Here is a 229,207-nt window from a genome sequence, read left to right as displayed (position 1 = left end):
GACACCTCGGGGCTGTCCGCGAGCAACGCCTCCACCTGCGGCTGCACGTCGGACACGCGGGTGCCCGGGTCCAGCTGGATGAAGCCCTGGATGGGCTGCGGGATGGCGAAGTCCTTCGCCGCGGTCGCCGGCAGCGTCACCGGGTTGGTCAGCTGCGACGACTCGTAGATGCCGCTGATCGTGTAGGTGCGTGCCTCGCCCCGGGTCAGCTGCACGTTGACAGTGGAGCCCACCGACCAGCCACGGGACGTGGCAGTGTCCGAGCTGGCCAGCATCTGGGTCGGCCCGAGCCGGTCGATGTCACCGGCGGTCGGCTTCGCGCCGAAGATCTGCCGCAGCGACGCGATGTCGCTGCTCGCCGCCACCCAGGTGCTCTCGCCGTCGATCCGCCCCATGTCGCCGTACTCGCCGTCGACCAACCGCACACCGGGCAGGGCCTTTGCCTGGTCCAGCACACCCGGGTCGAAGGTCGGCGGACGCGGGCCGCCCTGCTGCCCGGCGATCACCAGCTCGGCCTTGATGGTGTCCTGGGCGAGCGCGCTGATGCTGCCCTTGGCCGAGTCGAGGATCACCGTGACGCCGGTGACCAGCGCGATGCCGACCATCAGCGCGGCGGCCGTGATCGCCGTGCGACGCGGGTTGCGCCCGGAGTTGAGCCGGCCCAGCTTGCCCGGCACCGACCAGGAGAAGATCGCGCCGAGCAGGCTCACCACCGGCCGGCTGATCAACGGGGTCAGCAGCGCCACCCCGATGAAGGCGAACAGCACGCCACCGAGGATGGTCGACAGCGTCTGACCGCCGGCGTTGCCGCTGAGCCCGAGGAACAGCAGCACCGCGCCGACGCCGGTGACCAGCGACCCGGCCACCGTGATCTTGGTCAACGGCCGGTCCGGGGTGGCCACGTCCTGCATGGCCGCGATCGGCGGGATCCGGGACGCCCGCAGCGCCGGCAGCAACGCCGCCACCACGGTGATCACCAGACCGACGGCGAACGAACCGATCACCGCGGCCGCCGGCACGCCGATCCCGGCCAAGGTGAGCCCACCGGCGAGCTTGCCGAACAGGAACGCCAGCAGCGCGCCCACCCCGATACCGGCGGCGAGGCCGAGCACCGACGCGATCAACCCCACCGCGATGGCCTCCAGCACCACCGAACCGATGATCTGCCGGCCGCTGGCCCCGATGGCGCGCATGAGCGCCAACTCCCGGGTCCGCTGCGCCACGATGATCGAGAAGGTGTTGAGGATCAGGAAGGTGCCCACCAGCAGTGCCACCGCGGCGAAGCCGAGCAGGATCTTGTTGAAGAAGGACAGGCCCTCCTTCAGGCTGGCCGAGGCGTCCGCGGCCACCTGCTCGCCGGTCTTCACCTCGAAGTCAGCGCCCAGGGTGCGGGCAACGTCGTCGCGCAGCTTCTCGTCCGAGACCCCGTCGGCGGCCTGCACGGTGATGCTGTTGAACACATCCGGCTCGCCCAGCATCAGCCGCTGCGCCACCGGAGTGGTGAAGAAGACCTCGTTGACCCCGCCGATCGAGTCCCGGTCACCGCTGTAACCGAAGACGCCGACCAGTGTGAAGTCCCGCTTCTTCGACTCGAACGCGGTGAGCACGCCAACCTTCTGGCCGACCTGCACCTTCGCGGCCGTGGCCAGCGCCTTGTTGATGACGATCTCGTCCTCGGCCTGCGGCGCGCGCCCCTCGCGCAGCTTCAGCAACTCGCTCTCGCCGGTCCAGTTCTCGCCCAACTGCGGCGGACCGAACGAGGTGACGACCTTGCCGTTGCTGCCGATCACCCGGGCGCCGTCGGCGTTGACCACACCGGTCGCCGAGGCCGCCCCCGGCACCTGCTTCACCCGGTCCACCAGCGCGGCCGGCAGCGGGGCGACCGTCTGCTCGCCCTCCATCTCGTTGACCTGCACCTTCGGCTTCGCCGCGACGTTCACGTCGATCTCGGAGAAACCGTCGGCGAAGACCGAGTCGAAGGAGCGACCCAGCGTGTCGGTGAGCACGAACGCGCCGGAGACGAACATCACCCCGAGCACCACCGCCAGGCCGGACAGGATCAGCCGGACCTTACGGGCCAGCAGACTCTTCAGCGTCGCGCGGAACATCAGTTGCCCACCTCGGCCGCGGTGTCCAGCTTCTTCATGGTGTCCAGCACCGTCTCGGCGGTCGGCTCGATCAACTCCGAGACGATCTCGCCGTCGGCGAGGAAGACCACCCGGTCGGCGTACGCGGCGGCCGTCGGGTCGTGGGTGACCATCACGATGGTCTGGCCGTGCTCCCGGACCGAGTTACGCAGGAAGTTGAGCACCTCCGCGCCGGAACGTGAGTCCAGGTTGCCGGTCGGCTCGTCCGCGAAGATCACCTCGGGGCGGGAGACCAGCGCCCGGGCGCACGCCACCCGCTGCTGCTGCCCACCGGAGAGCTGCGCCGGCCGGTGGTCCAGCCGATCCTTCAGACCCACCGTCTCGATCACCGTGTCGTACCAGGCCGGGTCCGGCTTGCGCCCGGCGATCGACAGCGGCAGCAGGATGTTCTCCTTGGCCGTCAGCGTCGGCAGCAGGTTGAACTGCTGGAAGATGAAACCCACCTTGTCGCGGCGCAGCTTCGTCAGCCCCGCGTCGCCCAGCCCCGTGACCGTCGTCTCACCGATCGACACCGTCCCCCGGGTCACCGAGTCCAGGCCGGCCAGGCAGTGCATCAGCGTCGACTTACCGGAACCCGACGGGCCCATGATCGCGGTGAAGCGGCCACGTTCGAACTCCGCGCTGACCCCCCGCAGCGCGATGACCTGAGCCTCGCCGCTGCCGTACACCTTCCACACGTCGTTCGCCCGGGCCGCGGCCTGCGCCTGCTGGCCTACCGTCGCGGTCACGTCATCTACCTCTTCCGTCTGTCCGAAAACGCACGCCGCCCCCCGATGGTCCGGCGCGACTGTTCAATCATCGGTGCTGACTACGCCCGCCCCGTCCGACCCTGGGGGGACCCGGCGCGGATTTCCCGCTGCGGGTGCACCCCCATGCCGCATCAGGGTTGCCCCTGAGTCGACGGCCGGTCGACCGTTTTTTCCCATGGCAGCGGGCGGCAGCATCGACACTTGCACCTGACGCCACAGGAGGGTCAACCGAACCAAGCCATCTCCGGTCACGGTAGGTGACGACGGCAACGGCAGCCGTCCCCCCACGGAGGGATCTTCGAGTACGCCGGGTGAGGTACCCGGGCCGGCGGAACTACGCCCGGGGGCGGACCAGCCCCGACTCGTACGCCAGCACCACCGCCTGCACCCGGTCGCGCAGCCGCAGCTTGGTCAGCACATGCCCGACGTGCGTCTTGATGGTGGTTTCGCTCACCGACAGGACCGTCGCGATCTCGGCGTTGGACAGCCCTCGGGCGACCTGCACGAGCACCTCGCGCTCCCGTTCGGTGAGCGCGTTGAGCGCCGCCGACGGCGTCGCCTCCGGGTCGGGCAGCAGTTCGGCGAAGCGGTCCAGCAGTCGCCGCAGAATCCGAGGTGACACCACCGCGTCCCCGCCGGCGACAGTGCGGATCGCCGCGATCAGATCCTCGGCCGGCACGTCCTTGGCCAGGAACCCGCTGGCGCCGGCCCGCAACGCGCCCACCACGTACTCGTCCAGGTCGAAGGTGGTGAGCACCAGCACCCGTACCGGTAGCCGGGCGTCGACGATGGCCCGGGTCGCCGCCACCCCGTCCATCCGGGGCATCCGGATGTCCATCAGCACGACGTCGGGCAGCAGCCGGCGGGACAGCTCCACCGCCTCCACGCCGTCACCGGCTTCCGCCACCACGTCCAGGTCGCTCTCGGCGCCCAGCACCATCCGGAACCCGGTCCGCAGCAGCGGCTGGTCGTCGGCGAGCAGGATCCGCACCGGCCGCGCCGAGGGCGCCTGATCGTTCATGTCGTCTCCCGTCCCGCCGACGTCGTGGCGCGCACCGGTCATCCTCGCGTACCGGAGCCGGTGCGTCGCGGATCACCGTAGAGGCCCGCCGGTCGCCGTGTCCCGACCGCTGCGGCACCGCTGCGGTCGGGTCCTCGGCGGCGGCGGCGTGCGGGAGGCGGTCCCCGGCGGGCTGCATCGCCGTGCCGGGCGTACGCGTCGCTCAGGAGGCCGTCACTCGTCGGCGCCCGGCGCCACCGCAGTGGCCCGGGAGTCGCGCAGCGGGTCGGCGTTCGCCGCGGCGACCGGGAACGGCGGCGGGGTGCCGCCGAAGCTGGGACAGAGCGCCTGGTGGCTGCACCAGTCGCAGAGCCGGCTCGGCCGCGGCCGGAAATCCTGCCGGGCGGTGGCCTGCTCGATGGCCCGCCACAGCGCCACCACTGTGCGCTCGAAGCGGACCAGCTCGTCGGCGTCCGGGGTGTAATCCAACACCTCGGCGTCGCGCAGGTAGAGCAGCCGCAGCACCCGGGGCACCACCCCCCGGGTGCGCCACAGCACCAGGGCGTAGAACTTCAGCTGGAACAGCGCCCGCGCCTCGAACGCCTCCCGTGGAGCGCCCCCGGTCTTGTAGTCGACCACCCGCAGCGCGCCGTCCGGAGCGACGTCGAGCCGGTCGAGGTAACCCCGGATCAGCAACTCCTCGTCGACGACCGCGGAGATCAGGCTCTCGCGTTCGGCCGGCTCCAGCCGGGTCGGATCCTCCACCGCGAAGTAACCCTGCAACAACCCGGCGGCGGAGCGGAGGAACTCCACCGGGCCGGCCGGCTCCGCGCCGTCGAAGATCCCCGCCAGCTCAGGCTGCTCGGTGACCAGGCGGTCCCACTGGGGGGCCACCAGGTCGCCGGCCGCCTCCGGTGTGCGGCCGGTGGCCGGCAGGTCGAACAGGCGCTCCAGCACCGCGTGCACCAATGTGCCCCGGGCCTGCTCGATGGTGGTGCGCTCGGGCAGCCGGTCGATGCTGCGGAACCGGTAGAGCAGCGGGCAGGTCTTGAAATCCGCCGCCCGCGACGGGGACAGCGAGGCCCGCACCGTCGGCGGCGCCTGCGCCGCGGGGGAGGGCTGGGAGGTGGTGACCGATTCCGCCGTCATGTCGGCAAAGGTTAGGGCACCGGTGTGACACCGACCGCCGCCCGCCCCACACAGCGACGGTCCGTAGCATCGTGGCGATGGAGCAGACAACCAGGCCGCCGCGCCGACCGGACCGACGCCTCGGCCTGAACGTCGGCAAGGTGTTCGGGGTGCCGCTGTACCTCAACGGCTCCATGGTCCTGCTCGCGGTGCTCATCGCGGTGCTGTACGGCGAATTCGCCCGCCGACAACTGGACCTGCCGCAGCTCAGCGGCTACCTGATCGGCTTCGGGTTCGTCGTGTCGCTGCTCGGCTCGGTGCTGCTGCACGAGCTGGGCCACGCCCTCACCGCCCGGCGGTACGGCATCGGTGTGCGCGGGATCACCCTGGAGCTGCTCGGCGGTTACACCGAGATGGACCGGGACGCCCCGTCGCCCCGCGTCGACCTGCTGGTCTCGCTGGCCGGCCCGGCGGTCTCCGCTGTGCTCGGCGTCCTGGCGGTCGCCGCCACGCTCGCCCTGCCCGAGGGGACCGTGGCGCACCAGCTCGCCTTCCAGCTCGCGGTCAGCAACGTCATCGTTGCCCTGTTCAACAGCCTGCCCGGGCTGCCGCTCGACGGCGGCCGGGCGCTGCGCGCCGCCGTGTGGGGGCTGACCCGTGACCGGCACCTCGGCACCGAGGTCGCCGGGTGGGCCGGGCGGGCCGTCGCCGTCGGCACCGCGGCCCTGGTCCTGCTGCTCACCGTCGAGCGGCGGCTGGCGCCACTGGCGCTGCCGCTGATGCTGCTGGTCGCCGTCACCCTCTGGCGGGGCGCCGGGCAGTCGATCCGGGCCGCCCGGGTCAGCCGCCGGTTCCCGCTGATCGACCTCACCCGGCTGGCCCGTCCGGTCTGGCCGGTGGCGACCGGTACGCCGCTGGCCGAGGCTCAGCGCCGACGCGCCGAGAGCGGGCAGCCCGCCGCCGCGCTGGTGGTCACCGACTCCACCGGTCGACCGGTGGCGCTGGTCGACCCGGCCGCCGCCGACGCGGTGCCCGTCGAGCGCCGACCGTGGCTGGCGGTGGACGCCGTCGCCCGGTCGTTGGGCACCCTTCCCACGTTGTCGGTCGGGTGGGACGGCGAGCGGGTGATGGAGGCCGTACAGACCTACCCGGGCGCACAGTACGTGGTGACGTCAGGCGAAGATGTCGTCGGCATTCTGCACATCGCGGACCTGGCACAGCTCCTCGAACCCAACCGGAAGATGACACCGTGACCGCAACTCCCTCCACCGTCGCCGCCGACCCCGCCAACCCGGCGCTGACACCCGTGCACCGCGGGCCGTTCCGGCCCGGCGACCGGGTCCAGCTGACCGACCCCAAGGGGCGGATGCACACAGTGACGCTGGAGCCCGGCAAGGAGTTCCACACCCACCGCGGCATCCTGGCGCACGACACGCTGATCGGGCTCCCCGACGGCAGCGTGGTGACCACCTCCGGCGGCGGCACCGCGTTCCTGGCCCTGCGGCCGCTCCTGTCGGACTACGTGCTGTCCATGCCGCGCGGCGCCCAGGTGATCTACCCGAAGGACTCGGCGCAGATCGTGGCGATGGGCGACATCTTCCCCGGCGCGAAGGTCCTCGAGGCCGGCGCCGGCTCCGGCGCGCTGAGCTGCTCCCTTTTGCGCGCCGTCGGCACCGAGGGCGAGCTGCACTCGTTCGAACTGCGCGACGACTTCGCCCAGATCGCCAAGCGCAACGTCGAGGCGTTCTTCAACGGGCCGCACCCCTCGTGGAACCTGCACGTCGGCGACGTCGCGCAGTGCCAGGAAACCGGCTTCGACCGGATCATCCTGGACATGCTGACCCCGTGGGAGACCCTCGACATGGTCGAACGGGCGCTGGTGCCGGGTGGGGTGTTCATCGGCTACGTCGCCACCACACCGCAGCTCTCCGAGCTGGTGGAGGCGCTGCGCGAGCGCGGCGGCTGGACCGAGCCGCGGGCCTGGGAGTCCCTGGTGCGCGACTGGCACGCCGAGGGCCTCGCCGTGCGTCCGGACCACCGGATGATCGCGCACACCGCCTTCCTGGTGTCCGCCCGCAAGCTGGCCCCGGGGGTCACCGCGCCGCCGCGCCGACGCAAGCCCAGCAAGGGCACCGAGGCGTACGCGCAGCGCCGCCAGGACCTGCGCGAGGCGGAGGCGGCCCGACAGGCCGCCGCCGCGCAGGCGGCAGGCGCGCAACCCAACGGTGCGGGGGAGATGGACAGGCCGTGACCATCGAGCTGGGTGTCGGCAGCGCCGAGCACGGGGAGACGCTGGCATGAGCCGACCGGGCTACGGCGGTGGAGACCTCCCCGCGGTCTTTCCCGACTGGTCGCCCTATCAGGACCTGGAGTCGGCGGCGCGGGCCTACCTGCGCGACCCGGACGTCGCCCTGGAGGCGCTCGGCGGCGTGCTGCGCGGCGCGTCGGTGCTCGGCTTCACCCTGGAACGCTTCGTCAACGAGGTCAACGGGGTGTGGCAGGAGGTAGTGGTCTGCGACGGCAGCCGGCTCATCCTCTGGCACGGCGAGGACGTGCCGCCGGAGGAGGGCCCGCCGGGCTCGATGACCTCGTCGCTGCGGGTGGTACCGGTCTCCACCGTCACCGAGGTCGGCTGCCGGCGGCGACTCAACCGTGCCGAGAGCGGCGAGATCCGGGTCGACAGCATCGACGTCTACCTGCTGCTCACCTCGTTGGACGAGGCGCCGCCGAGCGAGGAGATGGCCGGCACACCCCGGCACGACGCGTTGCGCTTCGGCAAGACCCTCGACGACGGCGGGGCCGGGCAGATCGCCCGGTTGGAGGAGTTCGCGCGGTTGGTCGCCTCGGTGGTCGGCCGTCCGATGCTCTGAGGCGTACCCCGTTTGGTGCCGGCCGGGCCTTCGCGGCCCGGCCGGTGGGTCAGTCTTCCTCGGCGTCCGGGCCGGCGACCTCGACGCCGTCGCCACGCACCACGTGGATGCAGTCGCCCGGGCACTCCTTCGCGGAGTCGATCACCTCGAGCCGCAGGTGCGCGGGGACGTCGACCCGGCTGCCCGGTGCCATCTTCAGCTCACCGTCGACGCCCTTGACGTAGGCCAGGCCGTCGATGTCGAACTCGAACACCTCTGGCGCGTACTGCACGCAGAGCCCGTCGCCCGTGCAGAGGTCCTGGTCGACCCAGACCTGCAATTCGTCGGTCGCGACCTCGGCCACCTGTGCACCCCCCATGTTCTCCCGTGCCACGCTCCGACGGTACCCGAACGCCGGTAACGGCCCGTCAGGCCACCCTTGGCGATCAAGGTTCGGTGACGAGGGTGTTGCGTGGGACCGAATCGGCCTCATAGCGGCTAGTGTTAGGGCAGAACGTTCAAGCCCCCCGGGGAGGTGGGACGTGGCAGCACGTAGCGACGACGCGGACTCGCGCGCCGCACGGTGGGAGAAGGAAGCCCACGATCTCTCCACGCAGGTCGCGTTCCTGCAAGAGGAACTCGCCCTGGTGCGGCGTAAGTTGACCGAAAGCCCCCGACACGTCCGGCAGCTCGAAGAGCGGCTGGCGGCCACCCAGGCACAGTTGGCGCGGCTGACCGAGAACAACGACCGGCTGGTGAGCACCCTCAAGGAAGCTCGCACGCAGATCGTGACGCTCAAAGAGGAGATCGACCGGCTCGCGCAACCGCCGAGCGGTTACGGAGTCTTCCTGGCCAAGCACGAGGACGGCACGGTGGACGTCTTCACCGGTGGCCGCAAACTGCGGGTCGCGGTCTCACCCTCGCTCGATGTGGGTGACCTGCGGCGTGGCCAGGAGGTCCTGCTCAACGACGCGCTCAACATCGTCGACGCGTTCGGTTACGAGCGGGTTGGCGAAGTGGTGATGCTCAAGGAGATCCTGGAGGGACCGAACGGCGGGCCGGGCGACCGGGCGCTGGTGGTCTCCCACTCCGACGAGGAGCGCATCGTGCACCTCGCCGAGACGCTCATCGGCTCGGCGATCCGGGCCGGCGACTCGCTCATGATCGAGCCCCGTTCGGCGTACGCGTACGAGCGGATCCCGAAGAGCGAAGTCGAGGAGCTGGTCCTGGAGGAGGTGCCCGACGTCGACTACGGCGACATCGGTGGCCTCCAGTCGCAGATCGAGCAGATCCGCGACGCGGTGGAGTTGCCGTTCCTGCACGCGGACCTGTTCCGTGAGCACCAGCTCCGCCCGCCCAAGGGCATCCTGCTCTACGGCCCACCGGGCTGTGGCAAGACGCTCATCGCCAAGGCGGTGGCCAACTCGCTGGCCAAGAAGATCGCCGAGCGGCAGGGCAAGGAGAAGCACACCAGCTTCTTCCTCAACATCAAGGGCCCGGAGCTGCTCAACAAGTACGTCGGTGAGACCGAGCGGCACATCCGGCTGATCTTCCAGCGCGCCCGGGAGAAGGCCGGCGAGGGCACGCCGGTGATCGTGTTCTTCGACGAGATGGACTCGATCTTCCGGACCCGCGGCTCCGGTGTCTCCTCCGACGTGGAGAACACGATCGTCCCGCAGCTGCTCAGCGAGATCGACGGCGTGGAGGGGCTGGAGAACGTCATCGTCATCGGCGCCTCCAACCGGGAAGACATGATCGACCCGGCGATCCTGCGCCCCGGTCGCCTCGACGTGAAGATCAAGATCGAGCGACCGGACGCCGAGGCGGCCAAGGACATCTTCTCCAAGTACATCCTCTCCGGGCTGCCCCTGCACCCGGACGACCTGGCCGAACACGGCACCGATCCCCAGGCCACCGTCGCGGCGATGATCGACGCCGTGGTGCTGCGGATGTACTCGGAAACCGAGGAGAACCGATTCCTCGAGGTCACCTATGCCAACGGTGACAAGGAAGTCCTCTACTTCAAGGACTTCAACTCCGGCGCGATGATCCAGAACATCGTCGACCGGAGCAAGAAGATGGCCATCAAGGAGTTCCTCACCTCGGGTCGCAAGGGGCTGCGCCTGCAGCACCTGCTCGACGCCTGCGTCGACGAGTTCCGCGAGAACGAAGACCTCCCCAACACCACCAACCCCGACGACTGGGCGCGCATCTCCGGCAAGAAGGGTGAGCGGATCGTCTACATCCGCACGCTCGTCTCCGGCGGCAAGGGCGCCGAGGCCGGCCGGTCCATCGAGACCGCCAGCAACACCGGCCAGTACCTCTGACCCCAACAGCGAGGGTGCCCACCATCCGGTGGGCACCCTCGCTGCGGGTATGCCAGGGCGTCGGTCAGGCGGCGAAGATCCACCGCTTCGACACCACGTAGTTCGCCGCAGACAGCGACGCCGTCACCAGTAGCTTCGCCAGCAGGTACGGCGTGCCCGCCCAGGTCAACGCGGATACCAGCACCACGTTGGCGGTCAGGTTGGCGAGGACCAGCGCGAAGTAGCGCCCCACCTGCGGCACCATCTGGGCGGACGAGCCGAACGACCACGCCCGGTTCAGCCCGAAATTGACCCAGAACGAGGTCAGGAACGACATGCCGGCGGCAACCGGCAGGACAATCCGGAGAACTCCGTGGTACACGAAGAGTGATCCCGTGTCCACGGCAACGCTCAGACCCCCGACGACCAGGAACCGCACAGCGCTGTGTCGGGACAGGTGGCGGACGGAATCGGCAACAGGTGACAGCAAAGAGTTCTCCAAGGGGGGACCCGGAGCGGTGAGGACGACGAGGGAGTCTATCGTCTGTCCATCCACCCAGCGGGGCCTGCCCGCGCGAGCCGCGAGGTTGACGTGCCTGATCCCGGAAGAGTGACGCCGCCGGCCACCGGCGGAAGCCCGGCGGCCACCATGAACACAGGCCGACGACACTGGGCCCTCGCCTTCGCCGCGTTCTTCCTGATCATCTTCGCCTGGTCGATGGCCACCCCCTACGACGGCACCCCGGACGAGCGGGAGCACATCGTCCGAGCGGCCGGCGTCGCCGCCGGGCAGATCGCGCCCCCGCCCGCCGACGCGAAGAAGGGCACGGGCGCCTTCCAGACCGTTCCCGGCGGTCTCGTCCGCGAGCAGTGCTGGCAGTTCAAGAAGGAAGTCTCGGCGGCCTGCGCCCAGCCCCCCGGCAGCGACGACACACCGACCCGCGCCGGCACCGGGGCCGGTCGTTACTTCCCCGCCTACTACGCCCTCGTCGGCGCACCCACAGTGCTCTGGCCCGGCTGGTCCGGCGTCCTGCTCGCCCGCATGATCAGCGCCCTGTGCTGTGCTGCGCTGCTCGCCTGCGCGTACGTCGTGATCCGCAACCGATCCCGCCGCGGCCTCATGATGGGCGCCCTGCTCGTCGTCACCACCCCGATGGCCGTGCACATGGCCAGCGCGGTCAACCCGAACGGCCTGGAGATCGCCGCGGGCATCGCCTTCTTCAGCGCGGTCATCCCCCTGCTGCTCGGCCCACCCGGTCCACGGCGCGGTCTCATCGTCCTCGTCGGGATCAGCGCGCTGCTCCTCGCGGTGCTGCGCCAGACCGGCCCGCTCTGGCTGGCGACAGCCTTCATCGCGTTCGCCTTCCCGCTGCGCCGCAGCAACCTCCTCGGCCTTCTGCGGGACCGGGCCGCGCAGCTCTGGGCCGGTGGCATCGTGCTGTCCATCCTCGCCGTGCTCGCCTGGTCCGTCCGCCAACAGACCTCCGACCTCGGCAACTACTCCGCCGACCGGCTCACCTACGGGCAGGCGGCCCTGCGCGAGGCCGACCGGTGGCGGGGCTACCTCGACCAGATCGTCGGGGTCACCTCCTGGCTGGACACCCGGATGCCAGCCCCGCCGTACGTGATCTGGCAGCTCGTCGCCGGGGCGCTGCTGCTCATCGGGGTCGTCTGGGGCAGCAGGCTCGACCGGTGGCGCCTGCTCGTGCTGCTCGGCGGCGGCGTGGCCGTCCCCTCCCTCATGCAGATCGCCCTGGTCAACGAGAGCGGCTTCGTCACCCAGGGCCGGTACATGCTGCCCATGTTGGTCGGCGTCCTGCTCTACGCCGCGTGGGTCGCCGAACAACGCGGCTTCGAGGTCGCCCGGGCCCGCTCGTTCACCCGACTCGCCGTGCTGCTCCTTCTGCCGATCCAGCTGTTCTGCCTGGCGTACACGATGGTCCGCTGGCAGAACGGCCTGCCCGCCAACATCGGGCTGAGCAGCCTCAATCCCCTCGCCGGCGACTGGCACCCGGTGGTCGGCTCGGTGATCCCGCTGCTGAGCGCCAGCCTCGGCCTGGTGCTGTTCGGGTGGCTCGTCTGGACCACCCGCTCCGCCGCGACCGACGACCCGACGCCGCCCGCTGAGCATTCCGACACCGAATCCACCGAACTGTTCCGGCCCGCCGGCACTCACCTGCAGAGTGCAGGTGCTCAGGGCGGACTACGCTCGACCTGACGGGGGACCGGGTCGGGCGAGCGAAGCGGGTAGGTCGATGAGCGTAAGACGGATCATGGGCACCGAGGTCGAATACGGCATCTCCGTGCCCGGGCAGGCCGGAGCCAACCCGATGGTCACCTCATCGCAGGTGGTCAACGCCTACGGGGCGCGCCCGGAACTCAACCGGGGCGGCCGGGCCCGGTGGGACTACGAGGAGGAGTCGCCGCTGCGCGACGCCCGCGGCTTCACCTACTCCGGCGCCGCGTACGACCCCGCCGAGGCCCTCGCGGACGAAGACCTCGGCCTGGCCAACGTGATACTCACCAACGGCGCACGGCTCTACGTGGACCATGCCCACCCCGAATACTCCACCCCCGAGGTCACCACCCCCAGGGACATCGTGCGCTGGGACAAGGCCGGCGAGCGGGTGATGGCCGAGGCGTCCCGCCGGGCCGCGACCATCCCGGGCACCCAACCGATCCACCTCTACAAGAACAACACCGACAACAAGGGCGCCAGCTACGGCGCCCACGAGAACTACCTGATGCGCCGGCAGACGCCGTTCGCCGACATCGTGGCGTACCTGACGCCGTTCTTCGTCACCCGGCAGATCGTCTGTGGCGCCGGCCGGGTCGGCATCGGCCAGGACGGCGGCCAGAGCGGCTTCCAGATCTCCCAGCGTGCTGACTTCTTCGAGGTCGAGGTTGGCCTGGAGACCACCCTCAAGCGGCCGATCATCAACACCCGCGACGAGCCGCACGCCGACGCCGACAAGTACCGCCGGCTGCACGTCATCATCGGCGATGCCAACCTCTCCGAGATCTCCACCTACCTCAAGGTGGGCACCACCGCGCTGATCCTCACCATGATCGAGGAGAAGGCCCTCGGCGCCGACCTCGGCATCGCCGACCCGGTCAGTGAGCTGCGTGCCGTCAGCCACGACCCCGCCCTGACGCACCGCATGCGACTGCGTGATGGCCGCAAACTCACGGCCCTCGACCTGCAGTGGGCGTACCTGGAGCGGGTCCGGTCCTTTGTCGACGACCGGTACGGCACCGACGCCGACGAGCAGACCATCGACGTGCTCGACCGCTGGGAGAGCGTCCTGGACCGGCTCGGCCGGGATCCGATGCTCTGCGCCGACGAGCTGGACTGGGTGGCCAAGCTGCGGCTGCTGGAGGGCTACCGGGAGCGGGAGAAGCTCGGTTGGGGCTCGCACAAGCTCCAGCTCGTCGACCTTCAATATTCCGACGTCCGGCCGGAGAAGGGCCTCTACCACCGCATGGTCAGCCGGGGGGCGATGAAGACGCTGCTCACCGACGACGAGACGCGCAGCGCGATGACCGAGCCACCGGAGGACACGCGGGCCTACTTCCGCGGCCGCTGCCTCGCTCAGTACGCCTCCGAGGTGGTCGCCGCGAGCTGGGACTCGGTGATCTTCGACGTGGGCCGGGAGTCGTTGGTCCGAGTGCCGATGATGGAACCCGAGCGGGGCACCCGCGCGCACGTCGGGGCGTTGTTCGATCGCTGCGCCAGCGCCAAGGACCTGTTGGAGACGTTGACCGGGGGCTGAGGCCCGGTGCCTCCACCGGGAATCACTCTGGCATGCCAGGCCGTCCCCGAGCCTTCACCGTCGTCCTGGCGTTCCTGTCCCGGCATCTGGTGGAGAAGCAGGTGTTGCGGTTCAAGGAGTGGACGCCCCGCCTGCGGCGCGGGGCACCAGTGGCGGAGGCGTCGGAAAAGGGGGCAGCCCGAGCCCGAGCCGGTGCCGGTCCCGGGCCTGGCCGACGCGTCGGCTCCCCGGAGCTGACCGCTTTACCGCAATCGGGCGCCCCCGAGCCGAACACGACGGACGTGAGGGCTTTCTGTCGCCTGCGCGGGGTAGATTTCATCCCAGACGATCGTGGAGGAGACAGCCATGGCCACTCATGACAGCGGCGGTCAGTCGCAGTCCGGCAAGTCCCGTCAGGGCGAGGAAATCGAGGACGTCACCACCGAGGCCAACCCCGAGGTGGCCGAGCGGCACGCCGAGATCACCGAGGACGTCGACGACCTCCTCGACGAGATCGACTCCGTCCTGGAAGAAAACGCAGAGGAATTTGTGAGAGGCTATGTTCAAAAAGGGGGGGAATAGGGGCATATGTCCGATTCGGTGTACCCCTCGGACAAGGTGTGCCCGCAATGCAAGAGAGCGCTGGCCAGTACGGAATTCCACCGTGATCGGCGGCGGGCAGACGGCCTCGCTTTCTACTGCAAAGCATGCGCCGCCATTCGGTCGGAGGCGAGCCGACGCAAGCGGGGTGTCGCTCCGCAGAAGAAGTCGCCAACGCTCGTAGGTGAGGGTCTCAAGTGGTGTCCGGACTGCGAGCAGATCAAGTCGCTCGACGATTTTCCTACCACGACGACCAAAGCCAGCGGCCGGCACAGCTACTGCAAACCCTGCCATAATGCCCGTGGCAAGGAGACAGCGCAGCGACTCTACGGTGGAACTCGCGAGTACCACCTGCGGCGGCGGTACGGCGTGGGTGAGAAGGAGTTTCAGGAGCTCCTGGCCGAGCAGGGCGGGGTCTGCGCGATCTGTGGCGAGGCCGACCCGCAACATCTGGACCACGATCATCGCACCGGATGGGTGCGCGGGATACTCTGCTTCAACTGCAACGGTGGTCTTGGCCAGTTCCGTGACAGTCCCATGAGGCTGGCCAGGGCGATCACGTACCTGAGAGGAACCACGTGGCAGCGGGCTTTGATCCATCCGGGCGTCTTCCAGATGTGTTCACCAACGCGGGGACGTCCTCCTTCACGACGTTTCTGAGTCGGGTGGCCCCCGAGATGTTGCCCGGTCGGCGACCGCTGCCGCCGGGCATGGCCGCCGACCTGGCGCCGCACGCGACCACCATCGTGGCCATCGCGGCCGCCGAGGGTGTGGTGATGGCGGGCGACCGACGGGCCACCATGGGCAACCTGATCGCGCAGCGCGACATCGAGAAGGTGCACCCCGCCGACGCGTACTCGTTGGTCGGCATCGCGGGCACCGCCGGCATCGGCATCGAGCTGATGCGACTGTTCCAGGTGGAGCTGGAGCACTACGAGAAGATCGAGGGCGCGATGCTCTCGTTGGACGGTAAGGCCAACCGGTTGGCCTCGATGATCCGGGGCAATCTGGGGGCGGCCATGCAGGGGTTGGCCGTGGTGCCGCTCTTCGCCGGGTTCGACCTGGCCGCCGCCGATCCGGCGCGAGCCGGCCGGATCTTCAGCTTCGACGTGACCGGTGGCCCGTACGAGGAGACCGGCTACGACGCGATCGGGTCCGGGTCGCTGTTCGCGAAGTCCGCGTTGAAGAAGCGGTTCCGAGCTGGGTTGTCCGTGGACGACGCGACGCGGCTGGCGGTCGAGGCGCTCTACGACGCCGCCGACGACGACACCGCGACCGGTGGGCCGGATCTGACCCGCCGGATCTACCCCGTGGTGATGACCGCGACCGCCGAGGGCACCCGCCGGTTGACCGACACCGAGACGGCGGCGATCGCCGAGGGTGTGGTTGCCGGCCGGATGGAGAACCCGGGCGGTTGAGACCCGCACCTCACCAGTCAGCAGTCGTCAGCACAGCGCCGTAAGGAGAACCGCCGACGTGGCCATGCAGTTCTACGCCTCTCCCGAACAGATCATGCGCGACCGCTCCGAGTTGGCCCGCAAGGGCATCGCTCGGGGCCGCAGCGCGGTGGTCCTCAGCTACTCCGGCGGGGTCCTCTTCGTCGCGGAGAACCTTTCCAGCGCCCTGCACAAGGTCAGCGAGATTTACGACCGGATCGGGTTCGCCGCGGTCGGCCGGTACAACGAGTTCGAGAACCTGCGCCGCGCCGGTGTCCGGATGGCCGACCTGAATGGGCTCAGCTACGACCGGCGTGACGTCACTGGTCGCGCCCTGGCCAACGCGTTCGCGCAGACCCTGGGTGCGATCTTCACCGAGCAGTCGAAGCCGTTCGAGGTGGAGATCTGCGTGGCGGAGGTCGGTGCCACCCCGGAGGCGGACGAGTTGTACCGGCTGACCTATGACGGTTCGGTGAACGACGAGCCGGGGCGGATGGCCATGGGTGGTCAGGCCGAGGCGATCACCGGCGTGTTGAAGTCGCAGCACCGGGCGGACATGTCCCTGGGCGAGGCGGTCAGGGTGGCGGTGCAGGCGCTGAGCACCGTCGGTGGTGAGGGCGGTGCCGCCCGGACGATCGCCGCGAACCAGCTCGAGGTGGCGGTCCTGGACCGTCAGCGGATCGGACGGACGTTCCGGCGGATCACCGGTGCCGCGCTGACGGCTCTGTTGGACGGGGACGCGGCGGCCGAGGGGCAGTCGGCGGAGTCGGCGGGCGGTCCCGCCGAGCCGGTCGTGCCGACCACGGAGGGGCACAAGCCGACGAGTTCGGCCGGCTCCGCGGACCTGGAGGACCGGCCCGCGGAGGGCGGCGAGCGCTAGGGTCTTGCCCGCTGGTGCCGGGCCCGTGTCCGGGGCCGGCACCAGCGGTCATCCTCGGCGCAGCAGGGGCCGGGCCAGGGCCCAGTAACCCCCGGCGACGGCGTTGAACGCGCCCAGGCCGGGTGTGGTCGGCACACCGGAGGGCGTGACTCGACCGGTCATCAGCTCCGCGATGACCCCGTCCGGCACCCGGCGTTCGGCCTGTAGCTGCCGTCGACGGCCGCGAACCCAGTCGCGGTTGCGCCACAACCAGCCCCAACCCCGCAGCTTCTGCCGGGACCAGCCGCCGACGACCGAGGCGGTGAGCATGGCGGCCTCGGTGAGTAGCAGCGCTGGGGCGAGCACCACGAGTGTCCGCGCCTCGTAGGCGGTGAGCAGGGTGACCAGTCGGTTCCGCTCGACCAGGTAGAGCTTCAGGGCGTTGCGGGAGAACTCGTAGTGGTGACGCACGACGGCGTCCGGCACGTACTCCAGTCGTAGTCCGCGCTGCCACAGTCGCAGGCTGAGTTCGGTGTCCTCGTGGTAGGCGAAGTATTCGGCGGCGAAGCCGTCGAGCTCACGCCAGAGCTGCCGGCTGATCACGAAGCAGCAGCCGCTGAGGGAGGCTACGGCCCGCCGCTCGGCGTGGTTCCTGGCCGGCTCGCCGTTGCCGCCGGCCCAGGAGAGGCCGGTGAAGTGCAGCGGGTTACCGCTGGTGTTGATCAGCTCGGGGGTGTCGGCCAACCGGATGGACGCCATGGCCGCGCCTACGCCCGCTTCGGCGGCTACGGCGGTGGTCTTGGCCAGGGCGTCGGGTGCGACGACGGCATCGGAGTTGACGAACGCGAGCCAGTCACCGGTGGCCTCGGCCGCGCCGACCCGGCAGCCGCCGGAATAGCCGGTGTTCTCCTCCGGTCGGATCACCCGCACCCCGGGGAGGCCCTTGACGATGTCGATGCCGTCCCCGGTGCAGCCGTTGTCGACGACGATGAGGTCGATCTCGACGTCGGTGCTGGCCAACACCGCCCGTGCGGCGTCGACGAGGTAGGGCTCCGGGCCGTAGGCGAGCATGACGGCGCTCACCCGGGGTCGGGTCATCGGATGCCTCCGGATGCGGCAGGGGCGACGGCCTCGGCGAGCGGCCGGGTGGGGGTGGTGGGTCGGCGGACGCCGCCGCGCAGCAGCAGGGCCATGGTGGCGGCCACGATGACGGAGCCGATGGTGTACGCCAGCTCGACTCGCAGGGTGACCGGAGCCGGGATCAGCGTCACGGCGATCAGGGCGGCGACGCCGGCGGTCCAGGCAAGCGCCTGGGCGCGGTGCCGGTCGAGGGCGAGCAGGGCTTGGCCGAGCACCATCGCCCACAGGTAGGCGAGCGTGGCGGCGGCCAACCAGGCGAAGTCGCCGTGGCCGAGAACGCCGGGTGCGTCGAAGAGGGTGCCGACCAGCCATGGGCCGAGCAGTACGGCGCCGAGGGCGCCGGTGAGACCGAGCGCGGTGACGATGCCGAGCGCCCGGCGCAGCAGGCTGTGGAAGCCGGCCTGGTCGCCGGTGGTGGCGGTGGTGGCCAGGCCGGGCAGCAGTGACGCCTGCAGGGAGCCGAAGACGAACAGGGGGATGCGGACCAGCACGAGGGCGGAGAGCAGTGCGCCGGCGGCTGCCGCGTCGGAGGGGGAGAGCAGCTGCACGTTGATCACGCCGATGTTCACCACGACCTGGGAGAGCAGGCTGGAGGCGGTGAGCAGGCCGAGGCCGCGGAGCAGGGTGGCCCAGGCCACCGGCGGGCCTCCGCCGATGGCGCGCAGCACCGGCGGCAGTGTGAGCAGGACGCTGACCAGTGGGGCGGCGACGAGCACGAGCCCGTACCAGACGGGCGACGTCACTCCGGCCAGCCCGAGCAGGGCGACCATGATGATCCGCAGGCCGCCGTCGATCCCGAGTTGAGCGCCGTACCAGGGGAACAGTTGCAGACCGGAGAGGACGCCGCGGGTGGCGTAGGCGACGGCCATCGCGGCAAGTGCGCCGATCAGCACGGTGACCAGGTTGCCGTCACCGGCGAAGAGCTTGTCGGCGAGCGGCTGACGGCCGATGGTGACGGCCAACACCAGCACCGCGAGCATCACGGCGGCGACGGTGACGCCGCGGGCCAGTACCGGCCCTGGGGGCAGCCCCTGGCTGTGTCGGGCGGCGACGACCCGGGCGACCTCCTGCTCGATCGGCATGAACACGCCGATGCCGAGGGTGAACACGATCGACCAGAGCACCGACAGGGACGAGTAGTCGGCCTGGCTGAGGCTGTGGCCGGCGACGGCGAGGTGAACGTAGGAGGCGAGCCCGAGAAGGGCCAGCCCGGCACCGACAGCGACGGTGCCGGGCGGGACCAGGCTCAGTAGCCGTCGGATCACCGGCGGATGAGCGCCAGCGTGAGAACGGCGAACGCGCGGCCGAGGTAGACCATCGCCTTGGCGGGGGAGTGGCTGGGTGTGCCCGCCATCCGCTTGCGCATGGCGACCGGCACCTGGCGGATGCGGTAGCCGCGGCGGGCGGTGTGCACCAGGGTCTCCACCGTGTCGCCGAGGTACTCGGCCGGGTACCAGCCGGCGAACATCTCGATGACCCGCCGGTTGGCGGCCCGGAAGCCGGAGGTGGTGTCGGTGAGCTTGGTGCGGGCGACCCGGGACAGCACGGCGGAGAGCATCACCATCGCCCAGCGGCGGGGGCCGCGGACGTTGTAGTCGCCCTCACCGGCGAAGCGGGCGCCGATGACCAGGTCGTTGTCGTCGAGCAGGTCGACGAGCTTCGGCACGTACCGGGGGTCGTGCTGGCCGTCGGCGTCGATCTGGATGGCGACCTCGTAGTCGTGGTCTCGGGCGTAGCGGTAGCCGAGGCGCATGGCGCCACCGACGCCGAGGTTGTACGGCAGTTTGGCGACCAGGGCGCCGGCGGCGGCGGCGACCGCGGCGGTGCGATCGGTGGAGCCGTCGTCGACGACGAGCACGTCGACGCCGGGCAGCTCGCCACGGACCTCGCCGACGACGTCGGCGATCGAGCCCGACTCGTTGAGAGCGGGGATGATGATCAATGTGCGCTTGCCGTTAACCATCGGTCGACACCAGTTCGTCTCGGGCTGCCCGGTCCGCGTCGATCTGAGCGCGGAGCAGGGCGAAGTCTTCGGCCAGGGTGCGGGTCTCTTCTTCCAGGGCGCTGACCTCCCAGCTGAGGTGTACGCACACCAGCAGCAGGAAGACGATGCCGAGGAAGAGCACCAGGCTGACACCGGAGGCGACGCCGAGGAGTTCGGCGACGTTGTCGAGCAGCCGGGGGAAAAGGGACAGCGGAATCACGATGATCAGTACGGCGAGCCAGAGCATGCCGTACTTCTCGCGCAGCTGACGGCGGCGCAACAGCTCGACGATGGTGCCGAGGAGCAGTAGGCCGGTCAGGCCGGTGACGAGGGTGAGCTTCATGCGACCTTCCACGGGGCGGGTGGAGCGGGGGAGTGGAACGCGTCAACCAGGGCGCTGTGCCAGTCTGGAAGCGGGGGTAGACCCACGGCTGCCCAGCGGCTGTGCCCTAGCACACTGTACGCAGGCCGTGGGGCGGGACGCGGATACCGGTCGCTGGTGGTGGGTCGGATCCGGTCCGGGTCCAGTCCGGCCAGCGTGAACGTGGCGCGCGCCAACCCGTACCAGGTCGTCTGACCGGCGCAGGTGCCGTGGTAGACGCCGGGCGTCGCGTGCCCGGCCAGCGCCGCGTCGGCGAGCGCGACGAGCCGCTCGGCGAGCGCGTACGACCAGGTGGGTTGGCCGTGTTGGTCGTCGACCACGTCGAGGTGGTCGCGTTGGGCGGCGAGTCGGAGCATGGTGGCCACGAAGTTCGGGCCGTGCGCGCCGTAGAGCCAGGCGGTGCGCACGACGTACCCGGTGTCGGGCAGCAGCCGCGCGACGGCCTGTTCGCCGACCAGCTTGCCGCGACCGTAGGCGTTGACCGGCGCGGTGGGGGCGTCCTCCGGGTACGGGGTGTCCGCGTTGCCGGCGAGGACGTAGTCGGTGGAGACCTGGATGAGCCGGGTTCCGTCGGTGGCGCACGCCGCGGCCAGGTTGGCCACGGCGTGGCCGTTGACGGCGGTCGCCGCGGCCTCGTCGGCCTCGGCGGCGTCGACGTTTGTCCACGCGGCCGCGTTGATCACCAGGTCGTGCCCGGCGACGGCGGCGTGGACCGCCGCGCGGTCGGTGACGTCCAGGTCGGCGCGGGTGGCGGCGGTCACCTTGAGGTCGGGCCGTGCACCCAGCACGGTGACCAGGTCCCGGCCGAGCATCCCGCCCGCGCCGGTGACGAGGAGTCGGGTCATGCGGTCGGCGCGGACTTGAGAGGTTCCCACCAGTTGCGGTTGTCCCGGTACCAGCGGACGGTGTCGGCGAGGCCCTGGTCGAGCGTGATGCTGGGGTGGTAGCCGAGCTCCTCGCTGATCTTGGTGATGTCGAGGGAGTACCGGCGGTCGTGGCCCTTGCGGTCGGTGACCGGGACGACCCGGTCCCACCCGGCGCCGCAGGCGTCCAGGAGCAGGCCGGTGAGTTCCTTGTTGGTCAACTCGGTGCCGCCGCCGATGTTGTAGACCTCACCGGCGCGTCCCTTCTGCTGGACGAGGGCGATGCCCCGGCAGTGGTCGTGCACGTGCAGCCAGTCACGGATGTTGCCGCCGTCGCCGTAGAGAGGGACGGTGCCACCGTCGAGCAGGTTGCTGACGAACAGCGGGATGACCTTCTCAGGGAACTGATAGGGGCCGTAGTTGTTGGAGCAGCGGGTGACGACCACGTCCATGCCGTGGGTGCGGTGGTACGACAGCGCGAGCAGGTCGGAGCCGGCCTTGGATGCCGAGTACGGCGAGTTGGGGGCAAGCGGCCAGGTCTCGGTCCAGGAGCCCTCGTCGATCGAGCCGTAGACCTCGTCGGTGGAGACGTGCACGAACCGCCTGGTGCCGTGGCGCAGCGCCGCGTCGAGCAGCGTCTGGGTGCCCAGCACGTTGGTAGTGACGAACGGCGCGGCGCCCGCGATCGAGCGGTCGACGTGTGACTCGGCGGCGAAGTGCACGATCACGTCGTGCTCGGCCACCACCTCGTCGACCACGACCGGGTCGCAGATGTCGCCCTGCACGAACCGCAGTCGCGGGTCGTCGCGGACGGGCTCGAGGTTGGCCAGGTTGCCCGAGTAGGTCAGTTTGTCCAGCACGGTCACGACGGCCGGCTCGAGCGGCGGCACGCCGTCCGCACTGCCGAGGGGCTTGCCCAGCAGTAGGCGAACGTACTCCGACCCGATGAATCCGGCTCCGCCGGTGACGAGGATCCTCACGGGTCCGGAAGTATACGCGACGGGCGGCGCGGCCCCTGGTATGCGACCCCCGCACAACGTTCACGGGTGCGGCTAGGCTTCCCCGATGCGCGGAATCCTACTTGCTGGCGGCACCGGGTCCCGGCTCTGGCCGATCACCCGGGCGGTCTCGAAGCAGCTGATGCCGGTCTTCGACAAGCCGATGATCTATTACCCGCTCTCCACCCTGGTGATGTCCGGGGTCCGGGAGATCCTGGTGATCACGACTCCGGACGACCAGGACCAGTTCCGTCGGCTGCTCGGCGACGGCAGCCAGTTCGGGCTGCGGCTGGAGTACGTCAGCCAGGAGCGCCCGGAGGGCATCGCGCAGGCGTTCATCCTCGGCGCGGACTTCATCGGCACCGAGTCGGTGGCGTTGGTCCTCGGCGACAACATCTTCCACGGCGTGGGTCTGGGTCGGCAGCTCGCCGACCACGGTGACCCGGTCGGTGGGCGCGTCTTCGCCTACCAGGTGGCCAACCCGCAGGAGTACGGCGTTGTCGACTTCGACGCCGATGGTCGGGTGCTCTCGATCGAGGAGAAGCCAGCCCGGCCGAAGTCCCGCTACGCGGTGCCCGGCCTCTACTTCTACGACAACCGGGTGGTGGACATCGCCCGCAAGCTCACCCCGAGCGCCCGCGGCGAGCTGGAGATCACGGCGGTCAACGAGGTGTACCGGGAGACCGGGGAGCTGGCGGTGACGGTGCTGGATCGGGGCACCGCCTGGCTGGACACCGGCACGTTCACCTCGATGATGCAGGCCGCCGAGTTCGTCCGGGTGGTCGAGGAGCGGCAGGGCCTCAAGATCGGTTGCGTCGAGGAGGTCGCCTGGCGGGCTGGCCTGATCGACGACGCGCAGCTGCGCGCGCTCGCCGAGCCGCTGACCAAGAGCGGTTACGGCAACTACCTGCTCGGTCTGCTCACCGATCAGGCCGGCAACGACGGGGGTTCCTGGTGAAGATCCGGGAGCTGAGCATCGAGGGCGCCTGGGAGATCAGCCCCCAGCAGCACGGTGACCCGCGCGGCATGTTCATGGAGTGGTACCGCTTCGACAAGCTCGCCGAGGTGGTGGGGCATCCGCTGCGGCTGGCCCAGGCCAACCTGTCGGTTTCCGCGCGTGGCGTGGTGCGCGGCGTCCACTTCGCCGACGTCCCGCCCGGGCAGGCCAAGTACGTCACGTGTGTGCGGGGCGCGGTCCTCGACGTGATCGTGGACCTGCGGGTGGGCTCGCCGACCTTCGGTCACTGGGAGGGCGTCCGGCTGGACGACACCGACCGCCGGGCGGTCTACCTCAGCGAGGGGCTGGGGCACGGCTTCTGCGCGTTGACCGACGACGCGACGTTGAGCTATCTCTGCTCGGCCACCTACAACCCGACCGGCGAGCACGCGGTGCACCCACTGGACGAAGAGTTGGGCATCGAGTGGCCCGCCGACGTTCCATTGCTGTCCGCGCGCGACGACGCGGCGCCGACTCTGGCGCAGGCCCGCGAGCGGGGCCTGCTTCCGGAGTACGACAGTTGCCGGCGGTTCGTGGCGAGCCTCGGTCCGGACGGAATGTCGCACTCAACCGGTATGTGACCGCGCTCGGAGCACGACCTGTGGTCTGACAGTGACGAACCGGGCCTCCGGGCGGCTAATGTCACACCATGGAGCGGCGAATCTTCGGCCTCGAGACCGAGTACGGCGTCACCTGCACCTATCGCGGGCAGCGGCGGCTGTCCCCGGACGAGGTCGCGCGGTATCTGTTCCGTCGCGTGGTGTCCTGGGGTCGGTCGAGCAATGTCTTCCTGCGCAATGGGGCCCGGCTCTACCTGGACGTCGGGTCGCATCCGGAGTACGCGACACCGGAGTGCGACTCGGTGACCGATCTCGTCGCCCACGACCGGGCCGGCGAGCGGATCCTGGAGGGCCTGCTCGTCGACGCGGAGAAGCGACTGCACGACGAGGGCATCGCGGGTGAGATCTACCTGTTCAAGAACAACACCGATTCGGCCGGCAACTCGTACGGCTGCCACGAGAACTACCTGGTCTCCCGGCACGGCGAGTTCGGCCGGCTCGCCGACGTGCTCATCCCGTTCCTGGTCACCCGGCAGTTGATCTGCGGGGCCGGCAAGGTCCTGCAAACCCCACGCGGCGCGGTCTACTGCCTCTCGCAGCGGGCCGAGCACATCTGGGAGGGCGTCTCCTCGGCGACCACCCGCAGCCGCCCGATCATCAACACCCGCGACGAGCCGCACGCTGACGCCGAGCGCTACCGGCGGCTGCACGTGATCGTCGGCGACTCCAACATGAACGAGGTCACCACGCTGCTCAAGGTCGGCACCGCCGACATCGTGCTGCGGATGATCGAGGCCGGGGTGGTGATGCGCGACCTGTCCCTGGAGAACCCGATCCGGGCCATCCGGGAGGTGTCGCACGACATCACCGGCCGGCGCAAGGTGCGGTTGGCCAACGGCAAGGAGGTCAGCGCCCTGGACATCCAGCAGGAATACCTGGCCAAGGCCACCGAGTTCGTCGAGCGACGCGGCGGCGACCAGGCCGCCAAGCGGGTGGTCGAGCTGTGGGGCCGGGTGCTCAACGCGGTGGAGAGCGGCGACCTGGAGCCGGTCTCCCGGGAGATCGACTGGGTCAGCAAGCTGCGGCTGATCGAGCGTTACCAGCGCAAGCACGACCTGCCGCTGTCGCACCCCCGGGTGGCGCAGATGGATCTGGCCTACCACGACGTGCGCCGCGGCCGGGGCCTCTACGGGCTCCTGGAGCGCCGTGGCGACGTCGACCGGGTGGCCACCGACCCTGAGATCTTCGAGGCCAAGGAGACCCCGCCGCAGACCACCCGGGCCCGGCTGCGGGGCGAATTCATTCGGCACGCCCAGGAGAAGCGTCGGGACTTCACAGTCGACTGGGTGCACCTGAAGCTCAACGACCAGGCGCAGCGCACCGTGCTCTGCAAGGACCCGTTCCGGGCGTACGACGAGCGGGTGGAGCGGCTGATCGCCAGCATGTGACCGGTTGCCGGCCCCGTCGGTGCGCTGCGCCGACGGGGCCGGTCAGCCCGACGCGCCGAGCGGTTAAACTGAGCGCGCCATGACGACTTCTGGACCTTCCGACCGCCCTGAGCGCGGCACCGAGCGGCAGAACTGGATCGAACGCCGGCGGGAGAAGATCCGCGCCGAGATCGACCGTAACCGGCGCGGTGACTACACGGTGCCGACGTGGGTGCTGGCCCTGGCCCTGGCGCTCATCGTGGGCGGCTGGCTAGCCCTGATCTTCCTGGCCTGACCCACCCCCCCCCACCCCCGGGTGCCCTCCCACCCGTCCCACCCCGTCCCAGCTCGCGTTGATCATGAAGTTATTGCCATGACACGCCGGGGCGACGGGCAATAACTTCATGATCAACCGGGTCGGGGGCGGGGGTCGGGGTGGGGGGTGGGGTTGGGTCAGGGGAGGAGGGTCACCGCGTGGCGGCCGGCGGCGGCCGCCGCCAGGAAGTACGCGTGGTCGGCGTCGAGGCCACGGCCCATGGTGGACAGGGGCACGGCGCTGGCCCGCAGCGCGGCGTCCAGACCGTCGGTGAGCACCCGGACGATCCGGTGCCGGGCCGCCAGGGGCGCCAGCGCCGCGTGCACCTCGGCCGCGAGGGACGGCGTCAGATCCTCGGGCACCACCAGCTCCGCCGGGGCGAGCGCCACCCGGCCGTACGCGGTGAGGCTGTGGTGTGACACGCCCCGGTGCCGGGGACGGGGGTCGGCGTCGGAGATGCGCAACGAGCCGACCGGCCTTCCGCCCAACGTGGCGATCGCGTTGACGGCCTCGCCGACGGCGATGCCGGAGAAACCCCACCGGGTGCCGGTGCCCAGGTTGCCCGGTCCCTGAGCCACGATCGCCACGTCCGCGTGGAGCACGTACCGGGCGGCGAGCAGACCGCCGTGCAGGGTGGTGGCCTCCAGGTCGCCACCGAACGCCTGCCCGACGGTGATCGTGCCGGCCAGTTCGGCCCGCAGCCCGGCGAGGGTGCGGGAGAACCAGGCGGGCAGCGCCCCGCCGTCGGTGAGCAGGTAGGCCACCCGCGCCTGCGGGGCGTCGGCCCGGATACCGGCCAGGATCGCCGGGAGCGCCGAGTGCAGGTCGGCGGTGACCACCGGCAGGCCGCCCAGGTCGTCCGCGTCGGCCAGCACGTCGCGGTGCGGAGAGGCCTCCTCGTCGACACCGAGGAGGATCGGCTGCAACGGCGTGTAGCGGGCCTTGACCAGGTGCCCGGCGTCGCGGGTGTCGGCGACGTCCGGCGGGTCCGAGGGCAGCCGGTCCGGCAGGGCCACCACCAGGGCGTACCCGCCGGTGCCCAACCCCATCAGCAGCGCGCCGGCGTTGAGCAGCACCCGGTCGCCGGGCTCGGGCGTGCCGACCAGCTCCGGGTAGGCCAGCGCCCGCATCCGCGTGCCGTCGGGCAGGTCGACGTCCAGCTCCACCGCCCCGGTCCACTGCCGTCGCAGCGTCGCCACCGTCCCCGTACGCCATCGCACCATGACGGGCACGCTAGCCGCGCGGGCCCGGCGGCCCGCGCCCGGGTGTGGGTCAGGTCGGCTCGGGGCCGCCGGCGTCCGGTGTCGGCCCGGCCTGGGTGTGCCGGGCGGTGCCGGTGGCGCCGGGCATCGAACGGGTCGGGTCGAGGAAGACGAACCGAATTTCCGGGTACCGGTCGGTGAGCCGCCGCTCGGCCTCGTCGGCGGTGGCCTCGATCTGCGCGCCGGTGGCCTCGTCGCGGAAGTCGACCTTCGCGGCGACCAGGATGTCCTGCGGGCCGAGCTGCATGGTCAACAGGGTGTCGATGCGCTCCACCTCGGGCAGCCCGGCCAGGTCCTGCTCGATCTCGTGGCGCAGCCGCTCCGGGACGGCTCGGCCGACCAGCAGCGACAGGTTGTTGGCGGCGAGGACCCCGGCGACAGTCAGCAGCAGGAGCCCGATCAGGATCGACGCGACGCCGTCCCACACCTCGTCGCCGGTGGCGTGCGACAGGCCGACGCCGAGCCCGGCCAGCACCAGACCGATCAGGGCCGCGCTGTCCTCCAGGAAGACCGCCTTGACTGTGGTGTCGGCGGTCAGCCGCAGGAACCGTCGAGGCGTGGTCCGCCAGCGTCGCGACTCGCGGCGGACCTGCCGCACGGCCCGGGCCAGTGAGATCGACTCGATGACGAACGACACCGCGAGCACGATGTACGAGATGAGGTAGTCGCCGCTGTGCTCGTGCACCAGGATCGTGGTGACGCCGTGGGTGACGGCGAAACCGGCGCCGGCGACGAATGTGAACATGGCCGCGAAGAACGCCCAGACGTAGCTTTCCTTGCCGTACCCGAAGGGGCGTCGCTGGTCGGCCGGGCGGGCGCCGCGGCGCAGCGCCTGGAAGAGCAGCACCTCGGTGGTGGTGTCGGCGACCGAGTGCGCCGCCTCGGAGAGCATCGCGGCTGATCCGGAGATCAGCCCGGCGATCAGCTTGGCCACCGCGATGGCGAGGTTGGCGACGCCGGCGACGACGACGGTGCCGACGCTTTCGCTCTCGGGCCTGGCCTCCGCTTGCGACATGAGAATCACCCTATGACCGCGGACGGCGGCGCGCCGGGGGAGGCCCGATCCGAACAAGTGTGCGGCACGCCCGCGTGGGTGCACGGTGTGGGCGGGTCGGCTGCTAGCGTCTACCGCGTGTCGCGGACCCGCACCGAACGCCTGGTCAACCTGGTGATCTGCCTCCTGTCCACGCGACGGTTCCTGACCGCCGCGCAGATCGCCGCGACCGTGCCCGGTTACGAGCACGATCCGGACGACGCGCGCGACCACGAGGCGTTCCAGCGCAAGTTCGAGCGGGACAAGGCCGAGCTGCGGGAGCTGGGCGTGCCACTGGAGACCGGCACGGCGAGCGCCTTCGACGCCGAGCCCGGCTACCGGATCGCCCACCGCGAATACGCGCTGCCCGACATCCTCCTCGAACCGGACGAGGCAGCAGCGGTCGGCATCGCCGCCCGGCTGTGGCAGCACGCCGGGCTGGCCGCCGCCGCGTCGTCGGGGCTGGCCAAGCTGCGTGCCGCCGGGGTGGACGTGGACCCGCAGGCGACCCTCGGCCTGGAGCCGATGGTCACTGTCGACCCGGCGTTCGCGCCGCTGACCGCCGCCGCCCGGGACCGCCGCGAGGTGGGGTTCGACTACCGGGTGCCCGACCGCGACGCGCCCAGCCGGCGACGGCTGCAACCGTGGGGCGTGGTCTGCTGGCGCGGCCGGTGGTACGTGGTCGGCCACGACCAGGACCGGGAGGCGACCCGCTGCTTCCGGCTGTCCCGTGTCGTCGGCGCGGTCCGGGTGACCGGCGCCCCCGGCGCGTACGAGCCGCCGGCCAACGTCGACCTGATCAGCCACGTGGCCCGCTGGTCGGGTCCGGTGGAGCGCACCGGTCGGGCCACCGTGCTGGTGGCGTCCGGGCGGGCCGCCGGGCTGCGCCGGTGGGCGGTGGAGGTGACCGCCGGGCCGGACGGCGACCTGCTGGTCCTGCCGTACGCCGACCCGGACGGGCTGGCCGGTCATCTCGTCGGCTACGGCCCGGACGTGCGGGTCCTCGACCCACCGGAGGTCCGCGAGGCGGTCATCCAACGACTCAAGGAGATCGCCGTGCGCCACGACGAGTTGGCCGTCAGCGGGGGTGCCGGGTGACCCGCCCGGCCGCCCGTAACGGCTCCCGCGCCTCCGCCGACCGGCTGGCCCGACTGCTCAACCTGGTGCCCTACCTGCTGGCCCGGCCCGGCATCGAGATCGCCGAGGCGGCCGGTGACCTGGGCGTCACCGAGCGCCAGCTCCGGGAGGACCTGGAGCTGCTCTGGGTGTGCGGGCTGCCCGGGTACGGCCCCGGTGACCTGATCGACATGGCGTTCGACGGCGACCGGGTGACCATCACCTACGACGCGGGCATCGACCGGCCGTTGCGGCTGACCCCCGACGAGGCACTGGCCCTCGTGGTGGCGCTGCGGATGCTGGCCGAGACGCCCGGGGTGGCCAACCGGGAGGCAGTCGAACGGGCCCTCGCCAAGATCGAGGCCGCCGGCGACCTGGTGGGCGCGCCGGTGGCGGTGCGGTTGCCCGGGGACACCCCGCGGGTCGAGGCGCTGCGCGCCGCCGTGGAGGGCGGCAAGGCCCTGCGGATCACCTACTACACGGCAGCCCGGGACGAGACCACCGAGCGCGTCATCGACCCGCTGCGGATGCTGATGGTCGGCGGCCGGGCGTACGTGGAGGCGTGGTGTCGGCGCGCGGAGGCCGTCCGGCTGTTCCGCGCCGACCGGATCGACGCGATCACCGAGCTGGACGAGCCGGCCATGGTGCCGCCGCAGGCCGTCCCGCACGACCTCACCGAGGGAGTGTTCCGCCCCTCGGCCGACCTTCCGTTGATCACCCTGCGCATCGGTCGGGGCGAGCGGTGGATCACCGAGTACTACCCGTGCGAGCGGGTGGAGGCCGGCGACGGCGACCAGTGGCTCGTCTCCCTGCGGGTCACCGACCTGGGGTGGGCCCGTCGGTTCGTGCTGGGCCTCGGCCCGGAGGTGGCGGTGGTCGCCCCGGTCGAGTTGGCCGAGCAGGTGCGGGCGACGGCGGCCGCCGCGCTGGACGCGTACGCCGTGCCCGCGCCCACGGCAGTGCCCCGGCCGCCCGAGATCGTCCCGGCGCGTGCGCCGTCGGGTGACCCGGCGGTGGCCGGCCGCACCCAGTAGGCTGACCGCCGTGCTGATCTGGATCGTGCTCGCGGTGGTGCTGCTACCCCTCGTGGCGCTCGCGTTGGCTGTGCGCCCGGTGTTGGCCCGGCTGCCCCGACTGCGCCGCGCCGCCGTGGCGTTGCAGCGGCGGGCCGCCGAGGCTGAGGCGCTGCGGGAGACCGCCGAGGCGCTGCAACAGCGCGCCGAGGACGTCCAACGTCGGCTCGACACCACCTCCCAGCGACTCGCGGTGATCAGGGCCAAGCGCGGCTGATCGGGTACGCGCCCGGCGGTGGTTGACGGATCATCGCGGGTTGGTCAAGACTTCACCCTCCCGCCCAGACCACCACCACCCAGTGGGTGGCGGGCAGCCGATCCGCACGTACGATGGGCTGCGTACCACCCCCCGGACACAGAGCGACTGGAGCTTCTCATGGGTGCCCTCAAGCCGTGGCACATCGCTGTTCTCGTGGTTGTGCTGATCCTGCTCTTCGGTGCGAAGCGGCTCCCCGACGCGGCCCGTTCGCTGGGTCGGTCGCTGCGGATCATCAAGGCCGAGACCAAGAGCCTGCAGGACGACGACCGCGACCTCGCCGAGAAGGCCGACGCGCAGGCCGGCTACCAGCCGTTGCCGCCGCACGCCGGGCAGCAGGCGCCGTACGCTGGCCAGCCGCAGCAGGCCCCGTACCAGCAGACGCCGCCGCAGCAGCCGGTCGTCGACCCGGTGCACCGCGTCCGCGACAACTGACCGAAGGGCCCCACCACCGTGGCCTTCGCACTGCGTAAACGTGGCCCAAAGGCGTTCGAGCGGGCCGCCGACGGCTCGATGACGCTCATCGAGCACGTTCGGGAACTGCGCAACCGGCTGTTCCGCGCGTCGCTGGCGATCATGATCGGCTTCGGCTTCGGTATCTGGCTGGCCGAGCCGGTCCGGATCTTGCTATCGAAGCCGTACTGCGACCTGCCGGGGTCGATCGACCCGGAGACCAACAAGTGCCTCTTCGTTCAGCTCGGGCCGGCCGACCTCTTCCTGCTGAACCTGAAGATCGGCTTGTGGGTGGGCCTGATCATCGCGGCGCCGATCTGGCTCTACCAACTCTGGGCTTTCATCGCGCCTGGTCTGCATCGGCACGAGCGGCGTTACGCCTACGCCTTCACGGCCTTGGCGGCGCCGCTCTTCGCGGCCGGCGCGGTGCTGGCGTTCTTCGTCACCGCCAAGGGCCTCGAGTTCCTGATGAACGTGTCCGGCGATGACATCGCGACCACCCTGGAAGTCACCCGGTACATCTCGTTCGTCACCAACCTGATCCTGTTGTTCGGTGTGGCCTTCGAGTTCCCGCTCGTCGTGCTGATGCTCAACTTCGTGGGCATCGCCAGCGCGAAACGGTTGCTCAGTTGGTGGCGGGTGGCGATCTTCGTGTTCTTCGCCTTCTCCGCCGTGGTCACCCCGACACCGGACCCGTTCGGGATGACCGCGTTGGCGCTCTGTCTCTCCGCGCTCTACTTCGCCGCGGTCGGCGTCGCGTTCCTCAACGATCGGCGACGTGGGCGGGGCAAGGAGGTCTACGCCGGTATCGACGACGACGAGGTGTCGCCACTGGAGTTCGACGCGGACCCGGTCGTGGCCGGGCAGCGGGTCGACTCGACGGCGCCAATCGGCGTACCCGAACCGGTCGCGCCACCGGCGCCGATCGAACGCCGCTACGACGACATGACCTGACGGCCCCGCGCCGCCCGGTTCCACCGACGCCGTCCCCGTTTGCCGGGGGCGGCGTCGTCGCGTCACCTCGCGCGTTGGCGGCGGAACTGATGGTGACGGCGCCTGCCCCTGGTGAACGGCGGGTGTCCGACCGGTACGGTGCTGCCCGTGACCGCAGACGATCACCTGCCCGGCCCGGTCGCCGTGCTCGCCAACCCGACCGCCGGTCGTGGACGGCACCGCGCGTTGCTGCCCCGGTTGCTGGACGGCTTGTCCGCCGCCGGACGGCCGATCCGGTTGCTGCCGGCGTCCAGCCCCGCCGAGGCGGAGGCGGCGTGCCGGGCCGCCGTCGCCGAGGGCGCTGGCGCGCTGGTGGCGGTCGGCGGGGACGGCACAGTGCACCGGGCGTTGCAGGCTGTCGCCGGCACCGCCGTGCCGTTCGGCCCGATCCCGGCCGGCACCGGCAACGACTTCGCCCTGGACACCGGCTTCCCGGCCGACCCCCTCGCCGCGGCGACGGTGATCGCCGAGGCGGTGCGCGACGGCCGCAGTCAACCGGTCGACCTGGCCCGGATGGTCGGGGTCGACGGCGTCGAGCGCTGGTACGGAGCGGTCCTCGCGGCCGGGTTCGACGCGATCGTCAACGAGCGGGCCAACCGGATGCGCTGGCCGCGCGGCCCGCGCCGGTACGACCTGGCGATCCTGGTCGAGCTGGCCCGGCTGCGCCCACGCCGCTACACGCTGCGCCTGGACGGGGTGCCACACGACCTGGACGCGGTGCTGGTGGCGGTGGGCAACTGCCCCACGTACGGCGGTGGGATGCGGATCTGCCCGGACGCGGACCCGACCGACGGACTGCTCGACGTGGTGGTGGCGGGTCGGGTCAACCGGCGGACCCTGATCCGGGTGAAGCCGCGCATCTACCAGGGCACCCACGTCAGCCACCCGCTGGTGCGCAGTTTCCGGGCCCGCACTGTGGAGTTGGCCGCCGAGGGCATCACCTCGTACGCCGACGGGGAACGCTCCCTGCGGCTGCCGGTGACGATCAGCGCGGTTCCGGGCGCCCTGCGGCTGCTGCGTTGACCCGTACCGCGCCGATGCTGGCGGCGATGACCAGCACGATGGCGGCACATTCCAGCACCGTCAGCGCCTGCCGCAGCACCAGCCACCCGGCGAGCGTGGCGACGGCCGGGCCGAGGCTCATCAGCACCGCGAAGGTGGCGGTGGGCATCCGCCGTAGCGCCAGCAGCTCCAGGGTGTAGGGCAGCCCGGAGGCGAGCACCGCGAGGGCGGCGCCGAGCGCCAGCACCGGCGGGTCGAGCAGCACCGCGCCGCCGTCGACGATGCCCAGCGGCAGGGTGACCAGCGCGGCGACGGCCAGTGCCAGGGCCAGCCCGTCCGCGCCGGGAAAGCGGCCGCCGACCCGGGCGCTCAGCACGATGTACGCGGCCCACATGGCGCCCGCGCCGAACGCGAAGGCCACCCCGACCGGGTCCAGCCGGTCGAAGCCGCCCTGGCCGAGCAGCGCCACCCCGGCCAGGGCGAGACCCGCCCAGCCCCAGCTGGCCAGTCGGCGGGCGGAGAATACCGACAGGGCGAGGGGGCCGAGCACCTCCAGGGTCACCGCCGGGCCCAGCGGGATGCGTTCGATGGCCTGGTAGAACAGCGAGTTCATGCCGGCCAACGCCAGCCCGAACGCGCCGGCCGCGAGCCAGGCCGACCGGTCGTGTCCGCGCAGTCGGGGCCGGCACACCACGAGCAGCAGCACCGCCGAGATGGTCAGCCGCAGGGTCACCGCGCCGGCCACCCCCGTACGCGGGAAGAGCAGCGCGGCCACTGCGGAGCCGAACTGCACCGACAGGGCACCGCCGAGCACCAGCCCCACGGCGGCGACGCCACCGCGCCGGGCCGGTCGTGTCTCGCCCGACCGGGGCGTGGGCAGCAGGATCTCGGTCACGGGCACGACGGTAGGCGCTCAGCTCCGGCTACCTGGCGGCGGTGCCCACCGCTGTGACCAACGGTGGGCACAGCACGGATCGGGCGGTGTCGTTCAGGCTGGCAGGGCGAGGTCGAGCACCGCGCCCAGCCCGTTCTCCCGGCCCGGCTCGGCTGCCGGGAGCACCAGCACCGAGCAGCCGGCGGCCACCGCGCCCGCGTCCGCCGGGGTGTCACCGACCATCAGGGTCTGCTCCGGGTCGACGCCCAGCATGCCGCAGGCCCGCCAGAAGATCGCCGGGTCGGGTTTGCAGCGCCCTACCTCGTACGAGAGCACGAACGCGCCAACCAGGTCGGTCAGCCCCCAGGCGTCGAAGTGTGGCCGCAGGTCGAAGCCGATGTTGCTGACCACCGCCACCGGCACACCGGCGTCGCGCAGCGCGGTCAGCGTGGGGGTGGTGTCGGCGTACGGCAGCCAGCCCTCGGTGGTCAGCAACCGCTCGTAGAGCGCGTCGGCGAAGCCGTCGATGCCGGCGTCGACGGTCTCGGCCAATCCGGTGTACGCGCCCCGGTGGGCGTGTTGGTAGAGGTCCCGGTCGGCCCACAGTTCGGCGAGTCGGGGCGGCACCCGTGCCGGCAGTGGCCCGCCGGCGCGCCCGGCGGTCAGCAGCCGGTCGGCCAGCGAGGTGGCGCGCACCCGGTCCAGGGTCACACCGCACGCCGCCGCGGCCTCCAGCACCCACCGCTGGGGGTCCTCCACCTGGGCCAGGGTGCCGTGGAAGTCGAAGAGCACCGCCTTGACGGGGCGTCGGGACGCCCGGCGGGCGGCGGGCGCCTCAGCGGTGCCCGGCGGACTGGTCTGGGGCGGTTCGGCATGGTCCGGCACGCCGTGCACCCTACCGACCGCCCCCGACCGCGCCTCCGGACGGCCTTGTGGGGTGACATGACGCGGCACGCACTAATCTTGGTGCCATGTCGAGCCCCGCCGAGCGGTACGCAGCGGCGCGCCGCAAGGCCGCACAAGCCGCACAGTTTCCGGCGCTGGACGAGTTCGCCCTCGAGTTGGGGTTCGACCTCGACGACTTCCAGCGGGAGGCGTGTCAGTCGCTGGAGCGGGGCAGCGGTGTGCTGGTCTGCGCTCCCACCGGCGCCGGTAAGACGGTGGTGGGGGAGTTCGCCGTCCACCTGGCGTTGCGGGGGCGGCCCGACGACCCGGTGCCCGCCGCCGACGCGACGACCCCACCGGCGCGGCGCAAGTGCTTCTACACCACGCCGATCAAGGCGTTGTCCAACCAGAAGTACCACGACCTGGTCGCCCGGTACGGCGCCGAGCAGGTCGGCCTGCTGACCGGTGACAACGCGATCAACGGCGACGCGCCGGTGGTGGTGATGACCACCGAGGTGCTGCGCAACATGCTCTACGCGGGCTCCAGCACCCTCCAGGGCCTCGCGTACGTGGTGATGGACGAGGTGCACTACCTGGCCGACCGGTTCCGCGGTGGGGTCTGGGAAGAGGTGATCATCCACCTGCCCGCCTCGGTCACCCTGGTCTCGTTGTCGGCGACCGTCTCCAACGCCGAGGAGTTCGCCGACTGGCTGGTCACCGTGCGCGGCGAGACCGCGGTGGTGGTCAGCGAACACCGGCCGGTGCCGTTGTGGCAGCACATGCTGGTCGGCAAGCGGATGTTCGACCTGTTCCACGACGCCGACGCCGCCCGCAAGCACGACGTGCACCCTGAGTTGCTCCGCTACACCCGGGAGACCGCGCGGCGGCTGGAGTTGGGTGAGGGGCGCAGCGCCGGGCCCGGTGCCGGCCGGCGCGGCCCGCGCTGGCGTGGCCCGTTGCGCCCGGACATCGTCGACCGACTGGACCGCGAGGGTCTGCTACCGGCGATCCTGTTCATCTTCAGCCGGGCCGGTTGCGCCGCCGCGGTGCAGCAGTGTCTCGCCGCCGGACTGCGGCTCACCTCGGCGGAGGAGCGGGCCGAAATCCGCCGGGTCGTCGAGTCGCGGGTCACCGCCATTCCCGGCGAGGACCTGTCGGTCCTGGGCTACTGGGAGTGGCTGGACGGCCTGGAACGCGGCCTGGCCGCCCACCACGCCGGCATGCTGCCGGTGTTCAAGGAGATCGTCGAGGAGCTGTTCGTCCGCGGCCTGGTCAAGGCGGTCTTCGCCACCGAGACGCTGGCGTTGGGCATCAACATGCCGGCCCGCTGCGTGGTGCTGGAACGGCTGGTCAAGTACAACGGCGAGGCTCACGTCGACCTGACCCCGGGGGAGTACACCCAGCTCACCGGGCGCGCCGGCCGCCGAGGCATCGACGTGGAGGGGCACGCCGTCGTGGTGTGGTCCCCGGAGACCGACCCACGGCAGGTGGCCGGGCTCGCGTCCACCCGCACCTATCCGCTGCGCTCCAGCTTCCGGCCGTCGTACAACATGGCGGTGAACCTGGTCGGCACCGTCGGCGCGGAGCCGGCTCGGGCCCTGCTGGAGTCCTCGTTCGCCCAGTTCCAGGCGGACCGGTCGGTGGTCGGCCTGGCCCGGCAGGTGCAGCGCAACACCGAGACCATCGAGGCGTACGGCGCGGAGGCCGCCTGTCATCACGGCGACTTCGACGAGTACTTCGCGCTGCGGGTGGCGATCGCCGACCGGGAGAAGGCGATCGCCCGGCAGGGGCAGACCCAGCGCAAGGCCGCCGCGGTGGCCTCGTTGGAGCGGCTGCGGGTCGGCGACGTGATCCGGGTGCCGTCGGGCCGGCGGGCCGGGCTGGCCGTGGTGCTGGACCCGGCGACCGGTGGGTTCGGTGAGCCCCGGCCGCTGGTGCTCACCCAGGACCGTTGGGCCGGGCGGGTCAGCCCCGGCGACTTCACCACTCCGGCCGAGGTGTTGGCCCGGATCCGGGTGCCCAAGCACTTCAACCACCGGTCCCCGGGCGCCCGGCGGGATCTTGCCGCCGAGGTCAGCGGCACCGGTTTGGATCGGCACGGTGGTCGACGCGGGGGCCGTTCCCGGCAGGTGACCGGCGAGGACCACCAGATCACCCAGCTCCGCACCGAGCTGCGTCACCACCCCTGCCACGCCTGCCCGGAGCGGGAGGAGCACGCCCGCTGGGCGGAGCGGCGTCGGCGGCTGGAGCGCGACACCGAGGAGCTGCGCGAGCGCGTCAGTGGTCGTACGGGGTCCCTCGCGCGAACGTTCGACCGGATCGTGGCGCTGCTGACCGAGCGTGGCTACCTCGCCCGCGACGGGGCGGTCACCGACGCCGGTCGGATGCTGGGCCGGATCTGGACCGAGGCGGATCTGCTGGTCGCCGAGTGCCTGCGCCGTGGGGTCTGGAACGGATTGTCCCCGGCCGAGCTGGCCGCCGCGGTGTCAGTGGTGGTGTTCGAGGCGCGCCGCGATGTCGACGAACGGGCGTCGCTGCCGCGCGGACCGGTGGCCGACGCGGTGGACGAGACGCTGAAGCTGTGGGGGGAGATCGAGGCCGACGAGGCGGCGCGGGGGCTGACGGCGACCCGGGAGCCGGATCTCGGTTTCGCCTGGCCCGTCTACCGGTGGGCTCGGGGTGAGGCGCTGGCGAAGGTGCTCGGCAGCGGTCACGAGATCGATGGTGAGATGCCCGCCGGTGACTTCGTCCGGTGGGCCCGACAGGTCGTCGACCTGCTCGGTCAGATTGCCGACTCTGGCGGTGCCACAACGGAGCTGCGGTCGACGGCTCGACAGGCTATAGCGGCCGTCAATCGAGGTGTCCTCGCGTACCACACGTCAGCGTGACAGTCACGCTCAGTCATTTTCGGCTGTCGAATCGACGCAGCGGACGGTTACCGCAACCGCACGCCTCGGATGGCCCGGGGGGCACTGTTGCGCCTGATCACGGCACCCCTGATCATTGCCGAAGCGTCTTGTTGACGCGTGGGTAACGAATGGGGAGAAAGCCGCCGTGGCGGAGATCAATCACTTTGAGTACGGGTGGATCACGCCCGCGCTGAGCTACGCGTTGTCCGTGCTCGGTTCGATCCTCGGTCTGGTGTGCGCCGGGCGCATCCGCACGGCCCGCACGAACGGTCAGCGGGCGTGGTGGGGTCTGCTGTCCGCCTGGGCGCTGGGCGGCACCGCCATCTGGGCGATGCACTTCATGGCCATGCTCGGCTTCGCCGTCGAGAACACCCGGATCCGCTACGACGTGCCGCTGACCGCGGCCAGCACGGCCATCGCCGTGGTGGCGGTCGGCATCGGCCTGGCCATCGTGGGCACCGGCCGGCTGAATCCGGTACGCCTGATCGCCGGCGGCATCTTCACCGGCGCCGGCGTGGCCTCCATGCACTACACCGGCATGGCCGCCATGCGCCTCAACGGCAGCCTCGGCTACGACACGGTCCGGGTCGTGCTCTCGGTGGTCATCGCCGTGGTGGCGTCCACCGTCGCGCTGTGGCTCGCCATGACCGTCCGGCGGGGGTTGGCGATCTTCGCCTCCGCGCTGGTCATGGGAATCGCCGTCAACGGGATGCACTTCACCGGCATGAGCGCCCTGTCGGTGCACCGCCACGAACGGACGGGCGAGGTGACCGGCGCTGGGGTGAGCACCCTGCTGGTGCCGATCGTGCTGGCGGTGATCTTCGGGGTCGTCGGTCTGCTCTACGCGCTGCTCGCCGCCCCGACCGACGACGACCGGGCTGCCACCGCGTACCTGGACGGGCGGCGGCTCTCGGAGCCGGCGGCCCCGGCGCCCGCCGCTGCTCCCGACCCGGTCGGGTTGCGCGCCCGCTCCACCCTCGGCCAGCCCGGTACTCCGTTCCCGTCCCGCCGGGACACACCGCCGCGCTGACGTCGTGCGGCCGGCCCGCGCCGTGTTGCTGACGGCCTTATAGATCCGGCCGCCTCCGCGCCCGCTCAGGAGGCGGATCAGGCCGGCGGCCGGCCGGATCGGCTGCCGTCGATCGTGAGGGTGACCAGCAGTCCGGGGTGGTCGGTCGTCCCGTGCATGGGCACCAGACTGCGGCAGCAGAGCGTGATGTCGGTGGTCGCCGTGACGTGTTGCAGTCGGCCGTCGTCGACCCGCTGGTGGCCCGGCGGGGTGCAGGACCGCACGTCGGGGTCCTGGCCGGCGCGCAGGTTGAGGTCGCCACCCAGCACGGTGGGCTCGTACCCGTCGTCGCGGCCGATCGTCGGCAGGATGGTGTCGAGCAGGTGCTCGCACTGGGTGAGCGCGACGCGGTAGCCGGTGGCCGACAGGTGCGTGGTGCAGGCGAGCAGGACTCTGTCGACGTCGACGCAGAGCCAGGCTCGTTCCTCGGGGTCCCCGAGGTCCTGCGTCGGGTGGGTTCCGGCGTACACGGTGCGCGGGGTGGTTGGCGTCCGCACGTGTGTCAGCAGCCCGATGCCGAACCGTTGGCCGTTACGGCAGCGGGTGTCGTCGCCGCTCGGGCGGTCACCGGCGGCCTGGAACGCGGCCACGACGGTCCGCCCTGGGTGAACGGTTTGGAACACGCTCTGCAGGTCGGACACGTCGCCGGCGCAGATTTCGTTGAGGGTGACCAGGTCGGGCGCCTCGATGCTGATCACCTCGGCGGCCCTGGCCATCGCTCGACCGCTGTAGCAGCCGGCGCGGCCACTGTTGCAGAGGTTCAGCTGGAGCATCCGTAGGACCGTGGGCTGTGCGGCGTCGGTGGGCGCGGCCGGGGAGGCGGTCGGCCGGTTGGCCGGGAGCGCGGCGGCGGCGAGTAGACAGACCACAGCCAGGGCTCGGCGCAGGAACCGGTACGGACGGGCGGCCACACGAACTCCGGGGTGCATGAGGTGACAGTCATCGCCGGGGCGCCAGTGATCCTACTGGCGGCCGAATCGGCGATTCAGATCAGAGCGGTGGGTCGAGGGGGTACGCGCCCGGCGCGTACCCCCTCGGTTCGCTCAGTGGGCGCGGACCGCGACGGCCGTGTACGGCGTGGTGGGGGTCGGCGGTGTGGTGAACCGGGCGTTGGGCAGGTAGAGCCGGCCGAGCGCCTTGGCCACAGTGGTGGGTACGTCGAAGTTCGGATCGGTGATGGTGCTGGTGAGCGCTCCGGCGGTGCCGGCGTGGTTCAGCCGGACCACCGCGATCTGGTTGAGGCGGTTCTGCACGACGTAGAGGGTGCGGCCGAGCAGGAGAAGTCCGTCGCCGTTGGTGAAGGTGTGGCCCGGCACGTCCACGACTGTGCTCGCGCCGGTCGCCGGGTCGACCCGGCACAGCGTGCCGGTGCTGGACTGGACGACGATCAGCGCCCGGCCGTCCGGTGTGGTGGTAATGCCGTTGAGGTTCACCCCCGTGCCGACCTGCTCGTACGCGCCGGTCAGTGTGATCGTGCCGAAGGCGTCGGCGGGCGGCAGCGCCCCACGGCGACCGAGCGGCAGCCGGTAGAGCACCGGCCGGTTCGAGTCGGTGAAGTATGCCGCGTCGCGGGTCAGCACGACGTCGTTGACGAACGTCGGGGCGGTGGCGAACTGGTAGCGGGCCAGCACCTCGCCGGTGCGGGTGTCGAGCACGCGAGCGTCGCCAGCCGTGCCACCGGAGACGAAGAGCCGGCCACGTGGGTCGACCTTGAGGCCGAGCGACGGCGTGCCGGTGGCCGCGCCGATCGTCGTGCCCCGGCCGGTGACCAGGTCGACGCGCTGGATGGCACCGGTGGCGCGGGAGCCGAAGTAGGCGTACCGGCCGGCGGTGGCGATGCCCTCGGGCTGGAACCCGTCGGGGAGGGCGAGGACGGTTGGCGGCCGGTCTACGGGGTGCGCCTGCGCCGGCGCGACGGCGACGGTGGCCAGCATGACGGCGGTCAACGCGCCGCCTAGCGTGGTGCGGAGGGGACGGTTCACTGTGCTCCTTCCGGGCGGAAGCGGCACGAGCCGACACGTCCGCCACGTTCACTGGGGCCAGGACCCTCCCCACTGTACGACCGCTGGCGGGCGCCCGCCCGGCGTCACCGGCGCGGCCTTCGGGTGACCGCGCCGGTGAGCCCGTTTGGCGGGACGGAGGTCAGGCGTTGCGGACCAGCCTCCACCGGTTGTCCGCGCTGCCGTTGTCCGAATCCTGCACGGCCTGTGCGCCCCAGGCGGTCGACGCGTTCAGGATGCCGAGCAGCTTGTTGCTGTTGACGTTGCGGATCTTGTAGGTCCCGTCGCCGTTGTCCACGAGGATCCACCGGTGGTCCGCGGTGCCGTTGTCCGCCCATTGCAGGACGCGAGCGTTGTCGGCGGTGGACATGTTCTCCACACCCAGCACCTTGCCGCTGTGGACGTTGCGGAACCGGACCGCGTTGCCGTCGGTCACGACCACCCAGTTGTGGTCGGCGGTGCCGCTGTCGCTCCACTGCACGGCCAGACCACCGTCGGCGGTGGACATGTTCTGGACACCGAGAACCAGGCCCGTGCCGACGTTCTGCAGGCGGTAGCTGCCGCCGCCGCCGCTACCGCTACCCGTGGTGTTCCAGTAGACCGTGTAGTTGTAGCCGTGGGCGTCGTAGAAGGGAGCGAGGTTCACGGTGGACCCGTTGGCGCTGGCGGTGAACGCGAGCGAGCTGGTGCTGGTCCGGGTGATCGAGGAGACGGTGAGGGTGGGCAGGGTGCTCAGGGCCGTGTTGCCGTAGTTGCCGGCCAGCACCGTGGGGCCGTAGGTGACCGCGCCGACGTTGGCGTTGTCGTTGGCGGCCTTGACGGCGATCTGCATCGGCAGCCGCACGGTGATGGTGTCGCCCGCGGCCCAGGTGCGCGTGACAGTGGCGTAGCTGCCCGGGGTGGTGGTGACGTTCTCCACGGTGCCGTTGACGGCGATCGTCGCGCCGCTGGTCCAGGACGGGATCCGCACCCGGATGCTCCAGGAGCCGCTCATCGAGCCGCTCAGGGTCAGCGTGGTGGTGTCACTGACCGGGAAGCTGGTGGTCTGGGTGACGGTGATGCCGCGCTGCGTCCAGTTCAGCACCGACGGCGTGAACAGGTTCACGCTCAGCGTGGTGCCGTTGTAGAAGTAGATGGAGTCCATCAACCTCGTGTTGATCTCCAGGCCGGTGCCCTGGCAGCACCAGAACGAGTTGTAGTCGGTGCTCCACGTGCCGCCACCCCAGGCCGGGCCCACACCCCGACGGCCACCCGGCCGCAGCGGGGTGAAGTAGGTGATGTGGCCGCGGCTGTCGGCCGAGTTCTGCCCGCCGATCAGGTGGTTCATCAGCGCGCGCTCGTAGTAGTCGAAGTAGTCGGCCCGGTTCGGGTCGAGCAGCCACAGCTCCCGGGTCAGTTTGAGCATGTTGTACGTGTTGCACTGCTCACAGGTGTCGTTGGTGAGGTAGCCGGCGATCGCGTTGGGCGGCCGGAAGTGCTCCGCCTGGCTGTTGCCGCCGATGGCGTAGGTGTGCGCGCCGACGGTGATGTTCCACGCGTTGCTGGCGATGTTCCGGTAACGGGTGGTCCCGGTGGCCTTGAACTCCCGGGCCGCGCCGATCCACTTGGGCACCTGCGTGTTGGCGTGCTTGCCGTTGAGCTGGTCCTGGTTGTTGGCCAGCGGGTCGAACACGCCGGCGTGGTCGAACCGCTGCGCGGTGGCGAGCCACCGGCTGTCGCCGGTCTGCTGGTAGATGTCGGCGAGCACGTCGTTCATGCCCCCGAACTCGGTGCCCAGCATCGACTGCATCTGACTGGAGCTCAGTCGGCTCGTCCGGGTGTCGACCCAGCCGGCGAGGGACAGCAGCACCGTACGGGCCTGGGTGTTGCCGATGTAGCGCCAGACGTCGAGCAGACCGGCGAGGGTCTTGTGGATGCAGTAGTAGGGCACGTTGCCGTTGGACAGCGTCCGTGCCTCGAGGGCGGTGAAGTCGGACTCCGGGAAGCCGGAGAGGTAACCCGCGCCGAACCCGGCGGCCCCGTTGTTCGCCTGGCACTTGGCCAGCTCGGCCACCATGTAGTTGGCCTTGTCCCGGCAGGTGGTGTCGCCGAGCACCGCGTACGCGTACGCCCACGCGCTCAGGAAGTGGCCCTGCATGTGGGTCCGGAACGGGAAGTTCGGCGCGTCCCAGCCCCCGTTGGTGGCGGCGCCGTTCGTGGACAGCCGGTGGTTGGCGCGGAAGTTGTAGAGCATCCGGTCGACGTCGACGAACCGCAGGTAGTTGAGCGTCCGCGACTGGTTGTCCATCCAGCGGCCGGAGGTCAGCCGCACCTGACCGAGGTCGAACGCGTACGCCGAGACGCCGATGTCGGCCCGGGCCGGGGGCACGATGGCGGCGGAGGCGCTTCCGGGGGTGACGGCGGCGCCGGTCGCGGAGAGCACCACTGTGGCGCCGGTGGCCTGAAGCAGGTTGCGGCGGCTGAGGGGCGGGGGTGGCATGGGGAACCTCCAGGTGGCCGGGTACGTCGGGGCCGCCATCGATGGCGGCGGGGGCGGTCGGCCGCAACGGGGCCGACAACGGATGCGGTGTGGTGGGGAACGCGGTCGCCGTGGACGCTGGGTGCCCACCCAAGCGCTTATCGCGGCACATCGATGTGATCGCTAACATAGTTCGTCGTTAACACACCCGCAACCCCCGGGGCGCCTCGTTGACTCATCCCGCGACAAGCTGACCCGGGGCGCGGGGCCACCGGTGGCAGCTATGGTCCGAAACGGACACCTGCCCGGCTCGCGACCACCAAAATGTGACTGTGTGTGACGGATGGCGGTGGGTGCGGAGCGAGCGCCCTCCCGTTGACGCCCGCCCGGTCGCTCAGTACGGTGCATCGTAAATCTTGGATGTCAACGTCGATACATGAATGCTGCGATGTGGTTACGACGGACATCCCGCGCCGCACAAAAATCCAGGTCAGATGGGGGAGGAGGCGCCCGGGAAACGCTGTTAGCGCTAACACTGCTGCCGGTCGTACTGCTCGGCGTGCGGACGGCACGGCACGTTCGAGCGGCAGTCAGGGCAGCGGTGGCTCGCCGAGTCAGACATCGCGCACGGCGCACTCTCTGTGGGAGTAATCGTGAAGGTGAAAGATCGAACCACAACCCGGGCCACCCACCGGGCCAGGCGCGCCATCGCCTGGCTGGCGAGCATGGCTTGCGTCCTCGCACTGATCCCGGGCACGGCCAAGGCCGACAACCCCATCGTCCAGAACATCTACACCGCCGACCCGGCGCCGATGGTGCACAACGGCCGGGTCTACGTCTACACCGGACATGACGAGGACGGGTCCACCAATTTCACAATGCGTGAGTGGCGGGTCTACTCGTCCGCCGACATGGTGAACTGGACCGATCACGGATCGCCGATGAATCTGGCGACGTTCGCGTGGGCGGACGCCAACGCGTGGGCCGGGCAGGTCGTTGCGCGTAACGGAAAGTTCTACTGGTACGTGCCGGTGCGCCAGCGCTCCAACGGGCAGATGGTCATCGGCGTCGGGGTGGCCGACAGCCCGACCGGGCCGTTTCGCGACGCACTCGGTCGACCCCTGGTCGGCAACAACGAAATCGACCCGCACGCGTTCATCGATGATGACGGGCAGGCGTATCTGTACTGGGGTAACCCGGGTCTGTGGTACGTGAAATTGAACCCGGACATGATTTCGTTCTCCGGCAGCGCGACACGCATCCCACTGACGACGGCGGGGTTCGGTACTCGTAACGGTAATGCGAGTCGGCCGACCCTGTACGAGGAGGGCCCGTGGGTGTTCAAGCGCAACGGGTTGTACTACAACGTGTTCGCGGCGGAATGCTGCTCGGAGTTCATCGCCTACTCCACCGCGACCGGGCCGACGGGGCCGTGGACCTATCGGGGAACGATCATGCCCCGACAGGGTGCCAGCTTCACCAATCACGCGGGTGTGATCGATTTCCAGGGTGGTTCGTATTTCTTCTATCACAACGGAGCATTGCCGGGTGGTAGTGGTTACACCCGCTCGGTCGCTGTGGAGAAGTTCAGCTATACCAGCAATGGCCTGTTCCCGACGATCACGATGACGAACACCGGTGCCCCACAGGTGGGCACGCTGAACCCGTACGTGCGACAGGAGGCGGAGACGATCGCGTGGGGCTCGGGGATCGAGACCGAGGCGTCGAGCGAGGGCGGGATGAACGTCGGTTGGATCGAGAACGGCGACTACATCAAGGTCAAGGGCGTCGCGTTCGGCGCGGGCGCGACCTCGTTCAGCGCCCGGGTCGCGTCGGCCACCAGCGGCGGCCGGATCGAGGTTCGTCTCGACAGCGCCACCGGCCCGACCGTTGGCACCTGCGCAGTGGGTGGCACCGGCGGCTGGCAGACCTGGACCACCAGCACCTGCGCGGTCAGCGGAGCGACCGGCACCCATGATCTCTACCTGCGCTTCGCCGGCGGCAGCGGCAACCTGTTCAACATCAACTGGTGGCAGTTCGGCGGCACCGGCGGCGGCAGCGCCACCAACCTGCTCACCAACGGCGACGTGGAGAACGGCACGACGGGCTGGGGTGTGCACGGCAGCGGCACCCTCGCCAGGAACACCACACTCGCGCACGGCGGCAGCGGATCGCTGTCGATCACCGGCCGGACCGGTGCCTGGAACGGCCCCAGTCAGGACGTGACCGCCAAGCTCACCAACGGCAAGAGCTACACCACGAACGCCTGGGTACGAGCACAGAGCGGCACCCCGTCGGCGAAGGCGACGCTGTCGCTGACCGCGAATGGCACGACGAACTACCTCCAGCTGACGCCGGCGGTCGGGGTGAACGTCAACGGCTGGACCCTGCTCACCGGCACCGCGACCGTGTCGTGGAGCGGCACGCTGACCAGCGCCGCCTTCTACGTGGAGACGGCTGAGGGCACCGACAGCCTCCTGGTCGACGACGCCTCGTTCCAGTGAGGGTGCTGCCGGAGCCGTGATCGTACGGCTCCGGCAGCGACAGCGTCCCATCGGAGCGACCCGTGTTCGGTACGTCTGGTTACGACTTGACGAACGGCATGTTATCGCTCACAGTCGATGGTTGAGGGCGGCCGCTCCTGTGGTTCACCGGGCGAACCCGCTGTGGCCCCTCGGATTTCGACGTCCGCCCAGGGCATGCCGGACGTCGAGTCAGGACTTCCCGCACTGCTGCCGTGACGGCGACAGGTGCTGCCGTCTCCGATCTCGCAGCAGATTCGGCGCCGCGCCCCCATCGCTGCACCACCACAGACAAGGAATCCGCATGAAACACAGAAGAGTTCTGCGGGCGGCGGTGACCGTCGCGGTCACCGGCGCCCTCGCCGCGGGTATGACGATGGCGCTGACCACCTCGGCCAGCGCCGGCACCACCCTGCGAGCGTCCGCGGCCGAGAAGGGCCGTTACTTCGGCGCCGCCGTCGCGACGGGCAAGCTGTCCACCAGCGCCTACGTGACCGTCTTGAACCGTGAGTTCAACAGTGTCGTGGCCGAGAACGAGATGAAGTGGGACGCCACCGAGCCGCAGCAGGGCCAGTTCCGGTACACCGGTGGTGATCGTCTGGTCAGTCACGCGCAAGCCAATGGCATGAGCGTGCGAGGCCATGCGTTGTTGTGGCACCAGCAGGAGCCGGGCTGGGCGCAGAGCATGTCGGGCAGCGCGTTGCGCAGCGCGATGATCAACCACGTCACCCAGGTCGCCACGCATTTCCGGGGGAAGATCCACTCGTGGGATGTGGTGAACGAGGCGTTCGCCGACGGTGGTAGTGGTGGGCGTCGGGATTCGAATCTGCAGCGCACCGGTAATGACTGGATCGAGGCGGCGTTCCGGGCGGCGCGGGCGGCGGATCCGGGTGCGAAGTTGTGTTACAACGACTACAACACCGACGGGATCAACGCGAAGTCGACGGGGATCTACAACATGGTGCGGGACTTCAAGTCCCGTGGCGTGCCGATCGACTGCGTGGGCTTCCAGTCGCACCTGGGCACCTCGCTGGCCGGTGACTACCAGGCCAACCTCCAGCGGTTCGCCGATCTCGGTGTGGATGTGCAGATCACCGAGCTGGACGTGATGACCGGCGGCAACCAGGCCAACATCTACGGCGCCGTCACCCGCGCCTGCATGAACGTCTCGCGCTGCACCGGTATCACGGTGTGGGGAGTGCGGGACTGCGACTCGTGGCGTGGCTCGGACAACGCCCTGCTGTTCGACTGCAACGGCAACAAGAAGGCCGCGTACACGAACGTCCTGAACGCCCTCAACGCCGGCCCGGCCATCCCGACGGACCCGCCGACCGATCCGCCGACCGACCCTCCGACGGACCCGCCGACCGATCCGCCGACGGACCCACCGGCGGTTGGTTGTTCGGCGTCGGTGTCACTGAACTCGTGGACCGGTGGATTCGTGGCCTCCGTGAAGGTGACCGCCGGCTCCGCCGGCACGAGCGGGTGGAACGTGGGCTTCACGCTCCCGAGTGGTGCCAGCGTCACCAACACCTGGAGCGCGACGGCCAGTGGCTCCACCGGCACTGTGCGGTTCGCCAACGTGAACTACAACGGCCGGCTCGGCGCGGGCCAGGTCACCGAGTTCGGCTTCCAGGGCACCGGCAGCGCCTCCGGCGTCACGCCGACCTGCACCGCCTCGTGATCACCCGATGACCGACTGAACGACCGACGTCGGCCGGTGCGGAGGACCCCTCGTGGCCCTCCGCACCGGCCGACGTCATGTCGCGCCGTGCCTGTCGATCAGGAGTACGGGAGCCGCAGCACCGACTGGTTGCCGATGCCCACTGTGGTCGGGTTGTTGCCGATCGCCGACCAGACCTCCACCCGGACCCTGCCGTTGCTCAGCGCGCCCAGCGTGCCGGTGGCCGAGGACAATCCGGCGCTCTGGGTGTAGTGCTCGTAGCCGGTGACCGGGTCGGTGGCGAAGTAGCGCCCCGTCTCCACCCGGTCCCAACTGCCGTTGCCGGTGAGGTCGTAGGAGATCCGCACCTGCACGCCGTTGCCGACCGCCGTCCCGGCGTCCACGAACAGGTCGAACGCCGTCTGCCCGCCCGCGTAGGCGAGGTTGAGGCCGGTCGCCGTGAAGACCTGGGCGTTGGTGGGCGTACCGTCGTGGTTGCCGTTCGCCGCAGCGACAGTCGTCGTGGCCGCGCTACCGGCGGCGCCCAACCCACCCCCGGGCAGCAGGTACCGCGTGGGTGTGCCCGGGGTCGTCGGCGGGTCGGTCGTCGGCGGGGGGTCCGTCGGCGTCGTCGGGGGGACTCCGCCGGCCGCGTTGCCACCACTCCAGGTGTACGCCCCGGTGGTGGCCGTCTTGCCGGCGCCCACGGCGAGCGTGGTGCCGTTGGAGAACGTCACAGTGATCGGCGTCGCCGTCGGGTTCGACGCCACGTAGGTGCGGGCCCCGTTGCGGGAGAAGACCGCGGACAGCGGATGGTTGCCGGTCACCGTCGTGTCGACGTTGCCGAGGGCGGCGAGGTTACGGATCCAGTGGAACGTGTGCGCCCGACTCTCGCCCTCCTCCGGGGTGTAGCCCGGGTTCGCGCGAAGGTTCGCCAGCGCCGCGTCGGGGTCGCCGAGGGCCTGGAACTGCCAGAGGATGTCCTGCCACACCGTCGGTTGTCCGCCGTTGTTGCGGACGAGTTCGGCGTAGTTGGTCCGCACGTACGCCGGGTTGTTGCCCAGGTAGAGGTGACCGCCGGTGACCGGCAGCAGGTTGATGCCCTGGATCATCTCCGGCTCGCCACTGAACCAGGTGGCGTACGCGCCGCCGTCGCCCCAGACCATGCCGACCGTGGAGTGCCCGAAGGCGGCGGGGAAGTTCTGGTCGCTGACGTCGAACCAGTACTCCTGGATGGCGGCGGCCTGGGTGGTGTAGAGGAAGACGCCCGCGTCACGGATGGCGGTGTTACCCGTCGTCTGCCCCCACTGGATGAGAGCGCTTGCGAAGTTCATCCCCTCCGACGAGGACTCCTGGTTGTTGCCGGAGCCGAACGAGCCGTGCCCGGACGCCCAGTCGTGGCCGGCGTAGATGTCGAAGTCGCGCAGGTACGGGAACTGGGTGTCGCCGCGGCGGTAGTTGTTGGCGTCGCGGATCAGCAGGTCGACCATGCCGCCGTAGCGGCTGGTGGCCGCCCAGGCCGGGTCGAACTTCGCCAGCGTCGCCGCGGCGGCGATGTAGTAGCCGTAGTGGAAGTGGTGGTCGTTGAGCTCCTGGTCCGACCCGTACGACGCCGGGTAGCCGATCAGGGTGCCCCAGTTGTTGTCGTAGTAGAAGACCCGACTGGTCTTGCCGCTGGACGCGGTGAACCAGTCGGTGAGCGTGCTACGGATCGCGTTCAGCGCGCTGTCGCGCGTCGTGGTGTCGTTGACCTGGTCGGCGATCTCGGCGATCCGCGCGGCCCGGCCGAGCCCCTTGCCGGTCCAGTAGGTGTCGTTGCCGCGTTGGTCCATCGGGTTGGCGCGGGTGGCGGCCAGCTGCCCGGTGAGCGTCGACAGGTCACCACCGGTGCCGTCGCCGACTGCCGGCAGTTCCGGCAGGATGCCCTGGAACTTCATGGCGGTGCGGAACTGGTTGACGCCGGTGAGCACCTTCATCCGGCCACGCGCCGACGGGTAGGTCGGCGTGATCGCGGTGGACCCGCTCAGCGACTTCCACTGGTGCGGGTAGAGGCTGACCACCGTCTGCGTGGCGGTGCCCTCCCGGGCGGTAGTGGTGAACGCGTACGTGGTGGTCAGGCCGCTGGTCGCCGGGTTGTACGCGTACGAGAGCTGGGTGCCGGTCACGTGGGCGTGCGCGTACTGACCGTAGGTCGCTGCCAGCGCGGCGCGCTCGGTCGCGCTGGACGTCGGCGGCAGCAGGGCGACCGAGAAGTAGCCGCGACCGGCCAGGGTGGAGGAGATCCGGCCGGAGGCCACTGTCCAACTGGCGCCGCTGGGCGCGAACCCGACGTAGTCGTGGCCGTTGACCCGGAAGCCGATGGTGGCGCCGCTGTTGGACCAGACGTCGGGGGTGCCGGCGGTGCTGATCTGCGCGTTCCCGCCGGTGGTCTGGAAGTACGCGAAGGGCAGACCGTGGCCGATGGTCGCGCGCATGGTGCGCGTGCCGTCGCTCCAGTGCGGGCTGACCGTCCAGTCCGTCCAGCCGTCGACCTTCACCAGTGGTGCGGCGAGCCCGGCCACACCGACCCGGATGTCCTGCACGTACGGGTAGTGGAACTCGCCGACACCGGTGGCGGTGCCGCTGATGGCGGGCGTGGAGTTGGCGGAGAAGCCCAGCCCGTCGCCGAAGGTGTCGTACGAGATCGGGTGGGCGTGCAGCGGCTCACTGAACGAGCAGTCGGTGCGCTTCCACAGCAGTGAGGACCACCAGTCGTTGGTGGGGATCGGCCCGGCGGGCGCGTTGGCGGTGGCGAACTGCCGGGGGTTGCTGGACATCGCCCCGCAGCCGCTGGGGAGCGCGCCGACCGGGGTGGTGGTGTAGCTGCCGGCGCCGACGGGCGCGGCCTCGGCCGCGCGGGTGACCGGGATCGTGAGTCCGCCGACGACCAGGGCCAGCGCGGTGGCGGCGGCCAGGGCCCATCGGCGGTGGGGGACGGGAGGTTTCATCGTGCCTCCATCGCGCGCGCCGGGTGCGGCCCTTGCCGGGTCCAGCGCTATGCGTCTGAATTGGGGGGAAGGTCAGGTGAGAGAGCGCTCTCTCGGCCACGGTAATGGAGTACCGAGATCCCCGTCAATGTGTCCAACCCGTTGCGTGCTGATGTCGCTATTTGCCGGCGCCCGCACGGTCGCCCAGCGGTTCGCCCGCACTGTCGTTCAACGCTTCGCCTTCACTGTCGTTCAACAGCGCGTTCGGCACGCGCATCCGCCACGCGTCGGTCACCAGCTCGGTCAGCCGGTCCAGGTCGACCGCCGCCAGACGCAGCAGCACGAGGGGCAGGCCCTGGTAGCCAGGCGTGGTGAAGAAGATCTCGGGCTCCCCGAGCAGGAGAGCCTGCTTCTCGGCCTCGTCGCCGACGAACAGCACCGCGATGTCGAGCCGGATCACCCGAGGCTTGCCCGGCGTCCGCTCCGGATAGGACCAGACGAAGCCCTTGTCGGCCACCCGGAAGTCGAAGCCGTCACTGGGAATCTCCACCGCCTGCGGCAGGGCCAACGCCACCCGGCGTACGTCGTCCGCGTCAGCCACCGAACCGCCTCGCACCCCGCACCATCCGCATGGGCTGAGATTACGCGGTGGACAGCTCGATGGCCGTAGCGCCGACGATCGCCCGTTCGCCGCTCTCCTGGACGTAGCCGACCACGCTGGCGCTCCGCGGATCAAGACCACGTGGTGTCGCCAGCTCCACCTGTCCCCGCTCGGCGTCCAGGCCCACCGACCTGAAGGCGCGTACGACGTTGTCCTGCCGCAGCGTCCGCCCGGCGTTCTCCCCCCGGGCGATCTCGCTGGTCAACTCCCGTTCCACGACCGCCACGTGCAACACCGCGCGCTCCGGCGGCTGTTCGGTCCGGTAGTCCACCATCACCCGGTCATTGCCCAGGTTGGCAATGGAGAGCGCCAGTGGTGTGGCGGCGGTCGAGGCCATGGCGGACATGATCGCGGCGGCCGCCCGGCGGCGATCGGAACCGACGAACTCCACGGTGCCGTTGACGACCATCTGCGGGGTGTACAGACCTCGGGTACCCAACGCGCGGGCGTACGCCTCTTGCCGCGCGGTGTACGCCGCGTCCGCGAACTGGTCGGGCCAGCCCAGGTCGTCCCAGTAGTCGACGTGGAACCCGAGGGCGAAGACGTTCTGGCCCCGGTCCCGGGCGTCGCGCTCGATCTCGCTCAGCAACTCCTCAGCGGGAGGGCAACTGTTGCAGCCCTGGGACGTGAACATCTCGACGACGGCGAAGCCGCCGTCCGTCGATGGATTCGTCATGGTGGCGTGTCCCCTCCCACGGTGTGCCCGGCGGCGTCGCGTACTCCCGGTGCCCGGCGTTGCGTTTCCCGTTTCGGCCGAGACAATGCACGTGGGGTCGCGTCCCCTGCCGGCCTCGCAGCGAGCGCCGTCGGGCTGGGTGGTTGGATGGTCGGGTGCAGTTCACCGTGACAGACGCGCCGGCGCGGGAGCGTTTCGAGGCGCGCGACGAGGCGGGCGCGGTCGTCGGGTTCGTCACCTACCAGCTGACCGGCCCGATCATCGCCTACACCCACACCGAGGTCGATCCGGCGTACGAGGGCAAGGGCGTCGGGTCGACGCTGGCGCGGGCCGTGCTGGACGACGCGCGGAGCAGGAGCCGAACCGTCGTGCCGATCTGCCCGTTCATCGCCGACTGGGTGGTCAAGCACCCGGAGTACGAGAGCATCGTGGTCCGGTCCACCCGCAAGATCAAATAACTCCGCCCCGTCGGGCTGGTGTCAGGCGTCCGGTAGGAGCCTGGCGGCGAGGGTGCGGGCCGTGGCGGTCAGGGTGTCGATGTCCAGCCCCGTCCGCCCCATGAACACCAGGCCCTGCTGTGCGGCGAGCAGTGCGCGCGCCGTCTCGACCGGGTCGACGTCGTGCGGCAGGTCGCCCTCGTCCTGGGCCCGTCGGACGCTCTCGGCGACCAGGGCGGTCGTCGCCTCGTAGGTGCGCCGCGCCTCGGCGAGGACGTCGGGGTCGCTGGTGGCGAGTTCGTACGTGCTGTTGGCCATGAGGCAGCCGCGCCGGGCGGCAGCACCACCCGGGTCGTTCACCGGCGCCATGACGAACGCGCGCAGCGCGTCCAGGGCGCGGGGAGCGGAGGCGAGCATCTCGCGCAGGTAGCCGCCGCTGGTGTCGGTGTATTCCCGCAGCGCCCGCAGGAACAGCCGGTGTTTGTCGCCGAAGGCCCCGTAGAGGCTGCCCTTGCCCAGCCCGCTGACGCGGACCAGGTCCTCCAGTGAGGTCGCCGCGTAGCCGGCGTCCCAGAACTGGTCCCGGACGGCGCGGATCACCTGCTCCTCGTCGAACTGTCGTGGCCTGGCCATGTGACCAGCGTAGCGATTGTTGACCGGGCGGTCCACCAAGCGTATGGTGGACCGATCGGTCAACAATCAGGCGACCCCGCCGAGACCGCCGCGGGCATCGCGTTCCTGGCCAGCCCCGCAGCCTCGTACATCACCGGCGCCGTGCTTGACTCCAACGGCGGACACACCGCCTGAGCCCGCCCTCCGCAGCCTCGTCGGGAGACCACAACGATGACAGCCTCCACCTTCCGTGCCCTGCACCACGACCGCGCCGCCGGTGACCCGCTCGTTCTGCCGGGCCCCTGGGACGCGGCCAGCGCCCGGGTGCTGGCCGACGCCGGCTACCCGGCACTCGCGACCCCGAGCGCGGGTGTCGCCGCCTCGCTCGGCTACGAGGACGGCGCGACCCCGCCCGACGAGATGTTCGCGGCGGTCGCGCGCATCGTCCGCGCCGTGTCCGTTCCGGTGTCCGCCGACGTCGAGGGCGGTTACGGCCTCGCCCCCCGCGAGCTGGTCGGACGGCTGTTGGAGGCCGGCGCCGTCGGCTGCAATCTGGAGGACTCGGAGGGGGACGCCAACCTCAAGGACCCCCGGAGGCACGCCGACTGGCTGGCCGAAGTGCGCGCGGAGGCGGGTGACGCCCTGTTCATCAACGCCCGCGTCGACACCTTCCTGGTCGGAACGGGTGACCCGACCGAGGCGGTGGAACGCGCCCGCCTCTACGTGGCTGCCGGCGCCGACTGCGTCTACCCGATCCTGGCGCCACCGCAGGTGCTGCCGCAGTTGCGGGAGGGCATCTCCGGGCCGATCAACATGGCCGCCGGACCGGACCGGGAGTCCGTGGCAGAGCTGGGCCGGCAGGGCGCCACACGCATCACCTTCGGTCCAGGGATGCAGCGGTACGCGATGGCGTCGATCGGCGACCTCGCGGCCAAGCTGCGCGCCTGAGGCGGGCGTCACTCCCCGCGGTGCCGGCGCTCCGGCTCGGCAGCGTCGGATGCCGCCCGTAAGATCGCGCAACATCGTGGATGTAGTGGCCTTCGCCGCACCTGACACCACTACATCCAGGATCGAGCGCGATCTCGGGGGAGGCGCGCCGGTCTCCGTGCACGAACCGCCGTGCACGAACCGCCGTGTGCCGGTCGCTGTGCGCCGACGGCGCGGGTAAGCGGCTGCCGGCGGGCTGATCGACTCGAGTTCTGGACGTCGGGGCAACCCGCTCGGGCCGACCGCGGTTTCCTGAACGCCGAGTCGATCACTCGGCGCGGTGGGCGTCGGAGGATCTTCGGCAGCCACGGCCGAGCCCCCGGCGTGCCGTCGCGGTGGACGGCTGCCGGGGGCTCGAGTGCAGGCGGTCAGGCCTGATTGCCACTCGGCAGCACCGCTGCCATCTCGTCGCCGGCGCCGGCGAGCACGCGTGCCTGCTGCGGCCAACTGGCCAGCCCAGGTGCGGCGCGCAGGCCGGCGGCCCGGATCAGGTCGCGCAGTGCCGGCTCGTCCAACTCGCCGAGCTGGCCGTACGTGCGTACGCCGGCGTCCTGCAACGCAGCCGCCATCTTCGGCCCGATCCCCTGGATCCGGCGGAAGTCGTCGGCCGGGCCGGTCGGGTCGGCGTCGACGCCGCTATTCGTCGTGTCCGCGGCCGAACGAACCGGAGGGGTCGCGGCGGCGGTCGGGCGGACCGGAGGCGCGGCCACCGCCGCCCGCTCGTCGACGGCAGCGGCAACCGCGGGCTCGGCGTTCACGGAGCCGGCCTGCACTGGCTCAGCGGTCACGGAGCCGGCCTGCACCGGCTCGGCGGTCACGGAGCCGGCCTGCACCGGCTCGGCGTCGGACGGTCCTGCGCTCGCCAACGTCTCTGCCGGCGTGGCATCGGCCGCAGTGGCCGTGGTCTCCACGTCGTCGGCCGGACCGACGGAGGCCGGCACATCGTCGGCCGGCGCATCGTCGATCAGCGTCGAGTCGATCGGCGTGCTGTTGACGGGCGCGGTCTCGACCGGCGCGTCGTCGGCGGGGGTGGTGTCGGCCGGGGTGGCCGCTACCGGCGCAGCGTCGATCGCCGCATCGTCGGCCGGCGTCGTGTCCAGCGGCGCCGCGTCGGCCGGCGGGAGATCATCGGCGGGCTGGCGGGGGGCGACCACGGCCGCCGGGGCGGGTTGGTCGTCGACAGTGACCGGCTCGGGGGTCGAGTCCACGCCCGGCTCCTGCCGCAGCTCAGCGGCGTCGGACTGCTCGGTGGCCGGCACCGGCGGCGGGGTCTCGGTCAGCGCCATGTCCGCCTGGTCGACGGCGCTCGGGGCGTCCGCCGGCACGGGCACCGGGGTGGGACCGTCCGGTTCGGTCAGCGCGGCGGGCGCGCTGACCGTGTCGACCGGCACCGGCTCGTCGGCGACCGCGGTGGGTGCCGGGTCGACGGCGGCCGCGGGCCGGGCCTCGTCGGTGGTGGCAGCCGGCGTGGGCGTGGTGATCACGGCCAGGCCGGCGACGGGGTCACCATCCACAATCGAATTGCCCTGTACGCCCCGTCGGCCGCGCAGCAGCCACCCGGCGGCCAAGCCCAGCAACAGTGCCAGTACCACTATCAGCGAGTGTCCGAAAGACCACGCCACGGCGAACCTCCCTCTCAGGTCGTTGGAAAAGTCACGAGAAAAACTCGCCGCAGCTTCGCACACGCGTATTGCCGACGACAGGCAGGATCGGCCGTCAGCGTTGCGGGTGGGACAGCCACCTCAGCCGGTGCCTGCCGGGTGACACAGCGTCGCCCGATCACCCGAAAAACCCGACCCGACGAGACCGGGTCGGGCATGGAGCGGGCAAGGCATGGATTGGTCGGGCAGAGCTCTCCGGAACGATGAGACCCGGGCCCGGCGCTGGACGCCGAGCCCGGGTCGGGCGATGCGGGGTTCAGTCCCGGTCGCCCTCGTAGGTGTGGAAGTCGTCGACGAATCGGCGACGGAGCCGTGGCACCCGGCTGGTCACTCCGAAGTAGCCGCGCGCGCCGAGCAGCGCGAGCCGACCCACCACCGGCCGGTACATCCGGTCGTCGCCGCTGGTGCCGCTGCGGTTCAGCGATTCGGCGACCCGGGCGAAGCCGTACGGCGCCATCACGGCCTCGTAGTCGGCGACCGCCTGGAGCAGCGTCTTTTCGCCGGCGGTGGCGCGGCTGAGCTGCGCGCAGAGCAGGCGGGCGTCGCGCAGCGCGGTGTTCGCGCCCACGCCCCGACCCGGGGTCATGGTGTGGATGGCGTCGCCGAGCATGGTGACGGTGCTGCTCTTCCAGGGCGGCACCGGCTCGGACGTGGACACTTTGATCGGTAGGGCGCTGGCCGGGTCCGCGTGGGCGAGCAGTTCCCGTAGGTGCGGGTGCCAGTTCGCGGTGAGGTCGAGGGCGACCTGCACCAGGTCCTCACCGCGGCGGTCCAGGATGTCGGTCGGGAACCGGTTGGCCGCACTCCAGATGATCAGGTTGATGTTGTCGGTGGTGGTGTCGTGGGCCAGGCCGGGCCAGTCCCGGAGCACTGCGGCGTCGGGCTCGCTGACGCCGGGCTTGATCGCGCGTTCGGCGTCCCACTTGAACTCCATGACGTGCAGCACGCCCATCATGCCGCCGACGCCGAAGATCAGCGAGATGCCCTGCTGGACCCGCTCCGGAATGAGACCGCTGGTGTGCGGGGTCAGCGGGATCCGAGTGGCGATGTTGATCGTCCCGGCGTCCCGGGTGACGGCGTGCGGCAGGTACTGGCGGCGTACGGCGGAATGGGTGCCGTCGGCCGCCACCAGCAGGTCGCCGGTGGCGCTGGTGCCGTCGGCGAAGTGGGCGGTGACAGTGCCGTCGTCGCGCTGCTCGTACCGGGTGAAGGTCTTGTCGAAGTGCACCACGTCCTCCAGGCCGGTCAGCAGCACCTGGCGCAGCACCATCCGGGCCACCGAGTGTTCGGTGCGTACCGGGTCGGCGCTCGGCCGCAGCGCGAACGACGCGGTCTGACGGAGCCCCTGGGTGACGACGTTGAAGTAGTGCGGCGGCCGGGCGCAGGTGGCCAGGAAGGTGGCGAACAGCTCCGGAGGCAGACACTCCCGCAGCGCCCTGCTACCGGTGGGGCCGATGCCGACCCGGTAGCCGAGCAGCCCCTCGGCGCGGTCGCGGTGCCGCTCGTAGACGGCGACGCTGATCCCGGCCCGGCGCAGGCCGTGCGCCAGGCACAGCCCGCCCGTGCCCGCGCCGATGATCAGGACGTGCGGCGGCGCGGCGGACATGTCAGCCGGCCGGGTGCGCGGCGGGCGCCTCGGTGACGGCCGGGCGTGGAGCGGGTGCGTCGGTGCCGGCCGGGCGCGCCGTGGGCGCCTCGACGGCGTCCCACCGGTAGAAGCAGCCGGCGATCGCGTCCCGGGGGGAACGCCAGGTCGGCAGGTACGGGGACGTGTGCGCGGAGAGCCGCTCGTTGACCTGTCGGAAGAGCGGGTGGTTGCGGGCTGCCGCGAGCGCGTCCGGGTCGACGTCGTCCGAGGTCTCCAGCAGGTGTACGCACAGGTCGTGCAGGCAGTACAGGGATCGGTGCGTGACGCCGGTCAGGCCGGGCAGGTCGGTGGCGTCGGACTCGGCGAAGATCTGCGCGACCCGCCCCTCCGCTCCCGGGATGATCCGGCTGACGATCAGTAGACGACTCATGGGACCCCTTCCGCCGGTGGCCTGTCCGACCCCTCGGGGACCGGTGCCACGTGCTCTGTGCGCCCACCGTGCCGCAGGGCCTGTCACATCACCGTCACGTACGCCGACCGGGCGGTGACGGGCGTCGCCGTCACGTACGCCGAACGGCGGGCGACGGGCGGTCGGTGAGGGCCTCGCGGCTGGCCTGGCGGATCGGGGCGAGGGTGTCGTCGAGCAGGGCGCTCATGGCGGGGCTCGGCTCCAACCGCAGTTCCCGGCGCAACAGGTCGCGGTAGACGTAGAAGGCGTGCACGGCTTCGAAGGCGTTGCCCTCGGCCAGGTGGATGCGGACGACCAGCCGGTGTGGTGTCTCGCGTAACGGCTCGGCGGCCATCGCCTCCAACGCGGCTTCGAGGGCCTCGCCGTGCCGTCCCGCGGCCAGGTGGTGCCCCGCCACCTGTTCCAGCATGTGCAGGCGGAGTTGGCGCAGGCGTTCCCGGTCCAGCAGCACCCAGTCGTCGTACCAGCCGGGCAGGAGGTCGTGCCGCCCGGCGGCGAGCGCCCCGGCGGCGGTGCGTGGGTCGTCGCCGTCCCGGACCCGGGCCGCGGTGCCGACCAGGTCGTCCACGTCGAGCCGAACCGCCGGGCCGAGGCGTACGGTGTCGCTGGCCACTGTCATCGGGCAGCAAGGGTCCTGTCGCAGCCGCCACAGGGCGGTACGCAGGGAGGACAGCGCCCGTTCCTCGGACGCGTCGGGCCAGAGCAGCCCGGCGAGCTGGCTGCGGGTGGCGCCGGGGCGGAGCCCGATCAGCGCGATCACCCGTTGCAGGCCGCGTGGCACCACCACCGGCACCGCCTCGCGGAGGAGTCGAAAACCTCCGAGCAGGTGCAGTGAGACGCCCTCCTCGGGCGGGTCTCCGGCGGTCGGCACGGACGGATCAGCGGCCACGGCGGCACCCCCTGCGGAACGCTCGTCCCGACTGTCTGCTGTGTCCCGGATCGGTTGCCCTCGACGCCACTGTCGACCCCGCCGATCACGGCGTGGCCGGGCGCGGCCCCGCCCGCCGAGGCCGCCGGACTGACCACGCTGAAGATTATCAATGATGGTCACGTTGCGTCAATGTCAGCGTGGACCTTCTCTTGCCGACAGTCAACCCGAGATCGGTTCTGAACTGCATAAACATTAGCGCATCAAGCGCAGCAGGCACATAGCTGATACACAGGTTGCGTCAACGCAGCGTCACCGCCATTCGTCGCTGGCCGACCCGGCACGGTGACGCCGCCGTGACGAGGATCGGCGCATCGTGTCGGCAGTCGTCCAGCGCGTCCGGGGGCCACCCGTCGCCGGCCGGACGCTGTGGGGGGAGGCCCAACATGGACCGATCGCTGATCGTCGCGAAGGTCGATCCGACCGCCGAGGAGCGGGTCGCCGAGATCTTCGCCGAGTCGGACGCTACGGAGCTGCCGCGCCTGGTCGGTGTCCGACACCGCTCGCTGTACCGACTGCACGACCTCTACGTGCACCTTCTCGAGACCGCGCAGCCGGCGGAGGGCGCTGTGGAGGCCGCTCGTGACCACCCCGAGTTCATCCGGGTCAGCGACCGCCTACGCCCGTACGTGTCGCCGTACCTGTCGACCTGGCGCTCGCCGCGCGACGCCATGGCGCGGTGCTTCTACCGGTTCGACGCCCCGGACGCCGGGCGGCGGTCGTGACGGCCACCGCGCCGCGCGAAGAGCAGCTCTGGTCCCGCTGCGCTGGCTGCGCCAGCCTGCTGTACCGCAAACGGCTGCGCCGCAACCTCGACGTCTGCCCGGAGTGCGGCGAACATGCCCGACTCGGCGCGCCGGAACGCCTGCGCCAACTGGTCGACCCGGGTTCCCTGCGCCTGCTGCCCGACCGGCTGCCGGAGGCGGACCCGCTCGACTTCGTCGACGTGCTGCCGTACCCGCACCGGCTCACCGGCGCACGGGCCAGCACCGGTCTTGCCGAGGGGGTCGTCTGCGCCACGGCCACCATCGGTGGGCACCCGGTGGCCCTGGCGGTGATGGACTTCCGTTTCCTCGGTGGCAGCCTGGGCTGCGCGGTGGGCGAGCTGATCACCCGGGCGGCCGAACGGGCGCTGGACGACCGCACGCCGCTCGTCCTGATCACCGCCTCCGGCGGGGCGCGGATGCAGGAGGGCGCGCTGTCGTTGATGCAGATGGCGACCGTCAGTCAGGCCATCGCCGCGTTGCGCGAGGCGGGGTTGCTCACCGTGAGCGTCCTCACCGACCCGACCTACGGCGGGGTGGCCGCCTCGTTCGCCACCAACACCGATCTGGTGCTCGCCGAGAGTGGCGCGCGGATGGGCTTCGCCGGCCCCCGGGTGATCCGCCAGATCACCGGGCGGGCCCTGCCGGAGGGCTTCCAGACCGCCGACTTCCTGCTCCGACACGGGCAGGTCGACATGGTGGTGCAACGGCGGTCGCTGCGCGGACGGCTGACGGCGCTGCTCGCCGCGACCCGCGCCGGCCGTCCGGCGCGTCCGCCCGTACCCCGGCAGGAGCCGGCCTCGCACCGCGAGCGCCTCGCCGACGACGGCGCGGTCCTGGCGCGGCCGACGGACGCGGCGGCCGAGGGAGACGCCGGTATCCCGGCGATACGCGACGCGTGGGACACCGTCCGGATGGCGCGGCATCCGGGGCGGCCCACCACACTGGACTACCTGGACTCGGTCTTCGACGGGTTCGTGGAGCTGCACGGCGATCGGCTCGGCGCGGACTGCCCGGCCATCGTGGGTGGGGTGGCCCGGCTGGCCGGCCGGCACGTCATGGTCATCGGTCACCAGAAGGGCCACACCACCGCCGAGTTGGTCGCCCGCAACTTCGGCATGGCCAGCCCGGCCGGGCACCGTAAGGCGCTGCGGCTCATGCGCCTCGCGGCCCGCCTCGGCCTGCCAGTGGTCACCCTGGTGGACACCCCCGGCGCCGACCCGGGGGTGAGCGCCGAGGAGCAGGGCCAGGCGGCGGCCATCGCCGAGAACATCCTCACCCTCACCGTGCTGCCCACCCCAGTGCTCGCGGTCATCACCGGCGAGGGCGGCAGCGGCGGCGCGTTGGCGCTGGCGGTGGCCGACCGGGTGCTGATGCTGGAGAACGCCGTCTACTCGGTGATCAGCCCCGAGGGGTGTGCGGCGATCCTCTGGCCGGACCGGTCCGCGGCGCCGCAGGCCGCCCGCGCGTTGCGACTGACCGCGCCCGACCTGCGCCGGCTCGGGGTGGTCGACGAGGTCGTGTCGGAGCCGTCGAGCGCCGCGCACGACGACCCGGCGGAGACCGCGCACCGGTTGCGCGCCGCGCTGCTGGCCAACCTCCTGCCGCTGCTCGACGTGCCGCCGGCCATGCTGGTCCGCCTGCGCCGGCAACGATTCCGACGGTTCGGCGCGAACCGCGTCGGCGTCCGGGCGGGCCTGCGATGACCGCCAGCGACCGGGCGCTGTCGACAGTCGACGCGTCCGACGACGTGGGGGTGGACGGCGAGGCGGCGCTGGCCGGACTGCGCCGGCAGGCGCAGCACCTGATCGCCGAGCTGGCCGGGCCGGTGCGCCGGATCCGGCTGCGCAGCGGGCCGGCGGTGCTGGAGGTCGAGTGGCACCCCGAGGACGTGACCCGACCGGACGTACCGCTGCCCCGCGCCGAGGCGGCACCGGCGGTCGGGCCGGCGCCCGGTACCTCACCTTCGGTGCTCCGGCCGCCGGCGCCTGGGCGTGCCGCGGTGCGGGCACCGATCGTCGGCACCTTCTACCGGGCGCCGGAGCCCGGCGCGCGGCCGTTCGTCGCGGTGGGCGACCTGGTCCGCCCGGGCCAGCCGGTGGCCATCGTCGAGGCGATGAAGCTGATGAACGAGGTGACCGCCGACCGGGCCGGCCGGGTGGCCGCGATCCTCGTCGAGGACGGTCAGCCGGTCGAGTACGACCAGCCGATCGTCGAACTGGACCCGGCATGACGGCGCGGGGTGGTTGACCATGTTCGAGACCGTGCTGATCGCCAACCGGGGCGAGATCGCGCTGCGGGTGCTGCGTGCCTGCAAGGAGCTCGGCGTGCGAACGGCGGTGGTCTACTCCGCCGCCGACGCCGACTCGGCGGCGGTCCGCCTCGCCGACCAGGCCGTCCGGATCGGACCGGCGTCGAGTCGGCGCAGCTACCTCAACGCCGCCGCCATCGTGGAGGCGGCCCGGCAGGTGGGGGCGCAGGCCGTGCACCCGGGCTACGGCTTCCTCTCCGAGGACGCCGACTTCGCCGAGATCTGCGCCGACAACGGGCTGACGTTCATCGGCCCGCCGCCGGCGGTGATGGCCGCGCTGGCTGACAAGTCCTCGGCCCGGGCACTGATGAGCCGCGCCGGCCTGCCGCTGTCGCCGGGCAGTGTCGCGCCGGTGCCGACCGCCGCCGCGGCGGCCGAGGTGGCCGACGCCGTCGGCTACCCGGTGATCGTGAAGGCCGCCGCCGGTGGCGGGGGCCGGGGGATGACAGTGGTACACAACCCGGGCGAGCTGCGCCGCGCGTACACCCGGACCCGGGCCGCCGCCCAGGCCGCCTTCGGCGACGACCGGGTGTACGTCGAGCGCTACCTCACCGAGGCGCGGCACGTCGAGGTGCAGGTGCTGTGCGACGCCCACGGCAACGGGGTGCACCTGGGCACCCGGGACTGCTCGGTGCAGCGCCGGCACCAGAAACTGGTCGAGGAGGCGCCCGCCCCGGCGCTGCCCGCCGCCGTTCTCGACACCATCGCCGAGACCGCCCTGCGGGGTGCGCTCCAGGTCGGCTTCGTCGGTGCCGGCACGCTGGAGTTCCTGGTCGACGCCGAGGAGAAGTTCCACTTCCTGGAGATCAACTGCCGGATCCAGGTGGAGCATCCGGTCACCGAGATGGTCACCGGGATCGACCTGGTGCACGAGCAACTCCACATCGCCGCCGGCGTGCCGCTGCGGTGGCGGCAGGAGGAGATCCGCCTGCACGGCGTCGCTGTGGAGTGTCGGGTCAACAGCGAGGACCCCGCGCGCGGCTTCGCCCCCACCCCCGGCCGGTTGGAGCGGTTCACCCCACCCGGCGGCCCGTTCACCCGGGTGGACACCCACGCCAGCGCCGGTTACCTGGTCGGCCCCTGGTACGACTCGCTGCTCGCCAAGGTGATCGTCTGGGCGCCCGACCGGGAGCTGGCCCTCAACCGGCTGGAACGTGCCCTCGACGAGTTCGATATCGCCGGTCCGGGCGTGCACACCACCATCCCGTTCGTCCGGCGGGTGCTCGACGACGCCGCATTCCGCAAAGGCCGCTACACCACCGGCCTGGTCGACCGTCTGCTCGCCGCGCCCGCGCCGGAGCCGACCGTCCCTCCCGCACCGCGCACCGCGCCCGCCGCAGATCCCGACGCAACCCACAGGAGGACCCGATGACCGTCACCCATGGTCGCCCGATGACCGCCGAGATCACCGACATCCTGGTGGCGCACTGCGGGCTGGACGCCGACGCCGCGGCCCGGGCGCCCGCCGCGTCTCTGGAGGAGCTGGGCATGGACTCGCTCGCCCTGCTGGAACTGTCGGCGGTCGTCGCCGACCGCTGGCAGGTGGTCATCCCCGAACAGGCCGGACAGTTGAGCATCCCGGCGGTGGCCGACCTGGTCGCCCGCCGCGCCGACCCGCCCGGGCACACCGAGAACAGCGTGGTCATCGACGCGCCGCTGGGGCTGGTGTGGGAGGTCACCAACGACGTGGCGAACTGGACCGAGCTGTTCACCGAGTACGCCGTGGTGGAGATCCTGCACCGCGAGGGGCACACGGTGCGGTTCCGCCTCACCATGTACCCCGACGAGAACGGGGTGTCCTGGAGCTGGGTCAGCGAGCGCACCGCCGACCCGGTGACCAGGCAGGTCCGGGCGCACCGGGTGGAGACCGGGCCGTTCGAGTACATGCGCATCCACTGGCGCTACACCGAGGAGGCCGGTGGCACCCGGATGGCCTGGACGCAGGACTTCGCGATGAAGCCGACCGCGCCGGTCGACAACGCCGCGATGACCGAGCGGATCAACACCAACAGCGTGATCCAACTCGCGGTGATCAAGGACCGGGTGGAGCGGATCGCCTGGCAGCGCGCCGACCAGGGCGGCCCGAGCGCCAGCGACGCACCGACGGGAGCCGACGATGAGTGACCTGAGCACCCGCCCGATCGCCGCACGGGACGTACCCGCCGACCGCCGTCGCGGCGGTGAGCTGCGGGTGCTGCTCGGCCCCCGCACCGTCGGCAGCACCTCGGGTTTCCTCGGGGTGGCCACGCTCGAGCCGGGGGAGCGGATCGCCGAGCACTACCACCCGTACAGCGAGGAGTTCCTGTACCTGGTGCGGGGCGCGATCACAGTGGACCTGGACGACCAGCCGACGCTGCTGGCCGCCGGTGAGGGGCTGTTCGTACCGGTGAATGTGCGGCACCGGCTGCGCAACACCGGCGTCGAACCGGCCGAGGTGGTCTTCCACCTGGGCCCGCTCGCCCCCCGGCCCGAACTGGGCCACGTCGACACCGAGTTGGTCGAGCAACGGGGCGGGTCATGACCGGGCGCCGCACGGTGGTGACCGGAATCGGGGTGGTCGCCCCGGGCGGCGCCAGCCGGGACCGCTTCTGGAAGACCATCACCGAGGGGCGGACCGCCACCCGGCGGATCAGTTTCTTCGACCCGTCGGCGTTCCGGTCGCAGATCGCGGCGGAGTGCGACTTCGACCCGGTCGCGGCGGGGCTGAGCGAGGCCGAGCGACGCCGGGCCGACCGGTACGTGCAGTTCGCGCTGGCCTGTTCCGCCGAGGCGGTGGCCGACGCCCAGTTGGTGCTCACGGACGCGGAGCGGGATCGCGCCGGGGTGGTGCTGGGCACGGCGGTGGGCGGCACGATGGCGTTGGAGCAGGAGTACGTCACGGTGAGCGAGCACGGTCGACGGTGGCTGGTGGACGGGGCGCGCGGTGGCCCGTACCTCTATCAGGCGCTGGTGCCCAGCAGCCTCGCGGCGGACGTGGCCTGTCGACACGGGCTGCACGGCCCGGCGCAGGTGGTGTCCACCGGCTGCACCTCCGGCATCGACGCCATCGGGTACGCCCACCAGATGATCGTGGACGGTGAGGCGGACGTGATGCTGGCCGGCGCGTCCGACTCGCCGATCTCGCCGGTCACCGTCGCCTCGTTCGACGCGATCAAGGCGACCAGCCCGGACAACGACGACCCGGCGCACGCCTCCCGCCCGTTCGACGCCGACCGGCACGGGTTCGTGCTGGCCGAGGGCGGGGCGGTGCTGGTGCTGGAGGAGGCCGGACACGCCCGGCGGCGGGGAGCGCACATCTACTGCGAGGTGGCCGGCTACGCCAGTCGCAGCAACGGCTTCCACATGACCGGGCTGCGGCCGGACGGGCTGGAGATGGGTCTCGCCGTCACCGACGCGCTACGGCAGGGCCGGATCCTGCCCGAGCAGGTCTCCTACATCAGCGCGCACGGCTCGGGCACCCGGCAGAACGACCGACACGAGACGGCCGCGTTCAAGCGGGCGCTGGGTCAGGCCGCGTACCGGATACCGATCAGCTCGATCAAGTCGATGGTCGGGCACTCGCTCGGCGCGATCGGGTCGATCGAGATGGCCGCGTGCGCCCTCGCCATCGAGTTCGGTGTGGTGCCGCCGACGGCGAACTGGAGCACCAGGGACCCGGAGTGCGACCTGGACTACGTACCCAATGAGGCACGGGAGGTCCCGGTGGACGTTGCCCTCTCGGTGGGCAGCGGGTTCGGCGGTTTCCAGTCGGCGATGGTCTTCCGTCGGATGCTCGGCGCGGTGGCGGCGTGAGCGCCGCTTCGCACGGTGCCGGCGCGACGGCCCGGGCGGTGGTGACCGGCATCGGGGTGGTCGCGCCGAGCGGCATCGGCGCGGACGCGCACTGGCGCACGGTCCTCGCCGGCACCCGCCGGACCGGGCCGATCACGTTGTTCGACCCGGCCGGCTATCCGACCCGCTTCGGCGGGGAGGTGCCCGGCTTCACCGCCGACTCCTACGCCGACAGTCGCCAGTTGGTGCAGACCGACCGGTGGACACACCTCGGCTTCGCCGCCACCCGGCTGGCGCTGGCCGACGCCGGCCTGCCCGACCGGGCCCCCGACCCGTACGGCTACGCGGTGACCCTGGCCAGCTCGTCCGGGGGGAACCTGTTCGGTCAGCGGGAACTGCAACGGCTGTGGGGCGGCACGTCGCGGACCGTCGGGGCGTACCAGTCCATCGCCTGGTTCTACGCGGCCAGCGTCGGGCAGCTCTCCATCCACCACCAGTTCAAGGGCCCGAGCGGGGTGCTGGTCGCGGAGTCGGCCGGCGGGCTGGACAGCCTGGCGCACGCCGCCCGCGCGGTGCGCCGGGGCACCCCGGTCGTGATCGCCGGGGCCACCGAGTGCCCGTTGAGCCCGTACGCGCTCGCCTGCCAGCTGCGCTCGGGGCTGCTCAGTGACGTCGCCGACCCGGAGCGGGCGTACCGGCCGTTCGACGCCACGGCCAGCGGCTACCTGCCGGCCGAGGGCGGAGCCGTGTTCGTGGTGGAGGAGTTGGGGCACGCCCTGGCCCGGGGCGCCCGGGTCTACGGCGAGGTGAGCGGGTGGGGCTCCACCCACGACGCCGCGCACACCACGGCGGAGAGCAGCGGCGACCCGGGCCAGTACGCGCGGGCGATGCGGCTGGCCCTGGACCGCGCGGGCGTCGCCGCCGCCGGAATCGACGTGGTGCTGCCCGATGCTCTCGGCGTGCCCCGTTACGACCGCAGCGAGGCCGAGGCGCTGCGGGCCGTGTTCGCCGACCGGCCGCCCCCGGTGACCACGCAGAAACCGCTGACCGGTCGGGCGTACCAGGGCGGCTCGGCGTTGGACGTGGCCACCGCGCTGCTCGCCTTCGCCCAGGACACGTTGCCCGCGTCGGCCGGACCGGACGAGGTGGCCGAGGGCTGTGAGCTGGACTTCCTGCGTGAGCACCGCCGACCGCGAAACCGACTCGCCCTGATCTGCGCGCGGGGCTTCGACGGGTTCAACAGCGCGCTGGTCCTGCGTGGGGCCGCGCCGATGAGGGGAGAGGCGTCATGAGCGACAAACGGGCCCGGGTGGTCTTTCTGGTACGGGTGCCGGTACCGCGCACCGAGCAGTTCCTCGCCGCGTACGAACAGGTGCGGCACCTGGTCGCCGGCGGTGTGCCGGGGCACCTGGTCGACCAGGTGTGCCGGTCGTCGACCGACCCGGAGCAGTGGTTGATCACCAGTGAGTGGGCGAGCCTGGCCGACTTCGAAGACTGGGAACGCAGCCCGGAGCACCGGGACCTCGTGCGCCCGATGCGGGAGTGCTTCACCGACGCCCGTTCGCTGCGCTTCCACATCCACGCCCAAACCCCAGCCCTAGCCTGACGGCTCCCCGCCCCGCCCCCGCCCCCCGCCCCCGCCCGCTCTCCGCGATCTTGCACTTAGTGTCGCGACATCATGGGCATTCCACGCATTGCAACGACCGAAACTGCAAGATCGGCGCGGTGGGGCGGGCCGTATTTCTCGGGAGCGCGTAGGGTCCTGGAGCCATGAAGGTGCTGATCTCGGTGGACCTGGAAGGCATCTCGGGGGTCGTGCACCCCAGCGAGACGAACCCGGATCGGTACGACTACGAGCGGGGCCGGGCGTTGATGACGGCCGAGGCGAACGCGGTGATCGCCGGGGTCCTCGATGCCGAACCCGAGGCGGTGGTGTGGGTCGCCGACGCGCACGGAACGTTTCGCAACATCCTGCCGGAGGACCTCGACCGGCGTGCTCACCTCGTGCGGGGCAAACCCCGCCCGCTGGGCATGCTCGCGGGGCTGGACGAGCACACGGATGCCGTTCTGCTCGTCGGCTATCACGCTCGGGCCGGTGCCGGGCCCGCCGTGCTGGCCCACACGATAAGCGACGCCGTCCTCGACGTGCGGGTGGCCGGCCGGTCGTTGGGCGAGATCGGCCTCAACGTCGCCATGGCGGGCCACCTGGACGTGCCCGTCGTCCTGCTCAGCGGGGACGACACCGCCTGCGCGGAATTCAGCGAGCTGGTGCCCTCGGCGGTCACCGTCGCCGTCAAGCAGACCCTGGGGCAGGCCGCCGCGGTGGCAGTGCATCCGCAGGAGGCGCGGGAGCGGCTGCGCCACGCCGCCGCCGACGCGATCGCCCGGCGCGCCTCGATTCCCCCGGCGACGATGGCCGGGCCGTTGGACGTCGAGATCGACCTGTACGGCCCGTACATGGTCGACCTCGCCGTCCTGGTGCCGGGTGTGGTCCGCGTCGGCGGCGGCCGGACGGTCGCCTTCCACGCCGTCGACGTGGCCGAGGCGTACCGGCTGGTTCAGCTGCTGGTCCACCTCGCCGGCATCAAACCCGCCTAGCGTCCGAGAGCCGTCGGGCTCGGCGGACAACCGCGACGCCATCGGCCGTCCGGCTGACACCGGCCCGCCGGTTGTGCGAGGGGTCATGCCTCGGTGACGCTCCGCCAAGTCGGCCGCCCGATCCTGCCCGCCGAACGGGCTGTCGGCAATCCGGCTGGCCGCTGCTTTTGATCCATCCATTCGCATCTAGCAATGGCCTTGTGGGCGTCGTATGGTTCCCCGCAGCACCCCGACAAGCGTACGTGATGGGCGGATTCGCCCTCTTTCATGCTGGGCGGTGAACGGCAGTGACGGCAGAAGATCCTACGGCGACCGACCCCGGCTGGGTGGACGAAGTCCTCTTCGTCGGCCACCCGACCGACGTTTGTCTCCGTCTGCCCGAGCCCGTCGACCGGGCCACCCTGCACCGGCTGGTCACCGCCGCGCAGGACCGGTTGACCACCGCCGGACTGCGCCCCGGTGGTGCCGCGGCGCTGCGGTTGCCACCGTCGCTGGCGTACGTGGTGAACCTGCTCGCCACCTGGCGCGCCGGGGGGCAGGCGATCCTGCTCGACCACCGGCTCACCGACCACGAGGTGGACCGGGCGCTGGCCCGGTTGACTCCGCAGGTGGTGGTCGCTCCGGTGCGAACCGGTGGCGGCGCGCTGAAGATCTTCGTCGACGTCACCGAGGGCGTCACCCGGTACGCCGACCGCCCCGCGGTCAGCGGCCACGCCGTGATCCAGCTCAGCTCCGGCTCCACCGGCCCGTCCAAGGTGATCGGCCGCACCGCCGCCGACCTGGTCGCCGAGGTGCACCGCTACACCCGGATCGACGGGGTGGCGCTGCCCGGCGAGCGGATCATCCTGCTGCCCTCGATGGTGCACGTGCTCGGCCTGGTCGGTGGCCTGCTCTACGGGCTGCACGCCGGGGTCGAGCTGGTGCCGCCGGAGCGGCTCAGCGGCGACGCCGTGCTGGCCGCGATCAGCGCCGGCACCACACCGGCCACGGTGCTCGGAGTGCCGTTCCACATCGGACTGCTCGCCTCCACTCGCCCGACCGGGCCACTGCCGCAGCTGCGGCGGATGACCACCGGGGGCGAGCTGGTCCCGGCCGCCGTCGCCCGGGCGTTCACCGACCGGTACGGGGTGCCGCTGGGCAACATGTACGGGATGACCGAGGTCGGGGTGATCGGCACCGACCTGCACGGGTCACACCGACCGTCGATCGCCCCCGCCCCCGGGATCGAGGTCCGCGAGTCCGGCGGTGAGCTGTTGGTGTCCTGCCCGGCGTCGCCGTACGTCGGCCTGAGCGACCCGACCCGCTGGTCCGACGGTTGGCTGCACACCCGCGACGCCGGCACCGTCGATGTGGACACCGGCCTGGTCACGGTGCGCGGTCGACTCGACTCGCAGGTCTCCGTCGGCGGGATGAAGGTCGACCTGACCGAGGTCGAGGCCACCGTCGCCGAGCTGACCGGGGTGGCCGCCGCCGTGGTGGTCTGGGACGACGGCATCACCGCGTACGTCCAACCCGACGGCCCGCTGTCGGAGGAGACGCTGGACAAGCTCCTCGACGAGCGGTTGGCCGGCTACAAACGGCCCCGGGCGTTGCACCTGCTCGATCAGTTGCCCCGTACCACCACCGGCAAGCTGGTTCGCTCGACCGACGCGCTGCGTTCGGCGGTCACCCCGTGACCGGGCCGCTGCACCACCTCGACGTCGACCTGCGTGCTCGCCCGTACGGCGACCGCCAGGACGAGGCCCCCGCCCAGCCGCGGGTGACCGACCCGCAGGGGCTCGGCGCCGGGCACCTGTCGCAACGGCAGCCCCGGCGGCGGCATCAACCGGCGCAGCCCGCCGTCGCGCAACCCCCGCCCGAGCGCCTTGCCGACCGCCTCCTTGGCGGTCCACAACCGCAGGAAGTCCACCGTCCGGCCGGCCTCGGGCCGATCGCCCAACCAGGCCAGCTCGGTGGGCGGGAACCAGCGGCGGGCCAGCGCGAGCGCCGGCAGCGGGCGGATCCGCTCCACGTCCACCCCGACCGCGTCGGCCCGACGGGCGGCGACCACCACCAGCCCGGCGGTGCGGCTGACGCTGACCGCCAGCTCGACCGACCCGGTCACCTCGTCGACCCGGACGATCGGCCGTCCCTCGCGGTCGTGCGTCAGCACCAGCCCGGTCTCCGGGTGACCGAGCAGCAGAGCACCCGCTCGCCGCACCAGCACAGCGGCCCGATCCGGCTGACCGCCGGTGTCCCGGCCGACCCACACGTAGACGGTGTCCCGACCGGACACCGTCAGCTGAGCCACGCAGAGAGGGTATCCATGAGAGCCGAGGTCCGTGCCTTCGTCGTCGAGCAGCTCGCCGACATGAACTACGACGTCGAGGGGCTCGACGACGACACCACGCTCGGCCCGTCCGGCGTCGACCTGGAGTCTCTCGCCCTGGCCGACCTGTCCGTCCGGGTCGAGGACCGGTACGGCCTGACGTTCGCCGACGACGAGTCGGAGCAGCTCGCCCTCATGACTGTCGGCGAGTTCACCACGATGGTCGCCAATCGCGTCACCGAGGCGACGAGCGACAAAGGCTGATGAGCGGTCAGCCCGATCTGGGGCGAGCTGACCTGATGACCATGCTCGCCGAACTCACCGCGAAACCGGCTGCCGAGGTGTCCGACCGGATCGGCTCGATGGAGCTTGCCTGGCTGGTGCACCTCGTCGAGCAGCGCTACGAACGCCGGCTCGACCTCACCGACGACGAGCTGGCCGGCATCCGCACCGTCGACGACGCCCTGGTGGTGTTCCGGGCGTCGCTGACCGCCTCCGCAGATGGTTGAGGCGCGCGTCGCCCAGCTCACCGGTGTGTACGCGGTCAGCGCCCTGGGGCGGGGCGCCGACGCGCAGCTCGCCGGTGTGCTGGCCGGGGTGCCGGCGTTCGGGCAGGTGGAACGATTCGACACCGCCGCCCGCCGGGTCACGGTGGCGGCCACAGTGCCCGAGGTCGGTGCGCTCGCGGACGAGCTGGTCGTCGCGATCGACACGGCCTGCCGTGCGGCCGGCCTGGACCGCGCGCAGCGCGCCGGGTGCGCCCTGCTGCTGGCCGTGCACGGCGGCCCGGCCGTGGGCCCGACGCCGGCAGTGCTCGCCGGTCAGCTCGCCGCCCGATGTGGACTCTCCGGTCACACCCGGGTCTACACCAGCGCCTGCGTGTCGGCGAGCACGGCGGTGGCCGACGCGACAGCCCGGATCACCAGGGGTGACGTCGAGCGGGTCGTGGTCGCGGCCGGCTACCTGGTGGAGCCGGACCAGTTCGCGCTCTTCGACGCCGGTCGTGCCCTCGCGGTCGACGGGGCGGTCCGCCCGTTCAGCGTCGGCCGCCGGGGGTTGCTGCTGGGCGACGGCGTGGCCGCTGTGGTGCTGGAGTCGAGCACCGTCCGACGACGCGGTGTCGATCCGGTGGCCACAGTGGTCGGTTGGGGGCGGGCCGGCGACGCGTTCCACCCCTGCCAGCCGGAACCCGGCGGCGCCGGGCTGGCCCGCGCGGTCGACGGCGCGCTGCGCCGGGCCGGGCTGCCACCGCAGGCCGTCGGCTACGTCAACGCCAACGCCACCGGTACCGCGCAGAGCGACGCCGCCGAGGCCGCCGCCCTGCGTCGGGCCCTCGGCGGGCACGCCACCCGGGTCCCGGTCAGCTCCACGAAGTCGGTGCACGGGCACGCGCTGGAGGCGTCCGGGTTGCTCGAACTGGTGGTCACCGCGCTCGCGCTGCGCCACGGCGAACTGCCGGTCAACGCCGGCTGGCTGGGCCCCGACGACTCCTGCCCCCTGAACGTCGTCAAGGACCGTCCGCAGAAGACGGAAGCCACCCATGCCCTGACCCTGAACGCCGCCTTCGGCGGCGCCAACACCGCTCTCCTGGTCGGCGCCGGATGACCGCCCCCCACTCCCCGCGATCGTGCACTTTCTGCCCCGACGAATCCGACCAACGACTCGAAACGACGACCGAAACCGCAAGATCGCCGGGGGAGCGGGCCGGGGAGCGGGCTCGGGCCTTCTGGCCTGAGGATGGGGACGGTGGCGCGGCGGGGGTGCCGGGGTTTGTGCACTCGGACTTCGCGCCGGTGGTGGTGGCCGTCGCCGAGCGGTGTCTGCGGCGGGGGTACGGGTCGGCGGGAGTGCCCGCCGGAGTGCGGACGGGGATCGTGCTGGTCAGCGCCAGCGGCGATCTCGCCAGCGCCCGACACGTACGGGCCACCGTCGAGGCCGGCGGGCGGATCGGCCCGCTGTTCTTCTTCCAGTCCGTGCCCAACAGCGTCGCCGGGCACCTCGCGGCCCGCTGGGACCTGCGTGGGCCGGTGGTCTGCCTCTGCCCGACCGGCGACCCGTACACCGACGGTGTCGCCGAGGCCGACCTGCTGCGCGATGACGGCGACGCCGACGAGGTGTTGCTGATCCTGATCGAACAGGCACCCGACGGGCCGACCGAGGCCGTCGCGGTGCTACTGGGGGGAGGAGCACGACAATGAGGACACGGGGACTGCGCGGCGCACTGGCCGCCGACACCGAGCTGGGTGCGGGCAACGTCCTGGCCCGGGTACTGGCGCACGGCGCCGACCCGGACGGGCCCGGCCTGACCTTCGACACCGCCGTCGACGGGCACCCCGCCGAGACGCCACTGACACTGGGGCGGCTCGACGAGCGGGTCGCCGCCCGCGCCGCCTGGCTGCACGAACACGGGGTACGCCCCCGCGACCCGGTCGCGGTCTGGGCCACCGCCGCCGCCGACATGGTGCTCAGTTACCTGGCGCTGGCCCGGCTCGGGGCGATCCCGGCGCTGATGAACGGCAAGCTCCGCCCGGAGATCGCCGCCGAGTACATCCGCCGCCTGCGGGGCGTCGGTGTGCTGGCCGACGGCGAGCACACCGCGCTGCTGGCCGGGCACGACCTGGGGGTACCAGTGCTCGGCACCCCCGCGCAGGCCGGCACGGGTGACCCGGACACGGCCCCGACGCACTACCGGCACCACCCGGACGACCCGATCGTGATCACCCACACCTCCGGGACGACCGGGGTGCCCAAGGCGGTGCTGCACTCGCACGCCAGCCTCTTCGCTGCCACCCGGCACCTGCTCACCATGCCGCAGGCGCAGGGCACCACCCGGATCCTCAACGCGCTGCCCGCACCGCACACCGCCACGGTGCTGATGGTCAACCAGGCGCTGGGCAACCGCGCGCAGATGTTCCTGCTCTCCGAGCAGGGCGGCGAGCGGGTGCTGGACGCCATCCAACGCTGGCGCCCCGACGGGGTGTTCGGCTTCTCGGTCACCTGGGCGGAGCTGGCCCGCTTCGACCTGTCCGGGTACGACCTGGACTCGGTGCGGCTGTGGTTCAACACCGGCGACGCCTCGCACGAGCCGCACATCCGCCGCCTCGTCGCTGTCGGTTGGCGCGACACCGTCACCCGCGACGGGGTGGCGAAGGTGCCCGGTTCGGTCTTCATCGACGGGCTGGGCTCCAGCGAGATGGGGCACTCGATGTTCCACATCACCCACCGCGCCGACACCGACCGGTACGGCCGCTGCATCGGCCGCCCGTACCGGTTCGCCACTGTCGCCGTGCTCGACGCCGACGGCGAGCCGGTGCCGGTCGGCGAGGTGGGTTTCCTGGGCATCGACTCGCCGTCGCTGTTCCGGGGCTACTGGAACGACTCGGTCACCACCTACCGCTTCCGCCAGCGCGGCTGGTACCTCACCGGTGACCTGGTCCGCGCCGACGCCGACGGCCGCTACTACCACCTGGACCGGGCGGTGGACTCGGTCGACGCCGGTGACGGGCGGCGCTTCTACACCGCGCTGTCCGAGGAGCGCATCCTCGCCGCCTGCCCGGACGTCACCGACTGCACCGTGGTGATCGTCGCCGAGGCCGACGCTGTCGTCACCGACGTGCTGCTGGAGTTGGCCGCCGGCGCCGACGAGGCCGAGGACCGCACCGAGCGGGTCCGCGCCGCCCTCGGCCCGGACGTCGGCGCCACACTGCGCCGGGTCGTGCCGGTGCGCTCGGCCGACATCCCGGTAACCGTGACCGGCAAGGTCCGCAAGGTGGTCCTGCGCGAGCGCTACCTCACCGAGGCCAGCTCGTGACCGCGTTGATCACGGGGATGGGTCTGTTCACACCGGTCGGGCGGGGTGTCGAGGAAACCTTCGACGCGCTGACCACCGGTCGGTCCGGGCTGACCCGCCCGCCCGAGGGGCACCCGGCGAGCACGTCGCTGGACGTGGCGGGCCTGCTGCCCGACATCGACCCACGCACAGTCGCGTCCGGGCCGGAGACCCGGGTGCTGGACCGGATCGTCGTCCTCGCCCTGCTCGCCGCCGCCGACGCTCTCGCCGACGCCGGCATCGAGGTGGGCCGCGACGTCGACCCCGAGCGGATCGGTGTGATCGTCGGTGGGGTCGGCGGGATGGCCACACTGGAGTCGCAGGTGCTGGCCCGGGCGGCCCGGGGTCGGGCGGCGGTCAGCCCGTACCTGCTCACCGGGATCCTGCCGAACATGCCGGCGGCGCGGATCGCCATCGCGCACGGTATTCGGGGCTACAGCTCGTCGGTCGGCACCGCCTGCGCCTCCGGTGCCCAGGCGGTCGCCGACGGGGTGCGGCTCATCGCGACCGGAGAGGTCGACGTGGTGATCTGTGGAGCCAGCGAGGCGCCGCTCTTCCCGACCTTCGCCGACACCTTCGGCAACGCGCGGGCGTTGGCGCGCGCCGGCACCGACCCGGGCCGGGCGAGTCGCCCGTTCGACACCTCCCGCAGCGGGTTCGTGCTGTCCGAGGGTGCCGCGCTGCTGGTGCTCGAACGCGCCGAGCACGCCGCGGCGCGCGGCGTCGCCGGGTACGCCGAGGTGGCCGGCCACGGCGCGACGACGGACGCCTACCACCCGACCGCCCCCCGCCCGGACGGCACCGGAGCGGCGGCGTGCATCCGCCGGGCGCTGCGCAGCGCCGGTGTGCCGGCGGCGGCGGTCGGCTACGTCAACGCGCACGGCACCGGCACGAAGCTCGGCGACATCGCGGAGACCACCGCCCTGGCCGACGTCTTCGGCGTCGGCGGTGTGCCGGTCAGCTCCACCAAGGCGCTCACCGGTCACCTGCTCGGCGCGTCCGGGGTGCTGGAGGCGGCGGCCACCGCGTTGGCGCTCGGTCGGGGGCTGCTGCCGCCGACGTACCACCTCGACGATCCGGATCCGGCCTGCCCGGCGGACCACATCCGTGGCGCGCCGCGCAAGGCCGACCTGGAGTACGCGGTCACCAACTCGTTCGGGTTCGGCGGCCAGAACGTGAGCCTGCTGCTGGCGCGCGTCGCCGAGCCGAGGGGGTGATCGAGGCGGCAACCCGGGCGGGGTGTGCCCGGACGGCAACACAGGGGGAATCGGGTGGGAAGGGTTTCAGGGGACATGGACATCCGTGGTATCGACCACATCGAACTCTATGTGGGGGACGCCCGACAGGCGGCCTTCTACTTCAGCACCGCCGTCGGCTTCGAGATCTGTGGCCAGGGTGGTCCGGAGACCGGGCTGGCGGGGCAGCGCTCGCTGCTGCTCTGCCACGGCGACATCCGGTTGCTGCTCACCTCCGGGCTGAGCGCCGAGCATCCGGCGTCGCGGTACGTGCAACGCCACGGTGACGGCATCGGGGTCGTCGCCGTCGAGGTCGACGACGTGTCGGCCGCGTACGCCGAGCTGGTGGGTCGGGGCGCGATCGGGGTGACGCCGCCGACCACCCGCACCGGCGCGGACGCCGAGGTGGTGATCGCCGAGGTGGACGGCTTCGCCGACGTGCGGCACCGGCTGGTGCAGCGCCGGGGCGAGGGGGGCGAGTTCCTGCCCGGCGCGATCATCGCGGCGCCGTCCACGGCGGACGGCCACCCGCCGGTGCTCGCCGAGATCGACCACCTGGCGGTCTGCGTGCCACCGGGCCAGCTCGACGAGACGGTCCGGCACTTCGAGGCGCTGTTCGACTTCGCGCAGATCTTCGAGGAGCACATCGAGGTCGACGGGCAGGGAATGAACTCCAAGGTGGTGCAGAGCCCGTCCGGGCGGGTCACAGTGGTGCTGCTCGAACCGGACCGCACCCGGCGGCCCGGGCAGATCGACGCGTTCCTCGACCAGCACGCCGGTGGGGGAGTGCAGCACCTGGGGCTGCGCACCGACGACATCGTCGGCGCGGTCGAGGCGCTGGGCCGGCGCGGGGTGCGCTTCGCCGGCACCCCCGCCAGCTACTACGACGCCCTGGAGGCGCGGGTCGGTCGGATCGACGCCCCACTGGACCGGCTGCGCGAGCTGGGTGTGCTCGTCGACTCCGACCACGACGGCCAGCTGTTGCAGATCTTCGCCGAGTCGATGCACGTGCGTCGCACGCTCTTTCTGGAGCTGATCGAGCGGCGCGGCGCGCGGGGCTTCGGCAGCGGCAACATCAAGGCGCTTTACGAGGCCAAGGAGCGGGAACTGGCCGCCGTGGCGGCCACGCCACAGGGGGTGGGGGCGTGAGCGCGAGGAGTGAGCCGGGTTTGCGAGCCCCGCAGTCGCGAACCAAGGAGGCACAGTGACCGCGACCGAGTACGAGCCGACGTTGACCGCCGAGGAGCAGGCGCTGCTGCCGTCCGACGACGACGTGCGGCACTACGCCGAGCACGGCTGGTACCTGTCGAAAAAGGTGTTCACCGACGATGAGGTGGACGCCCTCGCCGCCGCCACGCAGCGCTACTACGACGGGGAGCGGGACCGGCGGCTGCCGGTACGACCACCGAAGCTGGCCTACTGGGAGCCTTCCAAGGGCCCCGTGCAGCGGCACAACGACTACGTCCACCACGAGCACGACGGGCTCGGCGCGATCCTGCGCAAGCCGCTGCTCGGCGCCGTCGCCGCCCGGCTCGCCCAGGTCGACGAGATCCGGGTCTTCCAGTCCACGCTGATCTACAAGCCGCCGATCTCCGGCGAGCCGAGCAACATCGTGCCCTGGCACTTCGACAAGCACTACTGGGCGTCCTCGTCGTCGGAGAAGATGCTCACCGCGTTCATCCCCTTCCACGACTGCGGGGAGGAGATGGGCACCATCACGATGGTCGACGGTTCACACCGGTGGAAGGAGATCGGCGCGGACGACACCGTGGTGCGGCACTTCGCCGACCGGGACCACAGCCAGCTGGAGGAGATGCTGGCCGAGAACGCCGCGTACAACGGCGCGGAGATCCGCAAGATCCCGATGGTGATCCCCAAGGGACACATGAGCTTCCACCACTGCCGCACCTACCACGGCAGCGGCCCCAACGTCAGCGGTCGCCCCCGACAGGCGATCTCGCTGCACCTGCAGGACGGCGACAACGCCTGGCGGGAGTATGCGCTCTCCGACGGCACGTTCGCCGCGTACAACCACGACGTGCTGGTTCGCCGCACCCACGACGGGCGGCCGGACTACGCGGACCCCGACTACTGCCCGGTCATCTGGCGCCACCGCGCCCAGCAGGGAGGCTGACATGTCACGGTACGACTGGGGTAAGACGCACCCGGGCATCGAACGGTTGGAGCGGGCGGTGACCGACCGGCGCGACGCCGTGGTCAAGCACCCGCTCTACGCCAACCTCGACACCCACGAGGCGCTGGTCACCTTCATGCGGCACCACGTCTTCGCGGTCTGGGACTTCATGTCCCTGCTGAAGTCGCTGCAACGGCAACTGACCTGCGTCAGCGTGCCGTGGATCCCGACCGGCCCGACCGGCAGCCGCCGCCTCATCAACGACATCGTCATGGTCGAGGAGAGCGACGAGCTGGGCGGCGGCTACATCAGCCACTTCGAGCTGTACGTGCAGGGCATGGCCGAGGCGGGCGCGGACACCACCGCGGTGAACGCGCTCATCGACCTGCTGCGCGCCGGCCGACCGGTCACCGAGGCGCTCGCCGAGGCCGGGGTGCCGGCCGCGTCGGCGAGGTTCGCCGCGACCACCTGGCAGATCATCGAGTCCACTCCGGTGCACTGCCAGGCGGCGGCCTTCGCGTTCGGCCGGGAGGACCTGATCCCGGACATGTTCACCCAGGTCGTCTCGGTCAACGAGCACAGCAACCGGCTGCACACGTTCGTCGACTACCTGGAGCGGCACATCGAGGTCGACGGCGAACAGCACACCCCGATGGCCATGCAGATGCTCGCCGACCTGTGCGGCGACGACGACACCAAGTGGCAGGAGTGCGCCGACACTGTCAACACCGCCCTCGCTGCCCGGGCCCGACTCTGGGACGACATCCTGGCCGCCATCAAGGGCCCGGCGTGACCGACGCCGACCCGGTCCGGCTCTACCGCACGGTCCGGCTGATCCGCCGGTTCGAGGAACGGGCGGTGGAGCTGGTCCACGGCGGGCAGATCGTCGGCGGCATCCACCCGTACCTCGGTCAGGAGGGGATCGCCGCCGGCGTCTGCGCCGCCCTGGGTGCCGACGACGTGCTCGCCGGCACCCACCGCGGCCACGGGCACGTCCTGGCCCGTGGGGCCGACCCGGCCCGGATGCTCGCCGAGTTGTGCGGCCGGGTCACCGGCCTCAACGCCGGCCGGGGCGGTTCGATGCACGCCGCCGACCTGAGCATCGGCGTGCTCGGCGCCAACGCGATAGTCGGCGCCTCCGGGGCGATCATCACGGGCGCGGTCTGGGCGCAGCGCCGCCGGGGCCGCGACACCGTCGGGGTGAGCTTCTTCGGCGACGGCGCGGTCAACGAGGGGATGCTGCTGGAGGCGTTCAACCTGGCCGCGCTGTGGCGGGTGCCGGTGCTGTTCGTCTGCGAGAACAACGGCTACGCCACCACCATGCCGGTCGCCGGCGCGGTGGCCGGCAGCATCGCCGGCCGGGCCGCCGCGTTCGACATCCCGGCCGTGCGGGTCGACGGCCAGGACCCCGAGACGGTACGCGTCGCCGCGTGCGCCGCCGTCGACCGGATGCGCGCCGGCGGCGGCCCCGAGCTGATCGAGGCCCGGACCTACCGCTTCGACGTCCACCACACCTTCGAACACGCGGTACGCCTCGACTACCGGCCACCCGACGAGGTGACCCGTGGTCGGGCCCGGGACCCGGTGCGCATCCAGGGCGAACGCCTCACCGACACCGACCGCGCCACAGTGGACGCCGAGGTCGAGTCGACCCTCGACGCGGCGGTGCGGTTCGCCCTGGGCAGCCCGGAACCCGACCCGGCCGACGCGTTGACCTACCTGTACGCCAGCGGCCTGACCGCCCGCACCGGAGGTGGCTGAGGTGCCCCGACTGTCGTACCGCCGGGCGCTCACCCGGGCCCTCGCCGACGAGTTGGCCCGCGACGAGGCGGTGTTCCTGCTCGGCGAGGACGTCCAGGTCGGGGCGTCGCTGGTGACCACCGGGCTGGCCAAACGGTTCGGGACCGAACGGGTCCGTGACACCCCCCTGTCGGAGCAGGCGTTCACCAGCTTCGCCACCGGGGCGGCGCTGGCCGGGTTGCGGCCGGTGATCGAATTCCAGATTCCGTCGCTGCTGTTCCTGGTCTTCGAGCAGATCGTCAACCACGCGCACAAGTTCCCGCTGATGACCGGCGGCCAGTGCAGTGTCCCCGTCACCTACCTGGTGCCCGGCTCCGGCTCGCGTACCGGGTGGGCCGGGCAGCACTCCGACCACCCGTACAGCCTCTTCGCCCACGTCGGCGTTGTCACTGTCGTGCCGGCCACCCCGGCCGACGCGTACGGGCTGCTGGTCACCGCGATCCGCCACGACGACCCGGTGGTGGTATTCGCGCCGGCTGGCGCGATGGACGTGCGTGACGACGTCGACGACCTGGCGCCGGTGCCGCTGGGCCGGGGCCGGATCCACCGCTTCGGTGACGACGTGACAGTGGTCGCGATCGGGCACCTGGTGCACGACGCGCTCGCCGTCGCCGAGGAGTTGGCCGACCAGGTCTCGGTGGAGGTGTTCGATCCGCGCACTCTGTACCCGTTCGACATCGACGGTCTCATCGAGTCGGTTGCCCGCACCGGACGCCTCGTGGTGCTCGACGACGGCAACCGTGCCTGCGGAATGGCCGCCGAGATCATCGCGAGCGTGGTGGAGCGGGTCCGGCTGCTCGCCCCGCCGCGCCGGGTCACCCGCCCGGACGGGGCGGTGCTGCCGTTCGCCCCGGCACTGGACCGGGCCGTCCAACCCGGCCGGGACCAGCTCGCCACCGCCATCCACCTGACACTGAAGGACGGATCATGATCGACCCGAACTATCCGTGGCCGGCTGCCGACCGGGCCTGGGCCGACCTTCCGGAGCCGGCCCGTCGGGCCATGGTGGCCAGTGGGGCGGCGGCCTGGGAGCAGGTCTTCCACGGCCGGGCCACCTACAACAAGCAGTGGCGGTTGGCCCGACCCCCGGTGCTCACCGCCGACGCCTGGCAGGAACTCAACGGGGTCTGCGACCGGCTCGCCCAGCTCATCCTCGACGCCTGCCGTCGGAGGGCCGACAGCGCCGGTGACCTGCGCCGGCTGCTCGGCGTACCGGCGGGGGAGACCCGGCTGCTGGACGAGGCCGAGCCGCTGACCGAGGCGCTGCTGGCCGCGTACCGCCCGGACGTGATCTTCTCCGCCGGGGTGCCGAAGTTCGTCGAGTACAACATCGACAGCAGTCTCGGCGGCGGGTTCGACGCCGACACCGTCATCCAGCGGTACGAGGGCCTCTATCGGGAGCACGGCATCCTCGACGGCCTGCCGGTGCGGGCCGCGCCGTCGCTGCTGGACCAGCGGTTCGTGGCGATCCGTGAGGAGCTGCGACTGCCCGACGGCGCCCGGGTGGCGCTGCTGATGGACTTCGACGGCGACTATCCGGGCCTCGACGACCCGCAGACGTTCATCCGGATCCTCGACCCCCTCGCCGTACGGGCCCGCGACTTCGGCATCGATCTGGTCATCGCCCCGGTCGCCACCGCCGCAGTGGACGCCGACAACCGCCTGGTCGTCGACGGCGCGCCGGTCGACGCGCTGTTCCGGTTGTTCGTGCCCAACCGGGTCACCCCGACCGCCGGATTGGACGCGGTGACCGTGGCCCTCGCCGCCGGCACCCTACCGATGTTCGTGTCGGCGGCGGCCTGGCTGCTGGGCAACAAGACCACGTTCGCCTGGCTGTGGGAGGACGTGGACGGGCTGCCCGCCGACGACCAGACACTGATCCGCCGGCACGTGCCGTACACGGTGCCGTTGACCGCGGCGGTGCTCGACCGGGCCATCGCCGAGCAGGCCGCGCTGGTGGCGAAGCCGGCCGACGGTTCGGCCGGGCACGGTGTCCTGCTCGGCCCGGAGTTGAGCGCGGCGGACTGGGCCGACGGTGTGCGGGCCGCCGTCGACCAGGGCGGCGCCATCCTCCAGGAGTACCTGCCGACCGACCGGGTGTCGATGGACTTCGTCCAGATCGAGACGGGTGAGACGGTCACCGCCGACGTCCCGTACTCCCTGGCCCCATACCTGTTCGGTCGGCGCGCCTCTGGTGGCCTGGCGAGGGTCGGCTACCCCGGCTGCGACGGCATCCTCAACCTGGCCCACGGCGTCCTCCTCACCGGAATCCTCCTCACCGACTGACCGCGCCCCGGCCCGCCTGGCCATCGTTGACCATGAACTTATTGCCACGACACGCCGCCACGGAGGGCAACAACTTCATGATCAACGGCGTCGGTCGCGAAGGGGACGGTGGCCGGAGAGGGTGCGGAGGGTTTGGGCTGTCGCTATGGCGTCGCTGCGGGCGCTGCCGTGGCGGCCGTCGGTGCTGTAGAGGGTGGGGTCGGCCGTCAGAGGATGGTCGGTCAGGTGGACGTGGATCGTCCTCAGGCGTTCGGCGAGGGTGGCCGTGTGGGCGGACAGGCGGCGCATTCGCTCGCCCAGACCGCGCCGGAGGTGCTCGGGCACCGCCGGGCTGTGCGAGACGTCGAACATGCCCACCGTGATCACGTCGGCGCCAACGTCGCGCAGCGCGGTGATCATCGCGGTCAGCTCGGCGTCCACCGCCTCCGCGTCGTACGCCGGGTGAAAGGCGTTGTTGCCGCCGCAGACGACCAGCGCCAGGTCCGGTGCGAAGGCCAGCGCCGGGGCGAGCTGGGTGGCCCGCACCTGGTGCGCGCGCAGCCCGCGTCGACCCAGATTCCGGTACGCCAGCTCGGGGCTCACGGCCGTCAACTCGGCGGCGACCCGGTCGACCCACTGCACGTCCGGGTAGCCCGGTGTCGGCTCACACATGCCCTCCACGACGCTGTCACCGAGCGCCACGAACCGCCGCCACTGGTGCCCGTGCAGCAGTTCGGCGGCCTCCCCGGGGCGCAGACAGTACGGGTCAGTCGATTCGGTGGGCGTCGATGGCATGCCGGCACGCTAGCCGACCGCCGGGCTGCCCGGCCAGGCTCAGCCGGTCAGGCTGACCTCGGCCAGGTAGACACAGGTCCGCCCCTCGTGCGACGAGTAGTAACTCACCCACAGCAGGTCGTCGTGCCAGACCAGGCCGGGGTAGCTGGTGTCACCGCCGGACGGCAACGCGACCAGCTCGGTCAGCTCGCCCCGGCCCGGGTCGACGACGCAGATCGCGGTGCGGATCTCACCGTCGTGCAGGCGCACCCCGGCCAGCAGCAGCCCGTCGGGCAGTCGGAGCAGCGTCGGCCCGCCCACCTGGACACCCAGATCCGTCCAGGTCCAGTCCCGGTACGGCGGCACGGCCCGGCCGAGTTGTGCGGTCGCGCTGCCCGCGTCCCGCCGCAGTAGGCAGAGGGCGGTGCCGTCCGGCGTGAAGACCAGACCGGACTCGTTGGGGTACCCGTCCTCGAACAGCGTCGGCACCCAGGGACGCAGGTCAACGCCGTCCGTGCTGCGGTAGAGCCGGGCGAACCTCGGCTCCCGGGTGGCGTAGCCGACGCCGTACATCGCGTCGTCGTGCCAGGCCGCCCGCCACACCCAGACGCCCGGATCGCCCACCGGAGTCGGATCGCCCCAGGTGTGCCCGTCGGTGGAGAGCCAGGTCACCGTCTGGAACGTCGTGGTGACCGCGCCGGTGGCGGCCGCCGCCAGCAGTTGCAGCCGCCCGTCGGGTCGCGTCACGAAGCGCGGATCGCGCAGGTCGGCGCCGGCTTGCGCGATGACCGTCGCGGAGGTCCAGGCCCGGCCGTCGGTCGACGTCAGCACCCGGATCACGCCGTCGTCGCTGAGGTGGGTGCGGGCCTCCCGGAAGGCGCAGAACCAACGTCCGGCGTACCGGACGAGGTCGGTGAACGCGCTGTGCGGCGCGCTGTCGCCGATCCGGCGTACGGCGGTGACCTCGGCGGTGCGGCGGCGGGTGGGTGACGACGTCATGCGCGGCGGCCTCCAGGTGCGGTGACGACGACCGACGCTAGCCGTCCCCGGCCGACGCCCGCGCGGCCAGCAGCCGAACGTCCGACGAACAACGCGCGGACGCTGTCGGATAGGCGTCGTGGACGACGCGGCGTCGGCGCGCTGGTGTCGGCTGTTGGCACCCACCGCCCACCATGGGCGGTGGGCCGACCGTGGAATCCATCGGCGACGGAGGTGACCGCATGCTCGGTTCGTTCCTTCAGGCCCTCGCGTCGAAACTGGTCGAGGAGATCCTCAAGCTTCTCGTTCAGTGGCTGGCCCCAAAGGCGCTGCGGTCGGTGCCGCACCGCGCCTCGCCGAACTGCCCACGCTGCGGCGGGTACGGGGTCCGCCGTTGGGCGCCCGGCGGCATGTGGATGTTCCTGCCGTCCCTGCTGGCCTTCGCCTGGGGTTTCGGGTTCACACTGCTCGGCGTGCCGGTGGTCGTGCTCACCGTGGTCGCCGTGGTGGTCTCCGACGGCGTCGGCGGAGCGCCGGCCGCGCTGCTCGCGCCACTTGGCCTGTTGGTCCCCGCCGCGCTGATGGTCGCGGGCGCGTTCGGCCTGGCCCACTACCACAGCTACCCACCGAAGTGGTGCGCCCGCTGCCACGGCCGGTGGCCACGCCGGGAGCGGGACGAATACCTACGGGCGTCGGCCCCGGTGGTGACCTGCGGCTGCGGTCAGCGGCTCCGGGTGCCCCGCACGGCAGCCGGGACGCGACTGCGCTGCCCGCGCTGCCGTACCGAACACGCCACCCCGGCTGCCGCCGGCCGCTGACGGCCCGGGGCCCCTCCGGGTTCAGCGCGCCACGCTGTGCTCGGCGAGGAGTTCGCCGAGCACCCGCCCGGCCCACTCGGCCGTGGCCGGGTCCTCATCGTCCAGGGTGATCAGGGCCTTCCACAGGGCCCAGCCTCGTCCTCGGGCCCAGGTGGCGTCGTCGAGACCGAGCGCGGCGCGGAAGGCGGCGAGCGGTTTGCGCGGTGTCCGGAGGAGGGTGACATCAGGGGTAGCGCAGGTCGGGTCAAATGGAGGTCGTGGCGACCATCCGCGCTCGACTAGCCGCCGTCCGCGCCGCCTGGCGTGCCGGTGCCCCCACCGCAGCCCCCGTTCGCCCGACCCGCGGTGGACGGCCTCGGCCAGCTACCGTCGCACCGCGCGCCCTGCACCCCCGCCGACCGTCGACAACCCGGCTGGAGTTGGCCCCGAGCGCCCCCCTGGAACTCAAACCGGACCCGTGGCAACGGTTGCTCGGCCTGGGGAGCATCCTGTCGGTGATCGTCCTCGCCGTCGGGCTGTACGTCACCAACGCCGCCAACCGTGCGCAACAGGAGGCCGACCGTGAGCAGCGACGCCTCACCGCGCAGGGGCAGATCACCGATCGTTTCACCGCGTCGATCGAACAGTTGGGGCAGCCCGGCGCCGAGAAGGTGGACGTGCGCCTGGGTGCCATCTACGCCCTGCGACGGATCATGCGCGATTCCGCGGCCGACCGTCCTGCAGTGGTGCAGATCCTGTCGGCATTCGTCCGTGTCCACTCCACCGGCGGGGTGTCCGCTCCCACCCCGGCCCGCAGCGACAAGGCCGCGGGGGCGGCCGCCGTCGAGGCCACCCTGGCACTGCCCCCGGTGGACATCCAGGCCGCTCTGGCCGCGCTGGGCGACAGTGACTCGATCGGCGGCCGGCCGGATCTGACCCGCGTCGACCTGTCCCGCACCGACCTGCGCCGGATGGACCTGGCCGGAATGGACCTGACTCTGGCGAATCTGGAAGGGGCGAACCTGTCCGACGCCGATCTGACCGACGCGGACCTGGCCGGCGCCAACCTGACCGGCGTCGAACTGATCGGCACGGACGTGCGCGGCGCCAACCTCAGCGGGGTGGACCTGCAGCACGTGCAGATGGACCGGGCGCGACTGGAGCACGCCACCCTCACCGGGTCGAGCCTGGTCGAGGCGAGCCTGCGTTTTGCCGTGCTGACCGACGCGGACCTGTCCAGTACCGATCTGACCGACGCGGACCTGACGGGCGCGAACCTGACGGGCGCGGACCTGTTCGGCGTCGACCTGCTCGGCGTCGATTTGACCGAGGCGAACGTCGAGCGGGCGAGACTGCTCTCGGATTGGAACATCCAGTGCGCTGTCGTGAACGGGCAGACGCGCCTGCCGCCCGGAGTGACCCGGCCGGCAGCCGACGCCCACCGCGACGACCCCGAGTGCCGGGCCCGTCGGGCAGAGCGGGCAGCGGTGCGGTAGGACCTCGCGAGGCAGCTCGGGGTCGGTCAGGGTGTGGCGACGGGGGTGGGCCGGGCCGGTGTCTCCGGGCCGGAGGCCCTGCTCAGCAGCGGGTACGCGGTGACCACCAGGCACGCCGCCGCCATGATCAGCAGGGCCGGGGTGAGTCCCAGCGCGTCCACCGACCAGCCGCCGAGCAGCGCGCCGACCGGCAACCCGACGAACGCCAACGAACCGGCGATGCCGATCACCCGGGTCTGCAACTCCGGCGGCACCCGCTCGTAGAGCGCCACCCCGAGCAGCGGGTTGACCGCCGCGATGCCGATTCCGGACAGGAACGTCACCACGAGCACCACAGGCAGTTCGTCGCTGATCGCCAGCGCCACCAGCCGGGGCGTGCCGGCGACCAGCGCCCCGACCAGGAACGTCAGCCGCCGGGGAAGCCGGGGCCCGAGCGCTGTGAACACCAGGTTGCCCAGCAGCGCACCCGCCGAGAACGCGGCCAGCACCAGGCCGAGACCGCTCGGGCCGGGCAGTTCCCGGGCGACCCAGACCGGGATGTAGACGGCCACGCTGGCGTTGGCCACCATGTTCAGGGCCGAGATGACGGCGAGCATGCCGAGCAGCGGCCGGTCCCGGCCCAGGTAACTGAAGCCACCCCGCAGGGCGCGCAGGTAACTCTCCGGTTGGGCGGGTTGCGTCGGGACGGCCGGCGGGCGGACCAGGAGACCGATGAGCAGCGCGCAGACCCCGAAGCTGGCCGCGTCGATGAGGATCGCCTCGGTCACCCCGAAGACGGCGATCAGCAGACCGCCCACTGCGGCGCCGAACAGTGTCACCACGCGGCTGAGCCCGTCGTACGCGGAGGTCAGCCGGATCAGCGGCACTCCGGCGGCCTCCGCGACCGGGCGGAACATTACGTGCTTCACCCGGTCCCCGATGCCCCGCAGCGCGCCGGCCACCGCGACGAGCGCCACCAGCGGGACGAAGCCCAACCACGGGGTCAGCGCCACGACGACCATCACCACCGCGCTGCCCGCGTCGCAGAGGATCGAGGTACGGCGCAGACCGATCCGGTCCGCCCACGGCGTGCCCAACGCGCTGGACAGCAGGTACGGCAGGGTCTCGGCGAACGCGACAAGGCCCATCTTGGTGGGGCTGCCGGTGGTGACCAGCACCAGCCACGGAATGGTCACCACCGAGATGCGGGTGCCCAGGTTGGAGATCAGGTCGGCGCTGACCAGGACGACCAGTTGCCGGCGGGGGGTCACGCCCCGACCGCCGCCGCCCGACGGGCCGCGTACCGCGTGCGCAGCGCCCGCTTGTCCACCTTCATCGACCGGTTCACCGGAAGCCGGTCGAGGAACTCCACAGCGGCCGGCGCCCACATCTCGTTGAGTTCGGCGGTCACCAGGTCGATCAGTTCCGCCCCGGTGACCGTCGCGCCCGGCCCGAGCACCACGTACGCGTACGGCACCTCGCCGACCGTCTCGTCCGGCACGCCGATCACGGCGGCGGCCCGTACCTGGGGGTGCCCGACCAGCACGTCCTCGATGGGACGGCAAAAGATCGCCCAGTTCCGGCGATGCGTGACGATCATGTCGTGCGCCCGGTCGACGAGGTAGAGGTAGCCGTCGTCGTCGAGGTGGCCGATGTCGCGGGTCCGCACCCACCCGTCGACCAGCGTCTGCGCGGTCAGCTCGGGCTGACCGTGGTAGCCGGCGAAGCTCAGTCGGGTCCGCACCCACACCTCGCCGTCACGCCCCGGCGGCAGCACCGTGCCGTCGTCGTCGCGGATCTCGATCCGCACGTCGCCGTAGGGGCGGCCGCAGGAGCGCAACCGCTCCGGGTGCTCCGGGTCGTCGGTCAACCCCGGCAGCGCGGTGATCACCACGGCTTCGCTGAGGCCGTACACGATGCGCAGCACCGGGCCGAACCGCGCGATGGCCTGGCGCAGCCGGGCGGGCGCGGCGGGCCCCGCTCCCACGTTGAACATGAACAGTGCGGAGAAGTCCGCGCCGACCAGCGCCGGGTGGTCCAACACCTCGTAGAGCATCGGCGGGGTGACGAAGGTCGAGGTGATCCGCTCCCGCTGCACGGTGTCCACGAAGGCCACCGGGTCCCAGTCGTCACGCAGGAACAGCACCCCGCCGGTGAACAGGTTGAACAGTGTGGTGATCTGCCCGCTGGCCAGCCACATCGGCGAGTGCGACAGGTGCCGCAGCAGCGGGAACCCGGCGGCGCGGAACTCGGCGGCCAGGGCGAGGATCTGGGCGTAGAAGCTCTCCCGGTGGTGCACCAGCTTGGGGCTGCCGGTGGTGCCGCTGGTCTGCAGGAACGACTCGGGCGCCGACTCGGACGCCGGCAGCTCCGCCACGTCGGCGTCACTGTCGGCGGTGAGGTCGGGGCCGGCGCCGCCCGCGCCCAGACAGCAGACCGGTGTGCCGGGCAGCGCGGCGGCCAGCCCCGGGCCCAGACTGGCCCGGTCCCGGGCGTCGTAGACCAGGGCGTCCGGGCGGGCCAAGCGGATGAACTCGTCGACCTCCCGGCGCGCGGTCACCGGGGCGACCCACATCGTCCGGCAGCCGAGCAGGTGCAGGGCGAGTTGCAGCAGTGGACCCTCCACCGCGTTCGCGACGGTCACCAGCACCGCCGACCCGGGCCGTACGCCGTGCCGGGTCAACGTCGCGGCCATCGCCCGGACCCGCGTGGCGGCCTCGGTGTAGGTGAGTCGCCGATCGGCGCCGACCAACGCCTCCCGATCGCCGAATTCGGCGAAGAGGTCCAACACCCTGTGCACGTAGCTAGTGGTGTGCCCGGGTCCGTCAGTCATCCGGCAGCCCCCATCCGAGAAAGCGGCGGTCCCCGGGCAGCTCCCGGTGACGACGCGACGGTGGCGCGCTCGGGCGACCGCACCGCCGCCGCCTGGAAGCCTAGGCGGGAAACGGCTGGTCGGAACCGTGCCGACGGGCGGTCCGAGCGGCCCGCCGGACATTTGATCGCGTCGATCAGGTTGATTGACGCCCGTCAGCGGCGGCGGCTAGGTTTCTGGACCATCGTCCAGGCGGGCGCCGTCAGCGGACGGCCCTGGGCTGCCACACGATGGAGGTTCCATGGCAACGGCAACCCCGAAGAGATGGCCTGTCATCGCCGCCGCGGCCGCGCTGTTGGTCGCCGGCGCACCTGCCGTCGTCGCCAGCGCCGGCCCGTCCGGCACCGCCGCCAGCCGACCCGAGCGCGCCGAGTGGGCGGGCAGTTGGGCCACCGCTGTCACCCGGGGCAACTCGGTCGGGTTGACCAATACCGGCCTCAACAACCAGAGCGTCCGGATGATCGTGCACGTCTCAGTAGGCGGCCCGGCGCTGCGGGTCCGCCTGAGCAACCTCTACGGCGAGCAGGCGGTCTCTGTCGGTCGCGCCACAGTCGCCCGGCCGAACACCGCGACCCCCGACGACCTCTCCGACATCGACGCCGCCTCGGTACGTCCGCTGACCTTCACCGGTGCCACCACGGCGACCATGAACCGGGGCGCCGAGCTGCTCAGCGACCCGTTGGCCTTCCCGGTCGCGGACGACAGCGACCTCGTGGTCACAGTGCACTTCCCGACGCCGACCGGCCCGACCACGTTCCACGGGCAGTCCCAGCAGGCCAACTTCATCGGCGCCGGGGATCTGACCGGGGTGGCCGAGGGCACCGGGTTCACCACCCGTCCCACCTGCTGCTGGTTCTTCCTCTCCGGGGTCGACGTGCAGCGCAAGGGCAGCCCCGGCGCGCTGGTGGTGCTCAGCGACTCCATCGGTGACGGCAACGGCAGCACCGTCAACGCCAACCGGCGCTGGCCCGACCTGCTCTCCGACCGGCTGCTCGCCGACCGGCCCGACAAGCGCACCCCCGGCGTGCTCAACCTGAGCCTGGCCGGAAACCGGCTCAACCACGAGGGCACCGAGCCCGGCGACGGCAACTACCCGGGCTACTACCAGCTCGGCCCGAACGCGGCGGCCCGGCTCAACGAGGACGTGTTCGGCCAGACCGGGGTGCGTAGCGTCGTCACCCACCTGGGCATCAACGACATCTGGATGTCGAACGACTCACCCGAGGCGATCATCGGCACGCTGCGGCAGATCAACCAGCAGCTCCAGCAGCGCGGGCTGACCAGTCTGGTGGCCACGCTGACGCCGTACGAGGGGCACGGCGTTCCGGGCGTGTGGACGCCGCAGAAGGAGGCCACCCGCCAGGCGGTGAACGCGTACCTGCGCGGCAGTCGGGAGTTCGACGGGCTGCTCGACTTCGACCGGGTGCTGCGCGACCCGGCACGGCCCAGCCAACTGCTGCCCGCGTACGACTCGGGGGACCACATCCACCCGAACGACGCCGGCAACCAGGCACTGGCAAACGCCGTGCCGCTGCGGCTGCTCGACCTGTGACCCGGGCCGGGGGCGGCGGGTGATCCCCGCCGCCCCCGGTCACCCACATCGGCGGGGGAGGAGTTGGCAGTGGACGTGGACGAGATACTCACCGGCCTGTACAGCGAGGAGGGCAGACAGGACCCGTACCCGTGGTACGCGGACCTGCACCGGCTCGGCCCGATCAGCGCGGTGCCGGCGCGCGCCGAGCACCGGACGGTGGCCGCCGTCGCTGTCGGCTACGACCTCGTCGACGGGCTGCTGCGCGATCCGGAGTGGACGAAACAGCCGCCGCCGGGCTGGGAGGCGCAGGAGATCCTGCGGGCCTTCCAAACCTCGATGATGTTCGTCAACCCGCCGGATCACACTCGGATGCGGCACGTCTTCTCCCGTACCTTCACGCCGCGCCGGCTTGGCGCGTTGGAACCGGTGATCCTGCGGGTGGTCGACGAACTGCTGGACCGGATGGCGGACGCCGGGGAGGGCGTTGTCGACTTCGTGGCCGACTTCGCATACCCGATTCCGGCCCTGGTGATGGCCGAGTTCATCGGCATCCCGGCCGCGGAGTTGCAGTGGTACCGCGAGCGGGTGGAGTGGATCGACGAGTTCCTGGACGTGGCGGGGAAGACCCCGCAGCGGCTGGCCGCGGCCAACACCGCCGCGCGGGAGTTGCGGGCCTTCTACCGGGAGCTGCTCGGGCACCGCCGCCGGGTGCCCGGGGACGACCTGCTCAGCGCGTTGGTCGAGGCGCTCGACTCCGGGGAGGTGGAGCTGACCGAGGAGGAACTGGTCAGCAACCTGATCGTGCTGTTCAACGCCAGCTTCGTCACCACCGTCTACATGTTCAGCAACGGGCTGCCGTTGCTGCTGGCCCACCCGGAGACCGTCGCGGCGCTGCCCACCGACGCCACGTTGGCGCAGGGTTGCGTCGACGAGGTGCTGCGGTTGGCGAGCCCCGTGCACTTCCTGGCCCGCGCCGCGCCGGCCGACACGGTGCTGCACGGCGTGCCGGTCGCCACTGACGACAACGTGCTCATCATGATCGGGGCCGCCAACCGGGACCCGGCCCGCTTCCCGGCACCGGACACCTTCGACCCGACCCGTTCCGGCCCTCCGTCGCTGGCCTTCGGGGTGGGCCCGCACTTCTGCCTCGGCGCGGCGGTGTCGCGGTTGGAGGGCCGCCTCGCGCTGCCCCGGCTGTTCGCCCGGTTCCCCGCGCTGACGGTCACCGAGACGCCGACGTACAGCGGCAGCCTGTTTCTGCGCGGCATCGACACGTTGCTGGTCAACACCGGTGGATAGGAGCGACATGGCAGTGCACCCGGAGGTGGCGGCCTACCGGGCGGCCCGTGCCGCGGCCGGCACCCCGCCGCTGTACGCACAGACCCTGTCCGAGGCGCGCGCCGCGGACCTGGCCGCGATCCGCGCCGGCAGCGGCGCGGTCGAGCCGGTGGCCGAGGTACGCGACGAGCGGATCCCCGGGCCCGCCGGTGAGCTGCGGCTGCGGGTGTACCGGCCGACGGGTTCGGGTCCGCTGCCCACAGTGCTGTACTTCTTCGGCGGCGGCTGGACGCTCGGCAGCATCGACACCGCCGACGGCATCTGCCGGCGCCTGGCCAACGCGGTGCCCTGTCAGGTGATCACCGTCGGCTACCGCCTCGCCCCGGAGCACCCCTTCCCGGCGGCGGTGCACGACTGCCACGCCGCCACCTCGTGGATCGCCAGGCACGCCGAGGAGCTGGGCGTGGACCCGACCCGGCTGGCGGTGGGGGGCGACAGTGCCGGCGGGAACCTGGCCGCCGCGGTCACCCTGCTCAGCCGTGGCGACGGGCCGCCGCTCGCCGCGCAGCTGCTGGTCTATCCGAACACCGACCAGAGCGGCGAACCGGCCGGGGACGACGACCCGGCGCTGTTCAACAGCCGTTCGGTCGCCTGGTACCGGAGGCTCTACCTGGCCGACCCGGCGCACGCCAAGAATCCGCTGGCCTCGCCGCTGCTCTCCGACGACCTGTCCGGGTTGCCGCCGGCGCTGGTGATCACCGCCGAACTGGATCCCCTGTGCGGCGAGGGACAGCGGTACGCCGAGCGGTTGCGCGACGCCGGTGTGTCCACCCGGTTGGAGCACTACCCGGGCATGATCCACGGATTCTTCGCCATGCCGGGCACCTTCACCGACGGGCGGCGCGCGCAGGAAAGCGCCGCGGCCTTCCTCCGCGAGCGCTTCGGGCTCCCGGCCAGGCCGAGCGGGGTGCGTGAGCCGGCCGAGCCGGATGCCGCGACGGGCCCGGGCGATGGGTGAGCGGGTGTTGGCCGACCTGCCGGCCGTGGCGCTCGCCGACTACGCCGAGCGCGCCCGGGCCGTGCTGCCGCCGGACGTGTGGGACTACCTGGCCGGCGGCAGCGCGTCGGAGGTGACCCTCGCCGCGAACCGTCGCGCGCTGGACCGGGTCGCGGTGCTGCCCCGGGTGCTGCGCGGGGTGGACACCGTCGACCTCGGCACCCACCTGCTCGGCCGTCGGTACGCCATGCCGGTCGGGGTGGCGCCGATGGCGTACCAGCGGTTGGTGCACCCGGACGGAGAGCTGGGTCTGGCGGCGGCGGCCGGCGCGGCCGGAATCCCGTACCTGGCCAGCACGCTGGGCAGCACCCCCATCGAACAGGTCACCGGGGCCGGCGCGGACGTCTGGTTCCAGCTCTACTGGCTGCGCGACCGGGCGCTCGTCCGCGACCTGCTGGACCGGGTCGTCGCGGCCGGGTGCCGGGCGCTGGTGGTCACGGTGGACGTCCCGGTGCTCGGCCGACGTCCCCGGGACCTGCGCAACGCGTTCCGGCTGCCGGCCGAGGTGGTCGCCGCGAACCTTCCCGACGGTCGCGACGCGCTGGCGCACTCCGGTGCCCCCGGGGTGTCCGCGATCGCCGCGCACACCGCCGCGTCGTTCGCGCCAGCGCTGCGCTGGGCCGACCTGGCGTGGCTGCGCGAGCAGGTCGACCTGCCGCTGGTGGTCAAGGGGCTGCTGGACCCGCGCGACGCGACCGAGGCGGTACGGGTCGGCGCGGACGCGGTGGTCGTCTCCAACCACGGCGGGCGGCAACTGGACGGCTCACCGGCGAGCGTCACCATGCTGCCGGAGGTTGTCGACGCGGTCGGGGACGACTGCCAGGTGCTGCTGGACAGCGGCATCCGGTGCGGCACCGACGTGCTGCGGGCGCTGGCGTTGGGCGCGGCCGGGGTGCTGGTCGGCCGGCCGCTGCTCTGGGCCCTCGCCGCCGGTGGCGAACCGGCCGCCCGGGACGCGTTGGGGCTGCTCGTCGCCGAGTTGACCGATGCGCTCACCCTGGCCGGCTGCGCCGACGTGGTGGCGGCCGGCGAGCTGCGCACCCTCGGGGTGGGCTGAGGGGTGAGCGCCCCCGAACCGGTCGACCTGACCGTCGCCGACCTGCACCCCGCGCTGGGCGATCCGGCGCTGACCTCGATGAACTTCCTCAACGAGGTGTCCGAGCGCTACCCGGCGGCGGTGTCCCTCGCGGCCGGACGGCCATACGAGGAGTTCTTCGACCTCGCGGCGGTGCACCGGCACCTGGACACCTTCCACCGGCACCTCCTCGACGACCTGGGGCACCGACCCGAGCAGGCCCGGCGGCTGCTGCTGCAGTACGGCCGGACCAAGGGCATCGTGCACCACCTGATCGCCCGCAACCTCGCGGTCGACGAGGGGATCACCGTCGACCCGGAGGACGTGGTGGTGACCGTCGGCTGCCAGGAGGCCATGTTCCTGGTGCTGCGGGCGTTGCGGGCCGGGCCGACCGATGTGCTGCTCGCTGTCGCCCCGACCTACGTCGGGCTGACCGGGGCGGCACGGCTGGTGGACCTGCCGGTGTGGCCGGTCGCCGGTGGGTCAGCCGGGGTCGACCTCGCCGACCTGGCCACCCAGGTGCACCGCGTCCGGGCGGCGGGGCTGCGTCCACGCGCCTGCTACCTCATGCCGGACTTCGCCAACCCCTCCGGGGTCAGCATCGACACCGCCGACCGCCAACGGCTGCTGGACCTGGCCGGGCAGGAGGACCTGCTGCTGCTGGAGGACAACCCGTACGGCCTGTTCCACAGCGACGACGGACCACGCCCGCCCACCCTGAAGGCGTTGGACACCGGCCGGCGGGTCGTCTACCTCGGCTCGTTCGCCAAGACCGTGCTCCCCGGCGCACGGGTGGGTTACGTCGTCGCCGACCAGCGGGTTGCCGGCCCGGACGGGCGGGTCGGCCCGCTCGCCGACCAACTCGCCATGATCAAGAGCATGGTCACCGTCAACACGTCGCCGATCGCGCAGGCGGTGATCGGCGGCCGGCTGCTGGAGCACGGATGCAGCCTGGTGGCCGCGAACACCCGGGAGCGGTCCGCGTACACACGGAATCTGCGCCACCTGGTGGCCGGGCTCACCCGGCGCTTTCCCGATCAGCCGGACCGGCCGGACCGACCCGCGGTGCGGTGGACGGTGCCGGCCGGCGGGTTCTTCGTGGTGGTGACAGTGCCGTTCCCGGTCGACGACGCGCTGCTGGACCGCTCGGGGCGCGACTACGGGGTGCTGTGGACGCCGATGGCGCACTTCTACGACGACACCGCGCCGGTCCACGCGTTGCGGTTGTCGGTCAGCGCTGTCACACCGGAACAGATCGACCTCGGGCTGGATCGGCTCGCGGCGCTGATCACCGACGAGGTGGCGCGCCGGGCGGGTTGACACACCGCGTTCATCGGATGGCAATGCGCGACGACCCGCGTGCCGCCGTCCTGGTTGGACGGTCATAATAAACCGCATGGTTGCCTGGGAGTACGCCCTGCTCGTCCGTCGCTATCAGGGACAGGGCCGCAATTTTCACGTCTCGTTCGTCTGGTACGCCCCGGACGGGTCACGCAAGGACATCACCGCCTACGGCGACACCGCCATCGCGCACCTCAACCGCGCCGGCCGGGAGGGGTGGGAGCTGGTGTCCGCCGCCGAGGACGTCAACAACGTCCAGGGCAGCACCGAGGTCCACCGCTACCACCTGAAGCGCCCGATGGACTGAGGACCCCCCCGCCCCCCGCGTCGATCATGGGATCGTGGTGGTGGACGACAGTCGTGCACCAGCCCGGATCGGGCACCACAACTCCATGATCGACGCGGTCGAGGGGCTAGCTCAGGTCGATACCGGGGTAGAGGGGGTACGTGGCCAGCAGATCGGTGGCCTGCCGGGCCACCTTGTCGGCCAGGCCGGCGTCCAGGTTGTACTTCGCCTTCGACGGGGTGCCGTCGGCGTTGGCGCCGGCGGTGGTCTGGGTCAGCACGGTGTGGATCAGCTCGGCGGTCTGGTCCATCTCGGCGGTGCCCAGGCCCCGAGTGGTCAGCGCCGGGGTGCCGATCCGGATGCCCGACGTGTACCAGGCGCCGTTCGGGTCCTGCGGGACCGAGTTGCGGTTGGTGACGATGCCCGAGTCGAGCAGGGCCTGCTCGGCCTGCCGGCCGGTGAGCCCGTAGCCGGACACGTCGATCAGCACCAGGTGGTTGTCGGTGCCGCCGGTGACCAGCGTGGCGCCCCGGCTCAGCAGCCCCTCGGCGAGCGCCTGCGCGTTGTCGACGATCCGCTGGGCGTAGTCGGCGAAGTCGGGCCGGCGGGCCTCGGCGAGCGCGACCGCCTTGGCCGCCATCACGTGCGGCAGCGGGCCGCCGAGCACCATCGGGCAGCCCCGGTCCACCTGGTCGGCCAACTCCGGCTGGCAGAGCACCATGCCGCCGCGCGGGCCGCGCAACGACTTGTGCGTGGTGGTCGTGACGATGTGCGCGTGCGGCACCGGGTCGAAGTCGCCGGTGAACACCTTGCCGGCCACCAGGCCCGCGAAGTGCGCCATGTCGACCATGAAGGTGGCGCCGACCGAGTCGGCGATCTCGCGCAGGATCCGGAAGTTCACCTTCCGGGGGTACGCCGAGTAGCCGCCCACCAGGATCAGCGGCTTGAACTCGCGGGCGGCCTCGGCCAGCCGGTCGTAGTCGATCAGGCCGGTCGCCGGGTCGGTGCCGTAGCTGCGCTGGTCGAACATCTTGCCGGAGATGTTCGGCCGGAAGCCGTGGGTGAGGTGGCCGCCGGCGTCCAGCGACATGCCGAGCATCCGCTGGTTGCCCAGTTCGCGGCGCAGCGCGAACCAGTCGGCCTCGGTGAGGTCGTTGACCTGGCGGACCTGGGCCTTCTTCAGCGCGGGAGATTCCACCCGGTCGGCCAGCACCGCCCAGAAGGCGACCAGGTTGGCGTCGATGCCCGAGTGCGGCTGCACGTACGCGTGCGCGGCGCCGAACAGCTCCCGGGCGTGCTCGGCGGCGAGCGCCTCGACGGTGTCGACGTTCTGGCAGCCGGCGTAGAAGCGGCGGCCGACGGTGCCCTCGGCGTACTTGTCGCTGAACCAGTTGCCCATGGCCAGCAGGGTCGCCGGGGAGGCGTAATTTTCGCTGGCGATCAGCTTGAGCGACTCCCGCTGGTCGGTCAGCTCGGCGCCGATGGCGTCGGCGACCCGCGGCTCTACAGCCCGGATCACCTCAAGGGCACTCCGGAATGCGGTGGATTCGGCGTTGCGGGACATGCGACCTCCAACAGACGTGCGGGAAGGCCCAGGCGCTCGGCAAACGTCCACGTGACGAGGCCGCTCCCCGATGGTTCTCCATCCCCACGCGCCAGTAACGGCCCGGAAGGATCCTACCGGGCCGGAACCGGCCGTTCGGGCCGCCCTCCGGGAGGCGACCCCGCCAACGTGATTGGGCGGTGCGTCGCGGGGCACACGGTAGGAGACCACCGCACCGTCACGGGTGCGGTCAGGGTTCGTACAGAAGGAGTCGAGAACATGACCACACCCACCTCCGACCGGCCGCTCGCCCTGGTGACCGGGGCCTCCAGCGGAATCGGGTACGAGCTCGCGGCGCAGTTCGTCGAGCACGGCTTCGACCTGGTGATCGCCGCCGAGGACGACGGCATCGAGGCGGCCGCGCAGAAGCTGCGCCGCGACGGGGGCCCGCAGATCTGGTCGGTCCGCGTCGACCTGGCCCGCGAGCAGGGCGTGACGGAACTCGTGGCCGCCGTCACCGCGACCGGACGGCCGCTGGACGCGCTGGCGCTCAACGCCGGTCGGGGCGCCGGTGGCGCCTTCGTCGGCGGCACGGACCTCGCCGACGAGCTGGAGATCGTCGACCTCAACGTGCGGTCGACGGTGCACCTGGCGAAGCGGCTGTTGCCCGGGATGGTCGAGCGGGGCACGGGCCGGGTCCTCTTCACCTCGTCGATCGCCTCCACCATGCCGGGGCCGTTCCAGGCGGTCTACAACGCGTCGAAGTCGTTCGTGCAGTCCTTCGCCGAGGCGCTGCGCAACGAGCTGAAGGACACCGGCGTCACGGTGACCTCGCTGATGCCCGGGCCGACCGACACGGAGTTCTTCGACCGGGCCGACATGGAGGACACCCGGGTGGGCTCGGGCAAGAAGGACGACCCGGCGAAGGTCGCCGAGCAGGGCTTCGAGGCGATGATGAGGGGTGATCAGACGATCACCGCCGGCTCGCTGATGAACAAGGTGCAGACGGCCGCCGGCAAGATCATTCCGGACAAGCTCAAGTCCGAGCAGCACCGCAGGATGGCCGAGCCGGGATCGGGCACCTGACCCGTGACGCACGACGAAGGGCCCGGCACGGTGCCGGGCCCTTCGGTGTGAGCGGGTGCCTCAGGCCGTCACCGCATCGAGCGCCTTCTTGATCGCCTTCGGCGCGGTGGGGGTCCGCGGCGCGTCCGCGCGCAAGGCGATCATCTTCTCGCCGATCTCCTGGAGCTGCTTGCGGCCCAGCGCGTCGCGGACCTTGGGGAACCACTCCTGTTCTTCCTCCTCGACGTGGTGGGTGACGTTCTCGATCAGCACCGTCGTCTTGGCGTTGAACCGCTCGTCGTCGGCGTCCATGCTGGCCAGCTCGGCGCAGAGCACATCGGCGACGTGGTGTTCCTCGTACGACTCGAGGATGTCGTCCTCGAGGTCGGGCAGCAACCGGCGAACCTCCGGATACATCACCTCGTTCTCCAGGTAGGTGTGCACGGTCAGTGCCTCCAGGATCTGGTCCACCAGCTTCTGCCGCTGGCTCGCCGGCCCCTCCTCGGCGTCCTGGAAGGCCTTGAACAGGCGGCGCATTTCCTTGTGGTCCTCTTTGAGCAGGACGATGGCATCGGTCGACACCGGTATGACCTCCCTGAAGAGTCTCGGCTGGTGGAGTTCCGGTACCCCGGCGCCGATTGCGGAAACAGGTGAAACCGCCTCAGACCATCGCCAGGGTGCGGGGGATCTCGTCGAGCAACTCCCGAGCCAGAAAACCGATCCGGCCGTAGCGCGGAATCAGCCGCTGGCCGCTCACCGAGTGCGCGAACGAGCCCCAGCAGGCCGCCTGCGCCGGGTCGGCGCCCCGGGACAGCAGCCCCGCCAGCAACCCGGCGAGCACGTCCCCGCTGCCGGAGGTGCCCAGCCCGGCGTCGCCGCTCTCCTCCCGCCAGCCCCGACCGTCCGGGGCGGCCACGTGCCCGTACAGCGACACGACCGCCTCGTACCGCGCGGCCAACTCGGCCGCCTCGGCGTCCAGGTCGTCGCCCGGCTCCCGCCCGAGCAGGTGCCCGGCCTCGGTCACGTTGGGGGTGAGCACCACGGGCCGACCCGAGCCGACCAGCAGGTCCGGTGCGTGGCTGAGCGCACCCAGGGCGTACGCGTCGAGTACCAGCGACGTGTCCGGACGGGCCGCCTCCAGAACCAGGCCCAGCAGGCGGTTGGTCTCGTCGATCGCCTTCAGACCGGGGCCGACCGCCACCACGTCGGCCTGCGCGACCAGGTCGCCGAGCTGCCCGTCGCGATCCGCGGCCACCGCGCCGTCGGAGGTCTCCGGCAACCCGATCACCAGCGCCTCGGGCACCTGGATGCTCAGCGCGGCCGCGGTGGACTCGGCGGCGGCCAACTGGAGCACCCCGGCACCGGCGCGCAGCGCGGCCACCCCGGCGAGCAGCACCGCGCCCGGCGTGAAGCGGGAACCGCCGACCACCAGCACCGTGCCCCGGCTCTCCTTTCCCCCGACCGGCACCGGCAGCGCCCAGTCCCGCAACAACGCCGGGGTGATCACCTTCACCTCAGACCGGCTCGGCATGGATCTCGTCCTCCCTGGTCGGCTGGGCGCCCTGCTGACGCAGGTGCGCGACATCGTTGAAGGCGGTGAGGGCCAGGCGGTCCTCGCCGTCCGCCGACCACTCGGTGATCGAACAGTTGGCGATCACGTCCTGCCGGGTCAGCGCCATCAGCTCGTCCTCGGTCAACCCCTCCAGCAGATAGCGAAGCAGGAAGACCAGCGCGTCGTGGCCGAAGAGCAGCACCCGACAACCCTCGTGGTCGCGGCGCAGGTCGCCCAGCAGCGTCCGCAGCCGCAACGCCACGTCCGTCCAGGACTCCCCGCCCGGCGGCCGGTAGTAGAACTTGCCCAACCGCTCCCGGCGCTCGGCCTCGTCCGGGTACCGTCGGCGCACCCCGTGCCCGGTCAGCCCGTCCAGGACGCCCAGTTCCCGGTCGCGCAGCCGCTCGTCGCGGTGCACGGGAATGTCGGTGCCGGCCAGCGCCAGCCGCGAGGTCTGCACCGCGCGCAGGTACGGCGACACCACCGCCACGTCCGGTCGCCTCGCGTCCGGAAGCTCGGCCAGCCAACGGCCGGTCGCCCGAGCCTGCTCCTCGCCGGTCGGGGAGAGTGGCACGTCGGCGTCGCGGTGGGTGAGGTCGATCAGCTCCGCGCCCGACGCCTCGGCGTGCGTCGCCGCGACGTTCGCGGTGCTCTCGCCGTGCCGGACGATCCACAGGGTTGCCAGTTCCGCCATGCGGCCCCCCTACCCGGCACGAGCGTCCGGTAATCGGACCGCCGTCCGCCGCCTAGCGGCGGCTCTGCCAGGGACGCAGCCCTGCCTGGAGCGTCGACTCGTCGCGTCGGCGGAAGAGGTACGTGAAGGACTGGGCGGCGAGGGCCAGGAGTACCGCTCCCGTCCAGGCCCAGGGGACCATCGGAGCGGAGTGGCGTACCGCGAGGACGCCCAGCACCGGCGCGGCGGCGACGAAGACGGACAGCGCGGTTGTGCTGACGGTTTGTCGAAAGCGCGCCGAGATGGCGAAGGTCGACCTGTCGTAGACGAGCAGAGCGGCGCCGAAGAGGGCCGCGGCCGCCACTGCCACGCCCACCGAGGAGGTGATCTTCGCGAAGGTGACAGGTAGGGCGATGAGGAAGGGGAAGACACCGCCGAACTCCGACAGCACGTTGCCCCATTTGGTGTACCTGCCGAAGCTGTTGGTTCGCAGCCGGGCCAGCTCACCGGAGGTGTTGGCATAGATGATCAGCGACGCGGTGGTGGCCAGGGCCGAGCACATCAGCAGCACCCGGACCCCATCGGGATAGTTCGGGGAGGCGAACGACAGGCCGAGCACGAACGCGATCGAGGCGAGGATGCCGCTGGAGAAGGCGATCCCGGCGGCGCTCTCGTCGGACTGCAGGGCCGCGAAGTCCTCCTTCTCGAATCGGGACAGCTCCAGGGCCGGCCCGGCGGGCAGGTTCACCAGTCCGGTGATGACGTTCTGCTCGCTGGCCAGCAGGGTGGCGATCTGCGACGACGCGGCAACCGGGATCAGATAGCGCTCGTCGGCGTCGACGTACTCGACCCGTGACTTGTGCTGGCAGTAGTAGCGGTCGCGTCCCGGGCCGAAGTAGTCCGGCACGATGGTGCGCACAACGAACCCGCGAGACAGCAGGAGCCCGAGCATGGCCAGGTTCTCCGGGCTGGTCACCGTGGAGATGGTCGGGTGGGGCTGCACCCCGAACGCCCGCGCCCGGGCCACGAAGTCGTCGAGCAGTGCCGCACCCACACCGGTGCGCCGCCGATCCGGGTGCACCCCGAGCCCACTCAGGTAGAGGTGATGGGCGCTCGGCAACTCGTACTGGAGGAAGCCGACGATCTCCGTGCCGGCGCGGACCACCCGGACGTGCCCGGCCGCGACGCCGTTCTCGATCTCGCTCGGCGCCGCTGGCTCGTACGCCGGGTCGCCGGGCGGGAAACAGAGCGCGTCGAGGGCGAGCAGGGCGGGGATGTCCTCGGTCGACGCGTCGTCGATCCGGACGGTGGCTGCCCCGCCCGATCCGGTCTTCTGCTGGCGCACGACGCCATCCTGCCCGACCGGGTCAAGGAGTGCGATCGACGCCGGTCGGTGCCCGGGGGGCCGTCGGGTTCGGGACAGCGCAGCGACACCTCGATGGGGAACAATGTCCGCTGATCGCGGTTCGTGCGCTGCTGATCACCCGGCCGCCGCGTACTCTCGGGGCGTGGCCACGGCGGCGGAGGAGATCCAGGTGGGGGAGCGGCTCGTCCGCGTCTCCAGCCCCGACAAGCCGTACTTTCCCGAGCGCGGGCTGACCAAGCTGGACGTTGTCCGCTACTTCCTGGCGGTGGGCGACGGCATCCTGCGGGCGTTGCGGGATCGGCCGACCATGCTGGAACGCTGGCCGCGCGGTGTCTTCGAGGGCGCGACGATCGCTACCCGCCAGACCAACAGGGGCGACGCGTTCTACCAGAAGCGGCTGCCGGCCGGCGCGCCCGAGTGGGTACGGACCGCGCACATCACCTTCCCCAGTGGCCGTACCGCCGACGAGGTCGCGCCGAGCGAGTTGGCAGTGGTCATCTGGGCGGCCAACCTGGGCACACTACGGTTCCACCCGTGGCCGGTCACCGCCGCCGACGTGGAACGTCCCGACCAGCTGCGCATCGACCTGGACCCGATGCCCGGCGTGGGCTTCGACCAGGTGGTGCCGGTGGCGCACGAGGTGCGGGCGTTCCTCGCCGAGCTGGGCATGACCGGCTACCCGAAGACCACCGGCGGTCGCGGGCTGCACGTCTACCTGTCGATCGAGCCGCGGTGGAGCTTCGGTGAGTGCCGCCGGGCGGTGCTCGCGCTGGGTCGGGAGATGCAGCGCCGGCTGCCGGACCTGGTCACCACCACCTGGTGGCGCGAGCAGCGGGACCGGCCGGTCTTCGTCGACTACAACCAGATGGCCCGCGACCACACGGTGACCTCGGCGTACTCGATCCGGCCGACGCCGGCCGCGCTGGTGTCCGCGCCGCTGGACTGGTCGGAGCTGGACCAGGTCCGTCCGGAGGACTTCGACGTGCTCAGCATGCCGGCCCGGTTCGCCGAGCGCGGCGACCCGCACGCCGGCCTGGACGGTGACCGGCACTCGCTGGAACCGCTGCTGGAGCTGGCCGACCGCGACGGGCTGGAGGCCCCGCCGGAGCGCTGAGCCCGGCGCTCACGCCCAGGGGCTGCCGGCCCCGTCGAACTCCTCGAAGACCAGCCAGGTGCGGGTGGACAGCACCCCGGGAATGCTCTGCACCCGGCCCAGCACCACGTCGCGCAGCGCGGCGTTGTCCGGGGCGCGCACCAGCGCGAGCACGTCGTGGTCACCGCCGAGCAGCGCCGCGTGCTCGATGTAGCGCACCCGGGCCAGCTCGGCCGACACCTCCCGCCAGGTGTTCTGCTCGATGGTCAGGGCGATGTACGCCGAGGTGCCCAGCCCGGCCGCCTCGGGTGCCACCTGGGCCCGGAACCCGGTGATCACTCCGTCGCGGAGCAACCGCTCCACCCGCGCGTACGCGTTGGTGCGGGAGATGTGGATCCGTTCGGCGAGGGTGCGCACCGACGTCCGACCGTCGCGGACCAGCTCGTCGAGGATCCGCCGGTCGACCTCGTCCAGGGCTCGGGCCGATCGTCCCGATCCCGCGCCCCGGCTTGCTTCGTCGGCGGTCTCCTGGCTCACTGCTCGGCCCTCCGCATGCCAACCGTCCCGCCTTCCGTGTCGATCTTGAGTCAATCATCCACAAGCGGAAGCATAGGCTCACCACACGTCCCAGGAGGTTCCGCCGTGACGACCACTCCCCAGGCGGTCCGCAGGGCATCCCCGCGCGCCCGTCGAACGGTCACCCCGCCCGACCCGGCGCGCTCGTTGCTGCCAGACGCCGAGCCGGTCCGCCTGCTCGCCGAGAACGGCACGCCGCTGCCCGCCCGCGCCGACTACCCCGAACCACCCGCCGAGGTGCTGCGCGAGCTGTACCGCCGGATGGTGCTCGGCCGCCGCTTCGACACCCAGGCGACCGCCCTGACCAAGCAGGGCCGGCTCGCCGTCTACCCCTCCTCGCGGGGTCAGGAGGCGTGCCAGGTCGGCGCGGTCCTCGCGGTCCACGACACCGACTGGGTCTTCCCCACGTACCGCGAGTCGATGGCGCTGGTTGCCCGAGGCATCGACCCGGTCGAGGTGCTCACCCTGCTGCGCGGCGACTGGCACTGCGGCTACGACCCGACCGAGGTCCACACCGCGCCGCAGTGCACCCCCCTCGCCACCCAGTGCGTGCACGCCGCCGGGCTGGCGCACGGTGAGGCGTACCAGGGTCGCGACACCGTGGCGCTGGCCTTCATCGGCGACGGCGCCACCAGCGAGGGCGACTTCCACGAGGGGATCAACTTCGCCGCCGTGTTCAAGGCGCCGGTGGTCTTCTTCGTGCAGAACAACAAGTACGCCATCAGCGTCCCGCTGTCGCGGCAGACCGCCGCGCCGTCGCTGGCCTACAAGGGCGTCGGCTACGGCGTACCCAGCGAGCAGGTCGACGGCAACGACCCCGTCGCGGTGCTCGCCGTGCTCACCCGCGCGGTCGCCCACGCCCGGGCCGGCAAGGGACCGTTCCTGGTCGAGGCGCACACCTACCGGATGGAGCCGCACACCAACGCCGACGACGCCACCCGCTACCGCGACGGTGCCGAGGTCGACGCCTGGCGGGACCGGGACCCCGTCGCCCGCCTGGAGACCTACCTGCGCGCCCGCGGTGTGCTCGACGACGCGGCGGTCGCCGAGATCGCCGAGCAGGCCGAGGCGTACGCGGCGGACCTGCGGACCCGGATGAACGAACAGCCCACCGTCGACCCGCTGAGCCTCTTCGACCACGTCTACGCCGAGCCCACCCCGCAGCTGATCGAACAGCGTGAGCAGGTCCGCGCCGAACTGGCCGCCGCCCACGCCGAGGAGGGTGACGCCTGATGGCCACCACCATGGCGAAGGCGCTCAACACCGCGCTCGCCGACGCGCTCGCCGCCGACGACCGGGTCGTCGTCTTCGGTGAGGACGTCGGCGCGCTCGGCGGCGTCTTCCGGATCACCGACGGCCTCCAGGCCCGCTTCGGCGAGAACCGCTGCTTCGACACCCCCCTCGCCGAGGCCGGCATCGTCGGCTTCGCCGTCGGCATGGCCATGTCCGGCCTGCGCCCGGTGGTCGAGATGCAGTTCGACGCGTTCGCGTACCCGGCCTTCGAGCAGATCGCCTCGCACGTGGCGAAGCTGCGCAACCGCACCCGGGGCGCGCTGAGCGTGCCGATCGTCATCCGCGTGCCGTACGCGGGCGGGATCGGCGGAGTCGAGCACCACTGCGACTCGTCCGAGGCGTACTACGCGCACACCCCCGGGCTGAAGGTGGTCACCCCGGCGACCGTCGACGACGCGTACTCGCTGCTGCGCGAGGCGATCGAGGACCCCGACCCGGTGGTCTTCATGGAGCCCAAGAAGCTCTACTTCGCCAGCGCCGAGGCGTCTCTGCCGATCCGCAACGAGCCGTTCGGCCGGGCTGTCGTGCGCCGGCCCGGACGCGACGCCACCCTCGTGGCGTACGGGCCGGCAGTGCCGGTCGCCCTGGAGGCCGCCGAGGCCGCCCGAGAGGAGGGGTGGGACCTGGAGGTCGTCGACGTGCGCACCATCGTGCCGTTCGACGACGAGACCATCACCGCCTCGGTCCGCCGTACCGGCCGGTGCGTCGTGATCCAGGAGGCCCCCGGCTTCGCGGGCGTCGGCGCGGAGATCGCCGCCCGGGTGCAGGAGCGCTGCTTCCACGCGCTGCACGCCCCGGTGCTGCGGGTCGCCGGCCTGGACATCCCGTACCCGGCGCCGATGCTGGAGCACACCCACCTGCCCGGCGTGGACCGGGTGCTCGACGCGGTGGCCCGCCTCCAGTGGGACGACCAGCCGGACGCGCGTTGGGCGGCGGCATGACCATCGTCGAACGGACGCAGGTCTTCCTCCTGCCCGACCTGGGCGAAGGGCTGAGCGAGGCCGAGATCGTCGAGTGGCGGGTCGCCGTGGGTGACGTGGTCACCGTCGACCAGAGCGTGGTCGAGGTGGAGACCGCCAAGGCCGTCGTCGACGTGCCCTGCCCGTACGCCGGGCGGGTTGTCACCCTGCACGGCGCGGCCGGTGAGGTACGCCCGGTTGGCCAGCCGTTGATCACCATCGCGCCGCTGGACGGGGGCGACGAGCCCGCCGGGCACGCCACCTACCGCGAGGAGGAGCGCGCCGGCTCCGGCAACGTGCTGATCGGGTACGGCACCGGCCACGGCTCCGCCACCCGCCGTCGGCGTCGGCCCCGACTGGCGGTGGCCCCCGAACCGGCCGACCTCGGCCCGACCAGCGCGGCTGCCGGCGGCGCGGCTGCGGCGTCCGGCGACCCGGCACCGCCTGCTGCCGCCCTGGTCATCTCACCGATCGTGCGGCGGCTGGCCCGTGAGCACGGCGTCGACCTCGACACGGTGCGGGGCACCGGACCCGGGGGTGTGATCCGCCGCGCCGACGTGGAGGCCGCGATGACCGCGCCCGCCGCCCGGCTCGCCGCCGTGCCGGACCCGCAGGTCGGGTCGGCCCCGGTCGCGGACGGCGACGTCATCGTCCCGCTGACCGGTGTCCGCAAGGTGATCGCCGACAAGCTCTCCCGCAGCCGGCGGGAGATCCCGGAGGTGACCATCTGGGTCGACGTGGACGCCACCGGGCTACTGGAGACCCGCGCCGCGATCAACGCCGCGACACCCGACGCGCCGGTGAGCATCCTGGCCCTGCTGGCCCGGATCTGCCTCAGCGGACTGCGCCGGTTCCCGCAGCTCAACGCCCGGGTCGACACCGAGGCGCAACGCATCGTCCAGTCCGCCGGGGTGCACCTCGGCATCGCCGCGCAGACCGACCGGGGGCTCCTGGTGCCGGTGCTGCGCGACGCCCAGCGGCTCACCACCGCCGAGCTGGCCGCCGAACTGGCGGCGACCACCGCCGCCGCGCGGGCCGGCAGCCTGCCCCCGGCCCGGCTGACCGGTGGCACCTTCACGCTGAACAACTACGGGGTGTTCGGCGTCGACGGCTCCACGCCGATCATCAACCACCCCGAGGCGGCCCTGCTCGGGGTCGGGCGGATCGTGGACAAGCCGTGGGTGGTCGACGGGCAGCTCGCCGTCCGCAAGGTGACGCAGCTCAGCCTCACCTTCGACCACCGGGTCTGCGACGGCGGGGTGGCCGGCGGCTTCCTGCGGCACGTCGCCGACTGCGTGGAGCGACCGGCTCTGCTGATCGCCGCCGTCTGACGCGTACCCCCTCGGCCCCGGCGCCGCCCGTGCGGCGCCGGGGCCGGCGCACGTCCGGGGTTCCCCGCGGCGGTGTCGTCGGGCCGGCGATTCCCGGCGGTGTCGTCGGGCCGGCGATTCCCGGCGGTGTCGTCGGGCCGGCGATTCCCGGCGGCCTCACCGGGCCGGGTTTCCCGGCGGCGTCACCGGGAAGTCGGCCCCGCCGGAGCGCACCGAACGCGTCGAAGGGAGCCCGCCCATGGCCGTGGCGAACGAGCTGCTACTGAACTCGGTCCGGGTACGACGGCCCGCCTCGGCCGGCGCGCCGCTGTACTGCGACGCGCTGGAGTACGGGCTCACCGGTGACGGCGCGACGAACGACCAGCCGGCGCTGGCCGCGCTCGTGGACCGCCTCGGCGCCGGGTACGCCTCGGACGGACGGGCCCGGGTCATCTACTGCCCGCCGGGCATCTACTCGATCCGGGACGCGGGCACTGTGTGGCGCAGCGGTGTGTCGCTGATCGGTGCCGGCCCGGCGGCGACCCGGTTCATGCTCAGCAACGAGGGCAACCGGGCCGACCCCACCCCGTTGGCCTTCTGGACCACAGTGCAGCACGGCGCCGACCGGGACCGGCACATCGCCGACTGCACCTTCTCCGACTTCCAGATCGACGGCTCCGGCGTCGCCATGGCCGAGTACAACTACCTGGCCAAGGGCCTCGGCATCCAGTACATGGTGCGGGGCGTCTTCCGCAACCTCTACATCCACCACACCGCCGCCACCGGGCTGGGCTGCGACTTCCTCCAGGACTCCCTGATCGACGGCGTGGTGGTGGTCGGCTGTGGCCGACTGGACAACGGCGAGCAGATGGGCGGCGCCGGCATCGGGATCGGCATCGGCGGCTGGGGGACGGTGGAGCGGCTGACCATCGCCAACTGCACCGCCCTGGCCAACGGCACCAACGGCATCTTCCTGGAGCTGCAGAAGGACTACTGGCCGCCGCCGCGCGGCTACCGCATCATCGGCTGCCACAGCCAGGGCAACCGCTTCGGCATCTCCGACTGGGGCGCCGACGGCCTGATCGTCTCCGCCTGCACCATGACCGGAAACCTGGAGACCGGCTTCGACGTGTCCGCGCAGGGCACCTCGTCGGTCGCCGGCCGGGGCGGGCTGCTCACCGACTGCGTCATCGACGGCAACATGTGCGACGGGGTCAGCATCGGCAACAGCCCCGGCCCGTACACCGTCCGGGGCAACCGGATCAGCGGCAACGGCCGGCACGGCTATCACTCGCACGACCTCGGGCGCGGTTACCGGGGCTCGATCCGGGACGTGGTGATCGAGAGCAACGAGTTCTGGGGCAACGGCCTCGACGCGATCCGGATCGACCACCAGATGACCGACGCGGTGGTCCTGAACAACCGGATCCGCAACAACGGACGGCAGTACGGCGAGGGCACCGGCGGTACCGGCGACGCCGTCCGTTACAGCGAGCGGTGCCTGGTCGACAGGTCGGCCAACTGGCCGCACGACGGGCACCGGGGCAAGGTCCTGCGGGTCGGGAAGGCAGTGGCCATGGTCGCCTCCAACACCGGCGACGAACTCACCCTCGCCCCGGTCCGCCCGGACGCGTTCAGCGCGTGGAGCGGGGACGTGCCGCCTCCGGGATGCGGATACGAGTTGGCCGCCGCGCCGAAGCTGCGGGCTGGAATCACCATCGACGCGCCGTTCGACTCGGCCACCATCCGAGGTAACCGGGTCTGGGACAACCACGACAACCCGACCCAGACACACGGGCTGTGGATCACCGAGCGGGGCAGCTGCGTGGACTGCCGGGTCGAGGACAACGACCTGGCCGGCAACGCCGACGAGGGGATGCGACTGGACACCCCGCCGGTGGGCGGACGGTGGCGGGACAACCACGTGGACAGCGACTGGAGCTGACCGGCCGCCGTCTGTGATGCCCCGGCGATGGTGCCAGCGAGATCTGGAGCTGAACGACATGCGGCGGCGGCCGGAAGGATCCGGCCGCCGCCACTGTCATGGTTGAGCTGATCAGCCGGCCAGACCCGCCACCGGGGTCGGGTCGAGCACCACGGTCGCCGAAGCGGACTGGGCGGGTACGCCCGGGTCGGTCGGCGCGTCGGTGTACTCCGCGACGAACACCGCGGTCAGGTTGTCCGCGCCGCTGTGTCCACCGTCGAGGAAGGTGGGAATGGTCCCGGAGCAACCCGTCGAGGTGGAGAGCGGGTGCCCGTGCTCATCGTGCCCGAGCACGTAGGTGACCTTCACCCGGGAGCAGTCCACCGGCAGGTCGTCGGTGACCTTCACCTCGTACGCGACCGTCTGCCCGAACTGGAACGGCTGCCCGGCCTCCGGGGTGACGAACTCGACGATCGGCGCGGTCGGCCCGACCACCAGCGGCAGGGACGCCGAGGCGGACCGTCCGGTGCGGTCGGTGACCTTCAACGTCGGCGTGTACGAGCCGTTCTCCGGGAACGTCCAGCTCGCGTTCGGAGCCGTGCTGTCCACCGAGCCGTCCGCGTTGAAGTCCCACGCGTAGCTGAGCTTGTCGCCGTCCGGGTCGGTCGTGCCGGCGCTGGAGAACGCGACGGTCAGCGGGGCCTGCCCCACGGTCGGGGTGCCACTGATCTTCGGGATCGGCGTCCGGTTGCCCCGGACGAAGTCGATCCGGGACAGCTGGGCGTCCGGGTTCTCGGCGAAGTAACCGTCGCCGTACTCCAGGACGTAGAGCGCGCCGTCCGGGCCGAACTCCATGTCCATCGGGTTGTCCACCACCAGCGACGGCGCCACCGGACGGATGTCCGTCACGTCGCCGTCGGAGTCGAGGCGGAACTCCTTGATGTAGTCGCGGGACCACTCGTAGAACAGCGGCACCCCGTCGTAGTAGGCCGGCCAGCGGGTGCGCGACGTGCTGGTCCCGTCGTACTCGTACGCCGGGCCACCCATCGGAGAGATGCCGCCGGTGCCCAGCTGCGGGAACTCGGCCGAGGGGGCGGCCGCGTACCAGACCTCCGGCTGCTCGACCGGCGGCAGTACGCGCTTGCCGGTGTTGTTCGGCGAGTCGTTGACCGGGCGCTTGCAGTTGAACTTGGCGCCGGACTCGCCGGTGGCGAAGTCGTAGTCGCGGTAGGCGATCGTCGGCGTCACGCAGTACGGCCAGCCGTAGTTGGCCGGCTTGTCGACGAGCATCCACCGGCCGTGCCCGGCCGGCCCGCGCTCCGGATTCGGGTTGGAGGCGTCCGGGGAGTAGTCGCCCACGTACACGTTGTCGGTACGCCTGTCGACGGCGAACCGGAACGCGTTGCGCAGCCCCATCGCGTAGATCTCCGGGCGGGTCTGCGCCGTGCCCGGCTTGAACAGGTTGCCGGCCGGCACCGTGTAACCACCACCGGCCTTCACCTTGATCCGCAGCAGCTTGCCGCGCAGGTCGTTGGTGTTGGCCGAGGTGCGCTGGGCGTCGTACGCCGGGTGGCGGTCGGCCCGCTCGTCGATCGGGATGTAGCCGTCGGAGGCGAACGGGTTGGTGTCGTCACCGGTCGACAGGTACAGGTTGCCCTTGCTGTCGAAGTCGATCTGGCCGCCGACGTGGCAGCAGATGCCCCGGTCGGTGGGCACGTCGATGATCTGCTGCTCGCTGGCGAGGTTCAGCTTCATCCCGTCCAGCTTGAACCGGGACAGCCGCAGCGCGCCCTTGAACCGCTGCCAGTCCGCCTCGGTGCCGGTCTCCGGCGCGTCCCCCTCGTTGACACCCGGGGTCGCCGGGTCGTCCACCGGAGTGTCCATCGGCGGCGAGTAGTAGAGGTACACCCACTTGTTCTGGGCGAAGTTCGGGTCGATGGCGACGCCCTGCAACCCCTCCTCGTCGTGCTCGTACACCGGAATGTCGGCGGCGAGGGTGTTCAGCCCGGTGCGCGGGTCGTGGATGCGGACCTCACCGGTGCGGGAGGTGTGCAGCACGCGCAGGTCGGGCAGGACGGCGAGGCTCATCGGCTCGCCCGGGAAGTCGTTCAGTGTCACTTTCTGGAAGCTGCTGTCCGGCGGCGCGGCTGGCGCTGCGGACGCTGCCGACTGTGGTACGACCAGACCGGCCGTCACCAACAGCAGGGCGGACGCGAATGCGGTCCTATTCATCAGGTGAGTCCCCCGGGGTGGTTTCAGTACCGAAGTGAAGCGAGATAGTCGAAGCCGACGCGAGCGGTGTCCAGGGCGTCGGCGGGGGAGCGGGGCGCGGTGCCCGCGTCGTCACGCTCCACGATGTACTCCTCGATGCCGGCCTCCCGCTCGTGGGCGAAGATGCGGCCGAAATCGATGACGCCGTCGCCGAGGTCGGCGAAACCACCCTCGACGTCGAGGTCCTTGACGTGCACCTGGCGGATCCGACCGCGGTTGGCCCGGATCACGTCGATCGGGTCATGGGCGCCCCGCCAGGTCCAGTAGAGGTCGAGCTCGAAGTGGACCAGCCGGGAATCGGTCTGCGAGCTGAGGATGTCGAACCCGGTCGAGCCGCCGGTCAGCGGCACGAACTCGAGTTGGTGGTTGTGGTAGCCGAAGTCCAACCCCGCGCGTTCGGCGAGCCGACCGGCGCGGTTCAGGTCCCGGGCCAGGGCACGGTAGACGGCGGGGTCCCGGATCGGCTGACCGCTCGCGTCCCGACCGAAGTACGGGTGGACGATTTTCTTGCAGCCCACCACGTTGGCGTCGGCGAGAGCCTGCTCCCAGGTGGCCGCGTCGAACGGCTGCGGGATGCCGACGTGACCGGAGGTGGAACGCAGCCCGGCCTCGTCGAGCGCGGCCCGGAACTGTGCGGCGGTGCGTCCGACGAAACCGGCGTGCTCCACTCGCCGGTAGCCGATCCGACGCAGCGCGTCCAGGGTGCCGGGCAGATCGGCGGCGAGCTGATCACGCAGCGTGTAGAGCTGAATGCTGATCCGGTCCACCGGCACCCGGCGGCGGCCCTGGGCCTGCCCGGTGGATGCGGCGGGCGCGGCGACGGCAGTGCCGCCGAGTAGACCGGCGGCGCCGACAGCGGCCGCGGAGACGGTCGCGGCGCGCAGCACTCCACGCCGGCTGACCGGCTCGGACGCCGGTGTCGGCCCCGGTCGGTTGAGTTGTTGATCCATGGTGGTGGTCCCTTCCTGACGGCTGGTACGCCGTCGGCGGCGGTCGACCTGACTGCCGTCCGCCGGGCGCGCCGAACCGGCCGGAGGCGGGCTCCGGCTGGACGGTGAGGACGGCGCGGGTGCGGCCCGGACCCATCGGGAGCGGAACGCGGCGACCCGGCAGAGGTGGCGGCAAGTTGATCGACGAATGGGCAACCCTCTATCTAGATCGAGACCTTACCCTTGCCTCCGGACGAAGGCAAAGCTTTGTCGCGTTCGCCGGAAGTTTCGCTTCAACTGACAAAAGTCCGCCCACGAGGTGCGCCACCCGGCCTGACCTTCTACTTCCCGTGCCCACCGCGCCGCGCGCGTTCCGCCCGGCCCGCCCCGGGACGTGATCCACTCGGGTTCCTGGACGTCGCGGCGTCAGGGCGACCGGGATGCCACGACATCCGTGAAGGCGACTCGATCATGAAGCGGGGCCGACAGTGCCGCCGTCCCCCGCCAACCGGACAGTCGACGTTGCGTCGCTCAAGCGGAGCAAAGCGCATGACACAGGTCGGTTGAACCCCTGTTCCGGCCAAGCGGAGCATTGTCGGAAAATGCGTCGATAAATGCGCCGCCGATTATTTCTGAATGGCGCTAATGGCCCGCTGAAGCGGGCAAGAATGTGGCGGAGGGAAGTCGAAAACGGGGGGACTGAACATGACGTCTAGGCGGCGATTGACGCTGTTGGCGGTAACCATCGCGGCGGCACCACTCGTCCTGGGTGCGTGCACCGCCGACCGGGGTTCGGCGACCGGCTCGGCCAAGAAGCACGCCGCCCCACCGGAGCTCGCTGTGACGCCGGGGGACAAGGCCCGCGACGTCCCGGTCAGCGCCGAGGTGGGCACCGTGGTCACAGGCGGGCGGGTCACCGGCGTACGCCTCACCGACGACAAGGGCAAGCAGGTCAACGCCGAGCCTCGCGAGGACGGCTCCGGCTGGGTGCCGAGCGCCCCGCTGCTACCACGACGGACCTACACCGCCGAGGTGACAGCGACCGGTGACTCCGGTGCCACCACCACGCGCACCACCACGTTCACGACGATGGCCAAATCGACCAAACCGCAGATCACCAGCACTCTCTATTTCAACGGCAATCGGACGTACGGCACGGCGATGCCGGTAACGGTGGCGTTCGACCCAGGAATTCCGAAAGAGGCCAGAGCGGATGTCCAGCGGCGGTTGTTCGTAAAGACGAATCCGCCACAACCGGGTGCCTGGTCGTGGCTTGAGGATGGAAGTCAGGTCTATTACCGGGCCCCCGATTTCTGGAAGCCCGGGACCACGATCAGTGTCCGGGCCGGTCTGGAGGGTCTGCCGATCGGAAAGAAGCTGGTCGGCGACGCCGAGCGGACCGCGACGTCCAAGATCGGACGGCAGGTCTCACTGGAGATCGACAACGCCACCAAGCAGATGACGGTGCTGCGCGACGGCAAGCAGGTCCGCCGGATCCCGGTGAGCCTGGGTAAGTCGAGTACGCCGAGTTCCAGCGGCAAGATGGTGATCATGGAGAAGCACGAGCGGGTCACCTTCGACACCCGGGGTGAGCCGGACGGTGGCTACGTGGTCGACGTCGACGACGCCCAGCGCTACACCTGGGGCGGCGAGTTCATCCACTCCGCCCCCTGGTCGGAGGGGGACCAGGGCAACACCAACGTCTCGCACGGTTGCGCGAACGTCTCCGCCACCGCCGCCGACTGGTTGATGGGGGTGACGCAGGTTGGTGACCTGGTCACCGTCAAGGGCACCGAGGTGGAGCTACAGCCGGGCAACGGCTGGACCGCGTGGAACGTGAGCTGGGACGAGTTCGCCCGGGGCAGCGCCCTGCCGGTGCCGCCCGGGCTCAAGCCCGCTCCGGTCGCCCCGGCCCACCCGGGCGCGGTGGCCGGCGGCTCGCCCGCACCGGCGCCCTCGGTCAGCGGCCGCTGAGACACCACTGACGGCAGGACAGGGCCGGCCCGCCACCACGGCGGACCGGCCCCGTCGCCGCCCCGGCCATCACCCCACGGGCCGGACCGGCCCCGTCGCCATTTACCCCAGGGGTACGCGGGCCACCCCGCACCCGGTCAGGCTGCCCAGCCAGAGGTGGTCGCCGTGCTGGCGTACCCCGGTGATCATCGAGTAGTGCCCGTTCGGACCGTGCAGCGTCCGGCGGACCGTCCCCGCGTCGTCGACCAGCGCGACCAGCCCGTAGCGGCGTGGCTGCGGCTGCATCGCGTCGGGCAGCAGGGCGGCGATCTGGCGCAGCCGCGGATGGGGCAGCAGCCGTTCGGCGATCGGCACACGGGGGCTGGGCAGCGCGATCCAGTAGGTTCCGTCACCCACCGAGGCGAGATTGTCCGGGTACGCGGGCAGGTCGGCGAGGACCCGCACACCGCCGCCGAGCTCGACCCGCAGCAGACGGTGGGTGCTGGTCTCCACCAGCATCAGCGCCGACTCGTCCGGGGTCAGCGCTATCCCGTTGGGGAAGTACAGCCCGTCGGTCACCACCTCGGTGCGGCCGCTACCCGGATGGTGGGCCAGCACCCGCCCGTTGGGACGGTGCTCCAGCAGGTCTCGCTTCCAGTGCGAGACCGGAAACCGGTCGGAGCTGTCGGTGAAGTAGATGGTGCCGTCACGGCCCACCGTCGCGTTGTTGGCCAGGTGCACCGGGGGTGCCGTGCCGGTCAGTTCGCGTACCGCGCCGTCCGGGGTGACCCGCAGCAGCCCGCGGTACGCGTCGCAGACCACCAGGGCCTCACCGGACGGGTCCAGCTCGATGCCGAGCGGCCGGCCCCCGGTCTCGGCCAGCAAGTGGGGTGGGGTGCCGGCCCGCGCGTCGACCGGCCACCACCAGAGCCGACCGTCCTCGTCGCCACTGATCACCCGCCCGGCGCCGTCGATCAGCACGTCCTCGGGGCCGACGGCGCCCGCCGGCAGGGGGAGCAACTCAGCCTCGTCGAGCCGGCGGTCGGTGGGGGCCCATGCGCCGGCCAGCGCCGGAGGGCTGGTCGCCGGCTCGCGGACGGGGCGGATCAGCCGGGGCGGCCGGGGCCGGGGGATCAGCATCGACCTATTCTCCACCCGAATGCCTGCCGACCCCCGGAGTCCGAGCCCCCACGGCGCGCCGCGCGGGCTCGGACTCCACCCCCGGAGAGGTCGGCGCGCCGCCCGGGCCCCTGACTCCACCCCGAGAGGGAGGTGGGGTACCTCGGGGTATGCCCCTGGGCGTACCCGGAATCACTCCGTGGAGGGGCGAAAGTGTCGGTGGTGGGGGCTAGATTTCTGAGCATGGAAGAGCACAGCGACCGGCTGGACGTGCAGGTCAGCGTGGGTGACCAGATGGTCCTCGTGCGGGTGGCGGGCGAGATCGACATCGCCACGGTGGCCGCGTTCCGGTCCGCGCTGTGGTCCGCGCCGGCCCGCCCGGTGCTTCAACTGGAGCTGTCCGGGCTGCGGCTGCTCTCCGCCGCCGGCATTCGCACGCTGCTCGCGGCGCATCTGCGCGTGCGGGCCCGTGGTGGCGAGCTGGTCCTTGTCGATCCGAGCCCGGTGGTGGCACGGGTGCTGCGCGTCAGCGGGCTGCACCGTGTGATGCCGATTCTGGAGCTGACCACGCCGATCGAGGCGGCGCGTCGTCCGGTGGTCGCGACCACGGACCTGCAACTGGCCGCCTGACGCTGGTCGACGAGGTGGGCCCGCCGCCGTCGCACCCGGGGGGCGGGGCCGCCGGCCTGGCCGGCGACCCCGACAATCGGTCAGCTCACGCCGAGCAGGTCGACGACGAAGACCAGCGTCTCACCCGGCTTGATGACGCCGCCGGCGCCCCGGTCGCCGTACCCCAGGTGCGGCGGAATGGTCAGGCGGCGGCGACCGCCGACGCGCATGCCGGCGACGCCCTGGTCCCAGCCGGCGATGACCTGACCGCCGCCGAGCGGAAAGTCGAACGCCTCGCCCCGGTTCCAGGACGAGTCGAACTCGCCGCCGGTGGAGTGCGACACGCCGACGTAGTGCACGCTGACCAGTTGGCCCGGCTCGGCCTGCGGGCCGTCGCCCACGGTGATGTCCTCGATCACGAGGTCGGCCGGCGGTGCACCCTCGATCGGACCAACCTCGGGCTTGCCCGACTGGGCGCCTGCTGCCTGGGTCATGCGGGGATCTCCTGCCGTGTTGGGTGATGTGTCCGGTCACCGTCGATCCTGCCGGATCACCCCTCACCGATGTACGGCGGACCCGCAACCTGCCTCGCCGCCCTATTCTCCGGTCGTGCACCGACTTCGTTCGACCGTCTGATGCCGGGTCGGGCGTTCACCTAGGCTCGGAAAGGGCCGGCCGGCCTGGTTGACGGGCGGTGCGCGGTGGTCGATGCGGAGGGCGTCGGTGGCTGAGGCGACGGTCGCGGTCCCGCTGTGGGCCTGGGCGGCGGTCGGCGCGGTGATCGCGGTGCTGCTCGCCGTGGATGTGCTCCTGCACAGGGACAACCATGTCATCGAGCTCCGCGAGGCGCTGCTGTGGAGCGCCGTCTGGATCGGCGCAGGTCTGCTGTTCGGGTTGGTCGTCTGGTGGGGCCTCGGCGGTGACCCGGCCATCGCGTACTACTCCGGTTACCTGCTGGAGAAGGCGCTCTCGGTGGACAACGTCTTCGTCTTCGCGCTGCTCTTCGCCTACTTCCAGGTGCCGTCGGGCTATCAGCACAAGGTGCTGTTCTGGGGTGTCGTGGGGGCACTCGTCTTCCGGCTGCTGTTCATCTTCGCCGGTGCCGAGTTGCTGGACCGGCTCGCCTGGGCCGGGTTCGTGCTGGGTGCGTTCCTGATCTGGACCGGCTGGCGGCTGGCCGTACGCGGAAAGCCGGACGTCGACCCGGAACGCAACGTCGTGGTCCGGCTGTTCCGGCGGCTGGTGCCCACCGACGCCCGCTACCACGGCGACCGGTTCACCGCCCGGGTGGGCGGCCGACGGGTGGCGACGCTACTGCTTGTCGCGCTCGTCGCCATCGAGGCCACCGACGTGGTCTTCGCCATCGACTCGGTGGCGGCGATCCTTGCCATCACCACAAACACCTTCCTGGTCTGGACGGCCACGGCGTTCGCCGTCCTGGGGCTGCGCAGCCTCTACTTCTGCCTCGCCGGCCTGCTGCGCCACTTCGGCTACCTGCGGTACGGGTTGGCGCTGCTACTGGCCTTCGCCGGGCTGAAGCTGATTCTCGCCGAGACGCCGGTGGGCAAGCTGCCGGTCTGGTTGACCCTGGCCGTGGTGCTGCTGACCCTGGCCGTCTCCATCGGCGCCAGCACACTGGCCGCCCACCGCCGAACCGACGGCTGAGCCGCCGGGCCGTTGGCTGAGCCCTGCGCCGTTGGCCGAGCCGCCGGGCCACCTCCCCACCATCGGGGTCAGCCGACCAGCACCGGCCGGGACAGTTGGTCGGCGAGCAGCGCGGGCGCCTCGGCCAGGGACGGGCCGTACCAGGTGAGGTGCCGCCCGGAGAGCAGGGCGCACGGTACGCCGGGGAACGCCTCCGGCCCGTCGTCGGCGGTGAACCGGTACGGCTCGTCGGGCAGGACCACCAGGTCGGGCTCTCGTTCGCGGAGTTCGGTGAGGCTCGGGCGGGGATAGCGTTCGGGATGCTCGTCGTAGGCGTTGAGAACGCCGAGGCGGCGCAGCACGTCACCGGCGAACGTGTCGCCACCGAGCACCACCCACGGCCGACGCCAGACCGGCACCACAGCGCGGCGGGTCGGTGTCAGTCGCGGCGGTGTGGCCCACGCCCGCCGGGCGGCCCGCAGCCAGTCCGGTTCCGTCGGCGCACCCAGTTCGGTCAGCAGGTCGCCCAGCTCGGTCAACGCGCCGGGAACGGTCCGTGGGTAGGTGACCCGCACCGGTACGCCGGCCGCCCGTAGCGCCTCCGCGTCCGCCCGGCGGTTCTCCTCGACGTTCAGCAGCACCAGGTCCGGACGCAGCGCGCGCACCCGGTCCAGATCGGGGTACTTGCTGCCGCCGACCCGGGCCACGTCGAGACCGGTCGGGTGGCTGCACCAGTCGGTGGCCCCGACCAGCGCTCCCGGCACTGTCAGCGCCACCGCCTCGGTCAGGGACGGCACCAGCGACACCACTCGCACCCGTGTACCTCCGTTCGCCGCCGACACCGATCATGCCCCTCGGGTCGGCGTCGCGTCAGGTGCGGCCCGGCTCGATGCGGGCGGTCACGTCGAGGTGCGCGGGCTGGCAGTTGGTCGTCGCCGCGAATCGGCGGACCGCGGCGCGGACGTGCTCGCGTACGCCGGCGGTCGGCGCGTCGGCGGTGAGGTCCACCCGGATCCACACGTCGGGGTGCGGTGGCGCGCCGGTGAGCACCACCCGGGCCCGGCGCACCCCGGGGTTGCCGGTCAGGTCGCGTACCAGCGCGTCGACGAGGACGTCGGTGGCCAGCCGGGTTCGGCCCGGCCGACGTCCGGGGTGGCTCAGGGTGCCACGCAGCGTGCCGTCCGGGCCCCGCAGCTCCCGGGTCAGTAGGCGTTGCCCGGCCAGCGCGAACAGCGCTCCGGCGGCGGCCGCGGCCAGGGTGCTCCACGGCGCGGCGAACCGCCACCGGTCGACCAGCGCGACGCTGATCAGCACCGCCGCCGGGTCAGCACCGGGCAACGTGCCGAGGCTTGCCGTCAGCGCCGCCGCGCCGCCAGCGACCAGCAGCAGCGCGATGATGGTCCACAGCAGTCGGTGCCCGGCGTTGGTCACGCCGGCCGTCGCCGAGGCAGCAGCCGGACGTCGATCCGGGCCGGGCGGGGTGCGGTGAGGTGGCGCAACTCCTGGTGCACGGCGAACTCGACTTCCGCCCGGGCCGCCGGGTCGCCGGTCGCGCGAACCCGGGGGCGCCACTGGCCGCCGCGCCGTCGGACCCGGACCCGGGCGCGGCGGACGCCCGGCACCGCGCAGGCGGCGGCAGCGAGCCGCCGTTCCACACAGCGCCGGTGCAGGTACCAGCCGTCGCGCTCGTCGGCGGGCAGGCGGACCGGCGTCCAGCGGCGCAGTTGGGCCACGAGGATGAGCAGGCCCAGTAGGAGAGCCCCGCCGGCCACGACCCGGACGGTGGGGTCGTCCCACCGGGTGCCGCTCAGCGCGTCGAGCCAGCCGCTGGTGTCGAGCGGTGTCGGTCGGTGAATTGTGAGCAGGAGCGCCTGGACGGCCACCGCCGCACCACCGAGAAGCAGGGCGGTGGCCAGCAGCAACGAGGCGACCCGGTTGGCGGTGCGCATCTCAGCCGTCCTCCGGTGTGGCGGTGCCGACGCCGGAGGAGTCGACGCCGGGGACGAGCAGATCGTCCACGGTGACGGTCACCACCGCCACGCTGAGCCCGGTCTGGGCGGCCACCCGCTCGGTGACGACCGCCCGCACCGTTTCGGCGATCGTCGGCACGCTGTGTCCGTACCAGGTGATCAGGTGCAGGTCGAGTGCGACGGACCGGTCATCCAGGCGCACCGCCGCCGGGCGGACGACGGAAACGCCCGGCACGAGGCTGGCCGCCTGCACCGCGATCCGCGCGACGTCCGCGGTGTCGCCCGCTGGGCGTTCCGCACCGGTCGCCCCGGCGGCCAGTCCGGTGCCGGGGTTCGTCCTCGCGGACGGGCGGGTGGTCATCGGGGCCGCCGAGCGTCGGGGCGGCGGTCGCCGAGACCGGTCACCGCGAGGTCGCCGTCGAGCACCCGGACGACCAGCCAGCCGAGCAGGCCGGCGAGTACGGCGAGGGCGGCCACGCCGACGCCGGCGAGCGCCCAGACCGCCACGGCGAGGAACCCGGCGAGGAAGCCGAACTGCTGTCGCGACATGGTCACCTCCGGGCCGGTCAGGTACCGGCGGTCGCTGGATACACCCGGCGGCCATTCCTGGAACGTCGGCGCTACTGTGATCCGCGTCACAGGGCAAGTCGGTGGCCCATGATCGACCACCTAGACTCGGCCCGGCTCGACCGACCGGCGGATGGATCAGGCAGATGACGAGCATCGGGAGCGACGACCGCGGTTGGCTGCGGGCGATGCCCGCCGAGGCGGGGCGCGACGCGCTGCTCAGCCGCGCCGGCCATCGGGTCCTGGCGGCACGCCGGCTCAGCGATCTGCTCCAGGGCCGCCCGCCCGGCGTGACCGGCAGCCAGTGGACCTCGGCGAGCCGCACCAGCTTCGACTTCGTGGTCTACGCCGCCGACACCGGCCGTCCGGTCGTCGCCGTACAGATCGGCCCGGTGCCGTCTCCCGGCGCGGCGGAGCAGCGCGTGGAGCGACTCACGGACGCGGTGGGCGCGGCCGCCGGCCTGCCCGTTCTGCGGATCGGGTCGCCCACGTTGAACGCCGCCGATCATGGCCGCCGCCTGGTCGAGTACGTGATCGACGCGCGCGCCTACGCCGCGGGCGGGTCCACCGCCGCCGGGACCGAACCGGCACCGGTGGGCTTTCGGGACATCCTGGGCCGGCTGCCGGACGGGCGTACCGGGCCGGTCAACGACCTCGGCGCGCTGACCCGCGCGGCGGCGGTCGAGGCGTACGTGGCAGGGCAGGTGGCCGACCCGATCGTGCGAGGGCTGCACGTCCGCTGGGCTGACGGTCCGGCGCAGGGGTGGAGCTGGGTGCAGGTACGCCCCGACGCGTGCCTCATCGAGCAGGTATCGGTGACCGAGCACCGTTTCTCCTGCGGCGTCGACGCGGCCCGACTGGCCGAGGATCTCGCCGCCGTCGCCGTGGGGGAACGACTGCGAGAGAACGCCGTCGCCGACCTGCTGTCGCGCGCCGAGTGGACCGCGCAGATCGCCGCGCTGAGCCAGCGCCGCCACGAACTGGTCGGCGGGTTCGCCTTCGACCACCTCTGCGCCGACTGACCAGCGCCCGTTTCACCTGCTGATCCCTGCTCCGCGCCGGCTCCCGTGTCGGGTCGCGGCAATTTCCTGTGCGTCTGTTGAACCTTCCCGGCCGCCGCCCCGTACTCCTGCGCGAATGAACAGGATCTCCCCATCCGCGTCCACCGGGCGCGGGAGACGGTGCGGAAAGGGCATCGTCGGCCATCGACGCATTACCTGGTAGGTCACGGTGGGTCGCCACCGCGGCGTGCCACCTCACATCCGTCGGTCCGCCGAGGGCAGAAATCCACTACCGGATCGAGAAGGAGAGCAATTCGATGCGCAGGTCCACTCGGGCGCGCCGGCCTTCCGGCAACGCGCGGAGCAAGCGTCTGCTGGCAGTTGTCGGCACGCTCGCGGTCTTCGGCGGAGTTGTCGCCGTGACTCAGATTTCGTCGGCCCAGGACCGGCGGACAAATAAGCCACGTCCGGCTTCCGGGCAGTGCGTGGAGCCGAGCCCGGGCGCGACCGCGCCGACCGGTGGCGGCTCGACCAGCCGGACCTGGCAGAACGGTCGGTGGGTGCGTAACCACTGGGGTGACGGACAGCAGTCGGTCCCCGAGTGCGAGGACGGCAAGGACGGCACTGTGGGTACCGGCACGGCCATCGCCTGTCCGGACGTGGCGGCCAAGCTGCCGCAGGTGCCGAACCGGGCGCGAGCCGAGGTGGACCGCAACCTCGCCCAGTTGCAGACCCAGATCGCCGAGGCGGACCGCCGGCTCGCCGCCGAGGGCAACAAGGGTGAGGCGTTCATCCGCAACGCGATCCTCCAGCCGTTGGCCGGCAAGCGCCGCGCCGTGCTGGACCGGATCACGACCGCCATCGACCGGGCCGGACCTCGGCCGCAGGGCCTCGCGCAGCTCGCCGAGTGCCAGGTGCAGCCCACCGGCGGCACGGGCGGCAACAACGGCGGCGGCACCACGCCCACCACCACCCCCGGTGGCGGCAACAACGGTGGCGGCAACAACGGCGGTGGCAACAACGGTGGCGGGAACAACGGCGGTGGCACCGCACCCGGCGCCGGGCTCGGCGTGCTCGCCAACGACTGCGACGAGAGCCGGCTCCAGCCGCACGACGGTTTCCAGAACGGCAACCGCTGCGTGAGCACCGAATTCGGTGAGGTCGGCGCGGCGGCCAACAACCCGTCGCTGCTGATCACCCAGTTCCCCGAGCAGGTCGGCCAGAACCAGCCCTTCACCCTGCGGGTCAGCACCCGCAACCTGGTCCGGGACCGATTCCTGGCCGCCGGTCAGGGTGGTTACTACGTGGAGAGCTCGCTCCTCAACGACCAGGGCCTGGTCCGCGGTCACTTCCACACCGCGTGCCGGATGCTGGACAGCCTGACCGCTCCGCCGGAGCCGCAGGAGGTGCCGGCGTTCTTCGTCGCGACCGAGGACGGCCGCGGTGGGGCCCAGCCCGACGAGGTGACGATCCAGATTCCGGGCCTGCCGGAGTCCGGTACCGCCCAGTGCTCCGTCTGGGCCGGTGACGGCTCGCACCGCCTGCCGATGATGGAGCGGGCCAACCAGACCCCCGCCTTCGACTCGGTGCGCATCGACGTCAACTGAGCTGACCTACCAACGGTGGCCGGCCACCCGGGGCGACAACCCGGGGTGGTCGGCCACCGCCTCACTTTGGGTGCCCGGACAAACGACGGGGCCCCGCCGTTTCCGGCGGGGCCCCGTCGAGTCGCGTCAGCGGCTCTTGTACGCCTCGACGACCTCAACCGGGATCCGGCCGCGCTCGGAAATCTTGTAGCCGTTCTTGACGGCCCATTCCCGGATGGCCCGGTTCTGCTCCCGATCCATTCCCGCGCCGGCGGGTCGCCCCGGTCGCCGGACTGAACGGGCGCTCTCCACCGGGCCGCGCCCGATCCGCCGACCCGCATTGATGTACGGATCGAGCGCCTTGCGCAGGACGCCGGCATTCTCGTCGGAGACATCGATCGTGTAGGCCACGCCGTCGAGACTGAACTCAACCGTTCGGTCGGCCTTCCCACCGTCGAGGTCGTCGGTCAGGACCGTGATTACTTTTCTCGCCATTGCCGATTACTCCCTGTGTGCGGCGGGATGTGTCCAAAGTCTGACCTACCACCCCGGTAATCCGCAACAATATGCCTTCCATTCATTCGGCGCGTCGCGATTCTGTTACCGAGCAAAACCGTGAATCGGTTCGGTGTCGAGGCGTCATTCCCCGAGGATGCCGCTGTGGCCGGCGACGGCAGCCGCCTCGGCCCGGTTCGAGACCCGCAACTTGCGCAGCAACGCGGCGGTCATCCGTTTCACCGTCCGTTCGGAGACGTGCAGTTCTTCGGCGATGTCGACGGTGCTGCGGCCGGACGCGATTCCCCGCAGCAGCCGCCGTTCCTCGCTGTCCAGGTCGACGGGCGGGGAGCGCGTGGGTCGTAGCATGGCGCGCAGCAGTTCGGCCGGCAGCACTGCCCAGCCGTCGAGGATCGCCAGCAGCGGTGGCAGCAGCTCCTCCGGTTCGCTGGTCTTGGGCAGGAACCCCTCCGCGCCGGCCCGCAGCGCCTCCACCGCTGGCCCGGCGTCGGCGGAACCGGACATCGCGACCACCCGTACCCGTGGGGTGGTCCGCCGGATCGCGGCCACCGCCCGGATGCCGCCCGGCGGCGGCATGTGCAGGTCGACCAGGGCCAGGTCGGGGCGGCAGTTGCTGACCAGGGCCGCCGCCGCGGCGGCGTCGCCGGTCGAGGCGATGACCTCGGCGCGGCCGTTTGTGGTGATCGGGAGCAGCAACTCCAGGCCGCGGACGAAAAGAGGGTGATCGTCCACGACGACGAGTCGCAAGGTGGAGGCTCCCGGCATGTCTGCGCCGTTCCCCAGCGGGTACCGATCATGCGGGTTCGCACCGAACGAGGGGAGTCGGGTGGATGCGCGTACGGCACGGTCTGCGGGACCTGCTGCGAGGGTTGCGCCCGATTGAGCCGACACCGGGCAGGAAACAACCGACGGCTGCCGATTCGGAGTTGCTGCTGCGGGTGTTGTGCCACGAGTTCCGGACGCCGATCAGCACCCTGACCTCGCTGACTCGCGCGTTGGCCGACGAGCGTCAGGAGCTGACCGGGGACGACCGGCGGGCGCTCACTGAGCTGGCCCGTGACCAGGCTGCCCACCTGCAGAGCCTGCTGCTTGACGCGGCCGCCGGCACCGGCGTGCTGACGCCGACTCCGCAACCGGAGCCGGCCGTCGCGCTGGCGGGCATCCTGCGGGAGGCCGCCGCGCTGGTGCCGGTCGGCCGCCGGCGGGCGCGGGCCACCCGGTGGGCGGCCTCCTGCCCGGTACCGGCCGGACGAACCCGTCAAGTACTGGTCAACCTGGTGCAGAACGCGTTGCGGCACGGCCCGCCGGACGGACAGGTCGGGCTCTACGCGACAGTGCGCGGCCCCAGCCTGAGCATCCTGGTCACCGACGAGGGTCGGGTCGATGATGCGCTGCTGGTCGCGCTGCGGCGTCCGGCGCCGGCCGTCGGGATGTCCGGTCTGGGTCTGTGGATCGCGCGGCAGCTCGTCGCGACGGACGGGGGAGCGTTACGGGCGCACCGGCTACGGCCCCGTGGAGTGGCGTTGGAGGTGCTGCTGCCGGTGGCTCGCCCGGTGCGCTGACCCGAGCGGGACACCGGTTGGCCCGCTCGGGTCAGCGGGGCGGGAACGGCCTCGCTAGCTGTTTCCGGTACCGAGGAGGTTGGATGTTCAGCCACGTCAAGGATCTGCAGTTCGAAGCCAAGCCGGACGGCCCGGACGCGGCGTTCGCCCGTCGTTTGCAGGAGGTGTTGGGCGGCAAGTGGGGCGAGATGACTGTCGCCAACCAGTATCTCTTCCAGGGTTGGAACTGCCGACTGCCCGGCAAGTACAAGGACCTGCTGCTCGACGTCGGCACGGAGGAGATGGGCCACGTCGAGATGATCGTCACGATGATCACCCGGCTGTTGGACAACGCGCCGCTGTCGCTGACCGAGGGGATCGCGGAGGACCCCGGAGGCGCCGCGACCTACGCCGGTGAGAACCCGGCGCACTTCATTCACGGTGGTGGTGGGGCCCTGCCCACCGATTCCAACGGGGTGCCGTGGAGCGGCGCGTTCATCACCGCCAGCGGCAACCTGTTGGCCGATTTTCAGCTCAACGTCACCGCCGAGGCGCAGGGTCGGCTCCAGGTCGCCCGGTTGTTCCACATGACCGACGACCCGGGCGTCAAGCAGATGCTGCGCTTCCTGCTGGCCCGCGACACGATGCACCAGAACATGTGGCTGGCGGCGATCGAGCAGCTCAAGGAGGACGGGCTGGAGGAGATGCCGGTGCCGGAGGCGTTCCCGGACTCGGGTGAGTTCACCGAGGAGTACGGCTACACCTACCTGGGTTTCTCCTCGGGCACCGACGCCGCCCAGGGGCGCTGGGCGTCCGGGCCCTCACCGGACGGCAAGGGCGAGTTCCGGTACGACGACAACCCGCTGGCGAACGCGCCGGAACCGGTGCTGCCTCCGGGTGACCCTCGCCTGTACGGCACCAACCCCGGAGTGGCCGGCTCGGTGGTGAACGCGGTGAAGAGCAAGCTCACCTGAGGTGCTTGTCGGGTCGCCCGCCGGTCCCGGGCGACCCGACGGACCGGGAGAAGAGTGGTCTGGGTCACAGAGCGGAACAAGGGGAACGCTTTGTTACTTGAGTGAGACACGCTCAACTCAACGCGATGGCAGGTGTTCGATGGCAACTCTTCCGGTACTTCCCCTGACCGACGCCGTGCTGCTGCCCGGGATGGTCATCCCGGTGACCCTCGACCCCACCACCCAGGCCGCTATCGACGCGGCGCGTGCGACCGGCGACCGCAAGCTGCTGGCCGTGCCGCGCATCGACGGCGAATACGGCCCGGTGGGCGTGGTCGCCACCATCGAGAAGGTCGGCCGGCTGCCCGAGGGTGAGCCCGCCGCCGTCATCCGTGGCCTGTCCCGGGCCCGGATCGGCTCCGGCGTGCCCGGTCCCGGCGCCGCTCTCTGGGTCGAGGCGACCGAACTCGACGAACCCGCCCACGCCGGTCGGGCCCGGGAACTCGCCCGCGAGTACCGCGCCCTGGTGACCTCAGTGCTCCAACAGCGGGGCGCCTGGCAGGTCATCGACGCCGTGGAGCGGATGACCGACCTCTCCGAGCTGGCCGACTCGGCCGGTTACGCGCCCTGGCTGACGCTGGAGCAGAAGACCGAGCTGCTCGCCGCGCCGGACGTCACCGCCCGGCTGGAGCTGCTGGTCGGCTGGGTGAAGGACTACCTGGCCGAGCAGGAGGTCACCGAGCAGATCAACAGTGACGTCCGCGAGGGGCTGGAGAAGTCCCAGCGCGAGTTCCTTCTGCGCCAGCAACTCGCCGCGATCCGCAAGGAGCTGGGCGAGGACGAGCCGGACGGCTCCGCCGACTACCGGTCCCGCGTCGAGTCCGCCGAGCTGCCGGAGAAGGTACGCGAGGCTGCCATGCGCGAGGTCGGCAAGCTGGAGCGGGCCAGCGACGCCTCCCCGGAGGCGGGCTGGATCCGTACCTGGCTGGACACCGTGCTCGAGATGCCGTGGGGCACGCGTACCGAGGACAACACCGACCTGGCCGCGGCTCGGGCGGTGCTCGACGCCGACCACGCCGGCCTGTCCGACGTCAAGGACCGCATCCTGGAGTACCTGGCGGTGCGCAACCGGCGAGCCGAGCGCAACCTCGGTGTGGTCGGCGGTCGCGGCTCCGGCGCGGTGCTCGCCCTCGCCGGTCCTCCCGGGGTGGGTAAGACCAGCCTCGGCGAATCCGTGGCGCGGGCGCTCGGGCGCAACTTCGTCCGGGTCTCCCTCGGCGGCGTCCGCGACGAGGCGGAGATCCGCGGGCACCGGCGCACCTACGTGGGGGCGCTGCCCGGTCGGATCGTCCGCGCGTTGCGCGAGGCCGGTTCGATGAACCCGGTCGTGCTCCTCGACGAGGTGGACAAGCTGGCCGCCGGCTACGCCGGTGACCCGGCCGCCGCCCTGCTGGAGGTGCTCGACCCGGCCCAGAACCACACCTTCCGGGATCACTACCTGGAAGTCGACCTCGACCTGTCCGACGTGCTCTTCCTGGCCACCGCCAACGTGGTGGAGTCCATCCCCGGCCCCCTGCTGGACCGGATGGAGCTGGTCACCCTGGACGGGTACACCGAGGACGAGAAGGTCGCCATCGCCCGCGACCACCTGCTGCCCCGGCAGCGGGAGCGGGCCGGGCTGACCGTCGACGAGGTCAGCGTCGCCGACGAGGCTCTCGCGCTGATCGCGGGGGAGTACACCCGGGAGGCCGGCGTCCGGCAGCTCGAGCGGGCTCTGGCCAAGATCCTGCGCAAGGTGGCGGTGACGCTGGCGACGGACCCGACCCCGGCACGCGTGGGCACCGACAACCTCACCGGTTACCTGGGTCGGCCGAAGTTCACACCGGAATCGGCCGAGCGTACCGCCGTGCCCGGCGTGGCCACCGGTCTGGCCGTCACGGGCGCCGGTGGGGACGTGCTCTTCATCGAGGCGACGAGCATGGAGGGTGAGCCGGGGCTGACCCTGACCGGCCAGCTCGGTGACGTGATGAAGGAGTCGGCGCAGATCGCACTCTCCTACCTGCGCTCCAACGGGCGGCGGTTCGGCATCGACCCGAACGCTCTCGCGGGACGCCGGATCCACGTCCACTTCCCGGCGGGCGCGGTGCCCAAGGACGGTCCGAGCGCCGGCATCACCATGGTCACGGCCCTGGCGTCGCTGGTCACCGGTCGCCCGGTCCGCCCCGAGTTCGGGATGACCGGTGAGGTGACGCTCTCCGGTCGGGTGCTGCCGATCGGTGGGGTGAAGCAGAAGCTGCTCGCGGCGCACCGGGCCGGCCTCACCGAGGTGATCATCCCGGCGCGCAACGAGCCCGACCTGGACGACCTGCCGACCGAGGTGCGCGAGGCACTGACAGTGCACACCCTGGCCGACGTGGCCGACGTGCTCGCCCTGGCGTTGCGCCCGGCCGACGTGAAGACGCTGGACGGTCCGGCGCTCTTCGCGGTCTGACGCTCCGACCAATTGGGCCCCCTCCGTCTTCCGACGGCGGGGGCCCTTTCGGTACGCCGGGCAGGTCTACTGTCTCGTCTGCACCGTCAACCACCTCTCCGCCGCGAGGCGGCCCCCTGGAGGAACCCCCGTGAACGTGGTGCTCTGGATCATTCAGATCCTGCTCGCCGCCGTCTTCGCCGGCGTCGGGCTGGCCAAGCTGAGCCAGCCCAAGGACAAGCTGCGCGACGTGATGCGGTGGGTGGACCCGGTGCCGCCGTCACAGGTCAAGTCGCTCGGCGCGGTCGAGCTGCTGGCCGCCGCCGGGCTCGTACTGCCCGCTGCCACCGGCATCGCCACAGTGCTCACTCCACTCGCCGCCGTCGGGCTGGTCATCGTCATGATCGGCGGCATGTTGGTGCACCTGCGCGCCCGCAAACAGCAGGCCACCCAGGAGGGGCGTCGCACCGAGATCCAGGGCGCGGTCGCCTGCGCTGTGCTGCTCGTCCTCGCCGCCGTGGTGGCCTGGGGCCGTTTCGGCCCGTACGCCCTCTGATCCGTGCCGGCCGGCGCGCGACAATGCACAGTGGAGTCCGCCCGCCGCTCGAGGTGGCACTCAACGGGGGAGAGGCATGGAACCGATCGTGAGCGCACCTGATGCGGGACCGCCGGCAGTGCCACAACGGTCAGGTCCACCGGGCCGACGGTTGGGACGGCGCTTGCTCTTCGCTGGCGGCGCGGGCGCCGCGGTGGCCACGACGGTGGCCACCCTCGCCGCTGCTGAACACGGCGGATCACCGCCCGTCACGACCGTGCGGGAGGCCCCGCTCAGCCTCCGGGACCCCAGGGTCGGCTGTCGGCTCGACGGCAGTGACGAGTCGGACAAGGTCACCACCGCGCTGAACCTGCTACCGGCCGGTGGTGGGGAGATCTTCCAACCGGTGGGCGCACTCGGTCTCGGGTCGGAGGTCCGCTTCCCGACGAGCGTGACCTGGACCGGCGAGAACATCGGCGCGGCGATCATCCAGCCGGCTCCGGGCTACACCGGTCGTCTGGTCTCGAGCGGCAAGTACAACCAAATCTCCAACGTGCACTTCTACGGCATGCGGACCTCCAACGTGCTGTTGACAGTCCGCGGCCCCCGGTCGACCTTCCACCACCTGCACTTCGGCAACTCGGGCAGCCACGCCATCGAGTTCCTCGGCACTGACGCCGATACCAGCGCCCACGCCAACAAGATCACCGATATCAACATCGAGGACTGCCTCGGCGTCGGCATCCTCGTGAACAAGGTCGCGTACGACAACGAGTTCCTCAACGTCTGGGTCGGTGAGTGCCAGACCGGGATGCGGCTGCTGGACAGTGCCTGCTTCTTCGACAACCTGCACGTCTGGGGTTGTCGGGGCAACGGCGTAGAGCTGCGCGAATCCGCCCATCGAAACATCTTCCAGAACGTCTACCTGGAGTCGAACGGCACCAGTGGCACCGGCAGCGGCGCCGACCTGCGGCGGGTCTGGGGGACCCAGTTCATCGGCGGCCGGCTGTGGCGCAACGCCACCAACGGCATCGAGGTCTCCTCATCCGCACGTACCCGGATCATGGGGCTCGACATCCACGACAACGGCGCCAACGGGATCCTGGGCCGTGACGCAGGCCTGTGCCAGGTGATCGGCAACCAGTTCTACGACGACGCGACGCCCCGCCGCCAGGACCGACCGATCGTGACTGTCGGCACCAGCAACAACTGGATCGTCACCAACAACGTGATGCGGGCGTACGACCACCGGTCCGGTGGCGCGTCGCTGGCCGGCGCCAACAACGTGGTCGACGGAAACATCGACTAGCACCGGTGGGGCGGCGACTGCTCACGGTTCTCCCGCCGCCTCGCCGGACCTGTCGTCGGCGACCGTCGTGCTCCGGCGGTCGCCGACGTCGTGCTCAGCGCTCGTCACCGCCGCGGTCGCGGCGCACTGTGGCCTTGCGGCCCTTGATCGTGCTGGAGCGCAACCCGGAGATGACCTCGTCGGCCACCCCCTGCGGCACCTCCACGAGTGAGAACCGGTCGGCGATCTCGATCGAGCCGATGTCCCGGCCGCGGATGCCGGTCTCCCCGGTGATCGCGCCGACCAGATCCTGCGGGCGTACCCCGGCGCGTCGACCCAGGCCGACGAAGACCTGGACGGTGTTGCCGCCGCCGGAGCGTGGCCGGCCCCCGCCCCGCCGGTCGCCGCCCCGGCCGCCGGCCTCCGGTCGACCCTCGCGCGGCCCACGGACCGGAACCTGCGGGATCTCCTCCTCGTCGTCGGAGCCCGGCGACGTCACCTCATGGGCCAGCTTCACGGCAGCGAGGGCAACCTCCATCAGGTCGAACTCGTCGGTCAGCGTCTCCACGATCACCCGGAACGGGTCGAGGTCGTCCTCGAGGAGGCTCTCCCGCAGGGCCGCCTGGGTCAGTTCCAGCCGCCGGGTACGCATGTCGGCCACGGTGGGGATCTTGTCGATGGTGATCCGCTGGCCGGTCACCCGCTCGATGGTCTTGAGCATCCGGTGCTCACGCGGCTCGGCGAGGGTGATCGCCACGCCCTCGCGGCCAGCCCGACCCACCCGACCGATCCGGTGCACGTACGACTCCGGGGCGGACGGCACGTCGTAGTTGACCACGTGGGTCAGCTGCTCGACGTCCAGCCCACGGGCCGCCACATCGGTGGCCACCAGCAGGTCGGCGGTGCCCGCCCGCAGCCTGCCCATCACCCGGTCGCGCTGCTCCTGGCTCATGCCACCGTGCAGCGCCTCGGAGCGGTAGCCCCGACCGTTCATCGTCTCGGTCAACCGGTCGACCTCTTCCCGGCTGCGGCAGAACACGATCGCCGCGGTCGGCGACTCCACGTCCAACACCCGACCCAGCGCGGCCGGCTTGTGCGCCCGGGTCACGATGTACGCGCTCTGCCGCACCCGGGGCGCCTCACCCGCTACCTGCTGCTCCCGGCCGATCTCGATCCGCACCGGTTCGCGCAGGTGCTGGCGGGCCATCCCGTCGATGCGCGACGGCATGGTGGCCGAGAAGAGCACCGTCTGACGCTGCGCCGGAGCGTGCTCCAGGATTGCCTCGATGTCCTCGGCGAAGCCCATGTCGAGCATCTCGTCGGCCTCGTCGAGCACCACCGTGGCCAACCCACCGAGGCGCAGGGTGCCCCGGGCGATGTGATCGAGGGCCCGGCCCGGGGTGGCCACCACCACGTCGACACCGCTGTCCAATGCCCGCAACTGCCGCCCGATCGGCTGCCCACCGTAGATCGGCAGGACCCGCGCGCCCAGGTCCTTGCCGTAGCGGTGGAACGCCTCGGAGACCTGTACCGCAAGCTCCCGGGTCGGCACCAGCACCAGCGCCACCGGGTCGCCGCCCTGGCGGTGTGCCGCCATGAGGTTCAGCAGCGGCAGCGCGAACGCGGCCGTCTTGCCGGTGCCGGTGGCCGCCTGACCCAGCAGGTCCCGACCCTCCAGCAGCGGTGGGATAGCCTCCCGTTGGATGGGGGTCGGCTCCTCGTACCCGAGGGCGGCGAGGGCGCCCAGCAGCTCGGCGCGGAGCCCGAGCTCGGTGAAGGCGCTCACCTCGTCGGTGCCGTCGGGGGTGGCGTCGATCGGTGCGTCGTGCTGTGCAGGTGCGGAACTCATGTGCCAAGCCTTTCATCACGCCGTCCGGGCCGTTGCGGCGACCGCCACAAGAGCTGTCTTCGGGCTCGTGCTGCGGCTGTTCCACGATCCCGGCGGCGGCTTGGGTCAGGCGTCGGTGGTCAGGATGGCCAGCACCATCACCGCGGCGAGGGCCACGTCGAGCACCACGCAGAACTCGGCGTAGCCGCGCGGCACCACCCGGCGGTTGCGGTGGTGCACCACGTCCCAACCGGCGTGCGCCAACCACCCGAACGCCACCAGCCAGTCGGCGGTCCGCCCGCCGGCCAGCACCGCGACCAGCGTCAGGGTGACCCAGACGGCCAGACCGGCGAGTTGGGTGGCGAGCACGCCCCGCCCGCCCAGCGTGCGGCGAACCATGCCGATCAGCAGGTAGCCGCCGGGCAACACCAGCATCGTCCACGGGCTGAGCACACCGGGGTCGACCCACATGTCAACGGTCAGCAGCAGCGCCAACCCGGTCGGCCAGTGGCGAGCGAGCGCCACCACGATCCGGTGTCGGCGTACCGGCGCCGACGCCTCGTGTCGGTGTCGGACCGCCACCAGCACCATCGCGGGAATCATCAGCAGGTGACCGCCGAGCAGCAGCGCGTCGGCGTCGATAAGGCCGGCCCAGAACGGCACGAGCAGCAGCAGGAACGGGACGTACATCGCGGCGGCCATCTCGCCGACCGCGTGCCAGCGGTGCGCCCGGTAGCGCATCCCCACCGTCATCCCGACGGTCATGTTCGTGGCCATCACCAGTGCGGCGACCTCAGGCCGGGCCAGTGCGTCGCCGACGCCCAGAGCGGCGCCGGCCAGCTCCCACAACGGTGCGAGCAGCAGCATCCCGGCGACCATCGCCACTGCCATCTCACCCAGATGCCACAGCAGCCGCCGCCTGCTGCTGGCCGGTGCCGCGGCGGTCGGTGTCGCCGTGGCCGGCGTGGGGGCCGAGGGGGTCGGCTCGTCGATGGGCAGGGGCGCGGGCGACGGTACGGCGGTGAGGCTGTCCGCGTACATCCGGGTGTTTTCCATGCCTCGACCCTGCCGGTGCGCCCGGTGTGGCCGGCAGACCCGTTCGTCACGGGAAAACCGTGCGGGCCGCACGGCACGACCGTGACAGTTCGCACGGGTGGACAGTGCGCCGGGCGGTCCTAGGATCGGTGCGTGGCGAGCGAGGCGGTGACTCCCCGGGCGGACCGCCGGCTGCGCCGCGCCCGGCGGGCGACGCTGGTGTCACTGGCCACCGGCGTCTGGGCGAGCGTCCTGCTACCGGCGGTCGGCCTGACCCGCGAGCCCGACCCCGGCCGGGTGACTGTCGGCGCGGTCGGCATCCTCGCCTTCGTGATCGCCCAGACCGTCGTCCTGTACGCGGCCGTGACGCCGTGGCTCGACCCGCGCTGGCGGGCTCGGGCCGAGCTGAGCCTGGTCGGGGTGGCCGTGCTGACCGTTCCGCTGGTGGGCCCGGTGGCGGCCGGCAGCTGGCCGACGTGGGCCTGGCTCGGTGCGGCGCTGATCGGCATGACGCCGCTGCTGGTGCGGTGGCGGGCCGCGCTGGGGGTCGCGGTCGGCGTCCTGGCGGTGTCGGTGACGGTGGCCTTGTGGACCGGCGGTTCCGTTCCGCGCCACCTCGCCGTGACCGGTGGGATCGGCGCGGCGGTGGCCGCCGTCAACGGGCTCCAGGTCTGGTTCTGGGACCTGCTCGTGGAGGCCCGGCAGGGCCAGGCCGCCCAGGCCCGGCTGGCCGCCGCCGAGGAGCGGCTGCGCTTCGCCCGCGACGTTCACGACGTCCTGGGGCACCGCCTCACGGTGATCGCGTTGAAGGCCGAACTCGCCGCCCGGCTCGCCCCGGCGGACCCGGAACGGGCCGCGCGGGAGGCCGCCGAGGTGCAACGGTTGGCCGCCTCCGCGCTGAGCGAGGTACGGGAGACCGTGCACGGCTATCGGGCCGTCGATCTCGACGAACAGCTCACCGCGGTGGTGGGGGTGCTGCGCTCCTGCGGGGTGCGGTGCACGGTTCTGCCACTGCCGGTGGACCTGCCGCAGCCCGCCGCCATCGAGCTGGCGGCGGTGCTGCGCGAGGCGAGCACCAACGTGCTGCGGCACAGTCGGGCCGACTGGTGCCGGATCCGCATCGAACGGGAGGATGACGTGGCCAGGATGACGGTGGCCAACGACGGCGCCGACGACCGCGGCCCGGACGCGCACAGCCACGGCCTGCGCGGGCTGGCCGACCGGCTCGCCGCTGCCGGGGGCGAGTTGCGGGTACGCCGGGAGGACGCGATCTTCACCCTCGAAGCCACAGTGCCGGCGACGTCGTGATCCGCGTCCTGCTCGCCGATGACGAGGACCTGATCCGGGTCGCCGTCGCCGCGCTGCTCGCCCTGGAACCGGACATCGAGGTGGTGGCACACGCCGCTGACGGGTCCACGGCCGTCACCGCGGCGTTGGCGCACCGCCCGGACGTGGCAGTGGTGGACCTGGAGATGCCCGGCCTGGACGGCATCGCGGTAGCCGCCGAGCTGACCCGGGTCCGACCCGACTGCGCGGTGGTCGTGCTGACCGGGCACGGCCGCCCCGGGCACCTGCGCCAGGCGTTGACCGCCGGCGCCCGAGGGTTTCTGCCCAAGGGCTCGCCGGGTGGGGCGCTCGCCGACGTGATCCGCCGGGTGCACGCCGGAGGGCGTTACGTCGACCCGTCGCTGGCCGCCGACGCGTTGACCCTGCCCCCGTGCCCGCTGACCCCTCGGGAACTGGAGACGCTGCGGCTGGTGGAGGTCGGTGCCCCGGTCGCGGTGATCGCCCGTCGGGTGCACCTGTCCACCGGCACCGTGCGCAACCACCTCTCCGCCGCCGTGCAGAAGCTCGGCGCCGCCGACCGGGCCGAGGCCGTCCGTACCGCCCGGGACAACGGCTGGCTCTGACTTCGGTTGGCGTCCGCCGAGCAGGAGGGTCGCCGACTAGCGTAGGCGCGTGCGTACGGTGGAACTGGTCTGCTCGCCCGGCCTGGAGGTCGCGGTCCGGGCGGTCTGGGGCCGGCTGGCCGCCGCCGGGTTGCCCAGCCTGGCCCGCAACATCCACCCGACCAACCGGCCGCACCTCACCCTCGCCGCAGTGGACGAGTTCCCGCCGGGGGTCGAGCACCGTCTGGCCGAGCTGTTCGACGCCGCGCTGCCGGTGCCGGTGACGCTCGACCGGGTCGTCGTCCTCGACGGCAGCGCCCCACTGGTCTGGCTCGTCCGACCCACTCCGGCGCTGACCGCGCTGCACGCCGCCGTCTGGGACGTTCTCGCCGAGGCCGACGGACAACGCCCGTGGCATGCGCCCGACACGTGGGTGCCGCACCTGAGCCTGGCCCTGCGGTTCCGCAACGCGGACCTGCGGTTGGCTCGTGCCGTCGCCGGTGGGCAGCGCCCGACGGGCGACTTCGACGCCGCTCGCAGCTACGACGGCACGGACCGCTCGGTGACCCCGCTGACCGGCCGCGGCTGAGGTCGTCTCGCGTCGTCCGGAGCCTCAGTTGCTGCCCCCACCGCCGCCTCCACCGTCGCCCCCGCCACTGAATTCGCCACCACCGCCGCCACCCGCACCGCCGGCGTGGCCGTGACGGCCGTCGAGGAAGGGCAGGTCGCCGCGAATGCCGGGTGGTTTGGGCCGCTTGCCCGGCCCCGCGAGGTGTTGCAGGCAGACCCGGCCGGAAACCGGGAAGCATTCGCCGCGACCTCCGCAGTCGGCCAGGTAGCGGTTGCCATCCTGGATGTCCAGTTCCTGGTCCACCCGGAAGAGCAGCGGAAGGCCGGTCGGGCCACAACCCTCGTCCCGGCGGCCGTAGCTCAGCGTGGCGAGCAGGAGAGGTCCACGATTGGCGGTGGTCGTGTCGCCGCTTGTCGCAGCCCTCGGCTGGGGGTGCGGAGGGCGCCCGAACGCGGCGTCGCAGAAGGTCGCGTAGTCCCGCGCGTGGAGGGTCAGCTCCTGCCACAGATCGTCCACGACCACCGACGGCAGCGACAGCTTCGCGTCGGGCTGGCGGGCGATGATCCGGAACCACTGCCGGGTCGCGGTTTCGACGAGAACGAGGTCGTCGTCGCTGAGATGGGGATACCGGTTCCTGAGATGTTGACGTCCGCTGGCAGGAAACCGCAGGTCGGACACGGCACGGAGTCGGCGAGGGGTGCGGTCGCTTCTGAACTTCGTCCAGATCATCCGGTTACTTCTATCCGCCCGGGGTGCAGGCGCTAGGGCCCCGACTTGCCGAAGTGGCGCCGCGGCTCCTTCAGAGTAGGGCAGTGGGCAAGGAGGCCGGCCTGCCGTTTCCTAGACTGGGGCGATGAGCGTTGGCACCGACGGTCGGGGGATGGCCGAGTTGGCCGCTCTCCTGGCCGACGGCACCCGGGCCAGCATCTGTGTCGCGCTGCTCGACGGGCGGGCGTGGACCGCCGGTGAGCTGGCCCGGCGCGCCGGTGTCGCCCCGTCGACGGCCAGCGACCACCTCACCCGACTCGTCCGCGGTGGCCTGCTCGTCGAGGAACGGCAGGGCCGCCACCGTTACCTGCGACTGGCCGGGCCGTCGGTGGCCCAACTGATCGAGGACCTGGCCGGGCACGCCCCGGCCACGCCCACACCGACCGGGTCGCTGCGCGCGGCGACCGCCACCGCCTCCCTGGCGTACGCCCGGACCTGCTACGACCACCTGGCCGGGCGGCTGGGGGTGCTGATGTACGACGCGCTGCTGGCCGAGCGCCGACTCGACCGGTCCAGCGGGTTGGCGCTCACGCCCGACGGGTGGGCCTGGGCGGCCGGGTTGGGCGTACCCGTCGACATGCTGCGCGCCGCGCGCCGCCCGGTGGTCCGCGACTGCCTGGACTGGACCGAACGCCGCCCGCACCTGGCCGGGGCGCTCGGCGCGGCGCTCTGCCGCCGCCTCACCGACCTTGGCTGGATCAGCCAGGGCGCCGGCCGCGCCGTCCGTCTCACTACCGCCGGCCGCCCCGGCCTGGCCGCGGCCCTGGCCATCCCCGAACACACCCTCGACCCGCCGGTGGGTTCGCCACCCACGAGCGGCCGCGCCTGACCGGCGAGCGGCGGGTGACCGTACCGGGATCGTTCGGTGTGGGGCGAACGGTTCGCGCCCTACGGTCGGGCGGTGACTGACGACTGGCCGCATATCGCGCCCGCTCCGGGAACACCGGCGTGTGGGCCACCCTCGTTCCAACCGGAGAGCGGCTGGTGGATGACCCGGCACGCCGACGTACGCGCGGCGCTGACCGACAGGGCGTTCCAGGTGCCAGCCGTCGACACCGGTCCGCCCGGCACCCTCGCCTGGCTGCGCGCCACTGTCAGCCGGTTCAGTCCACCGGGACGGCACGCCGACCGTCGAGCGGTAGCGGTGAGCGCACTGGCCCCGCTCGATCCGGACGACCTGCGACTGGATGCGGCGCGGCTGACAGTGGCCGTCCTCGACCGCGCCAACGACCGCGTCGACGTGATGCGGGAACTGGCCCGGCCGGTGCCGCTGCGGACGTTGGCCGATCGCCTCGGTTTCGCTGATCCGGCAGCCGCCGGGACGGCGGTCGTTGTCGTCGCGGCGGCGTACCACCCGGGGGTGGACCCGGCCTTGACCGCGCGCGCCGACCGGGCGGTGACGGCCCTGCTGGCGCTCGCGCCGCAGAGTCCGCCGGAGGTACTGGCGAACCTGATCGGTCTGTTGGTCCAGGCGTGCGACGCGACAGCCGGCCTGATCGGCGCCGCCGCCCATCACCTGCTGAACCCGGCGGTTCCGCGAGCGGCGGGCACGGTACCGACCGCCGACCTGCTGGCCGAGGTGCTGCGCCTCGATCCACCGGTTCGGGCCACCCGACGGGTCACCGTCGACGGGGTACGGGTGGGCGGGCAGGATCTGCCGGCGGGCAGTCCGGTGCTGCTGCGCTTCGACGCGGCCAACCGTGACCCGCAGGCGTTCACCGAGCCCGCGACGTTCCGGCCCGGTCGGCCCGGTGCCGGGCTGTTGACCTTCGGGACGGGGGAGCGGGGTTGCCCCGGCGACCGGCACGCCCTGGCGCTGGCCAGCGGGGTGCTCGACGTGCTGCGGGAACGGTGCCGGCGCAGCCCGACCCTGGTGCGCCACGAACCGCACCCGACCCTGCGGGTGCCGACAACTCTGGAGGTGAGCGTCCGATGATCGAACGTTGTGCCGCGTTCCACGCCCTGCACCACGCCGGCCACCCCCTGCTGTTGCCCAACGCCTGGGACCACGCCTCGGCGGCGGCGCTCGCCACGCGTGGACATCCGGCCATCGGCACCACCAGCCTCGGGGTTGCCGCGACCGCCGGCCTTCCCGACGGCACCGCGGCCACCGCGGGGGAGACCCTCGCCCTGGCCCGCCGGCTGGCTCGGCTGCCGGTGCTGCTCAGCGTGGACGTGGAGGCCGGGTTCAGCGACGACCCGGTCGAGGTCGCCGAGTACGTGGCGGAGTTGGCCGGGCTCGGCGTGGTCGGGATCAACCTGGAGGACGGGCGTGCCGATGGCAGCCTCGCCGACACCGAGGTCGCCGCTGCCAAGATCGTGGCAGTGAAGGCGGCGGTGCCGGAGTTGTTCGTCAACGCCCGCACCGACACCTGGTGGCTCGGGGTGGACGACCCGTTGCCGCGGACCCTCGCCCGCGCTCGTGCCTACCGGATGGCCGGTGCCGACGGGATCTTCGTGCCCGGGACTGTCGACCTGGAAACCCTGCGCGTCCTCACCGAGCGGATCGACGCTCCGGTGAACGCGCTGTACCAGCCCGGCGGCCCAGGGTTGGCTGAGTTGAGCGGCGCCGGGGTGGCCCGGGTCAGCACCGGCTCGCTGCTGTTCCGGGCCGCGCTGGGCGCCGCGCTCGCCGCCGCCGACGCCGTCCGCGACGGCGGGCCCACCACACCGGTGGGACTTCCGTCGTACGCCGAGGTGCAGGCCCTGGTGCCGACGGACGGCGACTGACGGTGGCTGCCGGCGGGCGGCGGTGGGTGGTGTGTTGGTTGGTGCCTTTGGAGCTGAATCGTTTGTGACATCACTGGGTGGTGCCGTCCGCCCGAGCCCAATGCACCGTCTGGAGTACCGCCTCGGCGGCATCACGGCCCGCTTGCGAAGCCGGCGGCGTTGATTCGTTGACGACATCAGCTCCAAAGCGCCAAACCCAAGGATCACCTGGGGTGCGTCGTCCACGCTCCGTTAGGGGGGAGATAGGAGGAATGTTCGGTCCGTTCCGGTCCCGATGATTACGGTGTGTTTCAGGGCGATCCACCCAGTGCCGTGACCGGAGAGAGGGACCCGTCATGCGAGTGCCCAGCCGTAGCCCGGGACAGCAGCCCGGCTCGCCTCCGTCGCCCACCGCTCCGGCCCGCCGTCGACCCTCCGGTGCGACCCCGCGCCGCGTTCCCGCTCCTGCCCCCGACCTGCCCGCTTACCGGGCCGCCGTCGCCGAACTGCTGATCGAGGTCGGCGCCCTGGCCGACGCGGCAAGCACCCGGGCCCGGCAGGTGCTCATCGACGAACGGCTGCGGGAGCCGGCACTCGCCGCGGTCCTCGACGCCACGCCCCAGGGGCTGATCGGCGCGCGCGAGACGTTGCTGCTGGAGATGGCCCGCTACCAACCGAACGACCGCACCTCGGCTACCGACCTCAGCGCGCTGGTCCGGATCTACCTGCTCTCCCGCATCGACGTGCTGTGGTGGCAGGACGCGCCGACCTTCGTCACCGACGACCAGGTCAACGGCAGCCCCGAGTTGGTCGACCTGGAGTGGTTGCGCCGCCGCGACCTACTGCGCTTCCGCTACCAGGAGCAGCCCACCACGATGATGGGCCGGGCCGCCCGCGGGCTGCGTCGCCGGCTGCGACCCGACGCCACCCCGCGCACCGCCGGCCTGCTGTTCCGGCGCGCCCGGCGCGAGGTGGTGGCGCTGCTCAACGACATCGGACGGCAGTTCAGCGCCGTCGCGCCGCCGGCCACCCCGCCGCTCTGGGTGACCAGCCTGGTCCGCAGCGCCGAGCACCAGTACCGGCTGCGCCGCCTGGGCTACGCGGCGATGCTGCCCAGCGGGCACTGCCTCGGCTACTCGGCGGACGTCGAGCTGGCCTGGTTCGAGCGTTTCGGCGCGCGCGACGCCCTGGCGGAGCTGCTGCTGAGCCGGCAGGAGGCCGGTGAGCTGAACGTGATCGACGAGGGTCAGGCCTGGCACCTGTGCCTCGCGCCCACCGCCCGGCGTCGTCTCCGCCGGGCGTACGAGGCCGAGATGGGGGTCTGAGCCGGTGTGCGGCATCGCGTTGAGCATCGGCCCGGAGGCCGACCCGGCCACCTTCCGGCGGATGCTCGCCGTCCTGGCCCCGCGCGGTGAGGTCACCGAGACCCGGTCCGAGAGCGGGCTGCTCGCCGGCACCCGGCGGCTGCGGGTCGTCGACCGGGACCGGGCGGTGCAGCCCTGGACGTCGACCGACGAGCGTTGGCTGCTCTGCTTCAACGGCGAGATCTTCAACTACCGGGAGTTGCGGGCGCAGCTGACCCGCCTGGGGCAGGCCTTCCGCACCGAGAGCGACACCGAGGTGCTGCTCGCCGCGTTCCAGCAGTGGGGCGAGGCGGCGGTGACCCGGCTCCGCGGTGAGTACGCCTTCGCTGTCGTCGAACGGACCACCGGCCGGGCGTACCTGGCCCGCGACCCGCTCGGGGTCAAGCCGCTGTACTGGTCCCGTCGACCCGGCTGCCTGCACCTCGCCTCCGAGGTCAAGGCGCTCGTCGGGCACGGCGCCCCGATCGCCGAGGTGCCGCCGGGGCACCACGGCTGGGCGGAGGCGGACGGGCACGTGCGACTGAGCCCGTACGTCGACCTGCTCACCATCGGCGACGGCCTGCCGGTCATCGACGACCCGGACGAGGCCGCGCTGCTGGTCCGCGCCGCGCTCAGCGACGCGATCCGGATGCGGGTGGAGACCGACCTGACCGTCGGGGTGGTGCTCTCCGGTGGGCTGGACAGCTCGTTGACCCTGCGGCAGGTGCGCGACATCCACCCGGACTGCGTCGCGGTGACCGTCGGCGTCGCCGACAGCCCCGACGTGGCGTACGCCCGGCGGCTCGCCGCCGACCTCGACGTGCCGCACGTGGTGGTCGAGCTGAAGCCGCGTGACATCCGGCTCGCCGACGTCCGCGAAGCCATCCGCATCTCCGAACTGACCGAGTACGGCGACATCATCAACGCGGTCGTCTCGGTGCCGATCTTCCGGCGGCTCCGCGACCTCGGCATCAAGGTGGTGCTGACCGGTGACGGCTCCGACGAACTGTTCGGCGGGTACCCGATGTACCGCCAGGTCGCCCCGGCGGCGGCCCGCCGACTGTTCCTGCACCGGATCCGCAACCTGTGCCGCACCGAGTTGCAGCGCGTCGACCGCGCCGCCATGGCATACGGCGTGGAGGCCCGGGTGCCGTTCCTCGACCTCAGCGTGGTGGAACTGGCGATGCGGTTGCCGGTGGACCTGAAGCTGCGCCACGGGCAGGAGAAGTGGATCGTCAGGCGGGCGTTCGCCGACGTGCTGCCCGACTACATCCTCCGCCGTCCGAAGAACCCGATGTCGTACTCGTCGGGGTTGCACGAGCGGGTCCGGCTGTACAAGCCGCTCTTCGCCCGGTTGCACCGCTCCTTCGGCTACGACCTGCAGGAGCCGGTCCGTCGGGACTTCGACACCGTACTGAGCCGCTGCGGGAACGATCTGGACCGGGCCATCGCCGACGGGCTGACCCGACCCGACTACACGGTCCTGGAGCACGCCCGCGACCTGGTCGGCGCGGCCAAGTGGAACGCCGCTCCGATGGTCCGCCGGCTGGTCGGCCCGCGCCCCGCACGCCACTGACGGCCGTCCCGCACGCCACGCTTGACTCTGACACGGTGTCAGGGACGAGTGTGAGGGGACCATGTTCACCATCGGAGACTTCGCCAGACTCGGCCGGGTGTCGGTGCGGATGCTGCGCCACTACGACAGCATCGGCCTGCTGCCCCCCGCCAGCGTCGACCCGCACACCGGCTACCGCTTCTACCGCGCCGACCAGCTGCGCCGGCTCAACCGGGTGATCGCCCTCAAGGAGTTGGGCCTCACCCTCGAACAGGTGCGAGCGATCGTCGACGACGCGGTCGACGTGGCCGAGCTGCGCGGCATGCTGCGGCTGCGCCGGAGCCAGCTGGCGGAACAGTTGGCCGCCGACACGGCCCGGCTCACGGCTGTCGAGGCGCGGCTCCGAATGATCGAGTCGGAGGGTCGGATGACCACCCAGGACGTCGTCCTCAAGGAGATCGCGCCGGTTCGCGTCGCGGAGCTGACCGCCGTCGCGCCCAGCTACCAGGGCGAGGACATCGGCCCGGTGATCCAGCCGCTCTACCCGGAGTTGTTCCGTCGACTGGACGCCGCCGGAATCACGCCGACGGGTCCGGGCATCGCCTGGTACGAGCCCGCCGACTCGGGCGGCGACGCTGTCGTCGTACACGCCGGTGTGCTCGTCGACGCCGAGCCGTCCGCGGCGTCCGACGTCACGGTGCGCGATCTGCCGGAGCTGCGCAATGCTGCGACGATCATCCATCACGGTGCGATGGACGACGTCGAGCCGAGCATGCAGGCGCTCGCCCGGTGGATCGAGGAGAACGGCTACCGCACCGACGGCTTCGCCCGGGAGGTCTACCTCGACTACTGCCCGGACACCCCGGAGAAGGGCGTGACCGAACTTCAGGTCGCCGTGTACCGCGACTGAGCCCTCAGCTCACCAGCAGCAGCGCGCCGACCGCGGCGAGCGTCGCGGTGACCGCGAGCAGGGTGCTGGTCAGCACGAACCGGGCCACCGGCACCGCCACCCCGGCCGCCCGGCAGCGCTCGAACCACAACAGGGTGGCCAGTGACGCCCAGGGGGCGGCCAGCGGGCCGACGTTGGTGCCGATCAGCAGGGCCAGTAGGCGGGTGTGGTCACCGGTCGGCAGCACCGACTCGCCGGCCAGGTAGGCGGGCAGGTTGTTCACCGCGTTGGCGAGCAGCGCTCCGGTGCCACCGGCGCGCAGGGCGCCCAGCGCGCCACCGTCGGCGCCGACCAGGGTGCCGACCAGGTCGTCCAGCCCGTGCCGGCCGAGGGTCTGCACCACCAGGAACAGGCCGGTGACGAAGAACAGCAGGCGTACCGGGACCAGCCCCGGGCGCAGCGTGGCGGGGGAGCGGACCAGGAACCCGACCAGCACCAGGGCGAGCCCGACGGTGGAGGCGATCTCGATCTCCACGCCGGCGAGGATGCCGGCGACGAAGATCAGGCAACCGGCGAGCGCCGTACGGTGCAGCACCGGGTCGGCCGGCACGTGCCGGGTCGGCGGGACGAAACGCCCGCCGGCGGGCCGCTCCCGGCGCCACCACCCGAACCAGAGCAGGGCCATGGTGACCGTCACGGCGGCGAGCTGCGGCAATGCCATCCGAGCCGCGTACGCCAGGGGCGCCAGCCCGACCCGGTCGGCGGCGAGCAGGTTGGTCAGGTTGGACACCGGCAGCAGCAGGCTCGCGGTGTTCGCCAGCCAGACCGTGGTGACGGCGAGCGGGGCGGCGGGGATCCGCAGGTTCCGGGCCAGCGCGAGCAACACCGGGGTGAGCAGCACGGCGGTGGTGTCGAGGTTGAGCACGAGAGTGGTCAGCGTGGCGAGAGCACCGCAGAGCAGGAACAGTAGGGCCCACCTGCCCCGGGACGCGATAGCCAGTCGGCTGGCCAGCACGTCGAAGACACCGGCCACGGCGGTCAGCTCGGCGAGCACGATCACGGTGCCGAGGAACAACAGCAGCGGCAGGATCCGGTGCAGGGTGGCGGTGGTCTCCGCGCGGGGGAGCAGCCCGCTCAGTGCGCAGGCCGCCCCGACCACGGCGAGGACGGCCGCCACCAGGTCCAGCGGGTGGGGCCGCCGACGCGTGGTCGGTTCGGGCGGGGCGGCAACTGTCACGTCTGTTCACGTTGGCACAGCGTTTGGCCAGCCGGTTCGCAACCCCCGTCCTGGTGACGGGCCCCACCGTGCCCGCCCCCGACGAGTCTGGCGTGCAACGGCGCCGGGCCCGGCCTCCGACGATCGGAGACCGGGCCCGGTGTGGTGCGTGGCGCCTACCAGCCCAGGTAGCTGGGCTGGGTCTGCACGTTGAGCTCCTGGTAGCGGGTCAGCTTGGCCGACCAGGTACGCCAGTCGTTCAGCTCCAGGACGTCCAGGCCCTTCACCATGTCGTTGGAGTAGATGTGGCCGTTGTAGTAGTACGCGGACCAGGTGCCGCCGCCGACGAACGTGTCGGCCGAGAGCGGGCCGCGCTCCCAGAAGGCGATCTCCTTCGGGTTGGCCGAGTCGGTGAAGTCGAACACCGAGATGCCGCCCTGGTACCACGCCTGGACCATGATGTCCTTGCCGAGCACCGGGATGAGCGAGCCGTTGTGGGCCACGCAGTTCTCGGTGTCGGCGTTCGCCCGGGGGATCTTGTAGTAGCTGCGGAAGGTCATCGTCCGGGCGTTGCCGCGGCCGGCGATGTCGTAGATGGCGTCCGCGCCGCGGTTCGGGCCGACGGTCTCGTTGCAGGTCGCCGCCCCGCCGCCACCCAGCTCGTCGGTGAAGATCACCTTGGTGCCGGAGTTGTTGAAGGTGGCCGAGTGCCAGAACGCGAAGTTGACCTCGTCCCGAACCCTGTTGATGACCCGGGGAGCCTCGCGGTTCTTGATGTCGAGCAGGATGCCGTCACCCATGCAGGCGCCGGCGGCCAGGTCCTTCGACGGGTAGGCGGTGATGTCGTGGCAACCGGTGGTGGCCGAGCCGGTCTGGCTGCCGGGGAAGCCGCCGTCCGGGAAGAGGTTCGGCGTCGCGACCACTGCCGCGTCGGTCGGCTTCTTCACCGGCACCTTGATGATGGAGATGGAGTCGTGCGGCGGCTGGCAGTCCGGGAATTCGGCCCGCGGGCTGTACGACGACACGTACAGGTAGATGGCCTTGCGGTCCTTGCCCGGCACCAGGGTGTGGGTGTGGGAGCCGCAGGCCGTCTCGACGGACTTGATGTAGCGCGGGTTGGCCTTGTCCTTGATGTCGAAGACCTTGATGCCCTCCCACGAGCCCTTCACGTCCGCTCCCTGCGTGGTGCTGTTGCAGGAGTCGTCGCTGCGCGACGAGTCGGTGGAGAGGAAGAGCAGGTCACCGTGGACGGAGATGTCGTTCTGCGACCCCGGGCAGAGCACCCGGGCCTTGACCGTCGGCGCGCTGGGCCGCGAGATGTCGTAGATGACGAAGCCGTTGTAGTTGCCGGCGAACGCGTACTTGCCCTGGAAGGCGATGTCGCTGTTTGTCGCGTCCAGTGGGGCGACCTTGGGCACGTTGGCGATCTGGCGCAGGTTGGGGCTGCTCACGATCTCGTCGACGCCGGGGATCGTGTTGGTGAGCGCGGGGGCCGGGGCCGCCTGCGACACGGTCTGGGCGTTGCTGGCCGGAGCGACGAGGGCGCTGGCGACGAGGAGGCCGGTCGTGGCGAGAGCCACGACACGCAGTTGTCGTAACCGTGGCTTGTGGAATCTGATCATCGGCGGGGGCCCTTCGCAAGGGGGAGACGATGGTTGACACGTTACCGTTCGACGAAGAACGTCGATGTGAGCTGGATCACATGAAAGCGGGTTCTTCAATGGATAGCATCGCGGTGACCTCGACTGCAGGGAGTGGCCCATGACCAACCGGCGCGCACGCATCCTGGCGGTCGTCACACTGGCTCTCGTGTTGCCGCTCGTGGTGTTCATGGTGATCCGCCTCGACGGCGACACCGGTACGAGCGCACCGCGGCCGGTCTCCGCGCCCGCCACCTCCGCCGCGTCGCCGACGGCCAGCCCCGTCCCCACCGATCTGACCGTCATCGCGCCCGGCCGTCCGGGCGAGACGGCGGCTACCCGCCCGGCGCATGAGGTCCGCGACGCCGGTCCCGCCCCGCACAACTCGCTGGACGTCTGGTTCGTCCGGATGATGATCCCGCACCACGCGCAGGCCCTGGCGATGGCGGAGCTCGCCCCCGACCGGGCCGCCGACCCCGACGTCCGGGCCATCGCCGAGCGCATCCGGGCCAGCCAGGGGCCGGAGATGGGCATGATGCGCGGCTGGCTGCAGACCCGTGGCCTCCCGGCGGAGGTACAGGGCCACGACCACGGCACCATGCGCGGCATGCAGTCGCCAGAGGCGATGCGGCAGCTCGCCGCGGCACGTGGCGCGGACTTCGACAGGCTCTTCGTCCGGATGATGACCGAGCACCACCAGGGCGCCATCGAGATGGCCACCAACCTGCTCACTGTCGGCTCCGACCTGACGCTCAACGAGTTCGCCAACGCCGTCGCCACCGAGCAGACCGTCGAGATCGACCGCATGCGCGAGGTCCTCGGCGGCTGAGCCCGGGCGCGGGGCACGAGGGCCGAGCGTCGCGGCACGTACGCTGGGTGACCGTGAGACGCACAGTGTTCGGTCGCCCGCTGCGCGGCGTCGCCTTCGACGTGGCCGTCGCCGCAATGGTGGTGCTCGTCTCCCTGGCCGCGGCGGTGAGCCAGCCGGGCGGTTGGGCGGCCACTGCGGTCGGCCTGGGGATGGCGGTGGCGTTGCTGTTCCGCCGCACCCATCCGAGCGCGGTGACGGTGGCGGTCGCGGCGCTCGCCCTGATCCAGGTGATCGCCCGCTGGGGTCCGCTCATCTACGACGTGGCCGTCCTGATCGCGCTCTACAGCGTGGTGAAGTACGGCCGGCGGCTTCGCGACGGCGTACTGGCCGGAGCGGTCGCGGCCATCGGCGTGCTGCTGGCCGCCGCGCAGACGCCCAACGTCATCCAGTGGTGGGTGACAGCGCTCTGGTATGCGCTGGTCACCGGGGCGGTGTGGCTGGTCGCGCTGAACGTGCGGACCCGCCGGCTCTACGTGCTCAGCCTCGAGGAGCGGGCCACCACCCTGGAACGCGAGCGGGAGGCCGAGTCCCGGGCGGCAGTTGCCGAGGAGCGCACCCGGATCGCCCGTGAGCTGCACGACGTGGTGGCCCACAGCATGGCCGTGATGATCGTCCAGGCGGACGGGGCCCGGTTCATGCTCGACCGGGACCCCGCCCAGGCGCGCACCGCCGTGAAGGTGGTCGCCGACACCGGCCGGCAGGCGCTGGAGGAGATGCGCCGCCTGGTCGGCGTTCTGCGCGACGCCGGCCCTGCCGGCGCCGACGGTGCCGACGGGCTGGCTGTGGCGGCCGATCCCGAGCACCGGCGCCTCGCGCTGGCCGAGCTGCCCGACCTGCTGGCCCGGTTCGACGACGCCGGTCTGCACGTGCGCAGCACCGTCACCGGTGCGCCACCGGCGCTGCCGCCGGGCCTGGAGCTGACCGTCTACCGGGTGGTGCAGGAGGCGCTGACCAACGCGCTCAAGCACGCGGGCGTCGGCGCCGGTGTGGAGGTCGTCCTGTCGTACACCGCCGAGGCCGTGGTGGTCCGGGTGGTCGACGACGGTCGCGGCCGCCCGCTGGTCAGCCCGGCGCCGTCCGGCGGTCACGGCCTGCTCGGCATGCGGGAGCGGGTGACCGTGTACGACGGCAGCCTCACCGCCGGTCCCCGACTGACCGGGGGCTGGCAGGTCGAGGTTCGGCTGCCGCTACCGTCTGAGCCGGCAACGGAGGTGATCGCGGCATGACGGTCCGGGTAGTGATCGTGGACGACCAGGCGCTGGTCCGCGCCGGGTTCCGGATGGTGCTGGAATCCCAGCCCGACCTGGAGGTCGTGGGGGAGGCGATCGACGGCGCGGACGCCCTGCGGGTGCTCGCCCGCACCGAGGCCGACGTGGTCGTGATGGACATCCGGATGCCCACCATGGACGGGGTGGAGGCGACCCGTCGACTCTGCGCCGAGCGGCCCGAGGGTGGCCCTCGGGTGCTGGTGCTGACCACCTTCGACACCGAGGCGGACGCGTTCGCGGCGCTGCAGGCCGGGGCGAGTGGCTTCCTGCTCAAGAACGTCCCGCCGGAGGAGCTGCTGGCCGCGATCCGGGTGGTGGCCCAGGGCGACTCGGTGGTGGCTCCGTCGATCACCCGGCGCCTGCTGGACCGGTTCGCCGGGCAGCTCGGCGCGGCCCCGAGCGCGGACCCTCGACTCGCGCAGCTCACCGAACGGGAACGGGAGGTGCTGCTGCTGGTCGCGCAGGGGCTGTCCAACGCGGAGATCGCCGCCCGGGTGCACGTGGCCGAGGCGACGGTGAAGACCCACGTCGGGCGGATCCTGGCGAAGCTCCAGCTGCGCGACCGGGTCCAGGCGGTGGTCCTGGCGTACGAGAGCGGGCTGGTCACGCCCGGCGGATGACACCGCGTACGACCTGGGTCGTAGCGACCGGCGGGCGCACCGCGACCCGGGGCGCACGCAGGTCGAGCGCGCAGGTGGAGATCGACAGACCGGTGCCGGCCATAGCGTCGGAGGGGTCCGATCCGCCACCTGCACCGGGAGCCCCGCATGATCCGCCTGACCCTGCGTTCGCTGCGCGCCGAGGCGCTGCGCATGCTGCTCTCGGCGCTCGCCGTCGTGCTCGGCGTCGCGTTCGTCGCCGGCACGATGATCTTCGTCGACGGGATGCGGACCGGGGCGTACGAGCGGGCCGGCACCTTCGACCGCCACACCGACCTGGGGGTCTACTCGGCCGGCCGGGAGGTGTTGCCCCCGGCACTGGTCGACCGGGTGCGGGCGGTCGACGGGGTGGCCGCCGCCGCCGGTGAGCTGACCAACACCGCCGGCATCGTCGGCGCCGACGGTCGGCCGGTGCTCGGCTTCACCATGCTCGTCGCCATCCCCACCGAGGACGCGCTGCGCTCGTACGACGTGGTGGCCGGCCGGTTGCCCGACCGGGCCGGGGAGGTGGTGCTCGACGCGCCGACGGCGGCCGAGCAGGGCTTCGGGCTCGGCACGGCGGTCCGGATCGGCGCCACCGGTGGGGCGGCCCGCCCGTACACCCTGGTGGGCACCGTCGACGTGGCCGGCACCGCCCGCGACGTCGGCGGTCCGTTCGTCGGCCTGGTCGGTCCGGACGCCCTGGCCCTCACCGGCGAGCGGGGCTACGGCCGGATCATGGTGGCGGCCCGACCGGGCGCCGACGTCGCGGCGCTGACCGAGAAGGTACGCGCCGTGTCCGGCGCCGAAGCCACTGTGAAGAGTCGCCAGCAGATCCTCGACGAGGCAGTGGAGGACGCGGTGCGCAACGTGGACCAGTTCCGCATGCTGCTGTTGATCTTCGTAGGGGTCGCGATCGTGGTGGCCGGCTTCGTGATCGCCAACACTTTCGCGATCGTGCTGGCCCAGCGCACCCGACGGACCGCGCTGCTGCGCCTGATCGGCGCCACCCGGGGACAGGTCTTCCGGTCCACAGTCCTGGAGTCGGCGGTGCTGGGGCTGGTCGCCTCCGCGCTCGGCGTGCTGCTCGGGGTGGCCCTCGCCGGCGGGTTGCGGCTGCTGCTGTCCCAACTGGACGTGCCGGTCACCGGAGGGCTGACAGTGACCGGTTCGACGGTGTTCACCGGACTCCTGCTCGGCACCGGGCTCACCGTGTGCGCCGCCCTGCTGCCCGCCTGGCGGGGGACGCGGATCGCCCCGGTGGCCGCGCTCACCGACGCCGCGGTGCAGCCCAGCCGGAGTGCTGGTCGGGTTCGGCTGAGCATCGGCGCGGTGGTCCTCGCGGTCGGGGTGGCAGCGCTGGCCGGCGCCGCTGGCGCCGGTCAGCTGCTCCTGGTGGCGCTCGGTGGGGTGCTCACCTTCTTCGGGATCGTGCTGTTCGGGCCGGTGCTCGTCCCCGCGCTGGCCCGGGTGTTCGGATGGCCGGTCCGTCGAGTGCTCGGCACCATCGGTGAACTGGCTGTCAACAACACGGTGCGCAATCCACGGCGGGTCGCCGCGACGGCCACCGCGCTGGTGATCGGTATCGGACTGGTCTCGGCGTTCATGGTCGGCGCGCGCAGCACCAAGGACGGTATCGAACGCAGCGTGGACGCCCAGATCGGGACGGACTTCGTGGTCAGCGGAATCGGTCAGGACCTGCCGGCCGCGCTCGTCGGTGAACTCGCCTCCCGTCCCGAACTGGGTGTGGTGCACGAGCAGCGCAGCACTGTCGTCGACGACGTCGAGATCCGCGCGGCGCACCCGGCGCTGATCGGCCGGACGCTGAGCGGGGTGCTGGCCGGCGACGCCGAGCGGGTCGGGCCGGGGCAGGTGCTGGTGCACAACGAGTTGGCGCGGGCCCGCGGCTGGCAGGTCGGCTCCCCGGTGACCGTCAGGGGGAAAGCGTTCCGGGTGGCCGCCGTGGTCACCGACGACACGCCCGGCGATGAGGTGCCCGCGGGTCACGTCATCGACCTGTCCGACCAGGACTTCGCCGCGCTCTTCCCCACCCAGCGCGGCTACCTGGCCGAGATCGACCCCGCCTCCGGGGTGAGCCCCGAGCGGGCCCGCGACGCGATCACCGCGGTGCTGGGCCGCTACCCGACGGTGAACCTGATGGACCAGGGCGCCTACAAGAAGATGCTCACCGGCACCGTGGACATGCTTCTCGCCTTCGTCACCGCGCTGCTCGGTCTGGCCGTGGTGATCGCCCTGGTCGGCGTGGCGAACACCCTGAGCCTGTCGGTGGTCGAACGGACCAGGGAGAACGCCGTCCTGCGGGCGGTCGGGCTCACCAGAGGGCGGATGCGGGCCGTGCTCGCCGTCGAGGCGGTGTTGATGGCGTTGGTCGGCGCGGTTCTCGGGGTCGGACTCGGCACCGCAGTCAGCGCGTCCACGATGGCCCTGCTGGACCGCCTCGGCGGGGACTTCCACGTGGTGCTGCCGCTCGGTCAGCTCGGGCTGATCCTCGGTGTCGCGGTGCTCGCCGCCCTGCTCGCCTCGGTGCTGCCGGCGCGCCGGGCGCTGTCCCGCCCGGTCGTCGAGGCGCTCGCCGACCAGTGAACCGGTCGCGGTCCGGACCGGCCGGGTCCAACCCTCGGCCACCGGACGGACATCCGCCGGCCGGTCCCGCCATCTTCCCCGGCGGCGGGACCGGCCAGCGGTGCCGGGTCTACAGGCGCTCGACCATCGGGCCGACGCACCGGTTGCGGGTGTCGAAGATGTAGCGGGCGTGCCTGACCACGAGGTCGTAGTCGAAGGTGTCATGGTCGGTGACCACCACCACCGCGTCGGCCGCCCGCACCTCGCGCTCGCTGAGCCCGACCACTGTGATCCCGGCGGGAATCTGGTGCGCCTCGGCGTACGGCTCGACGGCGTGAACCTCGGCGCCGAGGGCCTGCAACCGACGGGCCACGTCCACGGCGGGGGAGTCACGCATGTCGCCGGTGTTCTTCTTGTAGGCCAGACCGAGCAGCAACAGTCGGGCGCCGCTGACAGCCCGGCCGTCCCGGTTCAGCCCTCCCATGATCCGCTGCGCGACGTGTTCGGGCATCTCGTGGTTGACGTCATTGGCCAGCTCGATGAACCGGAACTGTCGCCCGAGGCGGCGCTTGACCTGCCAGGACAGGTAGCACGGGTCGATCGGCAGGCAGTGCCCGCCGACGCCGGGGCCGGGCCGGAACGGCATGAAGCCGAACGGTTTGGTCGAGGCGGCGTCGATCGCCTGCCAGACGTCGATGTCGAGGTGGTGCGAGAGCATGGTCAGCTCGTTGATCAGTGCGATGTTGACCTGGCGGAAGGTGTTCTCGATCAGCTTGGTCAGCTCGGCGACGCGCGTCGAGTCCACCGCTACGGTGCGTTCCACGAGGCGCTGGTAGAACTCGTCAACGCGGGCCAGCGCCGCCGGGTCCACACCGGAGACCACCTTCGGGGTGTTCTCCAGTCGCCAGGTCGGGTTGCCCGGGTCGATCCGCTCAGGGCTGTAGCCGAGGTGAAAGTCACCGGGGCTGGTCAGGCCGCTGGCCGACTCCAACAGCGGGCGCAGCAGCTCTTCGGTGGTGCCCGGGTAGGTGGTCGATTCCAGGATCACCGTGCAGCCCGGGCGTACGTACGGGCCGATACCGATGCCGGCCTGCTCGACGTAGCTCAGGTCCGGCGTCCCGTCACGCAGCGGGGTCGGCACCGTGATGACGCAGATGTCGAACCCGTCAGCGTCGGTGTACTCCGTGCTGGGGTGGTAACGGCCGCTGCCCAACGCGCGGCCCAGCCGGTCGGCCGGAATGTCCTCGACGAACGACTCGCCGGAGGCGAGCCGCTTCACCCGGTCGGCATCGACGTCGAGACCGACCACGTCGAGGCCCGCCTCGACGGCCCGCATGGCCAGCGGCAGTCCGACGTACCCCTGACCGATCACGACCAGCTTTTCAGCGCTCACCCAGGCTCCCGCGGCAGATGGTGTAAATAGCCTGCTGAGAGCCTAGAGGCGTCTTCGGCGTCGTAAGTCCGTTTTGGGGATATCGGTGCTGGTGGGACTGACCGGGGTCGGCGACAGCGGTCGGCTCAACCGCCCGCCGGCACCTCCGGATCGAGCGGCGGGCTGGAGGTGGCGGGTGGATCAGGAGGCGCGCTGGTCGGCGGCGGCGCGGCCGTCGTGGGCGCCGCGCTGGTCGGCGGTGCCGTGGTGACGCCCGCCGTCGGCGTCGGCGAGTTGGCGGTATCACTCGGCTGCACACTCGGTGTGGCGGAGACCGAGGCCGACGGGGAGTTGCCAGGGACGCGCGGCCGGTCCGGCCGGCCCGGCTCGACGCTGGTGATCTGCTCGTTCGCCGCGGGCAGGTCGACGGGACCGCTCGGCGCCACCGTCGGCGAGGTGGCCGGCAGATTGACCGCCGGGTTCTCACCGACGTGACGCGTCGCGGCCAGCGCCGCGCCGAGCCCGACCAACGCGACCAGCATGGCCGCCGCCGCGCCGACGAGCGGACCCCGCCGTCGCTGGCGCCCACGCGCCACCGCCGCGCCGGCCGGCACGTCCGTGCGGGTGCCCGGTCCGGCGTCGCGCAGCGCGACCGGCCCGACCATCGCCGTCGGCGGCTCGCCGCCGGTGACCGCCGTCCGAGCGGCCTCGGCCATCGCCGCTCCGCTGGTGAACCGCTCCAGCGGATCCTTGGCCAGGGCCCGCGACACCAGGGCGCGGACCGCCTCCGGTATGTCGTGCGACAGCTCCGGCGGCTCATCGTCCAGGTGCCGCACGGCGACCTGGAGCGGATTGTCGCCGGTGAACGGCGGACTGCCGGTCAGGCAGCAGTAGGTGACCGCGCCCAGGGCGTAGATGTCGGTGGCACCGCTGACCGGCCGGCCGGCGGCCTGCTCGGGGGCCATGTAGAGGGCGGTGCCCGGCACCGCGTTGGTGCTGGTGATGCTGGTGATGTCGGTGGAGCGGGCCACGCCGAAGTCCACCAGGACGACAGTGCCGTCCTCCTGCACCAGCAGGTTGCTGGGCTTGACGTCGCGGTGCACGATGCCGCCGCGATGCGCCGCGTTGAGCGCTGCGGCCGCCTGGGCCACGATCGACATCGTCTCGGCCACGTCGAGCCGCCCGGCCGCCTCGATCCGCTTGGACAACGGCTCGCCGTCGACGAACTCCATGACGAGGTAGTCCGCCCGCCCGCCGTCGGGGAGGTCGTCCGCACCGCAGTCGAAGACCTGCACGATGCCGGGGTGCCGCAGCGCCGCCATGATCCGGGCCTCGGCGCGGAACCGGGCGATGAAATCGGGATCGGAGACCAGCGCCGGCAGGAGAACCTTGACCGCGACCTGCCGGCCGAGGATCAGGTCGGAGGCACGCCAAACGTCGCCCATGCCGCCCGTGGCGACACGTTCGTCCAAGCGGTAGCGACCGCTGAGCACGACCTCCGATGACAACACCGCATTACCGTACCCAGAGTGGCGCGGGGCGGCGCGCCGTGGCAGGGCCGCCGGGCGGCTGGTTCAGACTGGCTGATCCGGCCTGACCTGTGTGGACGCTCGCCCTTCGTGACGCTGTGGATGTGTGCTGTCACAAAAAGCGACTATTTCCGTCGCTCGGGTCGTCCATGGTGGCAAGAAACCGCCTCCAGGCCTGGTTGGCGTCTGTTGCGTACTGGCCGTTACGACGACGCGCCGTCGGGCCGGGTTGATAATTGTCACTCTTCCGTGACACGACGCCGACTTGTCGCGTCGTGAGCCCCCTCTTAGCGTTAGCCCGGCTCGGGCCCTCCCGGCTACCTCGGCGCGTAGCGCGCCGATCGACCACCCTGGCGTTGGCCCCGGACACGCCGCCCCGACAATCGTTGTCGCGGGCAGAATCAGAGCGGTGGAGGGCGGTGCGGTGCTGGTGCTGATCGGGCGGACGACTCGTGCCGCGTGGTGTGCGCCAGCCCGGCTGGTCGGGCCGACACGCCTCGGACGATGCGTGGGCCGCGCATGACCGCCGACCTGTCGGAGGTGGTGACCGCCGCGCAGGCTGGGGACGAGGAGGCGTTCCGCTTCCTCTACCGCAGCCTCCAGCCCGGGCTACTGCGGTACCTGACCGCGCTCGTCGGGGCCGACGCCGAGGACGTCGCCTCCGAGACGTGGCTCCAGATCTCCCGTGACCTGCCCGGCTTCACCGGGGGCGAGTTCCGGGCCTGGGCGGTCACCATCGCCCGCAACCGCGCGATGGACCACCTGCGCCGGATGCGCCGCCGCCCCTCGCTCCCGGTCCCGGTGCAGGCGCTCGTCGAGCTCGCCAGCGACGCGGACACCGCCGAGCGGGCCAGCGAGACGATCGGTACCGAGACCGCCCTCGCGCTGATCTCCACCCTTCCGCCCCGCGAGGCCGAAGCAGTCCTGCTGCGGGCCGTGATCGGGCTGGACGCGGGCTCCGCCGGCCGGGTGCTGGGCCGACGGGCCGGCGCCGTGCGGACCGCCGCTCACCGTGGCCTACGCCGGCTCGCGGTCCTGCTGGAGCGGCAGAGCCCGGCCGAGTCCTCGTTCGGGACCGAGGGGGTGTCACCGCCGCGTGCGGGGAACGGCCCCGCAGTGCGGGCATCGCACGTCGAACCGGCGGACGGCTGACGTGAGGGGACTCCCGATGAACCCGTTCCGGCGGGCCGATCAGGCCGACACCGAGCGGCTGCTCGACGCGGCCCCTGCCCGGGTGGACGCCACGCTGGATCAGGCCCCCTCCGCCACGCCCACAGACGTGGACGCGCACTCACCTGAGGCGCGCCTGGGCGCCCGGAGCGAACCCCCGGCCGAGCCGGTGGCCGCGTTGCTCGCCGCGGCGGCCGGCCCCGTCCGTCCGGGCGAGTTGGCCGGGGAGGACGCCGCGGTGGCCGCGTTCCGGGCCGCCCGGGCCAACCCGTCGCCGGCCGTGCCGCAGCGGCCACGCCGTCGCCGGATGACCACCGGCGCGGTGGCCTGGATCGGCGCGGTGGCAGCTACCGCCACCGCGGGAGCCGCCTTCGCCGCGGTCACCCGGGATCGAGGGCCAGACCCGGTCGCACCCGCACCGTCGCGCCCGTCACCCTCGCCGCACCAGGGCGCATCCCGGTCGGCCGAGCCCGGCCGGTCGGTAGGCGCCGGCGTCCCGTCGTCTCCGGGTGCGCCGCCGTCCGTCACCGCCACGCCGCCGGCAAGTCCCACTGCCGTCGGCCAGGTGCACGGACTGTGCCGCGCGTGGCGGGCGAAGAAGCCCGAGCAGCGGGAGAAGGCGCTCCGCACGCCGGCCTTCCAGAAGCTGGTGACCGCCGCCGGCGGCCCGGCCGAGGTCGAGGCGTACTGCCAGCGGCTGGTTCCCGAGACGAAGCCGTCCGAGCCGGCGAAGGTCACGCCCTCCGAGTCGGCGAAGGGCAAGCCGTCCCCATCGGGGAAGGCCCCGCCGTCACCGCCGCGACCGGGCCACCCCGCCGACGGCTAACCGGTCGGTGGTGGGAGCGGTTTGGTTCCGCCCTGCTTCGGAAATTCGTCTGTTAGACAGAGGTTGGTGGCACCGTGCACGCCCCCGACGGTGTCGGTGGGTGGGTTTACGGTGGCACAGTGTGCCGGACCCGGCACACGGAGAGGGGGCCCGACCCTTGGTGACGTCATCCGACCTGGACCGCAGCGCCATCCTGCGCGAGTCCGCAGCCGCAGTCCGACACCTCGCCCGGATCTGCTTCAAGACCGGCCCACCCACTCACACCGGCGTCGAACTGGAATGGACCGTGCACGACGCCGCCGATCCCGCCCACCCCGTCGACGCGGCGCGGCTGCGGGCGGCGCTGGGGCGGCACAGCCCCGCCACGCTGGATGCCACCAGCCCAGCCGAGCCGCTGCGACATGGCGGCATGGTCACCCTGGAGCCGGGTGGCCAGTTGGAGATCTCCACCCCGCCCCGCCCCTCGGTCGCCGCGTTGATCCGCGCCACCGAAGCCGACATTGCCCAGGTCACCGACCTGCTGGCCGCCGCCGGGCTGATCCTCGGCAGCAGCGGCATCGACCCCCACCGACGGCCCCGCCCGGTGGTGGAAACCCCCCGTTACCGCGCGATGCGCGGAGCCTTCGACCGCCACGGCCCGGCCGGCCGCACGATGATGTACAGCACCGCCGGCCTGCAGATCTGCCTCGACGCCGGTGAGCCGGACCAGGTCGCCGACCGCTGGGCCGCGGCCCACGCGGTCGGGCCCCCACTGCTCGCGGCGTTCGCCTCCGCCGCTCGACACGCCGGGAGGCGCACCGGTTGGGCGTCCGCCCGAATGGCCGCCTGGCTGGCCATCGACCCGGCTCGGACCCGTCCGGTCTGGTCGCCCTCCCGGGCCGGGGACGATCCGACCGACACCTGGATCAGCTACGTGCTCGCCGCGCCGCTGCTCTGTCTGCGCCGGCGCGGCGCCGACTGGGCCGCGCCGCCCGGGGTGACCTTCGCCGACTGGCTCGACGGCGCGCTGCCACAACCGCCCACCACCGATGACCTCGACTACCACGTCAGCACCCTCTTTCCGCCGGTGCGGCCGCGCGGCTACCTGGAGCTGCGCTACCTGGACGCCCAACCCGGTCGCCGCTGGCGGCTGCCACTGGCGGTGCTGACCGCCCTGTTCGGTGACCCGGGCACCGTGCGCGAGGCGTACACGATCGCCACGCCGGTCGCGCACCGCTGGTCGGCCGCCGCTCGGCACGGCCTGGCCGACCCGGCGCTGGCCGCCGCCGCGGCGGCCCTGCTCGACCTGGCCTTGAGCACCATGCCCCGACTGGACTTGCCGGCCAGCACTCACGACGAGATCCGGCGAGGGATACGCCAGCGGCTGGCCGCCGCAGAGAGGAGAGACCAGTGAGCGCGAGGAGTGAGCCGGGGTTGCGAGCCTCGCAGTCGCGAACGGAGGACGGCCCAGTGAGCGCGAGGAGTGAGCCGGGGTTGCGAGCCTCGCAGTCGCGAACGGAGGACGGCCCGGTGAGCGCGAGGAGTGAGCCGGGGTTGCGAGCCTCGCGGGCGGGCCGGGTCGACGGCGAGCAGTTGCGCGACCACATCGCTGTGGAGTTGGCGCGGGCGCGCGCCCGTACCGCGTTGCTGACCGAGGTGGTCGACGACGTCGACCTGACGCGCCAGCACTCACCGCTGATGTCGCCGCTGGTCTGGGACCTTGCCCATGTCGGTAACCAGGAGGAGCTCTGGTTGGTGCGGGACGTCGGGGGCCGGGAACCGGTCCGGTGTGACATCGACGAGTTGTACGACGCGTTCAAGCAGCCGCGCCGGGACCGTCCCGCGCTGCCCCTGTTGCCGCCCGCGGAGGCGCGCGCCTACCTGGCCACCGTTCGGGACAAGGTGCACGACCTGCTCGACGCGGTGACTTTCACCGAGCGACCGCTGGTCGCCGACGGGTTCGCCTTCGGCATGATCGTGCAGCACGAGCAGCAGCACGACGAGACCATGCTCGCCACCCACCAGCTGCGCTCGGGGCCGGCGGTGCTGCACGCCCCGGCGCCGCCCGAGCCGTCGGTCCGGGTCGGCGCGGAGGTGCTGGTGCCGGCCGGCGAGTTCACCATGGGCACCGACACCGATCCGTGGGCGTTGGACAACGAACGTCCGGCGCACCGGGTCGACCTCCCGGCGTACGTCATCGACGCCGCCCCGGTGACCAACGGCCAGTACGCGGCCTTCATCGCCGACGGCGGCTACACCGAGCAGCGCTGGTGGAGCGCGGTCGGCTGGGAGCACCGGGTTCGGGAGCAGCTCAGCGCCCCGATGCACTGGCGTTCCGACGGCGACGACTGGTCGTATCGGCGCTTCGGTCAGTGGGCGCGGGTCCGCGCCGACGAGCCTGTGGTGCACGTGTGCTGGTACGAGGCGCAGGCGTACGCGGCGTGGGCCGGCAAGCGGCTGCCGACCGAGGCGGAGTGGGAGAAGGCGGCCCGGTGGGATCCGACGACCGGGCGGTCGCGCCGTTACCCCTGGGGGGACGACGACCCGACCGAGGCGCATGCCAACCTCGACCAGCGCCATCTGCGTCCGGCGCCGGTGGGCGCGTATCCGGCCGGCGCGTCGCCGTTGGGTGTGCACCAGCTCATCGGCGACGTCTGGGAGTGGACCTCGACCGCGTTCGACGGGCATCCGGGGTTCGCCGCGTTCCCCTATCGCGAATACTCGGAGGTCTTCTTCGGCGGCGACTACCGGGTGCTGCGCGGTGGCTCGTTCGGCACCGACCGCTCCGCCTGCCGGGGCACCTTCCGTAACTGGGACTATCCGATCCGCCGGCAGATCTTCAGTGGTTTCCGCTGCGCCAGGGACGCGCGACCGGACGAGTCGTACCGGTGAGTCGCCGCACGACCGGCGGCCCGGCGGCGGGCCGGGGGCGCTGATGTGTCGCCACCTGGCCTACCTGGGGCCGCCGGTCACCCTGGCCGAGCTGTTGTTCGATCCTCCGCACTCGCTGGTGCGGCAGTCCTGGGCGCCCCGTGACATGCGTGGCGGCGGCACGATCAACGCTGACGGGTTCGGTGTCGGTTGGTACCCGGGTGAGGGTGAGCCGGTGCGGTACCGGCGGGCGCAGCCGATCTGGAGCGACCCGACCATCGCCCAACTGGCGGCGGTGACCCGCAGCGCGGCGGTGGTGGCGGCGGTGCGCTCGGCCACTGTCGGGATGGCGGTGCTCGACGGCGCGGCGGCGCCCTTCGCCGAGGGGCGGTGGCTGTTCAGCCACAACGGTGTGGTCCGCGGTTGGCCGGACGCCGTGGTGCCCCTCGCCGCCGGTCTGCCGGTGCGTGACTTGCTCACTCTGGACGCCACCACCGACTCGGCGCTGCTCTGGGCGCTGGTGCGGCATCGGTTGCGCGCCGGTGCCGATGCGGTCGAGGCGGTCGGGCGGACGGTGACGGACGTCGTCGCCGCCGCCCCCGGGTCGCGGCTCAACCTGCTGCTCACCGACGGGCACCACGTGGTGGCGAGCGTGGCGGGGCACGCGTTGTCGGTCCGCCAGACGCCGGGTTCGGTGCTGCTCGCCTCCGAGCCACACGACGACGATCCCGGGTGGCGGTCGGTGCCGGAGGGGCACCTCGTCGTCGCCACCGCGGGTGAGGTGCTGGTACGTCCACTGCCGACCCCGGTGAGCCGCGCCGGGCAGGCACGCAATGGTTGATCGAACAGAGGAGCGAACCGATGACCGCAGAACCCCTGGAGATCTACCTCGAACAGGGTGACCTGGAGCGTGGCCTGCGCGACGACGTCCGGGCCGGGTTGAGCGCCGGGCAGAAGTGGCTGCCGCCGAAGTGGTTCTACGACGCTCGGGGCAGCGAACTCTTCGAGGAGATCACCCGACTGCCCGAGTACTACCCGACCCGGGCCGAGCGGGAGGTGCTGGCCGCGCACGCTCCCGACATCGCGACGTTGACCGGGGCCAAGACGCTCATCGAGTTGGGCTCCGGCTCGTCGGAGAAGACCCGGCTGCTGCTGGACGCCTTCACCCGCCGCGGTGGGCTGGGCACGTTTGTCCCTCTCGACGTGTCGGTCAGTGCGCTGCGTGGTTCCACCGCCCAGATCGCGGCCGACTATCCCCGCCTGCGGGTGCGGGGCATCGTGGGGGACTTCACCCGACAACTGGACCGGCTGCCCACCGGCGGTCGGCGGTTGGTGGTGTTCCTCGGCGGCACCATCGGCAACCTGTTGCCCGCCGAGCGGGCCGAGTTCCTGACGGCGATGCGCGCCGCGCTGGAGGTCGGCGACTGGTTGTTGCTCGGCACGGACCTGGTGAAGGACCCGTCGGTGATCGTGCCGGCGTACGACGACGCCGCCGGGGTCACCGCCGAGTTCAACCGCAACGTGCTGCACGTGATCAATCGGGAGTTGGGCGCCGATTTCGACCCGACCGCGTTCGAGCATGTCGCCGTGTGGGATCCGGACCACGAGTGGATCGAGATGCGGTTGCGGGCGACCCGGCCGATGAGCGTGCGGGTGCTGGGGCTGACAGTCGATTTCGCGGCGGGGGAGGAGCTGCGTACCGAGGTCTCGGCGAAGTTCCACCGGGAGGGGATCGCCGCGGAGCTGGCTGCGGCCGGCTTCGCCACCGCGGATTTCTGGACCGACCCGGACGCGCTGTTCGGCGTCACGCTGGCGCGGGCGCGGTGAGCCTGTTCACCCGGCTCGGCCGGGCCGGACGGTGATCCGATAGGCTGATCACGCGAAGGGGAGTAGCCCCCAATGTCGTGGTCGACATACTGGTGTGTTCCGCACCCGGCCACGCGGCCCCGGTTCTTCTCGGGGCGGGCGAGACCTTCGACTCAGGCTGTTGCAGCCGGGTCGAGGGCGCCCCTGTACCTCCTCCCGGCGTGAACGGGAAGGACGTCATGGAGGGATTTTTCGCCGCGCTGGTCGTCAGCTTCGGCGTCATCTTCGTCGCCGAGCTGGGGGACAAGTCCCAGCTGATGGCGCTGACCTTCGCCACGCGGTTCAAACCGATTCCGGTGCTGATCGGCATCACTGTCGCCACCGCGGTGGTGCATCTGGCGTCGGTCGCCATCGGCGCGGGCCTCGGGGCGGTGCTGCCGACCGAGTGGATCTCCCTGGTCGCCGGCGTGGCGTTCCTCGGGTTCGGTGCGTGGACGTTACGTGGGGACAAGCTCACCGAGGAGGAGAAGCGCAAGGCGGAGAAGACCAACAAGACCGTGCTGGTGGCGGTGTCGGTGGCGTTCTTCCTCGCCGAGTTGGGTGACAAGACGATGCTCGCCACGATCACGCTCGCCACCAAGTACGGCTGGTTCGGCACCTGGCTCGGCTCCACCCTCGGCATGGTGGCCGCGGACGCGCTGGCCATCCTGGTCGGCCGGATGCTCGGCCGGCGGCTGCCGGAGAAGACCATCAAGTACGGTGCCGCGATCCTCTTCGCCATCTCCGGTCTCTGGCTGATCCTGGAAGCGGTGAACGAGCTGACCTGAGCGCCGACTAGCTGCTCGGAGGGCGGGTAACGGCCCGGGGTGGAGCCGGCCGAGTTGTTGCGCCAGGGCGACCAGGTGCTGGTTGCCGTGGTCGAGGTGGCCGGCGCGCTGGTGATCTTCGTTGGCGCGGTGTGGGCGGCGGTGCGGTTCGTGGTCGAAGGGCTGCGACACCGCAGCGCCGCCCGCTTCACGCCGATCCGGCTCTCGCTCGGCCGCTTTCTGACCCTCGGCCTGGAATTTCAGCTTGCGGCCGACGTGCTGCGCACGGCGGTGTCCCCGTCCTTCACGCAGATCGGCCAACTGGCCGCCATCGCGACGATCCGAACGGCGTTGAACTACTTCCTGGGCCGCGAGATCCGCCAGGAGCAGCGTCAGGTGGCCGAGGGGGAGCGCCAATCGTGACGGGCATCCTGGTCACGGTGGTCACCGCCCTGGCGCTGGTCGCCGGGGTGCTCACCACACTCACCACCGGGGCGCTGCGCAGCGGGGTCCGGGTACTGCTGGACCTGCTCACCGCGGCCGGCCTGCTCCGGCTCGCCGGCGAACCGGGTTGGAACGGCCTGGCCGGCGCGGTGGCGATCATCGCCCTGCGTCAGCTGCTCGGGGCGGCGCTCAGCCACCCACCCCCATGGTCCGGCCGACAATCCCCGGCGCGCTGCGCCGAGGACGATCACCACCTACCGTTGGCCTCGACAGGTGAAACGGGAAAAGCGGGAGGATGACCACATGAGCCGGCACGACGAACCGAACGAATACGGCTACGCCGGCGGTGCCACCGCCCCGGAGCCGCCGCCTGGCGGGAAGCCCGACGAGCAGGATCGCGTCGAGGCGGTGGCGGTGCCGGGCGACGACCTCACCGCGCCGACGGCCGAGGCGCTGGTCGAGGAGACCGAGGACCTGCCGCCCGCCGACCGTCGCCACTGAGCCTTAACCCGCGCCAGTGGTGCGGTGGCGCGGCACGACGGCGAACCCGCGCTCGCCGCGCCGCGCCACCCCTCGACGCTTCGCGTCAACCCCGGCGCGTCGGCGCGTTCAGCGGGCGTCGGGGTGCTGGTAGACGTCGGGTACGCCATCCCCGTCAGCGTCCAGCCGCTCCTTCTCCGCCACCCTCCGGTACGCCGCGTTGCGGCGGCTGAGCACCGCGGCGGCCAACCCGGCGGAGATCACCGAGCCGAGCAGCACGGCCGCCTTGACCCGGTCGTCGATTGTGCTGCCCGCCCCGAACGCCAGGTCGCCGATGAGCAGCGAGACGGTGAAGCCGACGCCGGCCAGCAGGGCGATCCCGAGCAGGTCGGCCCAGGTGATGTCCTCGTCCAGTTCGGCGCGGGTGAACCGGGCCAGCAGGTACGTCGAGCCGAAGATGCCGATGCTCTTGCCGAACACCAGGGCGGCGACGATGGCGATCACGATCGGGTCGCTCAGCAGGGCGCCCAGGTCGGTGCCGCGCAGGGTGACCCCGGCGGCGAAGAGGGCGAAGATCGGCACCGCGAAGCCGGCCGACACCGGCCGCCAGCGGTGTTCCAGGCGGGCGGCGAGCCCACCCTCGCCCGCCTCCGCGCTCGCGGTGGCCGGCTGGCCGCGGCCAGCCGGTCGACGGGCGAGCACCGGGACCGTGAAGCCGAGCAGGACACCGGCGACAGTGGCGTGCACGCCCGAGGCGTGCATCAGTGTCCAGGCGGCGATCGCGAGCGGGATCAGCGCCCACCACCAGGTGCGTCCCCGCTGCACCAGCACCGCGAAGAGCGCGATCGGCGCGAACGCGGCGAGTAGCGGCACGGGGTGGAAATCGGCGGTGTAGAAGATCGCGATGATGGTGATCGCGAACAGGTCGTCGACCACCGCGAGGGTGAGCAGGAATGCGCGGAGGCCCTGGGGCAGATGTGAGCTGACCACAGCGAGCACGGCGAGCGCGAACGCGATGTCGGTGGCGGTCGGAATGGCCCACCCGCGCAGGCCCTCCCCGCCCCCGCTCAGCACCACCGCCACGTAGATCAGCGCCGGCAGCAGCATCCCGCCGAGCGCGGCAGCTATCGGCAGCGCGGCTCGGCGCGGATCGCGGAGGTCACCGGCGACGAACTCCCGTTTGAGCTCCAGGCCCACCACGAAGAAGAAGATGGCCAGCAGGCCGTCCGCCGCCCAGGTGGCCAGATTCAGGTCGAGGTGCCAGGGCGCGCCGGGCCAGGGCACCACATCACCGAGGCGGGCGTACGAGTCGGACCACGGGGAGTTTGCCCAGACCAGCGCGATCACGGCACCTGACAGCAGCAGCGCGCCACCGACGGTCTCGGTGCGCAGCACGTCGGCCAGGTGCCGGGCCTGTGGCCAGGACGATCGGGAGAACAGCCGGGTCTTCGGCGGACGTGCGCCGGACGGCGGGGTGGGGGTGGTCAACTTCGGGCTCACCTACAGGAGTCGGGACGGCAGGAATCCACTCGCCGACCAGACTTCCCGGCACACCGCTGTCGACCCTATCCGGCGGCGCGGTCGGCGGCGACCGCTGGGCCGATCGGACGCTGTCCGATCGCTCTTCGACTTTTCCCCGTTGTCGCCGCTGCCGATTGGACGTTTGTCGGGTTGGTCATGCGGGCGCACATCTCGCCGCCGGAATATAGGTAACTCCGGACATAAGCCGTATGAACGGCTTTAATGGTTTCACGAGTTTAGAGACGACCTTGGGGGTTTTCGTGAAGTTCTTTGCCGTAACCGGACCGGCACGGGGGCGCTCCTGATGGACCTGCTCCGCCAATTGCGCCACGTGCGTCGGCACTGGTGGGTCGCGCTGGTCACGGTCATGGTGGCTCTCGGCGTCTCGGCGTTCCTGACCGTACGGGCCCAACCCCGGTACGTCGCCTCGGTGACCTTCTTCGTCACCACCCCCAACACCGGCGTCACCGACGCCTACCAGGGCGGGCTCTTCCTCCAGCAGCGTGTCAAGTCGTACGCCGACCTGCTCAGCAGCGACCGGCTGGCGCAGAGCGTGGTGGCCGAGACCCCGGTTGGCCTCACCGCGGACGAGGTGCAGCGCCGGGTGAGCACCTCCACCGAGACCGGCACCGTTCTGCTGCGGGCATCGGTCACCGACACCGACCAGACTCGCGCGTTGCGCGTGACGGAGAGCCTCGCCAACAAGTTCGTCGAACTCGTACAGAAGGTGGAGACGACGCCGGAGGGCAAGGCGCCCATCAAGATCGAGGTGGTCAGTGGCCCGCGGGTCAGCGCCAACCCCGTCTCGCCGCAGCCGGTCCGCAACCTCACCCTCGGTGGGCTGGTCGGTCTGCTCCTCGGCATCGGTCTGGCGATCCTGCGCGGCGTCGCCGACGTCCGACTGCGCGACGCCGCCGGCCTGCAACGCGCCACCGGCAGCCCGCTGCTCGGTGAGATTCCGTTCGAGGCCAACGCGCGCAGCGCTCCGCTCATCGTGGGCGACGCCGCGACCTCGGCGCGCGCCGAGGCGGTGCGCAAGCTGCGGACCAACCTGCGCTTCGTGGACGTCCATGAGCCGGCCCGGGTCATCGCGGTGACCAGCGCGCTGCAGGGCGAGGGCAAGACCACGCTCTCCTGCAACCTGGCCATCGCGTTGGCCGAGGCGGGCTGGCGGGTGCTTCTTGTCGACGCCGATCTGCGCCGCCCGAAGGTCGACGACTACCTGGGCCTGGACGCCGGCGTCGGCCTCACCGACGTGCTGGTCGGCGACGTGAAGGTGGGCGACGTCGTACAGCGCTGGGGCGACAAGTCGCTGCTGGTGCTGCCCAGCGGGTCGGCCCCGCCGAACCCGAGTGAGCTGCTCGGCTCCAAGGCCATGTCGGACCTGCTGCTGGCGCTGCGCGAGTCGGCGGACATCGTGATCATCGACACCGCCCCGCTGCTCGCGGTGACCGACGGGGTGGTGGTGGCAGTGCAGGCTGACGGCGCGCTGCTGGTGACCCAGCAGGGTCGTACCTCGCGGACCCAGGTCGCCGCGGCGGCCCGGTCACTGCACTCGGTCTCGGTCCGGCTGCTCGGCTGCGTGCTGAACATGGCCAAGGTGGCCAAGGCCGAGGCGTACCAGTACGAGGCCTACCGGGTGGTGGCCTCGACGGCCGAGACGTCGGTGCCGGCCGACCGGGCGTCCGGCCGGCACAGCGCGACCGCCGACGGGGTCAACGGCGTCCCCGACCACACCCAGGAACTCACCCGGCTGCCCCGATGAGCGCGGCGAGGGGTCGCAGCGAGCGTTCGATCTCCTCGGCGCAGCGTCGGAAGTCGGCCGCGGTACCGCCGATCGGGTCCCGAAGGTCGTCTTCGTCAGGGGCGGCGGGTTGCAGCCGTCCCCGTGCCTGGGCGGCGGCGGCGATCGCCGCCCGCAGCGGGTCGTCGGCCGAGTCGGCGGGTGGCTCGGCCGCCGCGGCCAGCCGGCCGAACTGGCGCAGCGTGAACGTCCGGTGCAGCGCTCCCGGTGCCAACGCGGTGCAGACCGAGCGTTGGCGTCGGGTAGCGGTGAGCACGAGCGTCGCGTCGACCAGATACTCGGGGCGCAATCCCCGGGTCCGGAACGCCGCCGGGTCCGTGCCGCTCTCGGTCACGACCTCCAGCGCGTACGGGTGCATGGCCAACCCGTCGATCGCGTCGGTGCCGGCGCTGACCACCTCGACGGGTCGGTCGGCCAGCAGCCGGCGGGCCAGGTACTCGGCCATCGGTGACCGGCACAGGTTGGCGTGGCAGACGAACAACACGCGATCAGCCATCGGTGCCCCTCTCATCGGTACGGACACCGAAGCGCGCACCGCGGGGGCGGTGCGTCGACGCCGGTGGCCGCGCGGGGAGGGGTTGTCGGCATCGTACGCGCGCCGTACGCCGGCCGGTCGTGGTGCCGCGCCGATCGTCGGCGATCCCTGTGGGACGGGGGCGCACCGGTGAAGATCGGCATCCTGTCGTACCACTTTCCGCCCGAGCCGGCGTTCATCCCGGGGAGTCTCGCCGAGGAGCTGGCCGCGCGTGGGCACGAGGTACGGGTTCTCACCGGCTTTCCGGACTACCCCGGCGGCCACGTCTATCCCGGCTGGCGACAGCGGTGGCACCACGAGACGCACAGCCAACGGCTGAGTGTGCGACGGGTGCCCCGGTACCCCGGGGGTGCCGCGTCCGTCGGCGGCCGAATGGCCAGCTACCTCTCCTTCGCCGGCAGCGCGGGGCTGGTCGCCCGCCGGTTCCTGGGCGACGTGGACGCGCTCTACGTCTTTCAACTGCCGGCGACGACGTTCGCCGCCGCCGGGGTGCTCCGGTTGCTCGGGCGGGTGCCGGCGGTCCTGCACGTGCAGGACGTCTGGACCAGCGACGGCGCGGACGAGGGGGGCGAGGGGCGCTGGGCGGCGCGGATGGGCAGCACGATGACCCGGATCTACCGGACCGCGGCGCGAATCGCGGTCGCGGCGCCGTCGATGCGGGACCTGGTGGTCGCCGCCGGCGCCGACCCGAACCGGGTCCGGCTGGTGCTGAACTGGACCGACGAGCGGATCTTCTACCCGGCGACGCCAGGCGCGGCGGCCCGCCAGCTGGTCCGTCGCGACGGTCGGTGCGTGGTGATGCACGCCGGGACCATCGGGGCGCGACAGGGGCTGGAGACCGCGGTCCGTGCGGCCGCGGCACTGGACCGGACGATGGATCTCGTCCTGGTCGGTTCGGGCGCGGCGGAGCGGCGGGTGCGGGGGCTCGCCGCCGAGCTGGGCGCGGAGAACGTCCGTTTCCTGGAGCGGCGGTCGCCGGTCGACATGCCCGAGCTGTACGCCGCCGCCGACTATCAGCTGGTCATGTCGCGCGACCTTCCCGAGCTGCGCGGCACGGTTCCCGGCAAACTCCAGGCCGCGCTGTCCTGCGCCGCGCCGGTGATCGCCTCCGCCGGTGGGGACACGGCCGAGTTGGTCGAACGGGTTCGGGCTGGTTTGTCCTGCCCGCCCGAGGACTGGGCGGCGTTGGCCGACAGGTTCTGGTTGGCAGCCACTATTCCGCCGCCGAGCCGCACCGAGATGGGTCGCCGGGGGCGGGCCGCGTACCTGCGCGAGATGTCGCTGCCCGCGGGCGTGGACCAGATCGAACGGCTGCTGCACGAGGCGGCCGGGCGGGTCGCAGAGCCGGCCACGTAACTGCGAAGGAAACTCGCTTAAAGGACCAGAAATGCAATAACGGTACGAACTTCCCTCAGGCGTGTTAAGAACGTCAGGGAATCGACCTTCTGTCCGGTTCCGCGAATGGGAGTTAGGTGTGACGGTGAGCGAACGTCCGATCCGGCGGCGGAGCCGTTCCCGGCGTCGTCGGAGGGCCCGACTGCGACGGGCGCTCCTTGGCGCCCTGGTGGTCGGCTCGCTGCTACTGGCGACCGCCGGGTGGATCGGCTTCCGCGGCTGGCAGGCGCGCACTCACCTGCTCAACGCCGCTGGCCTGGCCCGAGAGTTGAGCGCCCAGATCGTCGGTGGGGACACCGACCGTGCCCTGCGGACGCTCGCCGCCCTCCAGGAGCAGGCCGGCGCGGCCCGTTCGGCAACGGCCGACCCGAGTTGGCAGCTCGGACGGCGTACGCCGATCGCCGGCGACGACCTCGACGCCGTCGCGCAGATCGCCGTCGCCATCGACGACCTGGCCCGGCACGCGTTCCCGACCCTGCTCCGGACGGACCTGGCCAGCCTGGTGCCGACCGGCGGCGGGGTGGACCTCGCCCGGCTCGCCGCCGTCTCCACGGAGCTGACCGGGGTGCACGAGTCCGTGCAACGGACCCGCCAGAACCTGGCGGCGGTGCCGGCCGACAGCCTGGTCAGCCAGATCCGGCAGGCGCTGAGCGACCTGCGCGACGAGATCGACCGGCTGGCCAGCCTCACCACGGCTGCCGACCAGGGCGCCCGCCTCCTCCCGCCGCTGCTTGGCGCGAACGGCCCCCGCCGTTACCTGCTCGTCTCGCAGAACCTCGCCGAGCTGCGCGCCACCGGCGGCATGTTCGGCGCGTACGCGATGATCGAGGCGGAAAACGGCAAGGTCAAGATGGGCAAGCAGGGCAGCACGTCCTCGCTCGGTCAGTTCACCCCGGCGCTGAAGGTGCCCGCCGAGACCCGGGCCCTCTGGACGGACCTGCCCGGCATCTACCCCGCCGACGTCAATCTGTCCCCGCACTTCCCGACCGCCGCCACGCTGTACCGCGAAATGTTCCGGCGCAAGACCGGCACCACTGTCGACGGCGTGCTCGCCGTCGATCCGGTGGTGCTGTCCTACCTGCTCAAGGCGACCGGTCCGGTGCTGGTGCCCGGCGGTGTCCCGCTCGCCAGCGAGAAGGTAGTGCAGACCCTGCTCAACGACAGCTACCAGCGCCTCGACGTCAAACAGCAGGACGAGTTCTTCGCGGCGTCGGCGTCGGCGGTGTTTGACGCCTTCTTCAAGAAGAATGTCAACCCGCGGGTGTTGTTGTCCGCATTTGACCGTGCTATCACTGAACGCCGGATATTGTTCTGGAGTGCCCGACCTGAGGAACAGCGGACATTCGGCGAGAGCCGGATGGCCGGGACGCTTCCGGAACAGGACACCGTGCCGACCGTCGGCGTGTTCCTCAACGACGGCAGCGGCGCGAAGCTCGGCTACTACCTGCGGCCGACGGCGAACCTGATGGTCGGCGAATGCCGGTCGGACGGTCGCCGTGAGCTTCGGCTACGGGTGACCCTGCGCTCAACGGCACCGAAGTCCGGACTTAGCAAATCCGTGCTCGGCCTCGGCCTGGCCGGCGATCCGTACACCGCCCGCACGTTGGTGTCGATCTTCAGCCCGGCTGGTGGAGCGGTGCTGGAGGCCCGACTGGACGGGGCCGAGACGGCGCTTGGCAGCGGCACGGAACGCCGCCGCCAGGTGGCCACGGCCAGCGTCGACGTCGGCCCCGGCGCCGAGAGGGCGCTGGAGGTCACCGTGCTGACGGCCAAGACCGGCGTCGGACAGGCCGAGCTGTGGCTGACCCCCACCGCCAGCCCCTGGACCACCCAAGTTCATTCCGCACCAAGCTGTGATCAGTAGGAGGGAACCAATCATGCGGCTATCCCGCATCATCATGGCGCTCACGGTCGGCCTGGCCGTGGTGGCCGTGCCGACGGCAGCGGGGGCGGCACAGCCGCAGCCGCAGCCCACCGCGACCACCGATCCGCCGCAACCACCGCCGTACCCGCCGACCGCCGCGTCGCTGACCGTCAACCGCCCGACGATCTACCTCGGCGAGACGGTGGTGCTGACCGGCACCAACTTCGGCCCGAACGAGACCGTCGACATCAACGTGACCGTCACTCCGCAGGCCGCTCCGGCCGGCGGTGCGGCTCCGGCTCGCCGCAGCGACGGCAGCACCGTGGCCATGGCTCCGGTTGCCTACCAGGCGAGCGCGCCCCTGCACTTCACGGCGTACACCAACGGCCAGGGCCGCTTCACCAAGAGCTACAAGCCGTCAGTGACGGGTCTGCTGACCTTCACCGCCACGGGCCGGGAGTCCGGCCGTACCGCCACCACCGAGCTGCGGGTGCTGCACAAGAAGCAGCCGCTGCCCGTCACGGGTGACAGCCTCGGCACGCCCATGAAGCTCGGTGGCGGCCTGGTCGGCGCCGGAGCCGTGATGCTGCTGCTGACCCTGGCCTGGCGTCGACGCCAGCGCTTCGGTGGTGCGGCGCACTAATCCACACCACCGGGCTGCGCCCGGACAGCACTCAAGCTGGCGCCCGTCGGAACACTCCGACGGGCGCCAGCCTGTTCAGAGAGAGGGCGGCCCGCCAACGCCGTTCATCGGGCCATGATCGGTACGGCCATGCCCGCCGATGTCGACGTCGACACACCTGGGTACGGCCGACGCGTCGAGACTCGGCCCGGCCCGCGCCTCTTCACCGGCGACAGTCTCTTCCCGGGTGGGGTGGGTGACACCGGCGGACGGCCTTCAAGGCGGTCACGGTGAGGGCCCCAGCCAAGAGCATGGTGTCCGTCTTACGGCCTTCGCGTGCTCGGCCCGGTCGTGGTCGACTCGGGTTTGCGGAAGTCGGGGTGTGCTGGGTGCCTGGGATGGCCCGACTTGAGTGAACCCGAGTGGATCACGCAGGTGAGGGTCGGTTCGGCGCTGTCGGCCCGGTGGGTAATGGGTAGTTTGTCCGTTGGTGGGCGTTGGTGGGGTGTGGCCCGGGGCACTCGTGGGCCGGAATCATGGCCGGGCCGGGGTCGTTACATACCCTGACGATCGCAGTACCACCGACCCGCAGCCCGACCCCTGAGGGCAAGTCGGAATGACCCCGGCCCTCCGGTCGTTACAACCCCCACGAACGACCGCAGGCACCGCCACACGAGGGTGCCGGCAGGTGGGCCGACCCCGGAATGACCCCGGCCCTCGGGTCGTTGCACAGGGTCCCGGCGCCACGAGCCCTCCGGCTCGGCAGGTCGCCGACCCGACGCCCCACACGGTGTCACCCCCCCAAGACTTTTTCCCCGTTTGATGCAGCGCCGGACGAGGTGCTCACACCCCGTCACCGCCGTTCCCCCCTTTGTGGCGGTGTGGGTGTTCTACCCCCGAAGGAGCTACCCCCATGAACACGATCTTCCGTAAGAGCATGCTGTCTGTTGCTGGTCTCGCGTTCGCCGGTGGTGTCTTCGCCGGCCCGATCGCCGCCCACGCCGCCACCCCGGCCGTGGATGCCAAGCCCGTCGCGGTCACCGTGCAGTCGGCGGCGCCGAGGCCGCAGGGCGACCAGTCGCGCATCAGCCTCAACGACGAGCAGACCGCGAACGTGAAGGCGATCATCGCCGCTACGAAGAAGGCCGGTCTGCCGGAGCGGGCCGCGGTCATCTCGATCGCGACGAGCCTGCAGGAGTCCAAGCTGGAGAACCTGGGTCACCTGGGCGACCTGAACGACCACGACTCGCTGGGCCTGTTCCAGCAGCGCCCGTCCAGTGGTTGGGGCACGCCGGAGCAGATCACCGACCCCGCCTACTCCACCACCGCGTTCCTCAAGGGTTTGAAGCAGGTCGACGGGTGGCAGGACATGGCCTTGACCGACGCCGCGCAGACCGTACAGGTCTCGGCCTACCCGGACGCCTACGCCCAGTGGGAGCAGCAGGCCACCGACCTCGTCGCCCAGTACTGGAACAGCTGACCCGCACCACAGCACTACACCACAAGCACCCAGCACCGCACCGCACCACGGCACGGCACGGCAGGACACCGACCGCTGGCCGGCACCCGCAAACCCGGGTGCCGGCCAGCGGCGTACCCCGATCAGGTTTTGTGGTTGTGGCTCCGCCAGATGTCGATCAGCGCGGTGATCAGCGCGAGCGCGATGATGCCGGTGGCGAGCATGAGGGACTGTTCGAAGGCGTTGGTCCAGTCCCCGCGGCTGTCGGCCAGCGTGGAGAAGAACAGCGAGCCGACGGCGGCGATGCCGGCGGCGGCGCCGATCCGCTGGCCGGTCTGGAGCATGCCGGCGCCGCTGCCCGCCTGCCCGACCGGCACCTCGGAGAGGGTGATCGTCTGGTTGGGGGCGATCACCAGCCCGCTGCCGATGCCGGCGACGAGCAGTGGGCCGGCGGTGACCCAGGGTGCCGGGGCGTCCGGGAAGAGGTGCAGTGCGATCACCGTGGCGGCCAGTCCGACCACCACGGTGAGCAGTCCGATGGCGACCAGTGGTCGGCCGAAGCGGTTGACGATGCGACCGCCGAGCACGGCGGCGGCGGCGGAGCCCAGGGCGAAGGGGGTGATGGCCAGGCCGGCGACGAGGGCGCTGTAGCCGAGGCCCATCTGTAGGAACAGGGTGAAGATGAAGAAGATCGCGGTGAAGCCGCCGAAGTAGACGAGCGCCAGGATCGACCCCAGGGTGTACGACTGGAAGCTGAACAGCCGGAGGTCGAACAGGGGTTGGTGGTGGCGTGCGTACCGTCGCTCCCAGAGCCCGAAGGCGACCAACACCGCCAGGCCGACCGGGATGAGCGCCCACTTCCAGGGGGTCTGCCACTGCTGCTCCTGTACCAGTGGCAGCAGGACCAGGACCACTCCGACGCCGAGCAGCAGGACGCCGACGGGGTCGAGTCGATGCCAGCCGGCTTGGCCGCTGGGGCGGCCGGGCAGCAGCCGCCAGCCGAGGATCACCGCGAGGACACCGACGGGCACGTTGACGAAGAACACCCAGCGCCAGCCGTGTTCCTCGCCGCCGATGGCGATGAGCAGTCCGCCGAGCAGCGGCCCGACGGCGGTGGAGATGCCGATGGTGGCGCCGAGCAGCCCGAACGGGCGGGCGCGTTCGGGCCCACGGAACAGCTGCTGGATCAGCCCGATGACCTGGGGGTTGACGACGCCGGCGGCGGCGCCCTGCAGAAGTCGGGCGATGACCAGCCAGGTCGGGGAGGTGGCGAGCCCGGCGAGCGCGCTGGTGACGGTGAACAGGGCGATGCCGAAGACGAACGCGTTGCGCCGACCGCGGGCGTCGCCGAAGCGACCGGCGGGCACCAGCGCCAGTCCGAAGGTGAGCGCGTACCCGGAGAGGATCCACTGCAGGTCGCTCGACGACGCGTGCAGTGCCCGGTCGATGGAGGGCACGGCCACGTTGACGATGCTCACGTCGAGCAGCGTCATGAAGGCGGCGACGAGTCCGACGCCGACCGCCTGCCAGCGTCGTCGGTTCTCGGCCGCTGTCACCGGCTGCGGCGTCTGCGCCGCGCTCACCGCGCCCCCCGTCGACCCTCGGTCATGCATGGTTGACCGCTACCCGGGTCGTCGGGGGGCGAACCGTGCCGGCTGGTTCCGTCGGTCACGCCATCTGGCGGGCGCAGAACCGGGGACCGAAGTCGAGGCCGGCCATCGGTGAGTCCTCGCGGTGCAGCAGGCCCTTCTCGGTGAGCAGGTGCAGGGGGCTGCCCACCTGCTCCGCGGTCAGCCCGGATTCCTCGGCGATCAGGTCCGGGTAGGGCACCTGCCCGCGTGCCTCGAGGGTGGTGACCGCCTGGTACACCCGTTGCTCGGCCTCCGACAGTTGCACCTGCTGCATGGTTCCTCCTTGTGCTCGTCCGCCACTGCGGTGGCGGTTGCCGTGCGCCGGTTACCCCCTCGGTGCCCGAAGATGCACACCCGATCGGGCGGTCGCGACGGCGGGCGGGTCCGGCGGTCGGGCGAGGAAGGTGCCCTAGGCTGCTTCCGTGATCGTTTGGGATCTCGTCGTTGTCGGCGCTGGCCCCGCGGGGCTGTCCGCGGCGCACGCCGCTGCCCGTGCGGGCGTCTCCACCCTTGTCGTCGAGCGAGCCGTGCACCCGCGGTACAAGACCTGCGGCGGTGGACTGATCGGCACCTCGCTGGCGGCCGTTCAGGATCGGATCGAGGTGCCCGCGCACGACCGGGTGGACCGGGTGACGTTCACCCGCGACGGCCGTCGGGAGTTCACCCGCCGCAACGGCAGTCCGGTGGTGACGATGGTGCGCCGTGAGGAGTTCGACGACCGGCTGCGCGAGGCGGCGGTCGCCGTCGGCGCGCAACTGCGGGAGCGGGTCGCGGTCCGCGCGATCGAGCAGGACCCCGAGGGGGTACGCCTGCGGCTGGCCGACGGTACGACGATCGCGGCTCGTGCCGTGATCGGGGCGGACGGCTCGTCGGGGGTGACCGGGCGGCACGTCGGAGTGCGGTACCGGCAGGTGGATCTGGGTCTGGAGTTGGAGATTCCGGTGCCGCCCGCCGAGCAGGAGCGGTGGCGGGGCCGGTTGTTGTTGGACTGGGGCGACATGCCGGGCTCGTACGCCTGGGTCTTTCCCAAGGGCGACCGGCTGACCGTCGGCGTGATCGCCGCGCGGGGTGCGGGGGAGGGGACCCGCGACTACCTGCGGAGGTTCGTCGACCGGTTGGGTCTGACCGGGTTGCCGGCTGAGCACGACTCCGGTCACCTGACCCGTTGCCGCGCGGAGGATTCACCGTTGCGCAACGGCCGGGTGCTGGTCGTGGGGGATGCGGCGGGGTTGCTGGAGCCGTGGAGCCGGGAGGGCATCAGCTTCGCGTTGCGCTCCGGTGAGTTGGCCGGCGCTGCGGTCGCGGGTGGTGACCTGGCCGGGTACGAGCGGGCGGTGGCCGAGCGTCTGCTGCCGGAGATGCGGGCGGGGTTCCGGCTGCTCGACGTGTTCACCCGTCGCCCGGACGTGTTCCACGCCCTGTTGGCGACCCCACCGGGCTGGCGGATGTTCGTGCAGTTCTGCCAAGGGCGGGCGAGCTTCGACGAGATGCTGGGCCGCCGCCCGATCCGGGCGGCGCTCGCGGTGCTCGACCGGTTGTCCCATCCATCGCGCCAGGCCACCACCGCTCACCCAGGATCCTAGGACGCCTTAGAGGGTGTGCGTCCGGCTACTGGTGTCGACCGGCGCGATCGCCGGACAATCACAACGGGAGCAGGGGAGGTGCTGATGACCGAGCAGCCGTTCACCGACGACGAGTACGAGTTTCTGCGTCACGCGCGGTTCGGGGAGTTGCCGCCCGCCGTCCGGCCCGACGAGCGGGTGGCTCTGACCGAGACCGATCCCGGGCGCGACCGGCCGGAGGAGTCCGAGGACCCGATCCGCTGGAACGTGCAGGGCTGAGAAACGCGGAACGGGCCGCGGGTGTCGCCACCCACGGCCCGTTCGTGATGCGCTGCGGTCAGAAGACCGGCACGCCCTCGCGTACGAGACGCCAGTTGGGCTGGAAGAAGTCGGCCGGGTCGATCGTCCCCTTGGCCTGCGCCCAGTCGATGAGCAGCTGACGGATCTCCTGCTGCGCGTTGTAGACCTGGGTCTTCACGATGCCGGGGAAGTTGCCGCCGCCGCTGCGCCGGTAGTTGTTCACCGCCACCACGAACTGCGCGTTGTCCGCCACCGGGGTGTCGGTGCCGGCCAGCACCAGGCGGGTGATCCGCTGTCCGACCGGCTTGGAGATGTCGATGTCGTAGTCCAGGCCGGAGAAGACGTCGTAGTTGTAGTCCGGCACGGCCGGGTCGCTGATCTGCTCGGGGTCGACCGGGGCGCCCGGCGCGAACGTACGGAAGTACTTCGCCGAGTACTCCAGGTAGGCGCGCACCTCGGCGCCGCTGAGCACGACGGCCTCGAGGGTGTTGTCGTACACGTACAGGCCGGCCACGTCGCGAATCTTCACGTCGCCGGCCGGGAAGACGGCGGTCCGGCTGAACGGGGCCGCGATCGACAGCACCGGCAGGTCCGCGTACGCCGTGCCGGCCAGCGCCGCGCCGACCACCTCGGTCTGCACGTGGTTGATGAAGTCCAGGATCGGCGTGTCCTCGTAGCGCGACGCCGCCGCCGACAGTTCCACAGTGGACTGCGCGACCACCTGGTTGACGTACGCGATGGTCTTCTGGTGCTGGGCCCGCACGGCGGCGAGCACCTTCGGGTCCTCGACCACAGTGTTGGTGTTCAGCATGGTGGCGGCCTTCTTGGTGATCGCCCACCGTCCGCGCTCACGGGTGAGGGTGAAGTCCATCCGGGTGAGCCGCTGGCCCCACTTCGACGGCTCGGAGAGCAGCACCTGCGTGCCGGTGCGCTCGTTGGTCACGAACCGCTCGACCACCTCGTTGTGCGCGTGACCGAAGAGGATCGCGTCGATCCCCGGCACCTGCTGGGCGATCAGCGCCACCGGGTTCTCGTTCGGCAGCTCGGGGCCGTAGCTGGAGGTGCCGCTGTCGCCGCCGTGCGCCGAGATCAGAACGAGGTCCGCGCCGCGGGCCCGCATGATCGGCACCCACTTCGCGGCGGTCGCGATCATGTCGTCGAAACGCAGCTTTCCCTCGACGTTGCCCTTGTCCCAAATGGCCACACCGGGATTGGTCAACCCCAGGATGCCGACCCGCAGCGTCGGCGCGGCGAAACCGAGGGAGACCTTCTTGATGACGTACGGCAGGAAGGCCGGCTTGCCGGTCCTCGCGTTGACGGCGTTCGCGGCGAGCGCCGGGAAGCCGAGCTGACGGATCCACAGGTCCAGCAACGGCAGACCGTAGTTGAACTCGTGGTTGCCCAGCGTCACCGCGTCGTAGTCGATGACGTTCATGGCCCGTGCCATCGGGTGCTTCTCCCCGGTGGCGGTTATCGGCTCCTGCTTGGCGTAGTACGTGGCCAGCGGCGTGCCCTGGATCGTGTCGCCGGCGTCGAGCACCAGCGTCGCCTTGCCGCGCCGCTCCCGACGGATCTGATTGATCAGGGTCGCCAGCTTCGCCACGCCGATGTCGTTCTGCTTGCTGTCGTCGTACTCGGCGTCGCGGTAGTAGTCCCAGTTGTAGACGTTGCCGTGCGTGTCCGAGGTGCCCAGGAGGGTGAGGTCCCAGGTGCGCGGCCGGGCCGCGCCGGCCGCCTGCGCGGGCGCGGCGGCGATCAGCGGGGTGGTCGCCGCGGCCGCGGCGACCACGAGCACCTGGCGGCGCGACGGGCCGGAGGGAGAGGTCATGACGTGCCTTTCCATGGGGTGGACGCGCCTCGTGAGCGCCTTGCGCACCATAACCAGCACCCGGCACTCCCGCCACGGCAGCCCCGATCGATGCAGCGGTTTCCGCAGGCCGACGCAGGGTAGGGCCGTCAGGGACGGCATTCGCGGGAAGGCCCCGCTTCCCGCGCGCAGCGAGGAGAGTTTCAGTGAGCGAGGACCAGCACACCCAGCAGGACCAGCACACCCAGCAGGACCCGACCAGCCAGTACGGCCAGCAGTCCGGTCAACCCGCACAGCAGCAGTCAGCGCCCGGCTCGACGAGGGAGATGACCCCGAAGCCGGACCACGGGGAGGAGTCGTACCGGGGCAGCGGCAAGCTCGACGGCAAGCGGGCGCTGATCACCGGCGGTGACTCGGGGATCGGCCGGGCGGTCGCGATCGCCTTCGCCCGAGAGGGCGCGGACGTGCTCATCTCCTACCTCGGTGAGGAGGAGGACGCCGACGCCCGGGAGACCATCCGGCTGGTCGAGGCCGCCGGCCGGCGGGGCGTCGCGGTACGCGGTGACATCACCGACGAGGCGCACTGCCAGGAACTGGTCGACCGGGCGGTGCGCGACCTGGGCGGCCTCGACATCCTGGTGAACAACGCGGCGTACCAGATGTCGCAGGACAAGGGGATCCTCGGCATCAGCAGCGAGCAGTTCGACCGGGTGTTCAAGACCAACCTGTACGCGATGTTCTGGCTCTGCAAGGCCGCCATTCCGCACCTGGCCGAGGGGTCGGCGATCATCAACACCTCGTCGATCCAGGCGTTCGACCCGTCGCCGCAGCTGCTGGACTACGCCACCACCAAGGCGGGGATCGCCAACTTCACCAAGGCCCTCGCCGCCGACCTGGCCGAGCAGGGAATCCGCGTCAACGCTGTCGCACCGGGGCCGGTGTGGACGCCGCTGATCCCGTCCACCATGCCGGAGGAGAAGGTGAAGCAGTTCGGCACCGACACCCCGGAGGGGCGTCCCGGGCAGCCGGCTGAGCTGGCGCCCGCGTACGTCTTCTTCGCCTCGCAGGAGTCCAGCTACGTGACGGGCGAGATCCTGGGGGTCACGGGCGGTCGACCGACCAAGTGACAGGCCGGCGGGTGGGCGTCCGCTCGGGATGCCCACCCGGTCAGCGTGGCCAGGCGGCGAAGCGTTGCCGGATCGCGGCGACGTCGGCGGCGGCCAGGCCGTAACGGCCGAAACGCTGGTCGGAGAGCCGGTCCAGGTAGCGGCCGGCGGCGCGGACGTCGTCCGGGTCCAGCGCCGGGTCGACCTGCCGTGCCAACACCAACAGCTCGGTCACGTCGTAGTGGTCGAGAGCTGCGGCCACGTCGATGAAGTCGCGAACCTCCCGCCGGTTGACCAACGCCGCGATCTTGTTCGCCACCAGGTCACGAACGTCCATCACCGGACCCAGGTCCATCACCACCGGGCTCTGCTGGCGGTCCAACCGGGCGAGGCTGAGCCGGATCTGCCGTCCGTCGCGGCTCACCACGAAATCCTTCATGTCCTGCTCGTACCCGTCGAACAGTTCGGCCAGCTCGCTGTCCGGGTCGGCGTCGCTGACGATGAACCCGGCCCGCTCCAGGGCCACCCGCACCCCGGCGGACGCGGCCGCCGCGGCACCCTCCACGTCCGCGAAGAGGTCCACGTCCTCCGTCGGTCGGGCGACCAGCCCGTGCGCCGCCCAGGCCACCCCACCACCCAACACGAACCGGTACGGCCCGGCGGCGGCAAGCGCCACCCGGGCCACCTCCCGGTAGAACTCGTGCAGATGAGGTTCGATCACGCCGCGCGCAGGCCGCGGTGCCGGCTCTCCCACGCCTGGCGTACGCCCCGAGGCAGGTTGAGCAGTCGCCACACCCGACGCAGTGTCCGCCCGTTGATCAGAGCGCGCAGATCCTCGGCCCGAGTGGTCTCGCGAAGCACGTTCTCGTACATCCAGAGCAACTGGTCCGGGTCGCCGAGGTCAAAGGTGCGCTCGGCGTTCCACATCAGCCGTACCGGCAGCTCCACCACACCTCGGGTCGGGCCGGCAAGCTCGGCGAGCGTCCGCGCCACCACAGCGGGGCGACCCGGGCGGGCCAGAAAGGCCACGCCGGTCGCGGTGGGGGAGACGGCCTGCATGGTGTCAGGGTAACGCCCACCAGAGCCGGTGTCGCTCAGGTCGATCCCAACCCGCTGCGCCAGGCGCGCCGACATGACCCTGCTCAGGCGCGAAGCCTGTCCGGTTTGTGTGGGCTTCGCGTGCTCGGCCCGGTCGTGGTCGACTCGGGTTTCCGGAAGTCTGGGGTGTGTTGGGTGTCCGGGATGGCCCGACTTCAGTGAACCCGAGTGGGTCCCGTAGGTGAGGGTCGGTTCGGCGCTGTCGGCCCGGTGGGTGTGGGTGGGTTTGTCCGTTCGTGGGTGGTGACTGGGCGCACCCTCAGGCCGGAATCGTGGCCGGGCCGGGGTCGTTACATACCCTGACGATCGCAGTACCACCGGCCCGCCGCCCGACCCTGAGGGCTGGTCGCGCAGGCTGGAATGCCCGCCTCCACCCGGTCGTTACAGTCCCCACGAACGGCCGTCGGGCACCGCCTCGATGAGGGTGCCGGCAGGTGGGCCAACCCCGGAATGACCGCGGCCCTCGGGTCGTTACACAGGGTCCCGGCGCCACGAGCCCCCGCGCTCGGCAGGTCGCCGACCCGACGCCCCACACGGTGTCACCCCCCAAGACTTTTTCCGCTTTGTTTGTTGCAGCGCCGGACGAGGTGCTCACACCCATCAACCGCCGTTCCCCCTTTTTGGCGGTGTGGGTGTTCTACCCCCGAAGGAGCTACTCCTGATGAACACGATCTTCCGTAAGAGCATGTTGTCTGTTGTTGGTCTCGCGTTCGCCGGTGGTGTGTTCGCCGGCCCGATCGCCGCCCACGCCGCCACTCCGGCCGTGGATGCCAAGCCGGTCGCGGTGGCTGTGCAGTCGGCGGCGCCGAAGCCGCAGGGCGACCAGTCGCGTATCAGCCTGAATGACGAGCAGACCGCGAACGTGAAGGCGATCATCGCCGCTACGAAGAAGGCTGGTCTGCCGGAGCGGGCCGCGGTCATCTCGATCGCGACGAGCCTGCAGGAGTCGAAGCTGGAGAACCTGGGTCACCTGGGTGACCTAAACGACCACGACTCGCTGGGCCTGTTCCAGCAGCGCCCGAGCTCGGGTTGGGGTACGCCGGAGCAGATCACCGACCCTGAGTACTCCACGACCGCGTTCCTCAAGGGTTTGAAGCAGGTCGACGGGTGGCAGGACATGGCCTTGACCGACGCCGCGCAGACGGTGCAGGTGTCGGCGTACCCGGACGCCTACGCCCAGTGGGAGCAGCAGGCCACCGACCTCGTTGGCCAGCACTGGAACAGCTGACCCGCACCACAGCACCACACCACACCACAAGCACCCAGCACCAGGGCACGGCGCCACCGCACCACCGCACCACCGCACCACCACGACACCACGACACCACAGCACGACACCGACCGCTGGCCGGCACCCGCAAACCAGGGTGCCGGCCAGCGGCACTTCCGTTTCCGTGTGCGGCAGGCACCGGCGTTGGTCGCGGACCGTCGCGCCGCCGGGTGCCGCCGGAAGCGGATGCCGCGCTGCCAGAAGCGGATGGCGCGGTCCGGTCGGTGGCCACCAGGAGATCTTGGACAGTTTCCGTTCTGCCGTAACGGAAACTGTCCAAGATCTCGTGGGTTCTAGCCGAAGGGTGGCGCGTTGGCGGGTGTTGTGGTCGTGAGGCGACCGCTGTCCAGCGATGGGACCCGGCGGCGGGGCGGCCCGACAGCGATGGGCCCGGCGGCGATGGGACCCGGCGGCGGAGCGACCCGGCGGGGCAGTGTTACCGCCACGCGGCGGGACGGCCGGGCGAGGATCGGATGGGTGGAGCCGGGGAACAACGCGGGGTGCGGGCTGGTTGTGGGGGGTGTCGGTGTGACTCAGTGTCCCCGGGCCTCACCTAATATCGCCTTCGCGGAATACCGTTCGGCTGGAGCCGCGTCGTGCCACTCGCCGAGAGGCGACCTGCACACCGACACCAGCGCCGCCCCCAGCCCACCGGCCGGGGGCGGCGCTGGTCGTGTGTCCTCGGTTCGCGAACCTGTCTCAGTTGACCTATCTTCAGAGGATCGCTCGCGTGGGAGGGGGTGTCGGGGTTGGGGTTACGGACCTTTATCGAGGGCTGGCCGGTCTATCGCCAGCTCACCGGCACGGACCCGCTGGGCCGGGGTGCGGCGGCGAAGTCCGACGGGTCCCGCGCGCTCACCGCCCGCACCGATACCGCCGACAGCGTGGCTCGTTCGGTCTGCCCGTACTGCGCTGTTGGGTGTGGTCAACGGGTGTTCGTGAAGGACGGGCAGGTCAGTCAGATCGAGGGTGATCCGGACAGCCCGATCTCGCGGGGTCGGCTCTGTCCGAAGGGTTCGGCGAGCAAGAGCCTGGTGACCAGCCCGCTGCGGCAGACCACGGTCCGCTACCGCCGGCCGTACTCGACCCAGTGGGAGGATCTGGAGCTCGACACCGCGATCGACATGATCGCCGACCGGATCCTCGCCGCCCGCGAGCAGACCTGGGAGGACGTCGACACGCAGGGCCGGCCGCTCAACCGGACGCTGGGTATCTCCAGTCTGGGTGGGGCGACGCTGGACAACGAGGAGAACTACCTCATCAAGAAGTTGTTCACCGCGATGGGGGCGCTCCAGATCGAGAACCAGGCCCGTATTTGACACTCCGCCACCGTCCCCGGTCTGGGGGCCAGCTTCGGTCGTGGCGGTGCGACGGATTTCCAGCAGGACATCGCCAACGCTGACGTGATCGTCATCCAGGGTTCGAACATGGCTGAGGCGCACCCGGTGGGTTTCCAGTGGGTGATGGAGGCCAAGCGCAAGGGTGCGAAGGTCTTCCACGTCGATCCACGGTTCACCAGGACGAGTGCGGTCGCGGATGAGTACCTGTCGATCCGGGCGGGCACGGACATCGCGCTGCTCGGCGGGGTGGTGCGCTACATCCTGGACAACGAGTTGGACTTCCGGGAGTACGTGCTCGCTTACACCAACGCGGCGACGATCGTCAGCGAAGAGTTCAGCGACACCGAGGACGGCGACGGCTTCTTCTCCGGCTTCGACCCCGAGACCGGCACCTACGTGCAGGACAGCTGGCAGTACGAGGGGCACGAGGGTTCGTCGGGCAGTGGGCACACCGCCCAGGAGCGGGACAGCGCCGCGGGGTTGACGCACGAGTCGCACGGCGCGCCGGTGGGCGGGCAGACCCGGCGCGATGAGACGTTGCAGCATCCGCGCTGCGTCTATCAGATCCTCAAGCGACACTTCGCCCGTTACACCCCGGAGATGGTGGAGCGGGTCTGCGGTATTTCGCAGGCGCAGTTCCTGGAGTTGGCGCGGGCGTGGACGGCGAACTCCGGCCGGGACCGCACCGGCATGCTGATCTACTCTGTTGGCTGGACGCAGCACAGTGTGGGTGTGCAGTACATCCGCACCGGCGCGATCATCCAGCTCCTGCTGGGCAACATGGGTCGCCCGGGTGGCGGGGTCATGGCGCTTCGTGGCCACGCCAGCATTCAGGGCTCGACCGACATTCCGACGTTGTTCAACCTGCTACCCGGTTATCTGCCGATGCCGCACCACGCCGAACACCCGAGCTTCGACGAGTGGGTGGACAGCATTCGCCATCCGGGGCAGAAGGGGTTCTGGGGTAACGCGCGGTCCTTCGCCGCCAGCCTGCTCAAGGCGTACTGGGGTGACGCGGCGACGCCGGAGAACGACTTCTGCTACGGCTACCTTCCTCGGCTGACCGGTGATCACGGCACCTACCAGCAGGTGCTCAACATGATCGACGGGAAGATCAAGGGGTACTTCCTGCTCGGGCAGAACCCGGCGGTCGGCTCCGCGCACGGTCGTGCGCAGCGGCTCGGGATGGCCAACCTCGACTGGTTGGTGGTCCGGGACCTGTTCATGATCGAGAGCGCGACGTTCTGGCAGAACGGCCCGGAGGTCGCCACCGGGGAGATCGTGCCGGAGGAGTGCCGCACTGAGGTGTTCTTCCTGCCCGCCGCGTCGCATGTGGAGAAGGAGGGCACGTTCACCCAGACGCAGCGGTTGTTGCAGTGGCGGGAGAAGGCCGTCGAGCCGCCGGGCGACGCCCGCTCCGAGCTGTGGTTCTTCTATCACCTGGGCCGCAAACTGCGGGAGAAGCTGGCCGACTCGCCGCTGCCGCGTGACCGCGCGCTGCTCGACCTCACCTGGGACTACCCCACGCACGGTCCGTACGCGGAGCCGAGCGCCGAGGCGGTGCTGCGCGAGATCAACGGGTACGACGTGGCGACCGGCCGCCCGCTGTCCAGCTTCGCCGAGGCCCGCGCGGACGGCTCGACCGCGATCGGTTGCTGGATCTACACCGGGGTGTACGCGGACGGCGTGAACCAGGCGGCGCGGCGCAAGTCCCGACACGAGCAGGACTGGGTGGCCGCCGAGTGGGGTTGGGCGTGGCCGGCGAACCGGCGCATCCTCTACAACCGTGCGTCCGCCGACCCGGACGGCAACCCGTGGTCCGAGCGCAAGCGGTACGTGTGGTGGGACGCGGAGAAGTCCGAGTGGACCGGTTACGACGTGCCGGACTTCGAGAAGACCAAGCCACCGTCGTACCGGCCGCCGGCCGGCGCGTCCGGGCCGGAGGGCATCGCGGGTGACGACCCGTTCGTCATGCAGGGCGACGGCAAGGGCTGGCTGTACGCGCCCAGCGGTGTCCTGGACGGGCCGCTGCCGACGCACTACGAGCCGGTGGAGTCGCCGGTGCGTAACCCGCTCTACGGTCAGCAGGCCAACCCGACCCGCAAGATGTACGCGCACCCGGTGAACTCGGTGAACCCGAGCCCGCCGCAGGAGCACGGCCAGGTGTTCCCGTACGTGTTCACTGTCAGCCGGCTCACCGAGCACCACACCGCCGGTGCGATGAGTCGGACGGTGTCACCGCTGGCCGAGCTGCAACCGGAGATGTTCGTCGAGGTGTCCCCGGCCCTGGCCGGTGAGGTCGGGCTGACGCATCTGGGCTGGGCGCATCTGGTCAGCGGCCGTGCGGTGATCGAGGCGAAGGTGCTGGTGACCGACCGGCTCACCCCGCTGCGGGTGGACGGTCGGATCATCCACCAGGTGTGGTTGCCGTACCACTTCGGTTTCGAGGGTCTGGTCACCGGCGACTCGGCCAACGACCTGTTCGGCATCAGCCTGGACCCGAACGTGCTGATCCAGGAGAGCAAGGTCGGCACCTGCGACGTGCGGCCGGGCCGTCGTCCCACCGGCCCGGCGTTGCTCGACCTGGTTGCCGACTACCAGCGGCGCGCCGGGATCGTCCCCGGCCAGCACGCGCCGGCAGTGACCACCGACGACGAGGGGAAGGAGCACGGTGCTTCCTGACCCGAACAGCCTGTACGGCCCGCTGGACCCGGCGCCCGAGGCAGGTTATGAGAACGCGCCGCCCCGGATGGGGTTCTTCACCGACACCAGCGTCTGCATCGGTTGCAAGGCCTGTGAGGTCGCCTGCAAGGAGTGGAACGGCGTCCCGGAGAGCGGCCTGGACCTGCTCGGCATGTCGTACGACAACACCGGCGCGTTGACCGCGAACTCGTGGCGACACGTCGCGTTCATCGAGCAGCCCCGCCCGGCCGGGCATGGCGCCGCACCGGCGGACGTCCTCGGCGCGCCGGTCGACGCCGGCCCTGCCCAGCCGGTCGGCGGGGGGCCGCAGTTCCTGGGTATGCCGGGGGTCCAGCCTCCGGGCCGGGGCACTGGCGTCGAGGAGCGCACGGATTTCCGCTGGTTGATGATGTCGGACGTCTGCAAGCACTGCACGCATGCGGCCTGCCTGGACGTGTGTCCGACGGGTTCGTTGTTCCGCACCGAGTTCGGCACGGTGGTGGTGCAGGAGGACATCTGCAACGGGTGTGGGTACTGCATCTCGGCGTGTCCGTACGGGGTGATCGATCAGCGTAAGGACGACGGTCGGGCGTGGAAGTGCACGCTGTGCTACGACCGGTTGGGCGCGGGGATGACTCCGGCGTGCGCGCAGGCGTGTCCGACCGAGTCGATCCAGTACGGGCCCCTGGAGGAGTTGCGTGAACGCGCCGCCGTGCGGGTGGCGACGCTGCACGACCGGGGGGTCCGCGAGGCCCGCCTGTACGGGCACGACCCGAACGACGGCGTGGGCGGTGACGGGGCGTTCTTCCTGCTCCTGGACGAACCCGAGGTGTACGGGCTGCCGCCCGACCCGGTCGTGACCACGCGTGACCTGCCGAAGATGTGGAAGCGCGCCGGCCTCGCCGCTCTCGCCATGGCGGCGGCGACCGTCGCCGCGTTCGTCGGAGGTTCCTCATGACCCCACCCGGCCCCGTGGGCGACCGGTTCCGTCGTTTCCGGGAGCGCCTCGCCGCCGAGGGCGGCGACCGCCCACGGGTGAGCGACGACCGCCCCCGCACCGCGAGCGGCGCGGCGGCCACGAGCGGTGGCGACCATCCGGACGACACGGGCACCGCCGCCAGCAGCAGCCGGGGCGACCTGACGCCGCGGCGAAGCACCGAAGCCGGGGGCCGGCAGGGCCGGCAGGGCCGGCGGGGCAGGCGGCGCGGCGGCGGTGAGGAACTGCGGGTGCCGGAGGCCGAGTTCACGTCCTACTACGGTCGGCCCGTTCTGAAGGGGCCGGTCTGGAAGTGGGACATCGCCGCGTACCTGTTCACCGGCGGGTTGGCAGCCGGCTCGTCGCTGCTGGCAGCGGGCGGGCAGCTCACCGGCCGGCCCGCGTTGCGGCGCGCCGGTCGGGTCACCGCGTTGGCCGCCGTCAGCGCCAGCGCCGTCTTCCTGGTGAAGGACCTGGGCCGGCCGGCGCGGTTCCACCACATGCTGCGGGTGGCCAAGCCGACCTCGCCGATGTCGATGGGTACCTGGATTCTCACCGCGTACGGGCCGGCGGCGGGCCTCGCCGCGATCGCCGAGGCGGCCGGTGTGCTGCCCCGGCACGGTCTGCTCGGGCTGGCCGGCCGGGCGTTGCCGCCGATCGGGCACGCCGCTGGGCTGCTCGCCGCCGGCACCGCGCCGGCGCTGGCCACGTACACCGGGGTGTTGCTGGCCGACACGGCGGTGCCGTCCTGGCATGAGGCGTACCCCGAGCTGCCGGTGATCTTCGCGGGCAGCGCGTTGGCCAGCGGCGCCGGCGTCGGTCTGCTCGCCGCGCCGCCGGCCCAGGCCGGGCCGGCCCGCCGGATGGCGGTGGCCGGCGCGGCCCTGGAGCTGTACGGCGCGCATCGGGTGGAGACCCGCCTCGGCCTGCTCAGCGAGCCCTACCGGTTGGGCCGGCCGGGTCGGTTGCTGCGTGCGGGGCGGCTGCTGACCGTCGGCGGGGTGACGGGTGCTCTGCTGGGCCGGCGCAGTCGGGTGGTCGGGGCGCTCTCGGGGACCGCGCTGCTGGCCGCGTCGGTGCTGACCCGGTTCGGCATCTTCTACGGTGGCGTCGCCTCGGCCCGCGACCCCCGGTACACGGTGGTGCCGCAGCGCGAACGGGTCGAGGCACGGCGAAACGGCATGGATCTTCCAGCTGACCGGGCGGTCCCGCCCGCGGTGTGATCGAATGTCCGGTGGAGGCGTTCAGGCGGCTGGTGCCCCTCCCGGTCTTCAAAACCGGAGTGGTCCGGGACCCGGGCCAGGCGGGTTCGATTCCCGTCCGTCTCCGCCACACCGCTCGCAGGAGATGACGTGATGGGCGACGGCCCGGTGGACCCGCGACGTCGGGTGCCCCGTACGGACACGCTGCTCGCCGACCCGGTGCTGGCCGCCGCCACCGTGACCCTCGGCCGGGAGCGGGTCAAGGCGATCGTCTCCCACGCGCAGGGCCGCGCCCGCCGTGGTGAGCTCAACCCCGACGAGGTACGCGACGCGGCGGTCGCCGCGTTGCCCACGCCCGGCCCCCGGGTGGTGCTCAACGCCACCGGTGTCGTGCTGCATACCAACCTGGGTCGGGCGCCGTTGTCGTCCGCCGCGGTCGCCGCGGTGGTGGCCGCCGCCGGACACACCGACGTCGAGTTGGACCTGGCCACCGGCCGGCGGGCCCGCCGCGGCCGGGGCGCGCTCGACGCGCTGGCCGCCGCGGTGCCCGACGCGGGCGCCGTGCACGTGGTGAACAACGGCGCGGCCGCGTTGGTGCTGGCCGCCACCGCGTTGGCCGCCGGCCGGGAGATCGTGGTCAGCCGCGGCGAACTGGTCGAGATCGGCGACGGTTTCCGCCTGCCCGACCTGCTGGAGAGCACCGGTGCGCGGCTGCGCGAGGTGGGCACCACCAACCGCACCACCCTCGCCGACTACGCCGCCGCGCTCGGCCCGCAGACCGGCTTCGTGCTCAAGGTGCACCCGTCGAACTTCCGGGTCACCGGCTTCACCGCCGCCGTCGGGGTACGGCAACTGGCCACACTCGGAGTGCCGGTGGTCGCGGACATCGGCTCCGGGCTGCTCGCCGCCGACCCGCTGTTGCCCGACGAACCGGACGCGGCCAGCACCCTGCGCGCGGGCGCCGCACTGGTCACCGCCAGCGGCGACAAGCTGCTCGGTGGGCCGCAGGCGGGGCTGCTGCTGGGTGACGTCGAGGTGATCGAGCGGTTGCGTCGCCACCCACTGGCGCGGGCGCTGCGGGTGGACAAGCTCACCCTGGCCGCGCTGGCCGCCACAGTGCACCAACCGGCCACCCCGACCCGGGTGGCGCTGCACGCCGACCCGGGTGCCCTGCGGGAACGGGTCGAGCGGCTGCGGGACCGGCTCGGCGCGGACGGCCGCAAGGCGGAGGTGGTGCCGGCCGTCGCGGTGGTCGGCGGGGGCGGCGCCCCCGGGGTGGAGTTGGACTCGTGGGCGTTGAGCCTGCCCGAGCGGTACGCGGCACCCCTGCGCACCGGAGACCCGCCGGTCCTCGGTCGGGTGGTGCGCGGCCGGCTCCTGCTCGACCTGCGCTGTGTGCCCGCCGACGCGGACGAGGCCGTCCGTGAGGCCGTGCTGCGCGTACCCGGGGAGGACTGAGCGTGTTCGTCGTCGCGACCGCCGGGCACGTCGACCACGGCAAGTCGACACTGGTCCGGGCGTTGACCGGGATGGAACCCGACCGGTGGGCCGAGGAACGGCGCCGGGGGATGACAATCGACCTGGGTTTCGCCTGGACGACGCTGCCGTCCGGCGGCACCGTCGCCTTCGTCGACGTACCCGGGCACGAGCGGTTCGTGCCGAACATGCTCGCCGGGGTCGGCCCGGTTCCGGCGGCGCTGATCGTGGTGGCCGCCGACGAGGGCTGGATGCCGCAGTCCGCCGAGCACCTGGCCGCGCTCGACGCGCTCGGCGTCGCGTACGGACTGCTCGCGGTGACCCGCGCGGACCTTGCCGACCCGGGGCCGGCGACGGCCCGCGCCCGCGCCGAGATCGCCGAGACCAGCCTCGGCGCGGTGCCGGCGGTGGCGGTCAGTGGCCTGACCGGCGCCGGCCTGCCGCAGCTGCGGGCGGCCCTGGACCAGCTCGCCGCCCAACTGCCCGCGCCGATGGTGGACGACCCGGTTCGGCTGTGGGTGGACCGTAGCTTCACAGTGCGGGGCAGCGGCACCGTCGTCACCGGCACCCTCGGCGCCGGCCGGCTGCGGGTGGGCGACGAACTGGAGCTGGCCGGCGCCGACGAACCCGTCCGGGTCCGTGGCCTGCACTCGCTGGGCGAGGCCCGACCGGAGGCGGCGGCGGTCGCCCGGGTGGCGGTCAACCTGCGCGGTACGCCCCGCGACCGGCTCGGCCGGGGCGACGCGTTGCTCACCCCGGGCCGGTTTCACCACACCGACCTGGTCGACGTCCGGCTCGCCGGCGACCCGGCCGCCGACCTGCCGGCCACCCTCACCCTGCACGTCGGGTCGGCGGCGGTGCCGGTACGGGTGCGTCCACTCGGCCCGGACACCGTCCGGCTGCGGCTGGCCCGCCCACTTCCGTTGCTGGTGGGTGACCGGGCGCTGCTGCGGGACCCGGGCCGCCACCACGTCAGCGGCGGGGTACGGGTGCTGGACGTGGCACCTCCACCGCTGGGCCGACGGGGTGCGGCCGCCGCCCGCGCCCAGGTCCTCGCCGAGTTGGACGGTCGACCCGACCTGGCGGGGGAGCTGCGCCGTCGCCGGCTGATCCGGGCCGGCGCGTTGATCCGCATGGGTGTGCCGGTGCAAGACCTGCCGGTGCACGCCGAGCCGATGCGAGACGGGCCGGTATACGCCGAGCCGGTGGCCGGTGACTGGCTGGCCGACCCCGCACACTGGCGGCGGCTCGGTGAGCAGTTGACCGAGGAGGTCGCCCGGCACGCGCGGGAACACCCGTTGGAGGCCGGGATGCCAGTGGACGCGCTGCGTCAACGCCTCGCCCTGCCCGACCGGGTGCTGGTCGAGGCGCTGGTCCGGCCGCCGTTGCGGATTCACGCCGGTCGGGTCGGGGCGGCGAGCGCCAACGCGCTGCCTGAACCGGTGGCCCTGGCCGTGCAACGGGTCCGCGCCGAGTACGGCGACCGGCCGTTCCGCGCCCCCGAAGCGGACCGCCTCGTCGACCTCGGCCTGGGCCCCCGGGAGATCGGCGCCGCGGTGCGGGCCGGTGCCCTGCTGCGGCTGGCCGACAACGTGGTGCTGCTGCCCGACGTGCTCGACGACGCGGTCCGCGTGTTGGCCGGGTTGCCGCAGCCGTTCACCCTGTCCGCGGCCCGGCAGGCGTTGGACACCACCCGCCGGGTGGCGGTGCCCCTGCTGGAGTTGCTGGACCGGCGGGGCGCGACCCGTCGGCTGCCCGACGACGCCCGGATCGTCGTCACCTGAGCGCGTACGCCTTCCGGGGCTGACAGGGTTGCGCTGAGGTGCGACCGTGGCGGGATGCTCGAGGTGTCCCCGTCCCCGTCGCGGCGTCTCGGTGGTGGGTGGCGTGCTGTCGTCCCGGTGGTGCTGCGCTGGGCGCTGCCGGTGCTGTGGGTGCTGTGGGCACCTCTGGCGTGGTGGGTCGAGCCCCGCGAGTCGACCGAGGCCCAGCTCGACTGGGATCTCGCGACTGGCCAGGTGGTGGCATTCCAGCGGGCGTCCGGCTGGGCGGACGACGGCGCGCACTGGGGGAGCCGGCCCCGACCGCAGTATGCGACGAACGGCGGAATGCTCGTCTGGACCGTGCCGAACGGCCAGAGCCGGTACACCTTCGGCGCACCGCCTGCCGGGGATTCGTACCTCGCCGATCCAGACCCGTCGGTGGGCGCCGCGCCGAGCTGGCGGGACGCCCAGCTCGCCACGATCTCCGCAGCGGGCAGCGTGGACGGGGGCCCCGGGCAGCGGATCGGGAACGCTGCGGCTCTGCTCGCCGGTGTGCTGACCGTGCTGTGGCTGGGCCGGTTGATCGGTGGCGCGCCGCCGCTGGCGGGCACCCGGTGGTTCTGGTTCTGGGTGGGTCTGCTGCCGTTCGGGGTGGGTGTGCTGGCCTGGACGTACCGGGAGCTGTGGCGACCGCCGCCGGTGCCGGTGCCCGGCCGGGGCTCGGGGTGGCGCGGCGTCGGCTGGCTGATCCTCGCCGCGGTCGGCATCAGCCTTCTGGTGTCCGTCGCCCGCATCGTGTTCGGGACGACTGTGGTGCCGGGCTGAGCCGGTGCCGGGCCAACCGGCCCCGAGGTCGACGTCGGTCACCTACGGTGACGCCATGGACCCTTCAGCGGTCTGGCGGGACCGGCAGCACCGGTGGCGGATCGAGGCGTACCGCGCGCCGGACCTGCGCTTCGCCATCTACGCCACCAACGGCCCCACCGAGTCGGTGCCGCTGTGGCTGTTCGGGATGTCGGCGCTGGCCCGGTGGCTGATGACCCACGCCATCTCGCTGGACGACCTGGAGGTCGACTGAGCGGGGGCGCGGTCGCAAACCGGGCCCGCGCCGCGCCCCGCTGCGGTTGAGTGACCTCAGGCGGCGGACGGGGGTACGCGATGGGCGGTCAGCTCGGGCAGTTGGCGTTGGTGGCCGTGCTGGTGCTGGTCAACGCCGCGCTCTCCGGCAGCGAGATGGCGCTGGTGACCCTGCGGGAGGGGCAGTTGAGGCGGCTGGGTCGGCGCAGCCGCGCCGGCGACCGGTTGGTGCAGCTCTCCCGGGACCCGAACCGTTACCTGGCCACCATTCAGCTCGGCATCACCCTGGCGGGGTTCCTGGCCTCGGCGGCGGCCGCGGTGTCGTTGGCCTCTCCGCTGGTCGGGCCGTTGGGTTTCCTCGGCGGGGCGGCGCGTCCCGCCGCGGTGCTGCTGGTGACAGTGCTCCTGACGTTCGTCACGCTGGTGCTCGGGGAGTTGGCCCCGAAACGGCTGGCCATGCAGCGGGCCGAGCGTTGGGCGCTACTGAGCGCCGGCCCGCTGGATCTGCTGGCTCGGGTGTCCCGGCCGGCGGTGTGGCTGCTCAGTCGGGCCACCGACACTGTCGTGCGACTCGCAGGTGGTGACCCGCGGGCCAACCGGGAGGAGATGACCGAGGAGGAGCTGCGGGAGATGCTGGCCAGCCAGCGCGGCCTGTCGGCCCAGCAGCGGGAGATCCTGACCGGCGCCTTCGACATCGCCGGCCGGACGCTGCGGGAGATCCTGGTGGCCCGGCGGGAGGTGACGACGCTGCCGGCCGCTCTGGCCGCCGATGAGGGGGTCCGACAGCTCGCCGCTGCCGGGCGGTCCCGCGCTCCCGTCACCGGGCCCGGCGGCCTGGACGAGGTGCTCGGGGTGGTGCACATCCGCGACCTGGTGCGGGCCGGCACCACCCCGGTGGGTGAGCGGGTCCGGGCGCCGCTGCTGCTGCCGGTGACCCTGCCGGTCGCCGACGCGATGCGTCAGCTGCGCCAGGAGCATCAGCAACTGGCCCTGGTGGTTGACGAGCACGGGGGCATCGACGGCATGGTCACCATGGAGGATCTGCTGGCCGAGGTGGTCGGCGAGTTGTACGACGAGACCGACCGGGACGTGCGCGGGGTCGTACGGGAACCGGACGGGTCGCTGCTGGTGCCCGGTGACTTCCCGCTGCACGACCTGCCCGACCTGGGGGTACGGCTGAGCTTTCCGTTGTCCCGGGACTACACGACGGTGGCTGGTCTGGTGCTGGCCCGACTGCGGCACCTGCCCGATGCCCCTGGTGAGACGGTGCGCCTGCCCGGGCTGACACTGCAGGTGGTGGAGGTCGCCGACCGGGCGGTGCGCCGGGTGCGGCTCTGCGGGTTCGTCACCGAGCGTTGAGCGGTCACCCAGAAGGCTGGCTGCCGAGCGGTCACCCAGAAGGCTGACAAAAGACCTAAATCGACGAAGCGGGGAACGCGATACGCCTACGGTGCCAGACGTGAAGGACCGAGGGTTGCGTACGTTCGTCACGGTGCTGGCCGGCCTCGCGGTGATCTACTTCGGCAGCGCCGGCCGCAGTCCCGAGGAGGGCCGTGGCATCTCCGGCGGGGTGGTGGTCTTGGCGTTGCTCGCCGCTCTGCTGGTGTGGCACCTGACCCGTCCGGGGGACAAGACGGTCAAGTGAGCGCCTCAGCGGGCGGCGACGCGGGTGACCTCACCGGCGGACTCCTCGCCCAGCGCCACCCGCACCAGCGCTGACGCGAGCCGGCCGAAGTCCGGTTCGTCGACGAGACCGGCAAGCCCATCCGGGGACCCCGGCAGACCCAGCCGCTTCGCCCCGGCCAAGGTCCGACGGTCGGCGTACGGGCGCACGTCCGACCAGACCGCTTGTGCCTCGCGCAGGTAGATGTCCGCGCCGGTGGGGCCGATGCCGGGAAACTCGGTGAGCCGTCGCCGCAGCCCGGCCGGGTCGCCCTGCGCCTCCCGGTGCAGGCGTCGCAGGTCACCGTGCCAGCGGTCCAGGCACAGTCGGGCGCCGGTGCCGAGCATGGTGGCGGTCCGCTCGTCGTAGCGGCGGTAGTGGCCCCGGCCCAGCGCGTCGACGCGCTCCTGCCAACTGGCCGCCTCCATGGCCTGTGGGGTGCGGTAGCCGGCGGCGAACAGCTCTCGCGCGGCGTCCACCGCTATGCACGCGCGGATCCGGGTGCTCAGCAGCGTGGTCAGCACCAGCAGCTGATACAGCGGTCCCGGCCGGTCGGCGAGCCGGATGCCGGCTTCCTCCGCGTACGTGCGGCCACGCCGGTCGAGCAGCACCCGCACCACACGTCGGTCATTGCCCACCCCGTCGGGTTACCCACTTGAGGACCCGCTAGCCGTCGTGCCGCTGACCGTGGCCGGAATGCCGTCGGGGCGGGCGGGTATGCCGAGGCGTGGAGGCGGTCGATGCCGCCCCCGTACCCGGAAGGGAGACACCCGTGGTCAATCCGCAGCAGGAAGAGTTCCGCCGCAACGCCAAGGGCGCCACCAGCCAGGACAGCAAGGGGCCCACGCCGACTGGACACCCGCTCAACAGTGGGTCCTCGCGCGGGGACGCCGGTCGACCGGTGCCCAAGGGGCAGGTGTCGCCGTACGGCCCGGCCGGTGAGCCGGTGGCCGAGGACGACAGCGACACCCGCTGACCGTTGGGTTAGCGACCGCGGACTGGCGGCCGCCGCAACCTGTTCCAGGTGGCGGCGGCCGCCAGTCCGTACGCGAGGTGCGGGATGATGTCGGAGATCCAGTCGGAGCGCCTCCACGTACGCGGGTCGCTGATCCCGAGCGCTGTGATCGACCCGTCGGTCATGGTCATCACGCCCGCGCCGAGCAGGCCGGTGGCCACCGGCAACGGCTGACGTCGTCCACCGGCGTAGAGCGCGAACCCGACTCCCGCGGCGACGCCCAGGCCGTAACCGATCAGCGGCCCGAGGCCCGAGCGGCGGTTGGCCGCCCGGCCGTCGGACCCAAGGCTGACGTGCGCGATCCCGGCCAGCCGGTCGACGGTCTCCTGGGGGACGTCGCTCTCCGGACGTCCCCGTAGCGCCATGTCGAGAAAGCTGACCACGTTCAACGCGGTACTGCCGACGGCGCCAGCGATGGCGCCGTCGGCCACGTCGACAGTCCTCACTTCGGGTCGCCCGGTTCGCGCTCGCTCTTCGGGCCGTACGTCCGCTCACCGCGCACCACGCCCCGTTGACCGCGATCCTCCTGGAGGATCCGGTTCGCGACCTGGTTGGCCTTGCCGTCGGGTACTCGGCGCCCGGAGTCGTCGATCGCGTTGCGCAACCGCGCGCGCTGCTTGTCGTACGCGTTACTGCCCGGCCGTGGTCCTGGCATCTGTGCCTCCTTCGTCGGTCTGGGCACCTGGTGCTGCCCACCGTCCGCTGGGCGTACCGCGGCCGTCTACCCGTCTGGCGGCGGACCAACCCCGGCACGCTACTGGGGAGCGCGGACGACGACCACCGGGCACTGCGCGTGGTGCAGCATCGACTGGCTCACCGACCCCAGCAGCAACCCGGTCACCTCGCCGCGCCCGCGCCCACCAACGACCGCCAGTTGGGCGGAGCGGGACGCCTCGGCGAGCACAGTGCCGGGTCGGCCATGCACCACCTGGCAGGTCAACCGCAGACCCCGGTGGTCGTCGGTGAGCCTGGTCAGCCACCCGCCGAGCATCCGCTCCTGTTCGCCGCGCAGCGTCGCCTCGTCGTACACCAGGGGTTGCATGTCGCCCGGGCCGCTGCTGCCGGGGTGTCGGTAGGCGTGCACCGCCACCAGCGGCACGCCGAGCGACACGGCGGTCTCGGCGGCGAAGTCCGCCGCCCGCCGGGAGGCGTCCGAGCCGTCCACCGCGACCAGGACCGGCTCGTCAGGTCGTCGCGTTCCCCGCGCGACCAGCACCGGGCAGTCGGCGTACCCGGCGACCTGCACCGCGACCGAGCCGACCAGCAGCGCGGAGAACCCACCCAGCCCGCGATCGCCGAGCACTATGAGCGCGGCCGTGGGGGACTCGCCCACCAGCACCGCGGCTGCCTCACCGTCGATGATCTCGCCGGAGATCGACAACCCGGGCACCGTCGCCTCGGCCTCGCCCACCGCGGCCTCGACGAGTTCCTCGGCCCGGTGGCGCAGCCCACCGCCGGGCGGCGCGTCCGGGGCGGGGGAGACCGGTACGTGCAGCAGCGGCCAGATGAAGCCGTGCACGACCCGCAGCGGTCGGTGCCGGCGCGCCGCCTCGGCGGCGGCGAGGCGCACGGCGCGCAGCGCCGACTCCGAACCGTCGACGCCGACCACCACCGCCGCGTTGTTCGCCGAGTTCACCGCCCACCTCCGCTCGCGGCCAGTATCGCGGTCCAGGACGCCCTCGCGCCGCGATACCGCTGAGCGCGTCCCGGTCGGTACGCTGGCGACGACCGGGGAGGGAGCGCCGCCGATGGGTGAACCAGACCAGCCGAGCACCGCTCGCATGATCGACTTTTGGCTCGGCGGGCACCATCACTTCCCCGTGGACGTGGCCGCCGCGAGCGCGTTCGAGCAGGCGTACGGGCCGTGCGCGCCGGTGTTCCGTGAGCTGCGGGCGTTCCTGGGCCGGGCGGTGCGGGCGATGGCCGCCCACGGCGTGGACGGGTTCCTGGTGTTCGGCGCCGGGGTGCCGACGATGGGCAACGTGCACGAGGTCGCCACCGACGCGACTGTGCTCTACACCGACGTCGACCCGGTCACCATCCGACTGGGTCAGGGCATCCTCGCCGGCAGCGACCGGGCCGGCTACGGCTTCGGCGACGCGACCGACATCGGCACCATCGACCCGGCGCAGCTGCACCGCTTCGTGCCGGGCTGGGGTCGGCGGCCGGTCGGGGTGGTCTTCCTGGGGTTGGCCGCGTTCCTCGACGACGCCACACTGATCCACACCCTCGACGAGCTGTACACCGCCGCGGCGCCGGGCAGCCTGCTCGCTGTGGACTTCGACACCGAGGAACTCGCCGGCCACCCGCAGGCGCTGGCCATGATGGGTCCGCAGTTCCGGATGCGTCCACCGGCGGCGTTCGCGCCCCTGCTGGGTCGGTGGGCGCCGACGGCGGACGGGATCGTCCCGGTCGCCGAGTGGCGGCCGGACGGCCCGCCGGCACGGGTGCCCGACGCGTTCCATGGTGTGCTCGCTACCCGCGCGGCTGACTGACCGCGCCGATCATCCGTCCGGGGGCGTCCGTATGATGCTTGCCCTATAGCAAGCTTCTGGGGAGGACGACGAATGGTAGACGCGCCGGACGTGGTGTCGCGCGCGTTGCGCGAGGCTCCGCCGGACCAGTTGGCGGAGGCGGCGGACCGGGCGATCCGGTCCGCGATGGGCGCGCTGCGCACCGACGTCTTCGTCGCCGACTACCGGATCAGCGGCCTCTGGCCGGTGCTGGACCCGGACCTGCCGGCGGGCGGCTTCCTGGCCTGCCACACCATGGCGCAGCGTTGCTTCAGCAGCCAGCAACCGGTCCGCGACGGTGAAGGCCCCTGCCGGCTCTACCTGCCCTTGACGGTGTGGGGGGAACGGCTGGGTGTGCTGCTGATCGAGCTTCCGACCGCACCGAACGCGACGGTCACCGGTCGGGCGACGGACATCGCCGGCACCCTGGCCGTGGCGATGCGCGCGGCGGACCGGGAGACCGACCGTTACCGGCGGGCCCGCCGTCGGGAGCGACTGACGATGGCCGCCGAGATGCAGTGGGACCTGCTGCCCGGTCGTGGTGTGTCCCACCACGCGTTCGATCTGGCCGGCCAGCTCGAACCGGCGTACACCGTCGGCGGCGACCACTTCGACTGGTCGTTGGACGGCGAACGTCTCACCGTGACAGTGCTCAACGGCGAGGGCAGTGGGCTGGCGGCGTCCCTGTTGACCGCCGTCACCGTCAACGCGATGCGCAACGCGCGTCGCTCCGGTGGCGGTCTGGTGGAGCAGGCCGAGCTGGCCTCGGACACGGTCTTCTACCAACACCGGGGCGCCCGGTACGTGGCCACCCTGCTGCTGGAGGTGGACACCAGCCTCGGCATGGTGCGGGCGGTCGACGCGGGCTCTCCCCATCTGTTGCGGATGCGCGGGTCCACTGTCGAGCCGATGAAGCTGGATCAGCAGCTGCCGCTGGGCATGTTCGCCGAGACCCGCTACGAGCTTCAGGAGGTGCAACTCGCCCCGGGTGACCGGCTCTTCGTGGTCAGTGACGGGGTGTGGGCCGCCGAGCCGCCGGGTCAGGAGCCGTACGGGCAGCGGATGATGGCTCGGTCCATGCGCGCCACGCGCCTGCAGCCGCCGGCCGAGGCGGTTGGTACGGTGATGCGCGAACTGCACGCCTATCACGCGGATTCCGATCTGCACGACGACGCCGTCGTGGTCTGTCTGGACTGGCACGGTCCGCGCGAACGGGGCACGGGGTGAGGTTTGCCGCCGCGTTGCCGGGCGGGCACCAGCGCGACGACGGCAGGGGACATCAGGTGGAGCGACCTGCGGATCTCGCCGCGGCGATCGACGCGGCCGCCGGGACGCTGATCGCCGTGCTGGAGTCGGCCGCGTCGCGGCATCAGGTGCCGCCCACCCAGCTGAGGGTGCTCACGCTGATCTGCGGTCGTCCGGAGACGAACGTCAACGGGTTGGCGGAGCTACTGGACGTGGGGCCCTCGTCGGCGAGCCGCCTGTGTGACCGGTTGGAGGCGACCGGGCTGTTGCGTCGGGTGGCCGATCCGCGTGACCGGCGTGAGGTGCGGTTGGTGCCGACCGCCGCGGCGCTGACCCTGTTGGGGGAGTTGGCCGAGCGGCGGCAGCGCGCGGTGCAGGCGGTGTTGGACCGAATGCCGGCGCGGAAGCAGCACGAGCTGTTGTTGGCGCTGGCCGGGTTCGCTCGGGCGGCGACCTCGGCGCCCGAGCAGCACATCGATCCCGCGGTCCAGACGGCCTGAGCGTCGCCCCCTCTTCCACCAGTATCCTAGGACGCTTTACGCGTGGTGATCCACGCCACAGTGCGGCACAGCCGCGCCGACAGCCCGCAGCGGCGCCCGGCCACGGAGAGGGAGCCCGATATAGTGGCAGCGCACCTACCCGGCCCGCGATCATCGAGATCGCGGGCCGCATCAGGGGAGGGGGCCCCGCCCGGGGCCGCAGGGGAGAGCCGGCGCTGGTCGGCCCGACAGCGCGTACGACCCTCAGCCGCGCCCGCCGCCGGCCGGGGGCCCGCGTGCCGTGGAGGAGGATCGGTGTCGCGTCGGCAGGCTCGGGCAGAGCAACCGCGGGACACCGGTGACGAGACTCCCGGCAACCAGGTGCTCACCCTGCCCAACCTGATCAGCTTCGGCCGGCTGCTGGGCGTGCCGCTCTTCCTCTACCTGTTCCTGGTGGCGCGGGCCGACGTGGCGGCGGTCGTGGTGCTGGCCATCGGCGGCACCACCGACTGGGTCGATGGCTGGATCGCCCGCCGCCTGCACCAGGTCAGCCGCCTGGGCGAGCTGCTCGACCCGCTCGCCGACCGGCTCTACATCCTCGCCACCCTGGTCGCCTTCACCGCGCGGGAGGTGGTGCCGTGGCAGTTCACCGCGGCGCTGCTGGCCCGTGAGGTCCTCCTGCTGGCCTCGCTGGCGGTGCTGCGTCGCTACGGGTACGGGCCGCCGCCGGTGCACTACGTGGGCAAGACCGCCACGTTCCTGCTGCTCGCGGCGTTCCCGGTGCTGTTGTTGGCGAGCGCGGCGAGCGACGTGGCGACGGCGGCGAGCGCCATCGGTTGGGCGTTGGCCTGGTGGGGGCTGGTGCTGTACTGGGTGGCCGGCGGGATGTACGTCGTGCAGGCGGCTCGGCTGGTGCGCGCGGCGCGGGGCCCGGGAGCGGCGGCGTGAGCGCGCCTCGGCTGGGAAAGCCCGGCCAGGACCGGGTGTACGCGCCGGATTTCCTCACCGAGCTGTTTCGCAACCCGCTGGATCCGGGGTACGCGGATGCGGCTGCCGCCCGTCGACGCTCGGTGGGGTCGGCTCCGGCGCGCGGGTGGCGGGCCTTGCCGGCCCGGTCGGTGAGCCTGGTCGTGGTGGTGATGCTCGGTTTCCTGTTCGCTGTCGCGTACCGGCAGACGATGGCGGACGAGCCGGGGCGGAGCCAGGCCCGTTCGGGTCTGGTGGCGCAGATCAAGGAGCGGGAGAGCCAGACCGATCGGTTGTCCACGCAGGCGGACCAGCTGCGCGAGGAGGTCAGTCGGCAGCGGGACGCGGCGTTGAGCGGGTCGGCCGCCGCCCGGTTGCGCAACCTGGAGGCGAGCACCGGGCTGGGTCGGGTGCGCGGTGATGGTGTGGTGGTGCGGTTGGCGGATGCGCCGGACAAGGCGGATGCGGTCACCGGTGCCGGCGCTGGGCCGCCGCGGGTGCTCTACAGCGACCTGCAGGGTGTGGCGAACGCGTTGTGGAGTGCTGGCGCGGAGGCGATCGCCATCAACGGGCAGCGGTTGACGTCGACGTCGACGATCCGGTCGGCGGGTGAGGCGATGCTGGTGGATTTCCGGCCGGTGACCGGACCGTACGAGGTGTCGGCGATCGGGCCGGGTTCGATGCGGCGCAAGTTCGAGGACAGCCGCAACGCGGCGCTGATGCGGAAGGTCGCGCAGGGGACGGGGTTGTCGTTCGGTGTGCGGGAGGCGGATGACCTCACCCTGCCGGCGGCGCCGGAGCCGCAGCTACGCTACGCCAAGCCGTCGGTCAGTCCGAGCCCTTCCGCGTCGGGTGTCCGTTCCGGCAGTCCCGGGTCGTCCGGTCCGGGGACGACTGTGAGCCCCTCCGGAGGTGGCCGATGATCGCGGTGTTGGCGTTGCTCGCCGGTGTGGTGCTGGGCGTGTGGCTTGATCCCACGGTGCCGGCGGCGTTGCAGCCGTACCTGCCGATCGCGGTGGTGGCCGCGTTGGACGCGGTGTTCGGTGGGGTGCGGGCGCGGTTGGACCGCATCTTCGACGACAAGCAGTTCGTGGTGTCGTTCATTTCCAACGTGCTGGTGGCTGGTCTGATCGTGTATCTGGGTGACCAGTTGGGGGTGGGTGGGCAGTTGTCCACGGGTGTGGTCGTTGTGTTGGGTGTGCGTATCTTCGGCAACGTGGCGGCGATCCGTCGGCACCTGTTCCGGGCGTAGGTTGGGTTGCGATGAGTGACGAGCAGACCGACACGGGGACCGGGTGGCCGCAGCCGGCGGGTCCGGTGCGGCCGGGTGGGCCGGCGGGTGAGCCGGATCCGCGGCCGGATGCGCCGGATCCGGATGAGTTGAGTCCGTTGGCGCCGCAGGGGCCGGCGCAGCCGTCGGATGACGAGCCGGCGGCCGAGCCGGTGGCGGCGCCGGGTGTGGAGCCGGTCGACGATGGTGCGACGGTGGACCTGAACGCGGTGTCGCGGTCGGGGGAGCGGCCGGTCGCGGGTTCTGACGGGTTGGCGGAGCCGGTGCAGGAGTCGGCGGCGCCGGTGGTGGCTGGTCGGTCCCGGTGGAGTGCGGCCGGGGTGATGATCGCCGCGCTGTTGGCGTTGCTGGGGTTCACGTTGGTCGTGCAGTTGAAGACGACGTCGACGGATCCGACGCTGGGGGCGACCCGGCAGGAGGACCTGGTCCGGATCCTGTCGGATCTGGATGCGCGGGAGAACCGCCTGCAGCAGGACATCCGGGCTCTGGAGGACAGTCAGCGGCAGTTGCGTTCGGGTGAGCAGGGTCGTCAGGCGGCGTTGGACGAGGCGACGCGGCGGGCGGACGAGTTGGGCATCCTGGCGGGGACGTTGCCGGCGGTGGGTCCCGGGTTGACTGTGCAGTTCGAGGCGGGTGTGGAGGCGATCTCGGCGAACCGGGTGTTGGACGCGGTGCAGGAGCTGCGTGGTGCGGGCGCCGAGGCGATGCAGATTTCCGGTGGGGATCGGGCGACGGTGCGGATCATCGCGTCGACGTACTTCCTCGATGACAACGGGTCGTTGATGGTGGAGGGGCGTCGGTTGTCGGGGCCGTACACGATCACGGTGATCGGTGATCCGGCGACGATGCGTACGGCGTTGAACATTCCTGGTGGGGTGGTGGCGTCGGTCCGGGGTGCCGGCGGTAACGTGACGTTTGGGGAGCGTGAGGTTGCCGAGGTTTCGGCGCTGCACGTGCCGATCAAGTTGGAACACGCCCGTCCGGTCTCCTGACCGGCGCGGCCGCGCCGGACCCGGGTGGTCCGGGGCACCGATGGATGAAGGACGCGTCTGGTGATTCCCGAGGATCTGCGATACACCGCTGAGCATGAGTGGGTGGCGGGTGACGGCACGGCTTCGGTCCGGGTCGGCATCACCCACTTCGCGCAGGACGCGCTCGGTGACATCGTGTACGTGCAGTTGCCCGAGGCGGGTGCGGTGGTCGCGGCCGGTGACTCGTTGGGTGAGATCGAGTCGACCAAGAGTGTGTCGGAGATCTACGCGCCGGTGGCCGGTACGGTGGCGGCGCGCAACGACGCGTTGGCTGACACTCCTGAGCTGATCAATACTGATCCGTACGGTGAGGGTTGGTTGGTGGAGATCACGCCGAATGATCCGACTGCGACTGATGGGTTGCTGACGGCGGCCGCGTATCAGAAGATCACCGAAGGCTGAGTGTGCTTGATCCGGTGCGTGGGATGTCTGCGCGCGTCCGGTTGCCCTGCATTTCGGCGCTGGCTAGGCTCGCCCAGTCGACCGAGAACCCAATAGTTGAGCGTTGCGGAATTGCCTTCCCGGGCACGGGGAGCCAGCCGCCGGGTGTTCAAGTGCCCGGCGGCCAGACCCGCCATTACCCGACGCCGACCGAACAGATCCGTGAGGTGGTCCCATGACGCGGCCAGACGACGAGTTCCCCCCACTCGACGTCACTTCGACGCTCAATCTCGGTTCGCTCGACGAAGTGCTGGAGGGGCCGGATACCGATGTGGTGCCGAGCCGGATGTCCGGTTCGTTGCCGCCGGGTATGGCGCTGCTGGTGGTTCGTCGAGGTCCGAATGCGGGTGCCCGGTTCTTGTTGGACCACGATGTGACGACCAGTGGCCGGCACCCGGACAGTGACATCTTCCTGGATGACGTGACGGTGTCGCGTCGGCATGCGGAGTTCCACCGTGATGGTGGGACGTTCACGGTGCGGGACGTGGGCAGCCTGAATGGCACGTACGTCAATCGTGAGCGGGTTGAGGCGGCCACGTTGAGCAATGGTGACGAGGTCCAGATCGGTAAGTTCCGGGTGGTGTTCATCGCCGGTCCGCGCCCGGAGGAGGAGGCCGGCCGGGGGTGAACGAGCCTGCGGCCTCCATGTCACCCGGGGCGGCTCGGTCTGAGCCGCTGATGAGCATCGGTGAGGTGCTTGGGCAGTTGCGGGTGGATTTTCCGGATACCACGATTTCGAAGCTGCGGTTTCTTGAGGCCGAGGGTTTGGTCGAGCCGCAGCGGACGGCGGCGGGTTACCGGAAGTACAGCTGGGACGATGTGGCGCGGTTGCGGTTCGTGTTGACCGCGCAGCGGGACAAGTACCTGCCGTTGCGGGTGATCCGGGAGCAGTTGGCCCAGTGGGATTCGTCCGGTGAGCAGCCGGGGCGGTCGCGGCCGGCGTTGGTGGCGGTTGGTCCCGATGGTGCGGTGCCGGGTCGTGAGTTGGCGGAGCCGGCCGAGTCGTCGCAGGTGCGGCTCGGCCGGGCGGATCTGGTGGCGCGCAGTGGGGTTGACGAGTCGACGTTGGTGGAGTTGGAGCGGCTCGGTGTGCTGGTGTCGGATCCGCCGGGTTGGTATGACGCGGATGCTCTGATCATCGCGTCGGCGGTGGCGGGGTTGGCGGCGTACGGGTTGGAGCCGCGGCACCTGCGGGGTTATCGGACGGCGGCGGACCGGGAGGTCGGTTTGTTCGCGCAGTTGGTGGCCCCGTTGGCGCGGCAGAGTGATCCGGCGGCGCGGGCGCGGGCGGCGGAGACGGCGCGGGAGTTGGTGGCGTTGTCGGAGCAGTTGCACGCGGCGTTGGTGCGGGTGGGGCTGCGGTCGACGTTGGGTCGGTGAGGGTGCCCGGTGGGTGGCGGCTGAGCGGAAAGATCTCTTCCGGGAAGCGTGCCGTAGGCTTGCCGGGGTAACCCCTTTTCGGCGCGGGCGTGGTGCTGTAGCGCATGGGACGGCCGTGTTGCGGTCCGTGTACCGTGCAGGGAAGGGCGCGGTGCGGCGTAGGTGACAACGACACGGAGGCGGCGGTGCGCGAGCTGAGCGTGGTCGGAGTTCGGGTGGAGCTGCCCAGCAACCAGCCGATCGTCCTGCTCAGGGAGGTCGAGGGGGACCGGTATCTGCCGATCTGGATCGGCGCGGTCGAGGCGACGGCTATCGCTTATGAGCAGCAGGGGGTCAAGCCGGCCCGGCCGTTGACGCATGATCTTCTGCGGGATGTGTTGGCGGCGTTGAAGGCGCCCTTGCAGGCGGTGGAGATCACCGAGCTGAAGGAGAACGTCTTCTACGCGGATCTGTTGATCGGTGATGGGGTGCGGGTGTCGGCGCGGCCGAGCGATTCGATCGCGTTGGCGTTGCGGGTTGGTGCGCCGATTCGTTGTGCGGAGCAGGTCCTCAGCGAGGCGGGGATCGTTATCCCTGATGAGCAGGAGGACGAGGTGGAGAAGTTCCGCGAGTTCCTGGAGCAGGTGCGTCCGGAGGATTTCGCGGGCTGAGGTGTGCCTGGGCTCGGTTGGTGATCTTTCTCGGTGGCTGCGCGGCGTGTCGCGTCGGTTCCTCCGTGGTAACCCCTGACGGTGGCGATAGGGTTTCCATGTCGAGGGGTGCGCGTCCCGGAAACGATGCGTCGCCACACTGACGGGGAGGTTGTCCGGATGCACGAGCCGCGGGATTCCGATCCGGGTGCAGAGTTCGACGAGTCGGGTGCCTCGTCGCCAGGTGTGGCGGCTGAGGGTGACGGTTCGGTTGGCTACCGGGGTGTGACGGCCTGCCACGCGGTGGGCATCAGTTACCGGCAGTTGGATTACTGGGCGCGGACGACGCTTGTGGTGCCGAGCGTTCGTGACGCTTCGGGTTCGGGGACGCAGCGGTTGTATTCGTTCCGGGACCTGGTGGTGTTGAAGGTCGTGAAGCGGTTGTTGGATGCGGGGGTGTCCCTGCAGAACATCCGTAAGGCGATCGAGGCGTTGCGGTCGCGTGGTGTGGAGGATCTGGCGGGGATCACCTTGATCTCGGATGGGACGACGGTGTACGAGTGCCGGTCTCCGGAGGAGGTGGTCGACCTGTTGCAGGGTGGCCAGGGGGTCTTCGGGATCGCGATCGGTGGGGCTTTCAAGGAGATCCAGGGGTCGTTGTCGCATCTGCCGGCGGAGCCGGCGACGAGTGGCCCGGTGGAGCCGTCGGTGGTGTCGGGCCCGGATCCGGTGGGTGACGAGTTGGCGGCGCGGCGAGCGCGTCGGCGCGCCGGCTGACGGTTCGGTCTTTCGGTTTTTTTCCGGTTGTTTTCTCGCGACCGTCGGTGACGGTGGCGGGGGTCTGTCGGCCGTGTCGGTCCATTGTGGATACCGTGGGTGTCGTGTCGGTGGCCCATTGTGGAGATACCCATCGGTAGCGGTGACGCACCGTGTCGGCGTGTTGTCGGGAATCCGATAAGGGGGCGCTGACCGGGGGCGGTTGACACGCTATGGTCCCTCACGGTTCTGGACCCTTCACCCCCCGGAAGGAACGACCGTGACGGTTACGGAAGAGACTGCTCCCGCCTCGCACTACGACCGCATTGGCGGTGCCAGTTCGGTCAAGGCGGCGGTTGAGCTGTTCTATGACAAGGTGCTCGCGGACCCGGAGTTGGCGGGCTATTTCGCCGGCGTGGACATGGCGGGTCAGCGGCGGCATCTGGCGTTGATGTTGACGGTGGTGCTGGGTGGCCCGAACGAGTACACGGGTCGTGGGTTGGCCGAGGCGCACCAGCCGTTGAACATCACTGTGGGGCACTTCGCGAAGGTGGGCGAGCACCTGACGGTGACGCTGACCGAGCTGGGGGTGCCGGCGGACATCATCGCCGAGGTGCAGACAGTGTTGGGGCAGGTGCAGGACCAGGTGGTGGCTGCCGGGAACAGGTCGGGCGTCTGAGCGTGGACGCGGCTCGCCTCAAGCAGAGCTGGTCGGTGGTCGCCGGTCACGGCGACCAGGTGCCGCTCTACTTCTACTCGACGTTGTTCCTCGCCCATCCCGAGACGCGGCAGATGTTCCCCACGAACATGGCTGGTCAGCGGGACCGCCTCGTGACCGCGTTGGGTCACATCGTGTCCAACGTGGACCAGGTGGATCGGCTGGTGGGTTTCCTGCAGGATCTCGGCGCGGATCACCGCAAGTTCGCGGTCCGCGCGGAGCACTATCCGGCGGTCGGTGAGGCGCTGGTGGCGACGTTGCAGCATTTCCTCGCCGAGCAGTGGACCGACGAGTTGGCTGCGGACTGGACGGCCGCGTACGGGTTGGTCGCCCAGGTGATGATGGAGGCCGCGCAGGCCGCTGAGTCGGTCAATCCGCCGTGGTGGGTGGCGGAGATCGTGGCGCATGAGCGGCGGGCGTTCGACGTGGCGGTGGTGACGGTGCGTCCGCAGTATCTGTTGCCGTTCACGCCGGGTCAGTCGATCGGGGTGTCGCACCCGTCGGTGCGGTCGTGGCGGTACTACTCGCCGGCGAACGCGCCGCGGGCGGACGGCACGTTGGAGTTGCATGTGCGGGCCGCGCCGGGTGGCGCGGTGTCGTCGCGGCTGGTGTACGGGTCGGCGGTGGGGGATCGGATCCACCTGGCGGCGCCGGTGGGGGACCGGTTGGGGTTGTGGTCGGCGGGCTCCAGTGACCTGTTGCTGGTGGTGTCGGGTACCGGCTGGGCGCCGGTGAAGGCGTTGGTGGAGCAGGTGGCCGCGGAGGGTTCTCGTCGGCGGGTGGACCTGTACGTGGGGGCCCGGTCCCGTAGCGAGTTCTACGACAGCGATGCGATCGACAAGTTGGCGTCGTCGTGTCCGTGGTTGACGGTGACGTACGTGGTCGGTGCCGACGTGCACCGGCCGGGGGAGTTCGTGCAGGCGGTGGACCGGGCGTTGGCCGACGGTGACTGGCGGTCCCGGCACGTGTTCGTGTGTGGGTCGGACGAGATGGTGTCGCACGCGGTGCGGACGTTGGTGCAGGCGGGTTACCACGAGGGTCAGGTGCACCACGAGGGCCTGGGCGCGCAGTGGTACGGCCCGGCGTGGCGGACGGCGGTGCAGCAGTCGGCTGCGGGTGACACCTCGGGAGGTGGGCACAGGTGAGTGCGACGCCGATCAGTCGGTATGACGGGATGCAGGTTTCCGGCGGTGTGCAGGTGCGGATGACCGCCGATCGGGTTCGGCGGTGGGAGTTCGGTGCGGCGTCGTTCGCGCGGCGTGGTTACGACAACGCTGACGTGGACCGGTTCCGGGTGCAGGTTGCTGACGAGTTGGACCTGTTGGCGACGCAGATCGCGACGTTGCGGGCGGAGAACGAGCGGCTGACCGACCGGGTGGAGTTGCACCGGCACGGGGTGATTCCGAGTACGGGGGCGGCGGCGAAGGTCCCGGCGGCGCGGGAGGTGAATCTGCTGTCGGCGGCGCAGCGGGAGGCCGAGCAGATCATCGCGCAGGCCCATGACTATGCGCGTCGGGTCGCCGAGTACGCCCGGGTGCAGTACGAGAGTTACCTGCACGCGGCGGAGGCGGAGGCGAAACAGGAGGCGGAGCGGGCGGTGGCGGAGTACCGCAGCGCGGCGGGGTCGAGCTTCGACGACACGGTGGCGACCCGGGAGGCGTTGCGGATCTTCGGCGAGATGATGGTGTCGCACATGCAGGCGGCGGCGCGGCATCTCGACGACGGCAGTGAGCAGTTGGCGCGCACGATGGATCGGATCGCGGCGGAGACGCCGGGGGCGCCGTTCGTGGGTGGCGTGGTGGGTCAGTCGGCGTTGCCTCGGCATCAGCAGCGCTGAGTCGCCGGGTGGGGTGCGCTGACGTGGACCCCACCCGGCGCGTTGGCGGCGGTGGCATAGTCGAAGGGGTCAGGCGGGGCTGACCCGTGGCCCGCCCCTGGGAGAGGCGCCGTCGTGTCGGTATCACCGTCCCCATCCGGCGGGTCAGCGGATCCGCTGGCCGCGTTGGAGGCGTCGGCGTGGGCGCTGGCGGCCGCGGTCGGCACCATGAGTGACGCCCTGTCGGCTCCGCTGTCCGAGGTCCTCGCGGCGTCGCCGCATCGCAGCGCGGTGCTGGAGGCCGCCGGTCTGTTGTCCTGGGACGGCGGGACGCCGGTCGCGCATCCGTCGCTGGTGCCTGCCGACGGGCCGACGGGGCGCAGCGCGGTGCAGGCGCGGTTGAGTTCGCTGCGGCAGGCGGTCGCCGCGGCGGCGCAGGAGCCCTCCGGTGGGGGTGGGGTCGGCTGGGCGCAGGTGGACGACGAGGTGTTGTTGCATCAGGGTCGGGCGTCGGCGGCGACCGGTCGGGCGTTGGCGACCCGGGTGGTGCCCGAGTTGGCGGGGCTGGCGGAGCGCTTGGACGCGGCGGACGCCCGGGTGCTGGACGTGGGCACTGGTGTGGCGGGGTTGGCTGTCGCCCTGGCCCGCGCGTTGCCCCGGGTGTCGGTGGTGGGTATCGACGTCCTGCAACGCGCGTTGGACCTCGCGGTCGGGGAGTTGGCCGAGGCCCGCGATGTCGCGGATCGGATCACGCTGCGCCTTCAGGACGTCGCGGAGGTGGCCGAGCCGGGCGGGTACGACCTGGTCTGGGTGCCGGCGCCGTTTCTTCCCCAGCAGACGTTGGCGCTCGCGCTGCCCCGGTTGGTGCAGGCGCTGCGACCTGGTGGTTGGCTGGTGGCTGGCACCAATCCGCCGGCGGGGGATCCGTTGCGGGCGGCCGTCGACCGGTGGAACGCCGTGCGCAACGGCGGCAACGCCTTCGACGCCGACCGGATGGCGGAGGTGCTGGCGGGGGCCGGGTTGGGTGACGTTCGGCGTTTTCCGACAGTCCCGGGCGGGCCGGTGTTGGTGGCCGCGCACCGCCCGGGCGGTTGAGGGCGACCGGCGGTGCGGCGGGTGGTCAGCTGAGCCGTTGTTCGAGGTGGAAGGTGACCTCGGTGCCGGCGGCGCTCTTACCGATGGTCTTGCACAGGGCGGCGCGGATGGGCAGCCAGTGAGGGCCGGCGCCGGAGGGCATGAGGGTGGCGTTGAACGGGTGCCCGTCGATGGTGCCGGTGACCTTGACGGCGCGTCGGGTGCCGAGCAGGTCCGCGGAGTCGGGCACTGTCACGTAGGTGGCGAACGCGCCGTCTTTCTCGATGGGTGCGGTGAAGCGGTAGTCCAGTGGTTGCGGGTCCATGGGTTCTCTCCTCGGCGCGGCGGGTCGGTCAGCGGGCGGCGGCGCGGATGGCCTCGGCGATCGGGGTGGGCCCGTCGACGAGCTCCAGTGTCGCGCCGGTGGTGCGCGGCTCGTCGAGCAGCGCGGCGAGGACGTGGGCGACGTCGGTGCGGCTGATCGCGCCACTGCCGCCGTGGGGGGTGAGGGTGACCCGCCCGGTGGGTGGGTCGTCGGTGAGCCGGCCGGGTCGCAGCACCGTCCAGGCCAGGTCGCGGCCGCGCAGGTCGTCCTCGGCGGCGCGTTTGGCGCGCAGGTACGCCGCCCACACGTCGTCGGTGCCGGGGGCGGGTGGTGTGTCCACGCCCATGGAAGAGACGAGCAGGTAGCGGTGGACGCCGGCGCGGGTGGCGGCGTCGGCGAGCAGCGCGGCGGCGGCCCGGTCGACGCTGTCCTTGCGGGCGGCGCCGCTGCCGGGGCCGGCGCCCGCGGCGAAGACCACCGCGTCGGCGCCGTGCAGGTGTTCGGCCACCTGTTCTGGCGGGGTGTGTTCCAGGTCGCAGACGACGGGGGTGGCGCCGGCGGCGCGCAGCGTCGCGGTCTGCTCGGGGTTGCGGATGAGGCCGACGGCGGTGTCGCCGCGCCCGACGAGGTGGCGTTGCAACAGTAGGGCGATCTTGCCGTGGCCTCCGGCGATGACGACGCGCATGCGCCCAACCTACCGGCGCCGTGGGTGCGGGCGGCGTCACCGGCTTGACCTTGACCTTCGGGTAACCCTGAGCCTGGTGGGTGCCGGTCGCCGTGACCGGCGCGAGGAGGAGGTCGACGTGGGGCTGATGACCATCGGGGCGTTCGCCCGGGCGGCGAGGCTGACGCCGAAGGCGTTGCGCCTGTACGACCAGGTGGGGCTGCTGGTGCCGGCCGCTGTCGATCCGGAGTCCGGTTACCGGCTGTACGACCCGGTTCAGCTGCCGGTGGCGCGGCTGGTCGCCCAGTTGCGTCGGCTCGGTATGCCGCTGGCGACGATCCGGGTCGTGTGCGGCCTGGAGCCGGCGGCGGCGGCTGAGGCGGTCACCGCGTACTGGCGGCAGGTCAGCGCCGACACCGCGGCCCGCGCCCGGCTCGCCACCCTCCTCGTGGACCACCTGTCTGAAGGGGGCGCCACCATGTCTGACCCGAATCCCACAGTTGTCGTCCGCTGCGCCGCCGGTGGGGACACCGGCCTGGTGCGCGACAGCAACGAGGACACCGCGTACGCCGACGAGCGGTTGCTCGCCGTGGCCGACGGTATGCGGGGGCCCGGCGGCGCGGCCGCCAGCGCCGCCGCCGTTGACGCCCTGAAGCCGTTGGCGTTCGCCGACGTGCCGGCGGCCGACCTGCTGACGATGTTGGCGGGCGCGGTGAGCGACGCCGACCGCGCCGTGCACGCGTTGGCCACCGACACCGACCAGCCGGTCACCACGTTGACCGCGCTGCTGCTCAGCGGGTCCCGGCTGGCGTTGGTGCACGTCGGCGACACCCGGGCCTACCTGCTGCGCGGCGGTGAGCTGTCGCTGCTCACGCAGGACCACACGTGGGTGCAGGCCCAGGTCGATCAGGGCCGGCTCGACCGGGACCAGGCCGCGACGCATCCGCAGCGCGCGGTGCTGGTGCGTGCCCTCGGTGGCGGCCGGCAGGTCGAGGCGGACCTGGCGCTGCGGACCGCGTTGCCGGGTGACCGGTACCTGTTGTGCTCCGACGGGCTGTCCGCGGTCGTCGGCCGGGCCGAGTTGGGGTCGGCGTTGGCCGTGACGGACGATCCCGGGGACACGGTGCGGGCGCTGATCGATCTGGCGCGGGCCGAGGGCGCGCCGGACAACATCGCCTGCGTCGTCGCCGACGTCGTCGCGGTATAACCGTCGGCGGGGCCCCGCGCCGGGTGGGGCCGCCCACCCGGGGCGGGGCTCGGCGTTGGCGAGCCGGTTGAGGCAGCATGGAGAGGTGATGGAGAGCTTCGACGCGTTGGCCTCACTGGTAGCCGGTGGTGGGGTGGTGGTGCTCAGCGGCGCCGGCCTGTCCACCGAGTCGGGTATTCCGGACTACCGGGGGCCCAGCGGGGTGGCGCGGCGGCACACGCCGATGACCTTCCAGGCGTTCACCAGTGATCCCCTGGCCCGGCGGCGCTACTGGGCGCGCAGTCACCTGGGCTGGCGGTTGATCGCGGGCGCGGCGCCCAACGCCGGGCACCGTGCGGTGGCCGGGCTGCAACACGCCGGGCTGGTCGACACGGTGATCACCCAGAACGTCGACGGTCTGCACGGTGCGGCCGGTAGCCCGTCGGTGATCGAGCTGCACGGCCGCCTCGATGAGGTGACCTGTCTGGACTGCGGCAACCTGACCTCCCGGGAGGAGCTTCACCGGCGGCTGCGCGAGGCCAACCCGGAGTTCGTGGCCCGCGTCGCCGCGATCAACCCGGACGGTGATGTTGATCTCCCTGATGAGCAGGTGGCGGCGTTCCGGCCGGTGGACTGCGGGATCTGCGGCACCGGGATGCTGAAACCGGACGTGGTGTTCTTCGGTGAGACGGTGCCGGCGCAGCGGGTGGCGCGGTGTTTCGCGGCCGTGGAGCAGGCCCGCTCGTTGCTGGTGCTCGGGTCGTCGTTGACGGTGATGTCGGGGCGCCGGTTCGTGATTCGGGCCGCGAAACGGGGCATCCCGGTCGCGATCGTCAACCAGGGGGCGACCCGGGGTGACGGCCACGCCACAGTGTGCGTCGACGCGCCGCTGGGCGCGGTGCTGCCGCAGCTCGCCGCGCGGGTCGCCACTGGAGCCCCACTCAAGGTGTGACGGTGGGGCCCTGGGGGCCCGGGGGTAGGACATCCGCCGGAAACACCGACGCTGGTAGCGTTGAGCGCGCCGGTAACACCCACGTGGGAGAGACCGCCCGACAGCACGCAGGGCGGCGCCGAAGGGGCAAATCCTCCCCGGAACCTCTCAGGCAAAAGGACCTCGTGGGCAGGCACTGTGGAGCGCCCCTGTGGGTGCGACAGAGGGGGAGGCCGACACGTCGACCTCGCCCCGGGAGTGCCCCCTATGACCGTAGAGCAGTTCGCCACCCGTCACATCGGTCCCGGCCCCGACGATGAGCGTCGGATGCTGGAGGTCGTCGGGCACGACTCGATCGACGAGCTGATGGACGCCGCGATCCCCGAGGTGATCCGCTGGCACGGCACCCTCGACCTGCCCGACCCGGCCACCGAGGCCGAGACGATCGCCGAGCTGCGGGCCCTCGCGGCGCGTAACACCGTCGCCGTCTCCATGATCGGGTTGGGGTACCACGGCACGCACACCCCGGCCGTGATCCGCCGCAACGTGCTGGAGGACCCGGCCTGGTACACGGCGTACACGCCGTATCAGCCGGAGATCAGCCAGGGCCGCCTCGAGGCGCTGCTGAACTTCCAGACCATGGTCACCGACCTGACCGGGTTGGCCACCGCGAACGCCTCCATGCTCGACGAGGGCACCGCGGCGGCGGAGGCGATGACCCTGGCGCGGCGGGCCTCCAAGAGCAAGAGTCGGGTGTACGTCGTCGACGCCGACGCGTTGCCGCAGACCATCGCCGTGATCACCAGCCGGGCCGAGCCGCTCGGCATCGACGTGCGGGTCCTCGACGTGCAGCGCGACGAGGTGCCGGCGGAGTTCTTCGGCCTGCACCTGCAGTACCCGGGGGCGTCCGGGGCGGTGCGCGACCACGCCGGCCTCGTGGAGGCGGCGCACGCCGTCGGCGCCCTCGTGACCGTCGCGGCGGACCTGCTGGCGTTGACGCTGCTGCGCGCCCCGGGGCAGATCGGCGCGGACATCGCCGCCGGCACCACCCAGCGTTTCGGCGTACCGATGGGCTTCGGTGGGCCGCACGCCGGTTACCTGGCGGTGCGCTCGGGCCTGGAGCGGATGCTGCCCGGGCGCCTGGTCGGGGTGTCGCGCGACGCGGACGGCAACCCGGCCTACCGGTTGGCGTTGCAGACCCGTGAGCAGCACATCCGGCGGGAGAAGGCGACCAGCAACATCTGCACCGCGCAGGTGCTGCTCGCGGTGATGGCCGGCATGTACGCCGTGTACCACGGCCCCGACGGGCTGCGGGACATCGCGACGCGTACCCATGCGATGGCGGCCCGGCTCGCGGCCGGGTTGCGCGCCGGTGGGGTGGACGTCGCGGACGTCGCGTTCTTCGACACCGTCACCGCGACCGTGCCGGGCGCGGCTGCCGAGGTGGTCGCGGCCGCCGCGCAGCGGGGTGTCAACCTGCGGCTGGTCGACGCCGACCGGGTGGGGGTGTCCTGCGACGAGACCACTACCGACGCGCACCTGGCGCAGGTGTGGGAGGCGTTCGGGGTGCCCGCGTTCGACGGCGACGCGGACGCGGCCCTGCCTGTCGACCTGCGGCGCGGCAGCGACTTCCTCACCCACCCGGTGTTCCGCAGCCACCACTCGGAGACGGCGATGCTGCGCTACCTGCGGCGGTTGTCGGACTTCGACTACGCCCTGGACCGGGGCATGATCCCGCTCGGGTCATGCACGATGAAGCTGAACGCGACGACCGAGATGGAGCCGGTCAGCTGGGCGGAATTCGCGAACATCCACCCGTTCGCGCCGGACGCGCAGACCGCCGGGTACCGGGAGATGATCGGTCAGCTGGAGTCGTGGCTGGCCGAGGTGACCGGCTACGACGCGGTGAGCGTGCAGCCCAACGCCGGTTCGCAGGGTGAGCTGGCCGGGTTGCTGGCGATCCGCTCGTACCACGCGTCGCGGGGTGAGACGCACCGCGACGTGTGCCTGATCCCGTCGTCGGCGCACGGCACGAACGCGGCGTCGGCGGTGATGGCCGGCATGCGGGTCGTCGTGGTGGCCTGCGACGACGACGGCAACGTCGACCTCGTCGACCTGGACGCGAAGATCGAGAAGCACCGCGACGCGCTCGCTGCGATCATGGTGACGTACCCGTCCACGCACGGCGTGTACGAGACGGGCATCGCGTCGCTGTGCGCGAAGGTCCACGACGCCGGCGGTCAGGTGTACGTCGACGGGGCGAACCTCAACGCCCTGGTCGGGTTCGCCAAGCCCGGCAAGTTTGGCGCGGACGTGTCGCACCTGAACCTGCACAAGACGTTCTGCATCCCGCACGGCGGCGGTGGCCCCGGGGTGGGCCCGGTGGCGGTCCGCGCGCACCTGGCCCCGTTCCTGCCCGGTGACCCGCTGGGCGCCCACGTCGACGCCACGCCGGCGATCTCGGCGGCGAAGTACGGGTCGGCGGGGATCCTGCCGATCCCGTGGGCGTACCTGCGGATGATGGGCGCCGAGGGCCTGACCCGGGCCACCGGTGTGGCGGTCCTCGCGGCGAACTACGTGGCGGCGCGGCTGCGGGGGCACTTCCCGGTGCTGTACGCCGGCAACAAGGGCCTGGTGGCCCACGAGTGCATCCTCGACCTGCGGCCGTTGACGAAGGCGACCGGGGTGAGCGTCGACGACGTGGCGAAGCGGCTGATCGACTACGGCTTCCACGCGCCCACGATGTCGTTCCCGGTGGCGGGGACGCTGATGGTGGAGCCGACCGAGAGCGAGGACCTGGCCGAGCTGGACCGGTTCTGCGACGCGATGATCGCGATCCGCGCGGAGATCGAGCAGGTGGGTTCCGGGGCGTGGCCGCTCGGGGACAACCCCCTGGGCAACGCGCCGCACACCGCGGCGATGGTCAGCGGTGACGAGTGGTCGCACGCGTACCCGCGGTCGGTGGGCGCGTACCCGGCCGGGGTGGACCGGGCCGGCAAGTACTGGCCGCCGGTGCGGCGCATCGACGGCGCGTACGGCGACCGGAACCTGGTCTGCTCGTGCCCGTCGCCGGAGGCGTTCGAGGACTGACGACGGCGCGCCGGGGCGGGCGGTACGGCCTGCCCCGGCAGCCGCTGCGACCTGGGCGGGGACGTCCCTTACCGGGGGACTAGCCTGGGTCGACGGCGGCTAAACGGTGACGCTGAGTGGTCGGTCAGGCCACGAGGGCGTGGCGGGCGGGGCCGCGGTGCGGTGCGATGCTGCTGCCGTCGGGAAGCAGCTCGCCGGTGTCCTCGAAGACGATCACACCGTTGCAGAGCAGGCTCCAGCCCTGCTCACGGAAGCAGGCGAGGACCCGCGCGGCTTCCCGGTCGGTAGCTTCAGCGGAGGGGCAGGTCGGTTGGTGCTGGCACATCGGGTTCTCCGGACTGTGGGGGCACTGTGTCATGGTTCACATGACCAGTGACGCACAGTACCAAGCGAAAGTGTCCAGCATCGAGCAGGTGCCCGCCTGGTGCACGGGAAATCCACTGAACGGATGAGGAAGGTTGGACCGTACGGCGTGGAAACGCTCCCACCCGTGGACGCCGCGGACAGCGGCCCGGCTACGTGGGCCGCGGACAGCGGCCCGGTGGCTTCGGCCGCCTGTCGCGGCCCGGCGGCATCGATCGATGTACCCGCCGCGCCGGCCGCGTGCCGGGGCGCGCTGACCGAACGCGCCCGCCTGCACTGGTCCCGCGGAGACGGCGGCGACCCCGCGGCCCTCGCCGAGGAGTTCCTCGCCGCCCACGGCCTGCCCCTGCACGACCTGACCCGACCCGCCACCGGCCAGCACGGCACCGGGGTCTGCGGCGCGGCGCTGTACCTGTCCGCCGCCGCCGGGGCGCTGCTGGCCGGCGCACCCACCGGGGCGCCGGAGCCCGCGCCGACCCTGCCCGACCTCGCCGTCGTCGTCTACCAGCACGGCCCCACCCGGGTCACCCGGCCCGGTCCACCGCCGCCGTGGTGGCTCGGCGAGTGGGCCGAGAGTTGGACCCCCGATCAGCACGCCGCCGCCGTCGACGCGGTCCGCGCCGCCATCGGCCGCGGCGACGTCTACCAGAGCAACATCGTCGGCCACGCCGCCGCCCCCTACACCGGCGACCCGCTGCCGGCCCTGCGCCGCCTCGGCGCGCTCCCCGGCGCCCGCTACGGCGGCGTCCTCACCGGCGACGGCTGGGCCATCGGCTGCGCCTCCCCGGAAACCCTCGTCGAGGTCACCGACGGGCAGGTGATCACCCGACCGATCAAGGGCACCCGCCCGGCCACCGCCACCGGCCGCGCCGAACTGCTCACCAGCGCGAAGGAACGCGCCGAACACATCATGATCGTCGACCTGGAACGCAACGACCTCGCCCGCATCGCCCGCACCGGCACCGTCACCGTCGACGAGTTGTTCGCCGTGCGCCGCTGGTGCGACCTGTGGCAGGCCGAGTCGACAGTCCGCGCCGCCGCCGCCGACGGCCTCGGCCTCGCCGACCTGCTGCGCGCCACCTGCCCCGGCGGCTCCGTCACCGGCGCCCCGAAACTCGCCGCCCTGACCCAGATCAGCGCCCTCGAACCGGTCGGGCGGGGCGCCAGCATGGGTGCGCTGGGCTGGGTCGCCCCGGGCCACGTCGACCTGGGCCTGACCATCCGCACCGCCGCCGCCGACGGCCAGCGGTTGCACACCTGGGCCGGCGGCGGCATCACCTGGGACAGCGACGCACGCGCCGAGGTCGCCGAGGCCGCCGCGAAGACCACCCCGGTCCGCGCCACCCTGGCCGGGCGCTGACCGCGGCACCGCACGGCGATACGCTGAACCCCATGACCATGCGGCCCATCCGGATCATCGGCGACCCAGTCCTGCGCACCGGATGCGAACCGGTCACCACCTTCGACGCCGAGCTGCGGGCCCTCGTCACCGACCTGATGGACACCCTGCTCGGCGCCCCCGGCCGCGCCGGCGTCGCCGCACCGCAGATCGGCGTCAGCGCCCAGGTGTTCGTCTACGACGCCGACGGGCACCGCGGCCACCTCATCAACCCCACCCTGGAGCTGTCCGACGAGCTGCAGGACGACGAGGAGGGCTGCCTGTCCATTCCCGGGCTGTACTTCCCGACCGTGCGGGCCCTGCACGCCACCGCCCACGGCGTCGACCAGCACGGCGAGCCGCTGACCATCGCCGGCAGCGGATTCCTGGCCCGCGCCCTGCAACACGAGACCGACCACCTCAACGGGCGGCTCTACGTCGACACCCTGCGCGGCGACACCCGCCGCCGGGCCCTGCGCGAGATCCGCGCCGGGCGCTTCGACTCACCCAGCCGCCGCGGCTAGCTCACCCACTGGTCGTGGCCCAGCTTCGCGACCAGGGCCACCACCACGACCAGCAACACCACCCGCACGAACCCGGAACCGCGGCGCAACGCCATCCGCGCCCCCAGCACCGCGCCGGCGATGTTGCACACCGCCATGCCCGCGCCCAGCAACCACCACACGTGCCCGGTCACCCCGAACACCACCAACGCGCCCAGGTTCGTCCCCGCGTTGACGACCTTCGCCATCGCCGAGCCGTGCACGAAATCCGCGCCCACCAGGGCGGTGAACGCCAACACCAGGAACGTGCCGGTGCCCGGACCGATCAAACCGTCGTACAGGGCGATCCCCACCCCGGCCACCGCGATCACCATCGCCACCCGCACCGGGGTGCGCTTCGCCGGCACCGCCACCACCCCCATCCGGGGACGCAGCAGCACGAACACCGCCACCGACACCAGCACCACCAGCACGACCGGCCGGTACGCCGACGCCGGCACCGCCCCGGCCAGCGCCGCGCCCACACCCGCGCTGAGCACCGCGAACCCCGCCGCCGGGCCCGCCACCCGCCAGTCGACTGTCGTCCTGCGGGCGTACGTCGCCGCCGCCGTGGCCGTACCGAAGATCGCGGCCAACTTGTTCGTGCCCAACGCGGTGGCCACCGGCAACCCCGGGGCGGCCACCAACAACGCCGGCAGCAGCAACAACCCGCCACCACCGACCACGGCATCGACCCACCCGGCCATCGCGGCGGCGGCCAGCAGGGTACTCAGCGTCACGGCGTCCACGGGCAGCAAGTCTGCCCACCCGACGCGCCCCGGCGGCACCCGAGTGGCCAGCCTCACCCGGTCACCGACCCCGCGTACGCCGCAACCACACCCCCAACGCTCCGACCGCCACGAACACCAGCATCGAACACAGCAAGACCTTCACCACCGGGCAACCATGCCACGGGCACGTAAGGTGCAGGAGTGCGCCTGGCCACCTTCAACCTGCTGCACGGACGGTCCCTCACCGACGGGCTCGTCGACTCCGACCGACTCGCCGCCGCCATCGGGGCCCTCGACGCCGACGTGCTCGCCCTTCAGGAGGTCGACCGCGACCAACGCCGCAGCGGCCACCTCGACCTCACCGCCATCGCCGCCCGCGCCCTCGGCGCACCGCATCACCGCTTCGCCGCCGCCGTCGTCGGCACCCCCGGCGAACAGTTCCGCCCACTGCGCCACGACGACGACGGCCACGGCGAACCCTGCTACGGCATCGGGCTGATCAGCCGACACCCCGTACGCAGCTGGCAGGTCACCCGCCTCAAGCCGGCGCCGGTGCGCTCACCGGTCTACGTGCCCGGCCCCCGTGGCGGCCTGATCCTGCTGCACGACGAACCCCGCGTGGTCCTCGCCGCCGTCCTGGACACCCCGCACGGCCCCCTCACCGTCGCCGCGACCCACCTGTCCTTCGTGCCCGGCTGGAACGCCCGCCAACTACGTCAGACCGTCCGTGCCCTGCGCGCGCTACCGGGGCCCCGCGTCCTGCTCGGCGACCTCAACCTGCCCGCCGGCGCGGCCCGGCTCATCTCCGGCTGGCACCCCCTGGGCCGACGCCCCACCTACCCGTCCGGGCAGCCCCGCGTCCAACTCGACCACATCCTCGCCGACCGGCACGCCCTCGACCAGCTCCCACCCGTACGCGCTGTCACCGCACCGGCTTCCACCATCTCCGACCACCGCCCCCTGCTGGTCGACCTCGGCTGAACATCATCGCCCAACCGGCCGCATCGCGGCTCACGAATGTCTAGGGTGGGCTCGCCGACACCACGCTGTCGCGCCATCGCCACCCCCGACACCACAGGGAGCTGACCATGAGCGACACGCCGGACACGATCGTCCTCATCCACGGGTTCTGGGTCACCCCCCGCAGCTGGGAACACTGGGTCACCCACTACCAGGACAAGGGCTTGCGGGTGCTCACCCCCACGTACCCCGGGCTGGAAGGCGAGGTCGAGGCGATCAACGCCGACCCCAGGCCGTTGGAGACGCTGACCGCACCACAGATCATCGCGCACCTCTCCGCAGTGCTCGACGCGCTGCCCAAACCACCCATCCTCATGGGCCACTCCGCCGGCGGGGCGTTCACCCAGGTGCTGCTCGACCGCGGCTACGGCGCCTCGGCGGTCGTGCTCAACTCGGCACCCACCGAAGGTGTCACGGTGACCCCCCTCTCACAGCTGCGCTCCACCTTCCCGGTGCTGCGCAACCCCGCCAACCGGCACCGGGCCGTCGGGTTCACCTTCGAACAGTGGAACTACGCGTTCACCAACACCTTCGACGAGCAGACCGCCCGCGCCCTGTACGAGCGCTACGCCATCCCCGCCGCCGGCGGCATCCTCTGGGACAGCGTCCTGGCCAACCTGCTGCCCGGCCCCCAGGACATCGCCGTCAACTACCGCAACGACCAGCGCGCGCCACTGCTGTTCATCTCCGGCTCGGAAGACCACATCATGCCGCCCAGCGTGCAACGCGCCAACGCCGCTCACTACAAGGGCGACACCATCACCGAGGTCGAGCTCTTCGAGGGGTACGCGCACCTGCTGCCCGCCCAGCAGGGCTGGCAGCGCATCGCCGACGTCGCCCTCGACTGGGCCCTGCGCCACGCCCGCTGACCGCGACGCCTCACCGCGCCGACCGTTCGGCCTGCCGCTGCCCCGGCTTCCTGAACCGGCGCATCCCCGCGCCCCGGACACCGCGCCTTCCTGAAAGCCGAGTCGATCAAGGGTCGGCGGGGGAGCGGACCGCCAAGTCGCAAGATTCCCTCAAGATCATTGCATCGACGGACTTCGACAACCATGCTGGTCGACACGCGCCACGATCAACTCGTCGGAGGCCACATGAGACGCCAGCGACCCACCCTCATCGCCGTGTCCACCCTCATCGCCGTCACCCTCACCACCGCAGCCACCCCCGCCAACGCCCACAACGCCGCACCACCCGACCAGGTCACCGCCCTCACCGCCCACCAGGCCGACGGATACACGACCCTCGCCTGGCAACCCGTCGACGGCGCCACCGACTACCAGATCGAACGCACCCCCGTCGACGCCGACAACACCCCCACCGGCACACCCACCATCGTCGGCATCTGGCGACCCAACCGCCAGATCAACCAACAGGCACCCACCTTCGCCGACGCCGGCTACAACCCCGGCGACACCTTCCAATGGCGCGTACGCGCCCGCACCGGCACCACCGAACAGCCCTACTCCGAACCAGTCACCGCCACCACCACCGCACCCTGGGGCAACCCCACCACCCCCGGCGAGCACCTACGCACCGGCTGGGAAACCACCCACGCCGCGCAGTACACCAGCGACACCGACGAGTACGCCTACACCGCAGCCATCGACGCCCTCAGCGACCGCGTACGCGTCGTCGAACTCGGCCGCACCGTCCAGAACCGACCCATCAACATGCTCGTCATCGGCCACCCCACCCCGGCGGCCACCCCGCAAGCCGTCGCCGCCACCGCACCCGTGGCCATCAACTGCAACGTGCACGGCAACGAACCCGGCGACCGCGAAGCCTGCCTCATCATGGCCCGCCAACTCGCCTTCAGCACCGACCCCCGCATCACCGACCTACTCAGCCACACCACCGTCCTGATCGTCCCCACCATCAACGGAGACGGCCGCGCCAACAACACCCGCGGCAACTCCACCGGCCAGGACCTCAACCGCGACTACTCCCTGATCCGCCAACCCGAGACCACCGCGTACATCACAATGGTCCGCGACTACCGACCCGTCGCCGGCTACGACGGCCACGAGTTCGGCAACTCCCGCGCCGGCGACCTGCCGATGCTGCCCCCACGGCACCAGAACGTCGCCCAACCCATCTTCGACCAGTCCCAGGACATGATCGAAGGCCACATGTACGCCAAAGGCGCCGAAGCCGGCTGGTGGGCCTGCCCCTACGGCTGCGAAGGCGGCGGCAACGTCGGCCTCAGCGAAGAAACCATCCTGCGCAACACCCTCGGACTCAAGAACGTCACCAACTCCCTGCTGGAACTGCGCAGCTCCGGCGGCCAGACCCGCCCCGACGAGGGCAACACCGCCAACAACCGACGCCGCAAGACCTACTCCGCCCTGTGGACGTTCCACCAGTTCCTCGACTACCACCGCGCCGACCGCGCCGACATCCTCAAGGCCCGCAGCGAAGCCATCGAAACCCAAGCCGCCAACACCGGCCGACTGGTCTTCCGCGGCTCCCGTCCCATCCCCGCCCACCCGGCACCGCACCCCGGCGACAGCCCACCACCGCTCGACGCGCCCCCCGCCGACCTGATCCTCGACACCCCGCCCTGCGCCTACAAACTCACCGACGCGCAGTACAACGGCGCCCGCACCGACGGACCCGGTGGCATCGGCACCACAGTCGCCCAGCGCATCGCCGCCCACGGCTGGAAGGTCATCACGATCGGCGACGAGCACTACGTCCCCCTCAACCAACCCGAACGCGGCCTCATCCCCCTGCTCCTCGACGGCAAGGGCGTGGAGAAGCTGACCGATGGCGAACGCGTCTATCCCACCCTCACCGGCCGCCGCAACGGACCCCTGACCGTCACCGGCTTCACCTGCGCCGACGACGCCACCATCAACGGCCCGGTCACCGTCCGGGCCGGCGCGGCACTCGTCACGACAGCAACGACAATCAGCGGCCCACTCACCGCCACCAGCGCCGCCGGCATCCTGCTCGCCGACAGCACCATCAACGGCCCGGTCCGCATCGCCACCACCGACACGATCTCCATCATCGACGCCACCATCGCCGGCCCCGTCGACCTGTCCGGCAACACCACCGGCACCGACGCACCCGTACTGGCCGGCACCACCATCCGCGGTCCACTCAACTGCACCGCGAACAGCGCCACCCCGACCAACCTCGGCATCGCCAACACCGTGCACGGCCCCCGCACCAGCCAGTGCGCGGCACTGTGACCGACAAGTAGCGAGCCATCACGCCGGCGGCGCGGGCCCCACACCCGCGCCGCCGGCACCTCACCAGCAACCCCCGCACCCGTGGAGGCCGCCGTGTCGCACCCCGCCACCCCACAGCGACAACCCCGACGACCCCACGGCGCTCGGCGCGTCCGACGGACGCTCGGCCTGCTCGTGCCGACCCTGCTGCTCGCCGCCTGCACCGGCAACCCCGCAGCTCCCCACACGGATGCCGCGCCCGCGAGCACCGCACCCCAGCCCACCGGGCCACTCTGCGCCGCCCTGCCCACCGGCACCGACCCCGGCAACCCGAGCTTCCTCGCCGGGCAACCCGTCGACCAGGCGCTGCGCTGGATCCCCACCCTCACCACGTTCGAAGCGGCACTGCGCACCAGCGGCGTCCTCACCGACCTGCCTGCCGGCGACGGCGTCACCCTCCTGGCCCCCTCCGACGACGCCTTCGCCGCCACGTTCTCCGAGGACAACTGGGACGACCTCATGACCCACCACACCGACCAGCTCCGCACCCTGCTGAAAGCCCACCTCATCACCGGAGCCCACCCGATCACCGACCTCACCACCGCCGGCACCGCCACCACCCTCGACGGCGTCACCGTCACCGTCACCCGCACCGGGCCCACCGCCCGCCTCGGCGACCGCGCCGACACGGTCTGCGCCGACTACCAGGCCACCAACGCCCGCATCCACATCATCAACGCCGTCCTCGGCCCCCTGCCCGTCACCGCCGACGGCACCGGCCACCGCGCACACTGACCACCCTCACCCCGGCGGCACCAGACCCGCCAACGCGCGGTTGGTCCGGTTGGCGCGGACCGCGTCACGCTGCTGCCCGGCCGTCACCTCGATGTACGTCTGCGACGACGCCAACGACGCGTGCCCCAACAACCGCATGATCTCCGCAGCGCTCGCACCGTCCTCCGCCAACCGGGTAGCGAAGGTGTGCCGCAGCGCGTGCAACCGCGCACCACGCGGCACCCGGTCACCGATGCCGGCCCGCCGGTAACACGACTCGACGAGATACTGCAGGCCACCACGGCGCAACGGCTCACCACGCCGATCCACCAGAAACGGCGAGTCGGGGCGTACCGACCGCGACCCGAAGCGCCGCGCCCGACTGTCCAGGTAGTCCCGCAGCACCCGATCCAGATCCGCCTCGATCGGCACCACCCGAGGCCGCCCACCCTTGCCCGCCACCTCGACCCGCCGCTCACCGGCCCGGCCGCCCAGCGAGTCGACGCGCAACGCCAGCAGCTCCGACAGGCGCAGCCCGGCGCAGAGCGCCACCGCCAACACCGCCAGGTCGCGCTCCGGCCACGGGTCGCGTTGCCGACCATCGTCGCGCGCGGCGGACGCGAGAAGCACCTCGGGGGTGTCCGCGCCGCGCAGCGGCTTCGGCTGGGGGAGTAGCGCCCGGGGCCGCCCGACCGCCGGCATCGGGTTGCCCGTCACGAACCCGTCAGCGACCAGGAACGTGAAGAAGGTGTTCCAGGTGGACCAGGCCCGATGCACCGACGCGGGCGCCCGGGGACCGGCGAACCGGGCGAAGGCCGCCCGCATCACACGGGGGGAGAGGTCGGTGATCGACAGCGCGTCGAGGGGGAGGGGAGTGGCCTCCGCGACCAGGGCCGCGACTGCGTGCAGATCCCTGCGGTACGCGGCCAGGGTGTGCGGGGAGGGCTTGCGGGTGGCCCGAGCGGTCAGGAACTCCTCGATCAGCACCACGAGCGATTCGTCCTGTTTGTCATGCATAAGGGATATTATGCAGCATTTTCGCGTATCCGGGAAGCGGTGAGCCAGGGGGAGAGGGACCTCATTCCGAACCGCCACGAGTACGGCTGGAGCTGACCGAGAAGCACGTAACGTGCGCGGCATGACGTCGCTCGCCGCCACGTGTCCCACCTGCGGTCGACCCGGCACACCCATCGTGTACCGGGACCTCGACGGTCCGACGGATCTGGTCTGCTCCGAGGGGCACCAGTGGCGCGCCGCTGGCCGAGCCGGGTGGGCTCCATACGCGTCGCCCGCCGCCGTCGACAGCGGGACGCGGGACACAACGATCCCGACGGAGCCCAGGGACGTCAGCAAGGACGGGCGCAACTGGCGGATCGGCACGGCCAGCGACGTCGCCTGGCTCGCCGGGCGCACCACGCAGGGCCTGTCGGTCACCACGGCGATCCCGCCGGTGTTCGAGGCGTACGGCACGTTCCACCGGCCAGAGAATGTCGAGTTCCACGCCCACGAACGTGCGGTGATCGACGAACTGGTGTCGTGCACGTCGGATCAGCCCTGGTGGCTCGGCTTTCTCGACACCGGCGCCCACGACGTCGTCTTTCCGCACGCCGCGAGGGTGTCCCTCTACGGCGACTGGTCCTACGTGTTGGTCCAGGCCGGACCGGAACAGGCTCTCGCCTGGCGTGTCGGTCACATGCGCGGCAGCGACGGTGCGCTGCCCGACCTGTTCTTTCCGGCGGATCGCTCCTGGCTCGTCTCTGCCCAGTGGGACGACACCTGGGCCGACGTCGGCGCCAGCCTTGCCGTGCTGACGATCCTGCGGCGCAACCCGCTGGTCAACGCGCGCCTCGTCGGGCCGGACGAGGACGCGTGTCCGCCCGGCCTGATGCGCGACTGACCCCTGTCGCCAGGCCGAGAGGGGACCCTCGGAACGCGCTACTTTACATAATATGCATTATCGAATCGCGCCTCGGTGGGGTCGAAGCAGCCGAGCAGACTGATGTCAGTTCTCATTCGTCCTGCGCCACTCTCACCAGCTTGCTTCTGCACCACTGCAGCTGGGGCAAGGTCCTAGCATTGGCGGCGTGATCGAGGACTTCGCGGATCGACTCCTGTGCGACACGGCTGGCCTCGACCCCTGCACAGCGGTCGTCGACGCTGGCGAGCAGGATGTCGACGGGCTTACCGACTACGGCCCGGAGGGCCACCAGGCCCGCGCCGACCTCGCAGCCCGCGCCCTGCGCGAGCTCGAAAGCTTGGGCGATGCTCTTCCGGCTGCGGGCCCGTTGCACGCCCACCTCGCCGAGCGGCTGCGTACGCGTCTCGCCTTCCACGACGCTGGAGAGGACCTGCGCGAACTGCACGCCGCGGCCACCGGTCCGCTCCAGCTGATCCGCCAGGCCGTCGAGGCCGCGGTTCCCGTCCGCGGTGCCGAGGGCGCGGCCTTCGAGGAGGGTTGGGCTCGTGTCGGCGCACGTATGGCCGCGATCCCCGCAGCCCTGGACGGGTACGCCCGCAGCCTCCTACTCGCCGCGGAGCGCGGCAATGTGCCGGCACGGCGTCAGGTGGAGCTCGTCACGCAGCGTTGCCGCAACTGGATCGACGACGATGTCGCCCTGGTGGATCGCTACGGCGAGGGGCGTCAGCGGGCGTCGTTGCAGGCTGCAGCGACGGGCTCGCGAGAGGCGTACCAGAAACTGGTTGGGATGCTGACCGCGGACCTGGCACCGCGGGCCGTTGAGCAGGAAGCGTTCGGTCAGCAGCGGTACGCACTCTGGGTGCGTACCTTCCTCGCGGCCCAGCCTGACCTGCGCGAGCTGTACGACTGGGGCTGGGACGAGTTCAGAGCGACAGAGGCTCAATTGATCGCGGAGGCGAAGGCCCTGGGCGGGAGCGTGCCAGAGGCGCTTGCCCGGCTCAACAGCCCCGACGCACCGGGTGCCCTGCACAGCAGGGAGGCGTTCGCTGCGTGGCTGCAGGAGCTGTTGGAGGCCGCCACCGAGCGACTGGATGGTGTGTACTTCGACATCCCCGCCCCGCTTCGGCACATCGAGTCGCGGTTGACAACGTCGTCCGGCATTGCCTATATCGGGCCGTCGCGGGACCTGACCCGGCCGGGTCGGGTCTGGTGGTCCGTCCCCGAGGACGCAGCGAGTTTTCCCACCTGGTACGCCTACAGCACCGCCTATCACGAGGGAGTTCCTGGTCATCACCTCCACCTTGGCTCCGAGGTCTGCCGGGGTGGCCTGGGACAGCGACTCAACCTGCTCGGCGGCCTCTCCGGCAGCCAGGAGGGCTGGGCGCTGTACGCCGAGCGGTTCATGGATGAGCTTGGGCTCTACGAGCAGCCGGGTGCTCGAATGGGGTACCTGTACATGCGGCTGCTGCGTGCCGCGCGGGTCGTGCTCGACATCGGCCTGCACCTGCGACTGCCGATGCCCTTTGACGACGGAGCCGCGTGGACGGCGGACGCGGCGCTGAAGCTGTTGCGGGACCGCTGTCATCAGGGGCCGTACGCATCCGCCGAGCTCGCGCGTTACCTGGGCCGGCCAGGGCAGGCGTTGGCTTACAAGGTGGGTGAGCGCGTGTGGCTGGCCGGCCGGTCGTCCTTTCCCGGTGACCGGCGCGCATTCCATAGTCAGGCGCTGGAGTTGGGTTCGCTGGGCTTGGATCAGTTGACTGCCGCTCTTCAAGGTGAGCGTGCACCACTCACGCGTCGTGGTGAAACACGTCAGTGACCGCGCTGGTAGCGGCAGAGCGTTGGTGTCTGACCAGTCTGAACCAGCGCTGGACCCGCTCCCCCAGCTTGGGCAGTCAGGTCCGCGTACGGCGTGGCCAGTCCTGGGTGAGTGATCGCAGCAGGGTGGGTTGTTCGTGCGCCAGGTGGTGCCCTGCCGCGTCGATCACGGTGTAGGTGCGAGGTTGGGCCGGGACGCCGGACATGAAACTGGTCTGCGTCATGGCCGTCCGGTGTCTACAGTGGTGCGCTCTGGCCGCCGCGCGTTCACCGCGAACCGCGGGGTCGCACATCACCACGGGGGAACACCTTGACGAGTAAGCCTGTCCGTATTGTGGTTGGCCTGGTCGCGACCGTCGGCCTCGTTGTGGGCTGCCAGCCTGCCGAGAAGGAGAGCGCGGGGGCCGGCGCGCCGTCGCCGACCGGGGCGCCCAGCCCGACCGTCGACGTGGCGGCGAACAGCAAGCAGGTCTGCGACGCGAGTCTCGATTTTGTCAAAAAGCACTACGTCGCGATGGCCGACGACGCGATCGCCGCGATCGACAAGCCGGTCAGTGCCAAGGAGGCGGGCGCGAAGGTTCGCGGCCACTACGCCGCGCTGTTGCAGGACCTCAAGACGGCGGCGCCGACCGCTGCCGATGCGCAGGTGCGGACCGCGTTGGAGACCCTGGCCGCGGGCGTGGAGAAGCACCTGGCCAGTGCGAAGGCCACCGAGATCGAGGTGCCGGATCTCGACCCGCCGCTGAAGGCGTTGGACACCGCCTGCGGTCGCTGAGGTTCGTGGGCGCCGGCCGACCCGGCCGGCGCCCACGAACAGCGTGCGACCGGGTGCGGGTCAGATCCAGGGCACCTGCGGGGACGGGTAGAAGTCGACCTGTTGCAGTCGCCAGCGGGGTGCCTGCTCCCCCAGCCGAGTTCGGAACGATTCCCAGTCGTGGCTGGCGGTGGTGGACCAGCCGAGTTCGGCGATCGCGGGTAGGCGGGGGAAGGCCATGTATTCGATGTCGTCCAGGGTGCGTAGCGTCTCGGACCACAGTGGGGCCTCGACGCCGAGGATGGCGTTCTCGCCGACGCCGGTGACGCGGGTGGCGGGGTCCCAGCCGTAGGCGTCGGACACCTCGATCAGGCCGGCCCAGCGGAGGCCGAGGCGGGTGTTGGCGTCGTACTTCATGTCCAGGTAGGCCTTGTTCGCCGGCGACATGATGACCTTGTTGCCGCGGGCGGCGGCCGCGGCGAGGCTGGCGTTTGTGGTGCCGGTGCCCCAGAACTGGGCGACGGCGTCGGTGGGCAGGTCGGCCTGGGTGATCTCGTTCCATCCGGAGGCGCGCTTGCCGTACTTCGCGACCAGGGGCAGGACCCGGTTCATGAAGGTGCGGTAGTCCTCGTCGGTGGTGGCGTGGGCTTCGTCGCCGCCGACGTGCAGGAATGGTCCGGGGGTGATGGCGGCGAGTTCGCGGATGACGTCCTCGACGAAGCGGTAGGTGAGTTCGTCGTTGATGCACAGCGAGCTGTAGCCGACCGCGATGTCGGTGCGCGGGGGCGGTGCGACGCCGTCGCAGTTGAGTTCGGGGTACGTCGACTGGGCGGCGTTGGTGTGCCCGGGCATGTCGATCTCGGGGATGATCGTGATGTGCCGTGCGGCGGCGTAGGCGACGACGGCCTTGTAGTCGGCCTTGGTGAGGTATCCGGGGCCGACGCCGTCGACGCCGGTGCCGGGTCCGCCGCCGACGGTGGTGAGGCGGGGCCAGGAGTCGATCTGGATGCGCCAGCCCTGGTCGTCGGTGAGGTGCAGGTGCAGGTAGTTGATTTTGTACTGGCTGAGCAGGTCCACGTAGGCGGTGATGTCGTCGACGGTGTGGAAGTGGCGTGCGAGGTCGAGCATCGCGCCGCGGTAGGCGAAGCGTGGGTAGTCGATGATTCGTCCGCCGGGGACTGTCCAGGTGGTCCTCTGCCGGTCGGGTGCCTCGATGTCGGCGGGGAGCAGTTGGCGCAGGGTCTGGGTGCCGGCGAACAGCCCTTCGGGGGTGTTGGCGCGGATCGTGACGCTGCGGCGGGTGACGTCGAGTTGGTAGCCCTGTTGGCCGATGCGGTCGTCGGCGCCGCCGATGAGCAGGGCGATCTCGGGTAGCGGGGTGGAGCGTGCGGGCAGGACGGGCAGGGGGTGGCCGGTGGCGGGGCGCAGTGTGGTGGCGAGTTGGTGACCGATGCGCCGGGCGGCGGCTGAGCCTGGGGTGGTGCGGATGACGGTCAGGGGGGTGATCCGGAAGGTGTTGTGCGCGTCGGGGTGGGTTTCGACGGGTGCGGGGATGACGTCGCTGAGGTGTCGGGTTGGTGCGGTGGGTGTCGCGGCGGTGGCGGGCGCTGTGGGCAGGATGACTGGTAGCGCGAGGGCGGCTAGGGCCAGCAGCCGTGTGGTGGTGTGTCGGCGACGCACGGTACCTCCAGGCCTCGTGGTGATCGATCTTCGTCGATTAGATCGCAGGTTACCGGCGTTTCGCCCTTACTGTAAACCTTCCTTAACATAAGGGCTCGTCGAGACAGTGTTGTCGCCGACCTCACGTACGCCGCACGCTGGGGAATTCCTGGAGTGGGTCGTGCCGTTGTCCGTTCGGAAGATCAGGCTCGGATGATCGAATGGGAAGTGCCATGCACGTGCGCTCAGACGCGGTAGTGCTGTTCGGCGTCACGGGAGACCTCGTCTCGAAGAAGCTGTTTCCGGCGCTGTACGAGTTGACCCGGCGCGACCGCCTCGACGTTCCGGTGATCGGCGTGGCCCGCTCCCCCTGGGATGATCAGCAACTGGTCACCATGGCCCGCAAGTCGGTTGCCGAGGCCAATGACGAGATCGACGACGAGACCTTCGATCGGCTGGCGGACAACCTTTCGATGATCTCCGGCAACTACGCGGACCCGGCGACGTACCAGCGGCTGGCTGAGCGGCTGCGCGACGCCGAGCGGCCGTTGTTCTACCTGGCGATACCTCCGGCGGTGTTCGGCTCCGTCGTCGAGGGCCTGGCGGCCGTGGGTCTGGCCGACCGGGGTCGGGTGATCGTGGAGAAGCCGTTCGGGCGTGACCTGAAGTCCTCCCGCGAGTTGGATCGCACCCTGGGCGCGGCCTTCGCGCCGGAGCGGGTGTTCCGCATCGACCACTACCTCGGCAAGGAAGCCGTCGAGAGCCTCTACGCCTTCCGGTTCGCCAACCGGCTGTTCGAGCCGCTGTGGAACAGCGAGCACATCGACAACATCCAGGTGACCCTCGCCGAGGGTTTCGGCACCCAGGGCCGGGCCGGGTTCTACGACACGGTGGGCGCGACCCGGGACGTGTTGCAGAACCACATCCTTCAGGTCGTGGCGCTCATCGCGATGGAGGCGCCGGCCAGCGAGGACACCGCGGCGTTCCGGGAGGCGGAGGCCGCGGTGCTGCGGCAGGTCGCGCCGCTGTCGCCGGAGTCCACCGTCCGGGGGCAGTACGCCGGCTACCGCGACGAGCCGGGCGTGGCGGCGGGCTCGAACACGGAGACGTTCGTGGCCACCCGGTTGACTGTCGACTCCCCCCGCTGGGCGGGCGTGCCGTTCTACCTGCGTACCGGTAAGTCCCTGCCGGGGACGGCGACGGAGGTCGTGGTCGAGTTCAAGCAGCCGCAGCGCTCGTTGATCCCCGCCGAGCGGGGCACGGCGAGGGCCGCGAACCTGCTGCGTTTCCGCCTGGGGCGCGGTGACGGCATCACCATGTCGATCCAGGCGAAGAGCCCGGGTGCCGAGGTGGCGAGCCGTCCGGTGGATCTGTCCGTCGACTTCGGCGCGGCTCTCGGTCGCCGGCAGGAGGCGTACGAGCGGCTGCTCGACGACGCGATGGACGGTGAGCACCTGCGCTTCGCGCGTGCCGAGACGATCGAGCAGGAGTGGCGCATCGTCGAGCCGATCCTGGATCTGCCGACGGCGGTGCAGTCGTACGAGAAGAGCAGTTGGGGTCCGGCGGACGCCGAGGCGTTGGCTGGCGGCTGGCACCTGCCGGACCTGCGGTAGCGGCGGGCCAGGGCCGGGCCGGTCACGCCCGCACCGCTGGTGAGCGGTGCGGGTGGGATCACCCGGTGGTGCGGGTCGCCGGGCGGATGCCGCGGATGCCGGCGACGGCGAACTCGATGCCCAGGTTGTAGTAGCCGTCCCGGTCGCCGCAGAGGGTGAGTGCGTCGGCGGCGGCGAGGATGTGCGGAAAGCGCTGCGGTGCCAACGCCTGCAGCGCGGCCCGCTTGGCGCGGATGGCGTCGGCGCGGGTGTCCGGGTCGGTGCTTCCCATGGCGCCGGGTTCGGTGGCGACGAGGGTCACCAGGGAGCAGAGGGCCTGGCTGCCGATCTCGGTGGCCTGCTCCGGGGGGTAGCCCGCCCCGTGGAGCAGGGCGAGGATGCGCTCCACCAGGATCAGGCCCGGCTCGGACAGCAGGATGCGGGTGGGGACGAGCCCGGCGACGGTGGGGTGTGGGCGTAGCGCGGCGAGGCAGGCGGCCAGGATGGCGCGGACCTGCTCGTCCCAGGGCGCGGTGGTCGGCTCGGGCAGGCGGATGTCGGCGAGCAGGCGTGCGGCGAGCGCGTCGAGCAGGTCGCCCTTGTCCCGGAAGTGCCGGTAGAGCGCCATCGGGGTGACGCCGTGCTCCTGGGCCAGCCGACGGATGGTGATCGCGGACAGGCCCTCGGCGTCGGCGATGCGCAGTGCGCTCGCGACGATCGCGGTGGGGTCGAGACGCTGCGGGGTGTCCTTGCTCATACTGACCACCAGCCCAGTGTACTACGTACACAAGGCGGTATACGTTGTAGATGTACGGCGTATACCGCGTCGTGCGACGCCCTCTCTCCGATGAGGTAG

220 protein-coding genes, 1 tRNA gene and 2 riboswitches (1 of these 223 running past the window's edge) are annotated in these 229,207 nt (G+C 71.6%); of the genes, 146 read left to right on the top strand and 75 right to left on the bottom strand.

Annotation, left to right across the window (positions count from 1 at the left end; translation table 11 throughout):
- From NIE111_RS20000 to NIE111_RS19985, 4 genes are all read right to left on the bottom strand, one after another.
- Positions 1-2,108 carry the 5' portion of an ABC transporter permease gene (locus NIE111_RS20000; RefSeq protein ID WP_238685821.1) on the bottom strand. It extends 448 nt beyond the left edge of the window, so the window shows 2,108 of its 2,556 coding nt (coding positions 1-2,108); it begins with the start codon at positions 2,106-2,108; the stop codon falls past the left edge of the window.
- Complete coding sequence (locus NIE111_RS19995; protein ID WP_210781706.1) at positions 2,108-2,875, bottom strand: ABC transporter ATP-binding protein; 768 nt, start codon at positions 2,873-2,875, stop codon at positions 2,108-2,110. Before NIE111_RS19995 ends, NIE111_RS20000 begins: the two co-directional genes overlap by 1 nt.
- Before the next feature lie 355 nt (positions 2,876-3,230).
- Positions 3,231-3,917 (bottom strand): response regulator, encoded by a 687-nt coding sequence (locus NIE111_RS19990; protein ID WP_238685820.1) that lies wholly within the window; start codon positions 3,915-3,917, stop codon positions 3,231-3,233.
- A gap of 213 nt (positions 3,918-4,130) precedes the next feature.
- Positions 4,131-5,045, bottom strand: a complete 915-nt coding sequence (locus NIE111_RS19985) for a RecB family exonuclease (RefSeq protein ID WP_238685819.1) — start codon at positions 5,043-5,045, stop codon at positions 4,131-4,133.
- Between the two features lie 140 nt (positions 5,046-5,185).
- Between NIE111_RS19985 and NIE111_RS19980 the strand changes: the two genes are divergently transcribed.
- Genes NIE111_RS19980 through NIE111_RS19970 form a run of 3 tightly spaced genes read left to right on the top strand, consistent with a single transcriptional unit; the run spans position 5,186 to position 7,894 of the window.
- Complete coding sequence (locus NIE111_RS19980) at positions 5,186-6,277, top strand: site-2 protease family protein (RefSeq protein ID WP_372488383.1); 1,092 nt, start codon at positions 5,186-5,188, stop codon at positions 6,275-6,277.
- Positions 6,274-7,275, top strand: a complete 1,002-nt coding sequence (locus NIE111_RS19975; protein WP_372488374.1) for a tRNA (adenine-N1)-methyltransferase — start codon at positions 6,274-6,276, stop codon at positions 7,273-7,275. Before NIE111_RS19980 ends, NIE111_RS19975 begins: the two co-directional genes overlap by 4 nt.
- Before the next feature lie 46 nt (positions 7,276-7,321).
- Entirely contained in the window at positions 7,322-7,894 is a 573-nt protein-coding gene (locus NIE111_RS19970; protein WP_091408625.1) for a hypothetical protein, read from the top strand.
- A 49-nt stretch (positions 7,895-7,943) separates the two neighbouring features.
- On the opposite strand, the gene NIE111_RS19965 is transcribed toward NIE111_RS19970, so the two are convergent.
- Positions 7,944-8,237, bottom strand: coding sequence for a ferredoxin (locus NIE111_RS19965; protein WP_238685979.1), 294 nt, complete (start codon positions 8,235-8,237; stop codon positions 7,944-7,946).
- A gap of 178 nt (positions 8,238-8,415) precedes the next feature.
- Here NIE111_RS19965 and arc point away from each other — a divergent pair, with 178 nt between their 5' ends.
- Positions 8,416-10,200: a proteasome ATPase gene (arc, locus tag NIE111_RS19960; RefSeq protein ID WP_030332887.1), complete on the top strand. Its 1,785-nt coding sequence runs from the start codon at positions 8,416-8,418 to the stop codon at positions 10,198-10,200.
- Positions 10,201-10,264: 64 nt separating this feature from the next.
- Here the strand turns inward: arc and NIE111_RS19955 are convergent, their stop codons facing one another.
- A complete protein-coding gene (locus NIE111_RS19955) occupies positions 10,265-10,618 on the bottom strand; it encodes a GtrA family protein (RefSeq protein WP_266305161.1) in 354 nt (117 codons plus the stop codon).
- A 210-nt stretch (positions 10,619-10,828) separates the two neighbouring features.
- On the opposite strand from NIE111_RS19955, the gene NIE111_RS19950 reads away from it, so the two are divergent.
- The 6 genes from NIE111_RS19950 to prcA all read left to right on the top strand — a co-directional run bounded on the left by NIE111_RS19950 (position 10,829) and on the right by prcA (position 16,847).
- On the top strand, positions 10,829-12,397 hold the full coding sequence (locus tag NIE111_RS19950) for a DUF2142 domain-containing protein (protein WP_238685817.1): 1,569 nt from the start codon (positions 10,829-10,831) through the stop codon (positions 12,395-12,397).
- A 37-nt stretch (positions 12,398-12,434) separates the two neighbouring features.
- Positions 12,435-13,952 (top strand): depupylase/deamidase Dop, encoded by a 1,518-nt coding sequence (gene dop / locus NIE111_RS19945; protein ID WP_372488373.1) that lies wholly within the window; start codon positions 12,435-12,437, stop codon positions 13,950-13,952.
- Positions 13,953-14,297: 345 nt separating this feature from the next.
- Positions 14,298-14,513 (top strand): ubiquitin-like protein Pup, encoded by a 216-nt coding sequence (locus NIE111_RS19940; protein WP_088948111.1) that lies wholly within the window; start codon positions 14,298-14,300, stop codon positions 14,511-14,513.
- Between the two features lie 6 nt (positions 14,514-14,519).
- Positions 14,520-15,191: an endonuclease VII domain-containing protein gene (locus NIE111_RS19935; RefSeq protein ID WP_238685816.1), complete on the top strand. Its 672-nt coding sequence runs from the start codon at positions 14,520-14,522 to the stop codon at positions 15,189-15,191.
- The gene (gene prcB, locus NIE111_RS19930) at positions 15,110-15,949 is read left to right on the top strand and encodes a proteasome subunit beta (RefSeq protein WP_210781714.1); all 840 of its coding nucleotides are present in this window, start codon (positions 15,110-15,112) and stop codon (positions 15,947-15,949) included. The genes NIE111_RS19935 and prcB overlap by 82 nt, the downstream gene beginning before the upstream one ends.
- A gap of 58 nt (positions 15,950-16,007) precedes the next feature.
- Positions 16,008-16,847 carry a proteasome subunit alpha gene (gene prcA / locus NIE111_RS19925; RefSeq protein ID WP_238685815.1) on the top strand — a complete coding sequence of 280 codons (840 nt, stop codon included), beginning with the start codon at positions 16,008-16,010 and terminating at the stop codon, positions 16,845-16,847.
- 48 nt (positions 16,848-16,895) lie between these two features.
- Here the strand turns inward: prcA and NIE111_RS19920 are convergent, their stop codons facing one another.
- From NIE111_RS19920 to rfbB, 6 genes are read right to left on the bottom strand one after another with little or no spacing between them, the layout of a single operon-like run.
- A complete protein-coding gene (locus NIE111_RS19920) occupies positions 16,896-17,924 on the bottom strand; it encodes a glycosyltransferase family 2 protein (RefSeq protein ID WP_238685814.1) in 1,029 nt (342 codons plus the stop codon).
- On the bottom strand, positions 17,921-19,231 hold the full coding sequence (locus tag NIE111_RS19915; RefSeq protein ID WP_238685813.1) for a lipopolysaccharide biosynthesis protein: 1,311 nt from the start codon (positions 19,229-19,231) through the stop codon (positions 17,921-17,923). Before NIE111_RS19915 ends, NIE111_RS19920 begins: the two co-directional genes overlap by 4 nt.
- Positions 19,228-19,929: a glycosyltransferase family 2 protein gene (locus NIE111_RS19910; protein ID WP_238685812.1), complete on the bottom strand. Its 702-nt coding sequence runs from the start codon at positions 19,927-19,929 to the stop codon at positions 19,228-19,230. Before NIE111_RS19910 ends, NIE111_RS19915 begins: the two co-directional genes overlap by 4 nt.
- On the bottom strand, positions 19,922-20,293 hold the full coding sequence (locus tag NIE111_RS19905) for a DUF2304 domain-containing protein (protein WP_139584287.1): 372 nt from the start codon (positions 20,291-20,293) through the stop codon (positions 19,922-19,924). The genes NIE111_RS19910 and NIE111_RS19905 overlap by 8 nt, the downstream gene beginning before the upstream one ends.
- Entirely contained in the window at positions 20,290-21,177 is an 888-nt protein-coding gene (gene rfbD, locus NIE111_RS19900) for a dTDP-4-dehydrorhamnose reductase (protein ID WP_238685811.1), read from the bottom strand. Before rfbD ends, NIE111_RS19905 begins: the two co-directional genes overlap by 4 nt.
- On the bottom strand, positions 21,174-22,175 hold the full coding sequence (gene rfbB, locus NIE111_RS19895; RefSeq protein WP_238685810.1) for a dTDP-glucose 4,6-dehydratase: 1,002 nt from the start codon (positions 22,173-22,175) through the stop codon (positions 21,174-21,176). The genes rfbD and rfbB overlap by 4 nt, the downstream gene beginning before the upstream one ends.
- 85 nt (positions 22,176-22,260) lie before the next feature.
- On the opposite strand from rfbB, the gene rfbA reads away from it, so the two are divergent.
- The 4 genes from rfbA to NIE111_RS19875 all read left to right on the top strand — a co-directional run bounded on the left by rfbA (position 22,261) and on the right by NIE111_RS19875 (position 25,472).
- Entirely contained in the window at positions 22,261-23,151 is an 891-nt protein-coding gene (gene rfbA / locus NIE111_RS19890) for a glucose-1-phosphate thymidylyltransferase RfbA (protein WP_238685809.1), read from the top strand.
- Positions 23,148-23,771, top strand: coding sequence for a dTDP-4-dehydrorhamnose 3,5-epimerase (gene rfbC, locus NIE111_RS19885; RefSeq protein WP_238685808.1), 624 nt, complete (start codon positions 23,148-23,150; stop codon positions 23,769-23,771). The genes rfbA and rfbC overlap by 4 nt, the downstream gene beginning before the upstream one ends.
- Before the next feature lie 68 nt (positions 23,772-23,839).
- The gene (gene pafA / locus NIE111_RS19880; protein ID WP_210781723.1) at positions 23,840-25,198 is read left to right on the top strand and encodes a Pup--protein ligase; all 1,359 of its coding nucleotides are present in this window, start codon (positions 23,840-23,842) and stop codon (positions 25,196-25,198) included.
- Positions 25,199-25,277: 79 nt separating this feature from the next.
- Positions 25,278-25,472, top strand: coding sequence for a hypothetical protein (locus NIE111_RS19875; RefSeq protein WP_238685807.1), 195 nt, complete (start codon positions 25,278-25,280; stop codon positions 25,470-25,472).
- 158 nt (positions 25,473-25,630) lie between these two features.
- Here the strand turns inward: NIE111_RS19875 and NIE111_RS19870 are convergent, their stop codons facing one another.
- Both NIE111_RS19870 and NIE111_RS19865 read right to left on the bottom strand, forming a co-directional pair.
- Positions 25,631-26,716, bottom strand: a complete 1,086-nt coding sequence (locus NIE111_RS19870) for a DUF3866 family protein (protein ID WP_238685806.1) — start codon at positions 26,714-26,716, stop codon at positions 25,631-25,633.
- A gap of 49 nt (positions 26,717-26,765) precedes the next feature.
- Positions 26,766-27,770: a cation diffusion facilitator family transporter gene (locus tag NIE111_RS19865; RefSeq protein ID WP_238685805.1), complete on the bottom strand. Its 1,005-nt coding sequence runs from the start codon at positions 27,768-27,770 to the stop codon at positions 26,766-26,768.
- A gap of 117 nt (positions 27,771-27,887) precedes the next feature.
- Here NIE111_RS19865 and NIE111_RS19860 point away from each other — a divergent pair, with 117 nt between their 5' ends.
- The 6 genes from NIE111_RS19860 (at position 27,888) to NIE111_RS19835 (ending at position 32,702) form a co-directional block, all read left to right on the top strand.
- Positions 27,888-28,886 (top strand): helix-turn-helix transcriptional regulator, encoded by a 999-nt coding sequence (locus NIE111_RS19860; protein WP_238685804.1) that lies wholly within the window; start codon positions 27,888-27,890, stop codon positions 28,884-28,886.
- Complete coding sequence (locus NIE111_RS19855; protein WP_238685803.1) at positions 28,883-29,938, top strand: helix-turn-helix transcriptional regulator; 1,056 nt, start codon at positions 28,883-28,885, stop codon at positions 29,936-29,938. Before NIE111_RS19860 ends, NIE111_RS19855 begins: the two co-directional genes overlap by 4 nt.
- Positions 29,939-29,948: 10 nt before the next feature.
- Positions 29,949-30,194: a hypothetical protein gene (locus NIE111_RS19850; protein WP_238685802.1), complete on the top strand. Its 246-nt coding sequence runs from the start codon at positions 29,949-29,951 to the stop codon at positions 30,192-30,194.
- A gap of 159 nt (positions 30,195-30,353) precedes the next feature.
- Positions 30,354-30,668, top strand: coding sequence for a Sec-independent protein translocase subunit TatA (gene tatA, locus NIE111_RS19845; RefSeq protein ID WP_196922929.1), 315 nt, complete (start codon positions 30,354-30,356; stop codon positions 30,666-30,668).
- 18 nt (positions 30,669-30,686) lie between these two features.
- Complete coding sequence (tatC, locus tag NIE111_RS19840) at positions 30,687-31,640, top strand: twin-arginine translocase subunit TatC (protein ID WP_238685801.1); 954 nt, start codon at positions 30,687-30,689, stop codon at positions 31,638-31,640.
- 138 nt (positions 31,641-31,778) lie between these two features.
- The gene (locus tag NIE111_RS19835) at positions 31,779-32,702 is read left to right on the top strand and encodes a diacylglycerol kinase (RefSeq protein WP_238685800.1); all 924 of its coding nucleotides are present in this window, start codon (positions 31,779-31,781) and stop codon (positions 32,700-32,702) included.
- On the opposite strand, the gene NIE111_RS19830 is transcribed toward NIE111_RS19835, so the two are convergent.
- On the bottom strand, positions 32,665-33,582 hold the full coding sequence (locus tag NIE111_RS19830) for an EamA family transporter (RefSeq protein ID WP_372488372.1): 918 nt from the start codon (positions 33,580-33,582) through the stop codon (positions 32,665-32,667). The two genes, NIE111_RS19835 and NIE111_RS19830, sit on opposite strands and share 38 nt — an antisense overlap.
- Before the next feature lie 87 nt (positions 33,583-33,669).
- On the bottom strand, positions 33,670-34,440 hold the full coding sequence (locus tag NIE111_RS19825; protein WP_238685798.1) for an HAD family hydrolase: 771 nt from the start codon (positions 34,438-34,440) through the stop codon (positions 33,670-33,672).
- A gap of 86 nt (positions 34,441-34,526) precedes the next feature.
- On the opposite strand from NIE111_RS19825, the gene NIE111_RS19820 reads away from it, so the two are divergent.
- Together NIE111_RS19820 and NIE111_RS19815 are read left to right on the top strand one after the other, a co-directional pair.
- A complete protein-coding gene (locus tag NIE111_RS19820; RefSeq protein ID WP_238685797.1) occupies positions 34,527-37,328 on the top strand; it encodes a DEAD/DEAH box helicase in 2,802 nt (933 codons plus the stop codon).
- A 166-nt stretch (positions 37,329-37,494) separates the two neighbouring features.
- On the top strand, positions 37,495-38,379 hold the full coding sequence (locus NIE111_RS19815) for an MHYT domain-containing protein (RefSeq protein WP_238685796.1): 885 nt from the start codon (positions 37,495-37,497) through the stop codon (positions 38,377-38,379).
- A gap of 77 nt (positions 38,380-38,456) precedes the next feature.
- On the opposite strand, the gene NIE111_RS19810 is transcribed toward NIE111_RS19815, so the two are convergent.
- From NIE111_RS19810 to NIE111_RS19800, 3 genes are all read right to left on the bottom strand, one after another.
- Positions 38,457-39,329 carry an endonuclease/exonuclease/phosphatase family protein gene (locus tag NIE111_RS19810; RefSeq protein ID WP_238685795.1) on the bottom strand — a complete coding sequence of 291 codons (873 nt, stop codon included), beginning with the start codon at positions 39,327-39,329 and terminating at the stop codon, positions 38,457-38,459.
- A gap of 132 nt (positions 39,330-39,461) precedes the next feature.
- Positions 39,462-40,400, bottom strand: a complete 939-nt coding sequence (locus tag NIE111_RS19805; protein ID WP_238685794.1) for an NHL repeat-containing protein — start codon at positions 40,398-40,400, stop codon at positions 39,462-39,464.
- Positions 40,401-40,560: 160 nt separating this feature from the next.
- The gene (locus tag NIE111_RS19800; RefSeq protein WP_238685793.1) at positions 40,561-42,897 is read right to left on the bottom strand and encodes a beta-L-arabinofuranosidase domain-containing protein; all 2,337 of its coding nucleotides are present in this window, start codon (positions 42,895-42,897) and stop codon (positions 40,561-40,563) included.
- Positions 42,898-43,529: 632 nt separating this feature from the next.
- Here NIE111_RS19800 and NIE111_RS19795 point away from each other — a divergent pair.
- Positions 43,530-45,380, top strand: coding sequence for a family 43 glycosylhydrolase (locus NIE111_RS19795; RefSeq protein ID WP_443677123.1), 1,851 nt, complete (start codon positions 43,530-43,532; stop codon positions 45,378-45,380).
- 322 nt (positions 45,381-45,702) lie between these two features.
- Positions 45,703-47,082, top strand: coding sequence for a glycoside hydrolase family 10 protein (locus tag NIE111_RS19790; protein ID WP_238685792.1), 1,380 nt, complete (start codon positions 45,703-45,705; stop codon positions 47,080-47,082).
- A 98-nt stretch (positions 47,083-47,180) separates the two neighbouring features.
- Here the strand turns inward: NIE111_RS19790 and NIE111_RS32095 are convergent, their stop codons facing one another.
- The 3 genes from NIE111_RS32095 to NIE111_RS19775 form a co-directional block, all read right to left on the bottom strand.
- On the bottom strand, positions 47,181-50,048 hold the full coding sequence (locus NIE111_RS32095) for a glycosyl hydrolase (protein ID WP_274531320.1): 2,868 nt from the start codon (positions 50,046-50,048) through the stop codon (positions 47,181-47,183).
- A 157-nt stretch (positions 50,049-50,205) separates the two neighbouring features.
- A complete protein-coding gene (locus NIE111_RS19780; protein WP_238685791.1) occupies positions 50,206-50,628 on the bottom strand; it encodes an MmcQ/YjbR family DNA-binding protein in 423 nt (140 codons plus the stop codon).
- Between the two features lie 40 nt (positions 50,629-50,668).
- Positions 50,669-51,364, bottom strand: a complete 696-nt coding sequence (locus NIE111_RS19775; RefSeq protein ID WP_238685790.1) for a DUF1223 domain-containing protein — start codon at positions 51,362-51,364, stop codon at positions 50,669-50,671.
- Between the two features lie 155 nt (positions 51,365-51,519).
- Between NIE111_RS19775 and NIE111_RS32300 the strand changes: the two genes are divergently transcribed.
- Positions 51,520-51,822: a GNAT family N-acetyltransferase gene (locus NIE111_RS32300; protein ID WP_238685789.1), complete on the top strand. Its 303-nt coding sequence runs from the start codon at positions 51,520-51,522 to the stop codon at positions 51,820-51,822.
- A 21-nt stretch (positions 51,823-51,843) separates the two neighbouring features.
- Here NIE111_RS32300 and NIE111_RS19765 read toward each other — a convergent pair whose 3' ends face one another.
- Positions 51,844-52,434 carry a TetR/AcrR family transcriptional regulator gene (locus NIE111_RS19765; protein WP_238685788.1) on the bottom strand — a complete coding sequence of 197 codons (591 nt, stop codon included), beginning with the start codon at positions 52,432-52,434 and terminating at the stop codon, positions 51,844-51,846.
- On the opposite strand from NIE111_RS19765, the gene NIE111_RS19760 reads away from it, so the two are divergent.
- The gene (locus NIE111_RS19760) at positions 52,435-52,608 is read left to right on the top strand and encodes an SDR family oxidoreductase (protein WP_238685787.1); all 174 of its coding nucleotides are present in this window, start codon (positions 52,435-52,437) and stop codon (positions 52,606-52,608) included. It abuts the gene before it with no gap.
- A gap of 36 nt (positions 52,609-52,644) precedes the next feature.
- A complete protein-coding gene (locus NIE111_RS19755; protein ID WP_238685786.1) occupies positions 52,645-53,361 on the top strand; it encodes an isocitrate lyase/PEP mutase family protein in 717 nt (238 codons plus the stop codon).
- 407 nt (positions 53,362-53,768) lie between these two features.
- On the opposite strand, the gene NIE111_RS32450 is transcribed toward NIE111_RS19755, so the two are convergent.
- From NIE111_RS32450 to NIE111_RS19735, 4 genes are all read right to left on the bottom strand, one after another.
- The gene (locus NIE111_RS32450; protein ID WP_372488371.1) at positions 53,769-55,022 is read right to left on the bottom strand and encodes a helix-hairpin-helix domain-containing protein; all 1,254 of its coding nucleotides are present in this window, start codon (positions 55,020-55,022) and stop codon (positions 53,769-53,771) included.
- 295 nt (positions 55,023-55,317) lie between these two features.
- Positions 55,318-56,667: an FAD-dependent oxidoreductase gene (locus NIE111_RS19745; RefSeq protein WP_238685785.1), complete on the bottom strand. Its 1,350-nt coding sequence runs from the start codon at positions 56,665-56,667 to the stop codon at positions 55,318-55,320.
- A 1-nt stretch (position 56,668) separates the two neighbouring features.
- Entirely contained in the window at positions 56,669-57,079 is a 411-nt protein-coding gene (locus NIE111_RS19740) for a TcmI family type II polyketide cyclase (RefSeq protein WP_238685784.1), read from the bottom strand.
- A gap of 130 nt (positions 57,080-57,209) precedes the next feature.
- Positions 57,210-58,007 carry an AfsR/SARP family transcriptional regulator gene (locus NIE111_RS19735; RefSeq protein ID WP_238685783.1) on the bottom strand — a complete coding sequence of 266 codons (798 nt, stop codon included), beginning with the start codon at positions 58,005-58,007 and terminating at the stop codon, positions 57,210-57,212.
- 425 nt (positions 58,008-58,432) lie between these two features.
- Between NIE111_RS19735 and NIE111_RS19730 the strand changes: the two genes are divergently transcribed.
- The 11 genes from NIE111_RS19730 (at position 58,433) to NIE111_RS19680 (ending at position 69,166) form a co-directional block, all read left to right on the top strand.
- Positions 58,433-58,771: a TcmI family type II polyketide cyclase gene (locus tag NIE111_RS19730; protein WP_238685782.1), complete on the top strand. Its 339-nt coding sequence runs from the start codon at positions 58,433-58,435 to the stop codon at positions 58,769-58,771.
- Positions 58,768-60,516, top strand: coding sequence for an acetyl-CoA carboxylase carboxyltransferase subunit alpha (locus NIE111_RS19725; RefSeq protein ID WP_238685781.1), 1,749 nt, complete (start codon positions 58,768-58,770; stop codon positions 60,514-60,516). Before NIE111_RS19730 ends, NIE111_RS19725 begins: the two co-directional genes overlap by 4 nt.
- Positions 60,513-61,043: an acetyl-CoA carboxylase biotin carboxyl carrier protein gene (locus NIE111_RS19720; protein WP_238685780.1), complete on the top strand. Its 531-nt coding sequence runs from the start codon at positions 60,513-60,515 to the stop codon at positions 61,041-61,043. The genes NIE111_RS19725 and NIE111_RS19720 overlap by 4 nt, the downstream gene beginning before the upstream one ends.
- Before the next feature lie 19 nt (positions 61,044-61,062).
- The gene (locus NIE111_RS19715; RefSeq protein WP_238685779.1) at positions 61,063-62,493 is read left to right on the top strand and encodes an acetyl-CoA carboxylase biotin carboxylase subunit; all 1,431 of its coding nucleotides are present in this window, start codon (positions 61,063-61,065) and stop codon (positions 62,491-62,493) included.
- Complete coding sequence (locus tag NIE111_RS19710; protein ID WP_238685778.1) at positions 62,490-63,245, top strand: SRPBCC family protein; 756 nt, start codon at positions 62,490-62,492, stop codon at positions 63,243-63,245. The genes NIE111_RS19715 and NIE111_RS19710 overlap by 4 nt, the downstream gene beginning before the upstream one ends.
- Positions 63,238-63,642 carry a cupin domain-containing protein gene (locus tag NIE111_RS19705; protein WP_112587250.1) on the top strand — a complete coding sequence of 135 codons (405 nt, stop codon included), beginning with the start codon at positions 63,238-63,240 and terminating at the stop codon, positions 63,640-63,642. The genes NIE111_RS19710 and NIE111_RS19705 overlap by 8 nt, the downstream gene beginning before the upstream one ends.
- Positions 63,639-64,913 carry a beta-ketoacyl-[acyl-carrier-protein] synthase family protein gene (locus NIE111_RS19700; protein WP_112673494.1) on the top strand — a complete coding sequence of 425 codons (1,275 nt, stop codon included), beginning with the start codon at positions 63,639-63,641 and terminating at the stop codon, positions 64,911-64,913. The genes NIE111_RS19705 and NIE111_RS19700 overlap by 4 nt, the downstream gene beginning before the upstream one ends.
- Positions 64,910-66,184, top strand: a complete 1,275-nt coding sequence (locus NIE111_RS19695) for a beta-ketoacyl synthase N-terminal-like domain-containing protein (RefSeq protein WP_238685777.1) — start codon at positions 64,910-64,912, stop codon at positions 66,182-66,184. Before NIE111_RS19700 ends, NIE111_RS19695 begins: the two co-directional genes overlap by 4 nt.
- Entirely contained in the window at positions 66,181-66,498 is a 318-nt protein-coding gene (locus tag NIE111_RS19690; protein WP_238685776.1) for an antibiotic biosynthesis monooxygenase family protein, read from the top strand. The genes NIE111_RS19695 and NIE111_RS19690 overlap by 4 nt, the downstream gene beginning before the upstream one ends.
- Before the next feature lie 164 nt (positions 66,499-66,662).
- On the top strand, positions 66,663-67,490 hold the full coding sequence (locus NIE111_RS19685; RefSeq protein ID WP_238685775.1) for a M55 family metallopeptidase: 828 nt from the start codon (positions 66,663-66,665) through the stop codon (positions 67,488-67,490).
- A 287-nt stretch (positions 67,491-67,777) separates the two neighbouring features.
- A complete protein-coding gene (locus tag NIE111_RS19680; protein ID WP_238685774.1) occupies positions 67,778-69,166 on the top strand; it encodes a class I adenylate-forming enzyme family protein in 1,389 nt (462 codons plus the stop codon).
- Here the strand turns inward: NIE111_RS19680 and NIE111_RS19675 are convergent.
- On the bottom strand, positions 69,094-69,780 hold the full coding sequence (locus tag NIE111_RS19675; protein ID WP_238685773.1) for a 4'-phosphopantetheinyl transferase family protein: 687 nt from the start codon (positions 69,778-69,780) through the stop codon (positions 69,094-69,096). The two genes, NIE111_RS19680 and NIE111_RS19675, sit on opposite strands and share 73 nt — an antisense overlap.
- A gap of 15 nt (positions 69,781-69,795) precedes the next feature.
- Between NIE111_RS19675 and NIE111_RS19670 the strand changes: the two genes are divergently transcribed.
- From NIE111_RS19670 to NIE111_RS19615, 12 genes are all read left to right on the top strand, one after another.
- A complete protein-coding gene (locus tag NIE111_RS19670) occupies positions 69,796-70,062 on the top strand; it encodes an acyl carrier protein (RefSeq protein ID WP_203119726.1) in 267 nt (88 codons plus the stop codon).
- Complete coding sequence (locus tag NIE111_RS19665; protein WP_112587240.1) at positions 70,062-70,307, top strand: acyl carrier protein; 246 nt, start codon at positions 70,062-70,064, stop codon at positions 70,305-70,307. Before NIE111_RS19670 ends, NIE111_RS19665 begins: the two co-directional genes overlap by 1 nt.
- On the top strand, positions 70,300-71,403 hold the full coding sequence (locus tag NIE111_RS19660) for a beta-ketoacyl-[acyl-carrier-protein] synthase family protein (RefSeq protein WP_238685772.1): 1,104 nt from the start codon (positions 70,300-70,302) through the stop codon (positions 71,401-71,403). Before NIE111_RS19665 ends, NIE111_RS19660 begins: the two co-directional genes overlap by 8 nt.
- Before the next feature lie 155 nt (positions 71,404-71,558).
- Positions 71,559-71,996 carry a beta-ketoacyl synthase chain length factor gene (locus tag NIE111_RS19655; protein ID WP_238685771.1) on the top strand — a complete coding sequence of 146 codons (438 nt, stop codon included), beginning with the start codon at positions 71,559-71,561 and terminating at the stop codon, positions 71,994-71,996.
- A complete protein-coding gene (locus NIE111_RS19650; protein ID WP_238685770.1) occupies positions 71,993-73,609 on the top strand; it encodes a class I adenylate-forming enzyme family protein in 1,617 nt (538 codons plus the stop codon). Before NIE111_RS19655 ends, NIE111_RS19650 begins: the two co-directional genes overlap by 4 nt.
- Positions 73,606-74,844 carry a beta-ketoacyl-[acyl-carrier-protein] synthase family protein gene (locus tag NIE111_RS19645; protein WP_238685769.1) on the top strand — a complete coding sequence of 413 codons (1,239 nt, stop codon included), beginning with the start codon at positions 73,606-73,608 and terminating at the stop codon, positions 74,842-74,844. The genes NIE111_RS19650 and NIE111_RS19645 overlap by 4 nt, the downstream gene beginning before the upstream one ends.
- A gap of 75 nt (positions 74,845-74,919) precedes the next feature.
- On the top strand, positions 74,920-76,011 hold the full coding sequence (hppD, locus tag NIE111_RS19640; protein ID WP_238685768.1) for a 4-hydroxyphenylpyruvate dioxygenase: 1,092 nt from the start codon (positions 74,920-74,922) through the stop codon (positions 76,009-76,011).
- A 55-nt stretch (positions 76,012-76,066) separates the two neighbouring features.
- Positions 76,067-76,996, top strand: coding sequence for a phytanoyl-CoA dioxygenase family protein (locus NIE111_RS19635; protein WP_238685767.1), 930 nt, complete (start codon positions 76,067-76,069; stop codon positions 76,994-76,996).
- A 1-nt stretch (position 76,997) separates the two neighbouring features.
- Positions 76,998-77,789: a DUF3050 domain-containing protein gene (locus NIE111_RS19630; RefSeq protein ID WP_210784837.1), complete on the top strand. Its 792-nt coding sequence runs from the start codon at positions 76,998-77,000 to the stop codon at positions 77,787-77,789.
- Positions 77,786-78,757, top strand: coding sequence for a thiamine pyrophosphate-dependent dehydrogenase E1 component subunit alpha (locus NIE111_RS19625; RefSeq protein ID WP_238685766.1), 972 nt, complete (start codon positions 77,786-77,788; stop codon positions 78,755-78,757). The genes NIE111_RS19630 and NIE111_RS19625 overlap by 4 nt, the downstream gene beginning before the upstream one ends.
- Before the next feature lies 1 nt (position 78,758).
- Positions 78,759-79,727, top strand: a complete 969-nt coding sequence (locus tag NIE111_RS19620) for an alpha-ketoacid dehydrogenase subunit beta (protein WP_238685765.1) — start codon at positions 78,759-78,761, stop codon at positions 79,725-79,727.
- Complete coding sequence (locus NIE111_RS19615) at positions 79,724-81,082, top strand: hypothetical protein (RefSeq protein ID WP_238685764.1); 1,359 nt, start codon at positions 79,724-79,726, stop codon at positions 81,080-81,082. Before NIE111_RS19620 ends, NIE111_RS19615 begins: the two co-directional genes overlap by 4 nt.
- Positions 81,083-81,163: 81 nt before the next feature.
- Here the strand turns inward: NIE111_RS19615 and NIE111_RS19610 are convergent, their stop codons facing one another.
- The gene (locus NIE111_RS19610; protein ID WP_238685763.1) at positions 81,164-81,856 is read right to left on the bottom strand and encodes an SGNH/GDSL hydrolase family protein; all 693 of its coding nucleotides are present in this window, start codon (positions 81,854-81,856) and stop codon (positions 81,164-81,166) included.
- Between the two features lie 39 nt (positions 81,857-81,895).
- Entirely contained in the window at positions 81,896-82,834 is a 939-nt protein-coding gene (locus NIE111_RS19605; RefSeq protein ID WP_238685762.1) for a sialidase family protein, read from the bottom strand.
- 221 nt (positions 82,835-83,055) lie between these two features.
- Here NIE111_RS19605 and NIE111_RS19600 point away from each other — a divergent pair, with 221 nt between their 5' ends.
- Both NIE111_RS19600 and NIE111_RS32295 read left to right on the top strand, forming a co-directional pair.
- Positions 83,056-83,631: a hypothetical protein gene (locus tag NIE111_RS19600; protein WP_238685761.1), complete on the top strand. Its 576-nt coding sequence runs from the start codon at positions 83,056-83,058 to the stop codon at positions 83,629-83,631.
- Positions 83,632-83,888: 257 nt separating this feature from the next.
- Positions 83,889-85,106 (top strand): pentapeptide repeat-containing protein, encoded by a 1,218-nt coding sequence (locus tag NIE111_RS32295; RefSeq protein ID WP_238685760.1) that lies wholly within the window; start codon positions 83,889-83,891, stop codon positions 85,104-85,106.
- A 26-nt stretch (positions 85,107-85,132) separates the two neighbouring features.
- Here the strand turns inward: NIE111_RS32295 and NIE111_RS19585 are convergent, their stop codons facing one another.
- Complete coding sequence (locus tag NIE111_RS19585) at positions 85,133-86,356, bottom strand: MFS transporter (protein ID WP_238685759.1); 1,224 nt, start codon at positions 86,354-86,356, stop codon at positions 85,133-85,135.
- Positions 86,353-87,918 carry an AMP-binding protein gene (locus NIE111_RS19580; RefSeq protein WP_238685758.1) on the bottom strand — a complete coding sequence of 522 codons (1,566 nt, stop codon included), beginning with the start codon at positions 87,916-87,918 and terminating at the stop codon, positions 86,353-86,355. Before NIE111_RS19580 ends, NIE111_RS19585 begins: the two co-directional genes overlap by 4 nt.
- Positions 87,919-88,231: 313 nt before the next feature.
- On the opposite strand from NIE111_RS19580, the gene NIE111_RS19575 reads away from it, so the two are divergent.
- The 6 genes from NIE111_RS19575 (at position 88,232) to NIE111_RS19550 (ending at position 94,549) form a co-directional block, all read left to right on the top strand.
- Complete coding sequence (locus tag NIE111_RS19575; RefSeq protein ID WP_238685975.1) at positions 88,232-89,509, top strand: SGNH/GDSL hydrolase family protein; 1,278 nt, start codon at positions 88,232-88,234, stop codon at positions 89,507-89,509.
- Between the two features lie 69 nt (positions 89,510-89,578).
- On the top strand, positions 89,579-90,790 hold the full coding sequence (locus NIE111_RS19570) for a cytochrome P450 (RefSeq protein ID WP_238685757.1): 1,212 nt from the start codon (positions 89,579-89,581) through the stop codon (positions 90,788-90,790).
- Positions 90,791-90,797: 7 nt separating this feature from the next.
- Positions 90,798-91,787, top strand: a complete 990-nt coding sequence (lipP1, locus tag NIE111_RS19565; RefSeq protein WP_238685756.1) for a LipP1 family hormone-sensitive lipase — start codon at positions 90,798-90,800, stop codon at positions 91,785-91,787.
- Positions 91,780-92,883, top strand: a complete 1,104-nt coding sequence (locus tag NIE111_RS19560) for an alpha-hydroxy acid oxidase (protein WP_238685974.1) — start codon at positions 91,780-91,782, stop codon at positions 92,881-92,883. Before lipP1 ends, NIE111_RS19560 begins: the two co-directional genes overlap by 8 nt.
- A gap of 3 nt (positions 92,884-92,886) precedes the next feature.
- On the top strand, positions 92,887-94,221 hold the full coding sequence (locus NIE111_RS19555; protein WP_238685755.1) for an aminotransferase-like domain-containing protein: 1,335 nt from the start codon (positions 92,887-92,889) through the stop codon (positions 94,219-94,221).
- A 67-nt stretch (positions 94,222-94,288) separates the two neighbouring features.
- Positions 94,289-94,549, top strand: coding sequence for a hypothetical protein (locus NIE111_RS19550; RefSeq protein ID WP_238685973.1), 261 nt, complete (start codon positions 94,289-94,291; stop codon positions 94,547-94,549).
- Between the two features lie 106 nt (positions 94,550-94,655).
- On the opposite strand, the gene NIE111_RS19545 is transcribed toward NIE111_RS19550, so the two are convergent.
- Entirely contained in the window at positions 94,656-96,092 is a 1,437-nt protein-coding gene (locus NIE111_RS19545; RefSeq protein ID WP_238685754.1) for a glycine hydroxymethyltransferase, read from the bottom strand.
- A gap of 19 nt (positions 96,093-96,111) precedes the next feature.
- Positions 96,112-96,201: riboswitch (ZMP/ZTP riboswitch) on the bottom strand.
- Between the two features lie 149 nt (positions 96,202-96,350).
- Here NIE111_RS19545 and NIE111_RS19540 point away from each other — a divergent pair.
- The gene (locus NIE111_RS19540) at positions 96,351-97,157 is read left to right on the top strand and encodes an SDR family NAD(P)-dependent oxidoreductase (RefSeq protein ID WP_238685753.1); all 807 of its coding nucleotides are present in this window, start codon (positions 96,351-96,353) and stop codon (positions 97,155-97,157) included.
- Between the two features lie 60 nt (positions 97,158-97,217).
- Here NIE111_RS19540 and NIE111_RS19535 read toward each other — a convergent pair whose 3' ends face one another.
- The 4 genes from NIE111_RS19535 to NIE111_RS19520 all read right to left on the bottom strand — a co-directional run bounded on the left by NIE111_RS19535 (position 97,218) and on the right by NIE111_RS19520 (position 100,706).
- A complete protein-coding gene (locus NIE111_RS19535) occupies positions 97,218-97,718 on the bottom strand; it encodes a hemerythrin domain-containing protein (RefSeq protein WP_238685752.1) in 501 nt (166 codons plus the stop codon).
- Positions 97,719-97,797: 79 nt separating this feature from the next.
- Positions 97,798-98,667 (bottom strand): NAD(P)H-hydrate dehydratase, encoded by an 870-nt coding sequence (locus NIE111_RS19530; RefSeq protein WP_238685751.1) that lies wholly within the window; start codon positions 98,665-98,667, stop codon positions 97,798-97,800.
- Positions 98,651-99,382: a histidine phosphatase family protein gene (locus tag NIE111_RS19525; RefSeq protein ID WP_238685750.1), complete on the bottom strand. Its 732-nt coding sequence runs from the start codon at positions 99,380-99,382 to the stop codon at positions 98,651-98,653. Before NIE111_RS19525 ends, NIE111_RS19530 begins: the two co-directional genes overlap by 17 nt.
- A gap of 52 nt (positions 99,383-99,434) precedes the next feature.
- Entirely contained in the window at positions 99,435-100,706 is a 1,272-nt protein-coding gene (locus NIE111_RS19520) for a GNAT family N-acetyltransferase (RefSeq protein WP_238685749.1), read from the bottom strand.
- Positions 100,707-100,869: 163 nt separating this feature from the next.
- Between NIE111_RS19520 and NIE111_RS19515 the strand changes: the two genes are divergently transcribed.
- Positions 100,870-101,841 carry a DNA polymerase domain-containing protein gene (locus NIE111_RS19515; RefSeq protein ID WP_238685748.1) on the top strand — a complete coding sequence of 324 codons (972 nt, stop codon included), beginning with the start codon at positions 100,870-100,872 and terminating at the stop codon, positions 101,839-101,841.
- A gap of 9 nt (positions 101,842-101,850) precedes the next feature.
- Here the strand turns inward: NIE111_RS19515 and NIE111_RS19510 are convergent, their stop codons facing one another.
- Positions 101,851-102,357 carry an Lrp/AsnC family transcriptional regulator gene (locus NIE111_RS19510; protein ID WP_238685747.1) on the bottom strand — a complete coding sequence of 169 codons (507 nt, stop codon included), beginning with the start codon at positions 102,355-102,357 and terminating at the stop codon, positions 101,851-101,853.
- Between the two features lie 105 nt (positions 102,358-102,462).
- Here NIE111_RS19510 and pdhA point away from each other — a divergent pair, with 105 nt between their 5' ends.
- The 4 genes from pdhA to NIE111_RS19490 all read left to right on the top strand — a co-directional run bounded on the left by pdhA (position 102,463) and on the right by NIE111_RS19490 (position 107,903).
- Positions 102,463-103,629, top strand: coding sequence for a pyruvate dehydrogenase (acetyl-transferring) E1 component subunit alpha (pdhA, locus tag NIE111_RS19505; protein WP_372488369.1), 1,167 nt, complete (start codon positions 102,463-102,465; stop codon positions 103,627-103,629).
- On the top strand, positions 103,626-104,630 hold the full coding sequence (locus tag NIE111_RS19500) for an alpha-ketoacid dehydrogenase subunit beta (protein ID WP_203119752.1): 1,005 nt from the start codon (positions 103,626-103,628) through the stop codon (positions 104,628-104,630). Before pdhA ends, NIE111_RS19500 begins: the two co-directional genes overlap by 4 nt.
- Positions 104,627-105,979 carry a dihydrolipoamide acetyltransferase family protein gene (locus NIE111_RS19495; RefSeq protein ID WP_372488367.1) on the top strand — a complete coding sequence of 451 codons (1,353 nt, stop codon included), beginning with the start codon at positions 104,627-104,629 and terminating at the stop codon, positions 105,977-105,979. Before NIE111_RS19500 ends, NIE111_RS19495 begins: the two co-directional genes overlap by 4 nt.
- A 238-nt stretch (positions 105,980-106,217) precedes the next feature.
- Positions 106,218-107,903: a right-handed parallel beta-helix repeat-containing protein gene (locus NIE111_RS19490; protein WP_238685746.1), complete on the top strand. Its 1,686-nt coding sequence runs from the start codon at positions 106,218-106,220 to the stop codon at positions 107,901-107,903.
- 111 nt (positions 107,904-108,014) lie between these two features.
- On the opposite strand, the gene NIE111_RS19485 is transcribed toward NIE111_RS19490, so the two are convergent.
- Both NIE111_RS19485 and NIE111_RS19480 read right to left on the bottom strand, forming a co-directional pair.
- Positions 108,015-110,114 (bottom strand): PQQ-dependent sugar dehydrogenase, encoded by a 2,100-nt coding sequence (locus NIE111_RS19485; RefSeq protein WP_238685745.1) that lies wholly within the window; start codon positions 110,112-110,114, stop codon positions 108,015-108,017.
- Positions 110,115-110,137: 23 nt separating this feature from the next.
- Positions 110,138-111,103: a sugar phosphate isomerase/epimerase family protein gene (locus NIE111_RS19480; RefSeq protein ID WP_238685744.1), complete on the bottom strand. Its 966-nt coding sequence runs from the start codon at positions 111,101-111,103 to the stop codon at positions 110,138-110,140.
- A gap of 684 nt (positions 111,104-111,787) precedes the next feature.
- On the opposite strand from NIE111_RS19480, the gene NIE111_RS19475 reads away from it, so the two are divergent.
- Positions 111,788-113,056, top strand: coding sequence for a L,D-transpeptidase (locus NIE111_RS19475; RefSeq protein ID WP_238685743.1), 1,269 nt, complete (start codon positions 111,788-111,790; stop codon positions 113,054-113,056).
- A gap of 102 nt (positions 113,057-113,158) precedes the next feature.
- On the opposite strand, the gene NIE111_RS19470 is transcribed toward NIE111_RS19475, so the two are convergent.
- Positions 113,159-114,175, bottom strand: coding sequence for an SMP-30/gluconolactonase/LRE family protein (locus NIE111_RS19470; protein WP_238685742.1), 1,017 nt, complete (start codon positions 114,173-114,175; stop codon positions 113,159-113,161).
- Between the two features lie 222 nt (positions 114,176-114,397).
- Between NIE111_RS19470 and NIE111_RS19465 the strand changes: the two genes are divergently transcribed.
- Positions 114,398-114,784 carry an STAS domain-containing protein gene (locus tag NIE111_RS19465; RefSeq protein WP_238685741.1) on the top strand — a complete coding sequence of 129 codons (387 nt, stop codon included), beginning with the start codon at positions 114,398-114,400 and terminating at the stop codon, positions 114,782-114,784.
- A gap of 80 nt (positions 114,785-114,864) precedes the next feature.
- Here the strand turns inward: NIE111_RS19465 and NIE111_RS19460 are convergent, their stop codons facing one another.
- Complete coding sequence (locus NIE111_RS19460) at positions 114,865-115,257, bottom strand: FKBP-type peptidyl-prolyl cis-trans isomerase (RefSeq protein ID WP_238685740.1); 393 nt, start codon at positions 115,255-115,257, stop codon at positions 114,865-114,867.
- 214 nt (positions 115,258-115,471) lie between these two features.
- Between NIE111_RS19460 and NIE111_RS19455 the strand changes: the two genes are divergently transcribed.
- Positions 115,472-116,428, top strand: coding sequence for a TerC/Alx family metal homeostasis membrane protein (locus tag NIE111_RS19455; RefSeq protein ID WP_372488365.1), 957 nt, complete (start codon positions 115,472-115,474; stop codon positions 116,426-116,428).
- 68 nt (positions 116,429-116,496) lie between these two features.
- On the opposite strand, the gene NIE111_RS19450 is transcribed toward NIE111_RS19455, so the two are convergent.
- The 5 genes from NIE111_RS19450 to NIE111_RS19430 are packed head-to-tail and all read right to left on the bottom strand — an operon-like array spanning position 116,497 to position 119,016.
- Positions 116,497-117,222, bottom strand: a complete 726-nt coding sequence (locus NIE111_RS19450; RefSeq protein ID WP_238685738.1) for a helical backbone metal receptor — start codon at positions 117,220-117,222, stop codon at positions 116,497-116,499.
- A 55-nt stretch (positions 117,223-117,277) separates the two neighbouring features.
- Positions 117,278-117,838 carry a hypothetical protein gene (locus NIE111_RS19445; protein WP_238685737.1) on the bottom strand — a complete coding sequence of 187 codons (561 nt, stop codon included), beginning with the start codon at positions 117,836-117,838 and terminating at the stop codon, positions 117,278-117,280.
- Positions 117,835-118,356, bottom strand: coding sequence for a DUF6286 domain-containing protein (locus NIE111_RS19440; protein WP_238685736.1), 522 nt, complete (start codon positions 118,354-118,356; stop codon positions 117,835-117,837). The genes NIE111_RS19445 and NIE111_RS19440 overlap by 4 nt, the downstream gene beginning before the upstream one ends.
- Position 118,357: 1 nt before the next feature.
- The gene (locus NIE111_RS19435) at positions 118,358-118,738 is read right to left on the bottom strand and encodes an Asp23/Gls24 family envelope stress response protein (protein WP_238685735.1); all 381 of its coding nucleotides are present in this window, start codon (positions 118,736-118,738) and stop codon (positions 118,358-118,360) included.
- Complete coding sequence (locus NIE111_RS19430) at positions 118,735-119,016, bottom strand: hypothetical protein (RefSeq protein WP_238685734.1); 282 nt, start codon at positions 119,014-119,016, stop codon at positions 118,735-118,737. The genes NIE111_RS19435 and NIE111_RS19430 overlap by 4 nt, the downstream gene beginning before the upstream one ends.
- 74 nt (positions 119,017-119,090) lie before the next feature.
- Between NIE111_RS19430 and NIE111_RS19425 the strand changes: the two genes are divergently transcribed.
- Complete coding sequence (locus NIE111_RS19425; RefSeq protein WP_238685733.1) at positions 119,091-119,966, top strand: PDDEXK family nuclease; 876 nt, start codon at positions 119,091-119,093, stop codon at positions 119,964-119,966.
- Positions 119,967-120,262: 296 nt separating this feature from the next.
- A complete protein-coding gene (locus NIE111_RS19420; RefSeq protein ID WP_238685732.1) occupies positions 120,263-121,552 on the top strand; it encodes a hypothetical protein in 1,290 nt (429 codons plus the stop codon).
- Positions 121,553-121,678: 126 nt separating this feature from the next.
- Here the strand turns inward: NIE111_RS19420 and NIE111_RS19415 are convergent, their stop codons facing one another.
- Positions 121,679-122,026, bottom strand: coding sequence for a histone-like nucleoid-structuring protein Lsr2 (locus NIE111_RS19415; RefSeq protein ID WP_088989485.1), 348 nt, complete (start codon positions 122,024-122,026; stop codon positions 121,679-121,681).
- A gap of 144 nt (positions 122,027-122,170) precedes the next feature.
- Positions 122,171-122,779, bottom strand: coding sequence for a response regulator (locus NIE111_RS19410; RefSeq protein WP_238685731.1), 609 nt, complete (start codon positions 122,777-122,779; stop codon positions 122,171-122,173).
- A gap of 98 nt (positions 122,780-122,877) precedes the next feature.
- On the opposite strand from NIE111_RS19410, the gene NIE111_RS19405 reads away from it, so the two are divergent.
- The 5 genes from NIE111_RS19405 (at position 122,878) to NIE111_RS19385 (ending at position 128,855) form a co-directional block, all read left to right on the top strand.
- Positions 122,878-123,609, top strand: a complete 732-nt coding sequence (locus NIE111_RS19405) for a sensor histidine kinase (RefSeq protein WP_238685730.1) — start codon at positions 122,878-122,880, stop codon at positions 123,607-123,609.
- Positions 123,610-123,692: 83 nt separating this feature from the next.
- Positions 123,693-124,562 carry a manganese catalase gene (locus tag NIE111_RS19400; RefSeq protein ID WP_238685729.1) on the top strand — a complete coding sequence of 290 codons (870 nt, stop codon included), beginning with the start codon at positions 123,693-123,695 and terminating at the stop codon, positions 124,560-124,562.
- Positions 124,563-124,701: 139 nt separating this feature from the next.
- Positions 124,702-127,032: an endopeptidase La gene (lon, locus tag NIE111_RS19395; protein ID WP_238672220.1), complete on the top strand. Its 2,331-nt coding sequence runs from the start codon at positions 124,702-124,704 to the stop codon at positions 127,030-127,032.
- 130 nt (positions 127,033-127,162) lie between these two features.
- Positions 127,163-127,567 carry a DoxX family protein gene (locus NIE111_RS19390; RefSeq protein ID WP_238685728.1) on the top strand — a complete coding sequence of 135 codons (405 nt, stop codon included), beginning with the start codon at positions 127,163-127,165 and terminating at the stop codon, positions 127,565-127,567.
- Positions 127,568-127,730: 163 nt separating this feature from the next.
- Positions 127,731-128,855 (top strand): right-handed parallel beta-helix repeat-containing protein, encoded by a 1,125-nt coding sequence (locus NIE111_RS19385; protein WP_238685727.1) that lies wholly within the window; start codon positions 127,731-127,733, stop codon positions 128,853-128,855.
- A gap of 94 nt (positions 128,856-128,949) precedes the next feature.
- Here NIE111_RS19385 and NIE111_RS19380 read toward each other — a convergent pair whose 3' ends face one another.
- Positions 128,950-130,683 carry a DEAD/DEAH box helicase gene (locus NIE111_RS19380; RefSeq protein WP_238685726.1) on the bottom strand — a complete coding sequence of 578 codons (1,734 nt, stop codon included), beginning with the start codon at positions 130,681-130,683 and terminating at the stop codon, positions 128,950-128,952.
- 105 nt (positions 130,684-130,788) lie between these two features.
- Complete coding sequence (locus NIE111_RS19375; RefSeq protein ID WP_238685725.1) at positions 130,789-131,718, bottom strand: hypothetical protein; 930 nt, start codon at positions 131,716-131,718, stop codon at positions 130,789-130,791.
- 132 nt (positions 131,719-131,850) lie between these two features.
- On the opposite strand from NIE111_RS19375, the gene NIE111_RS19370 reads away from it, so the two are divergent.
- The 3 genes from NIE111_RS19370 to NIE111_RS19360 are packed head-to-tail and all read left to right on the top strand — an operon-like array spanning position 131,851 to position 134,175.
- A complete protein-coding gene (locus NIE111_RS19370) occupies positions 131,851-133,005 on the top strand; it encodes a sensor histidine kinase (protein ID WP_238685724.1) in 1,155 nt (384 codons plus the stop codon).
- Positions 133,002-133,607, top strand: a complete 606-nt coding sequence (locus NIE111_RS19365; protein WP_238685723.1) for a response regulator transcription factor — start codon at positions 133,002-133,004, stop codon at positions 133,605-133,607. The genes NIE111_RS19370 and NIE111_RS19365 overlap by 4 nt, the downstream gene beginning before the upstream one ends.
- Before the next feature lie 49 nt (positions 133,608-133,656).
- Positions 133,657-134,175 (top strand): 2'-5' RNA ligase family protein, encoded by a 519-nt coding sequence (locus tag NIE111_RS19360; protein WP_238685722.1) that lies wholly within the window; start codon positions 133,657-133,659, stop codon positions 134,173-134,175.
- A 24-nt stretch (positions 134,176-134,199) separates the two neighbouring features.
- On the opposite strand, the gene NIE111_RS19355 is transcribed toward NIE111_RS19360, so the two are convergent.
- Positions 134,200-134,835, bottom strand: coding sequence for a UCP032817 domain-containing protein (locus NIE111_RS19355; RefSeq protein WP_238685721.1), 636 nt, complete (start codon positions 134,833-134,835; stop codon positions 134,200-134,202).
- 175 nt (positions 134,836-135,010) lie between these two features.
- Here NIE111_RS19355 and NIE111_RS19350 point away from each other — a divergent pair, with 175 nt between their 5' ends.
- From NIE111_RS19350 to NIE111_RS19325, 6 genes are all read left to right on the top strand, one after another.
- The gene (locus tag NIE111_RS19350; protein ID WP_238685720.1) at positions 135,011-135,754 is read left to right on the top strand and encodes an ArsR/SmtB family transcription factor; all 744 of its coding nucleotides are present in this window, start codon (positions 135,011-135,013) and stop codon (positions 135,752-135,754) included.
- A gap of 72 nt (positions 135,755-135,826) precedes the next feature.
- On the top strand, positions 135,827-136,861 hold the full coding sequence (locus NIE111_RS19345; RefSeq protein ID WP_238685719.1) for a cytochrome P450: 1,035 nt from the start codon (positions 135,827-135,829) through the stop codon (positions 136,859-136,861).
- The gene (locus tag NIE111_RS19340; RefSeq protein WP_238685718.1) at positions 136,858-137,655 is read left to right on the top strand and encodes an isocitrate lyase/PEP mutase family protein; all 798 of its coding nucleotides are present in this window, start codon (positions 136,858-136,860) and stop codon (positions 137,653-137,655) included. Before NIE111_RS19345 ends, NIE111_RS19340 begins: the two co-directional genes overlap by 4 nt.
- Before the next feature lie 335 nt (positions 137,656-137,990).
- A complete protein-coding gene (locus NIE111_RS19335; RefSeq protein WP_238685717.1) occupies positions 137,991-138,959 on the top strand; it encodes a DUF5715 family protein in 969 nt (322 codons plus the stop codon).
- Between the two features lie 4 nt (positions 138,960-138,963).
- Entirely contained in the window at positions 138,964-140,553 is a 1,590-nt protein-coding gene (locus tag NIE111_RS19330) for an asparagine synthetase B family protein (protein ID WP_238685716.1), read from the top strand.
- A gap of 61 nt (positions 140,554-140,614) precedes the next feature.
- Positions 140,615-141,442: a MerR family transcriptional regulator gene (locus NIE111_RS19325; protein ID WP_238685715.1), complete on the top strand. Its 828-nt coding sequence runs from the start codon at positions 140,615-140,617 to the stop codon at positions 141,440-141,442.
- Positions 141,443-141,446: 4 nt separating this feature from the next.
- Here the strand turns inward: NIE111_RS19325 and NIE111_RS19320 are convergent, their stop codons facing one another.
- Together NIE111_RS19320 and NIE111_RS19315 are read right to left on the bottom strand one after the other, a co-directional pair.
- Positions 141,447-142,658, bottom strand: a complete 1,212-nt coding sequence (locus NIE111_RS19320) for an ArsB/NhaD family transporter (protein ID WP_238685714.1) — start codon at positions 142,656-142,658, stop codon at positions 141,447-141,449.
- A gap of 155 nt (positions 142,659-142,813) precedes the next feature.
- Positions 142,814-144,259, bottom strand: a complete 1,446-nt coding sequence (locus NIE111_RS19315) for an LVIVD repeat-containing protein (protein ID WP_238685713.1) — start codon at positions 144,257-144,259, stop codon at positions 142,814-142,816.
- 139 nt (positions 144,260-144,398) lie between these two features.
- On the opposite strand from NIE111_RS19315, the gene NIE111_RS19310 reads away from it, so the two are divergent.
- The 4 genes from NIE111_RS19310 to NIE111_RS19295 all read left to right on the top strand — a co-directional run bounded on the left by NIE111_RS19310 (position 144,399) and on the right by NIE111_RS19295 (position 149,658).
- Entirely contained in the window at positions 144,399-145,106 is a 708-nt protein-coding gene (locus NIE111_RS19310) for a DUF305 domain-containing protein (RefSeq protein ID WP_238685712.1), read from the top strand.
- Between the two features lie 47 nt (positions 145,107-145,153).
- Positions 145,154-146,374 (top strand): sensor histidine kinase, encoded by a 1,221-nt coding sequence (locus tag NIE111_RS19305; protein ID WP_238685711.1) that lies wholly within the window; start codon positions 145,154-145,156, stop codon positions 146,372-146,374.
- The gene (locus tag NIE111_RS19300; RefSeq protein ID WP_112587120.1) at positions 146,371-147,036 is read left to right on the top strand and encodes a response regulator; all 666 of its coding nucleotides are present in this window, start codon (positions 146,371-146,373) and stop codon (positions 147,034-147,036) included. The genes NIE111_RS19305 and NIE111_RS19300 overlap by 4 nt, the downstream gene beginning before the upstream one ends.
- A gap of 147 nt (positions 147,037-147,183) precedes the next feature.
- On the top strand, positions 147,184-149,658 hold the full coding sequence (locus tag NIE111_RS19295; protein ID WP_238685710.1) for an ABC transporter permease: 2,475 nt from the start codon (positions 147,184-147,186) through the stop codon (positions 149,656-149,658).
- A 109-nt stretch (positions 149,659-149,767) separates the two neighbouring features.
- Here NIE111_RS19295 and NIE111_RS19290 read toward each other — a convergent pair whose 3' ends face one another.
- Together NIE111_RS19290 and NIE111_RS19285 are read right to left on the bottom strand one after the other, a co-directional pair.
- Positions 149,768-151,030, bottom strand: a complete 1,263-nt coding sequence (locus tag NIE111_RS19290) for a nucleotide sugar dehydrogenase (RefSeq protein WP_238685709.1) — start codon at positions 151,028-151,030, stop codon at positions 149,768-149,770.
- Positions 151,031-151,155: 125 nt separating this feature from the next.
- Entirely contained in the window at positions 151,156-152,520 is a 1,365-nt protein-coding gene (locus tag NIE111_RS19285; RefSeq protein WP_238685708.1) for a serine/threonine-protein kinase, read from the bottom strand.
- A 537-nt stretch (positions 152,521-153,057) separates the two neighbouring features.
- Here NIE111_RS19285 and NIE111_RS19280 point away from each other — a divergent pair.
- The 10 genes from NIE111_RS19280 (at position 153,058) to NIE111_RS19235 (ending at position 160,941) form a co-directional block, all read left to right on the top strand.
- The gene (locus tag NIE111_RS19280; protein WP_238685707.1) at positions 153,058-153,690 is read left to right on the top strand and encodes an RNA polymerase sigma factor; all 633 of its coding nucleotides are present in this window, start codon (positions 153,058-153,060) and stop codon (positions 153,688-153,690) included.
- A gap of 16 nt (positions 153,691-153,706) precedes the next feature.
- Entirely contained in the window at positions 153,707-154,534 is an 828-nt protein-coding gene (locus tag NIE111_RS19275; RefSeq protein WP_238685706.1) for a hypothetical protein, read from the top strand.
- Between the two features lie 157 nt (positions 154,535-154,691).
- Positions 154,692-155,927: an ergothioneine biosynthesis glutamate--cysteine ligase EgtA gene (gene egtA, locus NIE111_RS19270; protein ID WP_238685705.1), complete on the top strand. Its 1,236-nt coding sequence runs from the start codon at positions 154,692-154,694 to the stop codon at positions 155,925-155,927.
- A 140-nt stretch (positions 155,928-156,067) separates the two neighbouring features.
- Entirely contained in the window at positions 156,068-157,405 is a 1,338-nt protein-coding gene (egtB, locus tag NIE111_RS19265; protein WP_238685970.1) for an ergothioneine biosynthesis protein EgtB, read from the top strand.
- Positions 157,406-157,448: 43 nt separating this feature from the next.
- The gene (egtC, locus tag NIE111_RS19260) at positions 157,449-158,225 is read left to right on the top strand and encodes an ergothioneine biosynthesis protein EgtC (RefSeq protein WP_238685704.1); all 777 of its coding nucleotides are present in this window, start codon (positions 157,449-157,451) and stop codon (positions 158,223-158,225) included.
- Between the two features lie 20 nt (positions 158,226-158,245).
- Entirely contained in the window at positions 158,246-159,211 is a 966-nt protein-coding gene (gene egtD, locus NIE111_RS19255; protein ID WP_238685703.1) for an L-histidine N(alpha)-methyltransferase, read from the top strand.
- 218 nt (positions 159,212-159,429) lie between these two features.
- A complete protein-coding gene (locus NIE111_RS19250) occupies positions 159,430-160,017 on the top strand; it encodes a TMEM165/GDT1 family protein (RefSeq protein ID WP_238685969.1) in 588 nt (195 codons plus the stop codon).
- 39 nt (positions 160,018-160,056) lie between these two features.
- Positions 160,057-160,419, top strand: coding sequence for a DUF1622 domain-containing protein (locus NIE111_RS19245; RefSeq protein WP_238685702.1), 363 nt, complete (start codon positions 160,057-160,059; stop codon positions 160,417-160,419).
- Positions 160,416-160,739 (top strand): hypothetical protein, encoded by a 324-nt coding sequence (locus NIE111_RS19240; protein WP_238685701.1) that lies wholly within the window; start codon positions 160,416-160,418, stop codon positions 160,737-160,739. The genes NIE111_RS19245 and NIE111_RS19240 overlap by 4 nt, the downstream gene beginning before the upstream one ends.
- 4 nt (positions 160,740-160,743) lie before the next feature.
- Positions 160,744-160,941, top strand: a complete 198-nt coding sequence (locus NIE111_RS19235) for a hypothetical protein (protein ID WP_238685700.1) — start codon at positions 160,744-160,746, stop codon at positions 160,939-160,941.
- Positions 160,942-161,049: 108 nt separating this feature from the next.
- On the opposite strand, the gene nhaA is transcribed toward NIE111_RS19235, so the two are convergent.
- A complete protein-coding gene (gene nhaA, locus NIE111_RS19230) occupies positions 161,050-162,408 on the bottom strand; it encodes a Na+/H+ antiporter NhaA (protein ID WP_274531373.1) in 1,359 nt (452 codons plus the stop codon).
- 337 nt (positions 162,409-162,745) lie between these two features.
- Between nhaA and NIE111_RS19225 the strand changes: the two genes are divergently transcribed.
- Entirely contained in the window at positions 162,746-164,206 is a 1,461-nt protein-coding gene (locus NIE111_RS19225) for a tyrosine-protein kinase domain-containing protein (RefSeq protein WP_238685698.1), read from the top strand.
- Here the strand turns inward: NIE111_RS19225 and NIE111_RS19220 are convergent.
- Entirely contained in the window at positions 164,187-164,741 is a 555-nt protein-coding gene (locus NIE111_RS19220; protein WP_238685697.1) for an arsenate reductase/protein-tyrosine-phosphatase family protein, read from the bottom strand. The two genes, NIE111_RS19225 and NIE111_RS19220, sit on opposite strands and share 20 nt — an antisense overlap.
- 168 nt (positions 164,742-164,909) lie before the next feature.
- Here NIE111_RS19220 and NIE111_RS19215 point away from each other — a divergent pair, with 168 nt between their 5' ends.
- The 4 genes from NIE111_RS19215 to NIE111_RS19200 all read left to right on the top strand — a co-directional run bounded on the left by NIE111_RS19215 (position 164,910) and on the right by NIE111_RS19200 (position 170,141).
- Complete coding sequence (locus NIE111_RS19215) at positions 164,910-166,136, top strand: glycosyltransferase family 4 protein (protein ID WP_238685696.1); 1,227 nt, start codon at positions 164,910-164,912, stop codon at positions 166,134-166,136.
- Positions 166,137-166,260: 124 nt separating this feature from the next.
- A complete protein-coding gene (locus NIE111_RS19210) occupies positions 166,261-168,039 on the top strand; it encodes a DUF4012 domain-containing protein (protein WP_238685695.1) in 1,779 nt (592 codons plus the stop codon).
- 13 nt (positions 168,040-168,052) lie between these two features.
- Positions 168,053-168,682, top strand: coding sequence for a hypothetical protein (locus tag NIE111_RS19205; RefSeq protein WP_238685694.1), 630 nt, complete (start codon positions 168,053-168,055; stop codon positions 168,680-168,682).
- An 892-nt stretch (positions 168,683-169,574) separates the two neighbouring features.
- On the top strand, positions 169,575-170,141 hold the full coding sequence (locus NIE111_RS19200) for a hypothetical protein (protein ID WP_238685693.1): 567 nt from the start codon (positions 169,575-169,577) through the stop codon (positions 170,139-170,141).
- Positions 170,142-170,263: 122 nt separating this feature from the next.
- On the opposite strand, the gene NIE111_RS19195 is transcribed toward NIE111_RS19200, so the two are convergent.
- Together NIE111_RS19195 and NIE111_RS19190 are read right to left on the bottom strand one after the other, a co-directional pair.
- A complete protein-coding gene (locus tag NIE111_RS19195; protein ID WP_372488364.1) occupies positions 170,264-171,733 on the bottom strand; it encodes an MFS transporter in 1,470 nt (489 codons plus the stop codon).
- A gap of 55 nt (positions 171,734-171,788) precedes the next feature.
- Entirely contained in the window at positions 171,789-172,025 is a 237-nt protein-coding gene (locus tag NIE111_RS19190) for a hypothetical protein (protein ID WP_091397890.1), read from the bottom strand.
- Positions 172,026-172,173: 148 nt separating this feature from the next.
- Here NIE111_RS19190 and NIE111_RS19185 point away from each other — a divergent pair, with 148 nt between their 5' ends.
- Positions 172,174-173,334 carry a geranylgeranyl reductase family protein gene (locus NIE111_RS19185; RefSeq protein ID WP_238685691.1) on the top strand — a complete coding sequence of 387 codons (1,161 nt, stop codon included), beginning with the start codon at positions 172,174-172,176 and terminating at the stop codon, positions 173,332-173,334.
- Positions 173,335-173,418: 84 nt separating this feature from the next.
- Entirely contained in the window at positions 173,419-173,592 is a 174-nt protein-coding gene (locus tag NIE111_RS19180; RefSeq protein ID WP_238685690.1) for a hypothetical protein, read from the top strand.
- A gap of 58 nt (positions 173,593-173,650) precedes the next feature.
- On the opposite strand, the gene NIE111_RS19175 is transcribed toward NIE111_RS19180, so the two are convergent.
- Entirely contained in the window at positions 173,651-175,441 is a 1,791-nt protein-coding gene (locus tag NIE111_RS19175; RefSeq protein ID WP_238685689.1) for a bifunctional metallophosphatase/5'-nucleotidase, read from the bottom strand.
- A gap of 185 nt (positions 175,442-175,626) precedes the next feature.
- Between NIE111_RS19175 and NIE111_RS19170 the strand changes: the two genes are divergently transcribed.
- Entirely contained in the window at positions 175,627-176,547 is a 921-nt protein-coding gene (locus tag NIE111_RS19170; RefSeq protein ID WP_372488363.1) for an SDR family oxidoreductase, read from the top strand.
- Positions 176,548-176,587: 40 nt separating this feature from the next.
- On the opposite strand, the gene NIE111_RS19165 is transcribed toward NIE111_RS19170, so the two are convergent.
- Positions 176,588-177,247: a nucleotidyl transferase AbiEii/AbiGii toxin family protein gene (locus tag NIE111_RS19165; RefSeq protein WP_238685688.1), complete on the bottom strand. Its 660-nt coding sequence runs from the start codon at positions 177,245-177,247 to the stop codon at positions 176,588-176,590.
- Positions 177,244-177,585 carry a hypothetical protein gene (locus NIE111_RS19160; protein ID WP_124770765.1) on the bottom strand — a complete coding sequence of 114 codons (342 nt, stop codon included), beginning with the start codon at positions 177,583-177,585 and terminating at the stop codon, positions 177,244-177,246. The genes NIE111_RS19165 and NIE111_RS19160 overlap by 4 nt, the downstream gene beginning before the upstream one ends.
- A gap of 700 nt (positions 177,586-178,285) precedes the next feature.
- Here NIE111_RS19160 and NIE111_RS19155 point away from each other — a divergent pair.
- From NIE111_RS19155 to NIE111_RS19105, 11 genes are all read left to right on the top strand, one after another.
- A complete protein-coding gene (locus tag NIE111_RS19155) occupies positions 178,286-178,852 on the top strand; it encodes a hypothetical protein (protein WP_238685687.1) in 567 nt (188 codons plus the stop codon).
- A gap of 791 nt (positions 178,853-179,643) precedes the next feature.
- The gene (fdh, locus tag NIE111_RS19150) at positions 179,644-182,916 is read left to right on the top strand and encodes a formate dehydrogenase (RefSeq protein WP_274531313.1); all 3,273 of its coding nucleotides are present in this window, start codon (positions 179,644-179,646) and stop codon (positions 182,914-182,916) included.
- Positions 182,906-183,874 (top strand): 4Fe-4S dicluster domain-containing protein, encoded by a 969-nt coding sequence (locus NIE111_RS19145; protein WP_238685686.1) that lies wholly within the window; start codon positions 182,906-182,908, stop codon positions 183,872-183,874. The genes fdh and NIE111_RS19145 overlap by 11 nt, the downstream gene beginning before the upstream one ends.
- Positions 183,871-185,115, top strand: coding sequence for an NrfD/PsrC family molybdoenzyme membrane anchor subunit (gene nrfD / locus NIE111_RS19140; RefSeq protein WP_238685685.1), 1,245 nt, complete (start codon positions 183,871-183,873; stop codon positions 185,113-185,115). The genes NIE111_RS19145 and nrfD overlap by 4 nt, the downstream gene beginning before the upstream one ends.
- A gap of 13 nt (positions 185,116-185,128) precedes the next feature.
- Positions 185,129-185,224 (top strand) — tRNA-Sec (locus NIE111_RS19135).
- 23 nt (positions 185,225-185,247) lie between these two features.
- Positions 185,248-186,552 (top strand): L-seryl-tRNA(Sec) selenium transferase, encoded by a 1,305-nt coding sequence (gene selA / locus NIE111_RS19130; RefSeq protein WP_238685684.1) that lies wholly within the window; start codon positions 185,248-185,250, stop codon positions 186,550-186,552.
- Positions 186,553-186,554: 2 nt separating this feature from the next.
- Positions 186,555-188,354, top strand: a complete 1,800-nt coding sequence (gene selB / locus NIE111_RS19125) for a selenocysteine-specific translation elongation factor (protein WP_238685683.1) — start codon at positions 186,555-186,557, stop codon at positions 188,352-188,354.
- A 54-nt stretch (positions 188,355-188,408) separates the two neighbouring features.
- Positions 188,409-189,158: a hypothetical protein gene (locus tag NIE111_RS19120; protein ID WP_238685682.1), complete on the top strand. Its 750-nt coding sequence runs from the start codon at positions 188,409-188,411 to the stop codon at positions 189,156-189,158.
- 55 nt (positions 189,159-189,213) lie between these two features.
- Entirely contained in the window at positions 189,214-189,411 is a 198-nt protein-coding gene (locus NIE111_RS19115) for a hypothetical protein (RefSeq protein ID WP_030327722.1), read from the top strand.
- An 80-nt stretch (positions 189,412-189,491) separates the two neighbouring features.
- On the top strand, positions 189,492-190,769 hold the full coding sequence (locus tag NIE111_RS19110; protein ID WP_238685681.1) for a hemolysin family protein: 1,278 nt from the start codon (positions 189,492-189,494) through the stop codon (positions 190,767-190,769).
- A gap of 100 nt (positions 190,770-190,869) precedes the next feature.
- Positions 190,870-191,055 carry a hypothetical protein gene (locus tag NIE111_RS19105; protein WP_036410487.1) on the top strand — a complete coding sequence of 62 codons (186 nt, stop codon included), beginning with the start codon at positions 190,870-190,872 and terminating at the stop codon, positions 191,053-191,055.
- A gap of 5 nt (positions 191,056-191,060) precedes the next feature.
- Here the strand turns inward: NIE111_RS19105 and NIE111_RS19100 are convergent, their stop codons facing one another.
- Entirely contained in the window at positions 191,061-191,711 is a 651-nt protein-coding gene (locus NIE111_RS19100; RefSeq protein WP_238685680.1) for a hypothetical protein, read from the bottom strand.
- Between the two features lie 134 nt (positions 191,712-191,845).
- Between NIE111_RS19100 and NIE111_RS19095 the strand changes: the two genes are divergently transcribed.
- Positions 191,846-192,049 carry a hypothetical protein gene (locus NIE111_RS19095; RefSeq protein ID WP_238685679.1) on the top strand — a complete coding sequence of 68 codons (204 nt, stop codon included), beginning with the start codon at positions 191,846-191,848 and terminating at the stop codon, positions 192,047-192,049.
- Positions 192,050-192,057: 8 nt separating this feature from the next.
- Here NIE111_RS19095 and NIE111_RS19090 read toward each other — a convergent pair whose 3' ends face one another.
- The 3 genes from NIE111_RS19090 to NIE111_RS19080 form a co-directional block, all read right to left on the bottom strand.
- Positions 192,058-192,534 carry a hypothetical protein gene (locus NIE111_RS19090; RefSeq protein ID WP_238685678.1) on the bottom strand — a complete coding sequence of 159 codons (477 nt, stop codon included), beginning with the start codon at positions 192,532-192,534 and terminating at the stop codon, positions 192,058-192,060.
- On the bottom strand, positions 192,531-192,743 hold the full coding sequence (locus NIE111_RS19085; RefSeq protein WP_088948250.1) for a phosphatidylethanolamine-binding protein: 213 nt from the start codon (positions 192,741-192,743) through the stop codon (positions 192,531-192,533). The genes NIE111_RS19090 and NIE111_RS19085 overlap by 4 nt, the downstream gene beginning before the upstream one ends.
- Before the next feature lie 99 nt (positions 192,744-192,842).
- Positions 192,843-193,724: a universal stress protein gene (locus NIE111_RS19080; protein WP_238685677.1), complete on the bottom strand. Its 882-nt coding sequence runs from the start codon at positions 193,722-193,724 to the stop codon at positions 192,843-192,845.
- A gap of 112 nt (positions 193,725-193,836) precedes the next feature.
- Here NIE111_RS19080 and NIE111_RS19075 point away from each other — a divergent pair, with 112 nt between their 5' ends.
- The 16 genes from NIE111_RS19075 to NIE111_RS19000 all read left to right on the top strand — a co-directional run bounded on the left by NIE111_RS19075 (position 193,837) and on the right by NIE111_RS19000 (position 206,448).
- The gene (locus tag NIE111_RS19075; protein ID WP_238685676.1) at positions 193,837-194,583 is read left to right on the top strand and encodes an SAM-dependent methyltransferase; all 747 of its coding nucleotides are present in this window, start codon (positions 193,837-193,839) and stop codon (positions 194,581-194,583) included.
- A gap of 72 nt (positions 194,584-194,655) precedes the next feature.
- On the top strand, positions 194,656-195,828 hold the full coding sequence (locus tag NIE111_RS19070) for a PP2C family protein-serine/threonine phosphatase (RefSeq protein WP_238685675.1): 1,173 nt from the start codon (positions 194,656-194,658) through the stop codon (positions 195,826-195,828).
- A gap of 56 nt (positions 195,829-195,884) precedes the next feature.
- Positions 195,885-196,346 (top strand): MarR family winged helix-turn-helix transcriptional regulator, encoded by a 462-nt coding sequence (locus NIE111_RS19065; protein WP_238685674.1) that lies wholly within the window; start codon positions 195,885-195,887, stop codon positions 196,344-196,346.
- Positions 196,347-196,640: 294 nt separating this feature from the next.
- Complete coding sequence (gene clsA, locus NIE111_RS19060; RefSeq protein WP_238685673.1) at positions 196,641-197,273, top strand: cardiolipin synthase ClsA; 633 nt, start codon at positions 196,641-196,643, stop codon at positions 197,271-197,273.
- Complete coding sequence (locus tag NIE111_RS19055) at positions 197,270-198,214, top strand: DUF881 domain-containing protein (RefSeq protein ID WP_238685672.1); 945 nt, start codon at positions 197,270-197,272, stop codon at positions 198,212-198,214. Before clsA ends, NIE111_RS19055 begins: the two co-directional genes overlap by 4 nt.
- The gene (locus NIE111_RS19050) at positions 198,211-198,543 is read left to right on the top strand and encodes a small basic family protein (protein WP_030327710.1); all 333 of its coding nucleotides are present in this window, start codon (positions 198,211-198,213) and stop codon (positions 198,541-198,543) included. Before NIE111_RS19055 ends, NIE111_RS19050 begins: the two co-directional genes overlap by 4 nt.
- Before the next feature lie 11 nt (positions 198,544-198,554).
- Positions 198,555-199,574, top strand: a complete 1,020-nt coding sequence (locus tag NIE111_RS19045; protein WP_238685671.1) for a DUF881 domain-containing protein — start codon at positions 198,555-198,557, stop codon at positions 199,572-199,574.
- Between the two features lie 60 nt (positions 199,575-199,634).
- Positions 199,635-200,015: a glycine cleavage system protein GcvH gene (gene gcvH, locus NIE111_RS19040; protein ID WP_091397961.1), complete on the top strand. Its 381-nt coding sequence runs from the start codon at positions 199,635-199,637 to the stop codon at positions 200,013-200,015.
- A gap of 214 nt (positions 200,016-200,229) precedes the next feature.
- A complete protein-coding gene (gene odhI, locus NIE111_RS19035) occupies positions 200,230-200,682 on the top strand; it encodes an oxoglutarate dehydrogenase inhibitor Odhl (protein ID WP_007071101.1) in 453 nt (150 codons plus the stop codon).
- A gap of 50 nt (positions 200,683-200,732) precedes the next feature.
- Complete coding sequence (ftsR, locus tag NIE111_RS19030; protein WP_203121165.1) at positions 200,733-201,434, top strand: transcriptional regulator FtsR; 702 nt, start codon at positions 200,733-200,735, stop codon at positions 201,432-201,434.
- 185 nt (positions 201,435-201,619) lie between these two features.
- Positions 201,620-202,084 carry a bifunctional nuclease family protein gene (locus NIE111_RS19025; RefSeq protein WP_030327706.1) on the top strand — a complete coding sequence of 155 codons (465 nt, stop codon included), beginning with the start codon at positions 201,620-201,622 and terminating at the stop codon, positions 202,082-202,084.
- A 159-nt stretch (positions 202,085-202,243) separates the two neighbouring features.
- A complete protein-coding gene (locus tag NIE111_RS19020; RefSeq protein ID WP_238685670.1) occupies positions 202,244-202,840 on the top strand; it encodes a MerR family transcriptional regulator in 597 nt (198 codons plus the stop codon).
- Positions 202,841-203,099: 259 nt separating this feature from the next.
- Positions 203,100-203,498 (top strand): group I truncated hemoglobin, encoded by a 399-nt coding sequence (locus tag NIE111_RS19015; protein ID WP_238685669.1) that lies wholly within the window; start codon positions 203,100-203,102, stop codon positions 203,496-203,498.
- 2 nt (positions 203,499-203,500) lie between these two features.
- Positions 203,501-204,682, top strand: coding sequence for a globin domain-containing protein (locus tag NIE111_RS19010; protein WP_238685668.1), 1,182 nt, complete (start codon positions 203,501-203,503; stop codon positions 204,680-204,682).
- Entirely contained in the window at positions 204,679-205,374 is a 696-nt protein-coding gene (locus NIE111_RS32080; RefSeq protein ID WP_266302525.1) for a DivIVA domain-containing protein, read from the top strand. The genes NIE111_RS19010 and NIE111_RS32080 overlap by 4 nt, the downstream gene beginning before the upstream one ends.
- 114 nt (positions 205,375-205,488) lie before the next feature.
- Entirely contained in the window at positions 205,489-206,448 is a 960-nt protein-coding gene (locus tag NIE111_RS19000) for an SAM-dependent methyltransferase (RefSeq protein WP_238685667.1), read from the top strand.
- 25 nt (positions 206,449-206,473) lie between these two features.
- Here NIE111_RS19000 and NIE111_RS18995 read toward each other — a convergent pair whose 3' ends face one another.
- On the bottom strand, positions 206,474-206,752 hold the full coding sequence (locus NIE111_RS18995) for a DUF1905 domain-containing protein (RefSeq protein ID WP_112587027.1): 279 nt from the start codon (positions 206,750-206,752) through the stop codon (positions 206,474-206,476).
- Positions 206,753-206,780: 28 nt separating this feature from the next.
- The gene (locus tag NIE111_RS18990) at positions 206,781-207,437 is read right to left on the bottom strand and encodes an SDR family oxidoreductase (RefSeq protein ID WP_238685666.1); all 657 of its coding nucleotides are present in this window, start codon (positions 207,435-207,437) and stop codon (positions 206,781-206,783) included.
- A gap of 118 nt (positions 207,438-207,555) precedes the next feature.
- Between NIE111_RS18990 and NIE111_RS18985 the strand changes: the two genes are divergently transcribed.
- The 3 genes from NIE111_RS18985 (at position 207,556) to gcvP (ending at position 212,623) form a co-directional block, all read left to right on the top strand.
- Positions 207,556-208,623, top strand: a complete 1,068-nt coding sequence (locus NIE111_RS18985; RefSeq protein ID WP_238685967.1) for a MerR family transcriptional regulator — start codon at positions 207,556-207,558, stop codon at positions 208,621-208,623.
- Between the two features lie 88 nt (positions 208,624-208,711).
- Positions 208,712-209,554, top strand: coding sequence for an NAD-dependent protein deacetylase (locus tag NIE111_RS18980; RefSeq protein WP_238685665.1), 843 nt, complete (start codon positions 208,712-208,714; stop codon positions 209,552-209,554).
- Positions 209,555-209,628: 74 nt separating this feature from the next.
- A riboswitch (glycine riboswitch) is annotated at positions 209,629-209,727 on the top strand.
- A 73-nt stretch (positions 209,728-209,800) separates the two neighbouring features.
- Positions 209,801-212,623: an aminomethyl-transferring glycine dehydrogenase gene (gene gcvP, locus NIE111_RS18975; protein WP_238685664.1), complete on the top strand. Its 2,823-nt coding sequence runs from the start codon at positions 209,801-209,803 to the stop codon at positions 212,621-212,623.
- A gap of 124 nt (positions 212,624-212,747) precedes the next feature.
- Here gcvP and NIE111_RS18970 read toward each other — a convergent pair whose 3' ends face one another.
- A complete protein-coding gene (locus NIE111_RS18970; RefSeq protein WP_007460326.1) occupies positions 212,748-212,948 on the bottom strand; it encodes a DUF5999 family protein in 201 nt (66 codons plus the stop codon).
- Between the two features lie 123 nt (positions 212,949-213,071).
- Here NIE111_RS18970 and NIE111_RS18965 point away from each other — a divergent pair, with 123 nt between their 5' ends.
- Both NIE111_RS18965 and def read left to right on the top strand, forming a co-directional pair.
- Positions 213,072-214,346: a chorismate-binding protein gene (locus tag NIE111_RS18965; RefSeq protein ID WP_238685663.1), complete on the top strand. Its 1,275-nt coding sequence runs from the start codon at positions 213,072-213,074 to the stop codon at positions 214,344-214,346.
- Positions 214,347-214,378: 32 nt separating this feature from the next.
- Positions 214,379-214,888: a peptide deformylase gene (gene def / locus NIE111_RS18960; protein ID WP_238685662.1), complete on the top strand. Its 510-nt coding sequence runs from the start codon at positions 214,379-214,381 to the stop codon at positions 214,886-214,888.
- On the opposite strand, the gene NIE111_RS18955 is transcribed toward def, so the two are convergent.
- On the bottom strand, positions 214,885-215,655 hold the full coding sequence (locus tag NIE111_RS18955) for a sulfite exporter TauE/SafE family protein (RefSeq protein WP_308193708.1): 771 nt from the start codon (positions 215,653-215,655) through the stop codon (positions 214,885-214,887). The two genes, def and NIE111_RS18955, sit on opposite strands and share 4 nt — an antisense overlap.
- 183 nt (positions 215,656-215,838) lie before the next feature.
- Between NIE111_RS18955 and NIE111_RS18950 the strand changes: the two genes are divergently transcribed.
- From NIE111_RS18950 to NIE111_RS32290, 4 genes are all read left to right on the top strand, one after another.
- Complete coding sequence (locus NIE111_RS18950) at positions 215,839-216,618, top strand: endonuclease/exonuclease/phosphatase family protein (RefSeq protein ID WP_238685661.1); 780 nt, start codon at positions 215,839-215,841, stop codon at positions 216,616-216,618.
- A 107-nt stretch (positions 216,619-216,725) separates the two neighbouring features.
- The gene (locus NIE111_RS18945; protein ID WP_238685660.1) at positions 216,726-217,526 is read left to right on the top strand and encodes an alpha/beta hydrolase; all 801 of its coding nucleotides are present in this window, start codon (positions 216,726-216,728) and stop codon (positions 217,524-217,526) included.
- Between the two features lie 225 nt (positions 217,527-217,751).
- A complete protein-coding gene (locus tag NIE111_RS18940) occupies positions 217,752-219,857 on the top strand; it encodes a M14 family zinc carboxypeptidase (protein ID WP_238685659.1) in 2,106 nt (701 codons plus the stop codon).
- 93 nt (positions 219,858-219,950) lie between these two features.
- Positions 219,951-220,631 carry a fasciclin domain-containing protein gene (locus tag NIE111_RS32290; protein WP_238685658.1) on the top strand — a complete coding sequence of 227 codons (681 nt, stop codon included), beginning with the start codon at positions 219,951-219,953 and terminating at the stop codon, positions 220,629-220,631.
- Positions 220,632-220,637: 6 nt separating this feature from the next.
- Here NIE111_RS32290 and NIE111_RS18930 read toward each other — a convergent pair whose 3' ends face one another.
- Positions 220,638-221,627, bottom strand: a complete 990-nt coding sequence (locus NIE111_RS18930) for a tyrosine-type recombinase/integrase (RefSeq protein WP_238685657.1) — start codon at positions 221,625-221,627, stop codon at positions 220,638-220,640.
- 121 nt (positions 221,628-221,748) lie between these two features.
- On the opposite strand from NIE111_RS18930, the gene NIE111_RS18925 reads away from it, so the two are divergent.
- Together NIE111_RS18925 and NIE111_RS18920 are read left to right on the top strand one after the other, a co-directional pair.
- A complete protein-coding gene (locus NIE111_RS18925) occupies positions 221,749-222,507 on the top strand; it encodes a hypothetical protein (protein WP_238685656.1) in 759 nt (252 codons plus the stop codon).
- Positions 222,508-222,694: 187 nt separating this feature from the next.
- Entirely contained in the window at positions 222,695-224,347 is a 1,653-nt protein-coding gene (locus tag NIE111_RS18920; protein ID WP_238685655.1) for a DUF885 domain-containing protein, read from the top strand.
- A gap of 76 nt (positions 224,348-224,423) precedes the next feature.
- Here the strand turns inward: NIE111_RS18920 and NIE111_RS18915 are convergent, their stop codons facing one another.
- Positions 224,424-224,570, bottom strand: coding sequence for a hypothetical protein (locus NIE111_RS18915; RefSeq protein WP_238685654.1), 147 nt, complete (start codon positions 224,568-224,570; stop codon positions 224,424-224,426).
- A 110-nt stretch (positions 224,571-224,680) separates the two neighbouring features.
- Here NIE111_RS18915 and NIE111_RS18910 point away from each other — a divergent pair, with 110 nt between their 5' ends.
- A complete protein-coding gene (locus tag NIE111_RS18910; protein WP_238685653.1) occupies positions 224,681-225,121 on the top strand; it encodes a hypothetical protein in 441 nt (146 codons plus the stop codon).
- Positions 225,122-225,181: 60 nt separating this feature from the next.
- Here the strand turns inward: NIE111_RS18910 and NIE111_RS18905 are convergent, their stop codons facing one another.
- Positions 225,182-226,780: a beta-N-acetylhexosaminidase gene (locus NIE111_RS18905; RefSeq protein ID WP_238685652.1), complete on the bottom strand. Its 1,599-nt coding sequence runs from the start codon at positions 226,778-226,780 to the stop codon at positions 225,182-225,184.
- A gap of 212 nt (positions 226,781-226,992) precedes the next feature.
- On the opposite strand from NIE111_RS18905, the gene zwf reads away from it, so the two are divergent.
- On the top strand, positions 226,993-228,372 hold the full coding sequence (gene zwf / locus NIE111_RS18900) for a glucose-6-phosphate dehydrogenase (protein WP_238685651.1): 1,380 nt from the start codon (positions 226,993-226,995) through the stop codon (positions 228,370-228,372).
- A gap of 58 nt (positions 228,373-228,430) precedes the next feature.
- Here zwf and NIE111_RS18895 read toward each other — a convergent pair whose 3' ends face one another.
- A complete protein-coding gene (locus NIE111_RS18895) occupies positions 228,431-229,108 on the bottom strand; it encodes a TetR/AcrR family transcriptional regulator (RefSeq protein ID WP_238685965.1) in 678 nt (225 codons plus the stop codon).
- Between the last annotated feature and the right edge of the window lie 99 nt (positions 229,109-229,207).

Origin of the sequence: Micromonospora hortensis (assembly GCF_022230935.1) — a bacterium.
Taxonomy (GTDB): Bacteria; Actinomycetota; Actinomycetes; order Mycobacteriales; family Micromonosporaceae; genus Micromonospora; species Micromonospora hortensis.
The sequence above is the reverse complement of the archived record's forward strand: the minus strand, read 5'-3'. Positions and strand labels throughout refer to the sequence as shown.

Coding starts and splice junctions, on each gene's coding strand:
- NIE111_RS19990 (WP_238685820.1), bottom strand. CDS start 3,917: ATGAACGATCAGGCGCCCTCGGCGCGGCCGGTGCGGATCCTGCTCGCC.
- NIE111_RS19985 (WP_238685819.1), bottom strand. CDS start 5,045: ATGACGGCGGAATCGGTCACCACCTCCCAGCCCTCCCCCGCGGCGCAG.
- NIE111_RS19970 (WP_091408625.1), top strand. CDS start 7,322: ATGAGCCGACCGGGCTACGGCGGTGGAGACCTCCCCGCGGTCTTTCCC.
- NIE111_RS19950 (WP_238685817.1), top strand. CDS start 10,829: ATGAACACAGGCCGACGACACTGGGCCCTCGCCTTCGCCGCGTTCTTC.
- dop (WP_372488373.1), top strand. CDS start 12,435: ATGAGCGTAAGACGGATCATGGGCACCGAGGTCGAATACGGCATCTCC.
- NIE111_RS19940 (WP_088948111.1), top strand. CDS start 14,298: ATGGCCACTCATGACAGCGGCGGTCAGTCGCAGTCCGGCAAGTCCCGT.
- NIE111_RS19935 (WP_238685816.1), top strand. CDS start 14,520: ATGTCCGATTCGGTGTACCCCTCGGACAAGGTGTGCCCGCAATGCAAG.
- NIE111_RS19920 (WP_238685814.1), bottom strand. CDS start 17,924: ATGACCCGACCCCGGGTGAGCGCCGTCATGCTCGCCTACGGCCCGGAG.
- NIE111_RS19910 (WP_238685812.1), bottom strand. CDS start 19,929: ATGGTTAACGGCAAGCGCACATTGATCATCATCCCCGCTCTCAACGAG.
- NIE111_RS19905 (WP_139584287.1), bottom strand. CDS start 20,293: ATGAAGCTCACCCTCGTCACCGGCCTGACCGGCCTACTGCTCCTCGGC.
- rfbD (WP_238685811.1), bottom strand. CDS start 21,177: ATGACCCGACTCCTCGTCACCGGCGCGGGCGGGATGCTCGGCCGGGAC.
- rfbA (WP_238685809.1), top strand. CDS start 22,261: ATGCGCGGAATCCTACTTGCTGGCGGCACCGGGTCCCGGCTCTGGCCG.
- pafA (WP_210781723.1), top strand. CDS start 23,840: ATGGAGCGGCGAATCTTCGGCCTCGAGACCGAGTACGGCGTCACCTGC.
- NIE111_RS19875 (WP_238685807.1), top strand. CDS start 25,278: ATGACGACTTCTGGACCTTCCGACCGCCCTGAGCGCGGCACCGAGCGG.
- NIE111_RS19870 (WP_238685806.1), bottom strand. CDS start 26,716: ATGGTGCGATGGCGTACGGGGACGGTGGCGACGCTGCGACGGCAGTGG.
- NIE111_RS19865 (WP_238685805.1), bottom strand. CDS start 27,770: ATGTCGCAAGCGGAGGCCAGGCCCGAGAGCGAAAGCGTCGGCACCGTC.
- tatA (WP_196922929.1), top strand. CDS start 30,354: ATGGGTGCCCTCAAGCCGTGGCACATCGCTGTTCTCGTGGTTGTGCTG.
- NIE111_RS19820 (WP_238685797.1), top strand. CDS start 34,527: ATGTCGAGCCCCGCCGAGCGGTACGCAGCGGCGCGCCGCAAGGCCGCA.
- NIE111_RS19800 (WP_238685793.1), bottom strand. CDS start 42,897: ATGCCACCCCCGCCCCTCAGCCGCCGCAACCTGCTTCAGGCCACCGGC.
- NIE111_RS19790 (WP_238685792.1), top strand. CDS start 45,703: ATGAAACACAGAAGAGTTCTGCGGGCGGCGGTGACCGTCGCGGTCACC.
- NIE111_RS32095 (WP_274531320.1), bottom strand. CDS start 50,048: ATGAAACCTCCCGTCCCCCACCGCCGATGGGCCCTGGCCGCCGCCACC.
- NIE111_RS19775 (WP_238685790.1), bottom strand. CDS start 51,364: ATGACGAATCCATCGACGGACGGCGGCTTCGCCGTCGTCGAGATGTTC.
- NIE111_RS19765 (WP_238685788.1), bottom strand. CDS start 52,434: ATGGCCAGGCCACGACAGTTCGACGAGGAGCAGGTGATCCGCGCCGTC.
- NIE111_RS19755 (WP_238685786.1), top strand. CDS start 52,645: ATGACAGCCTCCACCTTCCGTGCCCTGCACCACGACCGCGCCGCCGGT.
- NIE111_RS19745 (WP_238685785.1), bottom strand. CDS start 56,667: ATGTCCGCCGCGCCGCCGCACGTCCTGATCATCGGCGCGGGCACGGGC.
- NIE111_RS19740 (WP_238685784.1), bottom strand. CDS start 57,079: ATGAGTCGTCTACTGATCGTCAGCCGGATCATCCCGGGAGCGGAGGGG.
- NIE111_RS19730 (WP_238685782.1), top strand. CDS start 58,433: ATGGACCGATCGCTGATCGTCGCGAAGGTCGATCCGACCGCCGAGGAG.
- NIE111_RS19720 (WP_238685780.1), top strand. CDS start 60,513: ATGACCGCCAGCGACCGGGCGCTGTCGACAGTCGACGCGTCCGACGAC.
- NIE111_RS19715 (WP_238685779.1), top strand. CDS start 61,063: ATGTTCGAGACCGTGCTGATCGCCAACCGGGGCGAGATCGCGCTGCGG.
- NIE111_RS19710 (WP_238685778.1), top strand. CDS start 62,490: ATGACCGTCACCCATGGTCGCCCGATGACCGCCGAGATCACCGACATC.
- NIE111_RS19705 (WP_112587250.1), top strand. CDS start 63,238: ATGAGTGACCTGAGCACCCGCCCGATCGCCGCACGGGACGTACCCGCC.
- NIE111_RS19700 (WP_112673494.1), top strand. CDS start 63,639: ATGACCGGGCGCCGCACGGTGGTGACCGGAATCGGGGTGGTCGCCCCG.
- NIE111_RS19690 (WP_238685776.1), top strand. CDS start 66,181: ATGAGCGACAAACGGGCCCGGGTGGTCTTTCTGGTACGGGTGCCGGTA.
- NIE111_RS19685 (WP_238685775.1), top strand. CDS start 66,663: ATGAAGGTGCTGATCTCGGTGGACCTGGAAGGCATCTCGGGGGTCGTG.
- NIE111_RS19670 (WP_203119726.1), top strand. CDS start 69,796: ATGAGAGCCGAGGTCCGTGCCTTCGTCGTCGAGCAGCTCGCCGACATG.
- NIE111_RS19665 (WP_112587240.1), top strand. CDS start 70,062: ATGAGCGGTCAGCCCGATCTGGGGCGAGCTGACCTGATGACCATGCTC.
- NIE111_RS19660 (WP_238685772.1), top strand. CDS start 70,300: ATGGTTGAGGCGCGCGTCGCCCAGCTCACCGGTGTGTACGCGGTCAGC.
- NIE111_RS19650 (WP_238685770.1), top strand. CDS start 71,993: ATGAGGACACGGGGACTGCGCGGCGCACTGGCCGCCGACACCGAGCTG.
- hppD (WP_238685768.1), top strand. CDS start 74,920: ATGGACATCCGTGGTATCGACCACATCGAACTCTATGTGGGGGACGCC.
- NIE111_RS19630 (WP_210784837.1), top strand. CDS start 76,998: ATGTCACGGTACGACTGGGGTAAGACGCACCCGGGCATCGAACGGTTG.
- NIE111_RS19615 (WP_238685764.1), top strand. CDS start 79,724: ATGATCGACCCGAACTATCCGTGGCCGGCTGCCGACCGGGCCTGGGCC.
- NIE111_RS19610 (WP_238685763.1), bottom strand. CDS start 81,856: ATGCCATCGACGCCCACCGAATCGACTGACCCGTACTGTCTGCGCCCC.
- NIE111_RS19605 (WP_238685762.1), bottom strand. CDS start 82,834: ATGACGTCGTCACCCACCCGCCGCCGCACCGCCGAGGTCACCGCCGTA.
- NIE111_RS19600 (WP_238685761.1), top strand. CDS start 83,056: ATGCTCGGTTCGTTCCTTCAGGCCCTCGCGTCGAAACTGGTCGAGGAG.
- NIE111_RS19580 (WP_238685758.1), bottom strand. CDS start 87,918: ATGACTGACGGACCCGGGCACACCACTAGCTACGTGCACAGGGTGTTG.
- lipP1 (WP_238685756.1), top strand. CDS start 90,798: ATGGCAGTGCACCCGGAGGTGGCGGCCTACCGGGCGGCCCGTGCCGCG.
- NIE111_RS19560 (WP_238685974.1), top strand. CDS start 91,780: ATGGGTGAGCGGGTGTTGGCCGACCTGCCGGCCGTGGCGCTCGCCGAC.
- NIE111_RS19545 (WP_238685754.1), bottom strand. CDS start 96,092: ATGTCCCGCAACGCCGAATCCACCGCATTCCGGAGTGCCCTTGAGGTG.
- NIE111_RS19540 (WP_238685753.1), top strand. CDS start 96,351: ATGACCACACCCACCTCCGACCGGCCGCTCGCCCTGGTGACCGGGGCC.
- NIE111_RS19530 (WP_238685751.1), bottom strand. CDS start 98,667: ATGCCGAGCCGGTCTGAGGTGAAGGTGATCACCCCGGCGTTGTTGCGG.
- NIE111_RS19525 (WP_238685750.1), bottom strand. CDS start 99,382: ATGGCGGAACTGGCAACCCTGTGGATCGTCCGGCACGGCGAGAGCACC.
- NIE111_RS19495 (WP_372488367.1), top strand. CDS start 104,627: ATGACCATCGTCGAACGGACGCAGGTCTTCCTCCTGCCCGACCTGGGC.
- NIE111_RS19490 (WP_238685746.1), top strand. CDS start 106,218: ATGGCCGTGGCGAACGAGCTGCTACTGAACTCGGTCCGGGTACGACGG.
- NIE111_RS19485 (WP_238685745.1), bottom strand. CDS start 110,114: ATGAATAGGACCGCATTCGCGTCCGCCCTGCTGTTGGTGACGGCCGGT.
- NIE111_RS19480 (WP_238685744.1), bottom strand. CDS start 111,103: ATGGATCAACAACTCAACCGACCGGGGCCGACACCGGCGTCCGAGCCG.
- NIE111_RS19475 (WP_238685743.1), top strand. CDS start 111,788: ATGACGTCTAGGCGGCGATTGACGCTGTTGGCGGTAACCATCGCGGCG.
- NIE111_RS19470 (WP_238685742.1), bottom strand. CDS start 114,175: ATGCTGATCCCCCGGCCCCGGCCGCCCCGGCTGATCCGCCCCGTCCGC.
- NIE111_RS19465 (WP_238685741.1), top strand. CDS start 114,398: ATGGAAGAGCACAGCGACCGGCTGGACGTGCAGGTCAGCGTGGGTGAC.
- NIE111_RS19460 (WP_238685740.1), bottom strand. CDS start 115,257: ATGACCCAGGCAGCAGGCGCCCAGTCGGGCAAGCCCGAGGTTGGTCCG.
- NIE111_RS19455 (WP_372488365.1), top strand. CDS start 115,472: ATGCGGAGGGCGTCGGTGGCTGAGGCGACGGTCGCGGTCCCGCTGTGG.
- NIE111_RS19440 (WP_238685736.1), bottom strand. CDS start 118,356: ATGCGCACCGCCAACCGGGTCGCCTCGTTGCTGCTGGCCACCGCCCTG.
- NIE111_RS19435 (WP_238685735.1), bottom strand. CDS start 118,738: ATGACCACCCGCCCGTCCGCGAGGACGAACCCCGGCACCGGACTGGCC.
- NIE111_RS19425 (WP_238685733.1), top strand. CDS start 119,091: ATGACGAGCATCGGGAGCGACGACCGCGGTTGGCTGCGGGCGATGCCC.
- NIE111_RS19420 (WP_238685732.1), top strand. CDS start 120,263: ATGCGCAGGTCCACTCGGGCGCGCCGGCCTTCCGGCAACGCGCGGAGC.
- NIE111_RS19415 (WP_088989485.1), bottom strand. CDS start 122,026: ATGGCGAGAAAAGTAATCACGGTCCTGACCGACGACCTCGACGGTGGG.
- NIE111_RS19405 (WP_238685730.1), top strand. CDS start 122,878: ATGCGCGTACGGCACGGTCTGCGGGACCTGCTGCGAGGGTTGCGCCCG.
- NIE111_RS19400 (WP_238685729.1), top strand. CDS start 123,693: ATGTTCAGCCACGTCAAGGATCTGCAGTTCGAAGCCAAGCCGGACGGC.
- lon (WP_238672220.1), top strand. CDS start 124,702: ATGGCAACTCTTCCGGTACTTCCCCTGACCGACGCCGTGCTGCTGCCC.
- NIE111_RS19380 (WP_238685726.1), bottom strand. CDS start 130,683: ATGAGTTCCGCACCTGCACAGCACGACGCACCGATCGACGCCACCCCC.
- NIE111_RS19375 (WP_238685725.1), bottom strand. CDS start 131,718: ATGGAAAACACCCGGATGTACGCGGACAGCCTCACCGCCGTACCGTCG.
- NIE111_RS19350 (WP_238685720.1), top strand. CDS start 135,011: ATGAGCGTTGGCACCGACGGTCGGGGGATGGCCGAGTTGGCCGCTCTC.
- NIE111_RS19340 (WP_238685718.1), top strand. CDS start 136,858: ATGATCGAACGTTGTGCCGCGTTCCACGCCCTGCACCACGCCGGCCAC.
- NIE111_RS19335 (WP_238685717.1), top strand. CDS start 137,991: ATGCGAGTGCCCAGCCGTAGCCCGGGACAGCAGCCCGGCTCGCCTCCG.
- NIE111_RS19325 (WP_238685715.1), top strand. CDS start 140,615: ATGTTCACCATCGGAGACTTCGCCAGACTCGGCCGGGTGTCGGTGCGG.
- NIE111_RS19315 (WP_238685713.1), bottom strand. CDS start 144,259: ATGATCAGATTCCACAAGCCACGGTTACGACAACTGCGTGTCGTGGCT.
- NIE111_RS19310 (WP_238685712.1), top strand. CDS start 144,399: ATGACCAACCGGCGCGCACGCATCCTGGCGGTCGTCACACTGGCTCTC.
- NIE111_RS19300 (WP_112587120.1), top strand. CDS start 146,371: ATGACGGTCCGGGTAGTGATCGTGGACGACCAGGCGCTGGTCCGCGCC.
- NIE111_RS19295 (WP_238685710.1), top strand. CDS start 147,184: ATGATCCGCCTGACCCTGCGTTCGCTGCGCGCCGAGGCGCTGCGCATG.
- NIE111_RS19280 (WP_238685707.1), top strand. CDS start 153,058: ATGACCGCCGACCTGTCGGAGGTGGTGACCGCCGCGCAGGCTGGGGAC.
- NIE111_RS19275 (WP_238685706.1), top strand. CDS start 153,707: ATGAACCCGTTCCGGCGGGCCGATCAGGCCGACACCGAGCGGCTGCTC.
- egtC (WP_238685704.1), top strand. CDS start 157,449: ATGTGTCGCCACCTGGCCTACCTGGGGCCGCCGGTCACCCTGGCCGAG.
- egtD (WP_238685703.1), top strand. CDS start 158,246: ATGACCGCAGAACCCCTGGAGATCTACCTCGAACAGGGTGACCTGGAG.
- NIE111_RS19250 (WP_238685969.1), top strand. CDS start 159,430: ATGGAGGGATTTTTCGCCGCGCTGGTCGTCAGCTTCGGCGTCATCTTC.
- NIE111_RS19235 (WP_238685700.1), top strand. CDS start 160,744: ATGAGCCGGCACGACGAACCGAACGAATACGGCTACGCCGGCGGTGCC.
- NIE111_RS19225 (WP_238685698.1), top strand. CDS start 162,746: ATGGACCTGCTCCGCCAATTGCGCCACGTGCGTCGGCACTGGTGGGTC.
- NIE111_RS19220 (WP_238685697.1), bottom strand. CDS start 164,741: ATGGCTGATCGCGTGTTGTTCGTCTGCCACGCCAACCTGTGCCGGTCA.
- NIE111_RS19205 (WP_238685694.1), top strand. CDS start 168,053: ATGCGGCTATCCCGCATCATCATGGCGCTCACGGTCGGCCTGGCCGTG.
- NIE111_RS19200 (WP_238685693.1), top strand. CDS start 169,575: ATGAACACGATCTTCCGTAAGAGCATGCTGTCTGTTGCTGGTCTCGCG.
- NIE111_RS19195 (WP_372488364.1), bottom strand. CDS start 171,733: ATGCATGACCGAGGGTCGACGGGGGGCGCGGTGAGCGCGGCGCAGACG.
- NIE111_RS19190 (WP_091397890.1), bottom strand. CDS start 172,025: ATGCAGCAGGTGCAACTGTCGGAGGCCGAGCAACGGGTGTACCAGGCG.
- NIE111_RS19180 (WP_238685690.1), top strand. CDS start 173,419: ATGACCGAGCAGCCGTTCACCGACGACGAGTACGAGTTTCTGCGTCAC.
- NIE111_RS19175 (WP_238685689.1), bottom strand. CDS start 175,441: ATGACCTCTCCCTCCGGCCCGTCGCGCCGCCAGGTGCTCGTGGTCGCC.
- NIE111_RS19160 (WP_124770765.1), bottom strand. CDS start 177,585: ATGCAGGCCGTCTCCCCCACCGCGACCGGCGTGGCCTTTCTGGCCCGC.
- NIE111_RS19155 (WP_238685687.1), top strand. CDS start 178,286: ATGAACACGATCTTCCGTAAGAGCATGTTGTCTGTTGTTGGTCTCGCG.
- nrfD (WP_238685685.1), top strand. CDS start 183,871: ATGACCCCACCCGGCCCCGTGGGCGACCGGTTCCGTCGTTTCCGGGAG.
- selA (WP_238685684.1), top strand. CDS start 185,248: ATGGGCGACGGCCCGGTGGACCCGCGACGTCGGGTGCCCCGTACGGAC.
- NIE111_RS19120 (WP_238685682.1), top strand. CDS start 188,409: ATGCTCGAGGTGTCCCCGTCCCCGTCGCGGCGTCTCGGTGGTGGGTGG.
- NIE111_RS19115 (WP_030327722.1), top strand. CDS start 189,214: ATGGACCCTTCAGCGGTCTGGCGGGACCGGCAGCACCGGTGGCGGATC.
- NIE111_RS19110 (WP_238685681.1), top strand. CDS start 189,492: ATGGGCGGTCAGCTCGGGCAGTTGGCGTTGGTGGCCGTGCTGGTGCTG.
- NIE111_RS19085 (WP_088948250.1), bottom strand. CDS start 192,743: ATGCCAGGACCACGGCCGGGCAGTAACGCGTACGACAAGCAGCGCGCG.
- NIE111_RS19075 (WP_238685676.1), top strand. CDS start 193,837: ATGGGTGAACCAGACCAGCCGAGCACCGCTCGCATGATCGACTTTTGG.
- NIE111_RS19070 (WP_238685675.1), top strand. CDS start 194,656: ATGGTAGACGCGCCGGACGTGGTGTCGCGCGCGTTGCGCGAGGCTCCG.
- NIE111_RS19050 (WP_030327710.1), top strand. CDS start 198,211: ATGATCGCGGTGTTGGCGTTGCTCGCCGGTGTGGTGCTGGGCGTGTGG.
- NIE111_RS19045 (WP_238685671.1), top strand. CDS start 198,555: ATGAGTGACGAGCAGACCGACACGGGGACCGGGTGGCCGCAGCCGGCG.
- odhI (WP_007071101.1), top strand. CDS start 200,230: ATGACGCGGCCAGACGACGAGTTCCCCCCACTCGACGTCACTTCGACG.
- ftsR (WP_203121165.1), top strand. CDS start 200,733: ATGAGCATCGGTGAGGTGCTTGGGCAGTTGCGGGTGGATTTTCCGGAT.
- NIE111_RS19020 (WP_238685670.1), top strand. CDS start 202,244: ATGCACGAGCCGCGGGATTCCGATCCGGGTGCAGAGTTCGACGAGTCG.
- NIE111_RS18995 (WP_112587027.1), bottom strand. CDS start 206,752: ATGGACCCGCAACCACTGGACTACCGCTTCACCGCACCCATCGAGAAA.
- NIE111_RS18990 (WP_238685666.1), bottom strand. CDS start 207,437: ATGCGCGTCGTCATCGCCGGAGGCCACGGCAAGATCGCCCTACTGTTG.
- NIE111_RS18980 (WP_238685665.1), top strand. CDS start 208,712: ATGGAGAGCTTCGACGCGTTGGCCTCACTGGTAGCCGGTGGTGGGGTG.
- gcvP (WP_238685664.1), top strand. CDS start 209,801: ATGACCGTAGAGCAGTTCGCCACCCGTCACATCGGTCCCGGCCCCGAC.
- NIE111_RS18970 (WP_007460326.1), bottom strand. CDS start 212,948: ATGTGCCAGCACCAACCGACCTGCCCCTCCGCTGAAGCTACCGACCGG.
- NIE111_RS18965 (WP_238685663.1), top strand. CDS start 213,072: ATGAGGAAGGTTGGACCGTACGGCGTGGAAACGCTCCCACCCGTGGAC.
- def (WP_238685662.1), top strand. CDS start 214,379: ATGACCATGCGGCCCATCCGGATCATCGGCGACCCAGTCCTGCGCACC.
- NIE111_RS18945 (WP_238685660.1), top strand. CDS start 216,726: ATGAGCGACACGCCGGACACGATCGTCCTCATCCACGGGTTCTGGGTC.
- NIE111_RS18940 (WP_238685659.1), top strand. CDS start 217,752: ATGAGACGCCAGCGACCCACCCTCATCGCCGTGTCCACCCTCATCGCC.
- NIE111_RS18930 (WP_238685657.1), bottom strand. CDS start 221,627: ATGCATGACAAACAGGACGAATCGCTCGTGGTGCTGATCGAGGAGTTC.
- NIE111_RS18925 (WP_238685656.1), top strand. CDS start 221,749: ATGACGTCGCTCGCCGCCACGTGTCCCACCTGCGGTCGACCCGGCACA.
- NIE111_RS18915 (WP_238685654.1), bottom strand. CDS start 224,570: ATGACGCAGACCAGTTTCATGTCCGGCGTCCCGGCCCAACCTCGCACC.
- zwf (WP_238685651.1), top strand. CDS start 226,993: ATGCACGTGCGCTCAGACGCGGTAGTGCTGTTCGGCGTCACGGGAGAC.
- NIE111_RS18895 (WP_238685965.1), bottom strand. CDS start 229,108: ATGAGCAAGGACACCCCGCAGCGTCTCGACCCCACCGCGATCGTCGCG.